This is a genomic window from Streptomyces sp. NPDC030143 (assembly GCF_055573695.1).
On record NZ_JBVIAY010000006.1, the window covers coordinates 153,783 to 326,117 of the forward strand.

135 protein-coding genes and 10 pseudogenes are annotated in these 172,335 nt (G+C 73.3%); 80 read left to right on the forward strand and 65 right to left on the reverse strand.

Annotated features, from left to right (window positions below):
* Nucleotides 1-141 precede the first annotated feature (141 nt).
* The 4 genes from ACZ4YY_RS13270 (at nucleotide 142) to ACZ4YY_RS13285 (ending at nucleotide 4,847) form a co-directional block, all read left to right on the forward strand.
* Complete coding sequence (locus ACZ4YY_RS13270) at nucleotides 142-1,323, forward strand: sensor histidine kinase (protein ID WP_468288055.1); 1,182 nt, start codon at nucleotides 142-144, stop codon at nucleotides 1,321-1,323.
* A 20-nt stretch (nucleotides 1,324-1,343) separates the two neighbouring features.
* The gene (locus ACZ4YY_RS13275) at nucleotides 1,344-2,021 is read left to right on the forward strand and encodes a response regulator (protein WP_468288058.1); all 678 of its coding nucleotides are present in this window, start codon (nucleotides 1,344-1,346) and stop codon (nucleotides 2,019-2,021) included.
* 647 nt (nucleotides 2,022-2,668) lie between these two features.
* On the forward strand, nucleotides 2,669-3,934 hold the full coding sequence (locus tag ACZ4YY_RS13280; protein WP_468288061.1) for a MalY/PatB family protein: 1,266 nt from the start codon (nucleotides 2,669-2,671) through the stop codon (nucleotides 3,932-3,934).
* Between the two features lie 154 nt (nucleotides 3,935-4,088).
* The gene (locus ACZ4YY_RS13285) at nucleotides 4,089-4,847 is read left to right on the forward strand and encodes a helix-turn-helix transcriptional regulator (protein WP_468288063.1); all 759 of its coding nucleotides are present in this window, start codon (nucleotides 4,089-4,091) and stop codon (nucleotides 4,845-4,847) included.
* 114 nt (nucleotides 4,848-4,961) lie between these two features.
* On the opposite strand, the gene ACZ4YY_RS13290 is transcribed toward ACZ4YY_RS13285, so the two are convergent.
* A complete protein-coding gene (locus ACZ4YY_RS13290) occupies nucleotides 4,962-5,126 on the reverse strand; it encodes a hypothetical protein (protein ID WP_468288066.1) in 165 nt (54 codons plus the stop codon).
* A gap of 210 nt (nucleotides 5,127-5,336) precedes the next feature.
* Here ACZ4YY_RS13290 and ACZ4YY_RS13295 point away from each other — a divergent pair, with 210 nt between their 5' ends.
* From ACZ4YY_RS13295 to ACZ4YY_RS13305, 3 genes are all read left to right on the forward strand, one after another.
* Nucleotides 5,337-6,410, forward strand: coding sequence for a GDSL-type esterase/lipase family protein (locus tag ACZ4YY_RS13295; protein ID WP_468288069.1), 1,074 nt, complete (start codon nucleotides 5,337-5,339; stop codon nucleotides 6,408-6,410).
* A 30-nt stretch (nucleotides 6,411-6,440) separates the two neighbouring features.
* Entirely contained in the window at nucleotides 6,441-8,069 is a 1,629-nt protein-coding gene (locus ACZ4YY_RS13300) for a cellulase family glycosylhydrolase (RefSeq protein WP_468288072.1), read from the forward strand.
* Nucleotides 8,070-8,294: 225 nt separating this feature from the next.
* Complete coding sequence (locus ACZ4YY_RS13305) at nucleotides 8,295-8,996, forward strand: GNAT family N-acetyltransferase (RefSeq protein WP_468288075.1); 702 nt, start codon at nucleotides 8,295-8,297, stop codon at nucleotides 8,994-8,996.
* 413 nt (nucleotides 8,997-9,409) lie between these two features.
* Here the strand turns inward: ACZ4YY_RS13305 and ACZ4YY_RS13310 are convergent.
* Nucleotides 9,410-9,817: pseudogene (locus ACZ4YY_RS13310) on the reverse strand (RICIN domain-containing protein); the annotation flags it as partial.
* A gap of 24 nt (nucleotides 9,818-9,841) precedes the next feature.
* Nucleotides 9,842-10,954, reverse strand: a pseudogene (locus tag ACZ4YY_RS13315) (alpha/beta hydrolase family protein); the annotation flags it as partial.
* Between the two features lie 366 nt (nucleotides 10,955-11,320).
* Between ACZ4YY_RS13315 and ACZ4YY_RS13320 the strand changes: the two are divergent.
* Both ACZ4YY_RS13320 and ACZ4YY_RS13325 read left to right on the forward strand, forming a co-directional pair.
* Nucleotides 11,321-12,430 (forward strand): ABC transporter substrate-binding protein, encoded by a 1,110-nt coding sequence (locus ACZ4YY_RS13320; RefSeq protein WP_468288077.1) that lies wholly within the window; start codon nucleotides 11,321-11,323, stop codon nucleotides 12,428-12,430.
* Nucleotides 12,431-12,681: 251 nt separating this feature from the next.
* Nucleotides 12,682-15,318 (forward strand): SpoIIE family protein phosphatase, encoded by a 2,637-nt coding sequence (locus ACZ4YY_RS13325; RefSeq protein WP_468288554.1) that lies wholly within the window; start codon nucleotides 12,682-12,684, stop codon nucleotides 15,316-15,318.
* 300 nt (nucleotides 15,319-15,618) lie between these two features.
* Here the strand turns inward: ACZ4YY_RS13325 and ACZ4YY_RS13330 are convergent, their stop codons facing one another.
* The 5 genes and pseudogenes from ACZ4YY_RS13330 to ACZ4YY_RS13350 form a co-directional block, all read right to left on the reverse strand.
* Nucleotides 15,619-16,128: a hypothetical protein gene (locus ACZ4YY_RS13330; protein WP_468288080.1), complete on the reverse strand. Its 510-nt coding sequence runs from the start codon at nucleotides 16,126-16,128 to the stop codon at nucleotides 15,619-15,621.
* Between the two features lie 329 nt (nucleotides 16,129-16,457).
* A complete protein-coding gene (locus ACZ4YY_RS13335) occupies nucleotides 16,458-16,850 on the reverse strand; it encodes a VOC family protein (RefSeq protein WP_468288082.1) in 393 nt (130 codons plus the stop codon).
* Between the two features lie 44 nt (nucleotides 16,851-16,894).
* Nucleotides 16,895-17,578 carry a tetratricopeptide repeat protein gene (locus ACZ4YY_RS13340; RefSeq protein ID WP_468288085.1) on the reverse strand — a complete coding sequence of 228 codons (684 nt, stop codon included), beginning with the start codon at nucleotides 17,576-17,578 and terminating at the stop codon, nucleotides 16,895-16,897.
* A gap of 152 nt (nucleotides 17,579-17,730) precedes the next feature.
* Nucleotides 17,731-18,039 (reverse strand): annotated as a pseudogene (locus ACZ4YY_RS13345) (RNA polymerase sigma factor); the annotation flags it as partial.
* 167 nt (nucleotides 18,040-18,206) lie between these two features.
* On the reverse strand, nucleotides 18,207-18,884 hold the full coding sequence (locus ACZ4YY_RS13350) for an HAD family hydrolase (RefSeq protein WP_468288087.1): 678 nt from the start codon (nucleotides 18,882-18,884) through the stop codon (nucleotides 18,207-18,209).
* Between the two features lie 458 nt (nucleotides 18,885-19,342).
* On the opposite strand from ACZ4YY_RS13350, the gene ACZ4YY_RS13355 reads away from it, so the two are divergent.
* From ACZ4YY_RS13355 to ACZ4YY_RS13365, 3 genes are all read left to right on the forward strand, one after another.
* A complete protein-coding gene (locus tag ACZ4YY_RS13355) occupies nucleotides 19,343-20,044 on the forward strand; it encodes a DUF5701 family protein (protein ID WP_468288090.1) in 702 nt (233 codons plus the stop codon).
* Between the two features lie 292 nt (nucleotides 20,045-20,336).
* Entirely contained in the window at nucleotides 20,337-21,866 is a 1,530-nt protein-coding gene (locus ACZ4YY_RS13360) for an ABC transporter substrate-binding protein (RefSeq protein WP_468288093.1), read from the forward strand.
* Nucleotides 21,867-23,639: an ABC transporter permease subunit gene (locus ACZ4YY_RS13365; protein ID WP_468288096.1), complete on the forward strand. Its 1,773-nt coding sequence runs from the start codon at nucleotides 21,867-21,869 to the stop codon at nucleotides 23,637-23,639.
* 229 nt (nucleotides 23,640-23,868) lie between these two features.
* Here the strand turns inward: ACZ4YY_RS13365 and ACZ4YY_RS13370 are convergent, their stop codons facing one another.
* A complete protein-coding gene (locus tag ACZ4YY_RS13370) occupies nucleotides 23,869-24,486 on the reverse strand; it encodes a MarR family winged helix-turn-helix transcriptional regulator (protein WP_468288099.1) in 618 nt (205 codons plus the stop codon).
* A gap of 170 nt (nucleotides 24,487-24,656) precedes the next feature.
* Here ACZ4YY_RS13370 and ACZ4YY_RS13375 point away from each other — a divergent pair, with 170 nt between their 5' ends.
* On the forward strand, nucleotides 24,657-26,021 hold the full coding sequence (locus ACZ4YY_RS13375) for a pyridoxal phosphate-dependent decarboxylase family protein (RefSeq protein WP_468288101.1): 1,365 nt from the start codon (nucleotides 24,657-24,659) through the stop codon (nucleotides 26,019-26,021).
* A 165-nt stretch (nucleotides 26,022-26,186) separates the two neighbouring features.
* Here the strand turns inward: ACZ4YY_RS13375 and ACZ4YY_RS13380 are convergent, their stop codons facing one another.
* The gene (locus ACZ4YY_RS13380; RefSeq protein ID WP_468288104.1) at nucleotides 26,187-26,630 is read right to left on the reverse strand and encodes a hypothetical protein; all 444 of its coding nucleotides are present in this window, start codon (nucleotides 26,628-26,630) and stop codon (nucleotides 26,187-26,189) included.
* A gap of 221 nt (nucleotides 26,631-26,851) precedes the next feature.
* Between ACZ4YY_RS13380 and ACZ4YY_RS13385 the strand changes: the two genes are divergently transcribed.
* Nucleotides 26,852-27,322 (forward strand): cation:proton antiporter regulatory subunit, encoded by a 471-nt coding sequence (locus tag ACZ4YY_RS13385; RefSeq protein ID WP_468288107.1) that lies wholly within the window; start codon nucleotides 26,852-26,854, stop codon nucleotides 27,320-27,322.
* Nucleotides 27,323-27,558: 236 nt separating this feature from the next.
* On the opposite strand, the gene ACZ4YY_RS13390 is transcribed toward ACZ4YY_RS13385, so the two are convergent.
* From ACZ4YY_RS13390 to ACZ4YY_RS13415, 6 genes and pseudogenes are all read right to left on the reverse strand, one after another.
* Nucleotides 27,559-28,779, reverse strand: a complete 1,221-nt coding sequence (locus ACZ4YY_RS13390; protein ID WP_468288110.1) for a cation:proton antiporter — start codon at nucleotides 28,777-28,779, stop codon at nucleotides 27,559-27,561.
* 755 nt (nucleotides 28,780-29,534) lie between these two features.
* Nucleotides 29,535-29,822, reverse strand: coding sequence for a DUF3040 domain-containing protein (locus tag ACZ4YY_RS13395; protein WP_468288113.1), 288 nt, complete (start codon nucleotides 29,820-29,822; stop codon nucleotides 29,535-29,537).
* Nucleotides 29,823-30,221: 399 nt separating this feature from the next.
* Nucleotides 30,222-30,485: pseudogene (locus ACZ4YY_RS13400) on the reverse strand (pectate lyase); the annotation flags it as partial.
* 36 nt (nucleotides 30,486-30,521) lie between these two features.
* Nucleotides 30,522-32,321, reverse strand: a complete 1,800-nt coding sequence (locus tag ACZ4YY_RS13405; protein WP_468288115.1) for a hypothetical protein — start codon at nucleotides 32,319-32,321, stop codon at nucleotides 30,522-30,524.
* Nucleotides 32,322-32,540: 219 nt separating this feature from the next.
* Nucleotides 32,541-33,098, reverse strand: a complete 558-nt coding sequence (locus ACZ4YY_RS13410) for a GNAT family N-acetyltransferase (RefSeq protein ID WP_468288118.1) — start codon at nucleotides 33,096-33,098, stop codon at nucleotides 32,541-32,543.
* 55 nt (nucleotides 33,099-33,153) lie between these two features.
* A complete protein-coding gene (locus ACZ4YY_RS13415; protein WP_468288121.1) occupies nucleotides 33,154-33,720 on the reverse strand; it encodes a TetR/AcrR family transcriptional regulator in 567 nt (188 codons plus the stop codon).
* A 109-nt stretch (nucleotides 33,721-33,829) separates the two neighbouring features.
* Between ACZ4YY_RS13415 and ACZ4YY_RS13420 the strand changes: the two genes are divergently transcribed.
* The 3 genes from ACZ4YY_RS13420 to ACZ4YY_RS13430 all read left to right on the forward strand — a co-directional run bounded on the left by ACZ4YY_RS13420 (nucleotide 33,830) and on the right by ACZ4YY_RS13430 (nucleotide 37,131).
* The gene (locus ACZ4YY_RS13420; protein WP_468288124.1) at nucleotides 33,830-34,303 is read left to right on the forward strand and encodes a nuclear transport factor 2 family protein; all 474 of its coding nucleotides are present in this window, start codon (nucleotides 33,830-33,832) and stop codon (nucleotides 34,301-34,303) included.
* A gap of 486 nt (nucleotides 34,304-34,789) precedes the next feature.
* Nucleotides 34,790-36,064 carry a hypothetical protein gene (locus ACZ4YY_RS13425; RefSeq protein WP_468288126.1) on the forward strand — a complete coding sequence of 425 codons (1,275 nt, stop codon included), beginning with the start codon at nucleotides 34,790-34,792 and terminating at the stop codon, nucleotides 36,062-36,064.
* A 326-nt stretch (nucleotides 36,065-36,390) separates the two neighbouring features.
* Nucleotides 36,391-37,131: a hypothetical protein gene (locus ACZ4YY_RS13430; protein ID WP_468288129.1), complete on the forward strand. Its 741-nt coding sequence runs from the start codon at nucleotides 36,391-36,393 to the stop codon at nucleotides 37,129-37,131.
* A gap of 281 nt (nucleotides 37,132-37,412) precedes the next feature.
* Here the strand turns inward: ACZ4YY_RS13430 and ACZ4YY_RS13435 are convergent, their stop codons facing one another.
* From ACZ4YY_RS13435 to ACZ4YY_RS13445, 3 genes are read right to left on the reverse strand one after another with little or no spacing between them, the layout of a single operon-like run.
* Entirely contained in the window at nucleotides 37,413-37,742 is a 330-nt protein-coding gene (locus tag ACZ4YY_RS13435; RefSeq protein WP_468288132.1) for an STAS domain-containing protein, read from the reverse strand.
* Nucleotides 37,739-39,082 (reverse strand): PP2C family protein-serine/threonine phosphatase, encoded by a 1,344-nt coding sequence (locus ACZ4YY_RS13440; RefSeq protein WP_468288135.1) that lies wholly within the window; start codon nucleotides 39,080-39,082, stop codon nucleotides 37,739-37,741. The genes ACZ4YY_RS13435 and ACZ4YY_RS13440 overlap by 4 nt, the downstream gene beginning before the upstream one ends.
* A complete protein-coding gene (locus ACZ4YY_RS13445) occupies nucleotides 39,082-39,885 on the reverse strand; it encodes an alpha/beta fold hydrolase (protein WP_468288138.1) in 804 nt (267 codons plus the stop codon). The genes ACZ4YY_RS13440 and ACZ4YY_RS13445 overlap by 1 nt, the downstream gene beginning before the upstream one ends.
* A 259-nt stretch (nucleotides 39,886-40,144) precedes the next feature.
* Here ACZ4YY_RS13445 and ACZ4YY_RS13450 point away from each other — a divergent pair.
* Nucleotides 40,145-40,513, forward strand: a pseudogene (locus tag ACZ4YY_RS13450) (DinB family protein); the annotation flags it as partial.
* A 68-nt stretch (nucleotides 40,514-40,581) separates the two neighbouring features.
* Here the strand turns inward: ACZ4YY_RS13450 and ACZ4YY_RS13455 are convergent.
* Complete coding sequence (locus ACZ4YY_RS13455) at nucleotides 40,582-41,088, reverse strand: hypothetical protein (protein WP_468288590.1); 507 nt, start codon at nucleotides 41,086-41,088, stop codon at nucleotides 40,582-40,584.
* A gap of 197 nt (nucleotides 41,089-41,285) precedes the next feature.
* On the opposite strand from ACZ4YY_RS13455, the gene ACZ4YY_RS13460 reads away from it, so the two are divergent.
* Complete coding sequence (locus tag ACZ4YY_RS13460) at nucleotides 41,286-42,380, forward strand: DUF6183 family protein (RefSeq protein ID WP_468288141.1); 1,095 nt, start codon at nucleotides 41,286-41,288, stop codon at nucleotides 42,378-42,380.
* A gap of 154 nt (nucleotides 42,381-42,534) precedes the next feature.
* Nucleotides 42,535-43,302: pseudogene (locus ACZ4YY_RS13465) on the forward strand (arginase family protein); the annotation flags it as partial.
* On the opposite strand, the gene ACZ4YY_RS13470 reads toward ACZ4YY_RS13465, so the two are convergent.
* Entirely contained in the window at nucleotides 43,295-44,029 is a 735-nt protein-coding gene (locus tag ACZ4YY_RS13470) for a hypothetical protein (protein ID WP_468288557.1), read from the reverse strand. The pseudogene ACZ4YY_RS13465 and the gene ACZ4YY_RS13470 overlap by 8 nt on opposite strands.
* Before the next feature lie 158 nt (nucleotides 44,030-44,187).
* Here ACZ4YY_RS13470 and ACZ4YY_RS13475 point away from each other — a divergent pair, with 158 nt between their 5' ends.
* The 5 genes from ACZ4YY_RS13475 (at nucleotide 44,188) to ACZ4YY_RS13495 (ending at nucleotide 52,030) form a co-directional block, all read left to right on the forward strand.
* Nucleotides 44,188-47,151, forward strand: a complete 2,964-nt coding sequence (locus ACZ4YY_RS13475) for a SpoIIE family protein phosphatase (RefSeq protein ID WP_468288560.1) — start codon at nucleotides 44,188-44,190, stop codon at nucleotides 47,149-47,151.
* An 81-nt stretch (nucleotides 47,152-47,232) separates the two neighbouring features.
* Nucleotides 47,233-48,738, forward strand: coding sequence for a sugar ABC transporter ATP-binding protein (locus ACZ4YY_RS13480; protein WP_468288143.1), 1,506 nt, complete (start codon nucleotides 47,233-47,235; stop codon nucleotides 48,736-48,738).
* A complete protein-coding gene (locus tag ACZ4YY_RS13485; protein ID WP_468288146.1) occupies nucleotides 48,735-49,892 on the forward strand; it encodes an ABC transporter permease in 1,158 nt (385 codons plus the stop codon). Before ACZ4YY_RS13480 ends, ACZ4YY_RS13485 begins: the two co-directional genes overlap by 4 nt.
* A 47-nt stretch (nucleotides 49,893-49,939) precedes the next feature.
* A complete protein-coding gene (locus ACZ4YY_RS13490; RefSeq protein ID WP_468288149.1) occupies nucleotides 49,940-51,100 on the forward strand; it encodes a substrate-binding domain-containing protein in 1,161 nt (386 codons plus the stop codon).
* A 75-nt stretch (nucleotides 51,101-51,175) separates the two neighbouring features.
* Entirely contained in the window at nucleotides 51,176-52,030 is an 855-nt protein-coding gene (locus tag ACZ4YY_RS13495) for a GNAT family N-acetyltransferase (RefSeq protein WP_468288152.1), read from the forward strand.
* 330 nt (nucleotides 52,031-52,360) lie between these two features.
* Here ACZ4YY_RS13495 and ACZ4YY_RS13500 read toward each other — a convergent pair whose 3' ends face one another.
* Together ACZ4YY_RS13500 and ACZ4YY_RS13505 are read right to left on the reverse strand one after the other, a co-directional pair.
* Complete coding sequence (locus ACZ4YY_RS13500; RefSeq protein ID WP_468288155.1) at nucleotides 52,361-53,593, reverse strand: MFS transporter; 1,233 nt, start codon at nucleotides 53,591-53,593, stop codon at nucleotides 52,361-52,363.
* Nucleotides 53,594-53,759: 166 nt separating this feature from the next.
* Nucleotides 53,760-54,935, reverse strand: coding sequence for a hypothetical protein (locus tag ACZ4YY_RS13505; RefSeq protein ID WP_468288158.1), 1,176 nt, complete (start codon nucleotides 54,933-54,935; stop codon nucleotides 53,760-53,762).
* 299 nt (nucleotides 54,936-55,234) lie between these two features.
* Between ACZ4YY_RS13505 and ACZ4YY_RS13510 the strand changes: the two are divergent.
* Nucleotides 55,235-55,738, forward strand: a pseudogene (locus ACZ4YY_RS13510) (extracellular solute-binding protein); the annotation flags it as partial.
* A gap of 10 nt (nucleotides 55,739-55,748) precedes the next feature.
* Nucleotides 55,749-55,928, forward strand: a complete 180-nt coding sequence (locus ACZ4YY_RS13515; RefSeq protein WP_468288593.1) for a hypothetical protein — start codon at nucleotides 55,749-55,751, stop codon at nucleotides 55,926-55,928.
* Between the two features lie 9 nt (nucleotides 55,929-55,937).
* On the opposite strand, the gene ACZ4YY_RS13520 is transcribed toward ACZ4YY_RS13515, so the two are convergent.
* The 3 genes from ACZ4YY_RS13520 to ACZ4YY_RS13530 all read right to left on the reverse strand — a co-directional run bounded on the left by ACZ4YY_RS13520 (nucleotide 55,938) and on the right by ACZ4YY_RS13530 (nucleotide 59,126).
* Complete coding sequence (locus ACZ4YY_RS13520) at nucleotides 55,938-57,008, reverse strand: polyprenyl synthetase family protein (protein WP_468288161.1); 1,071 nt, start codon at nucleotides 57,006-57,008, stop codon at nucleotides 55,938-55,940.
* A complete protein-coding gene (locus ACZ4YY_RS13525) occupies nucleotides 57,005-57,574 on the reverse strand; it encodes a GNAT family N-acetyltransferase (RefSeq protein WP_468288163.1) in 570 nt (189 codons plus the stop codon). The genes ACZ4YY_RS13520 and ACZ4YY_RS13525 overlap by 4 nt, the downstream gene beginning before the upstream one ends.
* Before the next feature lie 100 nt (nucleotides 57,575-57,674).
* On the reverse strand, nucleotides 57,675-59,126 hold the full coding sequence (locus ACZ4YY_RS13530) for a WGR domain-containing protein (RefSeq protein WP_468288165.1): 1,452 nt from the start codon (nucleotides 59,124-59,126) through the stop codon (nucleotides 57,675-57,677).
* Nucleotides 59,127-59,832: 706 nt separating this feature from the next.
* Here ACZ4YY_RS13530 and ACZ4YY_RS13535 point away from each other — a divergent pair.
* Nucleotides 59,833-60,495 (forward strand): CBS domain-containing protein, encoded by a 663-nt coding sequence (locus tag ACZ4YY_RS13535; RefSeq protein ID WP_468288168.1) that lies wholly within the window; start codon nucleotides 59,833-59,835, stop codon nucleotides 60,493-60,495.
* Nucleotides 60,496-60,616: 121 nt separating this feature from the next.
* Here the strand turns inward: ACZ4YY_RS13535 and ACZ4YY_RS13540 are convergent, their stop codons facing one another.
* From ACZ4YY_RS13540 to ACZ4YY_RS13550, 3 genes are all read right to left on the reverse strand, one after another.
* Nucleotides 60,617-61,270: a hypothetical protein gene (locus tag ACZ4YY_RS13540; RefSeq protein ID WP_468288171.1), complete on the reverse strand. Its 654-nt coding sequence runs from the start codon at nucleotides 61,268-61,270 to the stop codon at nucleotides 60,617-60,619.
* Nucleotides 61,271-61,377: 107 nt separating this feature from the next.
* Nucleotides 61,378-62,943 (reverse strand): mucoidy inhibitor MuiA family protein, encoded by a 1,566-nt coding sequence (locus tag ACZ4YY_RS13545; protein WP_468288174.1) that lies wholly within the window; start codon nucleotides 62,941-62,943, stop codon nucleotides 61,378-61,380.
* Nucleotides 62,944-62,949: 6 nt separating this feature from the next.
* Nucleotides 62,950-65,061 carry a DUF4139 domain-containing protein gene (locus ACZ4YY_RS13550; RefSeq protein ID WP_468288177.1) on the reverse strand — a complete coding sequence of 704 codons (2,112 nt, stop codon included), beginning with the start codon at nucleotides 65,059-65,061 and terminating at the stop codon, nucleotides 62,950-62,952.
* Nucleotides 65,062-65,304: 243 nt separating this feature from the next.
* Between ACZ4YY_RS13550 and ACZ4YY_RS13555 the strand changes: the two genes are divergently transcribed.
* Nucleotides 65,305-65,754 (forward strand): DoxX family protein, encoded by a 450-nt coding sequence (locus ACZ4YY_RS13555; protein WP_468288180.1) that lies wholly within the window; start codon nucleotides 65,305-65,307, stop codon nucleotides 65,752-65,754.
* 45 nt (nucleotides 65,755-65,799) lie between these two features.
* On the opposite strand, the gene ACZ4YY_RS13560 is transcribed toward ACZ4YY_RS13555, so the two are convergent.
* Nucleotides 65,800-66,618, reverse strand: coding sequence for a class I SAM-dependent methyltransferase (locus ACZ4YY_RS13560; protein ID WP_468288183.1), 819 nt, complete (start codon nucleotides 66,616-66,618; stop codon nucleotides 65,800-65,802).
* Between the two features lie 592 nt (nucleotides 66,619-67,210).
* Here ACZ4YY_RS13560 and ACZ4YY_RS13565 point away from each other — a divergent pair.
* The 3 genes from ACZ4YY_RS13565 to ACZ4YY_RS13575 all read left to right on the forward strand — a co-directional run bounded on the left by ACZ4YY_RS13565 (nucleotide 67,211) and on the right by ACZ4YY_RS13575 (nucleotide 71,372).
* Entirely contained in the window at nucleotides 67,211-68,014 is an 804-nt protein-coding gene (locus ACZ4YY_RS13565; protein WP_468288186.1) for a DUF427 domain-containing protein, read from the forward strand.
* A 363-nt stretch (nucleotides 68,015-68,377) separates the two neighbouring features.
* Nucleotides 68,378-70,435, forward strand: coding sequence for a SpoIIE family protein phosphatase (locus ACZ4YY_RS13570; protein WP_468288563.1), 2,058 nt, complete (start codon nucleotides 68,378-68,380; stop codon nucleotides 70,433-70,435).
* A 214-nt stretch (nucleotides 70,436-70,649) separates the two neighbouring features.
* Nucleotides 70,650-71,372: a class E sortase gene (locus tag ACZ4YY_RS13575; RefSeq protein ID WP_468288189.1), complete on the forward strand. Its 723-nt coding sequence runs from the start codon at nucleotides 70,650-70,652 to the stop codon at nucleotides 71,370-71,372.
* On the opposite strand, the gene ACZ4YY_RS13580 is transcribed toward ACZ4YY_RS13575, so the two are convergent.
* On the reverse strand, nucleotides 71,366-72,232 hold the full coding sequence (locus ACZ4YY_RS13580; RefSeq protein WP_468288192.1) for an oxygenase MpaB family protein: 867 nt from the start codon (nucleotides 72,230-72,232) through the stop codon (nucleotides 71,366-71,368). The two genes, ACZ4YY_RS13575 and ACZ4YY_RS13580, sit on opposite strands and share 7 nt — an antisense overlap.
* A gap of 63 nt (nucleotides 72,233-72,295) precedes the next feature.
* Nucleotides 72,296-73,183: a LysR family transcriptional regulator gene (locus tag ACZ4YY_RS13585; protein ID WP_468288566.1), complete on the reverse strand. Its 888-nt coding sequence runs from the start codon at nucleotides 73,181-73,183 to the stop codon at nucleotides 72,296-72,298.
* A 79-nt stretch (nucleotides 73,184-73,262) separates the two neighbouring features.
* Here ACZ4YY_RS13585 and ACZ4YY_RS13590 point away from each other — a divergent pair, with 79 nt between their 5' ends.
* Nucleotides 73,263-74,228, forward strand: coding sequence for an EamA family transporter (locus tag ACZ4YY_RS13590; RefSeq protein WP_468288195.1), 966 nt, complete (start codon nucleotides 73,263-73,265; stop codon nucleotides 74,226-74,228).
* Between the two features lie 206 nt (nucleotides 74,229-74,434).
* Nucleotides 74,435-75,121 carry an NAD(P)-dependent oxidoreductase gene (locus ACZ4YY_RS13595; RefSeq protein ID WP_468288198.1) on the forward strand — a complete coding sequence of 229 codons (687 nt, stop codon included), beginning with the start codon at nucleotides 74,435-74,437 and terminating at the stop codon, nucleotides 75,119-75,121.
* 126 nt (nucleotides 75,122-75,247) lie between these two features.
* Here the strand turns inward: ACZ4YY_RS13595 and ACZ4YY_RS13600 are convergent, their stop codons facing one another.
* From ACZ4YY_RS13600 to ACZ4YY_RS13610, 3 genes are all read right to left on the reverse strand, one after another.
* Entirely contained in the window at nucleotides 75,248-76,210 is a 963-nt protein-coding gene (locus tag ACZ4YY_RS13600; protein WP_468288200.1) for a YihY/virulence factor BrkB family protein, read from the reverse strand.
* Nucleotides 76,211-76,348: 138 nt separating this feature from the next.
* Nucleotides 76,349-78,241: a CASTOR/POLLUX-related putative ion channel gene (locus tag ACZ4YY_RS13605; protein ID WP_468288203.1), complete on the reverse strand. Its 1,893-nt coding sequence runs from the start codon at nucleotides 78,239-78,241 to the stop codon at nucleotides 76,349-76,351.
* A gap of 178 nt (nucleotides 78,242-78,419) precedes the next feature.
* Nucleotides 78,420-79,700, reverse strand: coding sequence for a PP2C family protein-serine/threonine phosphatase (locus ACZ4YY_RS13610; RefSeq protein ID WP_468288206.1), 1,281 nt, complete (start codon nucleotides 79,698-79,700; stop codon nucleotides 78,420-78,422).
* Nucleotides 79,701-79,960: 260 nt separating this feature from the next.
* Here ACZ4YY_RS13610 and ACZ4YY_RS13615 point away from each other — a divergent pair, with 260 nt between their 5' ends.
* The gene (locus tag ACZ4YY_RS13615; protein ID WP_468288208.1) at nucleotides 79,961-81,490 is read left to right on the forward strand and encodes a multicopper oxidase family protein; all 1,530 of its coding nucleotides are present in this window, start codon (nucleotides 79,961-79,963) and stop codon (nucleotides 81,488-81,490) included.
* A 68-nt stretch (nucleotides 81,491-81,558) separates the two neighbouring features.
* Here ACZ4YY_RS13615 and ACZ4YY_RS13620 read toward each other — a convergent pair.
* The 3 genes and pseudogenes from ACZ4YY_RS13620 to ACZ4YY_RS13630 form a co-directional block, all read right to left on the reverse strand.
* Nucleotides 81,559-82,500 (reverse strand): annotated as a pseudogene (locus ACZ4YY_RS13620) (TIGR03619 family F420-dependent LLM class oxidoreductase).
* 9 nt (nucleotides 82,501-82,509) lie between these two features.
* Nucleotides 82,510-84,225 (reverse strand): amidohydrolase, encoded by a 1,716-nt coding sequence (locus tag ACZ4YY_RS13625; protein ID WP_468288211.1) that lies wholly within the window; start codon nucleotides 84,223-84,225, stop codon nucleotides 82,510-82,512.
* A 102-nt stretch (nucleotides 84,226-84,327) separates the two neighbouring features.
* Nucleotides 84,328-84,624 (reverse strand): hypothetical protein, encoded by a 297-nt coding sequence (locus ACZ4YY_RS13630; RefSeq protein ID WP_468288214.1) that lies wholly within the window; start codon nucleotides 84,622-84,624, stop codon nucleotides 84,328-84,330.
* A gap of 171 nt (nucleotides 84,625-84,795) precedes the next feature.
* Between ACZ4YY_RS13630 and ACZ4YY_RS13635 the strand changes: the two genes are divergently transcribed.
* The 7 genes from ACZ4YY_RS13635 (at nucleotide 84,796) to ACZ4YY_RS13665 (ending at nucleotide 97,530) form a co-directional block, all read left to right on the forward strand.
* The gene (locus tag ACZ4YY_RS13635) at nucleotides 84,796-86,841 is read left to right on the forward strand and encodes a glycoside hydrolase (RefSeq protein WP_468288217.1); all 2,046 of its coding nucleotides are present in this window, start codon (nucleotides 84,796-84,798) and stop codon (nucleotides 86,839-86,841) included.
* Between the two features lie 145 nt (nucleotides 86,842-86,986).
* On the forward strand, nucleotides 86,987-88,570 hold the full coding sequence (locus tag ACZ4YY_RS13640) for an acyl-CoA carboxylase subunit beta (protein ID WP_468288220.1): 1,584 nt from the start codon (nucleotides 86,987-86,989) through the stop codon (nucleotides 88,568-88,570).
* Between the two features lie 55 nt (nucleotides 88,571-88,625).
* Complete coding sequence (locus ACZ4YY_RS13645) at nucleotides 88,626-90,380, forward strand: fatty acyl-AMP ligase (protein ID WP_468288223.1); 1,755 nt, start codon at nucleotides 88,626-88,628, stop codon at nucleotides 90,378-90,380.
* Nucleotides 90,377-94,435, forward strand: coding sequence for an acyltransferase domain-containing protein (locus ACZ4YY_RS13650; RefSeq protein ID WP_468288226.1), 4,059 nt, complete (start codon nucleotides 90,377-90,379; stop codon nucleotides 94,433-94,435). Before ACZ4YY_RS13645 ends, ACZ4YY_RS13650 begins: the two co-directional genes overlap by 4 nt.
* 21 nt (nucleotides 94,436-94,456) lie before the next feature.
* The gene (locus ACZ4YY_RS13655; protein WP_468288229.1) at nucleotides 94,457-95,395 is read left to right on the forward strand and encodes an alpha/beta hydrolase; all 939 of its coding nucleotides are present in this window, start codon (nucleotides 94,457-94,459) and stop codon (nucleotides 95,393-95,395) included.
* Nucleotides 95,396-95,517: 122 nt separating this feature from the next.
* A complete protein-coding gene (locus ACZ4YY_RS13660; RefSeq protein WP_468288232.1) occupies nucleotides 95,518-96,747 on the forward strand; it encodes a PucR family transcriptional regulator in 1,230 nt (409 codons plus the stop codon).
* Nucleotides 96,748-96,888: 141 nt separating this feature from the next.
* Complete coding sequence (locus tag ACZ4YY_RS13665; protein WP_468288235.1) at nucleotides 96,889-97,530, forward strand: cutinase family protein; 642 nt, start codon at nucleotides 96,889-96,891, stop codon at nucleotides 97,528-97,530.
* Nucleotides 97,531-97,769: 239 nt separating this feature from the next.
* Here ACZ4YY_RS13665 and ACZ4YY_RS13670 read toward each other — a convergent pair.
* From ACZ4YY_RS13670 to ACZ4YY_RS13680, 3 genes and pseudogenes are all read right to left on the reverse strand, one after another.
* Nucleotides 97,770-98,957: pseudogene (locus tag ACZ4YY_RS13670) on the reverse strand (IS1380 family transposase).
* A 52-nt stretch (nucleotides 98,958-99,009) separates the two neighbouring features.
* A pseudogene (locus tag ACZ4YY_RS13675) lies at nucleotides 99,010-99,147 on the reverse strand (IS1380 family transposase); the annotation flags it as partial.
* A 96-nt stretch (nucleotides 99,148-99,243) separates the two neighbouring features.
* On the reverse strand, nucleotides 99,244-102,156 hold the full coding sequence (locus ACZ4YY_RS13680; protein ID WP_468288238.1) for an AfsR/SARP family transcriptional regulator: 2,913 nt from the start codon (nucleotides 102,154-102,156) through the stop codon (nucleotides 99,244-99,246).
* Between the two features lie 184 nt (nucleotides 102,157-102,340).
* Between ACZ4YY_RS13680 and ACZ4YY_RS13685 the strand changes: the two genes are divergently transcribed.
* On the forward strand, nucleotides 102,341-102,835 hold the full coding sequence (locus ACZ4YY_RS13685) for a ricin-type beta-trefoil lectin domain protein (RefSeq protein WP_468288241.1): 495 nt from the start codon (nucleotides 102,341-102,343) through the stop codon (nucleotides 102,833-102,835).
* Nucleotides 102,836-103,012: 177 nt separating this feature from the next.
* Here ACZ4YY_RS13685 and ACZ4YY_RS13690 read toward each other — a convergent pair whose 3' ends face one another.
* From ACZ4YY_RS13690 to ACZ4YY_RS13705, 4 genes are all read right to left on the reverse strand, one after another.
* Entirely contained in the window at nucleotides 103,013-103,177 is a 165-nt protein-coding gene (locus ACZ4YY_RS13690; RefSeq protein ID WP_468288244.1) for a hypothetical protein, read from the reverse strand.
* A gap of 726 nt (nucleotides 103,178-103,903) precedes the next feature.
* Entirely contained in the window at nucleotides 103,904-105,625 is a 1,722-nt protein-coding gene (locus ACZ4YY_RS13695; RefSeq protein ID WP_468288247.1) for a hypothetical protein, read from the reverse strand.
* Between the two features lie 351 nt (nucleotides 105,626-105,976).
* Nucleotides 105,977-106,450, reverse strand: coding sequence for an HIT family protein (locus tag ACZ4YY_RS13700; protein WP_468288250.1), 474 nt, complete (start codon nucleotides 106,448-106,450; stop codon nucleotides 105,977-105,979).
* Between the two features lie 35 nt (nucleotides 106,451-106,485).
* The gene (locus ACZ4YY_RS13705) at nucleotides 106,486-107,469 is read right to left on the reverse strand and encodes an aldo/keto reductase (RefSeq protein WP_468288252.1); all 984 of its coding nucleotides are present in this window, start codon (nucleotides 107,467-107,469) and stop codon (nucleotides 106,486-106,488) included.
* A gap of 265 nt (nucleotides 107,470-107,734) precedes the next feature.
* On the opposite strand from ACZ4YY_RS13705, the gene ACZ4YY_RS13710 reads away from it, so the two are divergent.
* A complete protein-coding gene (locus tag ACZ4YY_RS13710; protein WP_468288255.1) occupies nucleotides 107,735-108,508 on the forward strand; it encodes a carbonic anhydrase in 774 nt (257 codons plus the stop codon).
* 421 nt (nucleotides 108,509-108,929) lie between these two features.
* Here ACZ4YY_RS13710 and ACZ4YY_RS13715 read toward each other — a convergent pair whose 3' ends face one another.
* Complete coding sequence (locus ACZ4YY_RS13715) at nucleotides 108,930-109,337, reverse strand: DUF6223 family protein (protein ID WP_468288258.1); 408 nt, start codon at nucleotides 109,335-109,337, stop codon at nucleotides 108,930-108,932.
* Between the two features lie 219 nt (nucleotides 109,338-109,556).
* Here ACZ4YY_RS13715 and ACZ4YY_RS13720 point away from each other — a divergent pair, with 219 nt between their 5' ends.
* From ACZ4YY_RS13720 to ACZ4YY_RS13730, 3 genes are all read left to right on the forward strand, one after another.
* The gene (locus ACZ4YY_RS13720; RefSeq protein ID WP_468288261.1) at nucleotides 109,557-110,672 is read left to right on the forward strand and encodes a sensor histidine kinase; all 1,116 of its coding nucleotides are present in this window, start codon (nucleotides 109,557-109,559) and stop codon (nucleotides 110,670-110,672) included.
* A complete protein-coding gene (locus tag ACZ4YY_RS13725) occupies nucleotides 110,669-111,331 on the forward strand; it encodes a response regulator (RefSeq protein WP_468288264.1) in 663 nt (220 codons plus the stop codon). Before ACZ4YY_RS13720 ends, ACZ4YY_RS13725 begins: the two co-directional genes overlap by 4 nt.
* Before the next feature lie 549 nt (nucleotides 111,332-111,880).
* Nucleotides 111,881-113,056, forward strand: coding sequence for a pyridoxal phosphate-dependent aminotransferase (locus ACZ4YY_RS13730; RefSeq protein WP_468288266.1), 1,176 nt, complete (start codon nucleotides 111,881-111,883; stop codon nucleotides 113,054-113,056).
* 423 nt (nucleotides 113,057-113,479) lie between these two features.
* On the opposite strand, the gene ACZ4YY_RS13735 is transcribed toward ACZ4YY_RS13730, so the two are convergent.
* Entirely contained in the window at nucleotides 113,480-114,787 is a 1,308-nt protein-coding gene (locus ACZ4YY_RS13735) for a cytochrome P450 (protein ID WP_468288569.1), read from the reverse strand.
* A gap of 262 nt (nucleotides 114,788-115,049) precedes the next feature.
* Here ACZ4YY_RS13735 and ACZ4YY_RS13740 point away from each other — a divergent pair, with 262 nt between their 5' ends.
* The 3 genes from ACZ4YY_RS13740 to ACZ4YY_RS13750 all read left to right on the forward strand — a co-directional run bounded on the left by ACZ4YY_RS13740 (nucleotide 115,050) and on the right by ACZ4YY_RS13750 (nucleotide 119,224).
* A complete protein-coding gene (locus tag ACZ4YY_RS13740) occupies nucleotides 115,050-117,452 on the forward strand; it encodes a glycosyltransferase (protein ID WP_468288268.1) in 2,403 nt (800 codons plus the stop codon).
* Nucleotides 117,453-117,701: 249 nt separating this feature from the next.
* Nucleotides 117,702-118,124, forward strand: a complete 423-nt coding sequence (locus ACZ4YY_RS13745) for a hypothetical protein (protein ID WP_468288271.1) — start codon at nucleotides 117,702-117,704, stop codon at nucleotides 118,122-118,124.
* A 131-nt stretch (nucleotides 118,125-118,255) separates the two neighbouring features.
* A complete protein-coding gene (locus ACZ4YY_RS13750) occupies nucleotides 118,256-119,224 on the forward strand; it encodes a glycosyltransferase family 2 protein (RefSeq protein ID WP_468288274.1) in 969 nt (322 codons plus the stop codon).
* A gap of 411 nt (nucleotides 119,225-119,635) precedes the next feature.
* On the opposite strand, the gene ACZ4YY_RS13755 is transcribed toward ACZ4YY_RS13750, so the two are convergent.
* The gene (locus tag ACZ4YY_RS13755) at nucleotides 119,636-120,826 is read right to left on the reverse strand and encodes an MFS transporter (RefSeq protein WP_468288277.1); all 1,191 of its coding nucleotides are present in this window, start codon (nucleotides 120,824-120,826) and stop codon (nucleotides 119,636-119,638) included.
* Between the two features lie 349 nt (nucleotides 120,827-121,175).
* Between ACZ4YY_RS13755 and ACZ4YY_RS13760 the strand changes: the two genes are divergently transcribed.
* From ACZ4YY_RS13760 to ACZ4YY_RS13775, 4 genes are all read left to right on the forward strand, one after another.
* Nucleotides 121,176-121,415, forward strand: a complete 240-nt coding sequence (locus ACZ4YY_RS13760) for a hypervirulence associated TUDOR domain-containing protein (protein ID WP_468288280.1) — start codon at nucleotides 121,176-121,178, stop codon at nucleotides 121,413-121,415.
* Between the two features lies 1 nt (nucleotide 121,416).
* Nucleotides 121,417-121,758, forward strand: coding sequence for a DUF3140 domain-containing protein (locus ACZ4YY_RS13765; protein WP_468288283.1), 342 nt, complete (start codon nucleotides 121,417-121,419; stop codon nucleotides 121,756-121,758).
* A 127-nt stretch (nucleotides 121,759-121,885) separates the two neighbouring features.
* A complete protein-coding gene (locus tag ACZ4YY_RS13770) occupies nucleotides 121,886-122,341 on the forward strand; it encodes an SsgA family sporulation/cell division regulator (RefSeq protein WP_468288286.1) in 456 nt (151 codons plus the stop codon).
* A 153-nt stretch (nucleotides 122,342-122,494) separates the two neighbouring features.
* The gene (locus ACZ4YY_RS13775) at nucleotides 122,495-123,136 is read left to right on the forward strand and encodes a sigma-70 family RNA polymerase sigma factor (RefSeq protein ID WP_468288572.1); all 642 of its coding nucleotides are present in this window, start codon (nucleotides 122,495-122,497) and stop codon (nucleotides 123,134-123,136) included.
* Nucleotides 123,137-123,142: 6 nt separating this feature from the next.
* Here ACZ4YY_RS13775 and ACZ4YY_RS13780 read toward each other — a convergent pair whose 3' ends face one another.
* From ACZ4YY_RS13780 to ACZ4YY_RS13790, 3 genes are all read right to left on the reverse strand, one after another.
* Nucleotides 123,143-124,699: an FAD-dependent oxidoreductase gene (locus tag ACZ4YY_RS13780; protein WP_468288289.1), complete on the reverse strand. Its 1,557-nt coding sequence runs from the start codon at nucleotides 124,697-124,699 to the stop codon at nucleotides 123,143-123,145.
* A complete protein-coding gene (locus ACZ4YY_RS13785) occupies nucleotides 124,696-125,427 on the reverse strand; it encodes a class I SAM-dependent methyltransferase (RefSeq protein WP_468288292.1) in 732 nt (243 codons plus the stop codon). The genes ACZ4YY_RS13780 and ACZ4YY_RS13785 overlap by 4 nt, the downstream gene beginning before the upstream one ends.
* Before the next feature lie 116 nt (nucleotides 125,428-125,543).
* Complete coding sequence (locus ACZ4YY_RS13790; RefSeq protein ID WP_468288295.1) at nucleotides 125,544-126,725, reverse strand: lycopene cyclase family protein; 1,182 nt, start codon at nucleotides 126,723-126,725, stop codon at nucleotides 125,544-125,546.
* A 244-nt stretch (nucleotides 126,726-126,969) separates the two neighbouring features.
* On the opposite strand from ACZ4YY_RS13790, the gene ACZ4YY_RS13795 reads away from it, so the two are divergent.
* From ACZ4YY_RS13795 to ACZ4YY_RS13815, 5 genes are all read left to right on the forward strand, one after another.
* Complete coding sequence (locus tag ACZ4YY_RS13795; protein ID WP_468288298.1) at nucleotides 126,970-128,235, forward strand: polyprenyl synthetase family protein; 1,266 nt, start codon at nucleotides 126,970-126,972, stop codon at nucleotides 128,233-128,235.
* A complete protein-coding gene (gene crtI / locus ACZ4YY_RS13800; RefSeq protein WP_468288302.1) occupies nucleotides 128,232-129,773 on the forward strand; it encodes a phytoene desaturase family protein in 1,542 nt (513 codons plus the stop codon). Before ACZ4YY_RS13795 ends, crtI begins: the two co-directional genes overlap by 4 nt.
* Entirely contained in the window at nucleotides 129,770-130,798 is a 1,029-nt protein-coding gene (locus ACZ4YY_RS13805; protein WP_468288304.1) for a phytoene/squalene synthase family protein, read from the forward strand. The genes crtI and ACZ4YY_RS13805 overlap by 4 nt, the downstream gene beginning before the upstream one ends.
* Nucleotides 130,795-131,814, forward strand: a complete 1,020-nt coding sequence (locus ACZ4YY_RS13810; protein ID WP_468288307.1) for a DUF5914 domain-containing protein — start codon at nucleotides 130,795-130,797, stop codon at nucleotides 131,812-131,814. Before ACZ4YY_RS13805 ends, ACZ4YY_RS13810 begins: the two co-directional genes overlap by 4 nt.
* A 381-nt stretch (nucleotides 131,815-132,195) precedes the next feature.
* Nucleotides 132,196-132,399: a cold-shock protein gene (locus ACZ4YY_RS13815; RefSeq protein WP_143638655.1), complete on the forward strand. Its 204-nt coding sequence runs from the start codon at nucleotides 132,196-132,198 to the stop codon at nucleotides 132,397-132,399.
* Between the two features lie 508 nt (nucleotides 132,400-132,907).
* Here the strand turns inward: ACZ4YY_RS13815 and ACZ4YY_RS13820 are convergent.
* The 5 genes from ACZ4YY_RS13820 to ACZ4YY_RS13840 all read right to left on the reverse strand — a co-directional run bounded on the left by ACZ4YY_RS13820 (nucleotide 132,908) and on the right by ACZ4YY_RS13840 (nucleotide 139,123).
* A complete protein-coding gene (locus ACZ4YY_RS13820; RefSeq protein WP_468288310.1) occupies nucleotides 132,908-133,711 on the reverse strand; it encodes an AAA family ATPase in 804 nt (267 codons plus the stop codon).
* Between the two features lie 193 nt (nucleotides 133,712-133,904).
* Nucleotides 133,905-134,897 (reverse strand): glycoside hydrolase family 11 protein, encoded by a 993-nt coding sequence (locus ACZ4YY_RS13825; protein ID WP_468288313.1) that lies wholly within the window; start codon nucleotides 134,895-134,897, stop codon nucleotides 133,905-133,907.
* Between the two features lie 721 nt (nucleotides 134,898-135,618).
* Nucleotides 135,619-137,526 carry a molecular chaperone HtpG gene (gene htpG, locus ACZ4YY_RS13830; protein WP_468288316.1) on the reverse strand — a complete coding sequence of 636 codons (1,908 nt, stop codon included), beginning with the start codon at nucleotides 137,524-137,526 and terminating at the stop codon, nucleotides 135,619-135,621.
* An 85-nt stretch (nucleotides 137,527-137,611) separates the two neighbouring features.
* On the reverse strand, nucleotides 137,612-137,977 hold the full coding sequence (locus tag ACZ4YY_RS13835; protein WP_468288319.1) for a hypothetical protein: 366 nt from the start codon (nucleotides 137,975-137,977) through the stop codon (nucleotides 137,612-137,614).
* A gap of 189 nt (nucleotides 137,978-138,166) precedes the next feature.
* A complete protein-coding gene (locus ACZ4YY_RS13840; RefSeq protein ID WP_468288322.1) occupies nucleotides 138,167-139,123 on the reverse strand; it encodes a hypothetical protein in 957 nt (318 codons plus the stop codon).
* 191 nt (nucleotides 139,124-139,314) lie between these two features.
* On the opposite strand from ACZ4YY_RS13840, the gene ACZ4YY_RS13845 reads away from it, so the two are divergent.
* From ACZ4YY_RS13845 to ACZ4YY_RS13875, 7 genes are all read left to right on the forward strand, one after another.
* Entirely contained in the window at nucleotides 139,315-140,985 is a 1,671-nt protein-coding gene (locus tag ACZ4YY_RS13845; RefSeq protein ID WP_468288324.1) for a serine/threonine-protein kinase, read from the forward strand.
* Nucleotides 140,982-141,701: a hypothetical protein gene (locus tag ACZ4YY_RS13850; protein ID WP_468288327.1), complete on the forward strand. Its 720-nt coding sequence runs from the start codon at nucleotides 140,982-140,984 to the stop codon at nucleotides 141,699-141,701. The genes ACZ4YY_RS13845 and ACZ4YY_RS13850 overlap by 4 nt, the downstream gene beginning before the upstream one ends.
* Before the next feature lie 74 nt (nucleotides 141,702-141,775).
* Nucleotides 141,776-142,192: an ATP-binding protein gene (locus tag ACZ4YY_RS13855; protein ID WP_468288330.1), complete on the forward strand. Its 417-nt coding sequence runs from the start codon at nucleotides 141,776-141,778 to the stop codon at nucleotides 142,190-142,192.
* Between the two features lie 146 nt (nucleotides 142,193-142,338).
* The gene (locus ACZ4YY_RS13860; RefSeq protein WP_468288333.1) at nucleotides 142,339-142,827 is read left to right on the forward strand and encodes a hypothetical protein; all 489 of its coding nucleotides are present in this window, start codon (nucleotides 142,339-142,341) and stop codon (nucleotides 142,825-142,827) included.
* A gap of 198 nt (nucleotides 142,828-143,025) precedes the next feature.
* Nucleotides 143,026-145,200, forward strand: a complete 2,175-nt coding sequence (locus tag ACZ4YY_RS13865) for a glycoside hydrolase domain-containing protein (protein WP_468288335.1) — start codon at nucleotides 143,026-143,028, stop codon at nucleotides 145,198-145,200.
* A 28-nt stretch (nucleotides 145,201-145,228) separates the two neighbouring features.
* Nucleotides 145,229-145,930 (forward strand): M15 family metallopeptidase, encoded by a 702-nt coding sequence (locus ACZ4YY_RS13870; protein WP_468288338.1) that lies wholly within the window; start codon nucleotides 145,229-145,231, stop codon nucleotides 145,928-145,930.
* A 514-nt stretch (nucleotides 145,931-146,444) separates the two neighbouring features.
* Complete coding sequence (locus tag ACZ4YY_RS13875; protein WP_468288341.1) at nucleotides 146,445-147,836, forward strand: Tat pathway signal sequence domain protein; 1,392 nt, start codon at nucleotides 146,445-146,447, stop codon at nucleotides 147,834-147,836.
* Between the two features lie 76 nt (nucleotides 147,837-147,912).
* On the opposite strand, the gene ACZ4YY_RS13880 is transcribed toward ACZ4YY_RS13875, so the two are convergent.
* Together ACZ4YY_RS13880 and ACZ4YY_RS13885 are read right to left on the reverse strand one after the other, a co-directional pair.
* Nucleotides 147,913-148,281, reverse strand: a complete 369-nt coding sequence (locus ACZ4YY_RS13880; RefSeq protein ID WP_468288344.1) for a hypothetical protein — start codon at nucleotides 148,279-148,281, stop codon at nucleotides 147,913-147,915.
* A 160-nt stretch (nucleotides 148,282-148,441) separates the two neighbouring features.
* Entirely contained in the window at nucleotides 148,442-149,305 is an 864-nt protein-coding gene (locus tag ACZ4YY_RS13885; protein ID WP_468288347.1) for a leishmanolysin-related zinc metalloendopeptidase, read from the reverse strand.
* 243 nt (nucleotides 149,306-149,548) lie between these two features.
* On the opposite strand from ACZ4YY_RS13885, the gene ACZ4YY_RS13890 reads away from it, so the two are divergent.
* The 12 genes from ACZ4YY_RS13890 (at nucleotide 149,549) to ACZ4YY_RS13945 (ending at nucleotide 163,602) form a co-directional block, all read left to right on the forward strand.
* Complete coding sequence (locus ACZ4YY_RS13890) at nucleotides 149,549-149,959, forward strand: hypothetical protein (RefSeq protein ID WP_468288349.1); 411 nt, start codon at nucleotides 149,549-149,551, stop codon at nucleotides 149,957-149,959.
* Nucleotides 149,956-151,869: a GMC family oxidoreductase gene (locus ACZ4YY_RS13895; RefSeq protein WP_468288352.1), complete on the forward strand. Its 1,914-nt coding sequence runs from the start codon at nucleotides 149,956-149,958 to the stop codon at nucleotides 151,867-151,869. The genes ACZ4YY_RS13890 and ACZ4YY_RS13895 overlap by 4 nt, the downstream gene beginning before the upstream one ends.
* 58 nt (nucleotides 151,870-151,927) lie before the next feature.
* Nucleotides 151,928-153,781, forward strand: coding sequence for a peroxidase family protein (locus ACZ4YY_RS13900; protein ID WP_468288355.1), 1,854 nt, complete (start codon nucleotides 151,928-151,930; stop codon nucleotides 153,779-153,781).
* Nucleotide 153,782: 1 nt separating this feature from the next.
* Nucleotides 153,783-155,816, forward strand: coding sequence for a trypsin-like serine peptidase (locus ACZ4YY_RS13905; RefSeq protein WP_468288358.1), 2,034 nt, complete (start codon nucleotides 153,783-153,785; stop codon nucleotides 155,814-155,816).
* Between the two features lie 564 nt (nucleotides 155,817-156,380).
* On the forward strand, nucleotides 156,381-158,042 hold the full coding sequence (locus ACZ4YY_RS13910) for an FAD-dependent oxidoreductase (protein ID WP_468288361.1): 1,662 nt from the start codon (nucleotides 156,381-156,383) through the stop codon (nucleotides 158,040-158,042).
* A 224-nt stretch (nucleotides 158,043-158,266) separates the two neighbouring features.
* Entirely contained in the window at nucleotides 158,267-159,424 is a 1,158-nt protein-coding gene (locus ACZ4YY_RS13915) for a SchA/CurD-like domain-containing protein (RefSeq protein WP_468288363.1), read from the forward strand.
* A 111-nt stretch (nucleotides 159,425-159,535) separates the two neighbouring features.
* On the forward strand, nucleotides 159,536-159,970 hold the full coding sequence (locus ACZ4YY_RS13920) for a cupin domain-containing protein (RefSeq protein WP_468288575.1): 435 nt from the start codon (nucleotides 159,536-159,538) through the stop codon (nucleotides 159,968-159,970).
* Nucleotides 159,967-161,235, forward strand: a complete 1,269-nt coding sequence (locus ACZ4YY_RS13925; protein ID WP_468288366.1) for a beta-ketoacyl-[acyl-carrier-protein] synthase family protein — start codon at nucleotides 159,967-159,969, stop codon at nucleotides 161,233-161,235. The genes ACZ4YY_RS13920 and ACZ4YY_RS13925 overlap by 4 nt, the downstream gene beginning before the upstream one ends.
* Nucleotides 161,232-162,482, forward strand: a complete 1,251-nt coding sequence (locus ACZ4YY_RS13930) for a ketosynthase chain-length factor (protein WP_468288368.1) — start codon at nucleotides 161,232-161,234, stop codon at nucleotides 162,480-162,482. Before ACZ4YY_RS13925 ends, ACZ4YY_RS13930 begins: the two co-directional genes overlap by 4 nt.
* Before the next feature lie 32 nt (nucleotides 162,483-162,514).
* Nucleotides 162,515-162,772, forward strand: coding sequence for an acyl carrier protein (locus ACZ4YY_RS13935; RefSeq protein WP_468288371.1), 258 nt, complete (start codon nucleotides 162,515-162,517; stop codon nucleotides 162,770-162,772).
* Between the two features lies 1 nt (nucleotide 162,773).
* A complete protein-coding gene (locus ACZ4YY_RS13940) occupies nucleotides 162,774-163,241 on the forward strand; it encodes an SRPBCC family protein (protein WP_468288374.1) in 468 nt (155 codons plus the stop codon).
* 28 nt (nucleotides 163,242-163,269) lie between these two features.
* Nucleotides 163,270-163,602: a TcmI family type II polyketide cyclase gene (locus tag ACZ4YY_RS13945; protein ID WP_468288377.1), complete on the forward strand. Its 333-nt coding sequence runs from the start codon at nucleotides 163,270-163,272 to the stop codon at nucleotides 163,600-163,602.
* 85 nt (nucleotides 163,603-163,687) lie between these two features.
* Here ACZ4YY_RS13945 and ACZ4YY_RS13950 read toward each other — a convergent pair whose 3' ends face one another.
* From ACZ4YY_RS13950 to ACZ4YY_RS13975, 6 genes are all read right to left on the reverse strand, one after another.
* Nucleotides 163,688-164,716, reverse strand: a complete 1,029-nt coding sequence (locus ACZ4YY_RS13950; RefSeq protein WP_468288379.1) for a methyltransferase — start codon at nucleotides 164,714-164,716, stop codon at nucleotides 163,688-163,690.
* A gap of 58 nt (nucleotides 164,717-164,774) precedes the next feature.
* Complete coding sequence (locus tag ACZ4YY_RS13955; RefSeq protein ID WP_468288382.1) at nucleotides 164,775-166,022, reverse strand: right-handed parallel beta-helix repeat-containing protein; 1,248 nt, start codon at nucleotides 166,020-166,022, stop codon at nucleotides 164,775-164,777.
* A 120-nt stretch (nucleotides 166,023-166,142) separates the two neighbouring features.
* Nucleotides 166,143-166,559 (reverse strand): VOC family protein, encoded by a 417-nt coding sequence (locus ACZ4YY_RS13960; RefSeq protein ID WP_468288384.1) that lies wholly within the window; start codon nucleotides 166,557-166,559, stop codon nucleotides 166,143-166,145.
* 253 nt (nucleotides 166,560-166,812) lie between these two features.
* A complete protein-coding gene (locus ACZ4YY_RS13965; protein WP_468288387.1) occupies nucleotides 166,813-167,496 on the reverse strand; it encodes a rhomboid family intramembrane serine protease in 684 nt (227 codons plus the stop codon).
* 345 nt (nucleotides 167,497-167,841) lie between these two features.
* The gene (locus tag ACZ4YY_RS13970) at nucleotides 167,842-168,330 is read right to left on the reverse strand and encodes a hypothetical protein (RefSeq protein WP_468288390.1); all 489 of its coding nucleotides are present in this window, start codon (nucleotides 168,328-168,330) and stop codon (nucleotides 167,842-167,844) included.
* Between the two features lie 187 nt (nucleotides 168,331-168,517).
* Nucleotides 168,518-168,703, reverse strand: a complete 186-nt coding sequence (locus ACZ4YY_RS13975) for a hypothetical protein (RefSeq protein ID WP_468288393.1) — start codon at nucleotides 168,701-168,703, stop codon at nucleotides 168,518-168,520.
* Nucleotides 168,704-169,395: 692 nt separating this feature from the next.
* On the opposite strand from ACZ4YY_RS13975, the gene ACZ4YY_RS13980 reads away from it, so the two are divergent.
* Nucleotides 169,396-170,268: a class II glutamine amidotransferase gene (locus tag ACZ4YY_RS13980; RefSeq protein ID WP_468288396.1), complete on the forward strand. Its 873-nt coding sequence runs from the start codon at nucleotides 169,396-169,398 to the stop codon at nucleotides 170,266-170,268.
* Between the two features lie 74 nt (nucleotides 170,269-170,342).
* Here the strand turns inward: ACZ4YY_RS13980 and ACZ4YY_RS13985 are convergent, their stop codons facing one another.
* The gene (locus tag ACZ4YY_RS13985) at nucleotides 170,343-170,606 is read right to left on the reverse strand and encodes a hypothetical protein (protein WP_468288399.1); all 264 of its coding nucleotides are present in this window, start codon (nucleotides 170,604-170,606) and stop codon (nucleotides 170,343-170,345) included.
* A gap of 547 nt (nucleotides 170,607-171,153) precedes the next feature.
* Here ACZ4YY_RS13985 and ACZ4YY_RS13990 point away from each other — a divergent pair.
* On the forward strand, nucleotides 171,154-172,335 hold a 1,182-nt coding region (locus ACZ4YY_RS13990; RefSeq protein WP_468288402.1), incomplete at its 3' end, for a PP2C family protein-serine/threonine phosphatase.

Consider the following 172,335-nt stretch of genomic DNA (forward strand, 5'->3'; position numbering starts at 1 on the left):
TGGAAAAAGCCGGAAAAACCACACCCCCCGACGGAATAGAAGCAAATTGGGGTGGGCCCCAGTGGAAGCCCCACCCCCAGCGCGGGCCGGCCGGGTGGGGCTCTCCCGCCCGCGGCCGGCCCGCGCTCCTACAGTGAGGGCATGCAGGTGACAGTGGTGTGGCGGCAGTGGCTGTCCCGTCATGACCGGGCCGGGGACGCGCTCCCCGCGGTGGTGCTGGTGGTGATCGTCGCGGCGGCGACCGCCGCCGGGAAGTCCGGGTGGCACGAGCCCCGCTGGGGAGCGGTGGCATGGACGACGCTGTCCTGCCTCCCCCTGGTCGTCCGCAGCCGCTGGCCGCTGGCCGTGACCCTGCTCACCCTGGCCGGCGACCTCACGCACATGGCACGGACGCCGGAGCTCCTGACGGCTCCGGCGGCGAGCCTCGTCGCCCTGTACACACTCGCCACGCGGAGCAGCCGGCGCACGGCCTGGACTGTCGGCCTGGCCGCCTCCGTGGCGATCACAGGCGTCTACGCGGCCACGCACCCGGAGCCGCCGCTGGCGGGGACCAGCCTGTTGCGGTTCGACTTCGCGATCGCCGCCACCGCGCTCGGCGACGCCGTCCGCAGCCGTCGGCACCACCTCGCCCGGGCCGAAGCCCGCGCGGAGCGCGCCGAACGCACGCGGGAGGAGGAGGCCCGGCGCCGTGTCACCGAAGAGCGCGTGCGCATCGCGCGGGAACTCCACGACGTCGTCACTCATCACATCACCCTGGTCAACGCGCAGGCGGGCGTCGCCCACCACCTGTTGCGCACCGACTCCGAGCGGGCGTACGAGGCCCTGGCCCACATCAAGGAGAACAGCCGCGCCGCCCTCGACGAGCTGAGGACCACCGTCGGGCTGCTGCGCCAGCCCGACGACGCCCCCGACTCGCGGGCGCCCCTCCCCGCACTGGCCGACCTCGACGATCTCGTCGACGGGATCCGCGCGGGCGGGCTGAGCGTGCGGGTCGTCCGCACCGGCACCCCCGCTCCGCTGGCGCCCACGACCGAGCTGACCGCCTACCGCATCATCCAGGAAGCCCTCACCAACACCCGCAAGCACGCGTCCGGAGCCCGGGCGGACGTGGTCCTGGACTACGGACCGCACTCCCTCCGGCTCACCGTGACGGACGACGGGCGTCCCGGCGCGCCGCGGGGCGGGGGCAGCGGACACGGGCTGATCGGCATGCGGGAGCGTGCGGCCGCCATCGGCGGCACCGTCACCGCCGGTCCACGGCCCGAGGGTGGCTTCCGGGTCGTCGCCGACCTGCCGCTCGCGCTCGCCCCCATCTCCGCCTGACACCTCGAGGAAAGCCGTCCGTGACGATTCGCGTCCTGCTCGCCGACGACCAGGCCCTGCTGCGGGGCACCTTCCGCCTGCTCATCGACGCCCAGCCGGACATGGAGGTCGTCGCGGAGGCCTCCAACGGCCGCGAGGCGGTGGAACGGGCCCGGTCCGAGCGCGCCGACGTCGTGGTGATGGACATCCGGATGCCCGAGGTCGACGGCATCGAAGCCACCCGGCTCATCGGTGAGGACGAGGACCTGGCCGGAGTGAAGGTCCTCGTCCTGACCACCTTCGAGGTGGACGACTTCGTCATCGAGGCACTCCGGGCCGGCGCCAGCGGTTTCCTCGGCAAGGGTGTCGAACCGGCCCAGCTCCTCGACGCGATCCGCCTCGTCGCGGCCGACGAGGCGCTGCTCTCCCCCGCCGCCACCAAGGGGCTGATCGCCCGTGTCCTGGCCCACCCCTCCCCGGGCGATCTCGTCGATCCCGAGCGGCTCGCCGCACTGACGCCCCGGGAACGGGAGGTGATGGTCCTCGTGGCCGCCGGCCTGTCCAACCACGAGATCGCCGAACGCCTCTTCGTCACCCCGGTGACCGTCAAGACCCACGCCAACCGTGCCATGGCCAAGCTGGGCGCCCGCGACCGCGCCCAGCTGGTCGTCATCGCCTACGAGACCGGCCTGGTCCGCGCCGGAGAGCGGCCGGGCTGACTGCGCGGCCGGGAACTCCTCGGCCTCTTTCGATTCCGTCCGCGAAAGTCTTTCGTAACCGGGTGATTTCCCCTGCTTGTCCGGACCGGGAATGGCGTGTCAGTGTCCCGGCCAACAGGCAGACCGTGCGCATCGGCCGGCGAGAACAGCGAGGTGGCCGACCGGCTGGGGACAGTATGGAAAAGGGCCGCCCCGCTGTCACCGGTGTGTTTCCGAAACTGTTTCGCGCAGGACGTCGGCCCCATGACACGGCCGGATCTCACGCGGTCTTCCGACGCCCCGCCGGTCCCGTCCTGGCCCTCCGTACTTCAAATCCTTGTTGAAGGCAGGGCGGGACGAGGACCTCTGGACATCAAGCCCGTTGCCCTTACCTTCCAGCACCCACCCCGCGCTCACCTGCGTCATCGGGGCCTCGGTGCTGGGTCGACGTAACGACGGGCCATGGAACCCTTGCCAGGGCGATCAGGGAATGCAACTCTGTGTTGAATGGCTCGGCGGGTGTGCGGGAGCCAGAGCCGCCCTGGTTCCGCCTCTCCTCGATGGAGGTCCCCCGTGATGCAGCCGACGTCGACGCCGCACTCGTGCGAGCGTGCCGCCGGGCCGGTCGGTCTCGCCGTCGTCCCGGGCCGGCTCGCGTTCGGGGCCCCGTGGTGAAGGCGACCGCTGTCACGGGGCGCGGCACCGCGGCCGCCGGGGCCGGAACGCAGGCGAACCCGCTCGAGGAACTCACCCTGGAGCAGCTGCGTCGGCGCAGGAGCATGAAGTGGCGCACGCATCCGGCGGATGTCCTGCCCCTGTGGGTGGCGGAGATGGACGTCCCGCTCGCCCCGGCGGTCGCCGACGCGCTGCGCGAAGCCGTCGACACCGGTGACACCGGGTACCCCGCCGGGACCGAGTTCGCCGAGTCGCTGGCCGGCTTCGCCTCGCGGCGCTGGACGTGGGACGGGGTGGCGGTCGACCGCACGGCCGTGATCCCGGACGTGATGACGGGGGCTGTCCAGGTCCTCCGCCTGATCACCGACCCGGGCGACCCGGTCGTCGTCAACCCCCCGGTGTACGCCCCGTTCTACGCTTTCATCGCCCACGACGACCGCCGGGTCGTCGAGGCACCCCTCGGGCGGGACCACCGCATCGACCTGGACGCGCTCGAGGAGACGTTCCGGCGCGCCCGGGCTCGCAGCGGCAAGGGCAGGATCGCCTATCTCCTCAACAATCCGCACAACCCGACCGGCACGGTGCACACTCCCGGGGAGCTCGCCGCCGTGGCGGAGTCGGCCCGCCGGTACGGCGTCCGTGTCGTCGCCGACGAGATCCATGCCCCGCTCGTGCTGCCGGGCGCCACGTTCACGCCCTATCTGAGCGTGCCCGGGGCCGAGGACGCCTTCTCGCTGATGTCGGCGACCAAGGGCTGGAACCTCGCCGGCGTCAAGGCGGCGCTCGCAGTGGCGGGGCCCGAGGCGGCCGGGGATCTGCGGCGGATGCCCGAGGAGGTCCACCACGGAGCCAGCTACCTGGGGGTCCTCGCCCACACGGCGGCCTACCGCCACGGGGACGAGTGGCTGGACGCGCTGCTGGCGGGGCTGGACGCGAACCGGGCCCTCCTGGGCCGGCTCGTCGCCGACCACCTGCCGGGAGTCGGGTACACCGGGCCGGAGGGAACCTACCTGGCCTGGCTCGACTGCCGTTCACTCGACCTCCCTGCGGAGGAAGGCGCCGCGGACCTCGCGGTGGTCACCGACCTGGCCGGCCCCGCGCGGCTGTTCCTGGAGCGCGCCAGGGTGGCCCTGTCCTCGGGGCACATCTTCGGTACGGGAGGAGCCGGTCACGTCCGCCTGAACTTCGCCACCTCGCAGGCCGTCCTCACCGAGGCGCTCACCCGCATGGGACGCGCGGCCGCCCCACACGGGCGCTAGCGAAGCGACGCCGTCCCGGACCTTCAACCGCGCGTGGAACCTCCGACGCGATCGGGGGATTTCACCCGGTCCGATCTCGGTATCCTTCCAAACGGTGTTGAAGTGCCCGGAAAGCCGATCGGTTTGCCGGGCCGAACAGAGAACGGTGGCACGTATGGATCCGGCGCCGGACAGCTCGATGCTGCCGTCATCCGCGGCCCTGGAGGGGATGGACGCGGAGGGCGTCAACCGCGTCCTGGAACTCCTCGTTCCCCCTCTCCAGGCAGCGGTGCTCCAGCCGACCGAGGTGGTGCTGCACGACCTGCGCCGCATGCCGAACACCGTTCGCGCGATCGCCGGGACGGTCACCGGCCGGCGGGTCGGGGATCCCCCCACGGACAGACTGCTCGAACGGGTCGCCGCGGGCGACCTGCGTCACGAGATCGGTTACCGGACCCAACTGCCGGACGGGCGCGTCCTGCAGAGCACGACGATCGTCTACACCGCCGACGACGGACGCCCTGCGGCGGCGCTCTGCCTGAACACCGACGTGTCCGCCTGGGTCACCCTCAGGTCCGCCCTGGACCGTTTCGTCCTCGGGCACGATGTGACGTCCGTGCCCCAGGCGCCGTCCATGCCGTCCGCCCACCCGGTTCCTGCCGCGCCGGCGGCCGCCCGTCACGGGGAGTCCTTCCCCCACAGCGTCGAGGAGTTGTGTGCCCTGCTGGTGGACGCGGCCATCACGGCGATCGGCGTCCCGGTCGAGCGGATGCGGAAGGAACAGAAGCTCCAGGTGGTCGCCGAGCTGGAACGCCGTGGGTTCTTCCTGGTCAAGCAGGCACCCGAGACTGCGGCCGCCGCGCTCGGGGTCAGCCGCTTCACCATCTACAACTACCTCAACGAGTTGAACGGCTCCCCTGCGCCATCCGCCTGACCGGGGCCTGACAGCCGTACGTGGCACCTGCCGCCCAGCGGTGAGGTACGGCGTTCGCCACCGGTGAGGGCGCCGCGGCGCCCTCACCGGTGGCGTGTCACGCCGCGGCGGACGTCAGGTGAGGGTCCACTTCTGGTCGGCCCCTCCGGTGCCGACCAAGGCGGTGCCGTCGGTGGCGGCGATGCCCTGGGCGCGCAGGGCGTCGATGTCGGGGGCGGTGCTGCCGGAGACGGCGGCGAACCTCACCGTGTTGCTGCCCTTGGCCAGGTGCGCCAGCACGGAGACGGTGCGGTAGGTGGTGGCCCAGCCGGTCGGGGGGGGAAGGCCACGATGTACTTGAACTGGCCGTTGACCTGGAGGGTGGCCTTGCGGGCGTGCTACCGCCGTTGTAGGTGATTTGGAGGGCACCGCACACCTCTTGACGCGTCAATGACAATGATGGCGTGATGTCATGGGAGCGCTCCCGCCTGACGAAGGGAAGGGACCACCATGCGCAGCACCCCCCTCTTGGAGCTCCGACGCATCCTTCTTGCCACGCTCGTGCTGTGCCTCGCAGGGGCACTCGCACCGTCGGCCGCGGCCGCCCCCGCCGCGGCTCCCGTACGCGTCATGCCTCTGGGCGACTCGATCACCGGCTCGCCCGGCTGCTGGCGCGCCCTGTTGTGGAACCGCCTGCAGAGCACCGGGTACACGAACGTCGACTTCGTGGGCACCCTGAGCCACCAGGGCTGCGGCCAGGCGCACGACGGCGACAACGAAGGCCACGGCGGCGAACTGGCGACCAACGCGGCCGACCAGAACCTGCTGCCCGCCCGGCTCGCGAGCGCGCGTCCGGACATCGTTGTCATGCACTTCGGAACGAACGACGTCTGGAGCGGTATCGCCCCGGACCGCATCCTCGCCGCCTACTCCCGGCTGGTGGAACAGATGCGGGCGTCCAACCCCGACATGAGGGTCCTCGTCGCCCAGCTCATCCCGATGAACCCCACCAACTGCGCCGGCTGCGCCCAGCGTGTCGTCGACTTCAACGTGCGGATCCCCGCGTGGGCCCGGGCGACGAGCACCAGCCGCTCCCCCGTGACGGTGGTCGACCAGTGGACGGGCTTCAGCACCGCCGCCGACACCTATGACGGCGTGCACCCCTCCGCCTCCGGCGACGCCAAGATCGCCGCCCGTTGGTACCCGGCCCTGACCGCCCTCCTCGACCAGGAGCCGCCGGACGACCCGGGCGGCGAAGAGCCCGCCTGCACGGCCGCCTTCCGGGCCGTCTCCGTCTGGCAGGGCGGCTACCAGGGAGAAGTCACGGTGACCAACACCTCCGACGCCCGGGTCTCGGGCTGGACCGCCACCGTCGTACCGGCCGCGGGCGGACGTCTGACCCAGGTGTGGAACGGCAGCCTCACCACCGCCGCCGACGGCAGGGCGACCGTCACCAACGCGTCCTGGAACGGCGCCCTCGCCCCGGGTGCGAGCGCCACGTTCGGCTTCGTCGCCACCCACCCGGCCTCGGCCGGGACCCCCTCGGCGACCGTCAGCTGCACCGCACGAGCCGCCATCTCCTGAACCCACCGTCCCCGATCCTCCGGAGCCGACATGAGATCCCGCACGGTCCCACGAGGGGCCGCCGTCATGGCCGCCCTCCTGGGCCTCCTCGTCCCCCTGCTCGGTTCCGGCACCGCGGCCCAGGCCGCACCCACCGGCTTCCGCGTCCTGAACGGCCGGCTGCTGGAGGCATCCGGGAACGACTTCGTGATGCGGGGCGTCAACCACGCCCACACCTGGTATCCGAGCCGGATCAGTTCCCTTGCCCACAGCAAGGCCAAGGGCGCCAACACCGTCCGCGTGGTCCTCGCCAGCGGCGACCGCTGGACCCGCAACGACACCGCCGACGTGGCGAACGTGGTCTCCCAGTGCAGGCAGAACCGGCTCATCTGCGTCCTGGAGGTCCACGACACCACGGGCTACGGCGATCAGAGCGGAGCGACCACCCTCTCCCGCGCGGCCGACTACTGGATCAGCGTGAAGAGTGCCCTCACCGGCCAGGAGAACCACGTCATCGTCAACATCGGCAACGAGCCGTACGGCAACAGCAACTACACGAGGTGGACGGCCGACACCAAGGCGGCCATCCAGAAGCTGCGCAACGCCGGGTTCGACCACGCGCTCATGGTGGACGCCCCCAACTGGGGCCAGGACTGGTCGTTCACGATGCGCGACAACGCCGCCTCGGTCTTCGCCGCCGACCCCGACAGCAACACGATCTTCTCGGTCCACATGTACGGCGTCTTCAACACGGCCGCGAAGGTCAACGACTACCTGAACCGCTTCGTCGCCGCGAAACTCCCCATCGTGGTGGGCGAGTTCGGCCACGACCACTCCGACGGCAACCCCGACGAGGACACCATCCTGGCCACCACCCAGCAGCTCGGCCTCGGCTACCTCGGCTGGTCCTGGAGCGGCAACAGCAGTGACGTCGGGTACCTGGACATGGTCACCGGCTTCGACCCCGACCAGCTCACCGCTTGGGGCCGGCGCCTCTTCAACGGGGCGAACGGCATCGCCGCCACCGCCGAGGAGGCCGCGATCTACTCAACCGGCGGCGGGGACACGACCCCTCCGACCGCTCCCGGCACCCCGGCCGCCTCGGAGGTGACGTCGTCTTCGGTCAGGCTGACCTGGTCCGCCGCCACCGACTCGTCCGGGGTCACGGGGTACGACGTGGTGCGGGTCAGCGGCGGCACCGAGACGCCCGTCGCCTCCGCGACCGGGACCTCCGTCACCCTGAGCGGCCTCGCCCCGGCGACGTCGTACACCCTGGCCGTCTACGCCCGCGACGCCGCCGGCAACCGCTCGCCGCGCTCCGCCACCGTGACGGTCACGACGTCCTCCGGTGGTTCCGCGGCCACCTGCGGCGTCGGCTACCGGGTGACGGGTCAGTGGTCCGGCGGGTTCCAGGCCGAGATCGTGATCCGCAACAGCGGCACCTCGGCGATCAACGGCTGGACACTGCGCTGGACCTTCCCCGACAGCCAGCGCGTCAGCAACTTCTGGGGTGGAACGGCGACGCAGAGCGGCTCCGAGGTCGCCGTGACCTCCGTGTCGTACACCGCGGCGATCCCCGCGGCCGGCTCGGTCACCCTGGGCTTCACCGCCTCCCGGGGGGTGGTGAACCCCGGTCCCGCCGCGTTCACCCTCAACGGGGCGAACTGCTCCGTGGGCTGACCGGCGCCGAGCCCTCGACGGCGGCCGTCGAGGGCTCGGTCCCGCACGGAGGTGCTGAGGTGTCTCGCCGGTGCGCCGGCCGGTGAGCCGACGCCGCCCCGAGCCCGGAGCCGAGGGCGCGTGCCGGTGACCGGCGCACGCTCGATAGGCTGCCGTTCCGGCGGGATCACGCGGCATGCCCCGGGCGCGCCCGGCGTCCCCGCACGCCACGAGAGGTGCAGCACGATGAGGGACCGCGACGTCGTCGCGCTCGACGACCCGGTGGGCGAGTCGCTCCGGGGCCACCACGCGCGTCTGGCCCGCCGGGTGGGCCGGGCCGCCACCTACGAGCCGGGGGTCGCGACCTTCTCGGCGGTGTCCGCCGACGCCGGTCCGACAGGGTGGGCCGACCTCGCCGAACTGCTCGGCCCGGGCGCGTTCGCCGACATGTTCAGCAGCCCGGCGACCCCGCCGCCGGAGTGGGACCGGGTCTTCGTCCTCGAAGGCCGCCAGATGATCCGGGCCGGCGACAGCCGGCCCGGTCCCCCGCAGACCGAACCGGACGGCGTGGTCGAACTGGGCGCCGAGAGCGTGACCGAGATGCTCGACCTCGTCGAGCGGACCCGGCCGGGGCCGTTCTGGCCGCGCACTCATGAGCTCGGCACCTATCTCGGCGTCCGCGAGAGCGGCACGTTGGTGGCCATGGCGGGCGAACGGCTCCGGCCGCCGGGGTGGACCGAGATCAGCGCCGTCTGCACCGCCCCCGAGGCGCGCGGGCGAGGCCACGCCGTCCGGCTGGTGAGCGCGCTCGTCGCGCGCATCCTGTCCCGGGGCAAGCATCCTTTCCTGCACGTGGCCGAGGCGAACACCGGCGCGATCGCACTGTACGAACGGCTCGGTTTCGAGACCCGCAGGCAGGTGACCTTCCGCGGGTTCCGCACCCCCTGACGCGGGGCGACGACCGCCACCCGCCGGGCGGTCCTCAGGTCCCCGTACACCTCGGCGACCTGTCCGCGGCAGCACGGGGCGAGGGCGTGGCTCCGCCGGCCCGAAGCCAGGAACCGGCCGTACGCGGTGGGCCGGACAGGGGCCCGCTGCCGTGCGTTCGCGGACCGCGCGGGATCGGCGGCGCGGGCCGACTCACGGTCGCGTTCGGGCGGTGAGCGCCCAGCGGTTGAGATGGGGACGGCCCGTCCTGAGGACACCCCGCGTCCGACCGCTCCGGCGCTCGCACGGGACCCGCTGTCGTCGCTCACGCCGACCGGTGTCGAACGCTGCGTCGAGGAGCGGGATGAAAGAGGCCGAAGTGCCGGGCGGGCCCGGCACTCGGCCTGATCCGTGACCGCATGGTCCGGTCGGTCCTACCGGAGCGTCCACCGCTGGTTGGCCCCGACGTTGCAGTTCCACAGGACGGTTCGGGTGCCGTTGGCCGTGCCGGCGTTGTAGGCGTCCAGGCACAGCCCGGACCGGGTGCTGGTAACGGTGCCGTCGGTGTTGACGTTCCACCGCTGGTTCTGCCCGCCGTGGCAGTCCCAGATGACGACGCGCGTCCCCGGAGAGGTTCCCGAGGCCTCGGCGTCCAGGCACTTGCCGCCGTACACGCGCAGCTCTCCGGCGGCGGTGCGTGTCCACTTCTGGCCGGCCCGGTCCAGGCAGTCCCACAGCTGGACCTGGCTGCCGTTGGTCTGGGACGAGTTCGCCACGTCCAGGCAGCGGCCGGAGCCGGCGCCGACGACCTGCCCTCCGCTCGGCGGCGGGGTCGTGCCGCCCGGCGGCACGTACGGGCACTTGGTCCGGGACCGGGAGATGTTGCTGGAGTCGGCCAGGGACGGGCACAGGAACTGGGTGTAGCGGGTGTCGTTGTCGAGGAAGATCTTCATCCAGGGGATCATGCGGCGCGTCACGTTCGAGTTGCCCCACGTGGGGAAGCCGTGGCCGCCGCCGGTGAGCTCGAGGAAGGCGCTCTGGGTGCCGGCGGGGATGCCGGCGTAGAGGCCGTCGAGGTAGGACGGGGTGACCGTCCCGTCGTCCCGTGCGCCCATGATCATCGTCGGCACCCGCAGAGTGGAGAGGTTCTGCGAGGGAGAGAAGGGTGCGAGGGGGACGGCGGCCTTCAGGGAAGGTCGCCGTTCGGCCGCGCTGATGGCGCCGCCGCCGCCCATGGAGTGTCCGATCACGCCCAGCCGATCGGGATCGACGCGGTCGCGCACCGGGCTCTTCTGGGTGAGGTAGTCCAAGGCGGCCAGAAGCTGGGTGCCGCGGGCGGTGTCGAAGTCGTTGGGGCTGTTGGTGTCGATGCCGATCACCACGAATCCGAAGGAGGCGAGCCAGTGCCCCATCCAGGCGCCCTCGGCGGCCCACTTGGCGGTGTAGCCGGGCACGGCCGCGATCGCGCCCCAGGTCCCCAGGCCGGTGTCGGTCGGGTAGTAGATCCTGCCGCCGTTGAAGCCGTTGCCGGGCGACACGTTCATCTCGGCGGTGGCGAACGTTCCCCTCTGGGCCGCGACGCTGCTCACAGTGGGGGCCGGGCCCCGCTCGTACGGGTTGTCGGAAGCCGACGCCGGTCGGGCCGACGCCGGCTGGATCGCGACCAGCGCGGCGATCAGCCCGGTCACGGCCGCGACCAGGGCCGCCCTCAGCGCGACGATCCTGCGGGTGACATGCACGTGCACGGTCGTGTTCCTCCTCGCCCTCGTCATGTCCACGGAAGCCTGAGCGGTGCGCATCAAACCCGTCGAATGGCATATGCATGACAGAACAGAAATCGGGATGTGGGAGCGTTCCCAGTCGCCGAGCGTAGAAAGCCCCTGACATGCCGTCAAGGATTTTGTCCGACTCTGATGTTGGATCATGTTGAGATTCGAGGAGACTCGTCCCCCGCCGCCCGAAGAACTGCTTCCGGACATCTGTGACCCGGCGACATTTCCTGATACACACTTCCCAACGCTTCGCAAAGAAAGATCTCCCCTCCATGGTGAAGCCCTACTGCAAACGTGACGGGATGCGAAGCAGGCAAGCACCTGCGGCACAGATCATCCCGTTCCCCGGGCTCAGGCGTCGGCGGGCCGGCCACCGCCTACGGGCGACCTGAACCGCCGAACACGTCGACACCGCGGCCCCGGACCTCCGCCCGTTGGCGACCTCCCCGGCCCGCTGAAGGCAGTGGACGGCCTCGACCTCACTCCCCGACCGGATCCAGGCGGCGGGCGGCCGGTGTCACACCCCTCTCGCACCCACCCACACCGCTCCTGCACCAGATTCCCAGGAGGCAGATGGTGAGCGACGCCATCGACCGCAGAGCGTTCCTGCGCGGGATCGGCGGAGTCACTGCAGGCGTCGGCGCCACGGCGCTCCCCGCGTGCCAGACCCGCGCCGGCCGCAGCGCCACCGGAACCCGCACCCCCGGCACCTCCGACCGCAAACTCCTCGTCGTCCGTGACATCGGCGGTTCCTACGGCGAGGCGAACCGCAAGGCCGTCTACGACCCGTTCACCCGAGAGACCGGCATCCGGGTCGAGACGGTGAACATCCTGTACGCGCGGATGCTCGCCCAGATCACCGAGGGCCGCCCGCAGTTCGACGTCATGGACACGAACATGACCCACCTGGTGCTCTTCAAGCAGGCGGGCGCTTCCGAGGAACTCGACTACGACCGGCTCCGGAACGCCAGGAACGCGGGCATCGCCAAGTCTCTGCTCACCTCGCACGGCGTGGGCAAGAACTACTGGGCGAGCGTCCTGGCCTACCGCAGCGACGCCTTCGGCGGGAGAAGGCCCCGGTCCTGGGCCGACTTCTGGGACCTCGGGGCCCTGCCGGGCAGAAGAGCGCTCCAGAGTTCCCTGGACTGGCCCGAGCTGGAGTTCGCCCTGCTCGCCGACGGTGTGCGGCCCGACGCGCTGTACCCCCTCGACGTGGACCGTGCCTTCAAGGTCCTCCAGGAGATCAAGGGCTCCGTGCGGACGTTCTGGGAGAGCGGCGCCGTGCCGGGTGACCTGCTGGACCGCAGGGAGGTCGTGGCCTCCAGCGTCTGGCACGGCCGTCTGCAGAGTCTGATCAAGCGCGGCTCCCCGCTCGCCTACGAGTGGAACGGCGCCCGCAGACAGAGCAACGGCTACGGAATCCCCCGAGGCGCCGCGAACCCCGACGCCGCCTACCGGCTCATCGACTTCGCCCTGCGGCCCGACACACAGGCCCGCTTCGCCCGGATCTACCCCGAGGGACCTGTCGTGCCCGCCGCCTACGCCTATCTTCCCGAAACGGCCGCCGCGGAGTTGGCGAGCTCTCCCGGGCACCTGCGGTCCGGCTTCGACCTGGATGTCGAGTGGTGGATCGAGAACCGGGATTCCGTGACGAAGCGCTGGCAGGCGTGGGTACGGGCCTGAACCGACGCAGTGGGCGCCGGCTCGGACGGGTGAGTGAGAGGAACAGGGCCATGACCTGGCACGTCGGTCGATTCTCGGTCTCTCGGCCCCGCCACCCGGGTCGGCTCCCTCGTGCGGACCGCGTCTCGCACCCGCGTGGGTGGCCCGGCCCGCACCGGGAGTCCGGTGGCAGACCGCCGGGGCCGCGCGCCGGCTCCCTGCTCCGGGTCCGCAGCGTCGCGGGCCAGGTCTTCCTGCTCCAGTTGACGATCATGGTGCTGTTCGCGGCGGCCGCGGGGGTGGCCCTGGTGATCCAGGCGCGGAAGGCGAGCACGCAGGAGGCGCGGCAACTGGCCTTCGGGGTCGCCCAGGCCTTCGCGCACGCCCCGGGGACACGGGCGGCCATGAAGTCCGACGATCCCAGCGGGCTGATGCAGCCGCGTGCGGAGGAAACCCGGAAGGAGTCCGGCGTCGACTACGTCGTCGCGTTCGATCCGCAGGGCTTCCGGTGGACCCACCCCGACTCCGGCCTGGTGGGGAAGCACATCTACGCGCTGCGCGAGGGCGCCGCGGCGGACAGACCCTTCACCCAAACCTTCGAGGGCAGCCTCGGCCTGTCGGTGGACTCGACGGTACCCGTCTACGACACCGACGCGAGCACCGTCGTCGGCTTCGTGTCGGTGGGCATCACGGTCGACAGCGTGAACGACGTCGTGCGGGGGCAGCTGCCGCACCTGCTCGGTTTCGCCGGCGGTGCGCTGGTCGTCGCCGCGGGCGGGACGGCGCTGGTGTCCCGGCGGCTGCGGCGGCAGACCCGCGGTCTGGACCCGTCCGAGATGACCCGCATGTACGAGCATCACGACGCGGTGCTGCACGCGGTGCGGGAAGGGGTTCTGATCATCGGGGGCGACGGGCGGCTGCTGCTGGCCAACGACGAGGCGCGACGGCTGCTGGGCCTGCCCGCGGACGCCGAGGAACGCCGTGTCTCCGACCTGGGCCTGGAGCCCGACACCGCCCGGCTGCTGGGTTCGGGCCGGCGTGTCACCGATGAGGTGCACCTGGCCGGTGACCGTCTGCTGGCGGTCAACATGCGGCCGGTCGACCCCGACGGCGGCCCGGACGGCAGTGTGGTCACGCTGCGCGACACGACGGAGCTGCGGGCGCTGGCCGGCCGGGCGGAGGTGGCCCGGGAACGCCTGTGGCTGCTGTACGAGGCGGGGGTGCGGATCGGTACGACGCTGGACGTGGAGCACACCGCCCGGGAACTGGCCGAGGTGGCGGTCCCGCGGTTCGCCGACGCGGCCACCGTGGACCTGCTGGATCCGGTCCTGCGGGGTGAGGAATCGACGGGCCACGGCCCCGAGATGCGCCGCACGGCGGCCCACGGCGTCGAAGGCGCACAGTCTCTCCTCCCCGTGGGCGAGTCGATCCGCTACCCCACCTCTCCCTCCGCCGTCGGCCCGGATCGGGGGCGGGCCCGCCTGGACACCGACCTCACCGCTGCCGACGGCTGGATGGCAGCCCAGGACCCCGAACGCGCCCGACGCGTGCGGGAGCACGGCTTCCACTCCCTGATCACCGTGCCGCTCCAGGCCCGGGGCGTCCTGCTGGGCGTGGCGAGCTTCTGGCGGTCGCAGAACGCTCCCTTCGAGGAGGAGGACCTGGCCTTCGCCGAGGAACTGGCCGCCCGGGCCGCGGTGGCCGTCGACAACGCCCGCCGTTACACCCGCGAGCACGCCCTGGCCGAGACGCTTCAGCGCAGCCTGCTGCCCCGCACCCTGCCCGACCAGTCGGCCGTGGAAGTCGCCCACCGCTACCTGCCCGCCGTGGACGGAGTCGGCGGCGACTGGTTCGACATCATCCCGCTGCCCGGTGCCCGGGTCGCGCTGGTGGTCGGCGACGTGGTCGGTCACGGCCTGCGCGCGGCGGCCACCATGGGCCAACTGCGCACCGCGGTCCACACGTTCTCCGCCCTGGACCTGCCCCCGGACGAACTCCTCGGACACCTGGACGAGCTGGTCGCCCGCATCGACAGCGAGGTGAACACCGAGGGGGACACCGGGGGCGTCACGGGAGCCACCTGCCTCTACGCGATCTACGACCCGGCCTCCGGTGTGTGCTCGATGGCCCGGTCCGGGCATCCGGAGCCCGCCCTGGTCCACCCGGACGGCACGGTGGAGTACGTGCGCGTGCCGGGTTCCCCGCCGCTCGGTCTGGGCGGCGGAGAGCCCTTCGAGACCGCCGAACTCCGGCTGCCCGAGGACTCTCGGCTGGTCCTGTACACCGACGGTCTGATCGAGGACCGCGAGCGAGGTGTCGACATCGGCCTGAAGGCACTGCGTGACGCCCTGGCGCACCCCGGCCGGACCGCGGAGGAGACCTGCCGGGACGTCCTCGACGTCCTGCTTCCTGCGCACCCGGGCGACGACATCGCCCTGCTCGTCGCCCGGACCCGCCTGCTGGATCCCTCCCGGGTCGCCGAGTGGGACGTGCCCGTCGACCCAGCGGCTGTCGCCGGGATCCGGGCGGGCGTCACCCGCCGGCTGGAAGCGTGGGGGCTGGCGGACATGGCCTTCACCACCGAGCTGGTGGTCAGCGAGCTGGTCACCAACGCCATCCGCTACGGCACCGAACCCATACGACTGCGGGTCCTGCACGACCGCGACAACCTGATCTGCGAGATCGCCGACGGCAGCAGCACCTCACCCCACCTGCGCCGGGCCGCGACGACCGACGAAGGGGGGCGAGGGCTGTTCCTCGTCGCGAGGTTCACCCGGCGGTGGGGCACCCGCTACACGGCGCGCGGCAAGGTGATCTGGACGGAACAGACCCTCCAGGGGCCGGCCACCGACGCCGAAGGTGCCACGGCCGACGCCCTGCTGGACCAGTGGGACGACGCGGCCTGGTGACGGCGCGGGGTCTCCGATCAGGACCCGGCCGAGTGGCTTCCGCCGGCCGCATAGCACCACTGCCGCTGCCTAACCGAACGGGTGGGCGCGAAACTGCGCTGGGGGCTCACCGCCGCCCCGGCTGAGCTGGAGGCGTTGAAGGTGTTCGCCGACGGGCCGTGCGAGGTGACGGTCGTCCTGGTCACGCCGGCCGACCGACCCGTCCGGGTGTCCCGTTCTCGAGCGCGGCGAGGCCTGCCGTTCGGCCACCCCGCGTGTGGAGGCCCCGCCACTCCTCGAGCACCGTCCAGCGCCGCGAGCTCAGTCCCCGTCCTCGCCGGTCCACTTCCGCAGCAGCGCCTCGCGCTCTTCACCGGGCGGGGTGTCGTCGGTGGCGTGGTCGCGTCGCCAGGCGACCAACTCGCCGACGGAAGTGCGGCCGTCGGCGAGCCGGGACAGGAGCGTGCGGGACAGCTCGAACTCGACGGGCGTGTAGATGCCTCCGGCGACCGCTGACAGAACGCTCACTTCGACGACGTCCTCGTCGGTCTCGACGCGCACGGTGTAGGCGGGCGGCAGATCGTTCACACCGCTGAGCGCCACGAGGACCGAGTCCAGCGCCACGGACACCACACGCCGGGCGGCGGAGCGCACGGTGACGTCACCGACGTCCAGCCGCCGCACCTCGCTCCAGCTCCACGACGCGCCGCGGTCGGTCCCCACCATCTCGACGCCGTCCTCGGTCAGCCGCACACCGGTGGTGGCGCCGGAGGCCTCAGCCCCCACGTACACCGACTCCTCGGTGATCCAGAACAGACCGACCATGGCCATGGGGCGCCTCCAGCAGCGATAACCGAACGACCGGGCACTCGCCCGGACCACTGAGTCAGACGACGCTGACGGCCATCTGGTTGACCCCCGCGCCGGGCCATCGGCGACGGCGACACCGACGACGAGGGGCGCGACCCCGGTCCACGGTGGACGGACCGCCACTACGATCCGATCACGGGTGCTGCGACGCGGCCCAACGCTGTTCGGCCGGATCACGCGCATGCCGCTCGACCTGCACTTCGACGACGGACTGTGTCTGTGCTCACCGCACCACAAGCACTTCGGCAAGTTCCACGGCGCACCGAGCCCGGCCGCCGCCTGACCCGCTGTCAGGCGCCACGGCCGGGTGGTACGAAGAGGCAGAACGGGTGGCCCGCCGGGTCGTACAGGACGCGCACGTCGTCCTGCGGTTGGAACTCCGCCACGGTCGCTCCCAGGGCGAGGGCGTGCTCGACGGCTGGGGCCAGGTCGTTCACCTCGATGTCCAGGTGCGTCATCATCTGCTGCTCGGTCCGGGTGGCAGGCCACCGCGGGCGGGTGAAGAGCGGCTCCGTCTGGAACGACAGCCCGGCCGAGCCGTCGGGTGGTGCGATCTCGACCCAGCCCGGTTCTTCCTTCCGCGTCGGCCACCCGAGCAGATCCCGGTAGAACTGCGCGAGTTCCCGTGCGTCGGGTGCGTCGAGGGTGGTCGCGGCCAAGGTGAAACGCGGTTGCGGCTTCATGCAGTGCTGCTGCCCGGGATGCGCCGCCCACAGGCCCGCGAGGCCTACCCCTGGGCCGTGTCCTGCCGGTCGCCGGCATCCGGCAGGTCGAGCTCCTCGCGGGCGTCCGCCACCCAGCGCAGGACACCCTGGGCGTCGGTGGTTTCCGCCAGTGACGTCGCTTCGCCGAGGTGGGTCGCCGCCACGTCCCGTCGCCCCTGCTGCGCGGCGAGATAGGCCAGCCCGATCAGGTTCGCGGCCACACCGGGAAGGAAGCCCAGCTCACGACGGAGACGGGTGGACTCCTCGAGGGAGGCGCGGGCTGCGTCCAGCCGTCCGGCCATGTGCTCCGCAAAGCCGAGGTGCCGCAGGGCGTAGGACATGGTCAGCCGGTCCCCGGTCTCGGTGGCGAGGTCGAGCGCGCGTTCGAAGGCGGGCAGCGCCGCCTCGGTGTCGCCCCGGACCACTTGGTGGAAGGTCCCGACCCAGAACAGAGCCTCGCCTTCGCTCCGGGTGTCGCCGAGGCTTGCGTACAGCTCCGCCGCACGCTCGAACAGCTCCAGCTCCCGTGCGTCCTCGACCCGCTCGTCCAGGAAACGGGCATGGATCAGTCGGCCACGGGCCAGAGCGAGGTCCGCCTCGACCGCGTCGAGACCCAGATCGGCGGTCTCCAGCACGGTGCTGTCACCGCCGAAGACGGCGCGCTCGTAGAGGAGTGAGGCCTGCTCGAATCGTTTGTCCGTGGTCATGCGAATGATCGTATCGACTGACGTCATTTGCATGTGACGTTCCCTCATATGCGGTATTGATGAGGCTTGTTGGGCGAATTCGACACTGCTCTGGGGGCATCCGTGCGGCGGCCGGCGACGTGCTCAGCCCGTCCGGCGAGACCTCACATCCACCGCCGCCCGGAGATGCGCAGATCGCGTTGCGTCTCCCGGACGACACGACGGCGCTCCGACGAGACGGCGTTGCGCGCGATGCCGTACAGCCAGGCCGTCTCACTGCCGAGACGCGGCCGGTAGGAGTGGGCGGAGTCGAGGACGGCGAGGAAGATCTCGGCCGTCAGATCGGCCGCCGTGTGCGGGTCGTCGACCCGGCGGGCCACGAACCGCATCACCTCGTCGTGGCGCCGGTGGAACTCCGCGAAGAGCCGCGGGTCACGTACCGCCGCGGCGGGGCCACCGCGTAACCGTTCCGCTTCGTCCACAGGGGTCTCCTTCTCGTCGGAGGTTCCGCGGCCTCCTTGCCGGAGGTCCCTGGAGTCACTTCGAACTCTTCACCCGTACTTGGACCGGGGTGCGAAAAGCGTTACGGCCGACCCGCGGCCCCCGACGCACGGCGCGGCGGCGACCGGGTCAGCGGGCGACGACCGGGTCAGCGGGCGGTGTCCTGGCCCAGGGCTCGGGCCCACTCGCGCACAGCGGCGTCGGCCAGACTCGTGCCCAGCCAGTCGTGGTCGAGCTCGGCTCCGGGCAGGGAGGGTACGACCGCGACGTAGAGCCCGGCGGCACGCGCCGAGGCGATGCCCGTGGCCGAGTCCTCGAAGGCGACGGAACGCCCCGGGGCCGCACCGAGCGTCTCGCAGGCCGTGAGGTAGAGCTCCGGTGCGGGCTTGGGGGATCGCACCTCGTCGGCGGCGAACGAATGGGTGAAGCAGTCGGCGAGGCCCGCCGACCACAGGGCCGCGTCCAGCAGTTCGCGGGGGCTGTTGCTGGCCACGGCGACGGGGACGGCTGCCCGGCAGGCGGCGCGCACCAGTTCCACCGCCCCGGGAAGGGGCGCGGCGCCTCGGGAAAGCTCCTTGCGGACTCGCTCGAGGAGTTCGGCGGTGAGTTCGGCACCGGCGTCGGGGCGCCCGAGGTACCGGGCCATGGCCTCTCCGGCGGCCTCCACGGTGCGGCCGATGACCAGGGCCTTCTGTTCCGGGCCGAAGGGATGGCCGTGCGCCGCGAAGATGGCCGCTTCCGCGACGCTCCAGCAGGCCTCTGTGTCGACCAGCAAGCCGTCACAGTCGAAGACGACGGCCTCGGTGCGGGTGGGGAGGGCGTACATGCGTGTCCCTTTCGCTTCGGGTGCGTGGCGCCGCTGTTCGTCCGACGGCAGTGATCACCGGCGATCACCCTAGGCTGAAGGCATGGGAACATCCACGATTCTGCCCGATAGCGGGCAGGAACAGCGCAGAACGGTACGGTCGAGCGCACCGCCGACCACTCATGGGTGAGGGTTCCCGCCCTCGGACCCCTCACTCGAGGGCAGCCCCGGTGGCGGGCTCGCCCGGCCTCGGCGGCAGGTGCTCCGGCCCCCGGAAAATCGCATGCGTCCTCACCGGGCCGCTCCCCAGGCTGAAGGTGGTGGACTGTGTGCGATCTCCATCTCAGCGGCGAGGACCTGTCCGCACTTCGGGGCTGACCGGGCGACTTCGGAAGTCGGCCGGCTTGGGGGTGCCCGCTGCCGCTGCCCGCCCGGCGGGAACGTCTGTCCGGGCCGACTCGTTGCCCCTGAGTCTGTTCATGTCGCCCGCCCCGAGGAGCATCGTGCCCGACGACAAGCCCGCCACCTCCGCCGTTCTGCCCACGCTCCCGGCCTTGAGCACGCAAGCCGAACGGCTGATCGAGCTGGGGGTGCACGAGATCGCCGGGCTTCCCGCAGCCGGGATCCGCGCCTTCGCCGGGACGGCAGAGTCCCTCGCGGGCAGCGACGGCGCCCTGCTCGCCGTCCACCCGAGCAGAGCCCCCGCCTCCGCCCTGACGCCGCTGCTGCGCCGTGCCGACAAGCCGGGGTTCGTCGTCACCGACATGCCCGACGTCGACGACTTCGCCCCCTGCACCGTCGAGCTGCCTGATGTTCCGCTCTACCTCGTCACCGGCCTCGACCGCGGTGACCACATGTCCAACTGGAGCCCGGAGGAGGCGTTGCCCGCGCTCACCAAGGAGAACCGCACCCCGCTGCTGCTCGCCGAAGGCATCCATTGGGTGCTCCAACAGCCGGCAGCCCTCGAGCGCAACCGCTGCTTCATGACCATCGGCTCCCGGCTGCGCAAGGCGAACGGCGAACTGGACGCCCGCACCCCGGCGATCTGGATCAGCAACGGCACCGGACGGGACGGCCGCGAGCGTCGCAACGCACCGAAGGTCGGCTGGTGTTGGTGGGGCAACCGCCACACCTGGCTCGGTTTCGCCTCCACCACGGGCCGCCGGGTCCAGGACGCGTAGCGGGCAGTGCCCCCATGGCGGGGCGGGGGCGGACCGGACGATCCGCGGCGCGCGACCCGGGCCCCGCCCGGACAGGGACGCCCGAGCAGGCGACCGAGGTGACGAGCACCCGGCATCGGGGCGTGGACACCGTGACACCGAGTCCACGTGGTGTGACATGCACATCTTCTTTATTGAGTTTTCACCTACCTGATCAAAAGTTGGTAAGCCTTGCCTAATACACTGGCGCGGGCTCACCTCCGTACGACGTACGCGCAGGTGTGACCGGCCCCTCCGCACGACAGGATCAACCATGCGCCCGTACCCTTCCCGTGGCCTCGTCACGGTGCTCGCCCTCGCCCCGCTGCTGGCCGGCTGTTTCGTGTCGGGGGAGGGCGGAGCGAGTACCGATGACAAGGCCGGGTCGGGCGGCCGGCTGAGGGTCGCTCTCGCGGTCCCGCCGGTGCAGGCCCTGTCGCCGTACAGCAACGACGCCACCGTGCTGGGCAAGCTCTCCGTGACCGAGGGACTCACCACGCTGAACAAGGACGGCGCCGCGGCGCCCGCGCTGGCCACGTCCTGGAAGCGGACGAACGCCACCACGTGGACGTTCGAGCTGCGCAAGGCCGACTTCCAGGACGGCACCGAGGTGACAGCCCGATCCGTCGTCAACGCGCTCGACCACGCGGGTGCCGCCAAACCCAAACCCCGCGTCCTCAGCGACGTCACCCTCACCGCGAAGGCCGAGGACGCCGACACCGTCACCATCACCACCAGGACCGCCGACCCGGTGCTCCCGCTGCGGCTCGCCAGCCCCGCGTTGAGCATCCTCTCCCCCAAGGCGTACGCGAAGGCCGGGACCGCCGACCCGATCGGCACCGGGACTGGCCCCTTCAAGATCACGAGGCTCGCCGGGAAGAGCAAGGCGACGCTCGACCGCTACGACGGCTACTGGGGAGGCAAGGCGAAGCTGTCCGGCATCGACGTCACCTGGATCGTCGACGGCACCGCACGCGCCAACGCCCTCCGCGGCGGCGCCGTCGACGTGGCCGAGTGGATCCCCACCGCGCAGGCGAAGCTGCTGGACCCCGAGACCCGTCACGAAGTGTCCTCCGTGCGCACCGACAGCCTGCTCCTGAACACCCGCGGCGGTGGCGTCTTCGCGGACGCGAGCCTGCGGGCGGCCGCCCGTGAGGCAGTGGACGGTTCCGCCCTCGTGGACTCCGTCTTCGGCGGGTACGCCGACCCCGCCCGGGGCCTGTTCGGGCCCGCCGTCCCCTGGGCGGCCGACAACCGTGTCGCGGTGACCGGGCGCGCCACGGCGGCGACCACCGCGCAGGTCAAGGCGAAGACCAGAGGAAAGACGATCCGCCTGGCCGCCATCACCAACCGGGCGGAACTGCCCGAGGCCGCGACCGTTCTCCAACAGCAGTTGGAGAGGGCCGGTTTCACCGTGAAGCAGGATGTGCGTGAGTACTCCCAGATGGAGGCCGGCCTCCTCGCCGGCGAGTACGACGCGCTCGTCTTCTCCCGCGTGACGCTCCTCGACACCGGCGACGCGGTCGCCTACCTCGCCAGCGACTTCACGAGCGACGGCGTCTACAACATCACGGGCCTGAAGGACGTCAAGGTCGACCAGGCCATCGAGAGCGCCGCGCGGGAGGGTGACCTCACGCGGCGGCACCAGAAGATCATGCGGGCGGAGGCCGAGGTCCTGCGCACGGACGCCGTCGTGCCGCTGGTCCACGAGAAGGTCGTGCAGGGCATCGCCACCGACGTCGAGGGCATTGCCCTCGACCCGCGTGAGCGGTCGCTGGTCGACGTCGACACCCGTCTGAAGTAGATGGGCGTGACATCGGCCGGCACGCCGGTCCGAGGGGCCGGACTGCGCACGGGTGTCGGCCGCCTCACCGCAGGGGCCGTGCTGCTGACGGCCGTGGGTCTGCTGCCCTGGCTGTCCGGGACCGACCCCGCGCTGACGGTCCTGCGGGCCCGCTCCGCCGATCAGGACGCGACCCCGGCGCAACTGGCCGTCGTACGTGAGCAACTGGGTCTGGACGAGGGGCCGTTCCTTCATCTCCTTCGTTGGCTGGGCGGGCTGCCGCGGGGAGACGCAGGCACCTCCTGGGTGTCGGGGGAGGCGGTCCTGCCCCAGGTGACGTCGGCTTTCGCGGTCTCCGTCACCCTGATGCTCGGTGCGTTCGCGGTCACGGTCGCGGTGGCCGCGCTGGTCAGCGCCCGCACCCTGTACCTCGGGTCCCGGCGACGGCTGCGACAGGCGCGGGCGGGCACCGTGGCGGCCGTCCTCGCCGCACTGCCCAAGTTCCTGCTCGCCTCACTGCTCGCCACCGTGTGCGGGGTGTGGCTGGGCTGGTTCCCGTCCAGCGGCTGGGAAGGGCCGGCGTCGATGGTGCTGCCCTCGCTCGCCCTCGGTGTGCCGTCCGGGGCGATGATCGGCGGCCTGCTCGACCAGTCCCTGCCCGCCGCCTTCGACGAGCCGTGGGCGCGGACCTGGCGCGCCCACGGTCTCCCGCCCGGCCTGACCGCTCGCAACGCGCTGCGTCGCGCGCTGGCCGGTGTGCTGCCGCAGCTCCTGCCGACCGTCGTCGCGCTGGTCGGCGGCGCGGTCGCGGTGGAGAAGATCTTCAACATCCCGGGCCTCGGCCGGTTCGCCCTCGACGCCGCCGTGGCCCAGGACTTCCCTCCGTTGCAGACCGCGACGCTGTTGCTCGTCCTGCTCGGCGTCACCGCCGGCCTCCTCCTCCAGGTCCTGCGCCGCGCCCTGCTCGGCCCGGCCCTGCGGGACGGCGCGCTCCCCGCCCTGCACCAGAAGGCCCTCCCGCGGCGGCGCTCCACGCGCTGGGTCGCCCGACTGTGTGCCGTCGCCCTGCTCGCCCTCGTCGTGGCCGGTCTGCTGCGCGACCCCCTGCACGTGGACACGGCCGCCCGGCTCCTGCCGCCGTCGGCCGCGCACCCACTGGGCACGGACTCCCTCGGCCGCGATCTGCTGGCCCGGCTGGGCCACGGGGCACTGCGCACGGCCGGTGTGGCCCTCGCGGTCACAGCGGTCAGCGCCGTCATCGGGCTGTCGATCGGTATGTCGACTCGGGTCGGCGTGGGTCTCACAGAGGTGGTGTCCACGCTCCCCGCCGTCCTCGCCGGACTGCTGACGACCGCGGTGACCGGGCCTTCGGTCTTCGGCGCCGCGTGCGCGGTGTGCGCGGTGGGCTGGACCCCTTACGCCGCCCAGGCCTGCGCACTGCTCGACGAGGAACGGGCGAGCGGTCACCTGCTCGCCTCGGTCTCCTTCGGCGCCGGCCCGCGCTATCTCCTGCGCCACCACTACCTCCCCGCCGTGCTGCCAGGGGTCCTGCGCAACGCGCTGTTGCGGCTGCCCACCACCGTCCTGGTCCTCGCCTCACTCGGCTTCCTGGGGTTGGGCGAACAGCCGCCGACACCGGAGTGGGGCCGTCTCCTGTCGGAGAACCAGCCGTATGTGGAACTGGCCCCCTGGACCGTCCTCGGCCCGGCCTGCGCGTTGGTCCTGCTGTCTGTCCTCGCCGTGTCCGCCACGCCGTCGGGACGCAGCGGAGTCCGGCGAGCGGGCAACCGTTGACGCCGTCGGCCGGTGTCGCCGGGGCATCGCGGGCATGGTGCAAGAACCCCAGGTGCCCCGCCACCTCGGGCGCGCGGACCACGACGTCGAGGGTCAGGCGTCTGTCCGTCCGCGGTGAAGACGTAGGTCCACCCGGTACGTCGCCGGCGGATCCGCCGAGGCCGTGCGGTGGCGGCACCGCGGCTCCACCGGGTTCCGGCAGCCGCCCTCGTGGCCGCACCGACGGCGGTCACCCGTCGCGCAGCGCCTTGTTGATCTCGTGGAGCGAGCTGGTCAGCCGCCCGTAGTCGTCGTCGGCCACCGGTGCGACGAAGTACCGCTCGACGACCCGGGTGTGCACGGCCGCGGCGCGGAGGAACGCGGCGCGGCCCTGATCCGTCGGTTCGACCAGAACGCTTCTGCGGTCCTCGGGTGACGGCACGCGGCGGACGAGACCGGCCTCTTCCATGCGGTCGATCAGACGGGTGATGCCACCGCTGGTCAGGGTGAGGTCGTCGGCCAGCGTGCGCTGCGAGACCTGCTCGTCGGGGTTCCGGCAGAGCCGGATCAGGACCTCGAACATCGTGTGGCTGACCCCGCACTCCTGCCGCAGGGCGGTGTCGATCCGCTGGCCCAGCCGGGTGGCGGCCTTGATCAGCAGACCGAAGTCATGGACGCGTCGACTGTTGGCGGCACGCGCGGCCTGGGCGCCCTGGTCCTGTCGGCCGCCCTGGTCTTCCTGGTCTTCCTGCGCATGCGCGGCGCGGGCGGCCTCGTCTGCCCGGTCACGCGCGGCGCCGGCGGCCTGGTCACGCGCAGCCCTTGCTGCCCGGTCTCCCTGGTCGCCCTGCCGAGTGGCGGCATCCACCGGTCCGTCTCCTCTCGTCCGCGCCTCGGCCCCGTCCGGACCTCGACGCCTCGATCTTACTGCCGGATCATTTACCGAGACCTCAATTACTGAGCAGTCAATTGCTGAGCAGTCAATGAAACTCTATGCTGTGCGAGTCACCACACCGCAGAACCTGAGAAGGGAAGCCCATGGACCTGCAGCACTGGCTCGGTCAGGCAGCCGACGCCATAGAGAAGTGGGCCGGCGGTTTCGGGCCCTACGAGCGGCACCCGTCGCTCCTCGTGGAGGACGACCGTTTCGCCGCCGTCTTCGAGGAGTTCACCGGACGGCTGACGGACAACTACCCGTTCTTCCACCCGCACTACGCGGGTCAGATGCTCAAGCCGCCGCATCCGGCCGCCGTGGTCGGCTACCTCACGACGATGCTGATCAACCCCAACAACCACGCCCTCGACGGCGGCCCCGCCACCGCCCGCATGGAACGCGAGGCCGTCGCGCAGCTCGCCACGATGTTCGGCTACGACACCCACCTCGGCCACCTCACCACCAGCGGCACCATCGCCAACCTCGAAGCGCTCTTCGTCGCCCGGGAGCTCCACCCCGGCCTGGGCGTGGCCTACAGCGCCGACGCCCACTACACCCACGGCCGCATGTGCCACGTCCTCGGCGTGAAGGGCCACCCCGTGCCCACCGACGACCGCGGACGCCTCGACCTCGACGCCCTCGAAGCCGTTGTGCGGACCGGTCAGGTGGGTACGGTCGTCCTCACCGCCGGAACGACCGGCCTGGGAGCCGTCGACCCCGTCCACGAGGCCCTGGCACTGAAGGAGCGCTACGGTGTCCGGCTGCACGTCGACGCCGCCTACGGCGGCTTCTTCACCCTGCTCGCCGGAGCGGACGGCCCCGAAGGGCTCGCGCCCGAGCCGTGGCGGGCCATCGCGAGCTGCGACTCGATCGTCGTCGACCCCCACAAGCACGGACTCCAGCCCTACGGCTGCGGAGCCGTCCTCTTCCGCGATCCCGGGGTCGGACGCTTCTACCTCCACGACTCGCCCTACACCTACTTCACCTCCACCGAGCTGCACCTCGGCGAGATCAGCCTGGAGTGTTCCCGGGCCGGCGCCTCCGCCGCCGCTCTGTGGCTCACGTTCCAACTCCTCGCGCCCACACCCGAAGGGCTCGGCCGTGTCCTGGCGGCCGGTCGGCGGGCCGCGCTGAAGTGGGCGGACCTGATCGCCGCGTCCGACACCCTGGAGCTCTACCAGCCTCCCGAGTTGGACATCGTCAGCTACTTCCCGGTCGTGGACCCCGCCGCCCTGAGCGCCGTCGACGCGGCCTCGGCGCGTGTCCTGGCGGCCGGCATGGCGAGCGCCGATCCGGTGTTCCTGAGCACCCTCAAGGCCGACCGCGAGGCGTTCACCGCACGCCACCCGAAGATCGGCGCGGACGCCGACGGCGCGCGCATCCTGCGCAGCGTCCTGATGAAGCCGGAGTCCGAGCACCATGTGGAAGGCATCCACGAGCGAGTGGAGCGGATCGCCCGCGCGCGTTGACCAGCCGTCCGCTCCGGTGCGATCGATCCCGCCGACGCGCCCCGCGCCGGTCGTGGCGCGGTCGCACCCGCGGCCGGGCCGCGCACGGTGTCGACGACTCTGCCGCGCACGCGGTGAGTCGAAGCTCCGAACAGAAGGGAGCCCGGCTCGCGACGCCCTGCGCGTTCAGCGGTCGTGCGGTGCGCGGACCGCTCCGGGTGCGGCGGCACCCGGGCCCGCGGTGACCCGTCGGTAGGCGGCGCGGGCGTGGTGGAGGCGTGCCAGGGCCGTACCCAGGACGGCGGCGGTGAACAGGCAGGTGAGCCAGAACGCGTCGCGGTGCGCCGCCCAGCTGAGGGTGCCCGCGGGCGGAATGGCGAACCCGTTGAGGAACAGCCAGCACAGCACGGCAGTGCCGGGGGCGGCGGCGAAGTGGGCGCGCAGTCCCGACAGCGCTGCGAGCAGGGACAGAACGGTCAGGGCGAGTGAGGGTCGCCCCGGCCCGACGAGGGTGTTGAGGAGTGCCACCAGCAGCAACGCCCCACCGGACGCCGCAGCCCATACCACCGGCGTGGCCACGAGTCCGGGGACGGGGCGGGCCCCGACTCTGAGGGAAACCCACTCGATCATGCTCGGCTTCCTTCCGGTGCGTCCGGTCCGGCAGGCGGCACACGCCGCCCGGTCCCCGCGGCCTCGGTGCCGGCAGCCGGACGCGACGTGTCCTCCGGCCGACGGGGAGGAGACGAACGGGCGACGGCCGGACGAACCCGGGCCGCTCGTTAGGGTGTCATCAAACAGAGTTCGAAGAAACACTCGAATCGGACAGGGGGACAGCCGTGGGCGCTGCGCGCATGAGCAGTACGCCGTTGCCGGGGATCGGCGTGCGCTACGACCTGACCACGCGGGAGCAGCGGCGGCTGTCGGTGGTCGCCCACCGGGACGGTTCCCGCACCCTCAACGCCTACCGGGCGGACGACCCGGACGCCTGTGCGCTGTCCGTGCGACTCACCGCGGGCGAGGCGGCCACCCTCCTCGACGCCCTGATGCCCGCGCACCACAGTCCGAACCTGCTGTCGACGACCGCGCTGGGACTGGTCGCGGAGCGGGTCGAGCTGTCGGGGACTTCGCACTGGAACGGCCGACTGCTGGGCGAGACCCGGATGCGTACGGAGACCGGTGTGTCGATCGTGGCGGTACTGCGGCGCGCCGAGGCGATCCCTTCCCCGGGGCCGGACTTCCGGCTGGCCGGCGGGGACGTCCTGATCGTGATCGGCACGCGCGAGGGCGTCGACGCCGCCGCGGCGATCCTCGGGCGGGAGTGACCCGGAGCGCGCCTCTGCGGTCGTCCCGGTCACCGCGCCTGCGGGGGCGCCGTCCGGGCCGGCGGTCGGGCTCAGGGGTCCCTGCACTATGAGCGCCTGATCAGGCCGCGTGGTGCGGTGTCGTGCATCGCAAGGCGCCGGAGAGCCCTGGTAGCTCCGCTACGAGGGCTCTCCGGCAACGCGGCGAGATGGGGTAACAGGCCGCGCGGCCCAGGCGGGCACAGTGCAACGGCCCCTCAGCCGTTCGCGTGCGCCGCTTCCTTGGCGGGATCGGTCGCCGCGGCGGCGGCAGACGACGTGGGCGCCCGACGGCGGGTGAGGTGGCGGGCCAGGGGTTCGGTCCACCGGGCGGCGAGCGGGCCGAGGACGACCAGGATCAGGACGTAGGCGGTGGCCAGCGGGCCGATGCGCGGTTCGACGCCGACGGCCAGTCCGGCGATGACGATGGAGAACTCTCCGCGCGCCACCAGCGTGCCGCCCGCCCGCCAGCGGCCCTGGGAGGAGATGCCCGAGCGGCGGGCGGCCCAGTAACCGGTGGCGATCTTCGTCAGCGTGGTGACGGTGGCCAGGGCGAGCGCGGGAGCCAGCACAGGCGGGATGTCCGCGGGATCGGTGTGCAGGCCGAAGAAGACGAAGAACACCGCGGCGAACAGGTCCCGCAGCGGGGTGAGGAGATTGCTGGCGCCCTCGGCGACCTCGCCCGACAGGGCGATGCCCACCAGGAAGGCGCCCACGGCGGCGGAGACCTGCAACTGCTGCGCGACACCGGCGACGAGGAGGGTCAGTCCGAGGACGGCCAGCAGGAGTGTCTCGGCGTTGTCCGAGGAGACCGCGCGGCTGACCAGTCGGCCGTGGCGCAGAGCCACGTACAGCACGGCGCCGACGGTGCCCAGCGAGATGAGCAGCGTGACCGCACCGCCCGCCAGACTCACCCCGGCGAGCAGGGCGGTGAGGATCGGCAGGTACAGGGCCATGGCCAGGTCCTCCAGAACCAGCACACCGAGCACGACCGGTGTCTCGCGGTTGCCGAGCCTGCGCAGGTCGCCGAGCACCTTGGCGATCACGCCGGAGGAGGAGATCCAGGTGACGCCGGCCAGCGCGACGGCGGCCACCGGGCCCCAGCCGAGCAGCAGCGCCATCACCGCCCCGGGGGCCGCGTTGAGGACGAAGTCGACCGCGCCGGAGGGGTACTGGGTCTTGAGGGTGGTGACGAGTTCAGAGGCGCTGTACTCCAGTCCGAGCAGCAACAGCAGGAGAATGACGCCGATCTCGGCTCCGGTGGCGACGAACCCCTCACTGGCCTGGAGCGGCAGGATGCCGCCCTGACCGAAGGCGAGTCCGGCGAGCAGGTACAGGGGTATGGGCGAGAAGCCCACTCGTCCGGCCAGGCGTCCCAGCAGTCCCAGGGCGAGGATGATCGCCCCTAGTTCTATGAGCATGGCGGTGGTGTCGTGCACGGGCGTCTGACCTCCGTTGATCGGTTCGGCGGCGGCGTCTGTGCCGTTGCGGGTGCTCCGACGGCGGGTGCTGGGTGCCGGCGGCGGGCGTGCCGTGGGGGCGGGTGCGGGTGGTCGGTCGTCCGGTCGGGCCGGTTGCCGCGGGATGTCTTCGCGGTGTGGGGCGGCGCGCGGTGCGGTCGGGTCAGGGAGGTGGCCGATCGGCGCGGCCCGGGGCCGTTCCGTCGGATACCGGGTGGGACGGTGGCCTCATCACGCTGACGCAGGCCGGGACGGGAGCGGATGACGAGGTGACGCAGTGTCGGCCGCGGGATTCCGGTGCCGGCCGCCGGAGCGGGCGGGGGTCGCGCCGGGGCGGATCAGCGCCGGGGACGGATCAACGCCGGGCGCGGCCGCTCACACCGGCGCCGTCGGTATCGGGAACGCTGTCACGGGCGGCGTTGTGGACGCGGACGCGCACGACTCGGCCCATCTCACGCCCCCCATCACGCCGGCCCGGGGCCGGACACATCACGATCCAACGACTGAGCGAAACAGCGCTCACCGGAGCGTAAGAGCTCGGTAAAGGATTCTAGCGCACCCCCAAACCTCTACTCGCATAGAAGTTCGCACAGTGGTGTGGAGCGGGTGCACGCCGGTGGGACTCGCCGGCTGGTGGTTCGCCGCACGGGACGTCGTTGCGACGGCGGCGAGTTGAGGGTCTCCCCCGCCTGACTGGCCGCCACTTCCCGCGCGGCCGGGTCAGCGCGGCCGGGTCAGTGCGGCCGCGGTCCGCGGTGCGGTGGGCGCGTCCGGTCCGGGTCGAGCAGTTGCACGGCGATGCCACTGAGGGCCAGCCCGGTGGCGATGAGCAAACCGTCGGACAGGGCGATCCCGGCCACCAGCAGAACCACCCCTGTGCCCAGCACCCACCAGTCGCGGGTGCGTCGGTACTCACGGGGCCCGGTGGGGCGTCCGGTCGCCAGGGCTCGGGCGAAACGGGGGTCGTCGTGCGCGAGTCGTGCTGCGAGATCGACCAGACGCTCGTCGTCGGGCTGGGGCACGGCTTCTCCTTCCCGGCGACTCTCACCGTCCTCACCGCTGAGGGGCGTACGAGTCCTTTTCCGGCGGCTCTCCCGGTGAATGTCTGCCCACGGCAGTCACCTGGCAGGCCCACGGCGCTCCCCCGGCTCTGCCGTCCGCCCGGACCGTGCTCCCGTCCCGTCCCGTCACACTCCCGTGGCACTCCCAAGGCGCTCGGGCCGCGCTCCGGTCGGCGGAGGCGATGCCCGAACCGAGCCCCGCCGCGTCCGGTTGGCCGACGACCGTGCCCTGGTCCGCCGTGGGTGTCACAGCGCACTCGGGGGGCACGGTCACACGGAACGGCCGGGGCTCGCGATGAGCCCCGGCCGTTCCGTGTGACCGTCTCGCCCAACGGGCCGACGGTGGCCGTCGCCGTGTCAGCACGTGCCGTCCGAAACACTCAGGCCCTTGTTGGCGCCCGCCGTCCGGCTCACGATGCCCGGCACGCAGCCGGCCGAGTCGAGGCCGTAGGAGTACGGGTTGCCGACGGCCGTGTCGGACTGCGGGTTCGGGCCCGCCGGGTGGTTCTCGCTGCCGGGACCGGACCAGGTCACGTTGTCGAAGGTGTTGCCGCTGACCTGCCAGTAGCCGGCCACGTCGGTGTAGAAGGTGTCCAGGACGTCCTCGGAGTCCTCGAAGCAGTTGCGGGTCGTCGCGCCCCGTCCGGGCTCGGCGCGGGGTCAGGCCGCCGGTCCTTCGCCGCTGCGGACCCGGCGCCATGCTTCGGTGAACAGCTCGGGAAGTGTGCCCGGGAGCAGTTCGAAGGCCCTCACCTCGCTGCCGTCGGCGCTCAGTAGCGCGTCGATCAGGGGTGCTTTCCAGGTTTCCATCGGCGGCAGCGGCTTCTTGGCGTGGGCCCACGGACCGGGCAGGAAGAGGCTGCGGCCCGCGCGGGCACGGCGGTCCTCCACCACCAGGCCTCCTGCCACCAGTTCCGCCGCGGCCGCCTTGTGGCGGGCCGCCGTCCAGCCGTTCCAGCGCCGCACGTTGCGGTCCGACGGCACCGGGAGCAGCAGGAGCTGGAGGTGGAGGGCTGCGGCGTCCTCGGACAGGCCGAGGGTGGCGGCGACGTCGGTGACCAGGTCGGGGACGCAGGCCCGCGGGTCGGATTCGTAGCGGCCGGGAGGCAGGTCGTCGGCGGTGATCCGGGCCATGACACGGTCACAGGTGCCGTCGGTCAGCCAGTCCCAGCGTCGGCTCCCCGAGCTGCCGCGGATCAGGCCCGAGCGCAGGACGCGGGCCGGTGAGTCGCGGCCGGCCAGCACCTTGCGCAGGTGGCGGACGGCCTCCGGTGCCCCGGAGCGGACGGGGTCACCGGCGGGAAGGTCCGCGTACGCCCACGGAAGGGCGGTGAAGACGGCGTCCGCGACGGTCGTGGCGTCGTAGTCGCCCATGACGTCCCACGCGGTGCGCAGGTGGCGGTGCTCGGCCGGGCAGGGCCACACCCGCAGGTAGAAGCCCGGCGGCAGGGTGGCGTCGGCCGGGTCGAGGAGCAGGTGGCACAGGTGGGTGGCCGGCATCCGGGTCTCCAGGGCGACCGCGGCCTGCCAGGTGCTCCACGGCGCGTGGGGGCGGTTGCCGTGCTGCTGCGCCCAGGCCGCGGCGGTGCGCTGCGCGACACGGGCGAGGCCGCCGGGCTCCCACAGGTCCGCGGGGTCCGCGGGCATCACGTCGGCGAGCAGGGTGAGCCGCTCGCCGTCGTCCAGCATCGACAACTCGGCGCGTGCCGACTCGAGTTCGCCCACCTTGAAGCCGAACGCGGCGCGTTCGTGGTCGTCGAGGAAGGGCTGGTAGTAGCCGCCCGTACCGGGATTGCCGGCCAGGACGAGGGCGGCGGCGGGACGGCTGAGCCCGGTCGCCTCGCTCAGGGCCAGGACCGCGTCCGCGTCCCAGGCGACCGGACCGCGCTCGCGGACGAGTTCCACCAGGCGCAGCAATTGCTCCCGGGTTCCCCAACCGCGTGGGCAGTCCGCGACGTACAGCGGTTCCTCCGGGCGCGGGGCGGTCTCGCTGCCGGGGAGCAGCACCTCGAGGTAGCGCGTCGTGCGGGCGGCCGGCAGGTGCAGCCCGAAGGAGGCGCCGCGGTGGTCGCGGACGGTGAACGAGGTCGTTCCGGCGAGCCGGCCCAGGCGGAAGCGGTAGGCCGGGTCGACGAAGGGCGTCCGGGCCCACATCTCCAGGAAGTCGAGCAGCACGTCGCGGCGCTCCGGCCGGGTGGCGGGGGCGGCGGCGCGCAGTGCGAGAGCGCCGGGACGGCCTATGAGTTCCGTCCAGCTGCCCGCCGCGGGGGGACGGACCTCCCGTGCGCCGGGCTCGGGTGCCCAACTGCCCTCGACGTAGCTGCCGAAGCGGCGGATGTCGGCGAAGGAGTCCTCGTTCCAGCTGCCGGAGGCCCCGACGAGGCCCTGCAGGGCGGCGGACGCGGCCAAGCCGCTCCACCTGCGGGGAGTGGGGGACACAACCGTGGCGATCTCGTTCATGCCTCCGATCATGACGGACGGCACTGACATCACCCGGGGCTCTGAGCTGCCGGACTCCGCGTCGGGTCCCCCTGCACGCCGCGGTGCACAGTGGTCGTCGCCCTCTCCCGAGCGGGCGGGCGACGGCTGTCGCCGCACGGGAGGCGACCCCGACGGGAGGCAACCCCGACGGGAGGAGACCGCACGCGCGTCCGCCGCGTCGGGATTCCGGCCGGCGGGTCAGTTGCGTCCTGCCGAACGCCACTCCCGATCGAGCATCGCGTGCACCACCGAGTCCCGCCACCGGCCGGCCTTGAGGACGTGCTCGCGGATCACGCCCTCCTCCACCATGCCGACGGCGGCCATGGTCCTGGCGGACGCTTCGTTGAGGGGCGACCTGGCGCCCCACACCCTGTGAAGGCCCAGGCCGTCGAAGCCCAGGCCGAGGAGAAGTCGCACCGTTTCCACGCCGTGTCCGCGTCCCCACACCCGCGGAAGCAGTGCGAAGCCCATGGTGGCTCCGCGCTGTTGGTGGGGGTCGAGCGCGAGACGGCCGAACCCGATCACGTCGGACGTGTCGCGTTGGACGACGGCGAGGGCGTACTCCGTGCGCGGCGTGACGGCGGCTGAGGCCGCCGCCCCGGCCACGATGTCCCTCACCTGTGCACGGGTGCGCGGCTCGAACGACAGGTGCTCCGTCGCCTGCGGGCTGCCGTAGACGGCGAACACCGCGTCCACATCCTCGCCGGTGAGTTCGCGAAGCCGTAGACGTGCGCTGGACCGGTCGACCGGGTGCATGCCCCGGACCCTACCCGCGCGGCCACCGGCCGACTCGCCGCGGGCGGTTCCGCGGCTACGTCGCCCGGCTCGAGGCGCGCATGAGCAGACGCGCCGCGTCGCGTGCCCGGTTCGCCGGCTCGGGACTGCCGGAGATCGCCGCGGTGGTGATCGCTCCTTCGGCCAGCAGAGCGAGGTGGTCGGCCAGTTCGGCGGGCCGCCCGGAGGCCGTCACGAGTCCGGTGAGGTAGTCGCGGAAGGCGTTCTTGTGGTGCCGCACCTGCTCGGCGACGTCGGCCGACACGCCGCCCAGCTCGCCGAAGGAGTTGATGAAGGCGCATCCGCGGAAGTCCGGCTCGGAGAACCACTCGTGCAGCCACTCGAACACGGCGACGACCTGTTCGTCGGGTGTGGCGCGCCCCTCGACGTGGTCGGCGAGGGCTCGACGCCACTGTGCGTCCCGCCGCCGCAGGAACGCCAGCACGAGGGCCTCCTTGGAGGGGAACAGGCGGTACAGACGCTTGAGGGACACCCCGGAGGAGTTGCGCACCGCGTCCATTCCCACGGCCTGGATGCCTCGCGCGTAGAACAGCTTCTCGGCCGCCTCGAGCACCTGCTCCTCCGCCGCCTCATGACCCAGCATCCCTGCCTTCTTACCTGCCCCTTGCATGGAGAACCATCGTTCTCTAGTCTACAGGACATACCGAGAACGATCGTTCTCCTCCCCGTTCGGGGTCCGTTGAGGAGCTGCCATGAAGGACACGACCCGCCCGCCCCTACCGCCGTTCAGCCGGGAGGCCGCCGTCAAGAAGGTCCGGCTCGCCGAGGACGCGTGGAACTCCCGTGACCCGCGGAAGGTGTCGTCGGCCTACACGGTCGACTCGCGCTGGCGCAACCGCGCGGAGTTCGCCACCGGGAGGGAGGAGATCGTCGCGCTGCTCACCCGCAAGTGGAACACCGAACTCGACTACCGGCTGATCAAAGAGCTGTGGGCCCACGACGGCAACCGCATCGCCGTGCGCTTCGCCTACGAGCACCGCGATGACGCCGGCACCTGGTACCGCTCCTACGGCAACGAGAACTGGGAGTTCGACGAGTACGGCCTGATGCACACCCGTCACGCCTCGATCAACACCCTCCCGATCACCGAGGCGGAGCGCAGGTTCCACTGGCCGCTGGGCCGCCGCCCCGACGACCACCCCGGCCTCGGCGACCTCTCCCTCTGATCTCTCCCCTGGCCTCTCCCTCTGACCTCTCTCTGACCCCTCCCTCTGGCCTCGCCTTCCGACCCGGACGTCGCCGGGGCCCGGCCCGCACCGGGCGCCGTCGACTCCGTCGTTCGAGGGGAGGTTCGGGGACCGCAGGTGTGGGAGAAGGGTCAGGTGGGCCGTCAACCAGACGGGTAGCGCCCATCGACCCGAGCACCCGGCCGAACGACGGCGTGTGGACGGCACCGACACCTCGGGACCGAAGGTGCCGTACCGGCGGGCCGCACCGGTGGCCCGTCTCGGCTCCCGCCACGGGGTCCGCGCACAGAGCCTCCGCGAGATCATCGTCCACGGGCCGTTCCTGACCGGTCGCGACCGAAGTCCCATTCCCCGGAGGCGAGTTCCGACGCAGGCGGCAGGTGGTCGGCTCGAGGAGGGGCGACGGGCGGTCGGTCCCGGCTTGTGCGGAGTGATCAGCTCCGTCTAGTTTTGCGCGTCATGACCATGACGCGCAGAGCAATCCTCAAGGGCGTGGCCGCCGCACCCCTGATCGCGGCCGGGGGCGCTGTCCTGGCGCCCGGCACCGCACACGCGGCGACCATCGACGCCGGCCAGTTCAGCCTGACCAGCAGGTCCTCCAACAGTTACGGCACGTTCGCCGCTCTGACGGCAGGTCTGGCGGGCGTACTCCCGACGGTGGACGTGGCGACCGTCCTCGCCTCCGCCAACCGCAGCGCCCAGCGTCTCACCGCCGCCCCCAGCACGGTGGAGGCGTTCCAGACCGGTTTCGCCTGGGAGAGCGGCGACAACACGGTCGACTACTGGATCCCGCAGGGCGTCACGACCAGTGCCGACGCCTACGGCAACGGCCTGTACCCGGCGGGCGGCAGCAACAAGGTCGTCCTCGTCTCCTGGTACTTCGAGTCCAACACCGACTCCGACCCCGAGCTCGAGTACCCGCTCGACAAGGGCATCCGACTGACGTTCGTCGACTACAACAACGCCGCCGCCCCGAAGTACCGGCACGTGCTGCTCGTCGAACCCGTCAGGACCGGTTCGGGGGCCTACTCCTTCAAGCCCATCCAGCGGCACGCCGGCGGCATCATGTGGTACGGCGACCTGCTCTACGTCGTCGACACCTTCAAGGGACTCCGGGTGTTCGACCTGCGCAACATCTTCCAGGTCGACACCGCCGAGGGAGACGTCTGCGGTCTGCACACCGACGGCAAGTACTACGGCTACAGCTACGCGTACGTCCTGCCGCAGAGCCACGCCTATGACAACGCCGGAACCTACCTGCGCTACTCGACGATCGGACTGGACCGGGCCAGCTCGCCCGACAGCTTCGTGATCAGCGAGTACTCGCCGGCCGGTACCGTCAACTACGGCGACGGCGACTTCAACGGCACGGGCCAGGGCAGCGTCACCGCCCCCAAGGTAGTCCGCTGGAACCTCGACTACACGACCCGCCAGCCCGCCTCCCTCACCGCCTCAGAGGCAGTCAGCGTCAGCCAGCAGGCCATTCAGGGCGTGGTCTCCCGCACCAGCAAGCACTACCTGTCGGTGAGCGACGGCCGTTCCGGCAAGGGCGCACTGCGCACCTTCACCTCCGGCGCCAACACCGCGACCACCGTGTGCGACCTGGCCATCGGCTGCGAGGACCTGAGCTTCCACAGCAACGAGGCCTCCGGCTGGGCGTTCACCGAGTCCGTGATCTGGAACCTGAGTGAATACGACGGCACGCGGTATGTGTACGCCGTGCGGGCGGACGGCTCGTAAGTCCCTCGCCGAAGCAGAAGCAGAAGCCGCAGCCAATGGCGATGCCGACGCTGCTCGTCGCGGGAACGAGATGAAGGCGACCGCCGCCTCTCGGGGTGGCGGAGCCCTTTCTTCCTGGCTCATGGGCCGATCGGACCTGTTCACTGCAACGGGTTTTCTCCCGCCATAAGAGGAACAACCATGGCCCATCCGTAGTATCACTACGACACGGCAGGGCAGCAGTAACTGCTGACGGCCGCTGCACCAGGTGAAAGGGTGCCGCGTCCGGTTCCAGGCGCGGGCTCCCGGCCCGTAGCGCGTGAGGGCCATGAAGGAGCGTGAGGATCATGTCTGACACCACGACCGAATCAAACGGGGTGACCTCCCAGTACGCCGCCCAGGTCGCCGGTGACCTGGAGCGCAACCTCAAGGAGCAGGAACGTATCGGCGGTGAGATCGCCGCGCTGCAGGAGCAGTTGGCGACTCTGGAGCAGGACCGCACGGTCCTGCTGAACGTCCAGCAGGCCCTCGGTGTCGAGTCCGCCCCCGCCGAACCGGTCGCGGCCGTGCCCGCTCCCCGCAAGAAGACCGCACCCGCGGCGGACAGCGCTCAGCGGACGAAGTCCAGGAAGTCGACCCCGGCGGCGCGCAAGACGGCCGGCACGACAGCCGGCAAGACGGCCGCCAAGACAGCGGACAAGGCATCGGGCAAGGCATCGGGCAAGGCAACAGCGAAGACGGCGAGCAAGGGAGCAGGCAGGGCCGCCGGCAGGGCGAAGGCCACCCCGTCGACGGCCGCCGAGCCGGCTCAGCCGTCGCTGGTCTCCCTGGTCCGCGAGCACCTGGCCGGCCAGAACGAACCGCGCTCCGCCGCCGAGGTCGCCCAGTCACTGGGTCAGCAGCATCCCGATCGGGGTATCAAGACGACCGTCGTGCGCACGACCCTCGAGGGGCTGGTGGCCAAGAACCATGCCCAGCGCACCAAGCAGGGCACGTCGGTCTTCTACACCGCCTCCGACGCCCCTGTCGCGACTGCCGCGCAGGAGCAGAAGGGGGAGCAGGAGCAGGCGCAGGAGCAGTCCGCCTGACGGACGGACAGCGGGCGGGAGTGCCGGGCCGGGCGGCACCTCTCGACGACGAGGCCTCCTGGATCCGCTCGGACGGGATCGCGCTCCCGAGCCGCCCGGAGGCCTCGACCCGTGCCGCGCCGCCGAGGGTGACAACGCGCTCCGAGCGGACCGATCATGAAGCACCCGCCGCCCGGGAACGCCTCGCGACGGGAGCACCTCGCTGTCGACGGGACGTCTGGACGGCCCTGTGCGTCCCCGCTGAGCACCCGGGCGAAGACCCACGCCTCGAGGACGGCCCCCTAGGAGTCCACCCTGCCGGGCCGCAGGGTGAAGACCTGGTCGAGGCCGACGATCGTGAGGATGCGCAGGAGGGGCGGGGGGACGGCGGCCAGGACGATGTCGGCGTCAGCGGCCTGGGCGCGCTGGCGTGCGGCCAGCAGGGCGGTGATGCCGGTGGAGTCGCAGAAGGCGAGGCCGGACAGGTCGAGGGTGAGGCACTGACCCGGTCTCAGGACCAGGTCGTCGACCCGCCGGCGCAGGGCGGCGGCCTGGGTGTGGTCGAGTTCTCCGACGACGTACAGGACGGGGCCGGTGGCGGCGTCGCTCCGGGTGATGTTCAGCGGGGTCATCGCGGGTCGTTCGGCCTCGGGCGGGCGGGGGACGGTTCGGCGGGGACGCCGATTGCGAGCAGGGCGGTGTCGTCGGTGAGGCCGTCGCCGAACCCTTCGAGCAGCCCGGTCAGCGCGGTGATCACCGTGGAGGGTGCGGCGGGCGCGTGGTCGGCGGCGAAGGCGAGCAGGGCGTCCTCGCCGTACAGGCCGTCGCGGGTGGGGCCGGTGCGGGCCTCGGTGAGTCCGTCGGTGTAGAGGAGCAGGGTGTCGCCGGGCGCCAGGGTGGTCACGGCCGTGGTGAAGGGCGCGGTGGGCAGGACGCCGACCAGCAGGCCTCCCGGGGTGGGCAGGTACTCGGCTCGGCCGTCGGCCCGCAGGATCAGCGCCGAGGGGTGGCCGCCGGAGGCCAGGCGGACGGTCGCATGACCGTCGTCGTCCGCGGGTTCCACGACGCCGAAGACGCAGGTGCAGTAACGCGGGTCCCCGTCGGCCGTGTACCGGTCGTGCAGGACGGCGTTCAGCGTGGTCAGCGCGGCTTCGGGCTCGGGGTCGTGGTGGGCGGCGGCCCGCAGGGTGTAGCGGGTCAGGGAGGTGAGGGCGGCGGCCTGGGGGCCCTTGCCGCACACGTCGCCGAGGAAGAAGGCCCACCGGCCGCCGTCGACGGGGAACAGGTCGTAGAAGTCGCCGCCGAGCTGGTCGGGAGAGGCCGTGTGGTAGTGGACGGCCGTCTGCAGTCCGGGCACGTCCGGCAGCGTGTCGGGCAGGAGGGACTGCTGCAGCACCGCGAGCGCGTCGGCCAGCCGTTGCCGGTCGGCCTCGGCCTGCCGCCTGGCGCTCTCCGCCTCCGCGTGCGCCCGTTCGGCTTCGGCGCGGGCCCGTTCGGCCTCCTGGCGGCGGCGCAGCAGCTCCTCTTCGTAGCTGCGCCGGTCCGAGGCGTCGAAGACGGTGGTGCGGATCAGCAGGGGCTCGCCCTCGCTGCCGTGCTTGACCACGGAGGAGACGAGGACGGGCAGCCGGCCCCCGTCGGCCTTCCTCATCTCCAGGGCGATGCCGCGCAGCTCGCCCTGCATGCGCAGCAGGGGCGCGAAGTGCGTCTCGTGGTACAGCTTGCCGCCGACCGTCAGCAGGTCGGCGAAGTGTGTGCGCCCCACGACGGCCGCCCGCTCCAGACCGAGCCAGGTCAACAGGGTGGTGTTGACCTTGGCGACGGTGCCGTCCATCAGGGTGGACAGGTAGCCGCAGGGCGCCGACTCGTACAGTTCCTCGGCGCTGTCCTCGAGCAGGGCGGTGAAGGCCGCGTCCGTGGCCCCTCCGTCACCCGTCCCGGGTGGCTCGGGCACGCCGTCGGTGCGGCACATCACGCCTGGCGCTCCAGGAAGTCGAGGATCGCCCCGGCGGTGGCCTGCGGTGCGCTCAGCTGCGGGCAGTGGCCCGTCGCGTCGAGCGTGACCAGGTCGGACGAGGGGATCGCGGCGTGCACGAAGGCGCCGACCTCACGGGGCGCGATGGCGTCTTGGGCGCACTCCAGCACCAGGGTCGGCACGGTGACGTTCTTCAGGTCGGCGCGGCTGTCGGACAGGAACGTGGTGCGGGCGAAGACACGGGCGATGTCGGGGTCGGTGGCGCAGAAGCTGTTGGTCAGCTCCTGGCCCAGCTCCGGCCGCTCCGGATTGCCCATGATCACCGGGGCCATGGCGGAGGACCATCCCAGGTAGTTCGACTCCAGGGAGGCCAGCAGCTCGTCGATGTCCTGTGCGGTGAAGCCGCCGCGGTAGGCGTCGTCGTCGATGTAGCAGGGCGAGGGAGCCACCATGACCAGTGCCCCGATGCGCTCGGGTGCGGCCTGGGCCGCCAGTACGCCGATCATGGCGCTGACCGAGTGCCCGACGAACACCGCTCGCTCCAGGTCCAGCGTCTCGCAGACGTCGACGACGTCCTGGGCGTAGCCGTCCAGCGAGGAGTACCGCTCCTGGCTCCAGGACGGCAGGTGCGAACCGCCGCAGCCCACGTAGTCGAACAGGACCACCCGGTACCTCGCGGCCAGCGTCGGCACGACCAGGCGCCACATGTTCTGGTCACATCCGAACCCGTGCGCCAGTACCAGCACCGGCGCGTCGGCTGGACCGGTGACCGTGACGTTGTTCCTTCGCCGGATGTCCATGCGGACCATCCTCCCACCTGCGGCGCGAGCCCGGGACCGCGGCCCGTCGCCGCGGTGCGGGCTGCGGCGCCGGAACCCGTGGGGTGACGGGGGCGCCGCCGCCCCGGTTTCGGGGTCGGGGAAATCGGTCGCGCCCGTGAGGTGAACCGTTTGCTTCCGCCTGTGCGCGGTGCGTGCGCGACGCGACCGCGGAGGGGGCCGGGCATGGAGGACGAGGGCGTGCGGACCGACCGTCCGGGTGTGCTGCTCGGCCTTCCGCCACACCGGTGCGCCGGAACCCGACACGACGCCGGTCACGTCCATCGCGTGGCGGCCGGGGCATCCGCACTTCCACTGCGCGGGCGGATGGGAGTGGACCTTCGTGAAACGGCGGCGGGAGCCGAAACAGCTCGTCGATTTCACGCCCTCCCCCGACCCGGCACTCGAGCGGTTCCGGGCGCTGATCGACCGCCGGAGCGACAGTGTCGCCACCGTCACCGAGGAGCAGATCGACACGGTCGGCTTCTCCCGGTACCCGTACCGCAACGACGCCGACTGTCCGTTCGTCTCCGTGCTGGCGGGATCCGACCTGGAGTTCATCCACCACATGGCCGAGATCGCGCTGCTCCGCGACCTGTGGCAGACCCGCCTCAATGACGGCGGCGCCGGGGCCGACGCCGGATCACGATCGATTCGTTCCCGCGCTGCGCGCCCCGCTCAGCCCTGCCGGGCGCGGGCGAGGGTGTCGCGCACCCACTCGGGGAAGACGAGCCGCGGGACGAGCCGGCCCTCGACGTCGAAGGGGAAGGAGAAGGACGGGCTCATGCGCAGATCCCGGTGGGCGGTGATGACGTGGACGCACGTGTCCGGGAGGTGCCAGGCCGATCCGAACGGGCCGATCCGGTTGATCCGTGCATGGACGCGGTCCCCGAACACCAGCGCGGCACAGCCGTGTTCCCGGGCCTTGGCCACGGGCACGCCCGAGGCCCAGCGGCTGAACTCGTCGAGGAACCCGTGCCGGGACAGGTCCCGGAAGGTGACCTCCTCCGTCCGCACGTCCTGCGGACCGTCCAGGAACACCAGGAGCCGCGGCACGCCCGTGCGGCGCCGCCAGCGGGCGGGCAGGTCGCTCACGACGTGTTCCACGACGCGCAGGACGTCGTCGCGCACGGCGGGTCGCAGCCGTTGCAGTTCCCTCAGCGTGTAGGCGCCGGTCTCGTTCACCGCGCAAGCATCCCCGAGAGGGGCCCGTCGGCCCAAGCGCCCGGCACGGGACGACCACACCGGCCGGTGGAACAGCCGTCCGGACGGGATCGGTACCGACCACGTGCGCCGCCGCGGTGCCGTCCTCACCGCCACCACGGCGTCGCCGACCGGATGACGTGACCTGCACGCCGGATGATGATCAGTAGGGTCCCGGCATGAACGAACTCCCCGACGACGCCTCCCTGAAGGTGTACGCCTCACAGGATCCCGAGCGGGTGTACGAACTGGCGCTGACGGTGACCGAACCCCGGACCCTGGACGGGCTGGCCGATCTGCTGGCCGAACAGGAGACACCGGCGGCCACCGACTGGGCCGTGCGGCTGGGAGAGGAGCTCGCCGGGAGGCAGACGCCCAAGGCGTGGCGCAGGACGGCCCGGCGGACCGCCTGGCGGTTGGCGCAGCGAGCGAGCACCGCGCATCTGAAGCCGCTCTTCGAGCGGCACACCCCGGTGTCCCCGGAGGACCCGGCGACCGAGCTGCGGGCATGTCTGCTGCACGAGATGGCGCTGCGTTTCGGCTTCGGTCACCGGAGCAACCAGGACGTCTACCTCGCCTACGGCGACGGACTGCGCCGGCTGGAACACCCCCTGTCCTGGCTTCCGTTGCAGGCGTTGCGCTTCGAGTGGCCGATACGGAGCAGGCGCACGACGGAAGGCTCCCTGGTCGGGTCCCCGAGCCCCGACCACCTGCGGGCCGCCTACCCGGAGCTGCCGCCCACCGACGGCGGGGCCCGCGCCGGCCGCGCCGCACGGCGGGTCGCGGACGAGGAGCGCGCCCGGGCGGCCACCGCCGGCTTCGCCCGACTGGGCCGTCGCGAGGCGGCTTTCTACACCCTGGCCGAGCCGCTGGAGCCGGCCGACCTCAACGCCGCGCTGCTCGCGGAACTCGACGCCGAGTGTCTGGAGTTCGCCGCCCCCGACCTCGTCACCACGGTCCACACGACCGGGGACGACCTCGCCGCCGACCTCTTCGTCGCCGCTTTCGCCGGGGGCCTGTGGGGCGAGGGCCAGTTCGGCGCCTACGCACGTCTGCACACCTGGCGGAGCCTCTACGCGGTGATGGGCCTCGAGCCCGACGTCCCGCATCACGACGCCGTACGCCTGGCCGCGGACCACCGCTGGCTGCGTTTCGCCTTCGCCCGGTCCACCGCCAACCGGTGGTTCACCAACGACCTGACCGACACGGCGTTCGCCGTCCTCGACCCCACCCGCACCCGTCTCACCGTGGTGGCGGCGAACGACACGGACTGACGCCGCTTCCCGGCCGCACGACGGCCTCACCGACGGCAGCGCCCGCGACCCGCTCGGCGTAGGGTCCGTTCCACGGGACCATGAGCGGGAGCGGTCGCCGCGTCGGCGAAGGGACACGGTCGTGCGGGAGTGGGCGATCATCGAGGCGCCGTCCGTGCTGGGGCTGCGTCCGTCCGGCGTCCAGGACCTGCCGACAGCCCTCCTCCGAGCCGGACTGGCGGACCTGCCGGGGGCGGAGCGGGCCGGCCGGGTCGAGGCACCGGCGTACGACCCGCGGCGCGACGCGGCCACCGGGATCCTGAACCCGGCGGGTATCGCGCGGTACTCCGTCGAGCTGGCCGACGCGGTCGGCGCCGTCCTCGATCGCGGCCGCTTCCCCGTGGTCCTCGGCGGGGACTGCACCGTCCTGCTCGGCAATCTCCTCGGCCTGCGGCGCCGGGGACGCCACGGCCTGCTGTTTCTCGACGGCCACACCGACTTCTACCAGCCGTCGGCGGAGCCGGCCGGCGAGGCGGCCTCGATGGAACTCGCCCTGGCCACGGGCCGCGGGCCCCGGCTGCTCACCGACCTGGAAGGCCGTGGTCCCCTGCTGCGCGACGAGGACGTCGTCGCCTTCGGCTTCCGCGACACCGCCGAGTCCGCCGCGGCCGGCATGCAGCCGCTGCCGCCACGGCTGTACGCGATCGACCTCGACGGAGTGCGCGCGGTCGGCGCCGACGCGGCGGCGCGTGCGGCGGTCGCCCACCTCACCGGCGGAGGCGACGCCGGTTTCTGGGTCCACCTCGACGTCGACGTCCTCGACGACGCCGTCATGCCGGCCGTCGACTACCGCCTCCCCGGCGGGCTGACCTGGCCGGAGCTGGAGTGCGTGCTGCGGACGGCGCTGGCCGACGAACGAGCCGTCGGCCTCGACGTCACGATCTACAACCCCCGCCTCGACCCCACGGGAGCGCTCGCCGTGCGCCTCGCCGCGTGCCTGCGCCGGAGCCTGTCGGCACGGACGGGTGACGACGCTCGGGGTCCGGCGCCACCGTCGTCGTGACCCGGGTGACGGCCGGTCGTCGCGGCACCGAGCCGAATCCGAAGCGCACGGGCGGTTCCACCACCGCCGCGGCACCGAGGTCGGTGCCCTCGAAGACCGCGGACACCGTACGGATCGGCAGCAGGTCCCGGGCGCCGTACCACTCCCGGCGGTCCGCGCGGACCCGGCCACGCGTGCGCACCCCGGGCAGCAGCAGACGGGCGGGCCGGTCCGTCAGCGCGCTCCACGCCGGACGGCGGGCGAGCGGGCCGGGCACGGCGCGCAGGACGTGCCCGAGGAACCCTCGACGGCCGGTGGTGAAGCGCAGATCCAGCGGTCCGGCGGTGACGGTCCAGGTGCCGTCGGCGACACGCACCCGGACCGGTACGACGCGCACGGCGTCGAAGGTGTAGGTGTCGGCGACGAAGTCCGCGGTCTCCCGCGTGGGGGCCAGCAGCAGCCGTTCGCCGTCGGCCCGCTCCACCATCACGTCACTGAACGGCCCGAACGGCGACCGGCGCCAGTCGCCGACCACGATGCGCGTGCCGGAGGTGGTCCCCACTCCGGCGATCCAGCCGTCGAAGCGCAGCCACGACCGGCGTCCGGCGTCCGCCCTGTGCGCCCTCACCGTCACCGCCTCGTCATCGCCGGTCACCGCCTCGTGATCCCCGGACACCGTCCACGGGAATCTTGTCGACAGTGACTCCGTTCACCAATACACGTATTCTCGTCAATGCCAGATTTTTCCGGAAAAGCGCGCTGTCGAAGGCGCGTGTGAGGCGCAGCGTGGTTCGGTCCGGCGGTGAACTCCCAGAGGCGGGGCGTGCGACAGGCGGCACGGGGCCCGCGCGTTTCCGTGAGCGGTTCCTTCAGGGGGAGCCGGTCAGGGCGGGCGTGCGGCCGTCGATCCTGGACTCCTGGCGGCGCTCGCGCTCGCTTGGGCTGTCGCCCGACCAGTCCGACCTTCCCTTCCGGGCGGACTTCGACCCCGACGGCCGGATCGTCCGCGCGGCCGTGCCGGTGCTCGACCGGTTGCAGGCCCGCTTCGACGGCAGCGAGATGAACATCTCGGTGGCGGACGCGAGCGGGACGGTTCTCCTGCGCCGTTTCGGCAAGGCGTCGATGGCCGGACGCCTGCCGGCGATCCAGACCGTGCCGGGATTCGTGTTCGCCGAGCGGTACGCCGGAACCAACGGCATCGGTCTCGCCCTGGCGGAGCGGCAGGCCATCCGGGTCTACGGAGCCGAGCACTTCGCCGAGCGGTCCCAGGGCAGTGCCTGCCGGGCCCTTCCCGTGCGCGACCCGCTCAGCGGAAGCATCGAGGGCGTCCTGTGCCTGGGCTATCCGCGCAGCGTCGAGCACCCGTCGCTGGACCCGGTGATACGCAAGGCGGCCCGGGCCATCGAGCGGCGACTGCTCGCGCAGAGCTCCGCGCGGGAGCGCGCTCTGCTGCGGGCGTACCTGGACGCCTCGGCCGCCGGCGTCGGCGATCACCACGGCGTCGGCGTCGCCGAGCTGGCGCTGGCTCTGCACGAGCGCGACCGGACGATCCTCATGGAGAAGGCCGCCGAGCTGATCGCCGGCGGGCAGCGGGCCGCGCTCGACGTGTCGCTGCCCGACGGCCGGCTGATCAGGCTCGTGAGCCGTCCGATGACGAGCGCCTCCGGGGTGGACGGCATCGCCGTCGAGGCGGTGCTGCCCGGCCTTTCCTCGCACGTGCACCGCGCCGTTCCGTACCAGACCGACCGGCCCCTGGAACTCCTCGCCGGACCGGCCGGCGTTCCGTTCGCCCCGTCCGGAACCGTTTCCGTCACCACGGCGCCCGGGCACCCTCCCGCTCCAGCGACGTCCGATCACCACTCCGCCGTTCCGGCGTCCCCGCACCACTCGGCCGCTACGGCGTCCGCCCACTCCCCCGCCGCTCCGACGTCCGGGCATCTCACGGACGGCGTGCCCGGCCGCGGGGTCGCCGTGGCGGACGCGGGCCTCGCGGCCGGCGGGGCCGACGGCCCGGGCGAGGGCCACCACGACACCCCGCCCGGCGTGAGCGGGCTCCTGATGGTGGGGGAACCCCACGTCGGGACGTTCGCCCTGGCCGCGCGACGGCGTCTGGAGCTGCTGTCCGAGGCCGGCACCCGCATCGGCACCACCCTGGACGTGCGCCGTACGTCACGGGAGCTCGCCGAGACAGCGGTGCCGCGGCTGGCCGACTTCGTCACCGTCGACCTGTCCGAGGCCGTCCTGCGCGGCGAGGAACCCGTCGACCCCCGCAGCGACCTGCGCCGTACGGTCGTCCACGGCATCCGCGACGACGTGCCCTTCAGCCCGGTCGGCGAGCAGGTCGTCCACGGACCGACCAGTCCGCAGCTGCGGTCCCTGACCGGCGGGCAGGCGGTGCTGGAACCGGACCTCAGGACCGCCGCGGGCTGGCTCGCACAGGACCCCGAGCACTCCGCCCGGCTGCTGCGCCACGTTCACTCGCTCATCGCGGTGCCGCTGGTCGCCCGCGGGGTCGTCCTGGGCGTCGTCGGCTTCTACCGCGGGCGCGATCCCGCCCCCTTCGAGGACGACGACCGTTCGCTGGCGCAGGAACTCACCCACCGTGCCGCGCTGTCCATCGACAACGCCCGGCGCTACACCCGCGAACGGACCATGGTCCTGGCCCTGCAGCGCAGCCTGCTCCCGCACGGCCGCCCCGAACAGGACGCCGTCGAGGTCGCCCACCGCTATCTGCCGGCCGAATCCGACGTCGGCGGGGACTGGTACGACGTCATCCCGCTGTCCGGTACCCGTATCGGGCTCTTCGTCGGCGACGTCGTCGGCCACGGAATGCTCTCCGCCGCGACCATGGGCCGACTGCGCACCGCCGCCCGCAGCTTCGCCGAGCTCGACTTCCCGCCGGACGAGGTCCTGACCCACCTCGACAACCTCGTGGGACGGCTGGACCGGGAGGACCCCGTGTCCGACGGCGCCGGCATCATCGGGGCGACCTGCCTGTACGCCGTCTACGACCCGACCTCGCAGCAGTGCGTCATGGCCCGCGCCGGCCATCCCCCGCCCGCCCTGGTCCGTCCCGACGGCTCGGTGTCGTTCCCCGACCTGCCGGCCGGACCTCCCCTGGGTCTGGGGGGCCTGCCCTTCGAGTCCGCCGAGATCCACCTGCCGGAGAACAGCCATCTTGTCCTGTACACCGACGGACTCATCGAGGACCGCAACCGGGACGTCGACCTGGTCCTCGACCAGCTGCGCACGGCTCTGGCCCACCCGGAGCGCACGCCCGAGGAGACCTGTCAGGTGGTCCTGGACACCGTCGCGCCCGCCCGCCCCTGCGACGACATCGCCCTGCTCGTCGCCCGCACCCACGCCCTGGACCCCGACCGGATCGCCACCTGGCAACTGCCCGCCGACCCGGCGCTCGTCAGCGACGTCCGCGCCTCGGCCCTGCGCCAGCTGGCCGACTGGGGGCTGGAGGAGGCCTCGTTCGCCGCGGAGCTGATGCTCAGCGAGCTGGTCACCAACGCCATCCGTCACGGTTCCGGCCCCATTCGGGTCCGGTTGCTCCACGACCGCACCCTGATCTGCGAGGTCTCCGACACCAGCGACACCGCTCCCCATCTGCGCCGGGCGGCCATCACCGACGAGGGCGGGCGCGGCCTGTTCCTCGTCGCGCAGCTGTCGCAGAGCTGGGGGACGCGCTACACGGCGGAGGGCAAGGTCATCTGGGCGGAGTGCGGCCTCCACGGCATGTAGGGACAAATACCGTCATACCGGCACATCCCCCACTACTATCGCTGGTGACAGACGGGAAGAATGCCAGGCCGATCACCGGAGATGTCCGTGGAACCTCTGGTCCGCGTCCGCGGGCTCGTCAAGCGGTTCGGCGGGACCGTCGCGCTGGCCGGCGTCGACCTCGACGTCCACACCGGCAGCGTCCTCGCCCTCCTCGGCCCCAACGGGGCCGGGAAATCCACGCTCATCAAGGTGCTGGCCGGCGTCCACCACGCCGACGCGGGGCGGATCACGGTGAGCGGCCACCCGCTCGGCAGTCAGGCCGCCTCCCGGAGCATGTCCTTCATCCACCAGGACCTCGGCCTGGTGGAGTGGATGACGGTCGCCGAGAACATCGCCCTGGGCACCGGCTATCCGCGCCGCGCCGGCCTCGTCTCCTGGCGCCTGGCCAGGGAGCGCTGCACCGAGGCCCTGCGGACCCTCGCCGCGCACCTCGATCCCGACACACCCGTCTCCCGGCTCGCCCCGGCCGAACGTTCGCTGGTCGCCGTCGCACGAGCCCTGGCGGCACGGGCCGAGCTCATCGTCCTCGACGAGCCGACCGCCCGCCTCCCCGCCGCCGACTGCGCCCGCCTGTTCCGCGTCCTGCACACCCTGCGCGACCGCGGGCACGCCGTCCTCTACGTCAGCCACCGCCTGGACGAGGTCTACGAGGTCGCCGACACCTTCGCCGTCCTGCGCGACGGCCGCCTCGTCAGCCACGGCTCGCTGGCGGACCACGGCCCCGCGCGGCTGATGCGCGACATCGTCGGCGAGGAGCTGGCCGCCCGCCGTCCCGCGAGGGCACCGGCGGGCAGCCCGGCCGTCCTGGTCCTCGACGGCGTCCGGACCGCGGGAGCGGGGCCGGTGGACCTGGAGGTGCGGCCGGGTGAGGTGGTGGGCCTGGTCGGTCTCACCGGTGCCGGGCACATGGATCTGGGCCGGGCCGTCGCCGGAGTCCGGCCGCTGCTCGGCGGGCGGGCCCGTCTCGGCGGCCGGCCGTACGCCCCCCGCACGGTCGCCGACGCCGTGGGGGCCGGTGTCGGCTTCGTGCCCGGCGACCGACAGCTGGAGGGCTGCTTCGCCGAGCTGACCGTGCGGGAGAACCTCCTGGCCGACCCGCGCGCGGCCGGCCGGCCGGCGCTGAGCTGGATCGGCCCGCGCCGGGAACGCTACGAGGCCGCCACCCTCGTCGATCGGTTCTCGGTGCGGCCCCGCGACAGCGAGCGCCCCCTCGCCACCCTGTCCGGGGGGAACCAGCAGAAGGTGATGATCGGGCGGTGGCTCCGGCCGGGCCTGCGGCTGCTGATCCTCGAGGAGCCGACGGCCAGCGTGGACGTCGGGGCCAAGGCCGCCATCCACCGTCTGCTCGACGAGGCGCTGGCCGCCGGTCTCGCGGTGCTGCTCGTCTCCACCGACTTCGAGGAGGTCGCGGGGGTGTGCCGACGTGCCCTGGTCTTCGTCCGCGGGTCCGTCACGGCGGAGCTGAGCGGTCCGTCCCTCACCGTCGTCGGGCTGACCCGGGCGGCCTCGGCCCTGCCCGACTCCGGAACAGCGGCCGACCGGTGACCCCCTCGCCCTCCCCCTCGTCGCCCCCGCCGCGCCCCCGTGGGCCGGGCGGGCCGAGCCGACCCCGGCGACGGGGCGGGCCGCACCTCCCGGGCAGGCCGCGCGGCCAGGGCGGACACCTCGTCGGCGCCTACGGCCTGCCGGCCCTCACCGTCCTCCTCGTCCTGGTCTTCTCCCTCGCGCTGCCCCGCACCTTCCCCACCCTGGACACGGTCGACTCGGTGCTGTCCACCCAGTCGATCCCGGCGATCCTCGCCCTCGCGGCCATGGTGCCCATCGTGACCGGGGCGTTCGACCTCTCCCTCGGCTACGGCCTCGGCCTCGCGCACGTCATGGTCATGCAGCTCATCGTCGACGAAGGGTGGCCATGGCCGCTCGCCTGCCTCGTGGTGATCGTCGGCGGGGGTGTCGTCGGCGTCCTCAACGGGGTCGTCGTCGAGTTCGGGCGGATCGACTCCTTCATCGCCACGCTCGGCACCGGCAGCATGCTGTACGCCGTGACCGGCTGGGTCACGGACGGCGGCCGGATCGTCCCCGGCCCGCAGGGCCTGCCGGCCGCCTTCACCGACCTGTACGACTCGACGTTCCTCGGGCTCCCGGTACCCGCCTTCTACGTGCTCGCCCTCACGGTGGTCCTCTGGCTGGTGCTGGAGCGGCTGCCGCTCGGCCGGTACCTGTACGTCGTCGGCTCGAACCCGCGTGCCGCCGAGCTCCTCGGCATTCCGGTCCGCAGGCACACCGTGTACGCCTTCACCGCCTCGGGGCTGATCGTCGGCTTCGCCGGGGTGCTGCTCGCGGCCCAGCAGCAGATCGGCAATCCCAGCGTCGGCCTCGACTACCTGCTGCCCGCCTTCGTCGGCGCCCTGCTCGGTTCCACCGCGATCAAACCGGGCCGGCCCAACGCCCTGGGCACCCTCGTGGCCGTCGCCGTCCTCGCCGTCGGCCTCACCGGCATCGGGCAGATGGGCGCGCAGTTCTGGACTGTGCCGCTGTTCCACGGCGGCACCCTGCTGCTCGCGGTCGGCCTGGCCGGCTACGCCGTGCGCCGCCGGCTGCGCACGGGCGTCACCGCGGCCCGCGACGGGCCCGCCGGGCCGTCGCAGCCGCCGTCCGGCCCGCCGCACGACGGCGGGGCGGCGGGCAGCACCCCGTGACCCCCGTCGGTCGCCCCCGCCCACGCATCCCTTCGCGAGGAGCTTCCGTGCACCGCAACCGCAAGCCCACCCCCGGTGTCCGCGGGGCCCGCTCCGCCGCCGCGCTGCTGGCCGCGGCGACCGTCCTGGCGGGCTGTGAACGCGGCTCGTCGAGCGACCCGGAGGACTCCGCCACCGGCCCGAACGGCTGCCCCGCCACCCACGCCGCGGCCCAGGCCTCCGTCGGCCGGGCGGAGGAGACCGACATCCCGTGGAACGGACCGACCACCGGCCCCCCGGCGGTGTCCGCGCGGAACATCGTCTACGTCGCGCAGACCATGACCAACCCCGGGGTGGCGGGCGCCGCCGACGGAGTGCGGGAGGCCGCGCGCGTCATCGGCTGGAACGTCCGGGTGATCGACGGGGGCGGCACCCCCGCCGGCATCCAGGCGGCGATGGGCGAGGCCGTGGCCCTCCGGCCGGCGGGCATCGTCATCGGCGGCTTCGACCCCGCCTCGACCTCCCAGCAGCTGGCCCGGGCCGGCGCGGCCCGCATCCCGCTCATCGGCTGGCACGCCGTCGCCGCCCCCGGCCCCAGCCGGCGCCCCGCGCTCTTCACCAACATCACCACCAGGGTCGAGGAGGTGGCCAGGATCAGCGCCCGGTGGGTCATCGCCGGCTCCGACGGCAACGCCGGTGTCGTGATCCTCACCGACGCCTCCATCCCCTTCGCCAGGAACAAGTCCGAGCTGATCAGGAAGGAGCTCGCCACCTGCGCGGGGGTGAAGCTGCTGGCTTACGAGAACATCCCCATCCCCGACGCGAGCAGCCGCACGCCCCGGGAGGTCTCCGCGCTCCTGTCCCGGTTCCAGGACCGGTGGACCCACTCCGTCGCCATCAACGACCTGTACTTCGCCGACGCCGCCCCGGCCTTCCGCGCCGCCGGCCGCAAGGGGTCCGGTCCGCCCTTCAACATCGGCGCCGGGGACGGCGATCCGTCCGCCTTCCAGCGCATCGACAGCAGGCAGTACCAGGCGGCCACCGTCCCCGAGCCACTGTCCCTGCAGGGCTGGCAGATCGTCGACGAGTTCAACCGCGCCTTCTCCGGCCGTCCCCCCAGCGGCTATGTGGCCCCCGTCCACATCAGCACGCCCGACAACACCGACGGCGCCACCTCCTGGGACCCGCAGGGGTACCGGGAGGCCTACCGGAGGATCTGGGGCAGGTGAACGCGCCCGCCGTGGCGGTGGGTCGGGCGTGCGGTGCCCACACGGGGGTGCGGTGCGGCAGCCGTCCGTGATGGGATGCGATGCATGATCACCCCGCTGCGCACCCGCATCGAGCGGTACTACGCCACCGTGCCGTTGCTGTTCTCCGAGGCGGAGCAGTTCGGTCCGCTGGAGCTGTTCGTGCGCACGGAACCGGGTGCCCCGTACTACGGCGGCCCCGGCCATGCCCGACCGACCGCGGCGGGGTCTGCGGGCGTCACCGCCGACGACATCGCCCGGGTGCGGACCCGGCAGCGCGAACTCGGCGTGCCGGAGGCGTTCGAGTGGCTGGCCGAGACGGCACCGACGGTGCGGGCCACCATCGAGGCCGCCGGTCTCCCCGTGGCGGAACGACCCCTGATGGTGCTGGACCGTCACCGCCCGGTCGCCCGGCAGCCGTTGCCCGAGGGCGTGACGCTCCGCGCCCTGACGGCCGACGATCCCGCGTTGCCCGCGGCCCTCGCCCTCCCCCGCCTGGCCTTCGCCGACGCAGGCACCGCGGTGGGCTCGGCGGGCCCCGAGGAACTGTCGGCGGTGGCCGGACAACTGACCGAGGACGGCACGGTGGCCACGACCTCCCCCACGATCCGAGCCGGGCACAAGACGCTCGTCGCCGCGCTCGCCCCGGACGGCACCCCGCTGGCCGTCGGCCACTACCACCCGGCGGACGGCACCACCGAGATCGGGGGCATCGCCACCCTGCCCGTCGCCCGCCGCCGGGGCCTGGCCGCCGCCGTCACCACGGCCCTGGTCGGACACGCCCGCGACCACGGGGTGAGCACCGTCTTCCTCGCCTACGCCGACCCGGCCGTCGCGCGCCTCTACTCCCGCCTGGGCTTCCGCCCCGCCGGCACGACGCTGCTCATCGCCAACCAGCCCGCGCGGTCCTAGGGGTGTTTCGAGGTGTTTCGAAAGTCCTGTGCGGTGCCCGCGGTGCCGGCGGTGTCCGGTGCGTGCTCTCGGCGTGCCGGACCAGAGCGCTCGTACCGGATGCACTCGGGCTTTCGGCCAGTGCGGCGAGAGGGCATGCCGGGCGCCGTGTGCTGTGCGCGGGACTCTCGATACAGCCCCTAGGGGCGCCGGGGCCGCCAGCGACACGCGCGGGCGCGTCCACTGACGCGTCCGGGTCTGTCCGCCGGCGCCTCCGGGTCTGTCCGTCGGCGCTCCCGCTGCCCGGCGGGGCGGTGCCGCCCACTGTGCGTCGGCGGCGGCGTCCGCGGTTCATCTCCTCGGTTCGGCGGCCGGTCCGGTCCTCGTTGCGGTGGCCGGTGCGGCGTCCTGCGTCCTGGCCCGGTGCGCGGCGACGACCATGACGACGACGGAGGTGAGGGTGATGCCGGCGCCGACGTAGAGCGGTGCCGTGTAGCCGAGGCCCGCCGTGATCGCCAGGCCCCCGGTCCAGGCGCCGAGGGCGTTGCCGACGTTGGACGCGGACACGTTGGCGCTCGCGGCCAGTGCCGCGCCCTGGGCGAAGTCGGTGACGCGCGTGATCATGCCCGGAACACCGGCGAACCCGAACAGCCCCATGAGGAACACCAGGACCACCGACGCCGGGGCGCTGCCGGCCAGCAGGCCGAACGCCGCCAGGGTGACGGTGAGGCCGAGCAGCGAGAGGACCAGCGTGCGGTCACGGTCGTGGTCGGCGGCCCGTCCGCCGACCAGGTTGCCGACGACCAGGCCCACGCCGTACACCATGAGCAGCCAGGCGACGTCCCCGGAGGAGAAGCCGCTCACCTCGGTGAACGTGTAGGCGATGTAGCTGAAGGCGCCGAACATCCCGCCGTAGCTGAGCGCGGTGGCCGCCAGGGTCAGCCAGACCTGCCCGGACCGGAAGGCGCCGAGCTGGGCCCGCAGTCCGCCGGGAGGCGCCGGTCGCGCAGCGTGCCGCTCCGACGGCGGTGTCTCGCCCGCCCGTCGAGGGACGAGGGCGACGATTCCCGCGAGCGCGAGCAGACCGATGCCGGTGACCGCCCAGAAGGCCGCCCGCCAGCCCCAGCGCTCACCGACCAGCGCCCCGAAGGGCACGCCCAGCACGTTGGCGAGCGTCAGCCCGGCGAACATGACGGCGACGGCGCGGGACTTCCTCTCCGGCTCGACGAGACTGCGCGCGACGAGCGAGCCGATGCCGAAGAACGAACCGTGACACAGCGCCGCGACGATCCGTCCGAGGAGCATGACCGGATAGCCGGGTGCGGTCGCCGACAGCAGATTGCCGATGACGAACAGGACCACCAGGCCGACCAGGACCTGCTTCCGGGGCAGCCGTGCCGTGGCCGCGGTGAGCGCGATCGCTCCGACCGCGACGCTCAGCGCGTATCCGGAGATCAGCCAGCCGGCGGCCGCCTCGGACACCGCGAGACTCGACGCGACCTGCGGCAGCAGCCCTGCGATCAGGAACTCGGTGAGGCCGATGCCGAATCCGCCGACGGCCAGTGCGATGAGTCCCGTCGGCATCCCGTCTCTCTCCGGTCGCGTCCCCGTCGAGCCGACGATCCCACCGCGACCGCCCGGGTGTTGCCGATGTTCACCACACCCACACGCCGCCGAAGGCCGGAGGCGCGGGAGGCCGGGGCGGCGCGGGAGGGCCGGGGCGGCGCGGGAGGGCCGGGCGTCTCCGTGCCTAGAGAAGCAGCCCCGAAGGGGAGACGCCGAAGGCGCGCGCCCGGATGCCGAGGCCCGTGTCGCCGTCGCTCCGGCCGCCGTCGGCCCAGGTGATGAGCGCGGTCTCCGGTCCGTTGCCGAAGGCGGTGGCGGCGCAGGTGTGGAACCGGTGTCCGAAGGTCGCCGAGCTGACCGGCACCTTCTCGCCGAGCGAACCGTCGGTCTCGGAACAGACCGTGGCCATCACGGTGGGCACGGTCGCGACGGTGTCCGCGCTCTTCTCGATCCACGCCATGACGAAGCGGCGGTTCGGCAGGGCGGACAAAGCAGGGCACGCCCGGGTGAAGCCCCGCGGGGTGCCCGCCGTGAAGTCGACGCCCCTCTCCGTGCCGTCGGGTTCGAAGACACTCGCCACGACCGTGGTCTGCGGTTCGCCCGGATCGCTGTCGGCGATGCTCTCGATGTGCGCGGCGACGAACCGTCCGCTGTCGAGGAGGGTGAGGGCGTTGACTCCGGTGAAGCCGCCGACGTTCGGATGGATCTCCCCGGTCGCAGGCGCCCCCTCGAAGTCGAAGAACCGCAGGTTGAGTCGGCCGCCGCCCATGGCGGAGGGATCCGTCGACCAGGCGACGACCCAGTTGCCGTTGGCGAGGGCCGCAGCGGCCGGCGTGCGGTGGAAGCCCTCGGAGGTGCTGACCGTGAGTTCCGGGGTCGCCGGGCTTCCCTCCGGCGTGAACCGCCGCGCCCGGATGCGCCGGTCGGCCCGTGGGCCCGCCCAGGTGACCAGCGCTCCGCCGTCGATCATGAACGTGAGCGACGGCCGGACCGCCGGATCCGCCTCCTGCGTGACGAGCACGGGCGGGCCGACGGTGCTGCCCTCGGTGAGCCGTTGGAGCTTCACGCAGGGGCCGGGGGCGGGCGTGCCGAACGGGGTCTCCAGCCATACGGCGAACTGGCCTGTGAAACCGGCGGACAGGACGGACGGCCACAGCGGACGCACGGGGCCGTCCGGTGGCTGGGTGCTGACCTGGAACTCGTCACCGAGCGGGGTGCCCTGAAGCCCCAGGAACCGGCCCTTGACGGTGAAGTCGCTCCCGTCCGACCACAGGGTCAGGAACTGGGAGCCGAGCAGGGCGTCGACGGTGGGCTGGGACTGGTCGCCGGCCTTCGGGGTGTTGACGAGGACATCGGCCATGGTTGCTCTCCGCATCGCGAGAGGAGAGGGGTGGGGAAGAGTGCTGCGGCCGGCCGCGCCCTGTGAAAAGCGTGGCACGGCCCGGGAGCGGGTGCATCCGGGGCCCGAGGGTGCGCGGTCGGCTGAGGACGCGGTCGGCGGTGGTCATGCGGACGCCCTCGTCTCCTCCGCCGACGAACCGGCGCCCCCTTGACCTTCACATTGATCCATACCAAAATCCTCCCCACCTGTTCGAGCGCAGCGCCCGTGTCCCCCACGCCGGGCTCTTCCCCCCGTCCGCCAGGCGGAACAGGACCCCCGTGAGACGTCGCCTCCTCGCCCCCTCTGCTTGTCCGCCTCCCCCCTCACCGCCTGTGGCGTGATACCGGGCGTGGGAGGCAGTGAGCGGCACACCGTCACCGTGTGGCTGACGAAGGACAGCGCCTCGCAGGGCTTCCTGGACCGGTTCACGAGGACTTCGAACGCGACCACCCGAACCCGGACCTCGACATCCGCATCCAGGAACGGACGGGGATCGGGGAGAAGGTGCAGACCACCCTGGAGGGCGACGGCGAGGACGGACCGGACGTCATCGAGGTCGGCAACACCCAGGTCCGCAGTACGTGGAGGGCGACCGGCTGCTCGATCTGACGCTGGAGTCAGTGACCAGGTGGGACAAGGACGAGTGGCTGCCCGGCCTGGCCGATCCGGGGCAGCGCTGCTTCCACCAGTAGGGCATTCCCCGGTACGCGGCGAACCGGGTCGTGATCTACCGCAAGGACCTCTTCGGGCAGGCGGGAGGCACCGCCCACGGGCGAGCACGGGGGCGCGGCCATGGCGGCGGGCGCCGCCCAGGGCAGGGCCACCCCCGGTACGCCCGAGTGGGTTGCCGTCGAGGCGGACAACCTCATCAAGGCGTACATGACCAGGGTGCGCGGCGGAGCCGATCCGGCGACGGAGGCCCGCCGCGCCTCCGGGCGCATCACACAGGCACTGACCCTCTCGCGCGGCTGAGGGCTCCGGTCAGCCGGCGCGCTCGATGCTCCACAGCGGCAGGTGCTCGAAGAAGGTGACGGCCTCCGCACGCCACCGTGACCGCCAGCCGGCGGCCACCGCGCGGGCCTGCTCCGCGTGGCGCCGCATGTCGGCCTGCATGCGGGCCGTCACCCCGCGGTCCTCGGCGATGGTCCGCACGGCGGCGACGGTCTCCGGTGTGCAGGACGGCTCGCCGAGTGCGGCTTCGACCACGGCCCGCTCGGCACCGCTCACGGCGGACAGCAGAGCGGTGACGGTGTAGCTGCGCCTTCCGTCGCGCAGGTCGGTGCCGGTCGGCTTGCCCATGGTGTCGGCGTCGCCGAACAGGTCCAGGTAGTCGTCGCGCATCTGCCCGCAGATCCCCAGCAGGCGTGCGTAGGCGCGCAGTTCGTCCTCGAAGGGCGCCGCCTGCTCGCCCGCGGCGAGGAGTCCCAGCTGAAGGGGTGCGAGGATCGAGTAGCGGGCGGACTTGCGGTCGGCGACGCTGTGCAGGACCTCCTCGCCGACGGTGGCGGTGAAGTCCCGCTCCAGGTCGATGATCTGACCCACGAACGTGTCGGCGGCCGCCCGCGTCTGCACCTCCACCATGGCCTGCCGCAGCGCGACCGGCACCTTCGCGTCCAGCAGCACCCGCAGGGACAGAGCGAGTGCGAGGTCGCCCGCGAGCACGGTGAGGCCGAGGGCCGCCCGCGGGTGGTCGGCGAACCGCTCGCGGTAGGCGTAGTAGGTGGAGGGGCCGCCGCGGCGGGTGGGGCTGTCGTCGATGAGATCGTCGTGCACCAGACCGTGGGTCTGGAGCAGTTCGATGCTCAGCGCCGCGGCGTCCAGTCCCTCGACCGGCTCGGCGGTCACCAGGCCGGCCGCCTCGTGCAGCAGCACGACCCGTATCCGCTTCCCGCCCCGCAGGGACAGCTCCCGCAGCAGCCGGAGGCATTCCGGGGTGAAACGGCTGAACGACGGCGCGTCCAGCCCTGTGCCCAAGGTGTCGAAGTACTCCTCGAAGAGGGTGTTGAACCGGCGCTCGTGCCCGGCGAGGCGCTCGAGGACGCGCTCGGTCATGAAGGGCCCTCCTGCTCGGTGGGGGTGCGAGGGGGTGGGGTGACCGTGCGCCATTCGTCCTCGAGGATGCCGAACACCTCGGAGTCCCGCCAGCCGTCACGGAGCAGCGCGGTGTGGCGGAGACGTCCTTCCCGTGTCATGCCGAGCTTGCGGAGCACCCGTGCCGATCCGATGTTGCGCGGGTCGCAGGTGGCGTGAACGCGGTGGAGTCCGAGGCCGTCGAACCCTCGCGCCAGCAGTGCCCCGCCGATCGCCGTACCGACGCCCTGCCCCCAGACCCCGGGGTGCACGGCATAGGTGATCTCGCCCTGCCGTCGCTCCCGGCTGCGGAGGTGGAGTTCACCCATGCCCACCACGTCCCCGTCGACGCGGGCGGCGTAGGCGAACCGCTGCTGGGGCGAGCGCCCCCAGGCCTCGACCGCGGAGGCCACGAACGCGCGGGTCTCCTCCTCGGTGTTCGGGCCCCAGGTCTGGAACCGGCAGACCTGGTCGAGGGAAGCCCAGGAGTGGACGGCTCGCCAGTCCGCGAGTTGGATTCTGCTCAGGGTCACCGGTTGTCGCGCCATGAGTCGATCTTGCCAGTTCGCGTGGTGCGACCCGCCGGCCGGCCTCGGGCAGGCGCGGGGTTCGGTGCCGTGTGCGCCGAGGTCACGGCAGACGCCGTGGTCACAGCAGACGGCGGATGTCTCCGCGCACCCGGTAGAAGCCGCCGGCCGCCGGGTGCAGCGCGTCCACGACATAGCGCGCCCCGGGCTCCCGTATCGCGCGGGGGAACTGGACCTTCCAGGACGTGTCGTAGCCCTCGGACACGACCTGCACCCGCAACCGGCCGCCGTCCCGGACGCACTCGACCACGATGGCTCCGGCGGGGGCGCGGGTCACCGTGGCCACCGCGTCCACGGCCGTCGCCGGCGCGTGGGCGGGCAGGGCCGCGGCGAGTTTGATGTCCCGCGCCACCGGCACCGTGCCCTGCTGGGCGGCGGAGACGGCCGCCTCGCTCGCGTCCACGCACACGAGCGAGCCGTCCGTGGTCACCAGGTACAGCCGCTCGTCGTGGTACTGCATCGACAGCGCCGAGCCACCGCCCGTGCCGAGCTTCCACAGCCGTGTGCCGTCCCGGTCGAAGCAGTAGACGGAGGACGCGGCGTCGCCGGCGAAGACGAACCGGCCCCCGGGCGAGGTCGCGCACGAGTACACCGCGCTGTCGCAGCCGTAGGTGGCCTCGATGGCCCCGGTCGCCTTCGACAGCCGCTGGACCACGCGGTGCGCGGTGCCCGCGTAGACGGCGTCGTCCTCCTGCCAGCCGAACAGGACGCCGCCCCGGGTGGACGTGTGCCACAGTTCGGCGCCGCCGTCGGGCGCGTAGGCGGTGACGCCGCGGTGGTGGCCGTGGTAGACGGCCCGGTCGTCGGCGCGGACCATCCAGGCGTGCTCGCCCTGGCTGCGGCGTGCCCACTGGTGTTCGTCCTCGTGGTCGATGACGGTGAGCCGGCCGTCGCGGTCGGAGACGTCCAGGACGCCCTCGTGGATGTCCAGCCAGAAGATGTCGACGTCGGCGGAGATGTCGTACGCGGCGAACGGCAGCTTGGAGGAGAGGTCGTAGACCTTGCCGTCGTCGCAGCCGGCGTAGATCCAGAAGTCGTCGGCCACCAGGCACTTCACACCGTCCGGCAGGCTGAACCGGGCGAGGACGCCGCCGTCGTGGTCCAGGGTGTAGACGTCACCCTGCTGGTTGCCCACCCAGCAGTGCTCGTCGTCGACGTGGATGCCGAACGCCGACGAGCCCGTGCCGAACCGCCACAGCACGGGTGCCACGGCGCGCGCGGTGGACGGGGCGGAGGTCACCTGACGCCGGGTCACCGGGCGCGGGGCTCGCCCGCCCGGAACGGCCGGGGCGTAGCCCTTGCGGACCTTCTCGCCCACCTTCCTCGCCGCGGCGGCCTGCGCCTTCTGCGCTGTGGCGAACGTCGCCGTCGTGGTCTGTCCGGCGGCGCCGATCCGCCCGTACCGCACCGTCACCACCAGTCCGTCGACGACCACTTCGTAGAACTTGTGCGCCCCGCCGCCTTCCTGCGACAGCTCCAGATACGTCGTCGACACCGCGGACCCCGCAGCCATGGCAGACCCCTCCCCAGGACGGACCCGCGGCCTTTCGGCGGGTCCTACTGATCACACCGTAGGAGGAGCCACTGACAATCGCCGCGGGACGATCACCGGGAGACGATCACCCGGGAGGCGGGCGGCCGGTCGGGCGATGCCGCGTCGGCGAACAGGACCTGCGCGGCGACCCACCGTCCGGGGCCGGCGAGGGCGGATGCCGTCCCCTGGACACACCCCGGCCCGCCCCCGCGCGTGCGTCGGTCCAGCGCACGGCCTCGGCGGGGTCGGGCACCACGCGTGTCAGCCGGACCCCCCCCCACGGGATCACCAGCGCGCCGATCACCTCGGGCACCAGAGGTACGCCGGTCCGGACGCTCCCCTCGAACGATCATCCAGGCGGGCCGTCGCACGCGGGCACGCAGCAACCGCACTCCGCCGCCGCGGGGCACGGTGGCGGCGGCCTCGCGCTGGAGCGCCGTGCCCATCGCGTCGCCGGCGGCTCCCAGGGCGGAGCGAGCACGGCGAGCACGGCGAGCACGGCGAGCACGGCGAGCACGGCGAGCACGGCGAGCACGATCATGACTTCGCCAAGCCTGCGTTTCGCCGCCCGCTCAGCTCGGCGGCCCCGCTGTCGGCACGAGCGGCTCGCGTCGTCGATGATGTCGGTGACGGCCGGATGCGCGCATCGCCCCGGCCCGGAGCCGGCACCGGAGGCAGTCCTGTGATGAACCACCAGACCGTGCGCGATGTCATGAGCAACGCGGTCGTCCGGGTGCAGGCCGGCACTCCGTTCAAGGAGATCGCCCATCTGCTGCTGGAGTACGACATCACGGCGGTGCCCGTCGTGGACGCCGAGGACCGCCCGGTGGGCGTGGTGTCGGAGGCGGATCTCCTGCACAAGATCTGGGGCCGGCAGGGGGGCGGCCCGGCCTCGGGTGACGCGCCGCGGCCCGCCAAGACCTGGGCCACCGACGCGGCCGGGCTGATGACGTCGCCCGCCGTCTGCGCGCACACGGACTGGAGCGTCGTGGACGCCGCCCGTGTCATGGCCCAGCACGGCATCAAGCGGCTCCTCGTCGTGGACGAGGAGCAGCGGCTGATCGGGGTGGTGAGCAGGAGCGATCTGCTGCGCGTCTTCGTGCGCACGGACCAGGCGATCCGTACGGAGATCGTCGAGGAGGTCCTCGTGAAGTCGCTCGGCGAGGCTCCCTCGGCCGTACAGGTGGAGGTCACGCACGGCCAGGTCGTCCTCAGCGGCCGGTTGTCCCACGGGGTGTCCGTCGCCGCTCTGGAGGAGCAGTGCCGCAACGTCGACGGTGTGGTGGCCGTGGAGTTCCGGGCGGTGCGGGAGACCGAGGCGGACGGCCCCGTGCGTCCGGGCCTGTGAGGGACGGCCCGCACGACCGGGCCTCTGAGGAACAGGCCCGGTACGACCGGGCCCCTGAGGAGCGGCCCGCAGGGGCCGGCGGCCTCTCCGTCGGCGGGAGCGTCCTCTCCGTCGGCGGGACTCAGTACCGCTGGGCCTTGGCGACCTCCGGGGTCAGCTGCGGCTCCGGGGGCTTGCGGCTGATGGCGAGCGGGTGGGCCCGCTCGCCGGGTCCGAGGTCCTCGGCGCCGACGAAACGGGTCTCCACGACCTTGCCGTCGGCGTCGCGGAAGTCGACCTGGACCGCGTACGAGGCGGTGCCCTCCGTACGGTTGGTGATGTTCACGACCACGGCGAGCAGCCCGCTCGTCTCGGACCGCGGCTTGCCGGTGAGCGAGACGTCCGCGGTCGCATTGCCCCGCCCGTCGACGTCCTCGAGCTGCTCCTGGGCCGCCGCGTTGGCGCGCGCGACCTCCGCCGACACCGACGCCTCGAACTCCGAGGCCCGGGCGGAAACCGAGGAGGCCGCGGCCGAGGCCACCGCGCGGGCGGACTCCTCGAGGGACTCGGCCGGCGACGCGAGGCCGGACGGCGGTGTGCCCGAGAACGACGACGTGTCCGGGGGCGCGGGGGTGGAGGCGGAGGACCCGCCGTCGTCACCGTCCGAGCCGCACGAGACGACCAGCGTCGCGCCCGCGACGACCAGGGCCAGGGAGGCGAGCGTCGTGACGGTCGCCGGGCTCCGGGGCCGGGTCCCTCGTGGTGCCCTCTTCGCCTCCGACACGTCCGCGCTCATTCCGCAAGGCCCCTTCGCCGACCACCTGTGCACCCTTTGTCCGGATACATCCGTCCGGACACATCGTGCACGGCCTGCGGCGGGAGGGCCACCGCGGGTCGCCGGGCTCAGATCCCGGCGACCTTGGAGCTCGCCGACAGCTCGTAGACCAGGGTGACCGTGCGGCGGCCACCGGGCGGAAGGGGGACCTCCCAGCGGACGATGCCGTCGGCGTCGACGGCGTCGGGCAGCGGGGAGCAGGCCTCCTTGCGCAGGCGCACCTCCACCGCCGAGACCTCGGAGACCGGGATCCGCTCCCGCACCACGACCACGCGTTCGCCGTGCTCCCCGGGCGCGGAGAACCGGGACAGGTGCAGGGTGACCGTGCGGGTGACGACGGTCCGCTGGGTCATCGCGGTGGTGTCGCGGGACTCCTCGGCCTGTCGGATCACCCGGTAGTCGTCGCGGCTGCCGAAGGCGAGCTCGACGCGGGCGCCGGGAGGGGTGAAGTCCAGCGTGCCGCGGCCGGTGAACCCGCTGCCGCGGACGAGGTCGACGGGCCCGGCGAGCAGCGCGTGGCCGGACCGGTTGTCGAACCGCACCACCTGGGTGACCAACGGGGACAGCTCGGGCGCGCACATGTGCTCGCTGCCGGCGGCCGTGGCGAAGGCGGTGAGCGGCACCCGGTGGGCGCGGCCGTCCGCGGGCACGGAGACCGGTGCGGGCGCGTTCAGCACCCTGGCCTCGCCGCCGTCGTCCACTCCTGGCAGGCCGACCACCGGGGCGGCCGGGCCGAGGTCCCCGATCTCCTCCTCGCGCACCTGGACGTCGACCGTGCGGCGTTCGGCGGCGGACCGGTCCGTGAGGGTGAGCCGGTCCTCTGCCAGCCGCGGTGGCCGGGTGGCCAGCGCCGACCGGGCCGTCGACAGCGTCAGCCGTACGTCCGACCAGTCCTCACCGGTGCGCTGCCAGACCATGGCGTCGGTCTCCAACGTCAGGCGGTCCCCGTCGAGCACGGCCCGGTAGGCGGGCCGCCACAGCGCGCAGGGGGTGAGGTGGCTCAGGCGCAGGCCGACCGGCCCGGCGGCCTCGGCCTCCACGGTCAGTTCGATGTGGCCGACCAGCTCGGCGGGCTCCTGTTCGGACAGGTTCATGACCCGCTCGGCTTCCGCGAGCTCTGCGGTGAGGGCGGTCAGACGGGACTCGACGGCGCGCAGGTGCTCGCCGGCCGTGTCGCGCTCGGCGTCCACCCGGTCCAGTTCGCGGCTCCAGCGCGGTCCTTCGGTCTCGCCGGAGCCGGCGCCCTCGCCGATCTCCCGCAGCAGGTCGGCGGCGAGGCGGCCGAGCAGGTCGAGGCGGGCGCGCAGCCGGTCGCGCCGCTGCTCCAGGGTGAACCGCTCCTCCTCGAGGGCGTGCACCCGCCGGCGCAGGGCGGAGTCGTCGGCGGCGGGGGGCCGGGGGCCGGGCGGCGTCCAGCTGCGGACGATCCGCACGTCGAGCACGGTCGCGGGGTGATCCGCGGTCAGCTCGGCGTGCAGGGTGCGGTCGACGGCCAGGGCACTGACCGGCCCGAGGCGCAGCCGCTGGACGCCGGCCTCCAGGTCGAGCACGGTGGAGCGCTCGACGTGGGCGCGGTCCTCCAGGCAGGTGACGGCGGTGACGGGGAGGGCGATCGGCTGGGAGGCCGTGGACATGGTGTGTCAGCTCCTGCGGTTGCCGCCGACCAGGGTCTTGCCGGCCGGGATGCGGATCTCGTAGCCGCCGTCGAGGGCGATGGTGCCGCCGGCGGGCAGGTCCACCCGCCAGACGCGGGTGCCCGGGGCGTGGTGGTCGGGGCCCGCGCCGGTCTCGGGGGCCGTCCAGTCGGCCCGTTCCTCGATCCGGACGTCCGGTTCGGAGGAGACCGGTACCCGCTCGCGGACCTCGACGGCGACGGGCCTCGTGAGCCGGTTGGCCAGCTCCACATGGACCCGGTGGTCGAGCACGGTGATGTTGTTGCGCAGTCCCGCGGTCGACTCGTGCAGGTTGGTTCGGCGGGTGACCCGGACGCCCTCGGCCGGGCCGAGTCCCACCCGGCTCACCCCGCCGGGGGCGAGCGTGGGCAGCGCGGCGGTCAGCAGGAAGTCGTCGTCGACGGTGACCTCCACCGGGCCGGCCAGCAACGCCTGGTCGGTGGCGTTGGAGAGCACCAGCGTCGCGTACACGGTCTGCTCCACGGACGGCACGCAGAGGTACTCGGTGCGCAGACCGACGGGGATCTCGCCGACGGTGACGGTGTGCCAGGTGCCGTCCGACGGGATGTCGGCGCGGGCGGCGGCGTCGTAGCGGTGGTCGAAGGAGCCGGCCGACTCACGGGGCCGCACGGCGTGTCCGGGCAGGGGCAGCGCGCCCACCGCTTCGGCGCGCCGACGGTACTCGGACGCCGCCGGGTCGAAGGGGGCGTCGGGGAACAGCCGGCCTCTGCGGCTGCCCTGTTCGTCGGGGGCGGCCAGGACCAGGGCGGCGTAGTCGAGTTCGGTGCCGCTCGGCTGGGGCGGGCCGGGCGTGACCTCGGCCGACCGGGCCTTGCGTGCCATGGCGCGGGCCGCCGGCGGCGCGGCTCCGGCAGGAGCCGACGGGGCCATGCCCGCGGGGGCCGCCGGCGCCATGGCGGCGGGGGCCGGGACGGGCCCGCCGGTGCGCGGCATGCCGCCCGGCCGTGCCCGCGCCGCGGCCGGCTGCGCGGACTCGGGCGACCCGCCGCCGAAGGCTCCCGGGGAGGCGGCGACGGCGCCGCCGGCCACCGGAAACGCGGGGGGCGGCCCGCCGTAGCCCTGCGGTGCCGGCGGGGGTGGCGGTGGCACGGGCCCTCCCGCAGAGGCCCTCGGCACGGCGGCCGGGGTGCCGGCGGCGGGGCGCGGCCCCGCGGCGTCGTACCCGGTGAACAGGTCGGCGAGGCCCGCCGGCAGCTCGCGCCATCCGGACGGGGCGGGTTCGGCCTGACGGCGTCCGATGCGCAGGGAGCGCAGCTTCGGCAGGTCGGTGCGGCGCCGCAGGTCGGCGGTGGCCAGGGCGAGGCGCACGCCGGTCCAGTCCTCGCCGGTGCGCTGGGCGACCGACGCGCGCAGCAGCAGACGGCCGTCGCCGTCGCCCTGACGGTGGGCGAGCCGGTAGGCGGGCACCCAGACGGCGCCCGGCACCCCGTATTCGATCTCCACGTCCACCTCGCCGGTGCCGTCGAGGGTCAGGACGGCGCAGACCGTGGTCGCCACGTGCGCCGACGGTGTGTCGGTGGAGGCCCGCGCGAGCCGGTCCTCGGCGACGGCGAGATCGTGCTCGACGCCGCGCAGCGTCTCCTCCAGCTCGACGAGACGGGCGTGCAGTCCCGCCAGCCGCTCGTCGACGAAGTCGGCGAGGCCCAGCCACGCGTCGACCGGGGTGCGGCGGTGCGGATCGTCGCGCTCGCGGGGCGGCGGCACGGGGTGCAGGGCCGTGACCTCCCGGATCAGGCTCAGCTGCCGGTCGCGGCGTCCCCGCGCAGCCTCGCTCGCGTCACGGAGCCGCTCCACCTCGCGCAGCAGCTCGTCGGGGGTGCCGGTCTCGAACGGCTCGGCGTCGACCTCCACCCGGGCCTCGGTGACGCGCACTCCGTCGGCGTGGAGGGCCCGGGCGCGCAGTGAGCCCGGGTCCAGCGAGCGCGGCAGGCCCGTGACCCGCACCCGGCCGTCCGGCGGCACGCTGCCGCGCGCCAGGCGGCGGCACACCGCGCCCTGCGCGTACACGACGACCGCGTCGAGGGTCGACTCCCAGCTCCGAGCTGTCTCTGGACTCATGTGCTCCGCCCCCCGCCGTGTCCGTGCAGGGTGAAGCCTACGACGGGGCCGTCCCCCGGCGCCGTGGGGTTTCGGTGTCCGTGACGTGCCCGGGATGTGAACCCGGCTGCCGGAAGCGGCATTCGGCCGTTCGCTTGAACCCGGCGCACCGCGCACACGTACGGACGACCGGGAGGTACGGTCGCGCACCGTTCACGGCCGGCGTCCTCCGTTTCCGCATCGACGCATTCGAGGAGTTCACCGATGACCGCTTCGCGCCTCGGCGACCGGCTGACAGCACGCCAGCCTCTCGTCCTGGGCCTGTTCCGCATGGTTCTGGGTCTGTTGTTCACCACGGAGGGCGCCGCGACGGTCTTCGGCGTGCTGGGGCGCAAGGCCAGTCCGGCGGGTGACTGGCCGTTCTGGTACGCCGGGGTGATCGAGCTGGTGTGCGGAGTGCTCGTGCTCCTGGGGGTCGCCACCCGCGGTGCCGCCTTCCTCAGCTCGGGCATCATGGCGTTCGCCTACTTCACCGAACACCAGCAGGACGGTCTCTTCCCCCTGCAGAACGGCGGCCTCGCCCCGGCGCTCTTCTGCTGGGGCTTCCTGCTGCTGGTGTTCTCCGGCCCGGGCGCCCTGTCCCTGGCGGGCTTGTTCGGCCGGGAGAGCCGTCCGCGCCCCGCCGCTCGCGCCACGCCCGACGCGTCCGTCTGACCACCGGCTCCGTGGGGGGGCCCGTGCGAGCCGACCGGAGCGGGGTCAGCGCCGTTGACCCCAGGCCATCGCCATGCCCGGTCCGAGCTCGGCGAGGCGCGGCCCGGCCAGGTACGCCACGGCCTCGTCGATGACGTCGGCGTCGACGAGGCCGGTCGCCCCGAGCTCGGGCCGCATCCGGTCCCAGGTCTGCGACCAGAACCGGGCGAGCGGGCCACCCGCCACCAGGGGCGGACAGGAAAGCTCCGCGCCGATGTTCTCCAGGCCTTCCTCCCTCAGGAAGTGCGGGTACGCCGGGACGGACGAGATGTCGGTGCCGATCGTCGTCCGCAGCGCCCGCCACATGGCGTCCATGGTCCGCCGGTAGGCGGAGGAGGTGTCGAGGGCGTCGGGCAGCTCCACGGCGTCGCCGAGCACCAGCCGGCCGCCGGGGTTCAGCCATCCGGCGAGCCGCGAGATCAGCCGGCGTCGTTCGGGCAGGTGCATGAGGACGAACCGGGCGTGGATCAGGTCGAAGCCGCCCGGTCGCAGGCTCTCGTCCCTGAGATCGGCGGCGATCACCCGCAGCCGGGGGCCCGCGAGGGCCGCCAGTGCGCCGGTGTCCCGGTCCAGGGCGACCACCTCGTCGACGCCCGCCTCCTCCAGCAGCCAGCGCGCCACCGTGCCGGTGCCGGCGCCGACCTCCAGACAGCGCAGGCCCGGGCCCGCCCCCAGCGCCCGGAGGCGGCGTGTGGTGAGGGGGTCGTAGACCAGCGCGCCGGCGTCGATACGGGCGGCCTCGCGCGGGTCCTCGGGCGCGAACAGGTCCTTCCCGTACCGGCCGCCGCCGGCCTGTTCCCCGCCCGTCGAGGGCGAATCCTTCATGACTGTCCCTCCAGCAGGGTTTGTGGGCGCGGTGCTGCTCCGGTGCCGTCCCGGAGATCCGTACCACGCCCGTCCGCCCGGCGAACGCTTGCGATCGTGGTGCCGCTTCACCGCGCGGCACGCCCTCCCCGTGACGGTTGCTGCCTTCGGCGCATGCGCGGGCGGCGGCGTGAGGGGCCGGGGGGCGGGTGGTACGCGGGTGTGCGCGTTCCTCGGCCGGCGGGGTGTGTTCCGGGCGGCGAAGGCGGTCCGTACGGGGGTGCGCGTCCCGCGAGGGGGGCCTCCCCCGGCCGGCCCCTCGGCCCGTTCTGAGCCGGCCGCCGCGCCCTCACTCCGACGGCCCCCTCCTCGTCGCCGCGTCGGCCGCGGGCCGGGATCGGACGCGGTGTCGTCGCCCCGTTCGGGCACGCCGCCCGCCCGTCCGAGGGTCCGGTTCGCCCCGACGGCACCGGACCGTAGGCTGGAGAACCCGGCTGCCGGAGGCAGCCGCCCCCGTACCGGCTCGACGCCGTTCCGCGGGGTCCGCGGCACCCGCCCTCGCCCGCGACGGGCTCCGCCCCCGGAGCGGCCGCGTTCCCTGGAGGTCCGGACCATGACCAGCCTCACCACCGCCGCGTCCGTGCGGACCACGCCGGAAGGACTCCTCTGGGAGCCGAGTCCGCGCTGGGTCCGCGGCCGCAAGGGCGATGTCACCGTCGTCGACAGCCGGCACCCCGTCCTGGTGTGGGAGCCGGGCGTGCCCGTGCCGCTGTACGCCTTCCCGCGCCACGAGGTGCGCGCGGACCTGCTCCGCCCGGCGGCGAACCCGCCGACGGGCAGGCACACCGGGTCCCAGGTCTTCTACGACCTCGAGGTGGGCGGCGAGCTGCTGGAGAACGCGGCCTGGACGTTCCCCTCCGAGGATCTGGCCGGCCATGTCGCGTTCGAGTGGTTCCGGCGGACCGGCCAGGGGCTCGACCACTGGTACGAGGAAGAGGAGGAGATCTTCGTCCACCCCCGCGACCCCCACAAACGCGTCGACGCCCTGCCCGGCAGCCGGCACGTCCAGGTGGAGATCGACGGCACGGTCGTCGCCGACACCCGTCGCCCTGTCCTTCTCTTCGAGACCGGCCTGCCCACCCGCTACTACCTCCCCCCTGCGGACGTCCGACTCGACCTCTTCGCCCCCACCGACCACCGCACCGGCTGCCCCTACAAGGGCACCGCCCGGTACTGGTCCTGGCGCGGCGAGGCGCACGTCCCGCCGAACCTCGTGTGGAGCTACCCCGACCCGCTGCCCGCGGTGGCCGCCATCCGTGACCTGGTCGCCTTCTACAACGAGGCGGTCGACCTCACCGTGGACGGCGAACGCCTCGAGCGTCCGGTCACCTACTTCACCAGGACGCTGTCCTCCTGACCGGCGGCGTTCCCCTGCGCGTTCCCCGCGGCCGGCCCGCCCCTGGGGCACGGGCCGGTACCGTCCTCCCCCTGATCCCGGCCCGCGCGAACGCCGTGCACGGCGGGCGCCCGCGCGACGCCGTCCTGGAGGCCGGCGTCCGCCGAAGGATTTCGCCCCCGGGAAGGCACGCGGATTGCGGATTATCGTCTAGATTGTCCGGAACGGGGTCTCCCCGGAGAACCGGTCGTGGCCCCGGCCCGTGGCGTCTAGTCGCCGGGAGAGAGCGTGAACCGGAGCAGCACGACCAGGCCTGGTGCCCAGCTCGGGGCGGTGGACGACGCGCTGCTGGACGTGGTGCGCGACAGCGGCGCCTCCCGAGGCATGCTCTACGTGCTGCCGCCCCCCGGTGACGCCCTGTGGCTGGTGGCGACGACGGGCGCACCGCGTGCGATGGCCGCCCCGTGGACGCGGGCGGGGCTGTCCGAATCCGTTCCGGTGTCCGACGCCGTGCGGGAGGGCCGCCTGGTGTGGGTGGGCGGCTTGGAGGACATGGCGCGCCGCTATCCCCGCGTCTCCCTCGTGCTGCCCTACGCCTTCTCGCTGGCCGCCGCGCCCCTCCTGGACGGCGGCACGGTCACGGGTGGCCTCGTACTGCTGTGGCCGGCCGTGCACCCGTCGCGGCTGCGTGAGGGCGAGCGCCGGGCGATCGACGCCGGCTCCCGCCGACTGGGCCGGCTGCTGCGCCGGGCGGAGCACAGCGGCGGACTGCGCCCGACGGAGGAGCCCCGGATCCTGCCGCACCCCTCGTCCGGCGCCCGCGGGCTCCCGGGCGAGGCGAAGGAGCTCGCCGCGTTCCTCGCACGGCTGCCCGGAGGGTGCTGCGCGCTGGACGTCAGCGGCCGCTTCACCTTCGTCACCCCCGAAGCGGCCCGCCTGCTCGGTGCGGACGCCGCCGGCCTGCTCGGCGCCCTGCCGTGGGAGGCGTTGCCGTGGATGGACCTTCCGGAGGTCGAGGACCGCTATCGGGCGTCCCTGGTCAGTGAGCAGCCCACCGCGTTCACGGCGGTGCGCCCGCCAGGCAGCCGGCTGTGCTTCGAGCTCTACCCGGATCCTTCCGGCATCAGCGTCCGGATCACCCCCGGCGGCCCCGCCGACCGGTTCGCACCGGGCCCGTCGCCGGCTCCCCCCGAGGGCGCCGCGGCGGGCGAGCCCGCCGCCGCGAGCCCCGGGCGGGCCGGCACCCTGTACCACCTGATGCACCTGGCCGCCACGCTCACCGAGGCCGTCGGAGTGCAGGACGTGGCCCGTCAGGCCGCCGACCAGCTGATGCCGGCACTCGGCGCCACCGCCATGGCCCTGATGTCCGCACAGGACGGCCGACTGCGGGTCCTGCGCCATGACGGCTACAGCGCGGCGCTGATGGCCCCGTTCGACGGCCTGCCGCTCACCGCGGACATGCCCGCAGCGCGGGTGACGGCCAGTTGCGACCCGGAGTTCTTCACCACCTTCGACGACCTGCGGTCGGCCTACCCCGACGCGGTCCACCTGGACGACAAGGTCTCCTGGGCGTTCCTGCCGTTGATCGCCTCGGGCCGCGCCACGGGGGCGCTCGTCCTCGCCTACGACCGGCCCCGGCGTTTCCCGCCGACCGAGCGCGCCGCGCTGACGGCGCTGGCCGGACTGGTCGGCCAGGCCCTGGAGCGGGCCCGCCTGTACGACACCCAGTACACCGTGGCGCGTCAGCTCCAGGCCGCGCTCCTGCCCGGGCACCTGCCCGAGATCGAGGGCCTGACGGTCGCCGCCCGCTACCGGCCGGCCGGCCTCGGGGTGGAGGTGGGCGGTGACTTCTACGACCTCATCCGCCTGGACCACGCGACGGTGGCCGCCGCCATCGGCGACGTCCAGGGCCACGACATCGATGCGGCGGCCCTGATGGGGCAGGTGCGCACCGCCGTGCACGGTCAGGCGACCGTCGGAGCACCCCCGGGCGACGTACTGCAGGGGACCAACCGTCTGCTCGTCGACCTGGATGCGGGCCGTTTCGCCAGTTGCCTCTACGCGCACCTGGACCTCGGCCGCCGGACCGCCTGTCTGGCCAGCGCCGGCCACCCGCCGGCCCTGCTGCGGCACGCCGGGGGCCGCACGGACGTGCTGCGCGCCCCGCCCGGCCTGCTCCTCGGCATCGACCGACAGGCGGACTACTCGGCCATCGAGTTCCCCCTGCCACCGGGCTGTGTCCTCGTCCTGTACACCGACGGGCTCATCGAGCAGCCGGGTGTCGACCTCGACGACGCGATCGACGCGCTCGCCGCGCTGGTGTCGCGCACCGATCCCGGTGATCTGGACGCCATGGCCGACGCCCTGATCCGCCATGCGCCCGAGCCGGAGGACGACATCGCCCTGCTCGTCATCCGCCCCGGCCCGCGGCGCGAGGCCTAAGGGAAATCCCGTAGTGAGGGGAAGCCCCCGGAGGGGAAGCCTGGAGGGACCGTCCCGGAGGGAGAGCGGCCGGGACGGAGAGCGGAGGCGGCCGGGACGGAGAGCGACCGGAAGAGAGGTGGCCGGAAGAGAGGGGTGGCCGGATCTGGAATGCCATGCTCCGTTTCTTCGTTGCGGCTGGGAGAGACTCTCGTCGTCAGGCCGTGGAGAACCCGTGAACCGTGCCCGACACGCCCGCCCCGCCGTCGCCGCCACCGCCGTCGCGGCGGCCGTCGCCGCGCTCGTGGGCTGTGCCGCACCGAACGGGGAGGCCCCCGCCGAAAAAACGGCATCCGCCGTGGCCGCCCCGGCGCCCGCCCCGCCCGCCTCCGAACCGTCCGCACCCGCTCCGCCCTCCGCCCCCACTCCCGCACCCCGGCCGAGGGCCGCCGACCTCGACATACCGGGGATCCGGGTGACGGACCTGCGCATCGTCCCCTACGAGGGGACCACCGACGACCGGGCCGGCACGCGGATCCAGGACCGCGGCGTGGCCGCCAGCCCGTACGGGGAGCGGGGCGGCGTGGGTCCGGGGGACGTCGGCAACTATCTGGTGACGGCACACCGGCTCTCCGCCGGCGGGCCGCTGCGCGACCTGCCCGCCCTCGAGGTGGGTGACACGGTCCTCGTGACGGCGGGCGACACCGCCTACGAGTACCGCATCGTCGAGACCCGGACGACGTCCTTCCGCTCCGCCCGCTCGCTCGCCGAGCAACGGGCCGCCGTTCCCGGCTCACCGGGCGAGAAGCCCACCCGGGCGATGATCACGCTGTCCACCTGCGCCACGCCGGAGGACAACGCGGCGGGCAACTTCTGGCGGGACGCCCAGGGCAATCCCGAGCACCGCATCGACAAGATCGGCGTCCTGACCGCGGCCCGGCCGGCGGGCGCTCACTGACCTCCGCCGCGCGACTGCCGCGGTGGGCTCATGGCCCAGCGGATCGTCCGGGTCAGGGCCTGGCCGGTCGGGCGTACGGCGAGGTCCTCGACGACCGGCACCCGGGGCAGCCACAGCATGCCGCGGGCCCAGGGCGGGAGCAGGGCGACAGCGTTCACGGCCAGTCCGCCGTAGAAGGGCCGTACCGCGAGGGGCAGGGGAGGCTGGAGCAGCAGGAACCGGGCGGCGGCCCGGGCCTCGGGGGTGGCGCGCAGTTCGGGCCGGTAGGCGGTCAGGCGCCGGGACAGCTCGCGGCGGTCGCGCGGGGGGTCGCTCACCCCGAGCGCCTCGGCGACGCGGGCGGTGTCGGCGACGTAGGCGTCGTAGCCCGCGGCATCCAGCGGGCGCGCTCCGTAGCGTGCGTGGGCGCGCAGGAAGCTGTCCGTCTCGGCGGCGTGCACCCAGCCGAGCAGGTGCGGATCGGACGCGTGGTACGGCACGCCCTCGGCCGTCGTCCCGCGAATGCGTTCGTGGATGCCCCGGACGTGGTCGACCGCCCGCTGGGCGTCCTCGGCCGTGCCGAAGGTCGTCACGGCCAGAAAGGTACTGGTGCGCTGGAGCCGGCCCCACGGGTCGCCCCGGTAGCCGGAGTGCCCGGCCACCGCCGCCATGGCGAGCGGGTGCAGGGACTGCAGGAGCAGCGCACTCAGCCCGCCGATGAACATCGAGGCGTCCCCGTGGACGGCGCGGATCGGGCGGTCGGGTCCGAACCACCGTGGTCCGGGTGTGTGGTGGATGCGGGCCCGCGTCGCCGGTCCGTCGGGTCCGGCGACACGACGGAACAGGGCCTGGCCCAGCTGTTCACGGACTACGGTCAGCACGGTCGGCCTCCCCTCTCCTGCTGCCCAGTGTCCGACATGTCCGCCTGGCGCGGGGAGGGCCGCTCAGGGTGAGGTGACCCCGAGGACACCGAGCACGGCCCGGGTGGCCGGGCTGGGGTTGAAGCGGCTCCACGCCAGGTACTCGAGTCGGCGCGGTCCGTCGACCACGGGAACCAGCGCCAAGTCCGGATCCTCGCCGGCCACCGGGCGGATGAACGCCGACGGCATCAGCGCGACGCCCAGCCCCCGCGCGATCAGCCGGGTCATCAGCTCGACGACCCCGGCCTCGTACGCGACGTCCCGGACCAGCCCGGCCGCGGTGAACGCCTGGTCGGACTGGGCCCGGGCGGGTGTGCCGGCCATGAAGTCCACGAAGGTCTCGTCTGCGATCTCCTCCAGCGTGACCCGGGTCGCGCCCGCGAGCCGGTGCCCGGCCGGCACCACCAGCACATGCCGGTCGTGGTCGAGGACGACGCTCTCCACCCCGGACGGCCGTTCGCCCTCCGGCAGGCCGAGGAAGGCGATGTCCAGATCGCCCTCGCGGATCGCCGCCACCAGCTCGTCGCTGCGACCGGAGCGCAGGACGACCCGGACCTCCGGATAGCGGGCGCGGTACCGCATCAGCAGATCGGGGACGTCGACGGCGGCCGCGGTCACGATCACGCCGACGGCGAGCCGGCCGCGGACCACGCCGGCCGCCGCGGCGGCGTCGGCGACCGCGCGGTCGGCGGCGGCCAGACAGTCGCGGGCGCCGGCGACGAACGCCGCCCCGGCACTGGTCAGTTCGACGCGGCGGCTGGAGCGGGCGAAGAGCCGGACCCCGAGTTCGCGCTCCAGGCCGGCGATCCGGTGGCTGAGCGAGGACTGCACGACCGAGCAGTGCTCGGCGGCACGGGTGAAGTTGCGCGTGTCGGCCAGGGCGACGGCGTAGCGCATCTGTTGCAGGTCCACGTGATCATCGTCTCCGTTCATGGCTGGCATGGCAACCATGCTTTGGAGTCATGGCCCGGCTCGGCGGAGACTGCCCGGCATGCAGACCTTGACCGAGCGGCCCCCGGCCGTGCCGCGGACCGCGGCCGCGCACCGGGTGGCGACCGTCGCCTTGACCGCGCTCGCCCCGGCCACCTGGGGCACCACGTACGCCGTGACCACGGAACTCCTCCCGTCCGGGCATCCGCTGTTCGCCGGGTTGATGCGCGCCCTGCCCGCCGGCCTGGTCGGGCTGGCTTTCGCCCGCGTGCTGCCGCGCGGGGACTGGTGGTGGAAGGCCGCCGTCCTCGGTGTGCTCAACATCGGCGTGCTGTTCCCCCTGCTGTTCCTGGCAGCCGAACGGCTGCCCGGCGGGGTCGCCGCCACCCTCGGCGCGACCCAGCCGCTGCTGGTCGCCGGGCTGGCCATCGCGGTACTGCGCGACCGGCCGACGGCCTGGCGGTGGATCTGGGGCGCGCTCGGCGTGCTCGGTGTCGGACTCGTCGTGCTCGGACCGGAGGCCCGGCTGGACACCGTGGGGGTGCTCGCGGGTCTCGGCGGTACGGCCACGATGGCCGGCGGGGTCGTCCTCACCAAGCGCTGGGGCCGCCCGGCGGGGGTGGGGCCCCTGACCATGGCGGGCTGGCAACTGACGGCCGGCGGCCTGCTGTTGCTCCCGCTCACCCTGGCGCTCGAAGGAGTACCGCAGCGGATCGACGCGGCGGCGGCCGGCGGTTATCTGTGGCTGGGCAGCATGGGCGGGCTGATCGCGTACACACTGTGGTTCCGCGGGATCGGGCGGCTCCCGGTCGGCGCGTCCGCCCCGCTGGTGCTGCTGTCCCCGCTGGTCGCGACCCTCGTCGGCACCGGACTCGGCGAGTCGCTGAGCACGACGCAGACCGCCGGTTTCGTCCTGGCCCTGGCCGCGTTGCTCGCCACGCAGTTCCCCTCCCCCGAGCTGCGCGGCCTTCTCTCCCGCGGCCGGACCGCGGGAGACCCGCCGCCGTGCGAGGAGCACGGCCGATGACGACGGGTTCTTCGAGGACGGGTGCGATGACGACGCATGCGCGGGAGGCCGGTGCGATGACGACGCATGCGCGGGAGGCCGGTGGGACGACGACGGGTTCGATGGAGGCCGGTGCGGTGTCTGCGGGTTCACGGGAGACGGGTGGGACGACGACGGGCTCACGGGCGGCCGGTGCGATGACACCGGGTTCGAAGGAGGTCGGTGCGGTGGAGGGCCGTGCGAAGGCGTCCCGCAGGACGATCGCCGTGCTCGGCGCCACCGGCATGGTGGGCCGCCGAGTGGTCGCCGAGGCCGGGGCGCGCGGGCACCGGATGCTCGCGCTGTCCCGGAGGCCCGCGGTCGACGGCCCGGGCGTGACACCGATCGCCGTCGACGCCCACGATCCGCGCGCCCTGCACGCGGCGCTCGCCGGCTCCGCCGCCCACGGGCCCGCCCCGGACGCCGTCGTGGTGACCGTCCGGACGTTCCCTGCCGATCAGGAGTTCCTCGTCGGTGCCACCCGTGCGGTGCTGGACTTCGCCGCCCGGCACGGGACGCGTGTCCTCGTGGTCGGCGGGGCGGGTGCCCTGCGCAGCCCCGGCGCCCCGGACCTGCTGGTCGCCGACGATCCCGGGTACGTGCCCGCCGAGTACCGCGCGGTCGCCGTCGCGGGGGTCGCCCAGTTGCGGGCCTGTCAGGCGCACGCGGGGGCGGACTGGGTGTACCTGAGCCCGCCGGCCCTGCTCGAACCCGGCCGGCGCACCGGCCGCTACCGGCGCGGCACCGACACCCTGCTCACCACCGCCGACGGCCGGTCGTGGATCAGCGCCGAGGACCTGGCCGTCGCCGTGGTCGACGAACTCGACGACCCCGGCGTCCGGCGTCACATCACGGTGGTGCACCGGGACACGTGAACTGCCAGCGGCGGCGCACGGGACGGCGACGGGGAGATCCCGGGGCACCAGCCGCCGTCCCGGCCCGAAGTCCTGCGACCGGGCGCGCGGATCGGGCAGTCCCGTGATCCGGTCCGGGCAGGTCGGTCACGGGCCGGGCCCGGGGTCCGGGTGTACGGCGGTGGACAGACCGGCGCGTGCCGCTTCCAGCTGGGCGGCGAAGGCGATGCCGAGGAACAGGGCGACACCCGTCAGGTTGGCCCACAGCAGGAGCGCCACGAACGCCGTGAGAGGCCCGTACACGGCACCGAAGGAACCGCTCTCGGCGACGTACAGCGTCAGCAGCCAGGTGGCGCCGACCCACAGCACCAGATGGACGGCCGAACCGAACGCCAGCCACGTGTACCCGGGCTGGTCGCGCCGCGGCGACCAGCGGAAGACGACGGCGGAGGCGACCCAGGCGAGGACCGTGCCCAGCGGGATCCGAAGGACTCCCCACCAGGTCGGGGCCCCGGACCAGCCGAAGGCCTCGGCCGTGGACTCCCCCACCGCCTCGCCCGCCACCAGGACGAGGAAGCCCAGCACCATCGGCACGCCCGCGGCGAAGGCGAGCAGCAGGGCGCGGCCGTACTTCCGCGGGAAGGGCCGGTCGCGTTCGATGCCGTAGATCCGGTTGGCGCCCCGTTCCACCTGCCCCATGGCCGAGGCCAGGTTGAGGGCCGAGAAGGCGAGACCGAGCCACAGCGCGACGGTGCCCCAGACGTCGGAGTCGGCGCTGCGGCGGGTTCCGGTCAGCGCCTCCTCGACGACGTCCGAGCTGGCGCCCGGCACGATCCGGCCCAGGGTCAGCTCGATGATCCGCCCGACGCTCTCCGTGTGCGCGGCCGTGGCCACGCCGACCAGGGCGATCGTGAACGGCACCATGCCCAGCACGAACTGGAAGCCGAGGGCGCGTGCGTGGGTGAAGCCGTCCGCGTACCGGAACCGCGAGAACGCGTCGGTCAGCAGCCGTACACCTCCGTAGCGGCGCAACGCGGTGAAGGCCTCGTCACCGGAGAGTTCCTCCCCGATCATGTCCCGCGTCTGCGGCACGTGTACGACCGTCCCCATGGTCTGCGTCTCTCCTCGCACCTCGGTCCGGCGGCGGGCCCGCCGGGGCACCTGCCGGTCGCGGGTCCCGGGATACCGTCTCCCCGGCCGCATGCGATTCAGACGTACGGCGCGCCCGCCCCGGCCGGGGACCTCCGGTCAGTCCGTGCCGACGACGACCACTTCGTCCCGGTCGCCCCAGCGGCGGCGCTCGCTCTTGGGCGGGTTGACGCGCAGCCCGTGGGCGGGGCCGTTCGACGCGTCGTCGTGGCTGCGGTAGCCGATGGCGCATTCACCGCGCTGACGCGCTGCGGCCACGACCGTGGCGAAGGGTGTCTCACGGCCCGGCAGGACGTAGTCGGTGGCCGGCCTCAGGTGGACGCCGTTGCCCTCGGCGGAGAACAGTTCCTCGAACACCGCCGCCAGGTGCCGGTTCTGCGAGATCTGCGCCATCAGCAGACCGATGAGCTTGCCGCTGATGATCACGTCGGCGCCCGGGCTGATCGGGGCCAGCGCCCGGTTGCGGTCGTCGACCAGTTCGGTGACCACCGGCAGTTCGCGTCCGGTGGCCTCCTCCATCTGCTGCAGCAGCAGGAGGGTGACGAGGGTGCGGTCGTCGGGGGCGTCCGACGGTTCGCCCGGGGCGGGGTCCCGGCCGAGCACGATCACACTGTCGTACGAGGCGATGTCCAGGCGGCGCAGGGTCTCGGGGCGCGTCACGTCACCCTGGTGGGGCGTCAGGGTCAGCCCGGTGCCGGCGCCGCCGTCGTCCACCTGGCGGAGCGTGGCCTCTTTCGCCTCGGCCATCACGTCGACGGTCGAGCCGGGCCGGGCGCAGCGGCGCAGCCGGTCGACGATGAGGGACGCCCGGCGGTTCCAGCCGAGCAGGAGCACCCGTTCCGGTCGCGCGGACGCCGGCCGTGCGGACGTCGTCAGCTCCTCCTCGACCAGGTGGGAGCAGTCCTCCGGGTGGACGGTGTCGTCGTCGTGGCGGATGACGACGAGCAGGTCGTCCGGACCGATCGGGGTGTGCGGGGGCGGGCTGAGCAGGGGAACGTCTTCGCGCATCAGTCCGACGACGCTGGACGTCGGGTAGGACAGCAGCGCGTCGCCGAACGGGCGTCCGGTGAGGGACGGTTCGCTGATGAGGTAGAACTCGTCCCCGGCGAAGTCGAGGAGTTCGCGGTGCACGAGGGAGAGTCCGGGGCGGCGGGCGGCCTGGACGATCAGTGCGGCGGTGATGGTGTCGCTCTCCAGGACGATGCCGCCCGGTCCGGCGGCGAGGGAGGCCGCGAGCCGGTACCGGTCGTCCCGTACGGCGGCGACGACGGGCGGGCCCGTCACGCCGTCGGGCAGCGCGGCCCGGAAGGCGAGCAGCGTCTTGACCACCTGGGCGTCGGCGCCGGGTTCGTCCTGGGGGAGGACCAGCACGACACCGGCCTCGGCCGGGTTGGTCAGGGAGAGCACCGCGGGATCGGTGGTGGGGCCGCTGCGGCAGATCAACCGGGTGCGGCCGAGGGGCCCCACCTTCGTGGCCAGTGCCTCCTCCATCGCCGTCTTGTCCCGGTCGGCCAGCACCGCCACCGCCGCGTTCCGCTGGTTGGCGTTGGCGGCCACCAGTTCACCCACGACCGTGAAGACCTGCTCGGACCAGCCCAGCACCACGGCGTGGCCCTGTTCGAGGACGGTGGAGCGGCCCCGGCGCAGGGCGGTGAGTCGCTCCGTCAGAGCGGTCGTGATGAGCCCGACGAGCGTGGAGACGTACAGCAGGGCGACGAGGGCGAGCAGGACCGACAGCACCACCCGCAGCGGGGTTCCCGTGGCGCCGCCCAGGCGCAGCGTCTCGCCGGTGAGGTGCCACACCGCCGCCAGTCTGTCCGCGGGCGACGCCGGCGCGTCCGGGTCGGTCCACACCAGGACCGCGCTGGCCGGGACGACGACGACCAGGCACAGCAGGGCCAGCCAGCCCACGAGGGCGGAGACGCCGCGTGCCAGCGTGCTGTCGAACCAGTAGCGAGCCCTGTCTCCGAGCGCAGTCCGCCGCGGCGCCACCCTTCTCCCCTCTGCCGCCGTGCCTGTCGGCGGTGTCCCGCCGTGCGCTGCGGCACGCACGGCGGGACACCCCCGCAGGGCACGGGCCCGGACGTGTACCTGGCAGTGTGCTGGCCGGGGAGCGGCGAGGGACGGGGATCGCCGCCGGTTCACACCTTCGAGGCGTTCCGGGCAGCGCTCAGCGCGGTCGCGGCTCGGCCTCGTCGCCGTGCCGCCGGGAGCGCAGCCCGGCCAGGTCGGCTGCCGCCTCGACCGGCTCCAGGTGCGGGCCGAGCCATTCGCACAGCAGGACGGTGGCGTCGTCCTGGAGGTGGCCGTCGTGGTACTCGAGGACCGTGTGGATGAGGCGGCGCAGCGTCTCGGGGACGGGCAGGCCGTCCGCGTGGCGGCGGATGAGGAAGTCGACGAAGCGGTCCAGTCCGAACTCGGGGCCGCCGGGGCGGCGGGCCTCGGTGATGCCGTCGGTGTACAGCACGATGCGGTCACCGGGCTGGAGGTGCTCGCGGCACACATGGCTCGGCAGCCCCAGGTCGGTACCCATGGGGTGGGCGGGCGGGCAGGCGAGGTGGGTGGTCCAGCGGTTGTCGCGGATGACGATCGGCGGGTGGTGGCCGCGGTTCACCCAGTGCAGCACGCCGGTCCGGGTGTCGAGGGTGGCGAGGATGCCGGTGACGTAGCGCCGGCGGCCGTACTGCTCGAGGAGGGCGGCTTCGACGGCCTCCCCCTTGCCGACGAGGTCGGAGCCCTGCCGGCGGGCGTTGCGGCACGCTCCGAGGGCCAGCGCCGCGGAGAGGCCGGCGGCGGTGTCGTGGCCCATCGCGTCGAAGATCGTCAGATGGACCAGGGGTCCGTCGACGGCGTACTCGAACACGTCGCCGCTGATCTGGTAGGCGGGTTCCAGTGAGGCGGAGATCGCCACCCGCCCGTCCGCGTAGGTGCGGGGCGGCAGGAGGTTCCATTGCATCTCCGCGGCGATGCTCATCGGTTGCGAGCGCACCAGCTTGGCCAGTGCGTCGCTGGTCCCCCGCTTGCTGACGAGGATCAGGGCCACGAGCGCGGCGAGCGCCTCCATGTCCTGCCGGCCGCGGACGTCGTTGCGGTCGGAGGTCACCCGCAGCAGCCCGATCCGTTCCGTGCCGTCCAGGAGCGGCACCCACCACTCGAAGACACCGGCACCCGCCGAGGCGGCGGGCAGCACGTCGCCGTACTGGAAGGCCCGCCCGGCGACCGTTCCCTCCACCGGCAGCTCCCGCTCGTGCCCGTCCGCGGCGACCCCTTCCCCCACGAGCAGACACAGGGTGCCGCGTTGCAGGTCCGCCAGGTAGATCAGCACCTCGCTGAAGCCCGCCGTGAGCGCGCACGCGTGGACCTTCGCCGGCAGCAGCTCTACGGGCATGAGGTGACTGGCGTCCAGCAGACCTGTGAGCATCGCCCGCCCGCCCTCGTCGCAGCCCTCCATCGGCGCACCTCCGTCACGGCCGCCGCAGCGCCCCGCGCGACGAGCGGGACGCTGCACGGCGGCCGCACCCGTCTCTCCGCCACTCCTGCCTGCCTCTTCACCGCCGACCCAGCGCCCGCAGTGGGTCGTGAGGCCGCGTCGCACGCCGGGGAGCCGTGATACCCACCTTAAGCTGCAATCACCTTTCATCCCATTTGCCCCTTTTTGCACTTCGGCTCGCCGGGCGGAGTCGACCGTCCGTTCGCCCCTGGAGGCCCTCTGTGACCCCACTGTCCCGACGCAGCGTGCTGAAGAGCCTGCCGGGTGCCGCGGCAGCGGTCTCGGCCGCGACGGCCGCGGGCCCGCACGCAGTGGCCCACCCGGCGGACACCGACGGCTTCCCCCAGCCGGCCGCGCGCACGGCGTCCTCACGTACGGGCCGGCTCTCCACCCGGCTGACGGTCGGCTTCACCGACCAGGAGATCCCCGGGATCGGCAGCGTCCGCACCCGCACCTACGAAGGGGCGGTCCCCGGGCCGACGCTGCGGGTGCGCCCGGGCGGCCGGCTCGACATCACCCACGTCAACGCGCTGCCACCCAACCCGGCGGCGCCGCACGACGACGTCAACGTCCCGCACCGCTTCAACACCCTCAACCTGCACACGCACGGCATGCACGTCGACCCCACGGGCGAGGGGGACAACGTCTTCCGCTCCTTCGACCCCGCCGGGACACCGGGGCGGACCACCACCCACCGCAGCAGCATCGCCGTCCCGGACGACCACCCGGCCGGCACGTACTGGTACCACCCCCACCATCACGGGTCCACCGCGACACAGGTGCTGAACGGCATGGCGGGCGTGATCATCGTCGAGGGCGACATCGACGAGGTCCCGGAGGTCGCCGCCGCCCGGGAGGTCGTCCTGTGCGTCAACGAACTCCGGCTGCACGGCGGACGGGTCCCGGACCTGACGTCGGACGGCGTCTACGAGGGCATCGCCCCGACCTTCCTGGTCAACGGGGTGAGGAACCCCACCCTCACCATCGCGCCCGGAGAGGTCCAGCGGTGGAGGATCGTCCACGCCGGAGCACTCACCGCGCTCGCGCTGCGGCTGGACGGGCACACGCTGCACGAGATCGCGCGCGACGGCATCACCCTCATGTCACCCGTGGCCTCCACCTCGGTGTCGCTGCCCATGGGCGGACGGGCCGACGTGCTGGTCCGCGGCGGCCGGCCCGGCACCTACGAGCTGATCACCGACGGCGTCGACCGGCCCCTGATGACGCTGATCGTCACCGGCGCCGCCCGCAGGATGTCCCTGCCCACCGGCCTGCCGGGACGGCCCACCTCCCTGCCCTCGCCCACTCGCACCCGTCACCTGGCCTTCCGCAGTTACAGCAACGTCTTCCCGGGCGACTTCCCCAACGCCTACCGAATCCTCGGCGACGGCGAGACACCGCACGCCGACGTCACGGCGGGCCGGCGGGACCCCTCCTGGGGGCGCTTCGCGCCCGACCACGTCAACCACCGCGTCCGCCTGGGCGAGGTGGAGGAGTGGACCGTCGCCAACCAGTCCCACAGCCACGCCAACCACCCCTTCCACCTGCACACCAACCACTTCCTGGTCACCGCCGTCAACGGCCGCCGGCTGGCCACCCCCCTCTGGCAGGACACCGTCGGCCTTCCGCCGCGCGGCACGGTCACCTTCCGTCTGCGGGCCGAGGACCACGTGGGCCGGTCGATGCTGCACTGCCACCAGCTCCAGCACGAGGATCAGGGCATGATGCAGGTCGTCGAATACGTGCGCTGAGCGTGACAGCCGCACGGCGGAGGTGATCCACCTCCGGGAGCGGCGCTCCGGCGCCGCCCCGGCCGGCGTCAGGCCGTCATCGCCTCCACCCTCCGCACGACCTCGCGGCAGAACGCGCTCACGCCCTGGGGATCGTCGATGAACTGGTTCGGTTTGACGCAGAACGTGGTGAACCCCTGCTCGAGCTGCTCGGGGAGGGACGCCAGCGCGGCACCGAGGTCGGCCGGTGCGCGGGCGTCGGGGAAGACCGCCCGGGTGCCGCCGACCATCTCCAGTTCCGCGATGTCGCGGCCGGCCTCGGTCATGGCCTCCTTCAGCGTCCGCAGGTCCCGCGCGGTGGGCCGGCCCAGCGGGTGGAAGCCGTGCCCGTACCGCACCAGCCGGCGCAGGACGGGCCCGTGCAGTCACTGTCCGCCGAACCACAGCCGTGGACCCCCGGGGCGGTACGCCTTGGGTTCGACGTACACGTCCCGGAAGGGGTAGTGCTCGCCGTCGTGGGAGAGGGGGGACGGCCCCCACGCCTTCACCCACACGCTCAGGTGTTCGTCCAGCAGCTTCCCCCGCCGGTCGAACGGCACGCCCAGCGCGTCGTACTCGTCCCTGCTCCAGCTGACCGTGGGCTGCACCACCAGCCGTCCCTCACTGATCAGGTCGAGGGTGCCCAGTTCCCGGGCCATGAGCAGCGGGTGGCGCAACGGGGCGAGGACCGCTGCCGCGGCCAGCCGCAGCCGCTCGGTCACCGAGGCGATGGCCGCGAGCAGCAGCAGCGAGTTCGGCCACGGGGTGAACGGGTCCTGGTTGCCGGGCAGGGCGTAGTCGCGGGGGTTGCCCATGACGCCGGCTGCCGCCGCGTCCGGGCCGAGGACGACGTGTTCGCTGACCATGACCGCGTCGAAGCCGGCGTCCTCGGCCTCGCGGGCCCAGCGCACCGCGGCGGGCAGGTCCGCCCGGCCGCCGGTCAGGGTCCAGTTCTCGCTGAGGACGAGCAGCATGCGGGGAGAGGGGGGCATGTCGGTTCCTTACCGGAGTGGGTCCGTTCGGCGTTCGAAGACCACGCGTCCGTCGAACACCGTGAGGTCGACCCGGACGCCCGGGATGTCGTGCGGGTCGAGGTCGAGCAGCGGACGGTCCAGGACGCACAGGTCCGCCGTCCTGCCGGGCTCGACGGTGCCCTTCCAGTCGTCGGCGAAGTCCTGCCAGGCCGGCGTCGACGTGTAGGCGCGCAGGGCCTCGGCGAGCGTGACGCACTGGTCGGGGCCGCTGGTCCTGCCGCTGGCCTTGGACTCGCGCAGCATCATCGCGGCGACGCCCTGCCGCCAGTCGGGCTCGGTGATGGGCGCGTCGGAGCTGGCGCAGACGCGGACGCCCGCCTCGATCGCGGAGCGCACCGGCCACTGGTAGGCGGAGCGTTCGGGGCCGACGACCTCGTCCATGAGGTCGGAGACGGTCCACTTGATGGCGGGGTTCATGTTGACGCCGTAGCCGTGGGCGGCGAGCCGGGCGAGGCTGCCGGGGCCGATGAAGTCGCCGTGGATGACGTAGTGCCGGGCGTCGGGGCGCGGCACGGCCGCGTTCGCCGCGACGAAGGCGTCCACGACGGTGTCGATGGCCCGGTCGCCGGTGACGTGCACGCCGAGCTGGAAGCCGGCCTCGTGCGCCGTGCGGATCATCTCGCGCAGTTCGTCGACCTGGAGGGCGGGGGTGTCGCCCTGCACGCACAGGGACCCGTGCCCGCCCCCGGAGTAGGGCTCGCTCATCCACGCCGTGCGGTTCGGGGGCACCCCGTCGGCGAAGATCTTGACGCCGACGGCCCGCAGCAGCCGGGGGTCGGCGGACTCGGGGCGGCGCAGTTCGGCCAGGCCCGCGCGCACGTCGTCGGCCGAGCCGCCCATGGGGGCGGGGAGCAGCAGCACGCTGACCCGGGCGTCGAGCTCCCCGGCCTCCGCGAGTTCGGCGTACGCGGTCCAGTTGTCGGTGCTCAGACCACCGAACAGGGTGCCGGCGCCGCCGGGGCCGAGACCGGGCTCGGTGTAGCTGGTGATGCCCCGGGAGTGCAGTTCCCGGATGACGCTCCGGATGGCCTGTCGGCGCTGGGCGACGGTCGGGGAGGGCAGGGCGGCCTGGACGAGCTGCTGGGCGGCCTCGCGCAGGATGCCGGTGGGCTGCCCGTCGGGGCCGGTGTCGATGACGCCTCCCGGCGGGGGCGCGGTGCTCGTGTCGACGCCGCACCGGCGCAGCGCCTGGGTGTTGGCCCACACCATGTGGGAGGAGAAGTCGGTCAGGCAGACCGGGTTGTCGGGGGCGCTCGCGTCGAGGTCGCGGCGGTGGGGGAACCGGCCGGGGTCGGCGAGGCACTCGGCGAGGTAGCCGGGGTCCCAGCCGAGCCCGACGATCCACTCCCCCGGGCGGGCCGCGCGCGCCGCCTCCGCGACCACGGCGGCGATGTCGGCGATCGACCCCACGGCGGGATGGCCGACGCCGAGCGCGAAGGGCGGCTTCGTCATGCCGTACGCGGCCCCGTGCAGGTGCGAGTCGTTGATACCGGGCAGCACGGTCCGGCCGCGCAGTTCGACGATCCGGGTGTCCCGGCCGGCCAGTGCGCGCATCTCCGCGTCGCCGCCGGTGGCGAGGATGTCACGGCCGCGCACGGCCACGCCTTCGGTGACGGTGAAGCCCGGGTCGAGGGTGAGGACCTGACCGCCGGTCAGGATCAGGGTGGGAGCGGTTGGGCTCATGGAACCTCTTTCAGGCAGTGCACGCGTGTGCGGACAGTCCACGGGACGGGCGGCGGGAGAGGGGGGAGGCGCGATCGGAGACGTCCGGTCGGAGGGGACACGTCAACGCGCGGCGCGGGGTGCGTAGTACGCCAGCGCCGCACCGGCCACCAGGGCGGTGCCCTGGGCCATCTGCTGCCAGAAGGTCGGCACGTCGAGCAGGGTCAGACCGTTCTGCAGGGCTCCGAGGAAGAGCACGCCGAGCAGGACGCCGAGGACCGAGCCGGTGCCGCCGGTGAGGGCGACGCCGCCCAGGAGCACGGCGGTGAGCACGGTCAGTTCGAAGCCGGCGCCCGACGTGCCGGCGACGACGCTGTCCAGGACCGACGCCTTGATCGCCCCGGCCAGGGCGGCCGCCACGCAAGGGAGCGTGCGCCCCGCAGAACCGCGCACGCTGTCTTGACGTGTTCATTACTGTCGTCAAGCATCCCTTCAGCCCGACTGATTCTGCTCACTTCTGTTCGCTCTGGTCGTCGGGCCGGCCCGGAACGGAAGACCTCCGTGTCACCCCCAAGCCACGAAGGAACCACCATGCCCCGCAGACGTCCCACGGCCCGAGCCGTGGCGCTCGCCGTGCTCCCGCTCCTCGGAGCGGGACTGGTCACCGCCCCGCCCGTCCGCGCCGCCGACCCGCCCCCCGCCGAGGCGGTGGACGCGGTGACGGTGCGCATCGATCCCTCCTACCGGCAGCAGGCGTTCGAAGGGTGGGGAACGAGCCTGGTCTGGTTCGCCAACGCGACCGGCGGCTACCCCGACCCCATCCGCAGGAAGCTCGTGGACATGCTGTTCGGCCGGGACGGACTGCGGCTGAACATCGCGCGCTACAACATCGGCGGCGGCAACGCCCCCGATGTGCGCAAGGACTACATGAAGACCGGCGCCACCATGGACGGGTTCTGGAAGGCCCCCGAGGGCACCACCCGCGAGGACACCGATTGGTGGGACCCCGACGACCCCGACCACTGGAACTGGGCGGCCGACGCGGGCCAGCGCTGGTGGGTCGACCAGATCAAGGGCCGGGTGACCCGCTGGGAGGCGTTCAGCAACTCGCCCCCGTGGTTCCAGACGGTCAGTGGATACGTCTCCGGCGGCTTCGACGCGAACACCGACCAGATCCGCGCGGACCGGGTCGACGACTTCGCCACCTACCTGGTGAAGGTCACCGAACACCTGGAGAAGGACCACCACATCCGGTTCGACACCATCGCCCCGCTCAACGAGCCCAACACCAACTACTGGGGGACGAAACTCGGGGCGGACGGACAGCCCACGGGCGGACGCCAGGAAGGCGCCCACGCCGGACCGGCACTCCAGCAGAAGGTGGTCCTCGCTCTGCGACGCGCCCTCGACGACAGCCGCACCCGGGCCACGGTCTCCGCGATGGACGAGACCAACCCGAAGATCTTCACCGACAACTGGAACGCCTACGACGCGTCGGCGCGCGCCGCCGTGGACCAGCTCAACGTGCACACCTACGGCACGGCCCAGCGCACCAGCGCCCGCGACGGCGCCAAGGGCGCGGGCAAGAAGCTGTGGATGAGCGAGGTCGAGGGCACCTGGGGCACCGGCACCGACTTCACCGGCATGGAACCGGGACTCGGGATCGCCACCCGCATGGTGGGCGACCTGCGCGAACTCGAGCCGTCCGCCTGGGTGTTCTGGCAGCCCGTGGAGGACGCCAACCCCCAGGCCGCCGCCGGGAAGAACTGGGGCAGCATCCACGTCCCGTTCGACTGCACGGCGGGCGACACCCTGGAGACCTGCCCGGTCAGGACCAACAGCAAGTTCCACACCATCCGCAACTTCACGCACTACATCCGTCCCGGGGACCGCTTCGTCCTGTCCGACGACCCCTCCGGCGTGGCTGCCGTGAAGAAGGGCGGCTCCGGCGCCACGGTGGTCCACGTCAACGACGGCACCGCGCCGCGCGCGGTGACCCTGGACCTCTCCCGCTTCGGCCGGGTCGCGCCCGGGGCCACCGTCACTCCCGTGGTGACCAGCGCCGCCGGAGCCCTGGTGCGGGGCGAGCCCGTGAAGGTGACCGGCCGGTCCGCCACGCTCACCGTCCCCGCGAAGTCCGTGACGACGTTCGCCGTCACCGGTGTCAGTGGGGCCGCCCGGGACGCCGCGCTCGTCCGGCCGGGGCACCGCTACCGGCTCCAGGGGGTGGGCAGCGGCAGGTCGCTGGCGCCGTCCGCCGACGGCGGCGGCATCGTCATCCGCACCTCCGACGCCGCCGCCGCGGACCAGTCGTGGTCCGTGTGCAGGCTGACCCGCGGGAACACCAACCGTGAACGCCACACCCTGCTCAACACGGCGAGCGGGAAGCGGCTGGCGGTACGGGACGGCGGCGCGGTCCTCGAGGACCCCGGCACCGGCCCGGTGCCCGCGGAAGCCCAGTGGATCATGTCGACGACGGGCGACGGCACCTGGACGTTCGTCAACGCCGCCACCGGCCGGCTGCTCGACGTCGCCGGGCACGCCACGGCCGACGGCTCCCGGGTGACGGCCTGGACGCCCACGTCCCACGCCAACCAGCGCTGGACCGTGATCGACGAGACACCCCCGCGCACCTGACCCGGCGGGCGGGCGCGCCCCCGCCGGGTCGCTTCTTGTCACCCACGCACCAACCCGCTCCCCACGGGACTCACCTCGCCCACAAGTCCGGTGATCCCCTCGGCCCTCCGTCGTCCCGCTGCCATATTCGAAGCCACTTTCGGAGGTGGCTGTGACGCGAGAGGCGACAACATCCCTGACGAGGGAAGAGACGGCGACGCGTGGGGCCGACGGCACCGTCGGACGCCTCGCCGACCTGGAGAGTCGTTGGGCGCGGGCGGTGACCCCGGGCGGACCGAGACGGCGGGGGGAGTTCGGCGCCCGGGAACGGATCGACCTGCTGCTCGACGCGGGCTCGTTCACCGAGACCGGGCTGTTCGTCCGGGGCAGGGCCACCGGGGACGACACCCGGCGGCCCTACGGCGACGGGGTGGTCACCGGGCACGGCACCATCGACGGACGCCCGGTCTGTGTGTTCGCCCAGGACCCCCCGGTCTTCGGGGGCAGCATGGGCGAGGCCTTCGGGGAGAAGACCGTCGCCCTGATGGACCTCGCCCTGAAGACCGGGTGCCCGGTCATCGGCCTCAACGACGGGGGCGGCGCCCGCATCCAGGAAGGCGTCGCCTCGCTCGCCCTGTACGCCGAGCTGGTGCGCCGCAACGTCATGGCGTCCGGGGTGATCCCGCAGATCTCGGTCGTCCTCGGACCGTGCGCCGGCGGGGCCGCGTACTCGCCGGCCATCACCGACTTCACCGTGATGGTGGACGGCGCCTCGCACATGTTTGTCACCGGGCCCGACGTGATCGAGGCGGTGACCGGTGAACGCACCAGCGCGGAGAACCTGGGCGGCGCCCGCACCAGCAACACCGTGAACGGCAACGCCCACTTCCTCGCCGCGGACGAGGTGGACGCCCTGGACACCGTGCGCGACCTGTTGTCGTACCTGCCGGCCAACAACCTCGAACGACCCCCGCAGTACGCGCCGGCCCCCGCCCCCGCCGGCGCGCGGCTCGACGAGGCCGTCCCGAACCGGCTCGGGCAGGCCTACGACATGCGCGACATCCTGCGCGGGGTCGTCGACGACGGCGAACTGCTGGAGGTACAGGAGCTGTTCGCCCCCAACATCATCTGCGCGCTGGCCCTCGTCGAGGGCGCCCCCGTCGGGGTCGTCGCCAACCAGCCGCTGCACGCGGCGGGCGTCCTCGACATCGACGCCTCCGAGAAGGCGGCGCGCTTCGTGCGGTTCTGCGACGCGTTCGGCCTCCCCCTGCTGACCTTCGCCGACGTCCCCGGATACCTCTCCGGCGTCCGCCAGGAGCAGGCCGGGATCATCCGGCGCGGTGCCAAACTGCTTTACGCCTACGCCGAGGCGACCGTCCCGAAGGTCACCGTGGTGGTGCGCAAGGCGTACGGCGGCGGATACGCCGTGATGGGCTCCAAGCACCTCGGCGCCGACATCAACCTCGCCTGGCCCACCGCCCGCATCGCGGTCATGGGCGCCGAGGGCGCCGTCGGCGTCCTGCACCGGCGTGAACTGGCCGCCGCCGACGACCCGAAGGCGTTGCGGGCGCGTCTCGTCGCCGCGTACGAGAGCACGCACGGGACGCCGTATCCCGCCGCCGAGCGCGGATACGTCGACGCGGTCATCGCCCCGCGCGACACCCGCGCCCACGTCAGCCGTGCCCTGCGCGTGCTGCGCGGCAAGCGCGCCCCGATGCCGCAGCGCCGGCACGGCAACATCCCGCTGTGACCCGCCCCGCCCCGCCCCGCCAGTCGATCCCGCGATGTGAGGAGCCGTCTTCCCGATGGACACCCGCCGTCCCCCGCTCGCGCCCGCGTTCCGGAGTCTGCCGGAGTACGTGCGGTACTGGGCCGAACACGCCCCGGACCGACGGGCGTTCACCTTCGTCGACCATCCGGCTCCACACGCGCGAGGCGTGCACCGCACCCTGACCTGGCGCCGCCTGGACCTGCGGGTACGGGCTCTGGCCGCCCGGCTCGCCGACGAGGCCGAGCCCGGGGACCGGGTCGCGCTGCTGTGCCCGCAGGGCACGGACTACGTCACCGCCTTCCTCGCCGCGCTGTTCGCCGGGCTGGTCGCCGTGCCGTTGTACCCGCCCGGCCTGCCCGGACACGCGGACCGGCTGTCGGCCGTCCTGGCGGACGCGCGTCCGGCGGTGCTCGTGACGACGGGTCGGGCGGTCGACGAGGTACGGGAGTTCGGCGCGGGCGAAGGCACTCCGGCGCGGCTCGTCGTGGCCGATCAGGTGCCCGACTCGGCCGCCGACGGCCGGGAGCCGGCCCCCGTGGACGACGCGGCGGTCGCCTACCTCCAGTACACCTCCGGTTCGACCCGGACCCCGGCCGGCGTGGAGATCACCCACGCCAACGTCGTCGCCAACGCCCGTCAGGCGCTGACCGCCTACGGCGCCGACGAGCGTCCGGTGACCTGTGTGGGCTGGCTGCCGCTCTACCACGACATGGGGCTCGTGCTGAGCGTCGCCGCCCCGGTCGTGGGCGGGACGCTGTCGGTGCTCATGGACCCGATCGCGTTCCTGCACGAGCCGGTGCGCTGGCTGCGGCTGCTCGGGGCGCATCCGCGCGCGGTGAGCGCCGCGCCCAACTTCGCCTACGACTACTGCGTCTCGGCCGTCACCGAGGCGCAGCGGGCGGAACTGAGGCTGGACGGCGTCCTCGCGCTGATCAACGGCAGCGAGCCGGTCCGCCCGGCCACGGCCGACCGGTTCCACGCGGCCTTCGCCGGCCGCGGGCTCGCGCCGGGGGCGCACTGTCCGTCGTACGGGCTGGCCGAGGCCACGGTCTTCGTCAGCGCCGGCCGTCCCTGGGAGCCGCTCGCCCGGTTCGCGCTCGACCGCGACGCCCTCGCCGCCGGCAAGGCGCTGCCGGTACGGCCCGACGATCCCCGGTCCGTGCTGCTGGCGGGCTGCGGCACTCCGGCGGGCCAGCAGGTCCGCATCGCCGATCCGGTGTCCCGTGCCGCCCTGTCCGAGGGGGAGGTCGGGGAGATCTGGGTGCGGGGTCCCAACGTGGGGCGGGGCTACTGGAACCAGGAGGGGCAGACCCGGCGCGTCTTCGGCGCCGCGTTCTCCGACACCGCGGACGGCCCCGGGGGCTGGCTGCGCACCGGCGACCTGGGGACAGTCCTGGAGGGGCAGCTGGTCGTCACCGGCCGGCTGAAGGACCTCATCGTGGTCGACGGCCGCAACCACTACCCGCAGGACGTGGAGGCGACGGCGCAGGAGGCGCACCGCGCGGTGCGGCGCGACCGGCTCGCCGCGTTCGCGGTGCCGGGCGGATCGGGCGAGGGGGCGGTCGTGGTCGCCGAGCACGTGCGCGGCACGAGCCTCGCGGACCTCGACCTGCCCGGCCTCGTCCGGGCGGTGCGGGCGGCGGTCTCCACGCGGCACGGGCTGCGGCTCGCCGACGTCGTCGTGGTCGCGCCCGGCACGGTGCCGCGCACCTCCAGCGGCAAGGTGTCGCGCGCGCTGACCCGCGCGCGCTATCTGGAGGGCGCCTACGGGACGGGGACCGCCGCGTGAGGCCCGGCGACGAGAGCGCGCTGCGCCGTCTGATCGCGGGACGGGTCGCCGCCTGGACCGGTGCGGCCGCCGAGGACGTCCCGATGGACCGGCCGCTGGCCGACCTCGGCATGTCCTCGCGGGACGCGGTCGCCCTGGCCGGCGAACTGGCGCGGGCGACGGGCCGCGAGGTGCCGGCGACGCTGCTGTGGGAGGCGACCACGGCGGACGGCCTGGTGGCGCGTCTCAGCGGGGCGACGGACGGTCGCCGGACGGGGGCGGACGCTCCGCCGGCGTCGACGGTCTCCCCCGTGTCCGACGAGCCGGTCGCGGTCGTCGGCGTCGGCTGCCGGCTGCCCGGCGGGGTGCACGGACCGGACGACTTCTGGCGGCTGCTGGGCGACGGCGTCGACGCGATCCGGCGGGTCCCCGAGGACCGGTGGCGCGACTTCACCGCCTTCCCGCCCGCCGACGCGTCCCCGTACGGCGGGTACCTGGACGACATCGCCGGGTTCGACGCGGACTTCTTCCGCGTCACGCCGCGCGAGGCCCTGGTGATGGACCCGCAGCAGCGGATCCTCCTGGAGGTCGTCCACGAGACCCTCGACCACGCCGCGGTGCCTGCCGCGTCGCTGGCCGGCACCGCCACCGGTGTCTTCGTCGGTGTCTGCGCCCCGGAGTACGGCGTGCTCACCGGCGCCGACCCGGCCGCCGTCGACCCGTGGGCGCCGGCCGGCGGTGCGTTGAGCGTGACCGCGGGACGCCTGGCGTACGTGCTGGACACGCGGGGGCCGAGCATGGCCGTCGACACGGCGTGCTCCTCGTCGCTGGTCGCCGTGCATCACGCCTGCGTCAGCCTGCGCACCGGCGAGTGCGACACGGCGATCGCCGCCGGTGTCAACCTGCTGCTCTCCCCCGCGGTCACCGTCGCGTTCCGGCGGGCGGGGGCCCTCGCCGCGGACGGGCGGTGCAAACCGTTCTCCACGGCGGCCGACGGGATCGGCCGCGGCGAGGGGTGTGCGGCCGTGCTGCTGAAGCGGCTGTCCGACGCCGAACGGGACGGCGACCGCGTCCTCGCCGTCGTCCGCGCCACGGCCGTCAACTCCGACGGCCGCTCCAACGGTCTCCTGGCTCCCAACCCGGCCGCGCAGCGGGCGCTGTTGACGACCGCCTGCGCACGGGCCGGACTCGCCCCGGCGCACATCGACTACGTCGAGGCGCACGGCACCGGTACGCCGCTGGGCGACCCGATCGAGGCGGGCGCGCTCGGCGCGGTGCTCGGCGCGGGCCGTGACCCGGACCAGCCGCTGCTCCTGGGCTCCGTCAAGGGCAACCTCGGTCACCTGGAGGCGGCCGCGGGCATCGCCGGGCTGGTGAAGACGGTGCTGGCCCTGCACCACGACCTCGTTCCGCCGTCCCTGCACTGCGCCGCGGGCAGCGCCCTGGACGACGTAGCGCTGCGGGTGGTGACCGAGCCCGAGCCCTGGCCGCGCTACGGCGGTACGGCCACGGCCGGTGTGTCGGCGTTCGGCTTCGGCGGCACCAACGCCCATGCGGTCCTGGAGGAGTGGCGTCCCGCGACCGTGCCGCCGCCCCCGGGCGAGGAACCCGCCGTGCGCCTCCATCTCCTCGCCGACGTCGACACGGCCCGCGTGCGGGACACCGCGGCCCGGCTCGCCGCCTGGCTCCGCACGCCCGAGGGGAGCGCCGCGCACCCCTCCGACGTGGCGCGCACCCTCGCGGGGCGGGCCGGGCGCGGGCCGGTGCGCGCCTCGGTCACCGCCCGCACCCACGACGAACTCGCCGAAGGGCTGGAGGCGTTGGCGCAGGGGCGGGCCCATGCCCGGGTCGTGACCGGCGAGGGCGATCGCGTCGGGGCCGGTCCGGTGTGGGTGTTCTCCGGATACGGCAGCCAGTGGGCCGGCATGGGGCGCCGTCTGCTGGCCGAGGAGCCCGTCTTCGCCGCGGCCGTGGAGAAGCTCGACGCCCACCTGGCCCCGGAATGCGGTCTGTCGCTGTACGACCATCTGGCGTCCGGCGCCCCCCTGGACCGCGTGGAGGTCGTCCAGCCCGTCCTGTTCGGCCTCCAGGTGGCGCTCGCCGAGGTGTGGCGCGCGTACGGAGTGGAGCCCGCCGCCGTCGTCGGCCACTCCCTGGGCGAGGTGGCCGCGGCGGTGTGCGCGGGAGCCCTGGGGGTGTCGGACGCGGCCCGGGTCGTGGCCGTGCGGGCCCGGCTGCTCGGCGGGCTGCGCGGCGGCTCCATGGCGGTCGTCGACGTCGACGACGGCGAAGTCGACGCGCTGCGCGAGGAGTTCCCGGGCGTGCACGTCGCGGTCCACTCCTCGCCCCGGCAGAAGGTCGTCACCGGCGAGGGGCCGGCGGTGTCGGCGCTCGTGGACCGTCTGGAGCGCGCGGGGCACACCGCCCGTGCCCTGCGGGTCGTCGGCGCCGGCCACTCGCCGCAGGTCGATCCGCTGCTGCCGGAGTTGACCAGGGCCCTGGCCGACGTCCGCGGCGGAAGGCCCCGCGTCCCGGTGTACTCCACGGTCCTGGACGACCCGCGCGGCGACGCGGTGTTCGACGCCGCCCACTGGGCCGCCAACCTGCGGCGACCGGTGCGCCTGGACCGGGCCCTCGCGGCGGCGGCGGCCGACGGTCACACCGCGTTCGTGGAGATCTCACCGCATCCGGTGCTGACCGGCGCCGTCACCGACACGGTGCCGGGTGCCCTCGCCCTCGGCACGCTGCGCCGTGACGCCGACGACGCGTGTGCGTTCCTCACGCAGGTCGGCGCCCTGAGTGCGGCCGGTCTGCCGCTGCCCCTGCCGCCGGGCCGGGTCGTCGACGTGCCCGCGCCGCGCTGGCGGCACGTGCGCTACTGGTGGACGGACGGGCGTGCGGGCGCCCCCGCCGCCGCACCCCCGGGCCCGTCCACCGCGCCGGGCACGCCGGAGAGCGCCGCCTTCCCCTCCGCCCGGCCCCCGGGTGCCGCGGCGGAGTCGGGCACGGCGCGGGACACTTCCGTCCGCGCCCGGCTGTGCCACCACATCGCCGCCGTCACCGGCCACCCGGCAAGCCGTGTCGCCCCCTCCACCGCCCTGGCCGACCTCGGCCTGGACTCGTTGATGGCCGTCCGCATCCGCACCGCCCTGCAGCGCGAGTTCCGCGTCGAGCTGCCGCTGCGCGACCTGCTCGGCGTCGCCACCGTCGAGGAGGCGGCCGCCCGTGTCGAGCGGGCGCTCCCCGCCCGGACGGCGGGTGCGAACACCCCGCTGCGGACCCTGCGCTCCGCCGGTTCCGGGCCCCCGCTCTTCCTGGTCCACGCCGCCGGCGGGACCACCGACGTCTACCGGGCACTCGCCGACCGCCTCGGTGACGAGCGGCCGGTGTACGGGCTGGAGCGGCTCGACGACGCCCCCACGGTGACCGACAAGGCACACCGCTACGCCGAGACCGTCGCCGCCGCCCACCCCGACGGCCCCTGTCTGCTGGGCGGCTGGTCCTTCGGCGGGTTCGTCGCCCAGGAGACGGCACGGCAGCTCACCGCCGCCGGACGGGACGTGGAGCTGGTGGTGCTCATCGACTCCGTACGGCCCCTCCCGCTACCCGGCCTGACACCGGACGACCGGATCCGCGCCCGCTTCACGGGCTTCGCCCGCCATGTCGCCGCCACCTACGGGGTCCGGCTGGAGCTGCCGTACGACGACCTCGTCGCCCTGGACGACGACGGTGAGCGCATCGACACCGTGCTGCGGGCACTGCGCGAGGCCGCCGACGTACCGCCCGCCGTCCTGGAGCACCAGCGTTCCTCCTACCTGGACCTGAGGATCGGCGAGGCACACCGGCCGGGGCGCCACGAAGGGCGGACCGTCCTGTTCCGGGCGACCGAGCCGGCCCCGCACACCGTGCGCGATCCCGCGTACGAACGGGACGACCAGGCACTGGGCTGGGACGAGGTGTGCCCGCGCCTGACCGTCGTCCGGGTCGCGGGACACCACCTGTCGCTGCTCGACCCACCGCACGTCGACGAGATCGCCGCCCGCCTGCGGCGGGAGCTCGCCGAGCACACCCGCTGAACCGGACCCCGAGGAGCCGCCATGTCCCACCCCGCCACCGGAGCGTCCCGCCGCGCCGTCACCAGAGCGGCGGCGGCCGCCGGCCTGGCCGCCCTCCTCGGCGCGAGAGCCACCACCGCCCGGGCCGCGACCCGGGTCGGACCGCGCACCGTCGACGTGTCCGTGTCCTCCGCCGCCCTGGGCCGCCGCGCCCCGGTGCGGCTGATCCTGCCGTCGGGATTCGACGCGGAGGCCGGGCGGACCTACCCCGTGCTGTACCTGCTGCACGGCGCCCACGACGACTACACGTCCTGGACGCGGGAGACGGACATCGCGGCCTTCACCGAGGGCCGGGACCTGATCGTCGCGATGCCGGACGCGGGACCCACGGGCATTCCCAGCGCCTGGCGGGGCGGCCCCGACTACGAGCGGTTCCAGGTCGAGGAGGTGCCGGCGCTGCTCGCGCGGTCCTACCGGGCCTCCGGGGTGCGGGCCGTGGCCGGGGTCTCCACCGGCGGCTACGGCGCCATGGCGCACGCGGCACGCCATCCGGGCGCGTTCGCCGCGGCGGCCTCCTACAGCGGCATCCTCGACACCACGGCGCCGGGCGTGCCGCCGATCGTGGACGCCATCGTCGCCCGCGAGAACCTGCCGCCGCTCTCCCTCTGGGGCAACCCCGTGCTGAACCTCCTCACCTGGCGCGACTTCAATCCGCGCGCCCGGGCGACAGGGCTGCGCGGCACCGCGCTGTACGTCTCCGGCGGCAGCGGCGTGGCCGGCGGCAGCGGGGACTGGCTCCCCGAGGCCCTGGAGAGCGCCCTGTGGCCCTCCGCCCACCGCTTCACCGACCGGCTCGCGCTGCTCGGCATCCCGGTCACCACCCACTACTACACGGGAGGAGGACACAGCTGGGCCTTCTGGAAGCGCGAGTTCACCGCGTCGTGGCCGATGCTCGCCCGTGCACTGGGGGTGCCGGAGTGACCGCCGTGCCGTCGGGGCACGGAACGCAGCGCAGGGGGCGTCCGTCTGACACAGGACCAGCCCCTCGCCCCGCGGGCAGCAACCCGCGGGTGAGCCGCTTCCGTGTGAAAGGAGGCTCCGCCGTGGCTTTCCCCACCCCGCACGGCGTACCGGACGGCCTCGGTGCCTCTCCCATGCCCCCCGAACTGGCCAAGCTGCTGCGCGACGGGCTCGAGGCCGTCGCCGACGAGGTGGAGGAGGAGGTCCGCAGACAGGTCCCGGAGTACGCGCGGCCGGCCGACGGAACGTACCGCGCACACCTGCGGGACGGCGTCGTGCAGGCGCTCACCCTGTTCGTCGACCACATCGCCGACCCCCGCCGCCAGGGCGACGCGATCGCCGCGACGTACTACGAACTCGGGCGGGGCGAGGCCCTGGAGGGCCGCGGTCTGAACGCGTTGCAGTCCGCGCTGCGCGTCGGCGGGCTGCACGCCTGGCGGCTGATGGGCCGTACGGTGGAGGAGCTCGGGCTCGACTCGGCGGTCGTGGCCGCGTTGGGCGAGCTGGCGTTCCGGACCGTGCACGAGGTGGCGGAGGCGGCCGCGGCCGGTTACTCGGAGGCGCGGCTGCGCAGCACGGACGAGCTGGAACGGCGTCGCCGCCGCCTGCTCGACCTGCTCCTGGGCGACGGTCCGGTGTCCCTGGAGGCCGTGCAGGACCTCGCGCACGGCGCCCGGTGGTCGGTGCCGCGGCACGTCGCCGTCGTCGCGCTCGCGTCCGGCCCGGACCAGCGGGAGGAGGACCGGCCCCTGGCCGCGGCGGGGGCGCTGGTGGACATGGGGTCCCGGCCGCCCCGCCTGCTGCTGCCCGACCCGGACGGTTCCGGTCGCTTCGGCGGCCGGGCGTTCGCCCTGGCGCTGCGCGGCCGTCCCGCCGCTGTCGGCCCGACGGTCCCGCTGACCGAGGCCGCCCAGTCGCTGCACTGGGCCACGCGCGCCCTCGGGCTGATGGGCCGTGGAGTGCTGCCCCGGCAGGGGGTGGTGCGGTGCGCCGACCACCTGTCGACGCTGCTGCTGCACAGCGACGAGCCGCTGATGGCGCAGTTGGAGGCGCGCGCCCTGGCGCCGCTCGCCGCAGTGTCCGAGGGGCAGCGCGCGCGTCTCGCGGAAACCCTGCTGGCGTGGCTGCTGAGCGGCAGCAACGTGCCGGAGGTCGCCATCCGGCTGCACATCCACCCGCAGACGGTCCGTTACCGCCTGCGCCAGTTGGAGAAGCTGTTCGGCGACACGCTGCACGAGCCCGGCACCCGGCTGGACCTCATCCTCGCCCTGCGCGCCGGGGAACTGCGGGACCGGAGCGGACCGACGCCATGACGCCTCACCCGCGCTCATGTCCGCAACAAAAAGGGCGGGAGTTTCTGAATTCCCGTCCATAACACCCGGTGAGGAAATGCACATACGTTCGGGGCGTCCTTCTCCGTAGGCGCACGCGCGCCCCACCCTCAGAGGATCCCCATGCGTATTCGCTTGTGTCTCGCGGCGCTCTCGCTCGTCGGCGGCGGCGGTCTGACGGCCGTCTCGGCGCCGGCGGCATCGGCCGCCGCCTGCTCGGACGTCGACGTCGTGGCGGCCCGCGGCACCTTCGAGCCCGGCAATCTCGGTCTTGTCGTCGGCGACCCGGTGTATTCCTCGCTGCGGAGGAAACTGACGGGCAAAAGCGTGTCCGGCTACAAGGTGAACTATCCTGCGAACCTTTCCCTCACCTCGGCCGCACAGGGCAACGCGGATCTGGTGAACCACGTGAAAAGCCAGGCGGCCGCCTGTCCGAATCAGCGTTTCGTCCTGGTCGGGTATTCGCAGGGCGCGAACGTCGTCGACAACTCCGTCGGCATCAGCAGCGCCGGCGCGGTGGTGGGCAGCCCCATCGTGGCCACGATCCCCGCCGCCCTGGAGTCCCGGGTCGCCGCGGTGCTCCTGTTCGGCAACCCGATCCGGGCCCTCGGCAAGAGCGTCACCGGCACCTACCAGAGCCGCACCTTCGACGTCTGCGCACCGGGCGACCCCATCTGCGAGAAGGGCGGGGACGACGTGCTGGCACATCTCGGTTACACCGCGAACGCCGACGCGGCGGCCACGTTCGCCGCGGGCAGGGTCTGAGCGGCGCCCGTCACCGGGGCACACGGCAGGGCCCGGGAGGATCTCCTCCCGGGCCCTGCTTCTGTGGGGGGGACTAGCCTCGATCTTTCGTGACGAGTCATCAGCTTGTTGCTGGTGACTCGTTTCGTTTTCGGATGGTGTGGGGGGCAGGCCGGTAGCCCGGCTGTCGCGTCGGGTGGGCGCCGGCTTCCACGGTTCCGGGATGCGGTGAAGGTTCGTCGGGGCGGGGTCGTTGCTGGTCAGTCTGGGTTTGGTAGGGCGTCGAGGCGCTTGAACGCGGCGGTGATGATCTCGGTCCAGGGCCAGTGCCGGGGAAGGCGGAGGTATCGGCGGCGGCTGGTCGTTATCAGCTGGGCGGCAGCGGAGAACAGCCGCAGCCGTAGGCGGCGGGGCTCCCAGCGGCGGGCGGTGCCGGTCAGCGCGAGCATCGGCAGCCAGGCCAGCAGTTCCAGCGCGAGCTGGACGATCTCCAGCCAGATCCGGTTCTGAGCGGCATCGTGCAGCGGCAGGTTGGTAAGGCCGGTGGTGCGGGCGGCGCGGATGCGGTCCTCGGCCCTGGCGCGCTGGCGGTGGCGCAGCTCCAGCTCGGCGATCGGGGCGTCGGCGGTGTTGGTGGCGAAGCAGGTCAGGCGCAGTCCGTCGGCATCGGTGGGACGCAACTGTGCTCCCGGGGTGCGGGCGTTCCTTGCGGACGATCAGCCGCATGCCTTGCGGCCAGCCCTTCAAGCAGTCGCCGCCGATCTCGGCGACCCAGGCGCCGTCGCGCACCTCGCCATCCGGCTCCACGGCCGGCGTCCGGGCCGAGGCGGGACGGCCAGGGCTGCGGTATGGATGGCATCGGTGATGGTCATCCCGACCGAGTACGACAACCACCGGCCGCGCTGGGCGAGCCAGGCGACGAACTCATGCGTCCCGCCGCCGGAGTCGGTGCGAATCAGGGTCTGCCGGCCACGCCGGTAGGACTTCGGCAGCTGAGCCCGCGCGAGTTGAGTGGCTTCGATGTGGTCGGCGACGGTGCTGGAGCCGGCGTTCCCAGGGCGCAGCAGGCCCGCGACCGGCTCACCGGAGCCGGGGCGTCCATGGTCGACGAACGCCATCAGCGGGTGGTGGCCATAGGTCTTCTTCCAGGTCGCGGCGGCGTCCTGCTTGTCGGAGTGGGCCAGCACCAGCACCCCGTCGATGTCCACGATCACCTGCCCGGAGGCGTCCGGGGCCGCCTGCTTGGCCAGGCGCCAAACTCGGTTCCGCACTTCGGATCGGGCGGTGCGGATCGCCGTCAGGGCCTTCGGGCCGGCCGCCGCCAGAGTATCGGGCAAGCGGGAGACTGTCGGATCCGAGGCGACGGGGCCGAACGCCGCCGGCTCGGCCCGCAGCACGCCGACGTCGGCCAAGCAGTCCCCGCCCAGGGCCACCGCCAAGGGCCACATCCAGCAGGACCTTGCCCGTATCGTGCACCGCCCGCGGCTTGCGCCACGGCGCCAACGCCACTGAAAGCGCGTGATCCAGCCCGGTCTTGCGGGCCGTCTCCACCAGCAGTACGCCTCCCGCCTGGGAGACCACCGACCGGCCGCCGCCCTCGACGCGGACACGTGGATAGGACACGATACGCTTCTTCACCTCGGAAGTGCCTCCGGGGGGAGCCCGCGATGGGTGCGAGGTAGCGGGGTCGGCCGTCGTGGGTTCTCCATGGCAGTAGGCGTGGCCTCGGGGCGCTCATCGCCGCGTCCCGCGCTCGATCGCTTCCGCCAGGGCGTGGGCGACGGGTTGCGGTCCGGAGGGCCCGGGATCTGCCGTACGGATGCGTCGGATGTGCTGCCGCATCGCGTCGGCCTCGGCGTCCAGGCCTCGATCGGTGTAGATCGCGGCGGCCTCTCGCCGACAGGCGAGGGCCTCGTCCGTGCGCCCGAGGGCGTCCAATGACGTGGCGAGGACCGCCAAGGGCCAGGCCAGTGTCTCGTCGTGGCTGCCGATGGACCTGCGACCGAGGTCGACGGCGCGCCGGCACAGGACGACAGCCCTGTCATGGTCGCCGATGCCCTGCATGCCCCTGGCGATGGCCGAGAGCGCGCATGCCTCACCGTCCTTGTCGCCGAGCCGACGGCGCAGTCGAGCGCTTCGGATGCCGTGCTCAATGGTGAGGCGGGGGTTGCCGAGGTCAGCGTGGAGTTCGGCGATGTTGCCTTCCGCCACCGCTTCCCATCGCCCGGTGTCGAAGCCCCGGCTGAGCACGAGCGCCTCGTCGAAGTGGCGCAGTGCCTCGACGAGGCGGGTCTGTCGGCGCAGCAGTTGGCCGAGTCCGGTGCGGGCGGCGATTTGGATGTGGTTGTTGCCGACGTCCTTGGCCAGGGCGTAGGCGCGGATGAGATCCCGCTCCGCGTCCGGATGCTGGAGGTGTGCCAACGCCTCCCCACGAGCGAGCAGGACGTTGGCTTCGTGATCGATCCGGCCGGAGCGCCGCGCCGCGTGCAGGGCCGCGGTGGCGGTGTCGACGCGCTCCTGCCAGCCGCCCATGAGCACCAGGAAGCCGAGAGCGTCGACGAGGTGCAGCGCGTACCGGTCCATGGCGGTGTCGACAGCGTGGTGCAGGGCGGCGACGAGGTTGGCCCGTTCCGCGGTGAACCACGCCCAGGCGTCGTCACGGCCGGCCAGGTGGTGTGGCTGGGCTGACTCGGTGGGGTTCGTCACCAGACGGGTGCAGGTGGGGTAGAGCAGGCGGTCGGCGGTGTGCGCGGTGTGGGCATACCACGTGAGCATCGCGTCGAGAGCGTGTCCCCGTTCGGCCTCGGAGTCGTGCACACCGGCCAGTTCGCCGGCGTAGGCGCGCAGTAGATCGTGAAAGCGGTATCGGTCGTGCGCGACCGGTTCGATGAGGTGCGCGTCTGCCAGCGCCCGCAGCAGTCGCCGTGTCGTGTGTGGGGGCAGGCGCGCGAGGGCCGCGGCGGCGGGTGTGGAGATGTCCGGGCCGGGATGCAGGCCGAGGCGCCGGAACAGGCTCGCCTGCGCTGCCGGCAGCTGTGCGTAGGACCACTGGAGTACGTTGCGGACCGCGGCGTAGGGATCCTGGCCCCAGCTCAGTGCGTCGAGTTTGGAGTCCTCGTCGGCGAGCTCGTCGGCGATGTCGGCGACGGCGACATGTTCGTACGCGGCGGCACGCCCGGCGGCGATCCGCAGCGCGAGCGGCAATCGCGCACACAGCCGGATGAGGCTCTCCACCGCGGCCGGCTCCGCCTGGGCGCGAGCGGGGCCGATGATGCCCACGACCAGGGACGAGGCCTCGTCCGGAGACAGCACGTCGAGGGTGATCCGGTACGCAGCTTCGGTGACCACCAGCCCGGTCAGGCTGTCGCGGCTGGTCACCAGCACCATGCACCCGGGCGCTCCCGGCAGCAGCGGCCTGACCTGCTCCGCGCTGTTGGCGTTGTCCAGCACGATCAGCATGCGTCGCCCCGTCGTCAGCGTGCGAAACAGTCCCGAACGGGCGCCGGTCCCGACCGGCACCGCCGCCGGATGTACGCCGAGCGCCACCAGGAAATCGTCGAGGACCTCGTCCGGGGTCGCGGGCCTGCCGGGCCCGTAGCCGCGCAAGTTGGTGTGCAGTGTGCCGTCCGGGAACCGGTCCTGGACGCGGTGGGCCCAGTGCACGGCGAGCGTCGTCTTCCCCACTCCGCCGGATCCGTCGAGGGCGGAGATCACCACGGCCTGACCGCCGGCGGGCGGTAACAGCGCGTCGAGCGCCGCCACGTGATCGGCACGGCCGGTGAAGTCGCGAATCGCCTGCGGCAGCTGACGGGGCACCCGTGGCGTGACGGACTGGGGTGGCCTCGGGGCGGGCAGCGTGCCGACCGCCCCGCCGCGATGGTCCCGCGGCATCCGGTCGACCCGGCGGGCCCCGGATTCACCGCTCAGGATCCGCTCGTGCAGCCGCTGGGTGCAGGGGCCGGGGCCGACCCCCAGTTCCTCGGCGAGGCGGGTTCTGAGGCGGTGGAAGACACCCAGCGCGTCCGCGCGTCGGCCACAGTGGTCGAGCGCCGCCATCAGCTGGGCGTGGAGGCCCTCGTGCAGTGGATGGTCGTGCACGAGATCCGCCAGATCGTCGACGACCTCGTGGTGCTCGCCGAGTTCCAGCCGCCATCTGGCGCACTGCTCCAGCGCGCTGAGCCGCTGCTCGTCCAGCCGCGCGGCGGATCTGGCCAGGGCTGCCGTGCCCAGCCCGTCGAGTGCGGGGCCACGCCACAGGCCCAGCGCCGGCCGGATCAGCTGGACCGCCCGCTCGAGTCTCCCCTCGGCGGCGTGGCGGCGGCTCTCGGCCACCCCAGCGGCGAAGCGAAGCGAGTCGAGCCGGGCGGTGTCGACGCGGACGCGGTAGCCGGGCTCCTCGGTGAGGATGAGCCGCCGGTCGCTGTCACCCAGGCATTCCCGCAGCGCCGAGACGGAGTTCCGCAGCTGTTTGGTGGCGGTGGGGGGTGGCTCGTCGTCCCAGGTCATCTCGATGAGCTTGGAGAGCGACACCACCGTGTTGGGCGCCAGCAGCAGTGCTGCCAGAAGCCGTTGGCGACGCGCCCCGGGCACCGGCACCCGCTCACAGGCTGTCCGGACGTCCAGCGCACCGAGAATGCGAAAGTCCATCCTCCCGGCCTCTCCCCCTTGCCACCAGTAAGAAGATCAAAGCACAGGGTTCGCGGCAACGCCCACCCACCGGCCGGTGGTGACGTGGTGGGGACGGCGTGAGGACGGCGTGCGAGAGGTTGTGGACGTCTTGAGGCAACCCGGGAGCAGAACCACCGATACGCCGAACTCAAGGGGATAAGACATGGAAAACAAGAAGAATTTCGCGCGTCTCGCCGGCGCCGGGGCGGCGCTGGCCATGGGATCGACGCTGCTGGCCGGCGCCCCGGCTTCGGCGCAGGTGGCGGCGCCGGTGCCGATCTACCAGGTGATCAACGGAAACAGCAGCAACTCCTGCCTGCAGGTGGCGAACATCGCGTCAGACAAGGGAAACGTGGTCCTCGGCAACTGTGACCGCAGGGCGAGCCAGGTGTGGACCGTCATCAACGGCGTCTTCCGAAACCCCCAATACAAGCACTGCCTCGACGGAAACGGCGCGGACGTCTACACGGGATTGTGCAACGGCGGCGAATATCAGCAGTGGAACACCACCTCCGGCAGCCCGAAGTCCATCTTGCATGTCGAGAGCCAAGAGTGGCTGCACGCGAGCGGAGCAGTCGGGGCCGAGGTCGTCTTCCGGGACACCAAGGAGACGGCGTCCCGCTGGGTGATCGACCAGGTGGGATGGATCAACCCGTGAGTGCGGGGGCCGGCCTCACTGACGGCTCACGCTGACGGCTCGCACTTTCGGCTCGCGCTGACGGCTCGCACTTTCGGCTCGCGCTGAGGGTTCGCGCTGACGGCTCGCGCTCTTGGCAAGCGGTACGCGGACATCGCGGTCCCGCCGCCTCGGCACTTGGGCGCCTGCGCGGTGACGTCACGGTTGGGCAGTCTCGGGGGACGGACCGGCCGGTCCGTCCCCCGAGACGTCGAGGCGGGCACCGCGTAGCTCCGCGACCGTGAGTGCGTCGTGCAGCGCCTCGTACATTCGCGCCACCAGAAAGCGCAGTTCGACGGTGGACACCTCCGGCTCGGTACGCATCGCCCGAGCGTGAGCGAGCACTGTCCGGCCCGACCGCAACAGACTGGACTCCGTGGCCGCGCGATTCGGGCGACACCAGCCTCGACGAATGCGAGGTAGCACGGTCGGCCGTCGTCGGTCGTCCACGGCAGCAGGCGTGGTCTCGGGGCGTTCATCGTTGCGTCCCGCGATCGATCGCGTCCGCCAGGGCGTGGGCGACGGGGGGTGAGATTTTCCCGAGGTCGATGAGGCCGTACGCCGGTTCGCCGTTCTCCTCCTGGGCCCGTACGACCAGGGGCGGGAAGACGATGCCCGCCTACTGGAGCGCGGAGACCAGCGCCGTGCGCGCCGCCTCCGCCTGCTTCAGTCTGTTGCTCCCGCTTTCCTCCGTCACGGTCAGGCCACCTCGATTCCGTGGATCCGGCGGGGACCCACGTCCACGCCGTGAAGGGCCAGCCACAGCGCGATGCGACGCATCCGTTGCTTCCATACGTCGTGTCGTTCACTTGTTCTCGTCATGGCATCCACATCCCGTGTTACGCAGTACGCCTCCCGCCTGGGAGACCACCGACCGGCCGCCGCCCTCGACGCGGACACGTGGATAGGACCCGATACGCTTCTTCACCTGGGAAGTGCCTCCGACGGTGGCAGGAACAAGGACCTCGAAAATCCTCATTCTTGCTGGTCAGAGGCACTTTCTGCTTACGTGATCACCAGTCGGACAGTCCGCGACGTGAAAGCGCGAGGCTAGCCGGGGTTCCGCGCGAAGTCCGTGAGGCTGGTGGAGACGGGTTCGGGCCGGCCGTCGTTCTGGACGGGTGCCGCGGTGAGCACGTCGAGGTGCTGGTAGCCGTCGGCGACCACGGGGTGCAGGTCGGGCGGGACGCGGCCGGCCAGCAGCCCGTCGCCCGCCAGCACGGTGAGCGTGGGGTTGGCGGTGATCCCGCCGGGATGGACGACGAGCCGCTTCACCTGCGGTGAGGTGGCCAGTTGCAGGTCGGTGACCAGCTTGGTCGGGAAGTACTGTTCGGTGAAGTCCAGCGGCTGCTCGGCCAGGCTGCGGGCCAGTTCCAGGACGTCGGTGACCTCCTTGCCGGCGCTCGTGAACGGCGTGCCGTCGGCCGACCGGTAGCCGGGGTCGTCGGGGTCGCCGACCCGGTCGTAGGTGCGCCAGGTGTACAGCGGCCCGCGCGGGCGGTCCGGGATCGCCTTGTACGCCGTGCCGAACAGCCCGGGCCGCTGCTCGCCGCCGTTGGCGACGGGGAAGCTCTTGTCGGCGATCGGTCCGCCGTCGAAGAAGCCGATGCTGCTCTGGAGGAACGCCAGCGGTACGGAGTTGTCGTCCAGCAGTGCTCCGAGCACCGCCGCGTTGGTGAGCCGGAAGTCCTTCACCGCGGGGGATCCGGTGAGGAAGGCGGCGGCGTCCCTGGAGAACAGGAAGCGGTTGGTGGCCTCGATGTTGGTGTTGGCGGGCAGGTAGGACGGCAGGTCGGCCTCGCCGACCGGGTCCCGCAGGGCGCCCAGGCCGGCGATGGCCAGCAGGGTCATGGTCTCGGGGTTCAGCAGGACGGGCGCGGACAGCGAGCGCGGCAGCAGTCCGCTGTCGAGCCCGGCCTGCACCACGCCGTACCCGAGCCCGATGTCGGGCAGGTTGGTGTCGTCCGGGATGCTGCCGCTGAGGTCGGCGAGCGAGGTGGACACGGTGGTGTCGAGGGCGAAGTAGCCGGCGCACTGGTGGTGTCCGGCGTCGGTGGTGGTGGTGCGGTCGCCGTCGAAGTCGGCCGTCGCGAAGTAGCCGGTGATGACACCGCCGAGCGAGTGGCCCCCGCACAGCACCTTGCGCTTGCGCACACCCTGATCGGGCAACTCGGCGGTGAGCAGGTCGTACTGGTCGCGGACGGTCTGCTCGATGCCGAGCCGCGCCATCCACCCCAGCCGGCCGTTGCCCAGGTGACCGGCGAAGGTGCGCCCGTCGACCTGCTTGCCGCGGTAGTAGTAGTCGACCGCCGCGTGCTGGTCGCCGGAGGCGATGCCGGTGCGGTCCTCCAGACAGTTCGAGCGGCGGTCCAGGGCCCAGAACTCGATGTGCCGCCCCTGTGCGGCGGCGCGCGCGACGGTGTTGCGGGCGACGCTGTCGAAGGCCCCCGCTCCCTCCAGGATGCCGGGCTGAGCGACGAGGACACGGTCGGCGTCGGCCGATGCCCGCGGCCCGTCGGAGGACCGGTAGCGCAGGTACGACAGCCAGTCGCACGCCTCCGGCCGGGCCCCGAACGAGGCCGGCAGCGGCAGCTTCACCCGCACCACCGACTCCGTCACCCCGGCCACCGGGCTCGTCGACGTCACGGCCGTCTCGGTTCTCGCCTGCTCCCGCTGCTCGTGGGGGGCTGCTGCGGTGAGCGCCCCGGTGGTCAGCAGCACCGCCAGCGCGGCGCCGCGCCACGTTCTTCCTCTGCTGCGGTTCGTGTTCATAGCCGGGACCGTAGGTGCGCGCGGACCGTGCGGCCGGGCGATGCTCACAGATGCGCAGCCGGGAGCCGTGCCTTTGTCAGCGCTCGACGAACCTGCCCCGTCCCGCTCCCGGCGCGGCAGCGGGCGCCGGCCGGATCGGGTGTGGACCTCCAGGGCGGCGACGGGGTGGCGACGGGTGTGGCGGCGGGGTGGCGGCGGGGGTGCCGCCGGTCGCGAACCCGGATGCCGACGTGGTCACGGCGGTCGCGGGACCCCGACGCCGACGGGCCGGCGGCGGCCGTGAACCCCCCGATGCCGACGAGGTCGCTGCGGTCGCGGACCCGGCTGTCCCGCCACCACGGCGGGGAGCCGTCAGGGGGTGAGCCGGGACAACTCCTCACCGATCGCCGCGCGCAGGGCGTCGTGTCGGGGGCCGAGCGCGTACCGCTCGTCGCTCCACCGCTCGCGCGGGTACAGCCACACCGGTCCGCCCACGCGTTCGGCCGGCTCCCAGGTGTACCGCGGCCACACGTGCGCGTGCAGGAACGGATCGGTGTTCCCGAGGATCTCCAGGTTGACTCGCCGGAAGGCCGGATCCGTCCGCCCGCAGGCACGCTCCACGGCTTCCCCGAGCCTGTCCATGTCGGCCAGGAACGCCAGCCGCCGGCTCCGGGGCAGATCGGACAGCCGCCCCACCGCGGGATCGTTCACCAGCAGCACCGAGTACCCCGGCAGGAACTGGACGTCGCCGATCACCGCGATCCCGGCCTCCAGCCTCCGGAGCACCGTGGGGTTCTCGCCCCGCAGCGCGCTGCCGATCCGGTCCCGGCGCCACTCCTCGGTCATGGCCGGCGGCTCTCCTCCCGGTGACGGCACCGGCATCAGGCGTGGACCGGTGCCCGCTCGTCCAGCAGGCCTTCGCCCCGCAGGTCGTCCCAGACCCGGGCCGGGATCTCCGCCTCGAACGCCGCGACGTTGCGCCGCACTTCGTCGGCGGTCCGCATGCCGACCACGATGCCCGCGACGGCCGGGTGGCGCAACGGGAAGGCCATCGCCAGCGCGGGGAGTGTCACCCCGTGCGCCTCGCAGACGTCGGCGATGCGGTGCGCGCGCTCGATCATCCGCGGCGCTGCGGGGGCGTAGTCGAAGGTGGCGCCCTCGGCGGGGCGGTCCGTGGCGAGCAGCCCGGAGTTGAAGATCGACGCGGCGAGAACCGAGACCCCCCGGTCCCGGCAGGCGGGGAGCAGTTCGTCGAGGGCGCTCTGGTCCAGCAGCGTGTAACGGCCGGACAGCATCACCACGTCGACGTCCGTCTCCTCGACCAGCCGGGTCAGCTTGCCGGGGTGGTACATGCCCGCACCGATCGCCCCCACGGCACCCTGGGCGCGCAGTTCGGCGAGGGCCGGGAAGCCGTCCCGCAGGGCATCCTCGAACCGCTCCTCCGCGTCGTGCAGGAACAACACGTCGACCCGGTCGACGCCCATGCGCTCGAGCGAGTCCTCCACGCTGCGCAGCACGCCGTCGCGGGTGAAGTCCCACACCCGGCGGTGCGTGGCGGGCACCGCGAAGCTCTCGTCCGTCCGGCCCGCCGGGTCCTGCGGGACGAGCAGCCTGCCGACCTTCGTCGAGAGCGTCACCTCCTGCCGGGGCCTGCCGCGCACCAGAGCGCCGGTTCGGCGCTCGGAGTGCCCGATGCCGTAGTGCGGAGAGGTGTCGAAGTAGCGGATCCCGCTGTCCCAGGCCGCCTCGAGGGCTGCGGCCGCGGTCTCGTCGTCCAGCGGCGTGAAGAGTCCGCCCAGCGGACCACCGCCGAAGCCGAGCTCCGTGACCTGTACCTCGCTGCGACCGAGCCGGTTGCGCCTCATGCGCCGTTCCCCTCGTGTGACTGGTGACGGCACTCATCCTGCCGCGCTCCGCACCGCCTCTCCAAGGGGATTTCCGCCGGTTCGACGATCCCGAGGGGCCCGTGACACTACGTCAGCGTCCGGAGCGGTGCGTGACTTGGGCCGACGCTTCCCCTCCCCTTGATCACCGCTGTACGGGCGCTAACCGGCACCTCACGACAGTGGTGTCACGGGCTCCGCTCAGGTGCCCGAGCACAGGACACGGCGAGGAAAAGGGGACGACGTCATGGGTATTGCCGGGCGCCCACAGCGCAGGACGCTTCTGACCGGGGGACTGGTGGCCACGGCGGCTCTCGTCACGGGGTGTTCGTCCGCCTCGGACGGCGCGACCACGGAGCGGACGGCGGTCGCGGGGGCCGCCCCCGAGACCCCCTCGCCGTCGGGGACCATACGTCCGGACTCGCCGGCGGCGGCGTTCGCCAGACTCATGGAGGGCAACGAGCGCTGGGTCGAGGGGAGGCTCCGGCACCCCGACCAGGACCCGGCCCGGCGGAGATCCGTCGCCGAGAGGCAGGACCCCTACGGCGTGATCCTGTCGTGCATCGACTCCCGGGTGCCGCCGGAGCTGGTCTTCGACACCGGGCTCGGTGACCTGTTCGTGCTGCGGACCGGCGGTCAGGTCGTGGCCCCTGTGGTCACCGGGTCCGTCGAGTACGGGCCGTTGACGTCGGGGACGCCGCTGGTGGTCGTCCTCGGGCACCAGCGGTGCGGCGCCATCAAGGCGGCGTACGGGGCGATGCGTGCGGGCGAGGAACTGCCGGGCACGCTGCCGTCCGTCGCCCAGGCCCTGCGGCCGGCGTACCGGGCGACCCTGAGGGAGCGGACCGACGACCCCGTCGACGCCATGATCCGCATACACGCCGAGCAGACCGCCGAGGAGCTGCGGGCCAACAAGGCCCTCGCTCCGCTCGTCCGGAAGGGCGACCTGGCCGTCGTCAGCGCCTACTACTCGCTCGACACCGGCCGTGTGGAGGTCCTCACCGGGATGCCGTCGGCCTGAGCCGTCGGACGACGGCGTCGGGCGGGACCCGGAGGGTTCCCGCCCGACGGCCGCTGAGAGCTCCGAACAAAAGGGGAGGCCGTTCAGCTCGCGGCGTCCGGTGCGTGCGATCGCAAGGCGCCGGAAGCTCTTCGTAGCGGAGCTACCAGGGGCTTTCGGCAACGCGGCGAGCGTGCGTGCCAGGCGTCGCGAGCCCGGACTCCCTTTCCGTTCGGAGTTCTGAGGCCCAAGCCGCTACCAGACCGACCGCACGGTGACTTCCGCACGGACGACCTCCCGTGGTCGGCGAAGAGTCCCCGGCGTCGGCTCGGCGAGGACGCGGCCGCGGCCGCGGCCGCGGTGATGCGCGTACTCGACGGGGGAGGAGGCCGTGCGCAGCGGGCGGAGCTTCACCGGTCAGCCACGACCGCACCTTTGCCGGTCAGCCCGTGCGGCGCGAGCGGGCCAGGGCGAGCCCACCGAGCGTCGCGCCGGCCAGCCCCACCAGGACGGCGACGACGCCACCGCCCAGCCCGTTGCCGGTGCCCAGCCCGCCCTCGGCGGTGGCGACGATCCACCCGCCGACGGCGACGCCGAACAGCCCCGCCAGCAGCGCCGCGACGGCCCCGCCGGGCCCGGCGCCGGCTCCCCCGCCGATGTCCGTGCCGGTGCGACGGGTGGAGCGTGAGCCTGCCAGAGCTCGCCACCCCAGGACCGCTCCGGCCAGCGCCGCCAGCGCGGCCACGGCGGCGCCGAGCCTTCCGGGGCTCATGTCCTGAACACTGGCGGCGGTCTGCTGGACCGAGACGTGCGCGGCCGCCGGTACGGCGAGAACGAACGGGACTGACATGAGGTGCTCCCTCTTCTCCTACGACGGGACGTCACCCGATCCTGTCCCCCCGACCGGCCGTCGGTCGTCCGGCGAGCGCAGGCACTTCGCGGTGCCGCCGGTGCCGCATCCGGCTGTCGCGGACGCGGTAGGAGCCGCCTCGGTACCGCGTGCGCGGTAGTGGGTCGATCATCCGCGCGCAGGAGTCGCCGACGGCGGGCGTGCGGCTAGTGTGCGCGCATGGACAGGGGACGGATCGGCGTCGGGGACTGGGCGATCGCCGTCGGCGTGGCGGCGATCCTGCTGTTCACCGGGGTGTCCGGGGAGCGTTCCGCGCCGCGCCTCGACCTGCTCGGCCACGCGCTGCTGACGGCCGGCGGTCTGGCGTTGGCCGCGCGCCGCCGTGCGCCGGTGCCGGTGCTGGTCGTCACCGGGCTGTGCGCGGTGGGGTACCAGGCGGCCGGTGTCGACGTGCCGGCCGTCGCCTACCTGTTCGCGGTCTACGCGGCGGTGCGGGCGGGGCACCGCGCCGTCACGGTGGCGGTGAGCGTGACCGTACTGGCGGCGCTTCCCCTCGCGGCCCTGGCCTCGGGCCTGCACGACACGGGCGAGGCCTTCGCGCGGGCGCGGGGAGCCCTGGAGCTGGCCTGGCTGATCGCCGCCGGTGCCGCGGGTGAGGCGCTGCGGCAGGCCGAGCGGCGGGCGGACGAGGCGGAGCGCACCCGGGAGGAGACCGCGCGGCGCCGCGCCGACGAGGAACGGCTGCACATCGCACGGGAGTTGCACGACGCGCTCACCCACCAGATCTCGATCATCAAGGTGCAGGCCGAGGTCGCCGTCCACGTGGCCCGCAGACGTGGCGAGGAAGTGCCGGAGGCCCTGCTGGCGATCCAGGAGGCCGGGCGTGAGGCGAACCGGGAGCTGCGCGCGACGCTGGAGGCGCTGCGCGACGACGACACGGCTCCGCCGCGCGGCCTCGACCACGTCCCGGAGCTGGTGGAACGAGCCCGGGCCATCGGCCTCGACACGAGGCTGACGGTGGAGGGGCGGCCCCACGACATGCCGGCCGCGGTGGGCCGGGCGGTCTACCGGATCGTCCAGGAGTCGCTCACCAACGTGGCCCGTCACGCGGACGCGGCCACGGCCACGGTACGCATCGAGTGCCGTCCGGACGTCCTCGCCGTACGCGTCGACGACGACGGGAAGGCCGCGCCGGACGCCGCTCCGGTGCCCGGCGTCGGCCTGCTCGGCATGCGGCAGCGCGTCACCGCCCTCGGAGGCCGGCTGCGCGCCGCACCCCGCCGCGAGGGCGGGTTCACCGTCCTGGCGGAACTGCCCGTGGACCGCACGTCGTGATCCGCGTCCTGCTGGTCGACGACCAGCCCCTCATCCGCAGCGGATTCCGGGCGCTCCTGGACCTGGAGGACGACATCGAGGTGGTGGCCGAGGCAGCCGACGGCGAGCAGGGCCTGACGCTGGCCCGGCGGCACCTGCCCGACGTCGCCCTCGTCGACATCCGGATGCCCGTCGTCGACGGCATCGAGACGACCCGGCGCATCGCCGCGGACCCGGCCCTCGCCGGGACGCACGTCGTCATCCTGACCAACTACGGCTTCGACGAGTACGTCTTCGACGCGCTGCGGGCCGGCGCCGCCGGATTCCTCGTCAAGGACATCCTCCCCGAGGACTTCCTGCACGCCGTACGGGTCGCCGCGCGCGGTGACGCCCTCCTCGCGCCGTCGATCACCCGCAAACTCATCAGCAGATACGTCACCCAGCCACTCACCCCGGGTACCGGCCGAGGGCTCGATGAGCTGACCAACCGCGAGCGGGAGGCCGTCGCCCTGGTCGCCCGGGGCCTGTCCAACGACCAGATCGCCGGCTCTATGGTGATCAGCCCGATGACCGCGAAGACCCACGTCAACCGGGCCATGGGCAAACTCGGCGTCCGCGACCGCGCCCAACTCGTCGTCCTCGCCTACGAGTGCGGGCTGGTGGCCCCGCGCGGCTCGTGACCGCCGCCGGCTTCACCATCGTCGGGCCGTGATCCGGTACCGCGCGCGGGTACGCGGCAGCGTTCCGGGTCCCCGGACGGCTTTTCCGGAACCGGCACGGCATAAGCGCGCGGTCTCCGGGTATCCGTGTGCTGCTACCGGGGAGGGGCCGCAACACCTGGGGAGGTCGAAGCGGCCCCCTCCCCGGTCTCCTCCGGGGAGCCGCACGTCAGCGCAGTGCCGCCGCCACCAGCCCGGCGATCTCTCCGGGGCCGGTTCACGCACCACGAACACTTTCCCCCTCACCCGACACCAGGAGATCACCGCGGGAGTGAAGGCGTTCCTGCGCCTGCTGCGCTCCCCCGACGCGGCCGACGGCGCCCCGGCCTCCGGGTGACCGGGACCGACCGCACGGCCGGGTCGCCCGGGGAACCGGGATGTTCCCTCCCGGGCGCGGCGCGGGTGGGGTGGGGTGGGGTGCCTCGGACCCCGTCGAGAGCGACGTCCGGGCCGCCCCTGCGCTCTCGCGCTCCTGGCCGTGATCGAGGCGGAGGACGCAGGATGGGCGACATGAGGATCTCGCAACGCGCTCAGGCCGTGGCCCCGTTCTACGCGATGGAGTTCGGCAAGCAGGCCGCGACACTGGAAGCACACGGCCACCACGTGGTCAAACTCAGCCTCGGCGAACCGGACTTCGGCGCACCGCCGGCCGTCCGGGACGCGATGCGCGAGGTCATGGACGGACGGCCCATGACCTATACCGCGGCCCTCGGGCTGCCCGCGCTGCGGCAGGCGATCGCGCGGTTCTACCGGGACCGGCACGGCGTCGACGTCGATCCCGCCCGGGTCGTCGTGACCGCCGGCGCCTCGGCCGCCCTGGTGCTGGCGACCGCCGCCCTGGTCGATCCCGGGGACGAGGTGCTCATCGGGGACCCGTCGTACCCCTGCAACCGGCAGATCGTCGAGAGCTTCGGCGCCCGTGTGACACTGGTCCCCACCACCGCCGGGACCCGCTTCCAGCTGGACGCGGCGTCCGTGCGCTCGCACTGGACGGACCACACGCGCGGCATCATGGTCGCCACGCCGTCGAACCCGACCGGCACCTCGATCTCCGTCGACGAGCTGGCGGCGATCTGCGACCTCGCCCGCGAGCGCGAGGCGTGGCGCATCGTCGACGAGATCTACCTCGACCTCGGCGACCGCGACGAGCGGGGCCGGCCGCCGCGCAGCGCGTTGTCGCTCGACCCCGACGCCGTCGTCATCAACAGCTTCTCGAAGTACTTCGGCATGACCGGCTGGCGGCTGGGCTGGTGCGTCGTCCCCGAGGCCCTCGTGCCCGCGCTGGAGCGTCTGGCGCAGAACTACTTCCTGTGCGCCTCGACCCCCGCCCAGCACGCGGCGCTGGCCTGCTTCACCTCCGAGTCCCTCGCGGTCTGCGAGGACCGCCGCGCCGAGTTCGCCGAGCGGCGCGCGCTCGTCCTGGAAGGGCTGGAGCGGATCGGGCTGCCGGTCCCCGTGCCGCCCGACGGCGCGTTCTACGTCTACTTCGACGTGAGCGGCACCGGGCTCACCTCCTGGGAGTTCTGCGCACGGGCACTGCGGGAGGCGCACGTCGCGCTCACCCCGGGCAGGGACTTCGGCGCGCACACGGCCGAGACGCACGTACGACTCTCCTACGCGGCCTCGGCCGACGATCTCCGCGAAGGCATCGCCCGGCTGGGGAAGTTCCTGGCCACCTTGGGGTGAAGGCGCCGGCGGCAACGGAGAAGGGGTCGAGTTCCCGGGCCACCGCCTTCGAGGGGTGCGCGCCTCTCCCGCTCGGCCCGGCGGCGAGGTGCAGGGAACAGCACGCGACCCCGGATCACCGTCGTCGGGGCGCGCGTCCGCCCCGCTCGGCTCGGCGGCGAGGTACAGGGAAGAGGAAGATGCCGCGTTCTCGCCGCGTCCAGGGCCTGATCACGAGTGCGGCGAGCGACGCGGCCGGCTCCCGCGGTACGCCTGTCCGCGAGGGCTCCGGGAGCCGCGGTCGGGGGAGGCCGCCGCGTGCGTCCCGGGTCGGGAGCCGCCCGCCCGGAGGCCTCAGCTGCGGGGCCGCCCGTCCGCCGGGGAGCCGGCCGGCGGTCCGCGGGCGGCCGGGCGACGCGTCTCCCCGCTGCCCGCCGGCGCGGCTCACGGCCCCTGCACCACCACCTCCAAGGGCGCGCGGAAGGACAGCAGACCGAGCATCGGCGGCTCCGCCGAACCGGCGACCGGCCGAATGCCCGGAAGCTCGCGGGCCGCGGCCCGCAGGGCCACCGCCGCCTCGGTGCGGGCCAGGGAGGCACCCGGGCAGCGGTGACGGCCGACACCGAACGCCAGGTGGTGGCGGACGTTCGCCCGGCGCGGGCACATCCGTTCCGGAGAGGGGAAGACCTCCGGATCGGATCCACTGCCCTGGAGCATCAGCAGCACCTGGGCGCCCGCCGGCAGCCGCACCCCGCCCAGCTCCGTGTCCCGTGCGGTGACCCTGCGCCAGGTGGTCACCGGAGGCTCGCGCCGCAGGACCTCCTCGACCCACGCCTCGGCCAGACCCTCCTCCCGCGCGACGCGGGGCCACAGGCCGGGCTCGGTCAGGGCCCGGCGCAGCACGGTGGCGATGAGCTGCCCGGTGGTGGACTGTCCGGCGATGAAGACGAAGAAGCAGGCGCCGACCGCCGTCCCCGCGTCCAACGGCGTGCCGTCGGGCAGCCGGTGACGGGCGAGGGCCTCGATGAACGAACCGGACGGCGCCTGACCGCCGCTCACGGTCGCGGTGAGCCACCGGTGGAACTCACCGACGAGCCGGGCCAGCTCCAGTTGCCGTTCGAGCGGGGGCCTGCCCCAGAACAGCTCCAGGGAGGCGTCGCTCCAGCGGATCAGGGTGTCGGGGTCGACGCCCCGGACCTCCAGGAGCTCCATCAGCACCCGGCACGGCAGCGGCTGGGCGAATGAGGTGAAGAGGTCGCAGCGGCCGGTGGAGTCGATCCGCGACCGCACCTCGGCGAGCAGGTCACCGGCGACGCGCTCGATCACCGGGACGGCGGCGGCGACACGCTGGGCGTTGAAGAACCGGGTGACCACGCGGCGCAGTCCGGGATGGCTCGGGGAGCCGTTGTTGGCGAGCGCGGGCGGCAGGGTGAAGCCGGCCCGGGCGAGGACCCGCAGCACCGGGACGGGCAGCGGGGTGACGGCGTGCTGGGCGTTGTCCGGGAGGAAGACCTCGGGGTCCAGCAGGACCCGCCGCACGTCCCGGTGACGGCCGACCAGCCACAGTCCCGTGACGGGGTCGTGGTGCACGGGCGCCTCGGACCGCAGGAGGTCGAGCCACGGGTGGGGGTCGCGGACGAAGGCGTCGCCGAACAGGTCGAGCGGGCCGAGCGGATCACCGGCGTCGGATGGTCCGGGGCCGACCGCCGGGCCGGGCCCCGCCGCTCCGCCGCCGGGTGCGGCCACGTCCAGAGCTGGGGAAGTCACGGCCGGAAGCTAACACGCACAGCACGGGACACCGACTGTGTGTGCGCGGTATCACTCCGTGACCCGCCATGGGCGCGCTCCCACCCCGATCGCCCACCGCGCGGGCACCACCGGGTCCGCCGGGCACGACCGGCTGTGCCCGGGCACAGCCGAGCCGTCGGGCACAGCCGGGTCCGCCCGGGTGAATGTTCCGCCGCCCGGTCCGTGCGGAAATCACCTCGGCCCAACCGATCGACATACTGTCCGAATGCGGACGCCGAAGAAGATTCCCGCCCTGATCCACCAGACCTGGAAAGACGCGGACGTACCAGCCCACTGGCGGGAATGGGCCGACTCCTGGCGCCTGCACCACCCCGGCTGGGGGTACCGGTTGTGGACCGACGCGGACAATCGCGCGTTCCTCCAGGAGCACTATCCGTGGTTCCTGCCGATCTACGACGGCTACCCGGAACCGATCATGCGGGCCGACGCGATCCGCTACTTCCTGCTCGACCATTTCGGCGGGCTCTACGTGGACCTGGACTTCGAGTGCCTGAGACCGGTCGACGCACTCCTCGACGGCCGTGAACTCGTCCTCGGCTGTGAGCCCGACACGCACACCCGGCTGCTGCTGGCCCGCCGGCGCGGGCTCCACCGCATCGTCGGCAACGCGTTCATCGCGTCACGCCCGGGCCACCCCTTCTGGGCCCATGTGCACCGGCAGTTGGTCGGCGCCCACCGGATGCCCGGCGCCCTGGACGTCACCGGCCCCTTCTTCCTCACCCGGGCGGTCGACTGCGCCCCGGAGCCCGCCTCGGTCACGGTCCTCGGCCCGGAGGTGCTGTATCCCGAGGTGAGCCCGTACGCGCGGGAGCTGTTCGGCCCTCAGGAAGCCGACTACGCGCAGGCCTACGCCGTGCACCACTGGTCGGGCAGCTGGGTGCGCGACACCCCGGGGAGTCCGCGGACGTCGGCCGGCAGGCGGTTCCCGTTCTGGGCGAGCCAGGAGCGGCACCCGCTCGCCGACGGGCTGCTCGACCTGGACGCGCAGCGGCGGCGCTGGGCCTCCGGGGCGCCCGCGCCGGCGGTGTCGTGCCTGATGGTGACGAAGGACCGTTCGTCGACGGCCCGCCGTGCCATCGCGTGCTTCCGCGCGCAGACCTACCCCCACCTGGAACTGGTCGTCGTGGAGGACGGCGCGGACGACGCCCTGGAACAGCACATCCGCGAGCTGGACGACCCGAGGATCCGCCATCAACGGCTGCCCGCGCGAGGGCGGCCGCTGGGCGAACTGCGCAACGAGGCGGTGGCCCTGGCCGGCGGGCCCTACGTGTGCCAGTGGGACGACGACGACCTGTACGACCCGGAGCGGGTCGAGACGCAGATGGCGGCGATCCTCGCACTCGGCGCCGAGGCCTGTTTCCTCGCCCGGGAGCGGCTGTGGTGGCCCGCCCGGCACAAGCTCGCGGTCTCCTGCGCGCGGGTGTGGGAGGGGTCCATGGTGTGCGCCAAGGACCGTCTGCCGCGCTATCCGGCGCTCCGTCGGGGCGAGGACACCCCGGTGGCGGAGGAGGTGGTCCGCAACTGCCGGGTGGTGTCCGTCGACGCCCCCGAGCTGTACACGTACGTGTGTCACGGCGGCAACACCTTCGACGACGCCCATTTCGCGGAGCACTTCGAGGTGGCGACCGAGGTCTGGTCGGAACCCGGCGCGTACGCCGAGCGGTTGCTGGCCATGGCGACCCGGCTGCCGATCGGGCCGGACGACATCACCCACGCCGAGACCGGCCCCGCCGCCCGAGCCTGCGCGCGCGGCCGGCAGACGGTCCTCGAACCCGCCCCGGGCCCGGCGCGCGAGCGGCCTCCGGTGCTGGTGCTGACCCCGCTCAAGGACGCGGCGGCGTTCCTTCCGGGCTATCTGGACAACCTCCGCGCCCTGGACTACCCGCGCGAGGCGATCAGCCTGGGCCTGCTGGAGGGCGACAGCACGGACGCGACGCAGGATCTGCTGCGCGAGGTCCTGCCCGACCTCGAGGCGGAGTACCGGCGGGTCACGCTCGTCCACCGGGACTTCGGCCTCCGGTTGACCGGGCCGCGGTGGGAGCCCGGCGTCCAGCGGCGGCGCCGGTCGGTGCTGGCCAGGGTGCGCAACCACCTGCTCTCCCGGGCCCTCGCCGACGAGGAGTGGGTGCTCTGGCTCGACGTGGACGTCACCGGCTGTCCGCCCGATCTGGTCCAGCGTCTTCTCGGGGTCCGCAAGGACATCGTCGTCCCGCACTGCGCCACGACGGCCGGTGGACCGACGTACGACCTCAACACCTTCGTCCTGCATCCGAGGGCCGGCGCGCTCAACTGGTCGCAGTGGCTGCGCGACGGGATTCTGCAGCCTCCGCGCGGGTTCGGCCGGACGTATCTCGACGAGTTGCGCGGGAAGGGGCTCGTCCGCGTCGACTCGGTCGGGGGCACGGCACTGCTCGTGCGGGCCGACCTGCACCGGGACGGCCTGGTCTTCCCCGCCTTCCCCTACCGGCAGCTCATCGAGACCGAGGGGCTGGCCGCGATGGCGCGCGACATGGGCACGGCCTGCTGGGCGCTGCCCGACCTCGAGGTGCTGCATCCGCACCACGCGGCGGATCTGGCGGAGACGGGGGCCATGACCCCGTCGCCCTGACGGCCGGGGCCGGGCGCGGGGCACCGGGCCGCGCCCGGGCCCCGGGTGCGGGCACCGGGCCGCCCGGCCCCGGGGTGCGCGGCACCGTGCCGCGTCGGCGCCGGTCCACCGCGTGGAGTAATCATCTCGGCACTCCTTGTGGTGGAAACCTACGGTGGCGCTACTGCCCCCCTCCGGCGAGGAGACCACCGGCGGTGGGAGGGCAGCCCCCGTTCCCCCACGAAAGGCTCCACCGTGAAAGCCCGTGTCATGTCCTCCCTGGCCCTGCCCGCCGCTCTGGCGACCGCCGGACTGCTCAGCTCCGCCGAGGCGGCCTACGCGGCCGCCCTCGGCTCGGAAGCGTCGGCGTCCGCACCGTACGCGCGGCAGGGACAGGCGATAGGCGGCGACGTCACCCTCACCTCCGGCGAGGGGCACCCGTGCACGCCCATCGGCAACGTCACCGTCACCGACTACGGCCACTGCTGCACTCCCGTGGGCAACGTGACCATCACCGACTACGGCCACTGCTGCACGCCGGTGGGCAACATGACGATCACCGACTACAGCGTCTGCTGCACCCCGGTGGGCAACATCACCGTCTGTGACTACGGCCATCACCAGGAACACGGCCACCACGGCTGGGGCCACTCCCGTGACCACGGCCATGGGCGTGAGGCACGGTTCGCGTAGCCCGTGATCCGGCGGGTCCGCCGCGCCCCCGGCCCCCTGCGGGGCCGGGGGTCGGCCCCCGCCGTCGCGGAGCCTGCCCCTCCCCCGCTCCGCCCCTCCCGTTCCCTTCCGTCCGACGCGAAAGACGACGCATGTCCCACGGATCCGACCCTGTGGTCTCGGTGGTCATCCCCTGCCACGACTACGCCCGCTATCTGCCCGAGGCGGTGTCCAGCGTCGTCGCCCAGACGTTCGGCGCCTGGGAACTCGTCATCGTCGACGACGGCAGCACCGACGACACCGTCGAGGTGGCGGAGGACCTGATCGCCCGCCACCCGGACCGGCGCATCAGGCTGCTGCGCCAGGCCAACGCCGGGGTGTCCGCAGCCCGCAACACCGGCATCGCGGCCGCCGTCGGCCGTTACGTCCTGCCGCTGGACGCCGACGACGTGATCGCGCCCACGATGCTGGAGAAGACCGTCGCGGTGCTCGACGCCGACCCCGGCATCGCCATCGCCTCGACCGACGTCTTCACCTTCACCGACGATGATCTGCCCCCGCAGGCGATGCCCCTGCCCGCCTACAGCAGGGAGCTGCTGCTCCAGCGGCTGATCATGTTCTACTGCTCGTTGTACCGCCGTGAGGCGTGGCAGACCGTGGGCGGCTACGACGAGACCATGCGGGCCGGCGAGGACTGGGACTTCTGGGTCGGCTGCGTCGAGCACGGCTTCGAGGCCCACCACCTCCACGAGCCGCTTTTCGGGGCGCGCAACAAGGACACCGGCCTGCATCTGGAGGCCGCAGAGAACGACCTGGCCATCCGGGCCCGGATCGTGGCCAACCACCCGGGGCTGTTCAAGCCGGTCACCCGGGGCTGGGCACACGCCGTGCTCTCCCAGGACGCGGACGCCTGCCTGCGCGACGAGCACGTGCCGGACGACATCCTCACCCGGGCCGCCGAGATGGACCAGTTCCTCGCCGCGGTCATGGCTCTCCAGCGCACGACGCGGGTGCAGTACTACCACATCCGGCGGCTGGAGCAGGCGCTGGCCGCCCGCGGCGCCGTCGCCGACCCGGGCGTACCGGACGACGCGCCCGCCCCCACGGCTTCCTCCGTGTGATCGCGGAGGAAGCCGTGGCCAGCGGGTGACCTCCGTCGCGCCCGAGCCGACCGGGCCGACACGCAGCACGGTTCCCGTGAGGTCGGTGAAACGGCCGCACGTCCACCGGCAGCACGGTTCCCGTGAGGTCGGTGAACGGCCGCACGTCCCCCCGGCCGCTCTCCCCCGGCCGACGATCTCGCGGCCGAGGTCCACCAGCCGGCGGCCGTCGCCGGTCTTCCGCAGCGAGGCGGGTTCCGCGTCGTGCAGCCGCACCTGCTCGATCAGCGCCGGCACCAGCCCGTCGACGGCGCCCCGGGTCGCGGGGGCGTGCCAGTCGCCGTCGTAGAAACCGGGCTCGGTCCAGCCGAATTCGACGCCGGCACCGCCGAGAGTGCGGTGAAACGATTCAATCGGCGGTCGGTCGTGCGGTCACGCCCGCGTCGGCACCGGCCGTCGGAGCAGGTAGACGGCCGCCGTCGTGACCAGGACGGCCATACAGGCGATGAACACCAGTCCCGCGCCCTCCAGGCCGATCGGATCCGCCAGCAGGCCCACGCCGATCACCGGCACCGAGATGCCCGCGTAGGCCACCACGAACAGCGTCGAGATCACCGCCGCCCGGCGGTGGTCGGGAGACGCGCCGGCCACCGCGCCGAGCGCCCCGCGGAACGCCAGCCCCTGCCCTGCCCCGCCGACGAGCGCGCTCAGCACCACCAAGGCGAGCAGGTCCCACCGCAGTGCCGCCGCGAGCAGCGCCAGCCCGGCGAGGAGCCCGGCGCAGCCCACCGGCAGCGACCGCCCGACGCCGACCCGGCCGACCGCCAGTTGCCCGGCGGTCGAGGCGAAGAAGGCCAGCGCGACGACCAGTCCGCTCACTGCGTGGTCGTGCACGTCCAGGGACTGCGCGAGGAACGCCGGGCTGACCGACGTGAACACCCCGAACAGGGCGAACCCCACGAACGAGGCGGTCGCCGCGGGTCCGAACACCGCCCGTACCCGCGGCGGCAGAGCGGGCCGCTGCGGCCGTACGCCGCGCAGCGGCCGCCGCTGACGCACACTCTCGGGGAGTCCCCACAGGACGCCGACCGAGCCGGCCACCAGCACCAGGTGCACCAGGAACGGCAGGCGCAACGGCCGGACGGCGTACTGCGCGAGCACTCCGGCGATCAACGGACCGCAGCCCAGTCCCCCCATGTTGGCGGCCGTCGCGACGAACGTCGCCCGGGAGGCGCCGCCGTACGGCGCCAGCTCCATGACGTACGCCGTGGCGGCGCCGGTGAACAGACCGGCGGACAGGCCGGACAGCAGCCGTCCCGCGTACAGCCAGCCCAGCCCGGTGGCGCTCAGGAAGCAGACGGCACTGGCCGCCGCACAGCCCAGGCCCGCCAGCAGCACCGGACGTCTGCCCACGGCGTCCGAGGCGTTGCCCACCAGCAGCAGCACGCCGATGACGCCGAAGGCGTACACCGCGTACACGACGGTCACCGTCAGCTCGGAGAACCCGAACTCCTCCTGGTAGAGCGGGTAGAGCGGGGTCGGCAGCGTGGTGCCGGCCATGCACACGGCGAACACCGCGCCGCTGAGCACACAGGCACGCCATCCTCGGCGGTCACCGTCCATGCCGCACGGTAACCCCGTGCACCGTCCCGCTCCGGCCCGGCACGCCACCGCACCGGCGGGGTCGGGCACGCGTGCGAGCTTCACGGCCCCGGGCGGGCGCGGTGCCGGGTGGTGGGCGGCACGGGGAGTCCACGGCCCGGGGGCACGGGCGGGCGCGTGCGAGGCGGTGCGCGGCGCAGGGAGGTTCACGGCCCGAGGGCGCCGGGGGTGCGCGGGTGACGTCCGGACCGTTCGTCGGTGCGACCGGGTGCCGGGGGGCTTCCTCCGCCCGGGTGCGGACGGCGTCCCGCGCCCGCAGGGTGGAAGGAGGGACCATCACGCACCCGAGACTCCCGTGAGGGGTACGACCATGGCGAAGGCGAAGGGCCGTGCGGCGAGGAAGGAGCCGGCCAAGGGCGACAAGGTCGCGTGGCGCACTCACGGCACGGAGACCACGGGCACCGTGGAGAGGAAGATCACCGAGCGGACGGAGGCGGCCGGGCGCACCGTGGACGCCTCGTCGGACGAGCCCCAGTACGAAGTGCGCAGCGACAAGTCCGGCCGGACCGCCGTCCACAAGCCGTCGGCCCTGAAGCGGAAGCAGGGCTGACGTGCCGGCCCGGGACGAACGGCGCGAGATCCGGGAGACCTTCGGCGAACTGGTCAACATGACCCCGTCGACGCTGGAGAAGTGGCTGGACACCGACGACTCCCGGGCGGCCGGACAGCACCGGGACGGCGGCGAGTCGACGGGCCACGCCTCGGGCCGTGCCATCGTCGGCATCCTGCGCACGAAGCAGGGCGACCTCTCGGACGAGGACTACGCGCACATGCGCAAGGTGAACGGCTACATCCGCCGTCACCTCGCCCAGCGCCCCTCCGGAGAGGTGCGGGACACGCGCTGGCGCCACTCGCTGATGAACTGGGGCCACGACCCCCTCGCCGACGGCTGAGTCTCCGAGGAGCCTCCGGTCCGGGCGGCGCGGAACGCATCCGACCCGCCCGGTCGCCGGGAAGAGGGAGTGTGGTCCTCGCGATACACCGCGCGAGACCCGCCCCCACCGCGTTCCGGGAGGCGTCATGCAGCACCCCACCGATCCGTCGCCCGGCACCCGGCCCCGCCGCCGGCCCCGGCCCCTCGAGGTGACCGTCCATCTGGTCGTCGACGACACCGTGGCCCTGCCGATCGAGGCCCGCTTCGGGTACGACCGCGACGACCCGCTCGCCGTGCGGATGGACTTCCCCGGCATCCCCGACCCCGTCCGGCCCTGGGTGCTCTCGCGCGACCTGCTGTACGCCGGTCTGCGCGTGCCGTCCGGCGACGGCGACGTGCGCGTTTGGCCGCCCTGCCGCTGCCACGGAGGCAGGACGGCCCGCATCCTGCTGCGGGGCAGGCGCGCCGCCGCCGTGCTGTACGTGCCGGCCGCGGAGCTGAAGGAGTGGCTGGAGGGGACGTTCGCCGAGGTACCCGCCGGCGCGGAGGGTTCCCGTCTGCGCTGGGACGACGAGCTGGAGCGGTTGCTGCGGCGCGGATGACGCCCGAGCGTGGATCGGAAACGATGCGCGAACGATGCGAGTTGTCGTGTCGCATCGGTTGGTCGGACGGTGTCCTAGGCGGTGTCGCACGACCTGACCGTCGGCGATCCGCACCTCACGGGACACACCTCCGCCGAACCGGGAGTGGCCGCCATGACAGCAGCGCAGACAGTCCGAACCGGGCGCGGTGACGTGCCGGCGTCCGCGCCCGCCCCCGCCACGGCCTCCGCCACCGCCACCGCCCCCGCCGAACTGACCGCCCGCTTCGCCGCCGGCGACGAGGACGCGCTGGACGACGTCTACCGCACCTGGGGGTCGCTGGTGCACTCGCTCGCGTGCCGGACGCTGGGCGACTCGGTCGAGGCCGAGGACGTCACCCAGAACGTGCTCCTGGCCGCGTGGCGTGGACGGGCGGGCTTCCGGCCCGAACGCGGCGCTCTGTCCGCCTGGCTGGTGGGCATCACCCGGCGCAAGATCGCCGACGCCCTAGAGGCGCGCACCCGGCGCACCGAACTGGTCGCCACGGCCGGCTCCCTGCTGGCCCTGGACGACGGCCGGCGCCGGCTCGCCGACCCCCAGGCGGTCCTGGACCGCGTCCTGATCGGACAGTCGATGGCGGAGCTGACGGAGCCGCAGCGCACCGTGCTCAGCCTCGCCTTCTACGACGATCTCACCCAGACGCAGATCTCCCAGGTGACCGGCTGGCCCCTCGGAACGGTGAAGAGTCACGCACGACGCGGACTGCACCGGCTCGGCCGCTGTCTGGTGGACGACGACCGCGCCCGGTGCGGATGACACGGGTCAGCCCCTCCCCCACCGGGCGAGGGCGCGCAGCACGGCGCCGCGCCCCCGGTCCGGGACCGTCCACAGCGTCTGCCCGCGCACACCCCACCGCTCCAACAGGGCGTTGGCCGCGAGGAATCCACTGGTCGCGGCGCGCTCCATCAGGGCCACCGGCAGGTCCGTGCGGACCAGGTCACCGGCGAGCACGAGTCCGGGTTCGGGGGTGCGCACGGCCGGCCGGTCGTGCCGGGCGCCCACCGCGAACAGCGGGCAGTCCTGCCGCCACACGTGACGGGCGTCGACGACGGCGGCCCGGCGGGTCTCCGGGTAGACCCGGCGCAACTCCTCGACGAGGCGCTTCTGTTCGACGTCGCGGTCGGCGTCGGGCCGCACCGCGTAGGCGTGCAGCTCCACGACGGATCCGCCTGTGCGGGCCGCCCACCGGGCCGCCTCGTCCTCCCAGCGTTCCAGCACGCTGATGTTGTCGAGGCCGCCGTAGCCGCTCGTACCGAGGAAGCCGGGCCGGTCCGGGGCCACGGGCCGGTCCAGCCACAGGCGGGTGACCAGGAACGGCGGGGCGGTGCGCAGGCGGCGGATCCGCTCCCGCCACGGCGCGTCGCCCAGCCGGTCGCAGCGGGCGACGATCGAGCGCAGGCCCGCGGTGTCCAGGGCCAGCACCACTGTGTCGTACCGCCGTTCCCCGCCGCCGGCGGTGACCGCGTAGGTGCCGTCCGGTGTGCGGGCGACGTGTTCGACGGCGGCGGACGTCCGTACGTCGGTGCCGTGCCGCCGCAGGTAGCCGGCGAGCGGGTGCCAGAGGGCGGCCGGGAAGGGGGCGGTAGGGACGTCGAACAGCAGGCCCTCGGCGGAGCCGAGGAAGTAGATGTGGAACATCAGCACCATCTCCGCCGCCGACAGCTCCCGCGGGTCGGCGAAGAAGCTGCGGGAGAACACCTCGAACGCCAGATGGCGGGCCGCCCGCGGGAAGCGCACGGCGTCGAGGAAGTCGTGGGCGCTGGTGCGGTCGAGGCGCTCGTACACCTCGGGGACCCGTACGTCGAGCAGCGGCAGGGCGGCGAGCGGGTTCACCGCGCGCAGGTCCCGCAGGCCGAAGGACGGGCTGAGCGCGACGAAGCCGAGCGCGCTCCACGGCGGGGTGCGCGGGACGTGGCGGAAACCGTCCCGCGCACCGCTGCTGTGCCGCAGCGGGTAGTCCGGCAGGCCGGTCAGCCGTTCCAGCCGGGGGTCGGTACGGCGCAGCAGGCCGCGCAGGTTGTAGTACTGGCGGAAGAAGGCGTGGAAGCCGCGGCTCATGGTGACAGTCGATCCGTCCGCCAGGCCGACCGGCCATCCGCCGACGCGTCCGCCCAGGTACGGCTCGCGTTCGTACAGCGTCACCCGCACTCCGCGTTCGGCCAGTGCGGTCGCGGCGGCCAGTCCGGCGATGCCGCCCCCGACGACGGCGGTGGTGCGGCGGGCGCCCTCGATCCGCGCCGCCCCGGGGTGGGCGGGCAGTACGCGGGCGCGGCGGTCCCGGCCGTGGCGGGAGCCGTCGGATCGGCGGGGTCCGGTCATCGCCCGCCCTCCCCGGGGGCGTCGCCGCGCCGGGCGACGAAGGTGTGGGTGATGCCCGTCTGCCAGCCCGGCAGCGGCAGGGTCCGTACGGCCTCGAATCCGGCGGCGCGGACCCGGTCGGCGAACCGGTCGGCGGTGTCGAAGTCGACGACGCTGCGCCGCAGGTGCCGGTACAGCCCGGCGTCCCCGAGGACGGTGGCCACGGGCTGGACGATGCCGCGGCACACCAGCGTCCACACCGCGCGGTCGGCGCGACGGCCGCTGAGGGTGTACTCGTGCACACCCAGCCGTCCCCGCGGGGCCAGCAGCGCGCGCACCGCGCCGAGGACGGCGTCGGGGTCGGACAGGTTGCGGAACAGGTAGGCGGCGAAGACGGCGTCGAAGGGGCCCTCGACCCCGGCCTCGGCGACCCTTTCCGCGGGGGCATGCACGAACGTCACACCGCTCGACCACGGCTTGGCGGCGGCCCGCCGGAGCATGCCGGCGGAGGCGTCCACGGCCGTGATGGCGGCGCCGGGCAGCTCGGACCGCAGTGCGGCGGTCGAGGCACCGGTGCCGCATCCGAGGTCGAGGACGCGCAGTCCTTCCCCGTGCCCGGGCAGGCCGAGGCGGCGCACCGAGCGCCTCAGGTGCGCGTGGTAGCCGGGGTTGACGGCCACCAGAGTGTCGTAGCTGCGGGCGGCGTGGTCGAAGGCGGCGGCGAGATCCTCGTCGCGCAGCAGGTTCATGCGGTCTCCATCCTCCAGGGGAGCAGGGGCCGTGCGGGGCGCGGTGGGGCGCGGTCACGGGAGGTCGTGGGGGCGCGACGTGGTCACGGCAGGTCGCTGCTGCGCGGCGGGCCGGGTCACGGGAACTCGTGGGGGCGCGGGGCCAGGCGGCGCAGCTCGATCGCCGTGCGCAGCATGGGGCCGACCGGCGTGCGCAGGCCGACGGAGAGGTCCTCCACGAGGCCCGTGCGCCCGTCGAGGAAGCGCAGGACCCGGTTCATGGGCAGGCGTTCGAACAGGTGGGAGAAGAGCGCGGGTCCGTCGACCCGGCCGCTGTCGAGGGCGCGCAGCAGGACGGCGTCCATGGCGCGGGAGCGGGCCGAGTGGGCGGGCGGCGGCACCGGTTGCCGGCCCCGGCGCAGGGCGGCGGCGACGGCCCGTGTCTGACGCTGGAGTCCGGCGAAGGTGTACCCGGTCGACGCGCGGGTCGCGCCGCCCGCGGCCCCGATGCGGAACACGGACGCCCCGACCCGGGTCGGCATCCGGCCGTCCGTCATCGGGATGACGCCGGTCTCGGTCCCGCACACCTGGACGTCGCCGAGCCGGAGGACGTCCCGGACGTAGTGCCGCACGGCCCGCTCGTAGCCGTCCGCGGTGAGGGGCCGCGGTGAGAACTCGGTGTACTCCACCAGGGCCTCGCGGGGACCGGTGGGCAGCACGTAGCCGAAGGACAGGCCGACGGCGGGCTGGGGCGTGCGGAAGTCCATCAGCTCCGCGGTGCCGTCGTCGAAGACGGGCCGGGCCGTGCGGACGAACCACCCGTGGAAGTGCTGCAACAGGGTGGTGCGTGCCGCGGGCAGGCTGCCCGGCGGGCGGGAGTCGAACACCCAGCGGGCGCCGAGGACCCCCGGCCGGCCGTCGGCGTCCCGGAAGACGACCCGCGCTCCGCCGGGGACGTCCTCGATCGTCTCGACGACTCCTTCCAGGCGCCGTACGTTCGGACTGCGCGCCAGGTCGCGCCCGACCACGTCCTCGAAGTCGTCGGACCGGATCATCTTGTAGCGCAGCGGGGCGATGTCCCCCGTCACGGGCGGTCCCGTCGGCGGGCGCACGCGCAGCGAACGCCAGGTGGCGGTGACGGCGGCCTCGAAGCGGCCCCGGCCGCCCTCCCAGAAGCACCAGGTCCGGCTCGCCGGCCGCAACGGGCCGGGCGGCGCGTCCACCAGCACCACCGACGGCTCACCCCCGCCGGACAGGCGGTGCGCCAGGGACAGTCCCGCGGCACCCGCGCCGACGACCGCCACGTCCGCCTCCCACACGTCGGCTGTCTCCCTCCTGCGCCCGACCCTCGCGCACTCCATCGGTCTTCCCGCCCGTGGGCCCGTTCGGATGCGGGTCACCCGAATGCGACAGGCGGCCGACGCCGAGGACGACGAGCCTGGAAGGGGCGTGACGCGCCCCGCGTCCGCCCGGCTTCCGGGTCCCGGCCCGCATCCGTGCAGGGCTCAGGGGCCGAACACCGGGACGGCAAGGCGTTCTGCGATCACGACGAGAGGAACCGGGATGCGCCCCACACAGGCGACGGATCACCCTGCGGCCGGGCCGCCGCCGCCCGCCCCCCGACTGGTCGCGCTGCCGGCGTCCCCCGTTCGGGTGTGGGCCGTCGACCGCGACGTGCATGCGGCCGTCGGCCGGGTCCTCGACGGGATGCTCGCCGACCGGGTCGCCCGCGCCCGGGGGGTGGACCCGCTGTTCGCCGACGATCTGGCGCTGCGGGTCGCCCGCTTCACCCGGTACGGCGGCAAGCGCACGCGCTCGCGTCTGGTGTGGTGGGCGCTGCGCGCCTGCGGCGGCCACGACGACGACTGCGCCTCGGCGGCCCTTCGGGTGGGCGCCGCGCTGGAGGTCCTGCAGACCTGTGCGCTCGTCCAGGACGACGTGATGGACGCCTCGCCCCGGCGCCGGGGCCGGCCCGCCCTCCACACGGAGATCGGCGCCCAGTACGCCCGCTCCGACCGGTCGGCCCGGGTCCGGCGGTTCGGGGAGGCGGCGGCGGTCCTCGCCGGGGACCTCGCGCTGGCGTGGGCGGACGATCTGGTGGCCGAGACCCCGCTGCCCCCGGACACCGCCCCGGTGGTGCGGCGTCTGTGGAGCGACCTGCGCACGGAGATGGTGGCGGGCCAGTACCTCGACGTGCAGGGGCAGATCACTGCGTCGCGCTCCCTGCCGCGGGCGCTGCGCTCCGCCTGTCTCAAGAGTGCCCTGTACTCCGTCGAACGTCCTCTCGCGCTCGGCGCGGCACTGGCCGGGGCGGACCGGGCGACGACGGGCGCGCTGTGCTCGGCCGGCCGCCGCGTCGGCCTGGCCTTTCAGCTCCGCGACGATCTCGGCGACGTCTTCGCCGACGCCTCCCTGACCGGCCGGCCCGCCGGCGGGGACATCCGCGAGGGCAAGCCGACGTACCTGGTCGCCCTGGCCCGGGCCAGGGCCGAGGCGTCCGGGGACCACGCGGCCCTGGCCGTGCTGGACCGGTCGCTCGGCGACGAGGACCTGACACCGGCGGGCCTGGAGGAGGTGCGGGAGGTCCTGGTGCGCACCGGGGCCCGGGCCACCGTCGAGGCGAGGATCGGCCGGCTGGTGGAGCAGGGGCTCCGCCATCTCGACGGCGCCCCGCTCGACCCCGGGGCCGGCGACCGTCTGCGCGAACTGCTCGTCTCCACGGCGGGCGGAACGGGAACCGGTCCGGCCACCCGGCCGGCGCGGTGCGGACCGGACGCCGCCGTGGCCGTGTCGCCCGCCACGCCGGCCGCCGAGGAGGCCCGCGCATGACGCGCACCCTGTCCGGCCGCACCGACCACGTCGTGGTCGTCGGAGCCGGGCTCTCCGGTCTGTCGGCCGCCCTGCACCTGCTGGGCGCAGGCCGTCGGGTCACCGTCGTGGAGCGCGACCCGATGCCCGGCGGCCGTGCCGGGCGGCTGGACCTCGCCGGTTACCGCGTCGACACCGGCCCCACCGTGCTGACCATGCCCGATCTCGCCGACGAGCCCTTCGCCGCCGTAGGCGACAGCCTCCTCGCGCGGGTCGAGCTGGTACCGCTGCATCCGGCCTACCGCGCCCGCTTCGCCGACGGGAGCACACTCGACGTGCACACCGAGGCCGACGCCATGGCCGCGGAGGTGGAGCGGTTCGCCGGTGCCGGCGAGGCGGCGGGCTACCGACGGCTGCGCGACTGGCTGGAGCGGCTCCACCGCGCGCAGATGCGCCGGTTCATCGACGCCAACTTCGACTCGCCGCTGGGTCTGCTCAACGCCGACCTCGCCCGTCTGGCCGCCCTGGGCGGCTTCGGCCGGCTGGACTCCCGCATCGGCCGCTTCCTCCGGGACGAGCGGCTGCGCCGCGTCTTCTCCTTCCAGGCCCTGTACGCCGGGGTGCCGCCCGCGCGGGCCCTGGCGGCGTACGCCGTCATCGCCTACATGGACACCGTCGCCGGCGTGTACTTCCCCCGGGGCGGCATGCACGCGCTGCCGCGGGCCATGGCGGACGCCGCCGTCGACGCGGGCGCCGACCTGCGGTTCGAGCAGCGGGTGACGCGGCTGGAACGGTCCGGCGACCGGATCACCGCCGTCGTCACCGACCGCGAGCGCATCCCCTGCGACGCCGTCGTCCTCACCCCGGACCTGCCCGTCGCCTACGGTCTGCTCGGCCGTCGGCCGCGGCGCCCGCTGCGGCTGCGCCACTCGCCCTCCGCGGTCGTGCTGCACGCGGGCACCGACCGCACCTGGCCGGGGCTGGCCCACCACACCCTCTCCTTCGGCGCGGCCTGGCGCGGCACGTTCGACGAACTCACCCGGAGCGGACGGCTGATGAGCGATCCCTCGCTGCTGATCACGCGCCCCACGGCCACCGATCCGCGGCTCGCGCCGCCCGGCCGCCATCTGCACTACATTCTCGCCCCCTGTCCCAACACCGACCTCGGACCCGGGGCCCGGGAGTGGACCGACCTCGCGCCGCGCTACCGGGCCGAGCTGCTGCGGGAGCTGGAGCGGCGCGGACTCGACGGCATCGAGGCCGCCATCGAGTCGGAGTGCCTCGTCACCCCGGCCTCCTGGCAGGCGCAGGGGCACGCGGCCGGCTCGCCGTTCTCGGTGGCCCACACCTTCGCGCAGACCGGTCCGTTCCGGCCGCGCAACCTGGTGCGCGGCACCGAGAACGCCGTCCTGGCCGGCTGCGGCACGACCCCGGGCGTCGGCGTTCCGACCGTGCTGCTGTCGGGGAAGCTGGCCGCGGCCCGCGTCACCGGTGTCCCGGGCCGCGCTCCCGCGCGCGTGCGCACGTCGCCGACCCGCACGAAGGAGACCACCGCATGACCGACCGGGAACTCGACGCGGCCGGGATCACCGATCCGGCGCTGCGCGCGGCCTACCGCGTCTGCCGTGCGCTCAACGCCCGGCACGGACGGACGTACTTCCTCGCCACCCGGCTGCTGCCGGTGGAACGCAGGTCCGCCGTGCACGCCCTGTACGGCTTCGCGCGCTGGGCGGACGACATCGTCGACTCGCTCGATCCCGGTGTCCGCGCCGCACAGCGGGTGGACGCGCTGGCCCGGCTCCGGCGCAGCCTGGTCGAAGGGCTGCGCAGCGGGCACAGCGAGGAACCGGTGGTCCTCGCGCTCGCCGACACCGCGCGCCGCCACGGCATCCCCCACGAGCACTTCCACGACTTCATGGCCGCCATGAGCGCCGACCTGGTGGTCGGCGACTACCCCACCTACGCCGACCTGCGCGGCTACATGCACGGCTCCGCCGCCGTCATCGGGCTGCAGATGCTGCCGGTCCTGGGCACGGTGGTCCCGCGTGCGCAGGCGGCGCCCCACGCGGCGGCGCTCGGCGTGGCCTTCCAGTTGAGCAACTTCCTGCGGGACGTGGGAGAGGATCTCGACCGGGGGCGGGTGTACCTGCCCGCCGATCTGCTGGGCGCCCACGGCGTCGACCGGGCCCTGCTGCGCTGGAGCCGTGACACGGGCCGGCCGGACCCGCGGATCACCGCCGCGCTGCGGGAGTTCGCGGCGCTGACCCGGGGCGTCTACCGGGAGGCGGCGCCGGGGCTGGACATGCTCGATCCGGTGTCGCGGCCGTGCATCCGGACCGCGTTCGTGCTGTACGGCGGCATCCTGGACGCCGTCGCCCGGGACGGCTACGCGGTGCTGCACCGGCGGGCGGTGGTGTCCCGGCGGCGCCGCGCCGCGGTCGCCGCCGACGGGCTCGCCCGGGTGGTCCGGGCGCGGCTGCGCGCCCGCGCCGACGCGCGCCGCACGGAACGCGCGGGTCCGGACCCGTCGCCCGCCGCCCCGTCGTCGACGCCGGGCCGCGACGTCCACCAGGAGGTCGCGTGAACCCCGTCCCGCCGGGCGGCCGCAGGTGTCTCCCGCTGTCCCTGCGCCGACGCCCCGTCCCCTGGGAGCGGCAGCGGCCCACCTGGCGTGAGGCCCGGCCCTCGGTGATCGCCGACGCGTTGAAGCGAGCCCAGGTGCGCCCGTCCGGCAACTGGTACGTCGTGGGCGCCTCGAGCGCGCTGCGCGTCGACCGTCCGCTGGGCCGGACGGTCGCGGGCCGCGAGGTGGTCGTCTGGCGGGCCGCCGACGGCCGCCCGGTGGCCGGTCCCGGCGTCTGTCCGCATCTGGGCGCCCCGCTGCGGGACAGTCCGGTGCGCTGCGGCACGCTCGTGTGCCACTGGCACGGCCTGGCGCTGGACGGTGGCCCGTTCGCCGGCTGGAACCCGCTGCCGGTCCACGACGACGGCGTGCTGCTGTGGGTGCGACTGGACGACGCTGGCGGCGAGGCACCGCTGGACGCGCCGGTCGTGCCCCGGCGTCCCGAGACCGCCCGGGCGCTGACGGCGGTCCACGTGGCGACGGGACGCTGCGAGCCCGAGGACGTCGTCGCCAACCGTCTGGATCCCTGGCACGGGGCGTGGTTCCACCCGTACGCGTTCGTCGACCTCACGGTGGTCGGCTTGCCGGAGGGCGCCGAAGGGGCGGCGGACGACGGTTTCACGGTGGACGTCTCCTTCAAGGTGGCGGGGCGGCTGGTCGTTCCGGTGCGGGCCGTTTTCACCGCGCCCGAACCCCGTACGGTCGTCATGCGCATCACCGAGGGCGAGGGCCGGGGGTCGGTCGTCGAGACGCACGCGACCCCGCTCGGGCCGGACGACCGGGGCCGGCCGCGCACGGCGGTCGTCGAGGCCGTCGTGGCGGCCTCCGACCGGCGCGGGTTCGCCGTCGCCCGCCGGGCGGCCCCCGTGCTGCGTCCGCTGGTCCGGGCCGCCGCCGGGCGCCTGTGGCGCGACGACCTGGCCTATGCCGAACGGCGCTGGCAGTTGCGCGCCCGGGGCTGGGACGGGACGCCGTGAGGCCGGGCGCCGTGGAACGGGCGCTGTGAGGCCGGGCGCCGTGGAACGGAACACCGCCAGACGGGGCGCCGGCGAATCCGGTCGCGCGGGGTGGGCGGCGGCGCGGGGTCGTCGCACGGCACATCCGCAGGCGCGGGATGTGATCTGCGCCACACAGACGGGGTGGCGGCGGGGCCGGCCGTCCGGGTGAGGGCGGCGGACAGGCCGACGCGCGGGCCCGGGACACCCGTCACTCGGCTCGGGAAGGACACGGAGCCGAAAGATCGGATAGTCCGGCCGCGCGCGGGGTAGAACGGACCTGGGACGCCGCCCGCGATCTTGGGTGGCCCCCACATCCACTCCCGTCGGGGCACCCCCGGCAAGAACAAAGGACAACGCAGCATGGCCAGCGGCACCGTGAAGTGGTTCAACGCCGAGAAGGGCTTCGGTTTCATCGCCCAGGACGGCGGCGGGCCGGACGTCTTCGCGCACTACTCCAACATCGCCGGCAACGGATACCGGGAGCTGGTCGAGGGAGAGACGGTCACCTTCGACGTCACGCAGGGGCAGAAGGGCCCGCAGGCGGAGAACATCGTCCGCGGCTAGTCAGTGACGAGGCAGGGGCCCCGGCGACCGCCGGGCCCCTGCCTCATCCGTCCGGAACGACCGTTCCGGACGACAGGGAACCGACGCGACGGTGGCCGCAGCCGACTCGGGGGTTCGACCGCGGCCACCGGCGCCGGAGAGCGGGGAGCACACCTCTCACCGACGCAGGATCCGGCTTCCCCGGGACCGCGACCGCAGACTGCGCCGTACGGGTGATCATGCCCGGCCTGCGCGTTCCTCGCCTCGGGCGCCGACGCCCGCCTCGTCCCCGGTGAGGTCAGCGCCGTGACCGGTGGTGAGACGTGAGCGGGACCGACCGGGCCGACCGCCGTCCGCCTCTGCGAGGGCGGACGGCGGCGCCTTTTCGGGACGGTCAGGGCAGACGGCTCCGGAAGTCGAGGTGGTGGGGTGTACGGGCGGCCGGCGGGGCCCGGGCGGTACGCCGGCCACGTGGGCGGGGACTCGCCGCCGGGTGTGCCGGTGCGGACGAAGGCGGCCCAGCACTCCGTCAGCGCGGCGGACAGGCGACGCTGGGCCGGGGTGAACAGCGGCTCGGCCACCCGTCCTCGAACAGGTAGGGGATGTCACGGCGCAGCACCTCGGCGACGAGGGCGTCGTCCGGTGTCCTGCCCGTCGTGCGGTGCATCAGCCGGGCGACGTCCGGCGCGGCCGGGCCCGTCAGGGGAAGCGTCGTGGCCCGGGTCACGAGGGAGCGCGACCCGTCGCGCAGGGGGTGGTCCGGCCGTTCGATCTCCACGTCCCTGCACGTCGCCGCGATCAGTACCCGTTCCTGCGAGATGTGCTGCGTGACGAATTCCAGGAGGCCGCCCGACGCCGGGTCGGCCCAGTGCACGTTCTCCAGCACGACCAGCACCGGCTGGTGCCGTGCGGCGGTGACCAGCAGCGTCGTGACGGCGTCGAACAGCCGGAACCGGTCCACCTCCTCCGCCTCGGCCCCGCCGCCCAGCAGGACCTGCCATGCCGCGCCGACCGCGTCCGAGGCGGCCTGCCACGCGCCGGACAGGGCGCACGCGCGCAGTCCCCGTACGACCTGCGTCCACGGCCAGTAGCCGGGGGTGCCGTCGGCGTCCCGGCACGACCCGCGCAGCACGGCCATGCCGACGGCGCGCGCCTCGTTCATCGCGCACCCGGTGAGGGACGTCTTGCCGATGCCGGCTTCGCCGGTGATCAGCAGCAGGCCGCCGTGGCCGGTGTCCGTCCGCGCGATGTGCAGACGCACGGCGCGCAGGAAGTCGTCGCGCCCCAGGAGGTCCGGCCGGGTTTCGCCGCCGGGCGGCGGCACCGTCGTCACGCCCGCCAGCGGTCCCGGAAGGAGTTCCCCACAGATCTCATACCGTCCCCCGCAACGTCCGCACCACCCGGCCGCAGCCGTCGTCCGACCGGAAGCGCAGGGCCTGTTCGAAAAGTGGATCAACCTCACGAAACGCCGGGCCGGCAGCGGCCCGCCGGAGATTCCGGCGGGCCGCTCTCCCGTCACACCGCGGTCAGGTCGTCCCGCACGAGACCGTGGGCCAGGTCCGGTTGCCGTTGTGCTGGATCGTCACCCCCCAGGTGTTGCCGCTGCCGTTGGGTTTGGCGGTCAGCACCTGTGCGCTGGGGTAGGTGGCGTTGACGTTCCAGGTGGAGAGGACCTTGGCCGGGGAGGGCACGTTCATCGTCACCGTCCAGGCGCTCGAGCCGCTCACCGAGACGTTGAGGTTGTAGCGGTCGCTCCACTGCTGCCCCGCGGAGAGGGTCGCCGTGCAACCGCCGCCACCACCGCCGCCACCGCCCGAACCGGTGCCGCCCACCGTGATGGTGGAGTTCCCGCTGCTCCGGTATCCCTCGGTCGCCATGATCATGTAGTAGCTGAAGCTGCCGAGGGGCATGCCGGCGCGGGCCCAGGCGTCGAAGTGGTTGCCGGTGGTGATGGTGCCGCCGGTCCGCTTCGACTGCCGGACGCTCCAGTACTGGTTGAAGGTGCGGACGCCCTCGACGGACGGGGCGTTGTAGCGGGTGGTCTGGTAGATGTCGTACGTCCCGCCGTCGCTGGTGACGGTGCCCTTGAACGTGCCCGTGGGCCGGTAGGTGCCCCAGTTGTCGACGATGTAGTACTCGACGAGCGGGTTCGACATCCACCCGTAGAGGGTCAGGTAGGCGTTGCCGGACGGGTTGAAGCTGCCCGAGTAGGTCACGCTCCTGCGGCTGCCGGTGCTCCAGCCCTTGCCGGCGACGAAGTTCCCGGTGTTGCGCCACGAGGTGCCGTAGGTGCCGCCGGAGGCGAGGTTCATGGAGACCGTGCCGGGGCTGTCGGTCCAGAACGAGTAGTAGTAGCCGTTGTCGGTGCCGGTCTGGTTGGTGGTGATGACCGTGTCGGCGCTGGCGGCGCTCGGCAGGAGCAACGCGATCACCGCGCCGAGTGCGACGGCCCAGGCGCCGCGCAGCAGGGACAGGGGGCGGCCGCGGCCGCGGTTCGGGGGGTGGGGGTGCGCGGTCATGTCCGTGCTTCCTCCTCATGGGACTGGTGCGGGCAGGCGTCCGCGTGGCGGGGCCCGGCAGGCCGGGCCGCCGACGGGCAGGACATGGGTTCGCCCCGTCCGGCGACACCGCGCGGCGCGGAAGGACACAGGCCGGCCGTCGTGCGCGCGACGGCCGTGAAGCCCGGGCACGAGCGTGTCCGGGAGCGGTGGCGGCCGGGGCCGTCGATGGCGAAAGTGTTGGACCGACCGCGGCGACAGTCAACAGTTTCGGCATCACTTTCGAAACGTTCGCGTGATCGCGGATCGATCGCGGTGGTGTCGTTCCAGTTCAGGCGACAGGCAGTTGACGGAGTGTCATACCGCCTCGGTCACGCCCTTACGGAGAGAGTGAGCACCGAGGGGCTTTCCGTCGAAACATTCGGTGGCCTTCCGAACGCTCCTGCTGGGGGCGGCGGTGCCGGGAACGCGTTCCGGCCGCCGCCGCGCATCGCGCCCCGGTGTCCCCGGTGGGACGACTGACACCAGGTCGGGTGTTGCTCCGCTTCCGCATGCCCGTGGCGGGGAGCCACATCGCACCCCATCCCGCCGAGCGGCCCGAACCGGTGGGGAAGCGGGCGTCACGGCGGGCGTGGGGGCCGGTGTGCATGCCGTGTCCGCCGGCCGGTTCGCCCCCTCGCGGCGCGGCGGGCCGGGGACGGCGCGCACGGGCGCGGCTGCCGTCCCCGGCCCGGTCCGCCCTCTACAGGGCGCGCTCCATGCGGTCCGCCAGCAACTGGACGAACCTCGCCGGCTCGGCCGGCCGGCCTCCCTCGGCCAGCACCGCGAGGCCGTGCAGGAGTTCCACGCTCTCGGCGAGGGCCGTACGGTCCCCGCCGTCCCGGAACGCCTGGTTCAGGCCCTTGACCAGGGTGTGCTCGGGGTTGAGCTCCAGGATGCGCTGGGTGCGGGGCACCTCCTGGCCCATGGCGCGGTACAGGTTCTCCAGCGCCGGGGTCAGGTCGTGCGTGTCGGAGACCAGGCAGGCCGGGGAGACGGTGAGCCGGGAGGACAGACGCACGTCCTTGATCTGCTCGGCGAGCCGCTCCTTCATCCAGCCGAGCAGCTCGGCGTACTCCTCGCCCTGCTTCTCGCGTTCCTCCTCCGACGCCGTCTCCCCGTCGGGGCCGAGGTCGATCTCGCCCTTGGCGACGGAGCGCAGCCGCTTGCCCTCGTACGTGCCGACCGCGTCGGTCCACACCTCGTCGACCGGGTCGGTGAGCAGCAGGACCTCGATGCCCTTGGCCCGGAAGGCCTCCATGTGCGGGGAGTTCTCGATCGCCTCGCGGGACTCGCCCGTCATGTAGTAGATGTCGTCCTGACCGTCCTTCATGCGCTCCACGTACTGCTGGAGCGTGGTCGGTTCGGCGGCGTCGTGCGTGGTCGCGAACGACGAGACGGCGAGGAGGGCGTCGCGGTTCTCCGCGTCGGTGACGAGTCCCTCCTTCAGGACGGCCCCGAACTCGCGCCAGAGGGTGGCGTACTTGTCGGGCGAGGCGGTCATCATGTCCTTGACCGAGGACAGGACCTTCTTCGCCAGTCGGCGGTGCATCAGCTGGATGTGGCGGTCCTGCTGGAGGATCTCGCGGGACACGTTGAGCGAGAGGTCCTGGGCGTCGACGACGCCCTTGACGAAGCGCAGGTAGGGCGGCAGCAGGGCTTCGCAGTCGTCCATGATGAAGACGCGCTTCACGTAGAGCTGTACGCCCCGCTTGTAGCCCTGGGTGAACAGGTCGTGGGGGGCGTGCGAGGGCACGAACAGCAGGGCCTGGTACTCGAAGGTGCCCTCCGCCTGGAGCCGGATCGTCTCCAGGGGGTCCGTCCAGTCGTGACTGATGTGCTTGTAGAGCTCGTGGTACTCCTCGTCCTTCACCTCGTCGCGGGACCGCGCCCAGAGCGCCTTCATCGAGTTCAGCGTCTCGGGCTCGCGCGGGGCGTCGTCGCTCTCGCCGTCGGCGGTCGGCGGGGTCATGCGGATCGGCCAGGTGATGAAGTCCGAGTAGCGCTTGACGATCTCCCGGATCCGCCACGGGGAGGTGTAGTCGTGCAGCTGGTTCTCGGGATCGGCCGGCTTGAGGTGCAGGGTGATCGTGGTGCCCTGCGGGGCGTCGTCCACCGTCTCCAGCGTGTACGTGCCCTCGCCGCGCGACGACCAGCGCGTGCCCTGGCTCTCCCCGGCCCGCCGGGTCACCAGGACGATCTCGTCCGCGACCATGAATCCGGAGTAGAAGCCGACGCCGAACTGCCCGATGAGCCCCTCCGCGCCGGCGGCGTCCTCGGCCTGTCGCAGCTCCTCCAGGAACTTCGCGGTGCCCGAGTTGGCGATGGTGCCGATGAGGTGGGCGACCTCGTCGTACGACATGCCGATGCCGTTGTCGCGCACCGTGAGGGTACGCGCGTCCGGGTCGGCGTCGATCTCGATGTGCAGGTCGGACACGTCGGCGTCGAGCGTGTCGTCCCGCAGGGATTCCAGGCGCAGCTTGTCCAACGCGTCGGAGGCGTTGGAGACGAGCTCGCGCAGGAAGACGTCCTTGTTCGAGTAGATCGAGTGGATCATCAGCTGGAGGAGCTGACGGGCTTCCACCTGAAACTCAAACGTTTCGGTCGGCATGGTTCGCGACTACCTCTCCGTCCCACAAGTGCCGGAACTGACTGACGGCAGCCACTGTAGGACAGCCGGTCACGGCTGCCCCACCTCAGGCCGCCCGGTCCCGCATCCGCACGACGCGCGGCGCCCGGGCCGCCGGAGTCGCGGTGCGCGCCGGTCTGACGCGGTAGGTGGTCTTCGACGGGTCGGTGACGGGCTCGCCGAGGGTGATCCGGCCGGTGGTGCGCAGCCGCTCGCACACGTCGGTGGGCAGGGCGACGTAGCAGCCGCCGCGGCCGGTGCCGGAGTCGACGGGCCGCCAGTAGCTGTACCTGCGGCGTCCGCTCGCGTACTCGGTGACGAACACGGCGGTGCGGGAGTCGGCGACGATCCGCAGCACGTCGGCGTCCGGTGAGGTCCGGGCGGAGAGGAGACGCCCGGCCGGACGCTGTCCGGGGTCGTGGAGGAACGGCATCGGCGTTACCTTTCCGGGGAGGGGCTGTCGACACCGGATACCCCGTTCGGGCCGGTGTTGATCTTACTTCCGGGCATTCTTGCGCCCACCACTGACAACGCGCCCGTGCGACGGGCTCCGGGGCCGTGTCCGCGGGGGTGCCGGAACCCCCGCGGACACGGCTCCGGCCGGGCGCCGGCCTGCGGCCCCTCACTCCTTGAGCCGCTCCAGGGTGGCCCTGGTGTCCGTCCTGAGCCAGCCGGTCACCTCGTCGAGCTCCGGGGGGTCGGTGTCCTCGTCGTACGACGAGAAGTAGGCGCTGTAGCTCATCGTGTACGTCGTCCAGCCGTCCCGTACGGCGAGGGTGGCGTAGCGGGAGCCGCTGGAGGTGCCGCTCTTGGTGTCCTCGGACACCAGGTACGCCTCGTCGCCGATGCCCTCGACGGTCTCCACCTCGTACCCCGGGTGGTTCTCCCGGTAGTTCTTCCAGGTCGCCGTGAACTCGGGCCCGGGGTCGGTCTTCTTGTGCAGGTCCACCTGGAGGGTGAGGTAGGCGTCGGAGTACTCCGAGCCCGCCTTCTTCAACCCGAGGCTGCAGTGGCTCTCGTCGAGTGCGGGGTCCTTGAGGGCGCTGGAGGTCGGGGAGCCGTCGTCGGACGGGTACTCGCGCTCGAAGGAGGAGTAGTCCGCGCTGGTGCACAGGTTGGACGGGGCCGTGTAGCCGCGCAGGTCGGGCGAGTCGTCCGCGCCGCCGAGCGCGAAGACCCCGACCGCCCAGGCGGCGGATGCGACGACCGCGCCGAGCGCGACCCACAGGACCGCCCGGCCGGCGCCCCCGCCCGAGCGGGACGGCGGGACCGCCGCCGGCCCGAAGGGGCCCGGGTGACCGTAGGGGATCTGGGGGCCGTGCTGTCCCGGCGGGCCCGGCTGGCCGGGCAGTGCCGACAGGCCGGGTTGCCCGGGCTGCCCGGGCTGCCCGACGAGGGTCGGCTGGGCGTAGAAGTTCTGCTGCGCCGGCCCGGGGGCGGCGGCAGGGGTCGGCGAGGCGCCTCCCTGGTCGGCCGGGGCCGGGCTCTGCACAGGCGGGTACGGATGGGCACTCGGCGGGGACGGCGTCGTCCCGGACGGCTGCTCCGGCTGCTCCGGAGGCGAGGGCGGCGTGGACATGACGTGAAGATAGGGCAGGAAATGCAGTCAAGTCCTTTGTCGTCAGGGATCGTTACGGCTTGGGAACATCTGTCGGGAAGCGCGTACATCTCCTTACTGCAACCGGACCGGCCGAATACGTGTCTTGGTCGGCGAGGTGGGTGCGCCCGCACGGCGAGGCCGTGACGGGCCGGCCCGGACGGGGGACGGCGATGAACGCATGGGTGGTGCCGGGGTACTCCGAGTCGTCCGAGATCGGATCCGGGGCGAGCGGGCGCGTGGTGCTCGCGGTGCACGAGGAATCCGGTGTGCCGGTCGCCGTCAAGTACCTCAGCGAGTCGCTGCGCACCCGGCCCGGCTTCGTCCACGGGTTCCGCGCCGAGGCGGAGCTGCTCGGCGGGCTGCGCAGCCCGCACGTGGCGGGGCTGTACGAGTACGTCGAGGCGACCCAGGGCGCCGCCATCGTGATGGAGCTGGTGGACGGCGTGTCGTTGCGGAGTCTGCTGGCGCGCGAGGGGCCGCTGACGCCCGAGGCGGCGCTGGTCGTGCTCAAGGGTTCGCTGCTCGGGCTGGCGGACGCGCACCGGGTGGGTGTGGTCCACCGGGACTACAAGCCGGAGAACGTGCTGGTCACGCTGGAAGGTGTGTCCAAGCTCGTCGACTTCGGCATCGCGGTGGACGCGGGGGTGCGGGCCGGGGTGGCCGGCACTCCCGCGTACATGGCACCGGAGCAGTGGACCGGCGAGCCGGCCTCGCCCGCCGGTGATGTGTACGCGGCCACTGCCACGTTCTTCGAGTGTCTGACGGGCCGTCGGCCGTTCACCGGCGACAGTCTGGTCGAGCTGGCGTTCCAGCACGTCGAGGGCGCGGTGCCCGTCGACGCCGTGCCGGAGGCGGTGCGTTCGCTGGTGGGCCGGGGGCTGGCGAAGGCGGCGGACCGCCGCCCCGCGGACGCGGCGGCGTTCGTGGCGGAGCTGGAGGAGGTGGCGGTCGCCTCCTACGGCGAGGACTGGGAGGACCGCGGACGCGGCCGTCTGGCCGCGCTGGCCGCCCTGTTGCTGTTCCTGCGTCCCGCCGCCCCGGGCATGCCGCGCGGGGGCACCGACACGGCTCGCACCGTGCTGGGCCGGGGCGCGGGCAAAGGGCGGCTCCGGCCGTGGCAGCCGACCTGGCCGGGTGTCGCCGTGTCGGCCGCCGCCGTTCTGCTGGCGCTCGTCATCGGCCTCGTGGACCGGGGCAGCGCGGACGCCACGGCGGGCGCCCCCGGGGTGGCGGAGGCCCTCGCCACAACGAGCGCGATCCCGACCCCCGGCGCGACGACGGCGGCCCCGTCGACCACGCCGTCACCGTCCCCGACGCCGGCACCGACCTCCGCCGCCCCCTCCCCCGCCGCCTCGACGCCGGACGCGGTCTCCGCCGCCCCGGAGTCCCCGTCGATGCCGGCCGGCACGCCGGCTCCGCCCTCGACGGGTGCGTCGGACCCGGGGCCGACCGGTAGCCCGACCGTCCCGCAGACGTCGAGCCCGACGACAGACGCCCCCTCTTCCCCCGCCCCTCCCGCGGTCAAGGACATCGCGGTGGCGGGTTTCCGGCAGACCGGCCCCGCGACGGCGACGGCCACGCTCACGGTCACGACGGACGGCACCGGTCCCCTCACCGTCACCGTCGACTGGTTCGCCGGGGACACCGCGGGCCGGCCGGGCGCCGCGGACGGCGGGCCCGTCGTCCTCCGGCGCAGCGGCGCCACCCGGTACACGCTCACCGTCGACCACGCCTTCACCACGACCGGCTGCCACTGGACCGTCCAGGCCACGACCAGCCCCCCGTCCGCCGGCGGCGGCGCCTCCCGGCAACTCCTGACGCGACAGTGCGAGCTCCGATGACCACCGACGACGACCGCGTCCGGCCCCTCCCGCACGGCCCGGCCGGCGGCCCGCCCACGGGCGGTGACGACGACTACAGCGCCACCGCGCTGGCCAGCCACTGGGTCCAACGGCCCGAACCCGACACCACCCTGGTCGCCGACCCGCACGACACGGCACCCACCCTGCCCCGACCGGACACCGACCCGCACGGCACGACCCCCACCCTGCCCGTCGAGGGGACCGTGTTGCGCTTCGGCCCGGGGGTGACCGCCGCCCTCGCCGGACGTGTGCCCGCCGCACGGCGCGCCTGCGCGCCGGCTCCGTCCACGGGTGCCGCCCACCGCCGTCCGCGCCGGTACACGGTGCCCGTGCTCGCGCTGGTCGTCGCCCTCGCCTTCGTCTTCTGGAGCGAACACCGCGCCGGGCCGGTCGCCGTGCGGGGGGTCACGGTGACGGCCGCGGAGCGGACGCTGGGTTGCGACGGCACCGCCGAGATCGTCGCGGACGTCCGGACGGACGGGCCCGCGGGCACGCTCTCCTACCGGTGGGTGCGCAGCGACGGCACCACGTCCGCCGTGCTGAGCGCCGCCGTGGGTCCGGGCCGGGACCGGACCCGGCTCCGGCTGTTGTGGACCTTCGAGGGCGAGGGCCGCCATCAGGCGGTGGCGGAACTGCGGTTGCTGTCGCCCCTCCAGCGGTCGGCCGACGCCAGGTTCCTGTACGACTGCCGATGAGCGCCCGGGCAGGAGTTCACCCGCCTCGCGGGGGTACCCGCAGCCTCGGCGCACCGTACGAGGGAGGCAGCACAGTGGACCGATCAGCGCTGCGGGCGGTGGGCTGGGCCCGCACCCTGCCGATGGACAGCACCGTCAAGGAGGCACGAGACTGGGCTCGTCGGCATCTCGACACCCTGGGCTGGACCAGCAGCGACCCCGACACCGTGGACTCGGTCCTGCTGGCCGTCTCGGAGATGGTCACCAACGCCCACCGGCACGCGCACAGCAGCGCCCAGTTGGTCATGGCCTGGGACAGTCGCTGCCTGCACATCTCCGTCCACGACTCCTCCACCGAACTGCCGACACCGCGCGAGCCCAGCACGGAACGCGTGGGCGGACGCGGCATGTTCCTCGTCGACGCCCTGGCCGACAGCTGGGAGGCACGGCCGTGTCCGCACGGCAAGTCGGTCACCGCCTGCTTCCGTCCGTCGTCCGCCGCGACGACCTGACGGGCGGGCCGCTTCCGGGGGCCCGGCCGGGACGGGGTACGGCGTCCGCCCGGTGATCGGCTGTCAGTGTCCGCCGCTACGCTCCGCAGGACCGGAACGCAGCGGCGGGCGGGGCCCGTTGCCGGGAGCGAAGGGCGGTGCGGCCGGTGTCGATGTGGCTGAGCCCCGCGAAGACCGAGGCCTCGTTGCCGAAGGAGGCGCGGGAGCGCCCGGAGATGATCGGGCACCTCTTCTTCGACGAGGAGGACGTGCCCGAACCGCCGCTCGCCGGCTTCCGCCGGCACACCGACTCCTACGGCCACGACTACCGCGTGCCGGCGGACCTCGCCGAAGGCCGCGTGCGGGCCGAGCACGCCACGGCGGAGTGGACGGCCGCCCAACCCTGGCCGGCCCGGGCCACCGGCCACGACCGCCGGACCGTCGAGGAGCACGAGTTCGGCCACGGGCCGGCGTTCCTCCTCACCGCCGAGGAGGTGCGGCAGGTCGCTACGGGCCTCGCCGCCGAGCACCGGGGCGGCCCTGCCACGGCCTCCGACCGGCGCGAGGGCGGGGACGACCACGGCATGGAGGACCTCGCCCCGTTCTTCGCGGCGGCCGCCGCCGAGGGCAGAGCCGCGCCGGGCGGGGTGCACTGACGCGAGCGGCCCGGCCGCGCCGTCCTGTCGAAGCCGTGTGGATTGGGGGAGTTGTGGGGGCTTCCTGAGGAGACCGGCCGGTAGGAGGAGGGGTGCCCCTTCGTCCGTGATGGTGCTGCTGTTTCCTTTCACCGTGGTGCCGGTGGGGCCCGGGGGGCCTCCCGTGCGCCGACCCCCCATGCGAAAGGAACCGCCTCCATGTCCGACGCAAGGGTGCTGCGTGCCCAGAGATTCATCAACAGCACCTACGGCGACGTACCCGGCATCACCAAGGTCGAGGAGACCGGTGTCGTCGACTGGCCGACCCTGTACGCGCTGACCCGGGCCCTCCAGTACGAACTGGGCATCACCGCCCTCTCGGACAACTTCGGGCCCACGACGCTGGCGCGGCTCACGGCCACCTGGCCGGTGATCGACGCGGGTGCGGCCGTCCCGGCGAACGTCATACGCATCGTCCGCTCGGCCCTGTACTGCAAGGGCTACGACGCCGGCGACCTGGACGCCGCCCACGACGCCCGGTTGGCCGCCGCCGTACGGCAGGTGAAGGCGGACTCCGGACTCGACGCGCCGTACCCGGGCGACGCCGTGGTGCCCAAGCTGTTCAAGGCGCTGCTGAACAGGGACGCGTACACCCTCCAGGAGGACGGCAGCCCGGCCGTGCGGGCGGCGCAGCGCTGGATGAACGCCACGTACGTCGGCCGGGCCGCGTTCACCGTCGTCGCCTGCGACGGCCGCCCCTCGCGGGACGTGCAGCGGGCGCTGCTGTTCGCCGTCCAGTACGAGATCGGCATGAACGACGACACCGCCAACGGGGTGTTCGGGCCGGGCACCCAGGCCGGGCTCAGGTCCGCGACCCTGACCGTGGGGTCGACCGGCTCGTGGGTGCGGTTGTTCTCGGCGGCGATGGCGTTCGCCCGGCGGCGCGGAGTGGCCTTCACCGACACGTACGACATCGCCCTCGCCGGACGGGTGTGTGTCTTCCAGGAGTTCGTGAGGATCCCCGTGACGGGGAAGGGCGACTACGCCACCTGGGCGTCCCTGCTGGTCTCCACCGGCGACGCGACGCGCAGGGGCACCGCCGCGGACTGTTCCACCGAGGTCACCGCCGCCCGCGCGCGGACGCTGGTCGCCGCGGGTTACCGGGTGGTGGGGCGGTACCTGTCGAACGTTCCGGGCACCTCGCTCGACAAGATGATCAAGCCCGGCGAGTTGCGGACCATGGCCGCGGCCGGACTGCGCTGCTTCCCGATCTACCAGACGAACGGTGCCGCGGCGAGCTACTTCACCGCCGCGCAGGGCGCCTCGGACGCCGCCGACGCCCTGTACTGGGCCGGCCAGCACGGCTTCCTGCCGGGCACGCGCATCTACTTCGCGGTCGACTACGACGCCGTGGACAGTGAGGTCACCACGGGCGTCCTGCCCTACTTCCGCGCGCTCAAGGCCGCCGTCGACGCCGACGGCCGCGGCTACCTGACCGGCATCTACGGCCCCCGCGCCGTGTGCGCGCGGGTCGGCGCCGAGGGCTTGACCTCCGCGAGCTTCGTCTCCGACATGTCCACCGCCTACACCGGGAACGTGGCCTCGCCGCTGCCCGGGGACTGGGCGTTCGACCAGATCGCCACGATCGACCTGGGCAGCGGCGAGGGCGCCCTCCAGATCGACAACAACATCGCCTCGGGCCGTGACCTCGGCCAGATCTCCTACGCCCCGCCGGCCGTCGCGACCGACCTCGACGTCCGTTTCGACCTCTCGCTGCGGACGGCGGCCCTGGCGGACGTACGGCACTACCTGCCGTCGGCGGGGCTGCCGGAGCGGGGCGCGGGGGATCCGGCGCCCGCCTCCACCCCGGTGGTGGCGGGGGCGGGCAGCACGCAGGCCGCGTTCGACGCGCTCCTCGCCCACGACGCCGTCCTCACCGATCTGGCCCGCACGCTGCGGATGCGCAAGGCGCTCATCGCGGCGAGCGTGCTGTGGGCCGTGCGCACGGGGACGACGGGCCGCGGCGGGCCGACGGCCGCCGGTCTGGTCCCGCTCTCCCCCGAGGCGGCCGTCGCCGCCCGCGACCACTGCGTCGAGCAGCGCATCCTGCGCGGTCCCCGGCTCGACGCGTCCGACCCGGCGGACCTGGGCGCCGTCCGGCGGAAGCTGCGCGACGACGACGGGTTCAGCATCGCCACCGCCGCGTACGCCCTGATCAAGACCGCGCACGACCTGGGGCTGCCGCGGCCGGGCCTGGCGGACACGCCGGAGAGCACACGACGGCTCCTGGGGGACTTCCTCGGGTCGCCGTCGGGACGGTCGGACGGATCGGCCCAGTGGGGGCTGTACCAGGTCCTGGAGAAGTACTACGCGCCCCTGCGCACCGCCCGTTAGCCGACCCGACGAAGGAGCAGAGGCATCCATGACAGCGACACGACGACACTTCCTGCGCTCGGCGGTCACCACGGCGGTCGCGGTGGGCACGGTCGCCGGGACGACGGGGACGGTCACCGCGGCGACCACGGCTTCCGGGGACGGCCCGGCGGCGGGCGGCCCGGCGGACCGCGTCCGAATCTCCCCCAACGGCTGGCCCCTCGACACCGCCCCCAACGACGCGGGCAGCGTCTGGACCCGCCCGGTCCCGGGCACCGGCTTCGACGTCGAGGTGGCCATCGGCGACGTGGAGGCGATCCTCGTGCACGTCGTCCGCCGCTTCCACTACGAGGTCGAGGCGCTGCGCGACGGTGACGTGATCGGCTACCGGAGCCCGACGGTGACGACGGGGCACGAGACCAACCACGCCTCGGGCACGGCGGTGGACATCCGCCCGGACTCCTACCCGGCGGGCGTGCGGGGCGGGTTCTTCCCCCACCAGGTGGCGGTGATCCGCGACATCCTCGCGGACTGCGAGGGCGTCGTGGCGTGGGGCGGCGACTTCCCGACGCCCGACGAGGGCCACTTCCAGATCGACGTCCCGCCCACGTCCGGGAAGGTACCGCGCGTGGCCGCCAAGCTCCGCGGGTGGAACGCCACGCCGGGTGAGGGCGCGGGCGTCGCACAGGACCCGCAGAACACCGAGCGCCGGGCCGCGGCGCGGGCACTGCAACGGCGACAGGCTACTTAGGGGTCCTTGCACCAGGCCCGCCCGGGCCGCGCGGCCTGCCAGGCGCTCATGGTGCAAGGACCCCTCAGCGACCCGACGAACCGGCCTGCGGGGGCGGGCACGCCGGGGTCGGACGCGACGGGGCGGCACCGCCGGTGGGCCCGTGGGCGGTGGGGCGCGGTACGCCGCCCCGGGCACGACCACCGAACGCGAGGGGGCCGCGCGACAGGCCGGCACCGTCGGCGGCCCGAGTCAGGTGGGCCCGTCGGCGGTGGGGCGCGGTACGCCGCCCCAGTCCCGGCCACCGGGCGGGAGGGGGCGGGTGCGAGGGCAAGGCGCGCCGTACGGGGGCCGGCGGTCCCCCCTTCGGCCCGCCCACCGGACGCCGGCCCCCAACGGTCCGCTGGGGCAGGGGCGTTGACCGCGCCCCGGGCTGACAGCAGAATGAGCGCGCATCCGTGAGAGCGCTCTCAAGAGGGCGCCCGAGCGTGTGCCGAGCACACCACCACCCCTGCCTCCCCCTCCAAGGAGATCCATGACCGGCACCGGTACTCCAGGCCCGGGACTCAGCCGCCGCGCGCTCATCGGGACCGGGCTCGGTGCCGGCACGGCGGTCCTCGTCGCCGCCGGCCCCGGCGCGGCCGCGGACCGCTCCCCGGCGGGCGGCTCCTCCGCGCCACGGCGCGCCCACGCGTTCCTCGCCTCCGCCATGGACGCCTACCCGGACCACGGCGCCCGACGGCTGGCGCAGAGCTACACCGACCAGGCCGGCCTGTTCAGTACGGCGTTCACCTACGACAACGCCCTCGCGGTCCTGGCCCTCCTCACCGCCCCCGGCCGGGACGCCCGCACCCGGGCCGAGACGCTCGGTGACGCGCTCCTGTACGCCCAGACGCACGACCCCGTGTACGACGACGGCCGGCTGCGCCAGGCCTACAACGTGGGTCCGTACACCTTCTACGACGGCTCGCCCCAGCCCGACGGCTTCGTCCGTGCGGACGGGACGGCCAACGTCGGCACGCAGTTCGGTTTCACCGGAACCGCCGTGGGCGACATGGCATGGGCGGGCCTCGCGCTGAGCGCCCTCGCCCGGCGGACGGGCCGGCGCCGCTTCCTCTCCGGCGCCGTCCGCATCGGCGAGTGGATCGAGCGCGTCGGCCGCACCGACGAGCCCCTCGGCGGCTACAAGTTCGGCGTCGACGGCGCGGACCGGCGGCTGCCGTTCACCTCCACCGAGCACAACACCGACCTGATCGCCCTGTTCGGACGGCTCGCCCGGCTCACCGGGGACGGGATGTGGCTGGAGCGGCGTGCGCGGGCGGCGGCGTTCGTCCGCCGGATGTGGGAACCGTCGGCGGGCTTCTTCTACACGGGGACCAACGACGGTGTCACCGTCAACAGGTCGCCGATCCCGGAGGACACCCAGACCTGGACCCGGCTGGCGCTGCCCTCCCCCGCGTACGCGCGGTCGCTGGACTGGGCGTCGCGCGAACTCGCCGTGCTCGACACCGCCGACCGCCCCAACAGCACCGTCCCGGTGGGCCAGTCCTACGAGGGGGTCACCTTCAGCTCCGCCGCTCTGGTCGCGGACGAGGACGCCCCGATCGCCGAGGGGCAGCCCCGGCCGGACCGCAACGGCGTGTGGTTCGAGGGCACGGCCCATCTGGCGCTCGCGCTGAGCCACCGCGGCGCCCGCGGCGACGGGGCCCGCGCCCGGCGGCTGATCGCCTCGATCGAACGGGCGCAGGACCTGCTCGGGAGCGGCCAGACCGTGGGCGGCAGGGCCCTCGCGGAACGGTCGGGCGTCGTCTCGGCGAGCAGTCCGCTCGACACCGGCTTCGGGTTCGGCTACTACCCGTACCGGCACACGGGGGCCACCGCCTGGTACCTGATGGCGGCGGCACGCGCCAACCCGCTGCGCGCCTGACCACGCGTGCGGGCCGGCCCGGCGGAGGTTCCCGCCGGACCGGCCCGTCGCCGTGTTCCGCTGGTCGACTCCCCGCTCAGCAGCGGAAGTTGGAGCCCCCGTCGTCCAGGTACGCGTCGTAGATCCAGCCGAGGCTGCTGCCGTTCTCGTCCCGGATCCACGTCCACGTGTTGCCGTAGTCGTTGGCGACGTAGCAGTCGTAGTCGACGTAGGTGCCCGGGGAGACGTAGCCCACGATGGTGCACGCCCCGTACGGACCGGTGTGGACGGCGGCCGCGGAGGACTTGCTCACCGTGCCGCCGAAGGGGTCCTCGTCGGTGTGCGGCCAGTAGGCGTTGCCGCAGGTGACGGCCGTGGTGGCGGCCTGGGCGGTCGGGGTGGCCACGGCACCGAACACGAGGGCCGCGGCGGCACCGGCACCGGCCAGAAGGCGGCGCGTCTGCATGGTTTCCTCCAAGGGTGAGGGAGAGGATCTCGGTCGACACGACCGTGGCAGCCGCGCCGGGAGGAAACCTTGGCCGATTCTTGAACGGCCTGGTGGGAGGCGGGGAAGGACGGGGGCCGCGGCAGCCGAACGGCGGTGACCGCCGCGGCCCCGGGTGGTTCTACGGCGTCGCGGCGGGCAGCCGGGTGGGCACGACGGGGAGCATCATGCCGTCGCCGAGGGGCGCCGTGTGCGGTACGAGGGCGCCTTCCCTGGCGATCTGCAGCAGGTCCGGGAGCTCGTAGGGTTCGGCGCCGTCGAGGTCGACCTGGTAGCCCATGTCGCCGAGGCTCGCCGCGGTCATCCGGCTCAGCGGGTTGTCCGCGCCGGAGATGAACGGCGACATCAGTTCGTGGACGAAGACGGCCTCGCGCCAGTGGCTGTCCCGGGTGCCGGGTCCGCCGAAGTTGGCGACCGGGACCGGGGCCGGTTCCTCCTCACCGAGGAGTGCGGCGAACTCCGCCATGGCGCCCTCGCCGACGAAGGTCGGGTTCGAGGTGCCGGCGCCCTTGAGGAGACCGAAGTCCGCCCACAGGGTGCCGATGCACAGGACGTGTCCCATCTCGTGGGTGATGACGTCGACGAGCGTGCCGTCCGTCTCCATCCGGGCCAGGTCGGCGGAGTCGAACCGCATCACGCCCTTCGCCGGCAGGAACTTGCCGAACTGGGCGGTCCCGTCGCGGAAGTCGGTGGGCCCGGCCATCCCCAGCACGCCGCCGGTGCCGTCGATGTCCACCCCTTCGGCCTCGATCAGCAGGTCGTCGATGACGTCACCGCCGACGAGCGCGGTGTCCAGGTCCCCGACGATGACCCGGGCCCAGCGGTCGGCCGCCGCGGCGAAGGCGTCCTGCTGATGGCTCGTCAGTCCGCCGAGGAAGCGGACCTCGATGGTGAACGGCGATGTCGTGCGGGCGATTTCCCTGGCCCGCTCGAAACTGGCGACCGCTCGGTACGTCTGGAAGGTGTTCGTCGCGACCTTTCCCATCGCGGTACTCCTCATGTCGGCCCCAACGCGGGTCACCCCCTCATGCCCAGACTAGGCCGGTCGGGTGAGGGATGCGCGGGGGGCGGGGCCCGCGCCCGCGCCTCCTCGACATGCAGCGGCCCCGAGGCCCTCCTAGCATGGAAACGGAGTGTTTCAGGGGGGTTCTTCCTCGATGCTTCTCTTTCCGGGGGGCCCGGCGGCGGTGCTCGTCGCCGCAGGAACACCGCATCTTCAGGAGAGACCATGGCCGTGAAGCGTGCCCTCCCCCGCCCTGTCCCGGTCTACCTGCTCGCGGGCATCCGGGTCTTCAACGGAGCCGCCGGACTCCTGGCCCCGGCCCTGCTCATCCGGCGTCTGGACCCCGGCCGCGAGCCGCACAGCCCGGCAGCCGTCTACGCCTTCCGGCTGTTCGGCATCCGCACCGTGCTGCTCGGTCTGGATCTGCTGACCCACCACGGCGAGCGGCTCCGGGACGACCTGCGCGACGGTGTCCTCATCCACGCCAGTGACACCGCGACGGCCGCCATGCTCGGCCTCAGCGGTCGGCTTCCACCGCGCACCGCGGTACTGACCACGGCCATCTCGGCCGCCAACACGGTCCTGGCCACCGCCGCCACCTCCCGCGCCGACTCGCGGGGCCGGAGGCGGAAATGACGGCCGAACCCGGTCCCGCTCCCCCGGCCGAGACGGGCTTCGAGTACGTCGTCGTCGGCGCGGGCGCCGGCGGCGGGCCGCTGGCGGCCAACCTGGCCGCCGCCGGCAGACGCACCCTGCTGCTCGACGCGGGCGACGCCACCGAGAACGACACCTACCGCGTCCCCGCGTTCCACGCGGACGCCTCCGAGGACCCCGTGCAGTGCTGGAACTACTTCGTGCGGCACTACGAGGACGAGGCCCAGCAGCGGCGGGACGGCAAGCTCGTCCCGGAACGGGACGGCGTCCTCTACCCGCGGGCGGGGACCGTCGGCGGCTGCACCGCCCACCACGCGCTGATCACCGTGTACCCGTACAACCGCGACTGGGACGCGATCGCGGAGGAGACCGGTGACGCGACCTGGCGCAGTACGGCCATGCGCCGGTACTTCGAGCGGCTGGAGCGCTGCACCTACCGGCCGCGGCCCAGGAAGCCGCCCGCCAACGCGCTGCTGGCGGCGCTGCTGAGGTCGCTGCCCTTCACGGCCGGCCGCTACCGCAACGCGGCGCGGCACGGCTTCGACGGCTGGCTGCCGACCGCGCTCGCCGACCCGGAACTGATCGTGCGCGACAAGCAGTTGCTGAAGGTGATCCTCTCCGCGGCGGAGACGTCGCTGGCCGAGTTCCTGGACCGGCCGCTGTCCCCGCTGGAGGGCCTGGGATCCCTCGTCGACCCCAACGACTGGCTGGTGCAGACGCGGGCGCTACAGGGGCTGTGGCAGATCCCCCTGTCCACGGCCGACGGGCGGCGCAGCGCCGTGCGCGAACGGGTGCTGGCGGTGCAGCGCGCCCGTCCGGACACCCTGGTGGTGCGGACGAACGCGCTGGCGGCCCGGGTCGTGCTGGACGGGGACGGGGCGGCGACGGGCGTCGACTACCTGGACGGGGCGCACGTCTACCGGGCGGACCCCGCAAGCCGGCCGGACGGCGAGGCCCCGGTATTGCGCAGGGTCCTCGCCTCCCGTGAGGTGATCCTGGCCGCGGGAGCCTTCAACTCGCCGCAGTTGCTGATGCTTTCGGGCATCGGGCCGCGCGAGGAGCTGAACCGGCACGGCATCCCCGTGCGGGTCGATCTGCAGGGCGTGGGCACGCACCTTCAGGACCGGTACGAGGTGGGCGTGGTCAGCCGTATGGACCGGGAGTTCCCCGTCATCAAGGACTGCGACTTCCACGCGCCGCGGCCCGGGAGCGTGCCGGACCGCTGTTACCGGGCGTGGCAGCGCGGCGAGGGCCTGTACACGACGAACGGCGCCGTGGTCGGCATCACCCGCAAGTCCCGTCCGGAGCTGGACGCCCCCGACCTGTTCGTGTTCGGCGGGCCCTTCGACTTCCGCGGCTACCGACCCGGCTACTCGCTCGACCTGACACGCCGTCGGGACGTCTTCACCTGGGTCGTGCTCAAGAGCCGCACCCACAACACCGGGGGCCGGGTGCGGCTGCGTTCCGCCGACCCCCGGGACACGCCGCTGGTGAACTTCCACTACTTCGCCGAGGGCACCGACAAGGACGAGCTGGACCTCGACGCGATGTGTTCCGCCGTGGAGTTCGTGCGCGGCATGAACCGCAGGGCCGGCCCGGTGGTCCGCGAGGAACTGTGTCCCGGGGAGGCGGTCAGCAGCAGCGAGGACGTGCGCCGCTTCGTGCGGGACGAGGCATGGGGCCACCACGCGTCCTGCACCTGCCGGATGGGACGGGCGGACGATCCCTCGGCCGTCGTCGACAGCGACTTCCGGGTGCGCGGGGTGGACCGGCTGCGGGTCGTCGACGCCTCGGTGTTCCCGCGCATTCCCGGGTTCTTCGTCGCGCTCCCCATCTACATGATCGGCGAGAAGGCGAGCGACGTGATCCTCGGCACCCCGGACCGCCCCTGAACGCGGCCGGTTCCGACCGCCCGGCGACACGGCCGGGAGTTACCGAAGGAGTACCGCCATGACCAAGCACCGACACGCCGACCGGCCTTCCTCGGCCGGATACCGTACGTCCCTCCCCTGGCGGATCGTCACCGGCGCCGCCGAGTACGTCGACCGGCGCATCGGCTGGGACAGGCTGCCCGTCCTGCCGGGCGTGCTGACGCTCCTCGGGCTGCGCGTCAAGCTCCGCCAGCAGAACCTCCACGACACCGGGCACCTGCCCTCGGTGAACCCGCCGCAGCCCGCGCCCCCGTCCGAGAAGCACAGGGTCGAACGGACCGCGGACGGGAGCCACAACGACCTCGACGATCCGCGGATGGGCATGGCGGGCACCCGTTTCGGCCGGAACATCCCGCTGGACCGGATCGCTCCGGCCACCCCCGAGGAGGTCCTGTCGCGGCCGAGTCCGCGCGAGGTCAGCCGCGCTCTGCTCACCCGCGAGGAGCTGACCCCGGCCGAGTCGGTCAACTCGCTGGTCGCCGCCTGGCTCCAGTTCATGATCCGCGACTGGTTCAGCCACGGGACGAGTCCCGCGGAACGCCCCTGGGAGGTGCCGCTCCTGGACGACGACCCGTGGCCCGAGCACCCGATGCGGATCATGCGGACGCCGGACGACCCGACGCGCGACCCGCAGGCGCCCGCGGGGACGCCCGACACCCGCGTCAACGTCTCCTCCCACTGGTGGGACGCCTCGCAGATCTACGGGACGAACGAGGCCGAGCAGCGGCTGATGCGCACCGGTGAGCTGGGCAGGATCCACCTGTGGGACGACGAGCAGTCCCCCTTCCCCTCGGACCCCTCGCGCGATCCCTCGCGGGTGCCGGGGTTCTGGCTGGGCCTCGCCATGATGCAGAACCTCTTCGCCCGGGAGCACAACGCGATCTGCGACCACCTGCACGGCGCGTACCCGTCGTGGGGCGACGAGGAGCTGTTCCAGCGGGCACGGCTGGTGAACGCCGCGCTCCTCGCCAAGATCCACACCGTGGAGTGGACCCCGGCCGTCATCAGCCATCCCACGACCGTCAAGGCGCTGCGGGCCAACTGGTGGGGCGTAGCGGGCGAACGCGTGCACAACCTGTTCGGCCGGATCAGCCGCAGCGAGGTCGTCAGCGGCATCCCCGGCGGCGAGAGGGACCACTACGGCGTCCCGTACTCGCTCACCGAGGAGTTCGTCGCCGTCTACCGCATGCATCCGCTCATCCGTGACGAGTGGCACCTGCGGTCCGCCGCCGACGACGGGACCCTGCGGCACTGCACCCTCCGCGACATCTCCGGGCCCGGGGCGCTGAAGGTCCTGGAGACCACCGAGACGGCCGACCTGCTGTACAGCTTCGGCACGCTCCACCCCGGACTGGTGACCCTGCACAACTTCCCGAGGTTCCTCCAGGAGTTCGAGCGTCCGGACGGGCATCTCCAGGACCTCGCCGCCACCGACATCCTGCGCTCGCGCGAGCTGGGCGTGCCCCGTTACAACGAGTTCCGGCGGCTGCTGCGGCTGAAGCCGGCGGCGAGCTTCGCCGAGCTGACGCACGACCCGCAGTGGGCGGAGCAGATCGAGCGGCTCTACGACGGCGACATCGAGAAGGTCGACCTCATGGTCGGTCTGTACGCGGAGAAGCTGCCGGCCGGGTTCGCGTTCAGCGACACCGCGTTCCGCATCTTCATCCTGATGGCCTCGCGTCGGCTCAACAGCGACCGCTTCTTCACCGAGTACTACACCCCCGAGGTGTACTCCAGGGCCGGCATGGCCTGGATCGACGACAACAGCATGATCACGGTGTTGCTGCGCCACCACCCGGAGCTGCGCTCGGCCCTCGCGGGGCTGACGAACGCCTTCGTGCCGTGGCACACCGCCACGAGGACGGTGACCTGACATGGCGGTCACGGACAGGTCCCGCGAGGAGCGGGAACACCAGCTCGCCGCCGCGACCGCACGCTACGGCGAGAGCAGCGAGAAGCGCCGGGCGGTCGAGCGGCAGCGGGACGCCGGGGTCGCCTTCCCGGATTCGCAGGACGCCCTCGCGGCGCGCGCGGCGCGGCTGCTCGACCACCAGGCGGTGTCGGCCGCGCTGGTGGTGGAGGCCGTCCGCGCGGAGCCGCTGAGCGCGCCCGCCGCCTACGAGCGCATCCTCGGCGTGTCGAAGGACCTCCAGGCGTGGAGCTTCCTGCCGCGCGGCGCCCGGGCGGCGCGGACGGTCGCCCGGATCTCGGTGCGGGAGAACGGCCGCGAGCTGCCCATCGGCACCGGCTTCCTCGTGTCGCCGAACCTGCTGATGACCAACCACCACGTGCTGCCCGACGCGGACGCCGCCCGGCAGGGGTTCGCGGAGTTCGAGGCGCAGGTCAGCGTCGACAACACCCCGCAGGCGCCGACGCGGCTGGAGCTCGACCCGGACGGGTTCTTCGTGGCGGACGAGCGTCTCGACTTCGCGCTGGTGCAGGTCGCGCCGGGCGCGGACCGGCGGCCGCCCGGGGAGACGTTCGGCTGGAACCGGCTCAGCGCCCAGCTGGGCAAGCTGGTGATCGGCGAGCCCGTCAACGTCGTCGGCCACCCGATGGGCCGGCTGAAGGAGATCGCCGTCCGCGACAACGTGCTCCAGTTGCGCCTCGACGACTTCCTCCACTACCGGACCGACACCGAGCCGGGGAACTCGGGCTCCCCGGTCTACAACGACCAGTGGGAGGTCGTGGCGCTCCACCACAGCGGTGTGCCGAGGACCGACGACCGGGGCCGGGTCCTGCGCGGCGACGGACAGGTGTGGCAGCCCGGGGACGGTGACGACGCCATCGACTGGGTGGCCAACGAGGGCGTCCGGATCAGTTCCGTCCTGCGGCACCTCGCCGCCCTGCCGCTCACCCCCCGGGAGCGGGCGCTGCTGGCCGAGATGGGCCCCGAGTCGGGGCTCCAGGCGCCGGGGGCGCCGCTCGGCGCGGCCGCGGCTCCCGTCCCGGCTTCCCCGGCGGCCGTCCCGGCACCGGCCGCCGAGCGGGCGGCGGGCGTGGGCCTGCCGGGCCGCGGCGACGCGTTCGGCGGTGCACGGCATCTGGTCTTCCTGCACGGCCGTGACCAGCAGGAGAAGGACCCCCAGCAGTTGCGCCGCAACTGGACGGCCGGACTCAACCAGGGGCTGGTCCGCGCCGGGCTGCGCCCGCTCGATCCGGAGGACGTCTGGTTCCCGTTCTACGGCGACAAGCTGGTGGAGTCCCTCGCCGCGCGCGAGTCGGTGCCGCGCGTCGTCGGGACGTCCGCCACGGCCGCGGAGGTCGTCATCCCCGCCGACCCCGCGACCCGCGCGGTCTACGAGGAGATCGTCGGCGAGGCGGCGACGAAGTGGTTCCTGCCGCCCGAGGGTCTGTCGGCCGGTGAGCGGGTCGGCCTGGGGGACGTGGTCGGGGCCCTGCAGCGCCGGCTGAGCTGGCTGGCCGCGCGCAGCGACCTCGACGCCTGGACGATCGCCCTGTTCCTCCGTGACGTGGCCGCCTACCTCGACGACCCGCGCGTCCGGGACGACGTCCTGGACTGCGTGCTCGGCACGATGCCGACGTCGGGAGAGGTCGTCCTCGTCGGTCACAGCCTCGGCTCGGTCGTCGCCCTGGACCTCGTCACCCGGCTGTCGCCGCAGGTGAACGTCGTCCACCTCACGACGGCGGGCAGTCCGTTGGGACTGGACAGCGTGTACAGCAGGCTGCTCGTCGGCGGGCCCAAGCGTCCTGACCCGGTAGCCGACTGGCTCAACGTGTGGTGCCCGACCGACGCGGTGGCCATCGGCTGCCCGCTGGGCGACGACTGGGCCGACGGCCTGGTCGATCTCGCCGTCGTCAACCCCCGCGGCCGGGCCCACAAGATCGAGGAGTACCTCTCCCACACCGAGGTCGCCCGGTCGATCGACGGCTCCCTGCGGCGCTGAGCCGTCGCGGGACCGCATCCGCTCCCAGGTGGGTCAGCGGGTGCGAGGGCCTCCAGCACGTCGACGGCGGCTCGTCGCAGACGCGGCGAGCCGCCGTCGGCAATGAGCCGCGTCGGACGGTCGCGCGCGCCGCCGCCGTCCCGGGGCGGCGCGCCGGTGGCCTCCTCCCACGCGAGGAGGCCGAGCGCGGTGTGGTGGCGGGCCGTCTCGTACGGATCGTCCGGACTCCGCACCGGGCGCCGTGCGTCTTCGCGGGCGGTGTCGGTGGCAGTGGCGGTGGCGGCGTCCGCCGGGGCCGGCAGCGACAGCGGGGCGGCCCGGACCGCCGCCACCGCCACGGCGTTCCTCCTGCGGTCCGGGCGGTGGCGCCCTGTCACCGGCACGGGCCGGAATCCGTCGGCGCGCCGGTGCCACGGGCGCGCCCGCGACCGCCGCGCCGGGCGGCCGGCTCGCCGGGCGGTTAAGCGGGTGAAGCCTGAGACGCCGTGAGCCTCGCGGGGCATGGATGAACGTCGCCGGCCGGATCCGGCCGAGCCGGCGGACAGAAGGCGCTGGAGGCGAGTGATGAACGAAAGAGCCGGTCGAGCCGGCCCCACGGCACAGGAGGAGGTCCCGGTCCTCATCGTCGGCGGTTCCCTGGTCGGACTGTCGACATCGTTGTTTCTGGGCCGGCTGGGCGTACCGCACATCCTCGTGGAACGCCATGCCGGTACCTCCATCCATCCCCGGGGACGCGGCAACAACGTCCGCACGATGGAGCTGTTCCGGGTGGCCGGCGTCGAGCGGGCGATCCACGACGCGGCGGCCACCCTGGCCGACAACCACGGCATCCTGCAGGCACCCCGGCTCGTCGGCGACGAGGGCGAGTGGCTGTTCAGGGACATCGACCCGGGCGGCGGTCTGGCCCGCTTCAGCCCGACGTCCTGGTGCCTGTGCAGCCAGAACGACCTGGAGCCCGTCCTGTTGGAGCACGCCGTCGGACTCGGCGGCGATCTGCGCTACAACACCGAGATGATGTCGTTCGACACCGACCCGACCGGTGTCACCGCCCTGGTCAAGAGCCGGGAGACCGGCGAGCACACCACGATCCGCGCCCGGTACCTGGTGGCGGCCGACGGCCCGCGCAGTCCCGTCCGGGAACAGCTCGGCATCGGTCAGAGCGGCCCCGGCGACCTGTTCCACAACGTCAGCGTGACCTTCCGCTCCCGCCGTCTCGCCGACGTGGTGGGCGACCGCCGCTTCATCGTGTGCTACCTGACCACCCCGGACGCCGACGGCGCCCTGCTGCCGGTCGACAACCGCGAGCACTGGGTCTTCCACGCTCCCTGGCATCCCGAACACGGCGAGACGCTGGAGGAGTTCACCGACGAGCGCTGCGCCGAGCACATCCGCCGCGCCGTCGGGGACGCCGACCTCGACGTGGAGATCACCGGCCGGGCGCCCTGGCACGCCGCCCAGCGCGTCGCCCGCAGCTACCGCTCGGGGCGCGTCCTGCTGGCGGGTGACTCGGCGCACGAGATGTCCCCCACCGGGGCCTTCGGCTCCAACACCGGGATCCAGGACGCCCACAACCTGGCCTGGAAGCTGGCCGCGGTCCTCGGCGGCTGGGCGGGCGAGGGGCTCATGGAGTCCTACGACGCCGAACGCCGCCCGGTCGCCGAGGCCACCAGCGCCCGGGCCGCCGTCCGCTCGGCCGAGCACAGCCACCCCGGTTTCGCCCCGCCGCCCGGCGCCGGCGGCGGCGCCCCGCAGCGCGGCATTCTCAACGTGGCCCTCGGTTACCGCTACCCGAGCGGAGCCGTCGTCGGCACCGACCCCGACGGCGCGGTCGTCCCGGAGCAGCTCACCCTGACCGGGGAACCCGGCAGCAGGGCGCCCCACCTGTGGGTCCGCCGGGGCGGCGAGCGGATCTCCACCCTCGACCTCTACGAGCGGTCGCTGGTCCTGCTCAGCGACGCCGGTGAGCCGAACGGGTGGCACGAGGCCGCCGCCCGCCTCGCCGAGCGGATGTCCCTGCCGCTGGTCTCCTACCGCCTGGGAACCGGCCCCGACGGCGACCTGACCCCGGAGGACGGCGTCGACTGGAGCGAACTGCACGGCACGACCCGCTCCGGTGCCGTGCTCGTCCGCCCCGACGGGTTCGTCGCCTGGCGCTCGCCCGGCGCGATCCCCGACGCCGAGTCGACGCTGCGCCGGGTCCTGACCTCCGTGCTGTCACTCGACTGAACCACCCCGCGTCACCCGGCTGAACCACCCCGCGGGCCCTCGGACGTCCGCCGGCCGTGTCGCCCGGCATCGGCCCGTGGACCACGGGGGCCCGCCCGGGTCACCCAGGTAGTCCATAGGAGTCGCGCGCCGGAGGGGACCGGCCAAGGATCGAGGCACGCTCACGTCACAGCACCGAGGCCGCAGTCCGCTTGTCCCCCTTGCTCGAAGGAGTTGCCCGCAGGATGACCACCACGTCCGTCCCCGCTTCGCAGACGCCGACCCCACAGGTGTCGCACCACGTCTCCCAGTCCGTCTTCGACGGCTCCCGGCTGCGGGTCGTCCTGCTCGTGGACGTCCACGAGGGAGCGCACCAGCAGTTCCTGGAGGCGTACGAGCAGCTGTGCAACCAGGTCGCGTCCGTCCCCGGGCACGTCAGCGACCAGCTGTGCCAGTCGATCGAGAACCCCTCCCAGTGGCTCATCACCAGCGAGTGGGAGAGCGCCCCGCCGTTCCTCACCTGGGTGAACAGCGAGGAGCACGTGCAGATGGTGAAGCCGCTGCACAGCTGCGTCCGGGACACCCGCTCGCTGCGCTTCCACGTCGTCCGCGAGACCGGCGGCCCGGCGGCGCACACCGAGGCGGCCGGCCGCCGGCTCCAGACGGCCCCCCGGATCGGCGACGGGCTGATCCGCCACGCGCTCACCTTCACCGTCAGGCCGGGCAGCGAGGAGGCCGTCGCCAAGCTGCTGTCCGACTACGCCTCGCCCGAGCCGCAGGTCGACGACACCACCCGGCTGTGCCGCACCTCGCTGTTCATGCACGGCAACCGGGTGGTGCGGGCCATCGAGGTGCGGGGCGACCTGCTCGCCGCGCTGCGGCACGTGGCCCGCCAGCCCGAGGTGCGGGCCGTGGAGGAGGCCATCAACCCCTACCTCGAACAGGACCGCGACCTCAACGACCCCGACTCCGCCCGCGTCTTCTTCACCCGCGCGGCCCTGCCCGCCGTCCACCATGTGACGGCCGGTCAGGACGGCCCGGGCGCGGCGCGGCACGCCCTGTACTACCCGGCCCGGGCGGGCGGCGGACTGCGACTGGCCGAGCTGCTCGCCCAGCAGGACGAGGCGGCGGCCGATGACCCGCGCGGCCCGGTGCTGCGCAGCACGATCTTCCAGCGGGACGACGTGGTGGTGCGGCTGGTCGACGTGCGCGGCGGCATCGGCGCCGACCCCGCCGCCGTCCTCGGTCTCGCGGACCCCGCGCAGGCCGCCGAGGTGATCGCGCTGCTCGACGCCGAGGCGCTCGGCGCGGACTCCTCCGCGCTGTCGGCGGACTCCCCGGCGCTGCTGCTGGACCTCGCCCGTATGCGGCCCGTCACCGACCGCCGTTCACCCGACGCCTGACGACGCGTCCCGCCCGTCCCGTACGCGGGACGCGGCGGACCCCGTCCTCCCCCTTCTGTCGACACAGCACACGATCGGAGCGACGTCGTGACCCAACCCCGTCTCAAAATCGTGGATCTCAGCGAGGTCGAGCCCAACACTCGGCGCGGCGGCGATCTGCGCGCCATGCTCACCCCCACCACGGTCGGCTCCACCAGCGGTTTCATGGGCGTGGCCATCGTGCAGCCCGGCGACCGCATCGCGGAGCACTACCACCCGTACTCCGAGGAGTTCGTGTACGTGGTCTGCGGGCAGCTGGAGGTCGACCTGGACGGCGACCCGCATCCGCTGCAGCCCGAGCAGGGGCTGATGATCCCCGCCCACATGCGCCACCGTTTCCGCAACGTCGGCAAGGTGGAGGCGCGCATCGTCTTCCATCTCGGTCCGCTGGCCCCGAGCCCGCCGCTCGGCCACGTGGACACCGAGGGCCCCGACGCCGTGCCCGTCCCGGCGGACGCGCCCGTGGGCGCGGGGTCCTCCGCCGACCGACGTCAGGTCATCTCATGACCAGGCGGGTGGCGGTCACGGGCATAGGCGTCGTCGCCCCGGGCGGCATCGGCGTACCGGCGTTCTGGGACCTGCTGTCCAACGGGCGCACCGCGACCCGGGGCATCACGTTCTTCGACCCGGCCGGTCTGCGGTCGCGGATCGCCGCCGAGTGCGACTTCGATCCGGCGGCCCAGGGGCTGGACTCGGAGCAGTCGGCGCGCTGCGACCGGTACATCCAGTTCGCGCTGGTCGCCGGGGACGAGGCGATGCGGGACGCGGGACTTGACCTGGAGCGCGAGAACCCGTGGCGGGTCGGTGTGTCGCTGGGCACCGCGGTCGGCGGCACCACGCGGCTGGAGCAGGACTACGTGCTGGTCAGCCACCAGGGCGAGCGCTGGGACGTCGACGACCGGGAGGCACGCCCGCATCTGCACCGGGCGTTCTCGCCCAGCACGCTCGCCGCGACCGTGGCCGAGCGGTTCGGGGCGCGCGGCCCGGTGCAGTCGGTCTCCACCGGCTGCACCTCGGGGCTCGACGCGGTCGGCTACGCGGTCCACACCATCCAGGAGGGCCGGGCCGACGTGTGCGTGGCCGGCGCCTCGGACTCCCCGATATCCCCGATCACCATGGCCTGCTTCGACGCGATCAAGGCCACGTCGCCGAACAACGACGACCCGGCGCACGCCTCGCGCCCCTTCGACGCCCACCGTGACGGGTTCGTCATGGGCGAGGGCGGTGCCGTCCTCGTCCTGGAGGAGCTCGAGCACGCGAGGGCCCGCGGCGCGCGGGTGTACTGCGAGATAGGCGGCTACGCGACGTTCGGCAACGCCTACCACATGACGGGTCTGACCCGTGAGGGTCTGGAGATGGCCCGGGCCATCGAGGACGCCCTGGCGCAGGCCGGTCTCGACGGTACGGCGATCGACTACGTCAACGCGCACGGCTCGGGCACCCAGCAGAACGACCGTCACGAGACCGCGGCGGTCAAGCGGGCGCTGGGTCGGCACGCCTACTCCACGCCGATGAGTTCCATCAAGTCGATGGTGGGTCACTCCCTGGGCGCGATCGGGGCGATCGAGGTCGTCGCGTGTGTGCTGGCCCTGGCCCACCAGGTCGTCCCGCCCACCGCGAACTACGAGACCCCGGACCCCGAGTGCGACCTGGACTACGTCCCGCGCGTCGCGCGTGAGCGCAGGCTGACCAACGTGCTCTCCGTGGGCAGCGGGTTCGGCGGCTTCCAGTCCGCGGTGGTCCTGACCCGGCCGAGGGAGAGGACACGATGAGCGAACCCCGAACACGGCGTGCGGCCGTCACCGGAATCGGCGCGGTCGCGCCCAACGGAACCGGCACCGAGGCCTTCTGGAAGGCCACCAAGGAAGGCATCAGCGTCCTCGACCGGGTCACCCGCGAGGGCTGCGAGCACCTGCCGCTGCGGGTGGCCGGCGAGGTCCGCGACTTCGAGCCGACGGCGGCCGTCGAGGAGCGCTACCTCGTCCAGACCGACCGGTTCACGCACTTCGCGCTGGCCGCGGCCGACCTCGCGCTGGACGACGCCCGTCTCGGGCAGGCCGACACCGGTGAGGAACCCTTCTCCGTGGGCGTGGTCACCGCGGCCGGTTCCGGCGGCGGTGAGTTCGGTCAGCGGGAACTGCAGCAGCTGTGGGGCAAGGGCAGCCGTTTCGTCGGCCCGTACCAGTCCATCGCCTGGTTCTACGCCGCGAGCACCGGCCAGATCTCCATCCGCCGGGGGTTCAAGGGCCCCTGTTCGGTCGTCGCCTCCGACGAGGCCGGTGGCCTGGACGCCCTCGCGCACGCGGCGCGTGCCGTGCGGCGCGGCACGGACGTGCTCGTGGCGGGCGCGACCGAGGCGCCGCTCGCCCCGTACTCGATGGTCTGCCAGCTCGGTTACGAGGAGCTGAGCACCGTCGAGGACCCGACCCGCGCCTACCGCCCGTTCACGGACGCGGCCTGCGGGTTCGTGCCGGCCGAGGGCGGCGCCATGCTCGTCGTGGAGGAGGAGACCTCTGCCCGGGAGCGGGGTGCGCGGCTGCGCGCCACCCTCGCGGGGCACGCGGCGACGTTCACCGGTGCCTCCCGCTGGGAGGAGTCCCGCGAGGGGCTCGCCCAGGCCGTCCGCGCCGCCCTGGAGGACGCGGGATGCGCGCCCGAGGAGATCGACGTGGTCTTCGCCGACGCCCTCGGTGTGCCGGCGGCGGACCGCGCCGAGGCGCTGGCGATCGCCGACGCCCTCGGCGCCCACGGCCGGCGGGTGCCGGTCACCGCGCCGAAGACGGGGATCGGCCGGGGGTACTGCGCGGCGCCCGTGCTGGACACCGCGGCGGCGGTGCTCGCGCTGGAGAACGGCGTGATCCCGCCGACCCCGAACGTCTTCGACGTCTGCCACGACCTCGACCTCGTGACCGGACGGGCCCGCACCGCCGAGCTGCGCACGGCGCTGGTGCTCAGCCGGGGCCTCATGGGGTCGAACTCGGCGCTGGTGCTGCGGCACCGCGCCGCCGACGCCTCGTAGCGGGGCGTCACGAAGAGAAGGAGAGGAACGACATGAGTGACCGCATCACCGTGGAAGAGCTGGCCGAGCTGATGAAGAAGTCCGCCGGGATCACCGTCGCCCCGGACGCGATGCAGCAGCAGCCCGACGTCGGCTTCGACGCCCTCGGCATCGACTCGCTCGGGCTGCTCGGCATCGTGGGCGAACTGGAGAACCGTTACGGCACCCCGATGCCGCCCGACGCCGAGCGCTGCAAGACGCCCCGGCAGTTCCTCGACCTCGTCAACAGTGCCCTTCTGGCGGGAGCGTGACATGACCGGACACACGCAGAACGAGATCACCATCGCCGCGCCGCTGGACCTGGTCTGGGACATGACCAACGACGTGGCCAACTGGCCGCGGCTGTTCAGCGAGTACGCGTCGGCCGAGATCCTCTCGCAGGAGGGGAACAGGACGACGTTCCGGCTCACCATGCACCCCGACGACAACGGCACCGTGTGGAGCTGGGTCTCGGAGCGGGAGACGGACCGCGAGGCGCTCACCGTGCGGGCCCGCCGTGTCGAGACGGGGCCCTTCGCCTACATGAACATCCGGTGGCAGTACGAGGAGGTGCCCCAGGGCACCCGGATGGTGTGGACGCAGGACTTCGCGATGAAGCCCGACGCACCGGTCGACGACGCCTGGATGACGGACAACATCAACCGGAACTCGAAGGTCCAGATGGATCTGATCCGGGACCGCGTCGAGCAGGCCGCGCGCCAGCAGCGCGTGCCGACCTGAGCGACCGAGCCGCACGGAGGACGAGACGATGCACCACTCCTTGATCGTCGCCCGCATGACCCCAGGATCGGCCCCGGACATCGCCAAGCTGTTCGAGGAGTCGGACCGGGGCGAACTGCCGCACATCATCGGGGTCGCCCGCCGCAGCCTGTTCCAGTTCGACGACGTGTACCTGCACCTCGTGGAGTCGGAGCGGGATCCGGCCGCCGCTATCGCCAAGGCGGCCGGACACCCCGAGTTCCGTGACATCAGCGAGCGGCTGTCGGCGTACGTCAGCGCCTACAACCCCGCGACGTGGCGTTCGCCGAAGGACGCGATGGCGCACTGCTTCTACCGCTGGGAGCGCAACGCCGGCGGCTGAACCGGCCCGCCCGACCAACCGGTCGCCGGCCCCGCGCACCTCGCGGGTCCGGCGACCGGTCGTCGGTACGGCACCTGCGGGTCGGTCAGGCCGGCACGGTGCAGTCGAAGGCGTGCAGGTAAGGGTTGACGGGACGGATCGCGTCGATGACGAGGCCCGCCTCGGTCAGCCGGCTCACCATGCTCTCCCGGGTGTGCTTGGCACCGCCGACGTTGAGCAGCAGCAGCAGGTCCATGGCGGTGCTGAACCGCATCGAGGGGGTGTCGTCGACGAGGTTCTCGATGACGACGACCCGGGCTCCCGGCCCGCCCGCCTCCCGGACGTTGCGCAGGGTCCGGGCGGTGCTCTCGTCGTCCCACTCCAGGATGTTCTTGATGATGTAGACATCGGCCCGGACCGGGACGGCCTCCCGGCAGTCGCCGGGCACGATGCGCACCCGGTCGGCGAGGGCGCCGCCCGGACGCAGCCGGGGGTCGGCGTTCTCCACCACCCGCGGCAGGTCGAGCAGGGTGCCGTGGACCGACGGGTACTTCTCCATCAGGCTCGCGACCACATGCCCCTGGCCACCGCCGATGTCGGCGACGGAGGAACTCCCCGACAGGTCGAGGTGCTCGGCGACGTCCCGCGCGGACTGCTTGCTGGAGGTGGTCATGGCGCGGTTGAAGACGACGGCGGACTCGGGGGCGTCCTCGTTGAGGTACTGGAAGAACTCCTTGCCGTACAGGTCCTCCACGACGTTGCGGCCGGTGCGCACCGCCTCGTCGAGCCTGGGCCAGGCGTCCCACGTCCACGGCTCGGTGCACCACAGGGTGATGTAGCGCAGGCTGTGCGGGTCGTCCTCACGCAGCAGCCGGGACATGGCGGTGTGCGCGAACGTCCCGTCCGGCCGCTCGGCGAACACGTCGTAGCAGGTCAGGGCCCGCAACAGCCGTCGCAGTGGCCGGGGTTCGGTCTTCACCGCGGCGGCGAGGTCCTCCACGGCCATGGGGCTGTCGCCGAGGGCGTCGGCGACCCCCAGGCGCGCCGCCGTGCGGAGGGCGGCGGCACACGCAGCCCCGAACACCAGCTCCCTCAGCAGCATGGACGGCGGTGGGGCGGTCTCAGCGGTCGTCATGCGCCGCCTCCTTCCTTCTCGGGTGATCTCGGGTGAACGGAGGGCCGCGGTCGGCCGGTCAGCACAGTCCCGCGGGCTGGGAGGCCCGGCAGGAGTTGTTCTCGAAGGTGTTGCCGACGCCGGTGTCGGTGTTGACGAGGTCGGCGGGGGCGTTGCCCTCGAGCCTGTTGTCGGCGATGCGGTTCTGTTCGCTGGTGACGCCGACGAAGCTCTGGAAGATGACGACACCGCCGGACAGCGGGGAGGTACCGGCGTTGCCGGTGATCGTGTTGCCCGTGACCAGGGTCTTCTCGGTGCCGGTCAGGACGATGCCGGAGCCCTGCAGGGCGGGCAGCCGCGGCGTCTTGGGGCAGGACTTGTTGTTCTCGACGATGCGGTTGTCGCGCACGGTCACCTCGCCGGCCCTCGGCTTGTTCTCGTCGCCGACGACGAACACGCCCGCGCAGTTGGCGGTCATCAGGTTGCGCTCGACACTGACGTTGCGCAGCCGGCGGACGGTCAGGCCGATCCGGTTGTCCTCCAGCCGGTTGCGCTCGACGACGGTGCCCTGGGTGTCGGCGGCGCCCTCCTCGGCCGTGACCGTGTTGGCGAGGAACAGGCCGGCGTCGCCGTTGCCGCGGGCGGTGTTGCTGCGGAACACGCTGCGGACCGACTGCTCCTCGGCGATGCCCCACACGCCGTTCTTCTCCGCGGTGACGTTGCGGACGGTCAGTCGGTCCGTCGCCAGGGCGGAGATCCCGGACTTGGCGAAGCCGGTCACGGTCAGGGCGGCGATGGTGACGTTCTCCACCCTGCGGTCCTTGGTCCCCACGACGCAGATGCCGTTCCCGGCCTCGGCGCAGCCGGGCGCGGCGGCGTTCCGCGCGCTCGGGGGGACGGACGAGACGGACGAGACCGACGAAGCCGGGGCGGCCGGGGCGGCCGGGGCGGCGGACGCGGCGGGTCGGGCGGCCGTGCCCGACGGCGCGGCGGCCGTGCCGGGTTGGGCGGCGGTGCCGGAGGCGGGGGTCTCGGCGGCCGGGGGGACCGCCGTGGACGGCGCGGCGGGCGTGCTCGGCATGAGGACGGTACCCCGGCCGACACCGCGCAGGGTCAGCCCGGGCGTGGTCACCGTGACGCTCTCGCGGTAGGTGCCGGGGGCCAGGAGGACGGTGTCGCCCGGTCGGGCGGCGTCCACGGCCTTCTGGATCGACTGTCCCGGCCGGACCACGTGGGTCGTGTGGGCGGAGGAGGGGGCTGCGGCACCGAGGCCCGTCCCGACAACCGTCGCGGCACAGGCCAGGTACGCGATATGGCTTTTGATCATATTGCGTACGATATGACCTGATGTCCGTGATGCGGCCGGATGCGCCGTCCGGGGGCGTGTCACGTCTTCGGACGGCGCACGTCCACGGACGGCGCACCGGCCCGCGCGGTCGGCCCGCGATCAGCCCTGTGCCGTCGTGATGTCGATCATCCAGGAGACGCCGAACCGGTCCGTGCACATGCCGAACACGTCCCCCCACATCTGCTTCTCCAGCGGGACGGTGACGGTGGCGCCGCCGCTCGAGAGCTTCTCCCAGTAGCCGCGCAGCTCGGCGTCGTCGTCGCCGCTGACGCTCACGGAGAAGGCGTTGCCGGGGGTGTGCTCCATGCCGGGCGGGGCGTCGGCGCCCATCAGGGTGAAGCCGCCGGACGTCTCGAGCATGCCGTGCATGATCTTGTCCGCGTCCGGGGTGTCCGTCTGGCCGAAGTCGCCGTAGGTGTTGAGTTTGAGGGTGCCGCCGAAGACCTCCTTGTAGAACTCGAGCGCCTGGCGGGCGTCGCCGTCGAAGCTGAGGTACGGGTTGAGACGCGAGCCCATGAGAGCCTCCCGGGGCGGGGACGTCGGTCGGATGGGGGCACCGTAACGCGGGGCGCCGACAGCCGCCCGCCGGGACCGGGGCCGCCCCCTAGGGGGTGTTTTGAAAGTCCCGCACAGCACCCACGGCGCCCGGCACGCCCTCTCGCCGCACCGGCCGAAAGCACGAGTACATCCAGTACGAGCGCTTTCGTCCGGCACGCCGAGAGCACGCACCGGACACCGCGGGCACCGCACAGGACCTTCGAAACACCCCCTAGAGCAGGCCGAGGTCCCTGAGTTCCTTGTGCAGGTCGGCGCGCGAACCGTCGGAGGACGTGGCCGGGAGCCCTCCGCGCGCGGCCGGCGCCGGGGCGTCGTCCGGAAGTGCCGGTGCGGTGGCGCGTGGGCGTCGGTCCCGGAAGAGCCAGGCGCCGACGAGCCCGCCGACCAGGCCCCCGAGGTGGCCCAGCCAGCTGACCCCCGGTGTTCCGGGGACGGCGACGGTCAGCAGGTAGGCGAACGAAGCCGCCATGACGAGCCCGATCAGCGTGTCGATCAGGTGCCGGTCGAAGAGGCCGCGCACGACGACGTAGCCGAAGTACCCGAAGACCAGACCGCTGGCGCCGACGGTGTCGACGGCCGACCCCTCGAAGAGCCAGACGGCGAGCCCGCTGGTCACCGCGACGAGCAGGCTCAGCCCGAAGAAGCGGGCGACGCCCCGGTAGGCGGCGAGGAACCCGAACACGAACAACGGCCCGGAGTTGCTCTCGATGTGGGCCCAGTTCCAGTGCAGGAAGGGCGCGGTGAGGATGTGGGGCAGCGTGCCCGAGTCACCGGCGACGACGCCGTAGTCCCGCGAGAGGTCGTAGTCGTCGGCGAAGTTGGCGAGCTGGACGAGCCAGACGAACGCCACGACCCCGAACATCACGAAGAACGCCTTGCGCGCCTCCGCGATCATTTCCTGTGGCCCCGCCACCGGTGTACGGCCGCCCCGGTTCCTGTCCGTTCCGCCCATGCCGCGTTCCCCTCCCCGTCGAACGTGCTCCCGCCGCGTACACGGCCACTTTAGGGGGCCTTGCACTCGTGCCCGCCCGGACCGCGCGGCCCGGTACCGCACCTCGCCGCTCTGCCGGAGAGCCCTGGTGGCTCCGCTACGAGGACTCCCCGGCGCCTTGCGATGCACGGCACCGGACCACGCGGCCTGATCAGGCGCTCATCGTGCAAGGACCCCTTGGAGCTCCGAACGAAAGAGGGAGCCCGGCCCGTCAGTCCGAGAGAATCACCCTCCGGGGCGGACGCCGGCTCAGGGGGCTCCCGGCGCCGGGGCCGTGCCGGTCGTCTCCACCACGGTGCCGCCGACCTTGGGGCGGAACTGCTCGAGCAGCTTCGGCTGACCGCTGATGACCCAGCGGATGCCGACCAGATAGGTGCCCCGGTACATGCCGGCCGTCTCGAGCCAGGTCTCCTTGAACCTCTCTTCGGGGAACGTGGTGATCAGGTAGTTGCCCGCCCCGGTCCGGCAGACGCCCTCGCGGAGTTCGTCGGCCTCCACGCGGATCCGGGCCGTGCAGCCCGTCAGGCCCGCGAGGACCTCGACCTTCGCCGGCGCCACGACCTGGGCCTGCTGGGCGGACACGGCCGGCGTCCTGGACGGCTTGTCCGCCGCGTCGGACGCGTCCGCTCCGCCGCCGCACGCGGAGGTCAGGGGCAGGAGTGCCAGGCTGCCGAGGACTGCGGCGCCACGGGCCGGACGGACGGCGAGGAGGGACGGTCTCGGTTGCGGCTGGGGCACGTCGCTTGCTCCGTATTCCAGGCTGGTTCCGCCCTTGGGGGCGGGCGGGTGGTCTACGCCATGGGGTACGGGTGCGGGCCGCCGGTCGTTCACCGGCTCACAGCAGGCGGGTGCGGGTGCCGGCGGCCGGACGTCTACCGGCTCACAGCAGGCGGGTGCGGGTGCCGGCGGCCGGACGTCTACCGGCTCACAGCAGGCCGGAGGGCCGGTTCGCGTCGGGGAGGAGCCGGTGGGGAGGCAGGCCGCTGGCGAGCGGGGACTGGATGAGCTGGGCCAGGTCGCGCTGTATGCGTTCCGCCTCGCTGCGGACCTGGGCGGGCACGTCACCGCGTTCGGCGACGAGGCGGTGGTAGATCGGGGTGAGGCTGAACACGTGGGATCTGCTTTCGTGGCCGAAGGGGTGGTGACGCGACGTCGATGGTAGCGACCTCCGCGTACCGGACGTCCGGTGCGTCCGGATCGTGACGCCTCGTCACAGGGCCCGCATCCACCCCTCACCTCTCCGCCCCATCCCGTAGGGTCCGTCGGCCCGGGCTCGTTCCGCCCCTCCTGCGCCCCGCGCCTGGTGCTGAACCTGGCCCCGAGCCCGGTTGCGGAGCCGGGATCCCCAGCCCGGCCCATCGCCCTGACGTCGTCCGACGTCGTCTTCGCCGACCGGTTCGAGCTCGCCGGCGGCGAGCTGGAGACGTACCGCGAACTCGGCGTCCTCCACGACCGGGACGAACGGGGCGGCACGCTCCGTCACCAGGCCGGGCGTTCTTCGAACTGGTGCAGCGCACCGGCGCATACGACGGCCACGGCGCGCTCAACGCCCGATCCGACTGGCCGCACAGCACCGTTGAGGCCGCCTGCCCTGCCGCGCCACGCGAGTTGCGCGGAAGGTCGCCTGACGGCCGGGCCCCGCCCGGGAACCCCCAGCAGCCCGACCCGAGGACGAACCCGCAGCCCGGCCCGAGGACGAACCCGCGGCCCGGCCCGGATGCCGTACCCCACGCCGGTCGGGATAATGAGGGGGTTCGCAGAGGTGCCCCCGGCCCGGCCCGGCCGTGAAGGGAGGGCGTGACCATGTGCCGCTGGATCGCCTACTCCGGTACGCCCGTGCTGATCAGCCAGGTGGTGTTCAGGCCCCGGCACTCACTGATCGACCAGAGTCTGCACGCCCGCATGGGCGTCGAGACGACCAACGGCGACGGTTTCGGCATCGGGTGGTACACACCGGAGCTGGAGACGCCCGCCGTCCTGCGGGACGTCGGTCCGGCGTGGAACAACCGAAATCTCCAGGAGGTCGCCCACCACGTCCGGTCCGGGCTGTTCTTCGCCCACATCAGGGCCTCGACGGGGACGACGGTGCAGCAGACCAACTGCCACCCCTTCCGCCACGGCCGGTGGATGTGGATGCACAACGGGGCGATCGCCGACTTCCCCCTCGTGCGGCGCGACCTCGCCCTCGCCGTCGACGCGGCCCTGTACCCCGCCATCGAGGGCTCCACCGACTCGGAGCTGATGTTCTTCCTCGCCCTCACCCTCGGCCTCACCGAGGATCCGCCCGGTGCCGTGGCCCGCATGGTCGGCCTCGTCGAGGCGACGGGGCACGCGCACGGCGTCCGGCACCCGCTCCAGATGACGGTCGCGGTGGCCGACGGCGAACGGCTCTGGGCGTTCCGCTACTCCAGCGAGGGCGCATCGCGGTCGCTGTTCTACAGCAGCGAGGTGGACTCCCTGCGCGCCCTCCACCCCGATGTCGCCTTCCTCCGGGAGGTCTCCGAAGAGACCCGCATGGTGGTGTCCGAACCCCTGGGCGACCTGCCGGGCGCCTGGAACGAGGTCCCGGAGGGCAGTTACGGCCTCGTCCAGCCCGGCAGGGACTTCCTGCGGCCCTTCACCCCCGACTTCAGCGCGGTGCCCGTGGGGGCGGCCGGGGCGGCCCGCCTCGGATAGCCCCGCCCAGCCGCGCGGCGAACCCGTCAGGCGCCGCCGGCCCCCTCCCCCGGTCCGCCCGCCGGCGGGGTCCTTCAGCCGACGGCGGCCCGGCCGTACGGCACCAGCGTGACCGGGCCGAGCAGGCCGTGGTCCTGGCGTACGACGGTGCCGAACACCGTCGGCCGCGCGGTCCGCAGGCGGTTGACGAGCGGGGTCGCCACCGTGATGGCATGGGCTTCGAGCCAGTCCTGTCCGCACCCGCAGTGGCGGGCGGGGTAGCCGGCCGCCCTCCTCTCCAGCGGCTCGTACACCAGCCGGTCACCGTGGTAGTTCGGATCTCTCGCGAACCCGGACACGGGCCGCAGTCCCCCACTGGGGCGCACGGCGCGCGCGGCGAGCGGACTCTGGGGCGAACGGCGCGCGCGGGGCGGGCGAACCAGTCGGCGGTGAGGGCCGGCCCGCCCGCGGCCGAGGTGTCGGCTCCGGTGGGCGGAGGGGGGCGCGGTGTGCGCCGCGGAGGCGGGGGGCCCAGGGTCACGGTGGCGCCCGCCGGCAGGCCGGAGGCGATGACGGCGCGGCGGGACACTCCGGCGCGCTGTGCGTGGGGTTCGGGCATGACGGCGGCCCCTGGGGTCGACGGACTGCTTGAATCGTTTCAACCACGCGGGAACGCCGGAACGGTGAGCCGGGCGCTCGACCAAGGTCAAGAGTGCGGCGCGCGAACGCCCGCGGGCTGGCGGATATTGGGGTGGAGGGCGTCCGTCCGCGGGCGGTTCGCCGACGGGCGCACGAGCGGGAGTGACGGTGGGCATCCGGGACGTCCGGAGCATCCGGAGAGGTGCGGCGGGGCCGCCGCGGGCCGACGGCCCGGACCGTTCGGCGCCCGCACTGCGCTGGTCCGTCATGGTGATCTGGCTCGTCGTCATCACCGTGGTTCTGGCGGTGACCGGTGTCTTCCTGGACCGGGAGACCAGGCTCGCCCCGTTCCTCGTCGTGCTGCCCGCGCTGATCGCCGGTCGGGGCACCGTGCCGCAGACCGCCGTCGCCTCCGTCTGGGCGACGCTCATGATCGTCGGCTCGCTGTTCGACCGGGCCGAGGACACGGTCGCGGCCGGCGCGGCGACCGTGGTGTTCGCGCTCGTCTTCAACGGCCTCAGCGTCGCGCGGGCCGCGCAGCGGGTGCGCACCGAGGGGGAGATAGCACGGCTGCGTTCGGCGGCGGCCGCCCTCCAGCGCCGACTCCTGCGGCCCTTCCCGCTGATGACGGACGAACTCCTCGTCCACGGCCTCTACCAGCCGGTGGAGGAGGACAGCCGGGTGGGCGGTGACGTCTACGAGGTGGTGGCCTCCCCCTACGGCACCCGGGTCTTCATCGCCGACGTGCAGGGCAAGGGTCTGCCCGCGATCAGCGCGGCCTTCGCCGTGCTCAGCGCCTTCCGTGAGGCGGCCGTCGCCGAGCCGACGCTGACCGGCATCGTCGACGCCCTGGAGGAGGCGGTGCTGCGGCACAACTCCTTCGCGGCGCAGGCCGGTGAGAGCGAACGGTTCGTGACGGCGCTGATCCTCGGCGTGGACTCCGAGCAGGAGGTCCAGGCGATCAACTGCGGGCATGTCGAACCCCTGCTGCTGCACAGCGACAGTGCCGATCCGGTGCTCAGGGACGAGCCGTGCGTGCCCCTGGGCCTGGACGCCCTGTCCCCGGTGCCGCGGACCGTCGAGTGGTTCGCCTTCCCCCACGGCAGCACGCTGCTGCTGTGCACCGACGGGGTCACCGAGGCCCGCGATCCCTCCGGAGCCTTCTATCCCCTCCAGGAGCGGGCCCCGACCTGGGCGCACGTCCTCGCCGGCGACGTACCGGCCGCCCTCTACCGCGACCTGCGGCGCCACGCGGCGGGCTCGCCCGGCGACGACACCGCGCTGATGGTGCTGCGCAGGAGGGCCGGGTACGGGGCGGCCGTCGGGGGGGGGGGGGGGGGGGGGGGGGGGGGGGGGGGGGGGGGGGGGGGGAAGGGAAAGGGTGGGGGGGGGGGGGGGGGGGGGGGGAGGGGGGGGGGGGGAGGGGGAGGGGGGGGGGTTCTCGCGGGG

What these genes read in the sequence shown, in the direction of transcription:
- ACZ4YY_RS13635 (WP_468288217.1), top strand. Translation starts at nt 84,796, where the DNA reads ATGCCCCGCAGACGTCCCACGGCCCGAGCCGTGGCGCTCGCCGTGCTC.
- ACZ4YY_RS13350 (WP_468288087.1), bottom strand. Translation starts at nt 18,884, where the DNA reads ATGTACGCCCTCCCCACCCGCACCGAGGCCGTCGTCTTCGACTGTGAC.
- ACZ4YY_RS13600 (WP_468288200.1), bottom strand. Translation starts at nt 76,210, where the DNA reads ATGGGGACGGTCGTACACGTGCCGCAGACGCGGGACATGATCGGGGAG.
- ACZ4YY_RS13760 (WP_468288280.1), top strand. Translation starts at nt 121,176, where the DNA reads ATGGCGAAGGCGAAGGGCCGTGCGGCGAGGAAGGAGCCGGCCAAGGGC.
- ACZ4YY_RS13915 (WP_468288363.1), top strand. Translation starts at nt 158,267, where the DNA reads ATGACCACCACGTCCGTCCCCGCTTCGCAGACGCCGACCCCACAGGTG.
- ACZ4YY_RS13875 (WP_468288341.1), top strand. Translation starts at nt 146,445, where the DNA reads ATGACCGGCACCGGTACTCCAGGCCCGGGACTCAGCCGCCGCGCGCTC.
- ACZ4YY_RS13330 (WP_468288080.1), bottom strand. Translation starts at nt 16,128, where the DNA reads ATGGCCATGGTCGGTCTGTTCTGGATCACCGAGGAGTCGGTGTACGTG.
- ACZ4YY_RS13680 (WP_468288238.1), bottom strand. Translation starts at nt 102,156, where the DNA reads ATGGACTTTCGCATTCTCGGTGCGCTGGACGTCCGGACAGCCTGTGAG.
- ACZ4YY_RS13770 (WP_468288286.1), top strand. Translation starts at nt 121,886, where the DNA reads ATGCAGCACCCCACCGATCCGTCGCCCGGCACCCGGCCCCGCCGCCGG.
- ACZ4YY_RS13645 (WP_468288223.1), top strand. Translation starts at nt 88,626, where the DNA reads ATGGACACCCGCCGTCCCCCGCTCGCGCCCGCGTTCCGGAGTCTGCCG.
- ACZ4YY_RS13375 (WP_468288101.1), top strand. Translation starts at nt 24,657, where the DNA reads ATGGACCTGCAGCACTGGCTCGGTCAGGCAGCCGACGCCATAGAGAAG.
- ACZ4YY_RS13925 (WP_468288366.1), top strand. Translation starts at nt 159,967, where the DNA reads ATGACCAGGCGGGTGGCGGTCACGGGCATAGGCGTCGTCGCCCCGGGC.
- ACZ4YY_RS13895 (WP_468288352.1), top strand. Translation starts at nt 149,956, where the DNA reads ATGACGGCCGAACCCGGTCCCGCTCCCCCGGCCGAGACGGGCTTCGAG.
- ACZ4YY_RS13420 (WP_468288124.1), top strand. Translation starts at nt 33,830, where the DNA reads ATGAAGGACACGACCCGCCCGCCCCTACCGCCGTTCAGCCGGGAGGCC.
- ACZ4YY_RS13805 (WP_468288304.1), top strand. Translation starts at nt 129,770, where the DNA reads ATGACCGACCGGGAACTCGACGCGGCCGGGATCACCGATCCGGCGCTG.
- ACZ4YY_RS13550 (WP_468288177.1), bottom strand. Translation starts at nt 65,061, where the DNA reads ATGAGTCCAGAGACAGCTCGGAGCTGGGAGTCGACCCTCGACGCGGTC.
- ACZ4YY_RS13715 (WP_468288258.1), bottom strand. Translation starts at nt 109,337, where the DNA reads ATGTCAGTCCCGTTCGTTCTCGCCGTACCGGCGGCCGCGCACGTCTCG.
- ACZ4YY_RS13885 (WP_468288347.1), bottom strand. Translation starts at nt 149,305, where the DNA reads ATGGGAAAGGTCGCGACGAACACCTTCCAGACGTACCGAGCGGTCGCC.
- ACZ4YY_RS13590 (WP_468288195.1), top strand. Translation starts at nt 73,263, where the DNA reads ATGCAGACCTTGACCGAGCGGCCCCCGGCCGTGCCGCGGACCGCGGCC.
- ACZ4YY_RS13570 (WP_468288563.1), top strand. Translation starts at nt 68,378, where the DNA reads ATGCTCTACGTGCTGCCGCCCCCCGGTGACGCCCTGTGGCTGGTGGCG.
- ACZ4YY_RS13415 (WP_468288121.1), bottom strand. Translation starts at nt 33,720, where the DNA reads ATGCTGGGTCATGAGGCGGCGGAGGAGCAGGTGCTCGAGGCGGCCGAG.
- ACZ4YY_RS13690 (WP_468288244.1), bottom strand. Translation starts at nt 103,177, where the DNA reads ATGCGTACCGAGCCGGAGGTGTCCACCGTCGAACTGCGCTTTCTGGTG.
- ACZ4YY_RS13705 (WP_468288252.1), bottom strand. Translation starts at nt 107,469, where the DNA reads ATGAGGCGCAACCGGCTCGGTCGCAGCGAGGTACAGGTCACGGAGCTC.
- ACZ4YY_RS13555 (WP_468288180.1), top strand. Translation starts at nt 65,305, where the DNA reads ATGACCGCTTCGCGCCTCGGCGACCGGCTGACAGCACGCCAGCCTCTC.
- ACZ4YY_RS13520 (WP_468288161.1), bottom strand. Translation starts at nt 57,008, where the DNA reads ATGACCGAGCGCGTCCTCGAGCGCCTCGCCGGGCACGAGCGCCGGTTC.
- ACZ4YY_RS13565 (WP_468288186.1), top strand. Translation starts at nt 67,211, where the DNA reads ATGACCAGCCTCACCACCGCCGCGTCCGTGCGGACCACGCCGGAAGGA.
- ACZ4YY_RS13385 (WP_468288107.1), top strand. Translation starts at nt 26,852, where the DNA reads ATGAGCAGTACGCCGTTGCCGGGGATCGGCGTGCGCTACGACCTGACC.
- ACZ4YY_RS13530 (WP_468288165.1), bottom strand. Translation starts at nt 59,126, where the DNA reads ATGGCTGCGGGGTCCGCGGTGTCGACGACGTATCTGGAGCTGTCGCAG.
- ACZ4YY_RS13480 (WP_468288143.1), top strand. Translation starts at nt 47,233, where the DNA reads ATGTCCGTGGAACCTCTGGTCCGCGTCCGCGGGCTCGTCAAGCGGTTC.
- ACZ4YY_RS13405 (WP_468288115.1), bottom strand. Translation starts at nt 32,321, where the DNA reads ATGAACGAGATCGCCACGGTTGTGTCCCCCACTCCCCGCAGGTGGAGC.
- ACZ4YY_RS13500 (WP_468288155.1), bottom strand. Translation starts at nt 53,593, where the DNA reads ATGCCGACGGGACTCATCGCACTGGCCGTCGGCGGATTCGGCATCGGC.
- ACZ4YY_RS13625 (WP_468288211.1), bottom strand. Translation starts at nt 84,225, where the DNA reads ATGAGCCCAACCGCTCCCACCCTGATCCTGACCGGCGGTCAGGTCCTC.
- ACZ4YY_RS13285 (WP_468288063.1), top strand. Translation starts at nt 4,089, where the DNA reads ATGGATCCGGCGCCGGACAGCTCGATGCTGCCGTCATCCGCGGCCCTG.
- ACZ4YY_RS13355 (WP_468288090.1), top strand. Translation starts at nt 19,343, where the DNA reads ATGTCGCCCGCCCCGAGGAGCATCGTGCCCGACGACAAGCCCGCCACC.
- ACZ4YY_RS13750 (WP_468288274.1), top strand. Translation starts at nt 118,256, where the DNA reads ATGTCCCACGGATCCGACCCTGTGGTCTCGGTGGTCATCCCCTGCCAC.
- ACZ4YY_RS13460 (WP_468288141.1), top strand. Translation starts at nt 41,286, where the DNA reads ATGAACGAACTCCCCGACGACGCCTCCCTGAAGGTGTACGCCTCACAG.
- ACZ4YY_RS13950 (WP_468288379.1), bottom strand. Translation starts at nt 164,716, where the DNA reads ATGACGACCGCTGAGACCGCCCCACCGCCGTCCATGCTGCTGAGGGAG.
- ACZ4YY_RS13730 (WP_468288266.1), top strand. Translation starts at nt 111,881, where the DNA reads ATGAGGATCTCGCAACGCGCTCAGGCCGTGGCCCCGTTCTACGCGATG.
- ACZ4YY_RS13965 (WP_468288387.1), bottom strand. Translation starts at nt 167,496, where the DNA reads ATGATCGCGGAGGCGCGCAAGGCGTTCTTCGTGATGTTCGGGGTCGTG.
- ACZ4YY_RS13610 (WP_468288206.1), bottom strand. Translation starts at nt 79,700, where the DNA reads ATGGAGGGCTGCGACGAGGGCGGGCGGGCGATGCTCACAGGTCTGCTG.
- ACZ4YY_RS13775 (WP_468288572.1), top strand. Translation starts at nt 122,495, where the DNA reads ATGACAGCAGCGCAGACAGTCCGAACCGGGCGCGGTGACGTGCCGGCG.
- ACZ4YY_RS13410 (WP_468288118.1), bottom strand. Translation starts at nt 33,098, where the DNA reads ATGCACCCGGTCGACCGGTCCAGCGCACGTCTACGGCTTCGCGAACTC.
- ACZ4YY_RS13515 (WP_468288593.1), top strand. Translation starts at nt 55,749, where the DNA reads ATGGCGGCGGGCGCCGCCCAGGGCAGGGCCACCCCCGGTACGCCCGAG.
- ACZ4YY_RS13270 (WP_468288055.1), top strand. Translation starts at nt 142, where the DNA reads ATGCAGGTGACAGTGGTGTGGCGGCAGTGGCTGTCCCGTCATGACCGG.
- ACZ4YY_RS13980 (WP_468288396.1), top strand. Translation starts at nt 169,396, where the DNA reads ATGTGCCGCTGGATCGCCTACTCCGGTACGCCCGTGCTGATCAGCCAG.
- crtI (WP_468288302.1), top strand. Translation starts at nt 128,232, where the DNA reads ATGACGCGCACCCTGTCCGGCCGCACCGACCACGTCGTGGTCGTCGGA.
- ACZ4YY_RS13890 (WP_468288349.1), top strand. Translation starts at nt 149,549, where the DNA reads ATGGCCGTGAAGCGTGCCCTCCCCCGCCCTGTCCCGGTCTACCTGCTC.
- ACZ4YY_RS13495 (WP_468288152.1), top strand. Translation starts at nt 51,176, where the DNA reads ATGCGATGCATGATCACCCCGCTGCGCACCCGCATCGAGCGGTACTAC.
- ACZ4YY_RS13740 (WP_468288268.1), top strand. Translation starts at nt 115,050, where the DNA reads ATGCGGACGCCGAAGAAGATTCCCGCCCTGATCCACCAGACCTGGAAA.
- ACZ4YY_RS13815 (WP_143638655.1), top strand. Translation starts at nt 132,196, where the DNA reads ATGGCCAGCGGCACCGTGAAGTGGTTCAACGCCGAGAAGGGCTTCGGT.
- htpG (WP_468288316.1), bottom strand. Translation starts at nt 137,526, where the DNA reads ATGCCGACCGAAACGTTTGAGTTTCAGGTGGAAGCCCGTCAGCTCCTC.
- ACZ4YY_RS13850 (WP_468288327.1), top strand. Translation starts at nt 140,982, where the DNA reads ATGACCACCGACGACGACCGCGTCCGGCCCCTCCCGCACGGCCCGGCC.
- ACZ4YY_RS13900 (WP_468288355.1), top strand. Translation starts at nt 151,928, where the DNA reads ATGACCAAGCACCGACACGCCGACCGGCCTTCCTCGGCCGGATACCGT.
- ACZ4YY_RS13940 (WP_468288374.1), top strand. Translation starts at nt 162,774, where the DNA reads ATGACCGGACACACGCAGAACGAGATCACCATCGCCGCGCCGCTGGAC.
- ACZ4YY_RS13440 (WP_468288135.1), bottom strand. Translation starts at nt 39,082, where the DNA reads ATGTGCCGCACCGACGGCGTGCCCGAGCCACCCGGGACGGGTGACGGA.
- ACZ4YY_RS13380 (WP_468288104.1), bottom strand. Translation starts at nt 26,630, where the DNA reads ATGATCGAGTGGGTTTCCCTCAGAGTCGGGGCCCGCCCCGTCCCCGGA.
- ACZ4YY_RS13865 (WP_468288335.1), top strand. Translation starts at nt 143,026, where the DNA reads ATGTCCGACGCAAGGGTGCTGCGTGCCCAGAGATTCATCAACAGCACC.
- ACZ4YY_RS13540 (WP_468288171.1), bottom strand. Translation starts at nt 61,270, where the DNA reads ATGAGCGCGGACGTGTCGGAGGCGAAGAGGGCACCACGAGGGACCCGG.
- ACZ4YY_RS13910 (WP_468288361.1), top strand. Translation starts at nt 156,381, where the DNA reads ATGAACGAAAGAGCCGGTCGAGCCGGCCCCACGGCACAGGAGGAGGTC.
- ACZ4YY_RS13905 (WP_468288358.1), top strand. Translation starts at nt 153,783, where the DNA reads ATGGCGGTCACGGACAGGTCCCGCGAGGAGCGGGAACACCAGCTCGCC.
- ACZ4YY_RS13445 (WP_468288138.1), bottom strand. Translation starts at nt 39,885, where the DNA reads ATGGACATCCGGCGAAGGAACAACGTCACGGTCACCGGTCCAGCCGAC.
- ACZ4YY_RS13535 (WP_468288168.1), top strand. Translation starts at nt 59,833, where the DNA reads ATGAACCACCAGACCGTGCGCGATGTCATGAGCAACGCGGTCGTCCGG.
- ACZ4YY_RS13700 (WP_468288250.1), bottom strand. Translation starts at nt 106,450, where the DNA reads ATGACCGAGGAGTGGCGCCGGGACCGGATCGGCAGCGCGCTGCGGGGC.
- ACZ4YY_RS13325 (WP_468288554.1), top strand. Translation starts at nt 12,682, where the DNA reads ATGGTGCTGTTCGCGGCGGCCGCGGGGGTGGCCCTGGTGATCCAGGCG.
- ACZ4YY_RS13755 (WP_468288277.1), bottom strand. Translation starts at nt 120,826, where the DNA reads ATGGACGGTGACCGCCGAGGATGGCGTGCCTGTGTGCTCAGCGGCGCG.
- ACZ4YY_RS13435 (WP_468288132.1), bottom strand. Translation starts at nt 37,742, where the DNA reads ATGACCCCGCTGAACATCACCCGGAGCGACGCCGCCACCGGCCCCGTC.
- ACZ4YY_RS13430 (WP_468288129.1), top strand. Translation starts at nt 36,391, where the DNA reads ATGTCTGACACCACGACCGAATCAAACGGGGTGACCTCCCAGTACGCC.
- ACZ4YY_RS13305 (WP_468288075.1), top strand. Translation starts at nt 8,295, where the DNA reads ATGAGGGACCGCGACGTCGTCGCGCTCGACGACCCGGTGGGCGAGTCG.
- ACZ4YY_RS13360 (WP_468288093.1), top strand. Translation starts at nt 20,337, where the DNA reads ATGCGCCCGTACCCTTCCCGTGGCCTCGTCACGGTGCTCGCCCTCGCC.
- ACZ4YY_RS13695 (WP_468288247.1), bottom strand. Translation starts at nt 105,625, where the DNA reads ATGAACACGAACCGCAGCAGAGGAAGAACGTGGCGCGGCGCCGCGCTG.
- ACZ4YY_RS13785 (WP_468288292.1), bottom strand. Translation starts at nt 125,427, where the DNA reads ATGAACCTGCTGCGCGACGAGGATCTCGCCGCCGCCTTCGACCACGCC.
- ACZ4YY_RS13930 (WP_468288368.1), top strand. Translation starts at nt 161,232, where the DNA reads ATGAGCGAACCCCGAACACGGCGTGCGGCCGTCACCGGAATCGGCGCG.
- ACZ4YY_RS13505 (WP_468288158.1), bottom strand. Translation starts at nt 54,935, where the DNA reads ATGGCCGATGTCCTCGTCAACACCCCGAAGGCCGGCGACCAGTCCCAG.
- ACZ4YY_RS13935 (WP_468288371.1), top strand. Translation starts at nt 162,515, where the DNA reads ATGAGTGACCGCATCACCGTGGAAGAGCTGGCCGAGCTGATGAAGAAG.
- ACZ4YY_RS13545 (WP_468288174.1), bottom strand. Translation starts at nt 62,943, where the DNA reads ATGTCCACGGCCTCCCAGCCGATCGCCCTCCCCGTCACCGCCGTCACC.
- ACZ4YY_RS13655 (WP_468288229.1), top strand. Translation starts at nt 94,457, where the DNA reads ATGTCCCACCCCGCCACCGGAGCGTCCCGCCGCGCCGTCACCAGAGCG.
- ACZ4YY_RS13320 (WP_468288077.1), top strand. Translation starts at nt 11,321, where the DNA reads ATGGTGAGCGACGCCATCGACCGCAGAGCGTTCCTGCGCGGGATCGGC.
- ACZ4YY_RS13665 (WP_468288235.1), top strand. Translation starts at nt 96,889, where the DNA reads ATGCGTATTCGCTTGTGTCTCGCGGCGCTCTCGCTCGTCGGCGGCGGC.
- ACZ4YY_RS13525 (WP_468288163.1), bottom strand. Translation starts at nt 57,574, where the DNA reads ATGGCGCGACAACCGGTGACCCTGAGCAGAATCCAACTCGCGGACTGG.
- ACZ4YY_RS13780 (WP_468288289.1), bottom strand. Translation starts at nt 124,699, where the DNA reads ATGACCGGACCCCGCCGATCCGACGGCTCCCGCCACGGCCGGGACCGC.
- ACZ4YY_RS13720 (WP_468288261.1), top strand. Translation starts at nt 109,557, where the DNA reads ATGGACAGGGGACGGATCGGCGTCGGGGACTGGGCGATCGCCGTCGGC.
- ACZ4YY_RS13870 (WP_468288338.1), top strand. Translation starts at nt 145,229, where the DNA reads ATGACAGCGACACGACGACACTTCCTGCGCTCGGCGGTCACCACGGCG.
- ACZ4YY_RS13335 (WP_468288082.1), bottom strand. Translation starts at nt 16,850, where the DNA reads ATGAAGCCGCAACCGCGTTTCACCTTGGCCGCGACCACCCTCGACGCA.
- ACZ4YY_RS13425 (WP_468288126.1), top strand. Translation starts at nt 34,790, where the DNA reads ATGACGCGCAGAGCAATCCTCAAGGGCGTGGCCGCCGCACCCCTGATC.
- ACZ4YY_RS13955 (WP_468288382.1), bottom strand. Translation starts at nt 166,022, where the DNA reads ATGATCAAAAGCCATATCGCGTACCTGGCCTGTGCCGCGACGGTTGTC.
- ACZ4YY_RS13845 (WP_468288324.1), top strand. Translation starts at nt 139,315, where the DNA reads ATGAACGCATGGGTGGTGCCGGGGTACTCCGAGTCGTCCGAGATCGGA.
- ACZ4YY_RS13960 (WP_468288384.1), bottom strand. Translation starts at nt 166,559, where the DNA reads ATGGGCTCGCGTCTCAACCCGTACCTCAGCTTCGACGGCGACGCCCGC.
- ACZ4YY_RS13710 (WP_468288255.1), top strand. Translation starts at nt 107,735, where the DNA reads ATGGGTATTGCCGGGCGCCCACAGCGCAGGACGCTTCTGACCGGGGGA.
- ACZ4YY_RS13560 (WP_468288183.1), bottom strand. Translation starts at nt 66,618, where the DNA reads ATGAAGGATTCGCCCTCGACGGGCGGGGAACAGGCCGGCGGCGGCCGG.
- ACZ4YY_RS13945 (WP_468288377.1), top strand. Translation starts at nt 163,270, where the DNA reads ATGCACCACTCCTTGATCGTCGCCCGCATGACCCCAGGATCGGCCCCG.
- ACZ4YY_RS13745 (WP_468288271.1), top strand. Translation starts at nt 117,702, where the DNA reads ATGTCCTCCCTGGCCCTGCCCGCCGCTCTGGCGACCGCCGGACTGCTC.
- ACZ4YY_RS13880 (WP_468288344.1), bottom strand. Translation starts at nt 148,281, where the DNA reads ATGCAGACGCGCCGCCTTCTGGCCGGTGCCGGTGCCGCCGCGGCCCTC.
- ACZ4YY_RS13340 (WP_468288085.1), bottom strand. Translation starts at nt 17,578, where the DNA reads ATGACCACGGACAAACGATTCGAGCAGGCCTCACTCCTCTACGAGCGC.
- ACZ4YY_RS13835 (WP_468288319.1), bottom strand. Translation starts at nt 137,977, where the DNA reads ATGCCGTTCCTCCACGACCCCGGACAGCGTCCGGCCGGGCGTCTCCTC.
- ACZ4YY_RS13365 (WP_468288096.1), top strand. Translation starts at nt 21,867, where the DNA reads ATGGGCGTGACATCGGCCGGCACGCCGGTCCGAGGGGCCGGACTGCGC.
- ACZ4YY_RS13795 (WP_468288298.1), top strand. Translation starts at nt 126,970, where the DNA reads ATGCGCCCCACACAGGCGACGGATCACCCTGCGGCCGGGCCGCCGCCG.
- ACZ4YY_RS13825 (WP_468288313.1), bottom strand. Translation starts at nt 134,897, where the DNA reads ATGACCGCGCACCCCCACCCCCCGAACCGCGGCCGCGGCCGCCCCCTG.
- ACZ4YY_RS13295 (WP_468288069.1), top strand. Translation starts at nt 5,337, where the DNA reads ATGCGCAGCACCCCCCTCTTGGAGCTCCGACGCATCCTTCTTGCCACG.
- ACZ4YY_RS13840 (WP_468288322.1), bottom strand. Translation starts at nt 139,123, where the DNA reads ATGTCCACGCCGCCCTCGCCTCCGGAGCAGCCGGAGCAGCCGTCCGGG.
- ACZ4YY_RS13300 (WP_468288072.1), top strand. Translation starts at nt 6,441, where the DNA reads ATGAGATCCCGCACGGTCCCACGAGGGGCCGCCGTCATGGCCGCCCTC.
- ACZ4YY_RS13685 (WP_468288241.1), top strand. Translation starts at nt 102,341, where the DNA reads ATGGAAAACAAGAAGAATTTCGCGCGTCTCGCCGGCGCCGGGGCGGCG.